Source organism: Chryseobacterium electrogenes (assembly GCF_053553015.1).
In genome coordinates this window covers 2,880,111-3,110,796 of sequence record NZ_JBNPPB010000002.1, presented here as the reverse complement: position 1 = coordinate 3,110,796, position 230,686 = coordinate 2,880,111, and the positions used below count along the sequence as shown (strand labels likewise).

The window sequence follows — 230,686 nt, the reverse complement described above, 5'->3', positions numbered from 1 at the left end:
TCAACAGTTTGTTCAATACTTCCTCCGGTTTAATTCCGTAAAGTTTCTCTAGAGTATTAGCTAAAGCTTTTTGAGCTTTTAACTTTTCATAACTGTCATTAATCTTCTTTCCAGTCTGTTTATCTACTCGAGTCGTAACAATATGAATGTGATTGTTCTCTGTGTCATTATGGAAAGCCACAATAAATGGTTGTTTTCCATATCCCAATTCATCCATAAAGTCATCAGCAATTTTTGTAAGTTCTTCTTTGGAATGTTCCCTGAACTTGGTCGAAATTGTTGCGTGAAATTGAGGCCTAATTACTCTTTTATTTCCAGCCGAAATAACTTTTAAATAATCTCTGACTTGCTGTTTATCACTATTTTCATTAATGAATGATGGAAAGTTTTTCATCATCATCAACTCCCCTTTTCCTTTGTCTATTTTTTTATCATTGTAATTAACTCCTGGAAAGTCGGATCCAGCTGGATTCATTATTTTAACAATCATTTTGAAGCAAAGAATAAATGTTTTCAAATATTTTGTTCTGCTCCTTTTTTAGAATTATTATTTCTGAAAGCTTTTCAGAAAAAACTTTTAACTCTTCTGAACCGATGAATTTTTGCGTATTTACAATCTTAGCAACCTGATTGATATTGGTCTCAATCTTTACAAAAACATTATCTTGTTTTTCAATGAATTCGAGAACCTGTCTTCTTTCATCATCCAAAATCCTGTTTTCGACAGAATTGATGATTAAACTTGTAAGCGAAATATTTCTTGTATCGCATATTTTTTTCCATTCTTGCTTTTTCTGATTACTGATTCTAAAAATGATAGTCTTATTCTCGGTTTCAATCGGACTCATTTGAAATAGTAAATAGTTTCATTCAAGTATATCTAAATTGGAATAAAAATTAGAGTAGCAATTGCTAAAGCGCCTACAAAAACAGAATTCAATATTTTCCATTTCTTCATTTGCCTAATGCTTGCTTTCTCAAGGATAATCTGTTCTTTCTTAGCCGAAATTCCATAGATACAATCTTTATCAAATCCCGTGATTTTCAGATTAAGTACTTTTGCATTAAAATCTTGAACTTCATAGCTTCTGCCAACTTCTATTGAACTTTCAATTAATGGTCTCCCAGGATTAGCTACTATGGTTTTGCAGGAGGTCAATGAAATGCATAATAACAGAATTAAAAATATTTGGTAATTTTTCATTGGTTTATTTTCTAAGTTCAATTGAATTCGCTGTGCATTAAAGTGCTTCCCAATTTGCCACACCATTTACACTCTTTAGAACATAGCTTCCTACAGGTGGAGGTTGAGGAATAAATTCTGTTGCAAAACCAAATGATCCATCAGATTTAGCCACTACTCTTTTCGTATATGAAGAATCGTTATCTGCATTAGGCATTTGTGATGGCGTGACACTTAATTTTCCATTGATGTTTAGCCACCTTTCAGAAAAATCCCCCGAAATCAACGCGAATTTGTAATCCGTATAATTATTCGTAATACTATCCCAAAAGTTGGTTGAACTTGTTGTGACGGGGGTTGAATGTATAGCCAATTTGTTACTAACACTTCTGTTACCAGTGGCAGGACTTCCTGCTCCTGTACCAATGAAGATATTATTGGAACCTGTTCGGTTTCCTGTACCTGACAAATATCCTATCGATATATTATCATTCCCGGAAGTGATATATGACATTGCTCCTGCCCCGATTCCAATATTTCTGCTTCCTGAAATTGTTCCGTTTACAATGCCATTCAGTGCCGAAACACCTGCTCCATAATTCAATTTTCCTGTAATTTCTCCCTGAGACATTGCGTAAAAACTAGCAGAATTTCCTTTTCCTGAAGTTATCTTAGAATCTGTCGCAACGATAGAATTATACTCGCCTGTAATTTGACCTCGGGAATTTCCAAGTGTATAATTTTCCTTACTATCAAAATCAAGATGGAGATTACTTTTGACAACAAGTTCTACTGTTGAAGAATTTCCTCTTAGAACAACATCATTTAGAGAGTCTTCTTGAGTAAAAGGTATCCACGCACTACCATCAAAATAATATAAACCTGATTTTGTAATATGAATCACTTGACCAACTAAATTTGTCGCAGGTAATGTCACAAAGACTATAGTTCCCTTTTTTGCAGTTGAATAAGTTTTTGCTGCCAGTTGTTCTCCCGTAATACGTGGTGGAATAATTCCATCATAATGATTAGTATCATTGGGTTTGCCTACAACTTCTAATGTTGCTTCTGGTGTTTGGGTATTGATTCCGACTTGAGCGTGAACCGCTATACCAAAAAAGGACAAAAAAAGATAAATAAGTGTTTTCATTTTATTATTGTTTTTATATAAATTCATTTGGTTATAGAATCGCTTTCTTTCATCACTTGTATCAGAATTTCAATTTTGAAGATTCTACTTTAGATATGGCTTCCTCCAGTTAGAATAACTTTGCACTTCTCCATATGTATAAAATGAGGGTGACATTGAACTTAAAGTACTTTGCGGAATTTGAAAACCATAATTTTCAAGCAAGGCTGGAAAATATTGGGTTGAATTTTCTCGATGTAGTAAGGCGATTTGATATGGGACAAAACCTAAATCATTGCATATATCTCCAATATTGATGAAAGTATTTCCTGTGATTGGTTCGCTATCTGATCTGTATAACTGAAAACGGATGTTGACAATACCATTATTTTTTTTAAAAGATATATTTCCATTTAATCCTCCAAAATTTTTTGTCCCTACAGAGTAAGATTTTGATGAAGTCAAATATGCGTTTGTATTACCCCACTGATTTCTCGGAGTTGACCAAGTTGATGTTGCAGTAAGTCCTGCAGTACTGGTTGGGTCGAATGTCAGTAAAATGAAATATTCGATTGGATCTTTATCTTGTAAAAGTAGCTGCCAAAAACTTCCATCAAAACAGTATAATCCTGTTTCAACAACATACTTAACCTGACCGACTAAATTGGTTGCAGGAGATGTCACAAAAACGATAGTACCCTTTTTACCTGAAGTATATACCTTAGTAGATAACTGGTCGCCTGTAATACGAGGAGGAATTATGCCATCATAATGATTAGAATCACTTGGTTTTCCTACAACATCCAAAGTAGCTTCTGGTAATTTGGTATTAATTCCGACTTGTCCCCGAATAGTTATGACTATGAATAGCAGAAAAAAATAAAAAGGTATTCTCATTTCGTTTTTTTGGTTAACATTTCTTCTGCAAAGTTGGGACATCAAAACATTGAAAACAATAGTGTTAATGGGAGCTGGGCTAAATAAGATGATTCTGGATGATTCTGGAATCTCTGGAGATTAAAAAAGAATAATCTGGATTAATCTGGAATCTTAAACCTAATTTCACAGAAAACAAAAAAACAAGTTCCGCAGTTTTTTACCCTTTTTGAAGAAAAAGGCAAGAGAGTCTTTGGATGTACAACTTGTAAAAGTCTGTATATACAAAGACACATCTTGCTGTATAAGGAATTTACTTTTTTCAGAGCTCCAAAAAACAAACTATTAGTCTAATTATCAACTTCTTGTACTAAAATTGCTTTTGAAATAAAAAAGATTAGAAAGAAACTATTTTGAGAATGTACAATTTCTGTACATTATTAATGAATTGTGGGTAATAATTTGTACACTTTTAAGAATTGAGTGTATAAAATTTAAACACCCCTTTTATTTGAGTGTGCAAATTTTATACAGGTAGCAAAATAAATAGAAGAACATTATAAGTACGCAAGAAATTAAATTACCTTTCGTAAACTTACTTGAAAGAAGAATAAAAAACGAAAATAGTCGGGAATTTTTCTTATCGAACAATAAAAATAAGCATCCTATAATTACTGTAACGCCTAATTATTGATTGTAAAAAGTTTAAAAATAAATTATTTTTAGATTTCACCGGTAATTCAAATTTAAAAAATTCGCAAATTTTTGCGTATATTTGGGTAGTAACCATACTCAAATTTATAATCATTATGAACTTAATAATTGTCGATAACAGCACTAAACAATTCGACTATTTTATGCACGCCTCTTTGGATATTCAAAACCACATTATTGCAAACATCTTAAAAATTAACAAAAAGAATAATACTTGTCTAACTGTAATTACAGAGACAGAAACAAATTATTATGAAGATCTAGGATATATTATTAATCAAGGACTTTATGATAATTTAGTCTTTGAGTACAACTCGAATTTGGTAGAGGGAGAAAAGGAATTGATTAGATGGATAAACAAATAAAAATATATGCATAAAACTACAGAAAACACATCCACAGTAATTGATTTAGTTAATAAGACTAGAATAATAAATACAGACTTAGGTTTGTATGTTGAACACTTTTTAAACGATGACTTTAATTACTCGGTTAGATTAAACAATAATTATGGAATAAAAATATCACGTACTTTGGTACAAGACGTTAGTGTAATGCCCAGCATTTTGTCTGAATCTGATGTAATCAAAATTTCTGAAAGCGCGTGGAAGCTCTGTTAATAACTTATTTAATGATAAGCAAACACAGAATATTTGACTTTTAGATTTTCATTTTAAAACTAATAACATCTTCTAATGAAAGCAGGCAATATTAAAGGAGCTTTACTAGAGTACATTGTTCGACAGCTATTGAAAAATTGTGGATTCACCAATGTGCAAGCCCAAGAATTTTTTTCTTTTGAAAGAGGAGGGCTATTTTTTATAAATGGCAAAGGAGCTGCACACGATGCCGATATCATAATGAATCCTCCAATTCAGATGCCCTTTGCCTATCCAACTCAATTACTCTTTGAGTGCAAAGCTTACGGATCAGTTACAAGTCTAACAATTGTAAGGAATGCTGCTGGCTTAAGAAATGATTTGAATGATTTTGAAATTGTAACAAGAGAAAGTATCTTAGAAAGGCAAAATAATAGAAGAGCTTCTTACGCAATAGATACCAGAACCCGTTTTTTGTATCAGGTAGGCGTTGCGTCAGTGAATGACTTTAGTAAACCTGCTGTAGAATTCGCATCAAATAACAAAATACCTTTGTTATCTCTAAGCTGGTTTTTAGGTCCACGTACAATAGATAATTTTAATGGAATTACTCAAAGGCTTATTGACAGTTTCAATCAAGATGATATTCAAAACTTGTATAACTTTTTAAAAGATAGAGATGGTGATTTATCGAATTTTAATTACCGACGAGCATATAACTTTTTGAGTGATGATAACATCATTGGGGATATTGTTACTTTTTCTAACACAGTTTTGAGATATTCTTATGTAGGATTATTGGAAACTGGTGATATGGTTTTTTTATTCTCACGAACGAGAACCGAAGACAACATTTTAAATAGGCAGAATAATTACGGAATCTTTTACACTTTAAAAGCAGAAATACATTGGACAGAAGATAATCCTAACATCTGGACACTAACTGTTTACAACCCACAAAATCGGACTCAATCGACAGATTTTGAATTTTATGTACCAAAACGAATCTTTAGCCACTGGAAATCCTTTAATCTAAACAAGTCAGTAGCACTTGGCATAAAACAGGATTTTTTCTCCAAGATTTTTGTATTTAATCAAAGAAACAATCCTGAAGCTCCTTTCACCATCATTAACATTGATAAAGAATGGTTGGAGCGTTCAAGACTACGGTTGGCTGAAGAAGAATAAAATAATTCCGCTTTAAAATTTAATGATGGTTTCATATAAACATCCACTAAAATTATTTATCTATAAACTCTTTTCAAAATCATTGGTAAGTTTTGACCTGAGATATTTTTAAAATGGTTGCTCTATATTTCGCAAAAATGTATTTTCGACCAAAGAGAAGAAATGCATTTTTGCGAATCTTTTATAAAAAAAGCCAATTGGAAAATACTTCCAATTGGCTTTATAATCACTAACTAAATTTTAGTCTGCAATAATCTTTGAAGATTTTTAGATTTTCTGAAATTAATCAACTTTTTAAATTCCGGAGTTTTTGAAAATTCCTGAAGAGACCTAATAGTATCTATGTCTTTTTCGGAAATACTTGAGATTTTAATGCAGACAGTTCCTATATCTCCAAAACAATTTCCTGCTCCGAAAATAAGAGAATAGTAAGTTTCTTTGGAAATAGGGCGTTTAAAATGTGGTAAATTAGAAAATCCCTCCTTTTCTTCATTCATATATCGTAAATCTTCATCAAACATCTCTTGCGAAAAGAATAGACCATACTCTATTCCATTGTAAGTTTCATATTTTAGGTTGTATTTTTCTTTAAGAAGTTCATTAATCTCTTTAGCATTTTCTGGTTTTTTCAGATATATTATTGAATATGTTCCCATTGTAATAATTTTTAAGTTAAAAAAATACGATTGCCTGTACATCGTGAGGTTCTTTGTGATTAATGTTCACTTGGTAGGAGTAAAACATTATCTTCTTTCCAGATTGTAAACTCATTAAAGAAGAAATCAGAAAACTCAATATCTTGTGTAGCCAGAACATTATCATTTCCGTCAGTCGCAGAAAGGTTGAATCTATTCTCTTCAATTCTTTCGATTTTCCAGACTTGGAATTCTTCTTTTTGAAATTTTTCTGAAAATTGGTAGGATGCGATGCAGTCAAGAAACCAGAAACAAGATTCTTCCCGAGCTATAGTTATGACACCATCTGTTAATAACAGTTTTCCTATATAGGAGTAATAAGATTCTGTTCCCATAAAATTGTCATAAAAATCATTGGCTGAAATGTTTGGATTTTTCATAATTGAAATTTTAAAAATGTTTGTATTTTGTTTTATTTTTTGGAAAAGTCACAGATTGCTGTGCTTTAATTTTTTCTGACTATTGAGTTGTTTTTCATTGCTTTTTGACGATAGAAATCCAGTTTCAGTCAAAACCGAAATGGAAGAATGAAATGAAGGCTTCGAAATCTTTTTGTCCGAAGGATTTAGGAGTGTCTGAACAAATTATTGAAGCGAAGTGGAAAGATTTTTTTAGAAACCCAAAAAGATTTTTTTGAGCAGAAACAGGATTTATATTTTTGCAAACTGAAAACAACCTATGTAGTCAGAAAAAAAGCATAAGAATTAGAACCTTTTTTCAATTGTAAAACAGGAAATAGAAATCAATAATCGTATATTTGAATATCAAACAAACACATTATTAAAGAGGGTTTATGAAAAAACTAATTACTTTATCAGTACTTTCAATTGCAATATCAGGATTTGGCCAAACAAACTGTGAAGCTATAAAAAAAGAAAACGAAGCTTTGCAATCAACCAATAAAGTTTTGACTTCTGAAAACGATTATCTAAAAAAAGTGCTTGACATCAATAAGCCAATTCTCGAAACAGAAACAGAAAATTCTTCTTATAGAATCACAAAAGTTACAGGTAATAGAGCTGGGAAAAACATTGAAATAAGTTTCATTATTGAGTCCAAGGATGAGAATAAAAAAATGACAATCGAAGATATTAGTATTGTAGATATTGAAGGTAATGAACACAAAATTGACTTGTATAAATCCAGCAAAACCTTTCCTGAATTGGCCAAAAATGTTCCTTTGAAACTAAATTTTTCATTTAAAGATATACAAGGTGAACCCTTATTTATCAAAATATTTAAATTCAAAACTACCTCACAGCCAGAGAGAAATACGTTTGAGAAAACTAAAACAAACTTAGAATTTAAAGATTTAAAAGTTGTTTGGAACTAAGATGACTGAACAAGATTTTTTGAATCTACTTGATTTTAATAATTCAAAAAAATAAAATACTCCGCAACTTTTTTTCAAAAACATCCAAAGTTCACGCACGGAGATGTTTTTGAAATGGGGTTGCTTCTTATTTTGCAAAAATGCGTTTCCGACCCCAAGGGAGGAATTGCATTTTTGCCGCCCGACTTTCATCGGACAGCAAAATCTACAATTTAATCGCTTGAGAATGGAAGTTCTTTAGATTAAGAAAAAAACCTCTGTTCTCAGTTAATCCATCACAGAACAAATTCCACAAAAGCGAACATCCCATTTGAGCCAAAGTTGAATTGATAAATAAATCTTGCTTTGCCAATGCTTCCGCGAGACTGCAACTTGGTGTATCATCTTCTGTTTCGGATTGTTTTAGCAGGTCTCCAAATTCCTCAGTAATAAATGGAAGATGACCTCTTGTTTCATATTTCTCGGATTTGGGTTGTCCTAAATTTCCTACAGTAGATAACAAGACCTGACCTGTATGTTTACCATTCCCAAAGTCAATCCAATACTTCGGTTGATTGCTAAAACTTTTGTAATCATCTTTCTCTTTTAAAATTTCTGCAACACCAAACCTTGCCTGTACATTATCTACGCAGGTCATCGTAATCGTTGCTTTAGCATCTACTGAAAATCTGCCGAAACTATCTTTTTCAAACTTTTGGGTTTCGGCTTTCCAATTGGTTCCTGCCCATCGATTGATACGGTTGATTAATGCAACGGATTTATACAATCCTCTTTCACATTCCGCAAACCGTTGTCTTCCTATATTGGCACTTGTGATAATATCATCGTCCCAAAGACGAACTTGTAATCCTGCGTGTCCTAATTCAATAAGACTGTGATTCATTTCCATTAAAGCGGTCAAGACTTTTGAACCTGTTCCCCCACCACCGATAAGATTAACTGAAATCGGATTCGTTGGACTAAGCAAAGAATTGTCCACAAAATGAACGGTTGGTTTTGTTGTAATCATCGCAATAAATTTTTAAGGGTTTTGTTGTTCTTTTTTAATATTTCATTGGGAAACGCTTCATTTGATTTGAGCAATTTCTTCCAAAGGTTTACTAAGTTCCCATCAATAGGATTATGACCTCCTACCAAATGGCTGAAATAAGAATTGAAAAAATAGCTCTCCCATTGTTCTATAAATTCCTCTACCGAAGTTGAATTTTGAATTTTTATATCGACATTTCCCATACAAACATCACCATCGTTATAAACATTGAAGAATGGAGCGTAATGTAATGTTGTGTTTTCTGTTGGTCTTTTATCGTTTGATAATGCAAAAACAGAAAGGTTTTCTTTATCCGCAATCCAAAGCATAGCAGGAACTTTTGCTTTTCCGCTGGGTATTTCCAGATTTTTCACAAAATACATTTGTCGTTCTTGTGCTTTGGTGTACCAAATCACTGAACCTTTTTGGCTTGGGTTAATATGCAAAATGTTATTGGCTAAGATTCCTTTAGACTTTAAAAAGGCTTTCTCGATTTCTTTATCAATGACTAAAGATTTTGCTAACGTTTTTGCTTCGTTTACAGTTAACGGATGTGCATTGATTGGATTTCCATTTCTGTCCATATCAAAGTGTTCAACATACATTTCATTTTTATATAAGGACTCGTAAAAAACCAATGCAGATTTTGGTTCGTACAGCATTCCTAAATATTTATTGGTATCAATTACATTATTCATTCTAATTTTTTAATAGGTTAACACTTGATGTAATTCTTCCATTAAAGTGAATAATCGATTTTCAAAATCAAAATCCGCTTTTGGAATTTCTGTTCCATTAATAGGTAGGTAAATAGTTGGCTCTTCAATGCTTCCGTATTCATTGAACTCCGCATTAATGCTATCTTCAATATTATTGTACAAACAGCCTTTGGTATTAGCTACAAATGAAATGTACATATCCATTGATATAGCTTTATTGGAATAATCGTCATCGTATGGGTTTTCTTCAGATGATGGTTTATTTCTGAAAATTGTTGTATTTGGATATTCTGAATAAAGAGCAAAAGCTTCGAAAGCAACTTTGTGGCAAATGATGTCAAATTCATTTTGGATTTTAAAACAATTCAAACGCTGTTCAAAAAAATCCAAATTTTTTAGATTGAATAATTTTTTTTCAATTTTGTCACCTATATTCTTGGACATTTTAAATTCTCGCCAATAATTCTGTGAATCCTCTCTTGCTTCCTCCTCTTCCTGTTCCATCCACTCTTCGTGCATTTCGTATATCCAATAGAGATAACTATCCTGTTGTCTGTAATACGGAACGTTGGCAATATGATAGAGATAGCTAAAAACAGAAAGTAGAAGTTGGGCATTCTTTTTATAATTTTTGTCGTGAAGCATTTTAAAAAGTGGCACAACTGGAATAAAATATAGTGATGTATTAGTGCAGAACTGTTCTTCTTTTGCAAAATGAAACTTTTCGTTAGTTCGTATGAGTTTGAATTGATTCCAATCTGCATTAGCCTGTTTCATTTTCGTTTCAATATCCCATATTGCCAAAGCCAAATTATATGGAAAACCAAAGTCTTTGGTTTGCATTGGCTCTACTCCATACTGTTTGGAAAATTTAGAAAGGGACTTATAAAAGTCCCTTTCTGTGTTAAGTATTTTCTTGCTATCTTGAAAATGTGATACTTCTTCTTGTTTAGGAAGAAACTTACATCTTAGAAAACCATTGGAAGCATTGTTATTGGTACAGATTTCTGTCTGTCTTTCCGAATTTCGTTCAAGGTCTTTGGTTTTTGAAGCCAATGAGCGAACCTGCCCAATTGTTGATGTAACTTTTCTTGTTGTCTTTCTTCGGGCAACTTTATTTTTCCCGATATAATTTTTCTTTGTTGCATTCATTTTTATTTTGTTGTTGGTTGCTGAAAAAGGAGGACTGGCTTTAAATTAATTTGCTCTTAACAAGTAGCAATATTTATCTATCCCTTAGTCCCCATTACACTTTCAAATTTGTACTGTATAGTATCATCTTTAATCTGCGGTGCTGAAACTTTTGCAGTGGTTAATATTGGGTAAGTATTGGCGTAAAAATTCATCACAGCTTCTACACTCCATTTAGGTTCGGGGTCTGTAAGTTTTATTTCGTGTCCATTGTCTTTCAAAACAAAAACTCTTTCTAATAGTGTTGCAAGTAACATTTTTAAAATTTTTTAGGTTAGATAGTTTCAATTGGCACATTTTCGTCGCTAGCTTCGGTAAAAAGATTTGGGGCGAGATGTTTTGAGTATTCGTCTTGTTTACTGCGTATGATTTCTGCGAAGTCGGGATACTCAGAAGCTTTTGGAAGTGCTGTCCAAGCATCTTTATATTTCCCCTCCTTTTCAAGTTCTTCGGCTTTTTGCAATGCTTCTTTATACTTTTTCTCTTTAGCATCTTTTTCCTTTTTATCCTTGTCACTCTTTTCTTTTTCCATTGCCGATTTCTTTTTGACTTCTTCAAGTTGCTTCATAAAAGCCTCCATATCCACCATCAATCCCGAAGCGGTTTGCAATGGTGTCGTTATTTGTTCAAAAAAACCGTTATCAAGTTCCTCCGCCGTTCCACGAAGATTAAGAGGTGGAATTAATTTCCTTGCTTCGTCTCCACACCGCTCATTGTTGAGCAGTATGGAAAGAACAAAGCAATTTTCAGTCGTCGGACGAAGTGTGATTTGCAAATCTCCCGTTAAGTCCATTTTTGCGATATGTCTGAAAAAATTGGTCTGCATAATTGTTATGATTTGTGATTTTGATTCTTTAATTTATTTTATGAGTTCCACCAATGAAAATTGTTCTGTGAAAAATTCTTCACTTGTGTGTTTTCCGAATGCGTTGTAGATGGCATTTCCACTTCTAAAGACTTGCATTTGATGGTTGTGCAAATCGTGTTCGGGCTGTAAAAGTTGTTTCAAATCATCTTTTTCCAATACGACGAAAAATTGATTTTTCTCCGAAAGCCATTCTTCAATTTGAGGGTAGTTTTCTTTAGAGAATTTGAAAAACTCAACATTGACATCTTCATAGTTGAGCCATTTCAAATCGGAATCATTTTCAACAATTTTCACAACTTTCAATCTATTCTTTTGGATTTTTTTCCATTCTTCGGAGATATGTATAATTGCAAAATCACAGTCGTCCCATTCGCTCTTTGCTTTTATTAATAAATATTCGGTTGGTTTGATTGATTTTTTCATTTTTTTATTTGTTATAAAAAACTACCACTATCGAAAGTGGTAGTTTGTATTAATTATTAAGATTGTCCGAAAGCTATTTTCCTTTCTAAAAGGATTTTCATTATTTCATCTTTGTACTCATAGATATTGCCCTCAAACTGATAGTTATTTTCTTCCTCATTGTAGCTACAATCTTGAAAGTCACTTTGGTTTAAACAATAATCTTTCAAAATCTCATTTTCATAAAAGGTCTTGCCTAAAAGCATACATCCCGATTCCTCATAGCTTAACACGAATTCGACATCAAAATGATTTGCAATCGTCCACAACACCTCAATGTTTGGACTCCATCTTGTATCATAATGAAAAGAGCATTCTTCTGTTTCGTCTTTATAGATTTCAGAAAAATATCCGTACTCGCTTTGAATGAAATCGGGTAATTGACCTATTTTTCCTTTACTTTCATTATCTATCATTGTGCGAAACAAATCCGATACTTGATTCAAACTTGCTTGATTTCCTTTAAATGTTACCTTATTGTTGCATCTGTTAGCCATATTTTTCTAATTTTAGTTGTTTTCATAGATATAAGTTCCACTTGTTCTAAAAGGTTCTTTACCTTGTGTCAATCGAATTTCCGACTTGAAAATTTTGGAAATATTTCTTGCGTATCGTATTGCTGTGATTCTGTCGCAATTGGTTACATAATAGACTTCGATGTCCTCCCATTCTCTTTCATCTTTTTTCTGCTTTATCTGAAAATTAAATTGTGCTTCCATAATTTTGAGTAATTAAAATGGTAAATCGTCGTCTGTATCTTCTGCAAATGTTTTTTTGTCTTGTGCTTTTTCTGTCACAAAGTTTTGTACACCTTCTCGTTTTCCTCCTCCGTGAAACTTTATGTTTGAAGTATGGAAGTTTAATCCAGACCTTATCTCTCCATCCTTACCTATCCACGCATTTGAACTCGTTCTGCCTGATAGTTCTACCAAAGTCCCTTTAGTTAAAGATTTTGCGACATTAGGACTTTGCCAATATGCGCAATTATAATAAGTGGTCTGCTCCACCTTTTCTCCTTGTTTATTTTTGTAGCTGTCATTAATAGCTACTGAAAAATTAACTACTTGTTTGTCATTTTTTAAAATGCTGATTTCTGCGTTTTTGGTAACTCTACCGATAATTGTACTCATAATGTTTCGATTTATTTTGTTAAAATTTTGTTGATAATTCTTGATTGTTTTAATTTTAAATTCTGAGTGATTTGATTTGGTATCGAGGACACTCGGCTCTCTTTTTTATATTTAAGTTTTGAAAAACAGTATATTCTGTTGTTTTTCCATTTGTTTTTTCGTTGATGTCAAAGAACGTCTTGAGTTGAATTGATTCGTATAACTGAGGTTCCGGCTTTTTCTTTGCCGATGATTATAGGAAAGCATCAGGCACACAAAACCCGATTCACTTCCCGTAGTGGATTACAGTGTTGAATCGGGCTTGAAATCTTTTTGTCCGAAGGATTTAGGAGTGTCTGGAAAAATTATTGGAGCATAGTGGAAAGAATTTTTGTAGAAACCCAAAAAGATTTTTTTGAGTGAATGATGCTGTCCTACATTTGCAATAGTAAAAAGCACAAACCACAGTGATGAATTGGTTCAATGACGTTTTTGTCAACGGAAAACAAAGGAAAATCCATTAAAAAAATCCGTTTTTTACAGTCTCATTTTTCTAAAATGAAATTCAAGTCGTTTAATCATTTATGATTCTATAAAAATTTACAAATAGGCTTAAAAGTGCTTATAGAAAGGAATAAAAATTTATATTTGCGGACTTATTAAATATATAAACATACCTTATGAAAGAACTTATCGAAAAAATCAACGCAGAATTTGAGGCGTTCACTACAGAAGCAAACCAACAAGTTGAAAAAGGAAACAAAGCAGCCGGAACTAGAGCAAGAAAATCTGCTTTGGAACTGAGTAAATTATTTAAAGACTTTAGAAAAATCTCTGTTGAAGAATCTAAGAAATAATTGATAAAAAATAAATCCCAGCTTTTCAGTTGGGATTTGTTTTTACTACTTGGAATCTCCGGGTTTGTGCGTATGCGGCTTCAAATCCGGATGCTTCGGTTGGTTTGGTGGAGTTACCCGAGGTCTTCTATCGGGCGTTCCATCTTCTTTTTTAGGTTTTGGACCTGGCTTAATAGCCTTAACTGTTTCCATAAAAGTATTTTTTTTTGTTAAACAGTTTTAAAGGTCATCATTAATATTCTAATTGCATTACGGAAAACCGTATCGAAAATATTTCTTTTTTGATTAAACAATCTCTATTTTCGTTCGCAATACCATTTATTCAAATCTTCAAAACCGTTGTAAATCAAAGAACAGTCTTCCACATTCTTATATTGATTTTCGATTTTCGTTTTGACAGATTTTCCGTTGGAATCATTATCTAAAAACAATGAGATTTTATCATACTTCTTCAATTCGTTTTCAATTTTAAAAAGCATTGACGTAGAGTTGAGAATAAGATAATCTGTGCTTTGTTCTTTTTCCATATTTCTGTAAGTCAGGTAATCGAAAAAGCCTTCAAAGATTGCAATTTCATCAAAGTTGTTTTGAGTTTTTATCAATGTAACATCTTTCTTACCCAAACAGATTTTAGAATATTTGTTTCGTATTTCAAAACCACCAGAGTCGTTTAAAAAGCCTATTCCAAAATACTTTTTGCCATTCATTTTGTAATGAACCTCTTTGACCAAATCCTTTTGCTCATAAACTCTACGTGATGTTAAATACTGAACTAATGCAAAGTGCCTAATTTCACTCGTTTTTAAGATTTCGTATTCCACTTCTTGATTAGACTCCACTTTCTGAATATCATTCCGGAGAAAAAAGTCAAACTTTGCCAAGTATTTCAAAGCATCAGAAACAGAACATTGATTAATTTGCTGCACAATTGAAATCACATCATAACTTTTGCCGGTCCCGAAATCAAATGCCTTATTTTTTACAAAATCAACAGATAAACTTGGTGTCCTCTCCTCTCTGTCAATTGCAAAGTAAAAAGCTGTTCTTCGGTTTTCTTTGGATGGAAATAAGTTGAACGACTCCAAAACTGTTCTGATTCCTATTTTTTGTTTTATTTCTTCGCAATTCATTTTTTTTCTTTTTAAAGCAAATTTTTCATCTTCATTTTCCTTTTAGATAAAAAAAACCTTTTATCATCTTTTAATATACTTTTAGTAAATCGCTATATCGTCTTACCACAAAGGATTTCAAGTATTTTTCGAATGAGTGCAATTCCGAATTTAAAATGAGTACAATTCCGAAATCGAAATGAGCGCAATTCCGAGAAAACCCACATTTTGGAATGAGTGCAATTCCGAAATGCCTTTTTTAATTGCTTATAAATTCTCGCAGTTCTTCACGATTTTATGATTAGCTATCACTTTTAGTGGTATTTAATATTTTGGAATGAGCGCAATTCCGAAAACAATAACTGAAAATTTCATATTTTAAGATTTTTTTAACTTCAGCTACCGCAATTCCGAAATCAGAATGAGCGCAATTCCGAATTCACAGTATTATCGGATAACCATTGGGAATTAATTTTCCAGTTCTACTCTCCTGATATATTTCTATAACAAGCTTCTGAATTTCCTGTAAAAAGGCTATCCCCCGAAATGTGACAGACTGTATTTTTTTTAATCTGCAGATTTTAATGAACCTAGTAAAAGCTTTCTCTATTAATATTCGGGTTTGGGGAATATTTCTGTATTGATGAAAGAATTGATTCATTTCATTTTCCTGTAAGCCAAATCTTTTCCGGAAATAGCTTAATCTTTTAGTGATTTTAGGTGTTTTTTTTGAGTTTTCGGACATTAAAACATCTGAACTCATTTTGGTTTTGTAAGGAAATATAAAGATAGAATCCCCTTTGTACTGGTAGTTGAAAGACAAACTATTATATTTATCCAAGCTGATTCTTGCAAGTTTTAGAAACTTAAAACAGAAATCATTGGCTGTTTTATAGTTAAGTCCAAATTTTTTGTTCAATGTCGATAACTTTAGAACTGTTCCACTTTCAGGTATTTTTGAAAGCCAGATGGCAAAAATAATATGCTTATTGTTTCTTACACTGTAAACCAAATTATATAAAATGTAGTTGTATTCAGGAATGACTAACAGCTGCTTAAGCCAATAACTGCTGACTAAAAATGTAGTATAACCTCGTTTGTCATAACTGGGTGCAGAAATCAATCCACCGAAAGTTTTAATTTCTTTCTCTTTCGAGTTCAAAGATTTATACCAACCCATTTTGAATCGTGCAAGAAACTCATATGCATCAACGACCTGTTGTGTTGAACCACTTGGTGAAATTTTACTGTTTCTTATTCTAATGGAAGCAAAAATATTGTTATCCGTTTCAAACTCTTCATCAAAAAGCGATAGTTGCTTAGGTCGGTCTTCCGGACGAAACTGTTCATTGCTGATAATTGAAATAATATTGAAAATAACACGTAACGCATTAATTGGAATATCCGCAGCTTCGTTATCATCGAAAATAAAATCATCAACAAAACGATTTCCAACCCGTATTCTTTCCTGAACGATTTCATTCTTGATTTCAAATTTGTTACGGATTAATCGAAAATCCTTATCTGGATTAGCCATTCTATTGTTTAAGATATTTTATGATTTAATCTAACTATATTTCAAATTGACTGGCAGGACTAAATCAATTTAATTTTTTCACTTTTAAGCGTTTTCGAGCCATCAGCTAAGCTGTAATATTTAAAAATATTAACTTCTTCTCCTTTAAAAACTCTTTTGTCAGCTTTACCCAAATTGAAAATTCGCACTTTTTGGATGCCTTTATATTCTGCAAGCATACCATTGATACAAACCTTTTGTCCAGGTTTTAAATCGGATATTGTAACTTCTTTTTTACTCATTACTTTTTGAAATTTGATTTAATGATTATTAATTCTGAGTTAGGGGTGCTTTATATTTGGAATGTCTTTTAGTGAAATTGGATTGTCTACATTTGAATTATTCATATAAGGCAGTGCACTTTTTAGTGTTGCTTTCCAATTACTGATTGGACGATTAAATGCATTTTTCCATCCTTTATCTACCCAGCTTTTATATTTTTTTTCAATGGAAAAATCCAATTGAGATTCGTAGCTTTCCAATGCCTTTGCATAACTCATAAATTCCTGCAAAGAAGGGATTATGCTACTTTCATTGGCTACGTCTTCAATTATCGGAGAAATTTCTAAAGATGCCGCTTCTAGGAGATTTTCAGTGTCAGTGCCTTTTTTTTCTTCTTTTGTTTCCGGTTCAGTCTGAAAAGAATAGTCTAATAGCAAACGGTAGTAACAAGGAAGCCCATTGCTGGTCTGAAATTGTATTAATCCTCTATTTTTGAGCTTCTCTTTTGAAGATTTGATGGTAACTCTGGTCAAGCCCAACTCTTTTGCTAATTCTACATCAGAGATTTTAAAATCATAGCGGTCCTTTTCATAACCAATTTTAAGCAGATACAAATACACAGCAATCTCAGTAGGACTTATTTTGGCAATCCGATTAAAGTCCCAAAACCGTTGTATTAATTCTAGGTAATACATCTCTTACTTCTGCGCAAAAAGCTTCAAAGCCTTTTCCTTATCAATGATGATTATATTGCCCTTTTGAATAATCGCCTTATCCAAAATTCCCGAAGATTTTATTTCAGAAGCTTTTGAAATTGAGCATCCAAGAATTTTAGCTAACCCTTTTAGCCCGTATTCGTATTTCTGTTCTGCTACCACATTCTTTAATATTTCTAAGAATTCTCCAACAGTCAAATCGCAGATTGGGGTTTTAAGATTAATCACTTTCATAGATTCTGGTTTTGATTAATGTTTTTGATTTTAGAAATCCAATTTCTTGCAGCTGATTTCCAGCATTTCATTGGATTACTATTTGTCAATCTCCAATCCTTAGATTGATACAATGAATAAAATTGGTACGCTTCTTCAGATACTACATCCCGTTCATTGAAATACATTTCAATCTCATAAAGCATCGGTATTGAAAAATTAATTTTTTCCTCTTGTAGGTTTTTTTCTTCCAAGCTTATTTCATTTTTGTTCTTATCTACAGTTTCAAAATCAATAATTTCAATCGAGCTTCCTTCGTAAGAATTGTAGCTCGGCGAATAATTAATAAATCCGGCATTATGTATCTCATTAATACATTTATGGTAGGTCGCAAAAGATTTAATTTTACTTAGCTTCATTAATTCTTCGCGACAGATACGAAAGGGATTTTGAAATTTGTTCGAACTCCACAATTGGAAAAGCGAAACATATAAGCTGATATGTGAAGGATACATCCGGCTGTCCTGAATAAAAGAGCCAAAGAAACTGATGATATTTTTAGATTGCTTCATAACTGTTGACTATCAATTAATGTTTGAAATCTTTCAATAGTTTCTCAATATCCTTGTAATTGTAATACAACGTCCCTCCAATTTTACTATAAGATAGTGTACCATTAATTCTTAGGTTTTGTAATGTGCCTGAAGAGATATTAAGCATCTTCTTGACCTCAGAGGTGCGAAGCCACAATTTTTGTTCTGTAGTATTACCTTGTAATAGTTCTTTGATAGCTTCCAGCAATTCAATTTTAAATTGCTGAAGATCCTCCTTGGTGATAATAGATATTGCCATTTGTCAATTATTTTGTTTGACAAAATTTCAAAATCACGCTTAATATCTTTCGGTAGTTTCTCGGTACTACCGAAAGATTCTCTTATACATCCTTTGAGTATGGAGTTTTAGATCAATGGTTAATGGTGATTAAACTGTTTTTTTTTGAAATTGTGAAAAAAACATACAATGCATTGCGATAAGCAACACTTTTATTAGATTATCATTCAATATTTATATAAATTTTTTATTTCTTGCCATTAAGACTATAGTTTTCACAACATTTTTAAGAATTATCTTGATCGAATTCAAATTAGCTTGAAAAACTTTTAACTACAGTCTTAATAGCAATCTCGTTGGTAATGTTGTGTATAAAGCTGCTTTATTAGTAAATCGCAAAGAAGATCTTTCGGTAGCTCATCGATACTACCGAAAGATTTACAATTACAATTCCTGTAAAACACTATTTTCATAGGTCAATCGTTAGAATTATAAACGATAATAGCTCTGAAGCGACAGACCGTCGATATTAAAACAGCTTAAGGTGTTATATGTTATTACTGGTAAAAATAGAATATGATCCTATTTGAAATTGGAGAATTTTGTGTAGAAACTAGTTCTCCTACAGGTCTAAGTCATCCAAATACTGATTAAAATTATGCTGAAGCAATGACAAAAATTTTGTTCTATCCGTTTTTCTTAACCGTATTTCACTGAATGTTTTGTGATAATTCCCTAGACCAATATTTAGTGAATTTTCTGCCCAGCGGAATATTTCCGCAAGATCTGAATGACCTCCATTAAAGCACTTCGTTTGATGAACTGCATACAACAACTCAATAAGGGCAACTTTCGGAGCCGTCCATTCCAGATTCTTAATATGGTTAATAGAGTTTTCTCTACTCTCTTTTGAATCAATTTTATTTGTTAAATATTGTTCTAAAAGATCATTTGCTATAATTTGGGATACAATATGGTCGTGAGATGTGGAAAATTCCTCATCATAACTGTACAGTTCCGGACTGAGCTTCAACTTAAAATCAAATTTGAACCGAACGAAATATTTTTTGTCAAGATATGTCGATTTACGACGATAATAACTGATGAAGTCCCTTTGCTCATTATAGAAATATAAAAGATTGGATCTCTCGTTTTCATAATACGATCTTAACGCTTGCGAATCTGCGTAGGGTTTTGAGGCTTCAATGGCTAAAACTTTGGAATAGTAGATATATACTGCTACGAACTGTGGTTTGGTGTTTTTAAAGAAATATATTTCATTACTCCAGTCCGGAAACTGATATTGGCGCAATAGGTCTTTCAATTGTCTTATAGAAGCGTCTGTTTCCATCAGAATTTCTTCTGTGCGAATCACAATATCATTCTCACTTCTGTTGATTTGATCTACTGCTGTTGAAAGATCTTTCCAAAGTTGATCAACTTTTTTTTTAAAATTTTGTCCGTTCATACGTTTTTCAATTTATTGTTAACGTAAAAATCGGGCTAAAAAATAAAAAAGTCAGGTCTTCTTTAATTCTTCCTGTCTCATTCTGATAAAATCTCTAGGCCTGATACTGTTGATCTCAAGAAAGTGTGCTGAGAAGATCTGCCTGTTCGCCATCCCGCATATTTTGGCGAGTGTTTCAATTTTATAACTAAGATATTTAGTATCCTCTACAAGCAAATTGGTGATATATCTGATTCTTAAAGCTTTAAGATATGTTGGAAATGTTACATCAAAGTGTACATTGAGTACATATGATAAATGGGTGCGGTTGCTTCCAATCATTTTGCCAACAATTTCAAGTGTTAAATTCGGCTGAAGAAATTGTTTTTCGTCTTCAAAAATCTTTAGATTTGTTTTGATGTCTTCGATAATTTCTGAACTGTATAAGTCTAAATTGTCTTCATCAGATGAAGCGGGTGGTATGACGTCGAAACTAATGGTTTCTTTTGAGCTATTTAATTTTTCAAGCACTTCCTGATACCTGGCATTCAATTCTTTTTCTCTTTTCCTGAACCTCCAAATTAAAAAAAACAATATTACCAGTCCCGCACCAATGAAAGAATATAAAATAACTTGATGACCTCTGATCATCTGCTTCTTCTCTTCTATTAAATTGTCTGTATCATACTCGCTATAAATTTTGTCCGTGAGCATCACAAAGTCAGCATTAATAATGGAGTCAGCCTTTAACAACTTTTCAGAGTAGTACATCTTCCGTTCAGAATTCCTATTTTTTTTAGCATCATCAATCAGATACAGATAAGTTGATCTGATCTCAGGGGTAATAAACCAAAATTTATTGACCAGCGAATCAACTTTATTAAAATATTTTAACGATTCAGCTCTGTTTCCCTTTGATCTATATAGTTTCCCTATATAAAAATAGACGCTCGTCAATGAAGCGTAATCCTGATTACTGCTTAGAATATCTTGAGACACTTTAAAGTGCTTCAATGCTTCATCTGCTCTTCCCTTTCTAAGTAACTGCACTCCCCTTCCTTTCTGGAAGTACCCAAACTCAATCACTTGCTCGCTGTTGTTATGAAGTTTTTCTAGCCCAATATTTATGAGGGAGTCTTCCTTATTATATAATTTTAGATTTCTATAACAAGTGCTTAAGCGATAAATACTGTTATAATAACCTGATTCATTATTGAACCTGATGTTCCTATCTAAACTCTCTTTGGCATTTTTTTCAAAAAAATCAGCTGTCTCTTCAAAATGTACGGCTGCATATTTATAGTATCCCAAATAGCTTTTGATCATTCCCAAATGATAGATGATCTTATTCTTAAGGTAACCATCTTTTGAATTTTTTGAATATTTGAATGCTATTAAATATTCTTTTAAAGCTTTTTTATATTGTCTTAGATTATAGTAATAAATAATTCCTTTTCCTGCGTAGGCTCTTGCGATCTGATCCTGGTCGTTTAATTTTGATGCAGAGGTAATGGCACTGTCAGCGTAAGATAATTTCCTGCCGGTTTCTTTGCTGTAGTAGATAGCTTCTTCGTAACCTCGGATCTGTTTTTTAAGGTTATGGTCATTTTTTGCTTTGTCAATGTACATTTTTACAAAAACCATTGCTCTTTCGTCATTCTCTGAGTATGAATCTATCAATCGGGAGATCTCCTTGTAAGATTGTTGCTGTATCTCTTGACCTTGTGTCATAAGCACAAACAAAGTAAACAACATTGGTAAAATTCTACTACAATAATACATTATGATAAGATATTTGCAAATTTAATGAAAAACTCGCAATTAAGAGCCCGTTCAATATTTCAAATGATAACAAAAAAACTGATTTTCAATACATTACAATCATTTTTTTGTTGGTAGAATTGATCAATAATTACATTGAATGTATCAATTGATGCAACAATAGTTTTTTTTAATTCCCTAACCCTCCTAATTTCGACATCAGAATTCTAATCAATATCAACAACCGGCCGGGATAACTTTTAAAACCATTATAAAAAAAATGAAAAAGTATATCTCACTTTTAAGTCTAACAGCTGCATTCTTAATGCAGTCTTGTGAAAGAACCGATTCTGTCTCTGAAATAACAGAACAGAAACAACAAAGCATTGAAATTCCAAACAATAAAGAATCTTCAAAGAATGCAGACGGATCCTCAGAAACAAATGGCTCCAATAATTTTAAGACGGGTGATGACGATGAGCCTAAAAAAGATAAGCAGCACTGGAGGATAGTGCAGGATACGATCTGATAAATATGACCTCTACTAAACTGAACAGTTTCAAAAAATGGAAAATCAGAAAGTGATCTTAAGCACCGGAAAGAAATGTACCGAAAGTGGAGAATGGGAGATTGAAGGAAGAATAAGCACTGTAGTTTACGTTTCAAAAGGCGAAGTAATGCCCACCTACTGCGGGAAAAACGTAAAATGGATTTTAGTTAGAAAAGGATAAAAACTAATATTATGAAAACTTTTAAAACAGGAATAATAGAATTCATCAGCTACTTTTTTATACTGCTGTTTTGTTATGCAGCAATGGGTAAACTAATGGATTTTGATGAATTTCAAACTCGGATTTCAGAATCTCCTTTGTTGAATAGGTTTTCGCAGTTCCTTCCCTACACCATAATCATTGCTGAGTTTTTCATTGCAGGATTATTATGCTATCGAAAAACAAGAAATATAGGACTGATTGGTAGTCTTATTTTGATGCTCGTCTTCACAGGATATATAGCTTTAATAATAAGTACAAGCGATAATCTTCCTTGTTCCTGTGGAGGAATTTTGGAGAAAATGAGCTGGCATCAGCATCTGTATTTTAATATAGGTTGTGTTATTCTTTCTGTTATTGCTTTAGGTTTAAATCTAAGATACAGCAGGCCTGCTGAGTAAGTGTGTTACCGTAATTGTTTATGGATGTTTATGATTGGAATTTGTTATTAATGTTTAACCTTAAAATTAGACGGCCGAAAGCTGTTTAACAATCAAAACTTCTAAAATGAATTTATTAACAACAATTTGTTTGGGAATATGTAGAATGGGATATTTTGGTACGACAAGATTTGTTAATCTATGGGTATAATTAATTTTTCAACCTACTCTTCGTACTTCTCAGACAGGTTTCTAAAGTTTTTAAGGTAATCTTTTTTGATGTATAAAAAGACCATAACAATGAAAATTAATCAATTTTTGAAAATCAATGCGGTAGCTATTGCAGCTATTATGTTTACAGGCGCTCTGATGTCTTTTAAAATCGTTGAAAAAAAGGCAGCTGACAAACAATTCTATTACAATAGTACAAATACTTCAGAAGGTGCATTCTCAAATGTAAATAATTGGGTGGAAGGGACAAGCCCATCTTGTCTTGAATCAGGAAATAGACCTTGTTCGATGATTGTTCCAGAAGGAAGTGATTTGGAGGATGTAATTAGTGGTTTGACCAACGACCAAGTTCTTGCTATTCATCCGACAGAAAGAAGACCATAGTAACTTTCTCTAAAAAAGTAGGGTTGACAATAATTTGTCAACCCTATTATTTTTATCTTGGATTCTGAGGCATTCCCGTAAGAGTAATAATTTCTTCAGGAATTGCTATTGCATATCGCAGATCATTGGGCGGTAAAGTATAGGTTTGTCCGTTAATCGTTCTGATCAATGTAATATTTGCCCCATCACGATTATACCTTTTCAAATCAGACCATCTTACCCCTCGAATCAAAAGCTCTTTTCTTCTTTCCTTTAAAATCATATTCAAAGCATCTGTCTGTGAATTGGCTGTTATCGGAACATAAGTTCCTGTTTTCCATCTTTTGGAAAGCAGGTTATTAAGATAACTCATACCTTCCTGAATCTTATTCAGCCTAACATTACATTCGGCAGCCATCAAATAAAGTTCATCAGTTGCCACGCTTATCATAGGTCCATTTACATTGTTGTAATACCCTTTGAATAAAAATTCATTATCTGCATTCTTACTAAAAAACACGGTTTTACGCAAATCATTGTTATCATACATCTGGTAAATATGATCAGGAATCTTTGCAGGAATCAGATGATATTCGTATTTCATAGCCGCCCACAAAAGCACCTCATTATTTAGTGGTTCAATAGGATATTCAGTATTGGGATTCAGAGTATTAAAATCCAAAAGGTCATTATTGATGTTTAGCGCCTGCTGAGTATTATAAAGCGCATTGTCATAATCCCCCATAAAAAGATAAGTGCGAGCCAACAAACCGTAAGCAGCGGCTCTCGATATGCGCATCCCTGAAATCTGCTTTGGTAAAAGCAGCGGTATTGCAGTTTGCAGGTCACTGATGATCTGATCATAGGTCTGCTTGACAGTTGAGCGTACCGATGGAGTATTCATATCAGGATCAAGCCTTAGTGGAAGTCCCAGATCTGTTCCTGCGGTTTGAGGATTATAAGCCTTACACCATATCTGAGCTGCATCCAGATATCGGAAAGCACGAAGTGCCAACGCTTGACCTCTAACATTATCTGCCTGCTCACCTGTAAAGTTTTTATCCTGCATATTGAACAATACCGCATTGCAGATATAAATGCTTCTGTAACAGGTAGACCAATCGTTCCCAGAAGAAACAGGACGGGCAACATTGTCCGGCATCCAAGTGTAAATACGTTTATATGCTTCAAAGGTTAAACCGTTGTAATCAGCATCTGTAAGATAGTAATCGTCAGAACTTCCTTCACCACTAGATGCAAAGTCTGTATTAAGAAAACCATAATTATTGAGAAGCATTTGATTGTCTTCCAATCTGTCGGGAGTTGCCAGCTTCAGGTCAGACTTTTCGTCTAAAAAATCACTGCATCCAAATGAGATTAGGATTAGCGATAACGATATTAAAAGTATTTTAGTTTTTTTCATTTCTGTCCATTTTAAAATTTAGCTTTTAATCCTAAGGTAAAGGTCATAGGAGGTTTTAAGATATTATTTCCCAAATTGAAATCAGGGTCGATTCCACTTTTGCTCTCTTGCCAGAGTATTCCAAGATTGCTGACATTGGTATAAAGTTGAAGACTTTTGAGCGGCAAACTACGCCATTGCCTTTTGCTGACCTCATATCCGAGATTGATGTACTGCAAACGGATGTGGTCACCTTTTTCAATGAGCGCAGCAGAACCTGCGTAGAACGCGTCCCTGTTTGAATTTGTCTGATAAAGGTTGGAAGGAACATTGGTGAAAGCTTCATCACCCGGTTTCTGCCATCTTTGATCGTAATCGCTGTGACCGTTCCATTCTCTGAATAAGCTCGTGTAGTTAATGGATGGTTTTCTGAAATAATAACCTAGCTTATAAGTAATTCCTACATCAAGGCTTAGTTGTTTATAAGCAAAAGTATTGGTGAAAGAGCCATAAACAGTAGGTACAGCAGAACCGAAATACTGCAGGTCTTTGACATCACCACCCATTATATTGGTGTAATCCTTACTGACTTCTCCATTCAGATAACCTCTTGGGTCGCCAGTCTGGGGATCAAGCCCTGCCCATTGGTAACCAAAAATCGAATAGACAGGCAATCCTTCAATTCCTGAAATCGGAACAGAAGCAAGTACGAAGTTCCTTGCTATGGTACTGCTCGGATAATATTTTGTCACTTTATCTTTGTAGGTACTGAAGTTAAGAGTGGTCAACCATCTGAAGGGTTTATTGATATTGATGGTCTTGAGTTCCACATCCACACCTTTTCCTTCTATTCCTGCCACATTCCATACAAGACTGCTTATTCCAATGGTATAGTCCAACGGAACCTGTCCGAAAAGATTTTCTCCTTTCTTCTGGAAATACTCCACTGAACCTGAGATTCTATTGTTTTTGGTTACAAAATCCAATCCTGCATTGATCATTCTGACCGTTTCCCACCGAAGTTGGGGATTGTAGTAATTGTCAAATCTCGCCATCTGCTCCTGCGTGTAGGTGGAAACACCGAGTAATGCCATTGTTGTTACGGCAACCATTGCAGGATTGATATTTCCGTTGAAACCATAAGAACCTCTCAGTTTCAGATTAGGAAGCCAGCTGACTGAATAGAATTTTTCATTGCCTACATTCCAAGATAGACCTGCTGACCAGAAAGGATTCCATTGGTCATTGGTTTTCAAACCGAATAGGTTGCTTGCATCACGGCGGGCACTTCCTGAAATGGTATATCGGTTATCAAACGTGTAGGCTGCATTGGCATAGACCGATACAAAACGATTGGTCGATTCTCTCAAAGAATTCAGATTATCGATGAATGCTGTACCTCCTGCAATGATTGGGAATCTCTTGCTGAGGTCTACCATTCCAAAAGAAAGATTGTTGGGGTCGTAACCATAATATCGGTTATTGCTCGACTGTGAATTGGAATCTCTCACCTCGCTTCCCAAAATGGCTGAAACTTGATGTTTACCAAAGCTTCTGTTGAAATTGAGTTGTCCTCTGAAATTGTTTATCAACAATTGCGAATTAGTCTTATCCACTATCGCTCCTTTAGGTACATTGTAGGTCAGACTACCATCAGAATTGATGACTGTGAACCTGTTCACATAATCCCTCACAAAGTAACTTCCCTCATCATACATTGTATTGGAGAGTCCAGTAGTTCTCTGATACTGATATTTTACATCAACATCTAACCCTTTTAGTAGTTTATAGTTCAATCCTGCGTTGAGAATGATCTCCGAGCTTTTGCTTTTGGTAGTATTGTGCTCCCAATCAGTAAGCGGATAATAGTTCCAGTCCAGTAATTTTCCGTTGCCTAATGCTAACTTATAACCTTGCTCATACGATTTTGAAACCGCCAACGGATTCCCGAATGCATCTGCCATTTCCATATAGGGAACCGAATTGGTTTTCAAAATAATGCTTCCAAAAGCACTGCGACCGCTTTGCATTGCTGAGTGCGTGAAAAAGATTCCTGTGTTCAAAGTCAGGTTTTTCAGTGGTTGCCAGGTATTCTGGAAGCGAAGGTTCACACGTTCGTATTTTTCTCCGAGGTTTCCTATATTGTCATCATACCCTAAAGATGAAGTCCAAGAAAATTGAGGAGCTCCGCCCGCCATACTCAGTGAATACTGTCTGTTCTCCAAAGGCTGATACATATATTTTCTGTATTGGTCACGGGAATCAATCGTCTTCAGGCGTTCTATTTCGTTTCTTACATATTCGGATGAAAGCAGTCCTTTCTTTTCTTTATTCAAAAGGTCAACCACAGGAGACAATACGGGGTGGCTGGTAGAATTGATATCGGTGTTGTAAAAATTCTTCTTGAATAGTTCCTGTTCCACATCAATGAAGTCTGCACTGGACATTGTTTTCAGATAATTGAAATCCGGTTTTGGACTGGTCATTAAGTAGGTATTGAAATTGACCGTCACAGGCTGATTGTACTTTGCTGTTTTGGTGGTGATGACAATTACACCGTTGGCGGCTCTTGCTCCCCAGATGCTCGAAGCGGCGGCATCTTTGAGAACGGTAATGCTTTCAACAATGTTGGGGTCAATATTGCTGATATCACCATCGTAGGGAAAGTTATCAACCACAATCAAAGGCGATTTAGGTCCCTGAATCGTACTCAGACCTCTGACCATAATTTGTGATCCGCCTTGAGATGTCCCTTTGTTGATGACGATTCCATTAGCTGTGGCAGCTAAACGGTCAAGGATATTGGTGGAAACCTGTGTATTTAAGGCTGAATTACTCACCGATGAAAAAGAACCAGTGGAACGTTCTTTAGGGATTTTCTGATAACCTGTTGTAAGTACTACCTCATCAATTTGGGCTACCTTTTCAGAGAGATTGATTTTTAAGGGTTCTTTTAAAGGAAGCTCCAAAACAATGATCTGTTCTTCATAACCTCTTCCAAGTATCACAAGATTAATCTTTTTGTCATTGGTGGTAAGACTGAAGTTTCCATATCTGTCCGTAGTCGTAACCATTTTTGAGTTTTGAATGGCGATGGTTGCGCCTGATACGGGTAAGCGGGTTGTTTCGTCGATAACGCTTCCCGTGAACATCTGCTGTGCCATTATTGGCACACAATAGCATAGGACGGGAAGCACTAATAATTTCTTCATAGTCTGATATAGTTTTGCATTAATGTAAATTCAATGATTGTTCATGCGTGGGAATGTTTATTTCCGCGAGTCTTTGATGACCATCATCAAAACCTGACGCTCTTGAGGTATCAGGTCAAGGTCGTATTTCTGAAGCTCTTTTTTTAAGGTGGCAATATCTTTGACTCCCGAAACCTCCAGGTCTACATTCCCTGTGTATCCTGTCTCATCGATAAACAATTCCTTGATGGGAATCTCGCCGTTGAGCATATTGACCATATTTTTAAGAGGTACATTTTTAAGGATGGATGGGGTTTGTGGAAATGTGGAGCGTTTTTCTCCTCCTTTGGTTGCCAGTTTGTCTTTCGTGCTTGTTCTTACTAATACAAAACATTGTACAGGTCTTTTCTCAAGGGTCACGGTATAGCCGGAATAACGATTCAAATCTTCAAGCATATAATTGTATAGAGAATCAGACTTTTGTTCTGGGATAATGAATTCGTAATTATAAAGGTTTGCTCCATCATTTGAGCCGTCTGCTTTTTCTATCGACATTAATTGTTTAGGTTCCTTGACATCGATAATTATCCTTTTTTCCGTGAAAGATATTTTATCTTGCTGTTTGATAAGCTCGTATCCTATAGGATAATATATATCCCATAATGACAGATTGGTAAACTGTCTTCCGTGAATTTTGCCTGATGCTGTTTTGCGATACGTTCCTCCTGCACCAATATCAGGGATTTGTCCTTTGGCAAAAAATGAATAATTGAGGAGTTCGACATTTCTTTGACGGTCGTAATCTTCTGAAAGCATCAATGGTCTTGCTCTGTCCATTTGGATAATGGTCTGCAAAGACGACTTATCACCGTTCAAAACTTCAGTGATAGTCTGTTCAGTAAGCTGTCCTGCATCGGTGGAGTTGAATAGTTTTCCATCTTTTATCCAAATGATGAATGGAACACCTGCGTGTGGGAATAGTTCGTGAAGCTTTTTGTCTTCATACGTAGACGTCATACTTTTGTACTTCTTTCCATTGGATGAAGAGAAGAATTTATCCAAAGCAGCTTTATCCTGACTGCTTACAGGAAGTATTTTTACTTTGTTTCCAAACTTTTGCTGTAAGGCTTCAATTTTAGGGAGGCTCATCAGACAGCCACTGCACCAAGTCGTCCAAAAATCAATCAGTATTAATTTGTTCTTTTCCTCTGAAAGATTGATGGTTTTCTGAGGATGGTTGACAACCTGTAAAGGTGTTGTCCAAAAACTTTCAGGAAGGGAATCTCCAATTTTAAGAGACTTGTTCTGGGCAAAGGATGTGGTTGCCACCACAAGTGTAAAAGTAAGGGACATAGATCCCCTGCAAAAAATATTTTTCATATTTTTGAATAGGTTTTTAATGATTATTAATGACTCTTATGCTCTTTCCTGTGGTCTGCAAACTGAGGAAAGGGCTTTTTCTTTTTCTAAGGGTTGCTGTAAATTATCTGTGTCTTATATCTGTTTTAGTTGTTGCTTGAAATGATATGCTTGAGTGGAGGCATCCGTGGTGGTGGAAAACCTCCTACCCAAACAATCATAAAAAATTAATATGAATGAAAATTGTGTTTCGTTAAAGCCTGTTAAGCCGCAATGAGTTGTACACCTCATTGTAAAATGTCATAAGTGAGAAATATATTTTACCACAAATAAAAACAGCTCTCCCATTTAGCAATGTACTTTTGTATTAAATTCCCTTCGTTCTGAAAAATAATTTGGAAAATTAAAAGAAAGCAAGTACTTTTAAAGTGTGAGTTTAAAGTGTAGTCTGGCTTCCTCTAACTATTAAGGGAATTTCGGAGTGTGTCGGATATATATTAGTGGGGCTTTTATTCCTCACCTAATTTTATTGGGCTAAAATGATATATATAGAGCAGTAATTTTTTCTACAATGCTCACCAGCTACTCTGGTGGACAAATAAGCAGAATCGTTGAAAAGATCGTTCTCATAAATATAGTTTTATATATATCGGGAACAATGTGTGAATGTAAGATAGCTGTGCCACAAAAAGCAAGGAGCGGTCTCACACTTTCAATCCGAGGGTGTCCTACGACCCTAACAATAAAATATTGTTTGCAAATGAAAGCTTGCGTGAAGACCGCTCGCATGCCGTATGCAAAAGTAGAAAACTTTTCGACATGGAGCGATTTCACGATACTCTCGTCTGCTAATAGGACTTTACGGAACGAGAAACATCGTTACATGGTTAAATTTTAACCAGTTATATTTTATAATCGCTTGAGCAAATATAGTAATAATTATTAAATGTGGCAATATAACCACAAAAAAAATAAAAAAAATGAGTGATAATTTCACAGCTACCTATAAAGCAATAGGTAAAGCTTTAAAGAATAAAAGAATTGAAAAGAGTTTAACACAAGAACAGTTGGCTGATAAGGCGAAGGTTGATCGTTCTAAAATCAGTGACATGGAAAATGGTAAAGAGGATTTTCAATTTTCTACGCTATTAAAGTTGTGTAAGCAATTGGATTTAAATGTTGCTGAAATTTTTAAAGATTGAAAATCCTAAAGAATAGTTTATTTTATATGAGTATTACTTCATCAAATCTTATTCAAAATCCCTAAATAACAAGGGATAAAAACTAATAACAATGGAAACCCAAATAGATTGAGAATCATTGCAAATATATTTTGTTTACTTCGAAATAGCTATTTCTTTATAATAGCGATCTGAACATTGTTGTAGAACCTCCTCGGTTTCTTTATATTCTTTTTTGACTTTAATATAGTCTTGGTGGGTTTGATAAATACCAATTGATAATACAATAACTGCAGGATGCAATATTCTTTAGTATATCAAATTACTAAAAATATCGATGTTCTGAACAATGTGATTTTTATCAATTATAATGAGCGTTCTCAAAATCCTAATCAACGGAGCATAGCCTTCGTAATAAGATCTCCATTTCAGAATCGATTGCACAGTAGATATATTTATCTTTGAGTCTGAAAAATACAATGGCTTTATAAGCTTTATAAAGGAAATAGACCATTGTAGCAACTGCCATCAAAAAAAATTAAATCCGAGCTCCTTTATCACTAAAGTATCTTAAAATCTTATTTACTATCTTTACAGTCAAATGAAATTTTTAGCGTTTATAACAAGTTTTTATATAATAAGTCTTATTGCCACTCCGACAGTTAGTATTGTTTATGCAAAATTTTAATCTGAACAATGTGCTAAGTCCTGTTCAAAACCTACAAATGCTAAAAAGAAAAAAGACAAGTGCAAGGAGCAAAGTTGTTCTTCGTTTACTTGTTGTTTTAAATTAAACATATTGATTTCTGATATATTAAAGCAGAGTCACTCAATAACAAATTTAGTAAGCAAAAATAACTTTGGCTTAAATCAATGTTACCTTTTATTAGGAAATTGTGATATTTGGCATCCTCCAAAATTTTATGTTAAATTTCAATTTAAAATCTAAGATTTAAATTTTATACCCCTCTAGATTTATCAAAAGATAAGGAAGTGAGAGTTTTGTTATATCTAGAATTTTTTAACAATTAAATACAATAAATATGAAAAGTATAATCGCTGTATTATTGCTTACTTTAACTATAAATGTAAATGCTCAACAAACAGAGCCAAAAGTGAAAAACGCAGAAAAAACTTCTGTATCGAAAAAAAAGTCCAATACTTCAAAATCGAAGAAAGAACCTTCTTGTAAGATTGATGAAAATTCCACGACATCTAATGAGAAGAAGTCATGCAATGCTGATGGTTCTTGCTGTGGTGGCAACAAAAAGAAAGCATAGTAATTTAAATATGAACGCCTCTACTGAGGCGTTCTTTTTGATTAACAATTAGAAGACTAGGACAGTTTTCATTTGATTTTTTCAGCGCTACTTCCTGTATCATTCTCCCATTTTTCCCCAAGTCAACAATTGGGTTCAGACAGCTTTAGTTCATTGATTCTTTGATTGATTTACAAGTTTTTTTTCAATCTTGTTAAAGCATTCGTTTTTATTGTATTTGTTATCATCATATTAAACGGTGCAACCAAAAACAAGATTAGTAAAAAATAAATCAGAAAAAATATTCTGCAAATTATTAAGAAAAAGAAACGGTTATTGCCAACCTGAAAATCATAATTATTGAGAGAAGAGAACTAAAAAAAGTTTTTGCATATAAATTCCTTGGAACATACAAAGTTACTAAACTGAATAGAATGCTTTGATTTTTATACTTTTGCAATATCTGTCAGTGGATGAAAAGGTAAAACTTAATTAAAAACTAAAGTTGTTGACGGTATTAAAATAGAATTGGATTTTAGTATTCAATCTAAAAAAATTTGCTATAACTAATGATTACTAAAGAAATACTCGAAAAAAGACAGATTGGTATATATATAGTCACACTTTTAATAAGTGCTATTATTGGACTGAATTGGGGTAATAGCAAAATTCTTGAGCATACAATTGAACCAGTTATTGGAATTTTGCTTTATAGTATGTTTTGTCAGATACCATTTTTGAAACTAAAAAAAACATTTCAAAATCCTTCTTTTTTTAAAGCTCTTTTAGTTGGAAATTTCATACTTATACCATTACTTGTTTGGGTTTTAATAAGCATATTTCCTGTAACAATTTTAATTAGTGTTGGCGTTCTTTTAGTTCTTTTAACACCTTGTATAGATTATGTAATTGTATTTACGTACTTAGGAAAAGGTGATTCTCAATCTGTCTTAGCTTCAACACCCTTATTATTTATCATTCAGATGTTGTTGTTACCCTTATTTCTATGGATTTTTTTGGGAAGAGAAATAATCAACATAATTCAAGTTACTCCTTTTGTCAAATCTTTTATTTACTTGATAATTATACCTTTTATATTATCAGTTTTAACGCAAACCGCTTCGAAATCTAATAATAAAATAGGAAATACAATAATGGACTTTTCGAGCTGGTTGCCTGTTCCATTTATGGCGTTGACATTTTTTGTTGTTACTGCGGCTCAAATTTCATCACTTTACAATAATCCTGAACCTATTTTAACTGTTATTCCTATTTATATTGCATTTGCCATATGTGCGCCATTTATTGGTATGCTATCATCCAAAATATTTAAGGTAAATCTTTATGGAACGAGGGCAATAGCTTTTTCTACAAGTACGCGAAATTCATTAGTTGTTTTACCTTTAGCACTTTCTCTACCTGCTCCCGATAATCAATTAGTTGGAGTGGTAATTGTAACTCAGACCATTGTAGAAATTATATTTGAACTGATTTATATCAAAATCATTCCTTACATTATAAGAGGATAATCGAATTAGCTTTGCAGTTAATTTGAAATCTTATTATATTTTAAAAAACGAGTTAAGAAGTTTCTTTGCATTCTATGCAAAAAACAAGGTCGCTTTGATTGTAAAAATTTAGATGTTTGTATAAAAAAACGATCTTGTCTTAAAAGACTATCAATTTTTCAGAGCTCTAGATAAAAAACATCACAAAGTAATGATATCAAAACGCTAATACATATTTTGTTTTTATATCTATACTTAATTTACTTATATACAACCTAAATCTCTTTTACTCAAACTAAGAAACAGTCTTCAGCTATCAATCTCGATAATTCTGTTTCTAATTTTGCAATATTTAACTATGAAATCAATTCATTTAGTTCCGAAACATTGATGTTTTTTTAAATCAAACAATGCACACAGATTAGAAGTTTTTTTAAAACTGTTATTTGTTCTGAAAATAACTATGCATTGTTTGAATTAGTATAATTAAGGTTCTGTTATTATAAACATTTTAATAGTTCATTTTTCCAACTGCTATTTAGTATGTAAATGCCATTCCTACACCAAAACCCATATCACTATCATAATGTGTACGGATACCAATGTTTTTGGTAATGATATATCTAAGTTCTGCCATATATTCCATATCAGTATTTACCATAAAGCCCGCTCTTAATCTCTTAGAGATAGGAATATCTTCACGCATTAATGACAGACGTACAATGCCATCGTGATATACTTCTGCCTGAAAATTAACCAACATTGGCAAAGTGTACATAAAACCTAGACTAAAAGCTCTGCGTGTATCTTTTTCATTTTTCTGTCCAAATAAATTTGTTTCGTGCTCATCCATACCCATTTTTCGGTAACGCCAATCAAAACCGATGAATGGCATAAACCATTGCATTTTACCAATGTATCTTCCCAAATGGGTTTCCACCTCATAACCGTGCATATCGTTGTACCCTAAGCGCCATTCTGTTCCTAAACTCCACCGTGCATTCTGAAGCATTGCTTCTCCATCGTTACCATTGGTTGCAAAATCGTTCTGTGCCATAAAGTGCGGCATATTGCTCTCCCTCTGCAATTTATTGTATGCCTGCTTTTTGTTGGGTAAGTATGGATTTTGATAATCATCCACAGCAAAGACCCTGTTCATCCCCGACATCATATGGTAAAGTATATGACAGTGGAAAAACCAATCTCCCTCTTCATTTGCTAAAAATTCGATGGTGTCTGTTTCCATTGGCATTATATCCAAAACATTTTTGAGTGGTGATTTTTCGCCTTTCCCATTAATTACCCTAAAATCGAAACCGTGCAGGTGCATTGGATGGCGCATCATTGAATTATTGTAAATGGTGATGCGTAAAATTTCTCCTTTTTTTACGGGTATTTTATCGGTTTCAGAAAGTATTTTATTATCCATACTCCATACATATCGGTTCATATTTCCGGTAAGCGTAAATTTTAATTCCTTTACGGGTGCGTCTTTGGGAAGTGTGGTATTGTAGGGCGATTGCAACATTGCATAATTCAGCGTTTTGATTTCTCCCAAAGCATTTGCATTGTAACGGTTGGGGTCATTATCCATATTCATATTGTGCCCGCTATGGTCTTTTTTAGGTTTAGCCTCTCCAGTAATTTCGGGATACATTACCACATTCATATCCATTTGGTTCAGGCTCATTTTCATACCCATATCGTCCAAATCTCCATTCATCTTCATCATATCATTCATCATCTTCATCCCTTCAAAATATTTCAATCTGGGAAGTGGTGATATTAATTGTTTGATGCCATTGCCCACAAAATAACTTGCTGATTGTGTTCTGTCTTCGGTAGTGGCTAAAAATTCGTAAGCAACACCATCTTCAGGAATGGTTACTACAATATCGTAAGTTTCGGAAACCGCAATGATTAACCTATCAACTTCTACAGGCTCTACATCGTTACCATCATTGGCTACTACTGTAATTTTACCTCCTGCATATCTTAACCAAAAATAGGATGAAGCTCCACCGTTGGAAATTCTTAATCTTACTTTATCTCCTGCTTTTAGGGTTTTTCCATCAACAGTTTTTAAATCGGTAGTATGATTTCCGTTGATTAATATTTTGTCATAATATACATCGCTTACGTCCATTGCCAACATCCGTTTCCATTCGTTGTTGATTTTTGTTTTGAAATGACCGTCTTTAATGGCTTCTGCGTAAGACTGTGTAGCACCTTTTTTTATAGCCGACCAATCGTTGGCGTTGTGCAACATCCGGTTGATATTATCGGGATTAAGGTTTGTCCATTCGCTTAAAATGATGGGTACGGTTGGCAAATCATCAATTCCTTTTCTAAAGGTTTTATCGCTATCACGCTTTTTCATTACAAAACTGCCATACATTCCAATCTGCTCCTGCAAACCTGAATGGGAATGATACCAATGTGTACCGTGTTGGATAATCGGAAAACGATAGGTATATGTTGTTCCTGGTTCAATAGGCTTTTGTGTAAGCCAAGGCACACCATCTTCTTTGTTGGGCAAAAACACGCCGTGCCAATGCAGTGATGTACTTTCTTTTAATTGGTTATGCACCACAATCTCGGCAGTGTCGCCCTCAGTAAATGTGAGCGTTGGCATTGGTATCTGACCGTTTACGGCAATAGCCCTTTTTTCTTTTCCTGCGTAGTTTACAAGCGTATCTTTTACATACAGCTCGTATCGCACTACTTTTTGGGCGTAAATTATTTGAGTTGCCAATAGTAATATTACTATTGGCAACAGTTTTTTATAAATATTTTTTTGAATAACCATTTTAGAAATTTCAATTTTATAATTACTAAAAAGGTAGTTTTCAACTACCCTTTGTTTTTAATTTATCATTTCTACTACCTTACCACAGGTTAGCATTTGAGAACCGTAATATGGATTTTTAACAGCTTCTTCCTTGCTCAGCCAATTTGCTCCTTTCCCGTTATTATACATTGGGCAATGCTGATAATATACAGGAATCTCCTGCTTTGATACCTTAGCCAACTCATACATATTATTAGAAAGCAAAACGAATGTTTCCCTTTGTTGGGCAACATTTTTTGAAGCAGCAATCTTTTCGGCATTTGCAGTCAAGTCTTTCATCACTTTCATCCAAACGCTATGCTCCTTGGTAGAAAGTTTTGCCATTTCTACCGCTTTGATGGCTTTCACTAAATCGGCAGCTTTTGTGGATGAAGTGCCTGCATCAGTTTTTACCAAAGCATCTTTCACTGAAAAATAATTGTCAAAAACAGTTTTCAATTGTGGTAAATTTTGGGCATCGGTAGTTTTTGTTGTTGCCATTTCGTTGTGATTTGCGTGTTGATTTTTCATATCCATACCTGCGTCATTAGATTTTGCGACCGGCTTTAATTCCCTGCTGTATTGACAACATCCTGAAAGTTTGGCATACACATCATCTGGAGCTAAAAACTTCTCGCTGTCATAGCCTGCCAAAGCGATACGTTTCAATATTTCGTCCTGATTGGTCTTACCGCTATCATAAGTGAGTGTAGCCATTTTAGTGTCTTTATTCCATTCTACACTGGCTATCTTGTTCAAGTTGCCTGCTTTTTCGATAGTGGCTTTACACATACCGCAATTGCCGTAAATTTTTACGGTTTCTGTTTTCGCATTCTTGATTTGTGCGAAACTGTTTATTGATGATAGTAATACGGTAATTACCATCACTATTTTTGATAATGATTTCATTTTGAAAATTTTTAATTTAATTAGAAATACAAAAGGGGTGCGAAAACCGGATTTGGTTTTCGACAAGACATAACTTTGGCTGTAAAGCCTCCGTTTTAGCTTATTTTAGGCGGTTGCCAAATGGATGAGTAGCCTAAAGAATAGTAGGCTTGTTCAAACCCGAATTTTTGCTTTTTGTTTTCAGCAAAAGGGTCTGTTATATTTAAATCAATTGGTATTAATAAGCTGACAAAAGATGAAGAAGTACTGCATCTGCAAGAGCTGTGTTTACAATTGCCATCGCAGTCGTTACCATCGTTACATTTTTTATCTGACTTGTGCTTGCAACTGTCTTTGTCGTGCAATTTATCAGATTTTTCTTCTGAGCAGGACTTTTTTTCAGTGCTTGTTGATTTTTTGGAACAGGCATAGCTTTGAATAGGTATCAAAAAGAAACCCAAACAAAATAGTGTTATCACACTCGTATATATTCTTAAATTTGTCAACACAACAAATTTACAAATAAAAATATATTTTCAACAGCTTAGCTATATATATTTCAATTTCTTAGTAAAAATTAAAAATAGGTAGAAATTCCAAAACTGAAGCCTGTCGTAGTTGATGAAGGATTTGCAAAAACATCTCTTTGTTTCTGAAATCTGTAATTAATTCTAAAAACAGTCTGTGCATTTGGTCTTAAACTAATTGCAGGCATTACACTCCATAGGTCATCTCCAATTTTGTTGTTATTTTCTCTAAAGTGGCCTACATTCCAGTCTATATATTCAAAACGGCATGCAACATTAACAACGGCTTTTTCCCAACCTAGAATTTTTCTTTTAACTATGGGTTGCACAATATCAAGAAATCCTCCATATTGTCTATCCCCATATTGCTGTGTATAAGTTTCAGGAACATCTACTTTTACCCATGCCCATTCCGCAGTAATAAAAGTTCCCAAATTTGGAAGTGTATTATTATAATCCAATGCAAATACTCTTACTCTTCTCTTATCATCGATCTGGAGACCATCATCCTGAAATTTATTGTAAATACCTCCCATATAAGAAACTCCAATCTCTCCTGCTTTTTTATGTCTTGTAGCAATTTTGGCGGTTAAAAGAGGGATGCCGCTATTGATTCCTTCAAAACGTTCGGGATTACTTTTGGCAGCGGGCAAATAAGTTTTGTTCTGACTATTATCAATAATTGAATTATCAAAATTTCCGGAAAGATAGGCTTCATAGCCAATCATCCAATCTGCTTTATACATTTTTCCATATAACCCAAAGCCGGCGTTGCTAAATGTTGCAGGCAACATTTGTGTTGCTGATATAGGACGATCAGTAAATTCCCATTTCGGACCATCATGATTTTGGTTGAAAGCCCCAATTGGATTCATGATAATTCCTCCTCGCAAATTAAGCAGGGGATTAAGCTCCACATCAATGGCAGCAAATTCAATATTAATCTCTTTACCACCTTCTTCCAATTCTATTTCACTAAGAAATTTTATTTTGGACGAAATTGAAGAAGATACGAAAAGTGTCATTCTTCGTAATTGAAATTGATGTCCTTCTGATACGCCGTCGGTACTGATGTGCTGCCAGTTGAGTTCTGCATAGCCTCCGATAGAGACAGGTACTTTTCCTAGGCCTAAGAAAGGGCGTGTGTAGACAGCATCCATATTTAAAGATTGGGCGCTGTCTATAGGAATTCTTTTTAATAGCTCAGTATCGACCTGTGCTATGGTTGTTTGAAATATTAAAAATACAGTAAGGTAGAGGATTTTTTTCATACGGGTTTCTTTAAAGAAATTTTCAAAAAATCGGATTCTATGTACACCGGAAATTTTCTTAGTGCCCTATCAGCAGGACCGTTTTGTACATGCCCTTTATTGGTAAATTCGCTACCGTGTGCAGGACATTGGAGCTTGTCTCCAAACACTTGCAATTGGCTTCCCTGATGGCTACATTGCATCCATAATGCCTCGTATTGGGTTTCTGAAAAACGAAATACGCAGATAGGATATTTCAGGATATCATTTTGAATGATGACATAAGAACGTTTTTTATCTGGATATTTTGCTTCCACAAAATCTACCAAAGGCAATATAATGTAATCTTCTTCAATTGTTCCAGCAACTATTTTATTGCTTATACACCCTGAAAGAACGATAGGAAGTGCTGTAATCCCCAAACAGGCAAAACCACATTTTTTTATAAATTCAAGTCTATCCACTTTTATAATGATTTTAAAAATTTAATAATAGCTTCTTTCTCCTGAGATAATAACTGCATGTATTTATTTTTGCTATTTGTAGCTTCTCCACCATGCAGTTGTATAGCTTCCTCTATACTTTTTGCTCTACCATCATGCATTAGGAAATATTGCCCCCCTTGTGATTTTGGTGATAAACCCAGTCCCCACAATGCAGGAGTACGCCATTCATAGGTCTTTGCAGATCCTTCTGTATATCCATCATCCAAAGCATTGCCCATATCATGAAGCAATAGATCTGTGTATGGGTAAAACTTTTTATTTGATAATGCTGAAATTGAAGATGATGAAGTTTTTAATTCCGAGACATGGCATTTAATGCAACTTATTTGGGTAAATAGAGCCTGCCCCTGCTTAACACTATTGTTTTCTGGATCTCGTTGAATCGGCGTTTTTAATGTACGCAGATAAAATACGACATCTGCAATGGTTTTGTCAGAGACCTCTGGGTCAATGTTCATTCCTGAATAAACATCTTGAGGATTAAATGTTGAAGCAATGCCCATATCTTGATTATAGGCATTAACAGTCTGTTGATGTAAACTGTATGTGGATGCTTTTTTACCAAATCGTCCGATATACTTCCCTCCTTTTGGGATCGCAAAAGGAAATGGCGCTTGATATGCTGGAAGCACTATGTAATTTGGAACTCCTGAAATCCCATCATTATCTGCATCAAAAGGATCAGCCATTGCCAAGATATCTGTATCGGACACCAATTCAATAAAACCCAATCCTGTATTTGCAGGCGGAGTAAATTTGGAAAATGTCGCTCCGAAAGGAATTGTCTCCGGAGTATAACCCGGTATCGCTCTATTCTGTAATTGGGGACCACCTAAATGTAAAAATAAATTACCCGTTTCGTCAACCTGACCAAAACGAGTCAGCGTAGAAAAAGGCGTGCCCTTTCCGTCACCGGCATGGCAACTGCCGCAACTTGTTGCTACAAATGTAGGCCCAAGCCCTTTTTCAACTGTGAAAATTTCATCATTAAAAGCAATATCTCCTTTCAAAAATTGCTGGTTTTCAGCGTAGGACAAACCCTCAATCGGACCGTCTAATAATTCGCCTTCGTCTATTGCTTCCGGATGGAGGTTATCACAAGCCTGCACGATAATAAAAACAAGATAGCAAAGTACAACAACAGATAAATATCTTTTACTCACGATTATTTTTTTTTCAAATATAAACAAATTGTTAGACTAATCTAACAATTTGTTTATATTAATCTAATTTTATTGTAATATTTAATCTGGATTTCGGTTTTTGAACTTTTATCTTATTTAACACATAGTCATATTCCAAAAATTTTAAAAGTGTTCTACTCAGAGTAATCTAATGGAAGATTTTTATAGTGTAAGAAACGAAGGTATAATTCTGTCCAAACTTTTTTTGGCGAGGCATACAATTAATTACTAGATTAAAAAAGCAAAGAGGCTGTCCGAAAAGTTTGGACAGCCTCAATTTTTGCTGGTTCTATTCTTACCCCAATACAGGAGGAGTATATGAATATTTGATTCTCAGAAGGTGTATCTGACTTTTAGGTCACTTCCTTTTGCTTTTTTAATCTTCTATAATAAATTTTGTATTGCTATTATCTAATTTAAGAAAATAAACTCCTTTTGGTAGACTTTTCAAATTAACTGTATTCCCATTCTCGAATGGTTTTTCAATTGTTTGAACATTTTGTCCAGCAGAATTAATAATTAATGCAATTTTAAATTTTTTCAAATCTTTTTCGCCAGTTACTCTTAAAACATTTCCTCTAACTGGATTTGGCACAATGGTTAGATTTTTAGATATTGAAACATCATCTACAGCCATAAAAGCTCCCCAAATCAGCGCAACAAATTCAGGGCGGTCTATATATGGATTCCTATTTCCCTGATATGTGAAAGCTGCATTATTTCGTGCTATTTCAAAAGCTGAGACTGGATCTCCATCATTCCACGCAAGTAATTGTTTGAGTTCCCAAGTTTGAAGACCTGGAAATGCCGAAGAGCCTAAAATGTTTCCACTGCTGAAACCAGAAAGTTGTGTTTCATATCTTGTTACAAAATATAAAATCATTCTTGCAATATCTCCCTTAAATTCATCTATTGGTTCAAAAACAGTACCTGCGTAGCCCGCGGAAGCCGAACTTCCTAATTTTGAACCATTTAATGAAGTAAAGGAAACCGTTCCTACTTTTCCAAATGGGTAATTTGATCGCATTCCGTTTACCTTGCCATCAGTTGGTGTCACAAAATGGACATCTGATCTCATTGGTAAGTTTTGGTTAAATAAGCTTTGTGGTACTACATGCTCCCTATTATAACAATCGCCTTCACTGCTGTAATTACCACACTGGTTAGAACCGTGGTTATAGTTGTATGGATCTGATCCAAGTGGATTTTCTGAATACATATCCATTACAGTTCCGTCGTTTTCATAAAAATAATCTCGGTCTGTAGTTTGAAATGCATTTAATAATCCTGCATACCCTTTGTCTTGGTGCCCATTGGTAATTATTGTTTTAAGTTTTGATTTTAGGGTTGCTCCAGAAAGACCTGCTGTTCCGTCATAATAATTCGTTGGTGCTTGTGCAGAGATTGTACAAAATACAAAGCCCGTCAAAAGATTTAGTAATAATTTTTTCATGCTAATGTTAAAAAATAAAAGGTTTATAAAAGTTGTTTGAATGAATTTTTGTTTGGAAAATATTGTTTGGAGAATATTGTTTGGAGAATACTTAATTTTTATTCAGAAAATGATACATTGTATTTTAATTATTTAGAGTGTGTTTGATGGTTAGATGGTCTGGGATGAATTTTTGTATACTTAATACTAAATTTATAAGTCTGATGTATTATTAGCAAAAGAAAAAAAAGGGCACAACAGATTAGATAAAAGATATCCTTGGATGAAACCCTATGTTTACTATTACGTATTGCTTTTCTTTTTAATGTCCTTTTAAAACTCATTACATTACTTTTAAAAGGACAATTGATAGTTTAGCCCCATTATATTCGTTTTATCAAATTTTTGATAAAATGGCGAAATCATAGAAGCAGACTTACCCTTGCTGATGTTAAACAAAGAATTGATTTTGGGATATAACCAATAAGCTATTTCTGTTGACAATATCCCAACTCCAGCGCCTGCAAATACATCAGTTACCCAATGTTTGTTATTAATTACCCGGTATACACTTGTAAAAACCGCAAATGAATATCCCGATATTCCAAGCCAGTAATTGGTGTCCTTATATTCACGGAATAAAAAGTGGGCAGTCGAAAAGGCAACAGCAGCATGTCCCGAAGGAAACGACATATTATTGGATTTATCAGGTCGTTCTTCTCCGATTAATTTCTTACTTGGAAGTACAATAGCCGCTGTCAAAGCCTGGCTGGTTGCAAAAATAATTGTTCTTTCTTTAAAATTATGTTTACCCTTCATTCCTGCTATATTCAAGGCATACACCATTGCAGCAGGGACGTACTGTGTATAATTATCCAGCTTTGAATTGGACAAATTATGTTCATTCACTTCTCCCCTAACATCACGATCTATTTCTTTCATCTCAGGAACAACAAAACTGATGGCACCGACTGTAATCAAGCTTGCCGGGATAATTAATTTCTTGTAACTTAATTGATGATGTTTCAGATCAGATACTTCTAAAGAATCATAGTAATCTAGAGTATTTAACTTCAGACTGTCTTGTGCTGAGGCTAAACAACAAATCTGCATCAATATTATGAGCATATATTTTTTGAAAAAATTTGTCATGGGAATATGCATTTTGATTTAATTCAGTGGTTATTTTCGAACATAGTTATTGATGTTCCGATATAAAACCGGAATAAAAACAATAGAATTATATTGATTTAAAGATTAGTTAGATATTGGAGGTTGCTTTAAAAACTTCATTTTATTTATTGAATTGCAATGTTTAAAAAAATCTGAAAAGTAATTATTCAAATTTCATTTTCTGAATTCTTACGGCATTCAGAATAGCAATAAGTGAAACTCCTACATCAGCAAAAACAGCTTCCCACATGGTTGCTAAACCACCAGCTCCAAGAATAAGCACAATTGCTTTCACTACAAATGCTAGGATGATATTCTGCCAAACAATCTTTTTTGTTTTTTTACCGATATTGATTGCCATGGGAATTTTTGAAGGTTTATCATCCTGAATTACGACATCGGCTGTTTCAATAGTCGCATCACTTCCTAATCCACCCATAGCAATTCCTACGTCACTCAATGCAACCACTGGTGCATCATTTACCCCGTCACCAACAAATGCGACGCTCTCTTTTCTTGCTTTAATCTCTTTAACTTTATTGACTTTGTCTTCTGGAAGTAAATCACCAAAAGCATTATCAATTCCTATCTCGTCCGCAACATATTTAACCACACTACTTTTATCCCCACTGAGCATAGTCACCTTAACATTAAGATTATGAAGTTTTTTGATTGTAATCCCTGCATCTTCTTTTATACTGTCTGCAATAGTAATAAGGCCAGCAAATTTTCCTTCATATGCTATTGCGATGATAGTATAAATAATTGTGGAAGGGTCAATATCATATTTAATATTGAATTTATCCATTAGCTTAAAATTACCCACCAGCAAATCTTTTCCGTTCACAGTCGCTTTAAGACCGTGACCTGCAATTTCTTCAGTATTATCAAGATTGATAGAATTATCAATTTCTCCAACATACTCATGAATAGCGGTTGCGACAGGATGCGTTGACTTACTCTCCAGCGTATTTACAAGTTTAAGAATTTCATCCTGGTCAAAACCTGGTTCAATTTTAACTTCCTGAACTTTAAAAACACCTTCAGTCATTGTTCCGGTTTTGTCCATTACAACGTTTTGTATCTCAGCAATTTTATCGAGAAAATTACTTCCTTTAAATAAAATGCCGTTTCTGCTTGCAGCACCAATCCCCCCGAAATATCCTAAAGGAATCGAAATTACCAATGCACAAGGACATGAGATCACTAAAAATACCAGCGCACGATACAACCAATCTCTGAATACATAATCATCAACGATGAAGTATGGTATTAGGCATATTAAAATTGCCAGAACGACAACTATTGGCGTATAAACGCGTGCAAATTTTCGAATGAAAAGCTCTGTTGGTGCTTTTTGTGAAGTTGCATTTTGCACAAGCTCTAAAATTTTACTCAGTTTACTGTCTTCATAAGCTGTCGTAATTTTTACTTGTGATACCGTCGTTAGATTGATCATTCCTGCCAGTACAATTTCCCCCTTCGTTTTAGTATCAGGCTTACTTTCGCCTGTGAGAGCAGCCGTATTAAAAGAAGCAGAGTCACTAAGCAGTTCACCATCTAAAGCCAGTTTTTCTCCAGGTTTTAACTGAATAATTTCTCCAATGATCGCCTGAGCCGCTTTAATTGTTTTAGGGTTGTTATTCTCTAAGATTGTTACCTCATCAGGACGCTGATCGAGCAAAGCTTTAATATTACTTTTCGCTCTTGTAACAGCCAAAGTCTGAAAAGTCTCCCCAACAGCATAAAATAACATGACGGCTACTCCTTCGGGATATTCAGAAATAATGAATGCACCAATAGTAGCAATACTCATTAAAAAAAACTCTGAAAATACGTCACCTTTTATAATACTTTCCGCAGCTTCTTTGATAACCGGCAGACCAACTGGAGCATAAGCAGCAATGTACCATACCGTTCTTACCCATCCGGAAAACCATTCCATCTTAATATAATTGTCAAATACAATTCCTGCCAGAAGCAATATCAGGGAGATTGCAGATGGTAAGAACATTTGAAAAACAGTTTTATCGGTGGAGCCGTGATCATGGCCATCATCATCACTGTGATCATGGTTATGTCCGTCACCGGAGCTGTGCTTTTCTTCTTTTAACAATTTATTTGCTTTTTTATCAATCTTCTCTTCTTGGGGTGAGCAACAGAGCTGTTTGCCCTGCGCATCATATTCGTGCTTATGTTCCATAATATATTGTTTAGAGGTTTTTACTTATTTCAATAACTTTTTTAATTATTCCAGTTTATTATTTTTACCGTCATCCTCACCTTGTTTTTCTGAAAAGCTATTTTCAATCATTTTCTTATACCAGTTAAATTTACTCAGTGATAATAAAAAGTAAATTAAAACAGTAGAAAAAATAGCCAGTACATACATATTGAGAGCAACTGCAGATCCAATTGCCGCCGTTGCCTACAAAGCTGATGACGTTGTTAAGCCTAAAAGGCTGTTGCTTTTATCCTTAAAACTTAAACCTGCACCTATAAAACCGAGTCCTGTAGCTATTGCAGCGAGCATTCTTGCTATAGCAGATTTATCATCTGTTAGATGAGATGCAATTGCAACAAACAGACACGATGCCAGAGTAATTGCACCAAAAGTCCTGATTCCGGCATCTTTATGAGATGTTTCCCTCTCATTACCAAATTTTCTTTCAAGGAACTGTTCCTCAGCAAATACGATTCTTTCATAATAGATCCAATAGGAAAGGATGAATGAAACTATAAACCATATGCTTTCAGTCAACAGAGCTAAACCAAGCCACATAAAGAAATTTCCCAGGTACAGTGGATTTCTGACAATACTGTAAATACCTGTTGTATTTAATTCATCAGCTACCTGACCCGCTTTTGTATTTCTGCCTGATGTATTTTTAGGCGTAAATCCAACCGTATAAATTCTTATTCCCAATCCGAACATACTAATAAGAAGGCAGATTATTTCGTAGTAAGGACTGCATTCGGAAGCACTTCTGTTCCAGTTGGTTTCAATAAAAACTGCTAAACCAATGAAAATAACGATGAGTGGTAAAAAACTCCTGTATCTGAACAGCCAGCTACCTTGTGTTTCTAGTTCTTGTCTTAAAGCCATAATGATTAATATTTAAAATAAGAGTGAAACACCTTCCGGTTAATTTCACTCTTTTTGTTAATTAATGCCCATGATCTCCAGCGTTCGATAGTTTAGCATTCACGAAGAAAGCTCCTTTAACGACAATCTTTGCATCTTTTGGAATTTCAGTAACAGGAGTAATAGCGGTATAGCCCATTTCTGATGAACCTTTCGCCACTTCAACTTTTTCAAAATTCATTTTCTTCCCCTGTTCTTTCGCGTGATTTCCAGCTTCCTGTTCATTTTTGTGACCGTGTTCAGCTTCTCCTTCATCATGTCCATGTCCATGATCATCATCTGCCTTCTCTAGAGCTTCATGCTCCTCAGCTTTTTTGTCTGTCTGTACAAATACATAGAACTTACCGTCAGCCTCTACAATTGCCTCATCGGGAACTGCAGGCGTTGTCGCACTCTCAAGATTAATTACACCTGTGATATTCATTCCGTCGATCAACCCCACTTTATTTCCTGTAACATTGGCATGAACAGAAATGGTCTTGCTTTCATTTTCAAAAGAAGAACCGATACTGTAAACCGTTGCATTATAAAATATTTCAGGATTATTGGTTAATTTAAACTGTACTTTCTGACCTACTTTCATTTTAGGTAAGTCTCTTTCAAATACCTGAAGATCCAAGTGAATTGAACTGTTATCTATCATTTCCAAAACCGGTGATGAAACATCCACATAACTTCCTATCTGCGCATTAATATTACTGATAACACCACTTATAGGAGCTGTAATCACCAATCCTGAACGTAGATTTCCGTTATTAACCTTTCCTGGGCTTATTCCCATCAGCTGAAGTTGTCTTTGTAAAGACGCTCTTTGCGTTCTCAGACTCTTCAATTCGGCATCAGAACTCTGAAGATTCTTTTTTGCACCTGCATCATTATCAAATAGTTCTTTCTGTCTTCTAAACTCCTGCTCGGCAAAGGAAATTCTGCTGTTTATGGTAAGATATTGTTCCTGAAGTTGAATATATTCAGGATTACTAATGCTTGCCAATACCTGCCCTTTTCTTACATAATCACCAATCTGAAAATTAATGGTATTTATAACACCTCCATACAAAGAGGTCACTGTAGCTTTTTTATTATTGGGTACCCTCAATAATCCATTGGCTTTAATGGTTGAAGTAAGATCTTTCATTTCAACCTGACCCAATACTACTCCTACGGATTTCATCTGTTCTTCTGTAAGTTCTGCAATAGTCTTCGGCCCTTCTTCGTGCTCACCTTCTTCAGCTTGCTCTGTTTTGGGTTTTTCTGTTGTTGCTTCTGTTGTATCATTCTTTCCGCAACTAATGGCAAAAAGTGAAATTAAAGCTAGAGATACAATACTATATTTGATTTTCATCTTTATAAATTTATTTGTCAGATGAAGTACCTGTAATACTGATTAATTAATAGCATTACAGGCATTTCATTTTATTGATTGATTATTGAATTAATGATAATGACAGATTCATTGACCTGCTGAATGGATTGCAGATATTTCAACTGAATATTGGTAGAAGTCTGCAAAGCAAAAAGATATTCCACATATGATATTTCCCCTGTTTTATATCCCAACTGCCCTGCTTTTGTAATCTTCTCAGCATTTGGAATAGCCTGATTGACATAGTAATCATACTGTTTTATATTTTGCTGATATTGGTTCAAAGCATTTTCAAGCTGTGCTTCCAATTGTTTTTGCTGAAACTTCGCATTGGACTCCGCCATTTGCTTTTGATAATCCAGTGAACGAATTCTCGCCTTGGTTGCACCAAAAGTTAATGGAATAGAAACTCCAATTGTTGCAGAATGAAATCTGTTTCCACCGTTAAAATATTGATCCATTCCATTTACAGTCTGAAAACCAATCAGTGACTGATTTGTATAACCTATTGTGAAATCCGGTAAACCTAGGGACTTTTCAACCTTTTTGTTTTTCTCAGCAATCTCCATATCCTGATAAAAAGCCCTTACCGTAGGATGTCTTGCAACAACAGTACTGTCCAGAACATAATCCGCTTTCAGAGGATGATAATTCTCATCATATAATATGGTAAAATCCTCAGAAGTATTTAAAAGTGCCTTTAGGTTTTTGTAAGCATTAATCAAATACACCCAATTTTGTTTGAGTAACAGATTAATTTCTCCTTTCTGCGTTTCAGCGGTATTAATTTCAATTTTTTTAACATCTCCCGCTTTAAACCTAACTGTTGCAATTCTAATAAAATCGGTATATAAGCTGTCCAGGTTTTGAAGTTTTGTCTGATTGTACTGCAAGTACTCAATCTGATAATAATATGTTCTAACCTGTTTAGCGAGTTCATTTGCAGACACCTCTTTACTTATTTGTTTACCTTTCACCTGCTCGTTAATAAGGTCTTTTTTGGCTTTAAATAAGCTGGGAAATGGAATCGTTTGAGAAATTGCAAATGATTGGTCAAACTTTCTGGAGTTATATTGCCCTAATTGTGCATCAAAATTCATTTTCGGAAGTTCCTTTGCAGTTGGTTTTAAAGCTTCGGTAGATTTTATATCAAAATCTTTTGATTTCAATAAATCGTTATTTGTCAAAGCCATTTGAATTGCCTTTTCCACAGTCAAAGGATTTCCTTGTTGTGCTTTGAAGGTCTGACCGAAGAATAAAAAGCCTAAAAAAACAACTGTTGCAACAGTCTTAGTGCCTATTTTCTTAAAATTGATTTTTTTGTTAAAAATAATGTACAACATAGGTAATACAAACAACGTAAGGAAAGTAGCTGTGACCAAACCTCCGATAACAACTGTTGCCAAAGGTTTCTGTACCTCAGCACCTGCTCCCGTAGAAATTGCCATTGGTAAAAATCCTAATGAAGCTACAGTTGCAGTCATCAAAACGGGTCTCAATCGGGTTTTCGTTCCTTCCACTACCCGTTTTAAAATATCGTTTTCACCATCTTTTTCAAGTTGGTTGAAAGTTCCAATCAAAACAATTCCATTCAAAACTGCCACTCCAAACAAGGCAATAAATCCAATTCCTGCACTTATACTGAAAGGCATATCCCTCATCAGTAAAGCGAATACTCCACCGATTGCACTCATTGGAATTGCTGTAAAAATAAGTGCTGCTTGCTTAAATGAATGGAACGTGAAATACAAAAGCATAAAAATCAATAATAAAGATACAGGAACGGCAATCATCAGTCTCGCACTTGCCGCTTTTAGATTTTCAAACTGACCACCATAGGTGAAATAATATCCCGACGGAAGTTTAACCTGTTGATCCAGCTTTTTCTGAATATCTTCCACAACGCTTTCAACATCTCTGCCTTTGACATTGAAACCGATAACAATTCTTCTTTTTCCTGCCTCACGACTGATTTGTGCGGGACCTAATTTATAACTGACATTTGCCACCTGTGAAAGAGGAACCTGCACTCCGGAATTGGTGGAGATCATCAGGTTATTTACATCATCGATATTAGTTCTGTTCAGACTGTCTAAACGGACAACAAGATCGAATCTTCTTTCATTTTCGAAAACCTGCCCTGCTGCCTGTCCTGCAAATGCAGTACTTACAGCGCTGTTGACTTCCTGAATATTCAGTCCATAATTGGCCATTCTTGTTCTGTCATATTCCACATTAATCTGCGGTAGCCCACTAACACGTTCTATTTGTGGGGAAGTTGCTCCCTGAACCAATTGAATAACTTTTGCTGTTTTATCTGCATAAATTGCCAATGAATCTAAATTCTCACCAAATATCTTCACCGCAACGTCCTGTCTGATACCGGTCATTAGTTCATTAAAACGCATTTGGATCGGCTGGTTTTTTTCAAAGAAAACTCCTGGAATGGTTTCCAGTTTTTCAGAAATTTCGTCGGCTAATTGTTCATAGGATTTCTTGGTTTTCCATTCATCCTGTGGTTTTAGTACGACAATCATATCCGTGGCTTCCGGCGGCATAGGATCAGTAGGGACTTCTGCAGCTCCTGTTTTTCCGACAACCATTTTTACCTCATCGAATTGCTTGATAATTCTTGAAGCCTGCATTGAAGTTTCTATACTTTGACTTAAAGAACTTCCCTGTGGTAAAATACAGTGAAAAGCAAAATCTCCTTCCTGTAATTGAGGAATAAATTCTCCTCCCATTCTACCAAAAATCAGAACTGCAACGGCAAATATGGCAACTGTCACTCCTACAAGCCAATATTTAATTTTCAGCGCTTTTTCCAGAAGAGGCTGATAGATTTTTTGGAGTCTGTTCATCATCTTATCTGAGAAAGTCTCTTTATGAGATGGCTTTTTTGACAAGATTAAGGCGCTCATCATAGGAATATAAGTCAGTGACAAAATCAAAGCTCCTAGAATTGCAAATCCTACTGTCTTAGCCATTGGTGTGAACATTTTACCTTCAACACCCACTAAAGTTAGAATCGGAATGTAAACGATTAGAATGATAATTTCTCCAAATGCAGCACTACTTCTGATCTTTGACGCAGAAAGGAAAACCTCTTCATCCATTTCATTTTGAGTCATTACCTTCATACTTTTTCTCATTCCAAGATGATGAAGGGTGGCTTCGACAATAATCACTGCCCCATCGACAATCAAACCAAAATCAATAGCTCCCAAACTCATCAGGTTGGCGCTTACCCCAAAAACATTCATCATTCCTAAAGCAAATAGCAATGAAAGGGGAATTGCTGAAGCTACAATCAAACCAGCTCTTAAATTTCCAAGGAAAATAACCAAGACAAAGATTACGATCAATGCTCCTTCAATCAGGTTTTTTTCTACAGTACTGATTGCTCTTCCTACCAGATCAGTTCTGTCCAAAAATGGCTCAATCACAACATCTGCCGGAAGCGATTTCTGAATGGTAGGAATTTTTTCTTTAACTCTTTGAACGACTTCATTACTATTCGCTCCTTTCAGCATCATGATTACACCTCCCACTGCATCTACTTCTCCATTATAAGTCAAAGCCCCGTAACGGACTGCGTGACCTAAACCAACATTCGCTACATCTTTAATGAAAATCGGAACACTTCCTGTTTCATTTTTAACAGCTATATTCTTAACATCTTCAATTGAAGTGACAATTCCGATTCCACGAATGAAATAAGCATTCGGCTTTTTATCAATATAAGCACCTCCGGTATTTTGATTGTTTTTCTCTAGAGCAGTAAATATATCTGTAATACTTACTCCCATTGCTTTTAGACGGTTTGGATTTACAGCAACTTCATACTGTTTCAACTCTCCTCCAAAGCTGTTAATTTCTGCAACTCCGGGAGTTCCGTTAAGCTGTCTGCGGACAATCCAGTCCTGCATTGTTCTTAACTCCTTACTGCTGTATTTTTTCTCACTGCCTTTTTTAGGGTGAAGAATATATTGATATACTTCGCCCAAACCTGTACTTACAGGAGCCATTTCAGGTGTTCCCACACCTTTCGGAATTTCTTCGGCAGCTCTTTTTAATTGTTCGCTGATTAACTGACGGGCAAAATAAACGTCTACATCTTCTTTGAAAACAACGGTAATTACCGAAAGTCCAAACCTTGAAATACTTCTTGTTTCTTCAATATTTGGGACATTGGCAATACTTTGCTCGATTGGAAAAGTAACGAGTTGCTCCACTTCCTGTCCTGCAAGTGTAGGACATACAGTTATAATCTGTACCTGATTATTAGTGATGTCAGGTACGGCATCGATTGGCAGTTTGGTAGCGCTCCACGCTCCCCAAATGACTAACATCAAGGTCATTATTCCTATAATGATCTTATTTTTGATGCTAAATCTTATGATTTTATCTAACATTAAATATAATTTTTATTGAACTTCTACGAGTACCATTATAAAAGATACCTGAAAGAACTACAAAGATGAACAGGAATACCATGCAATGATATTGCAATGTTTCCTATGACAAATTGATGAAAGTCGAATGACCTTCATTGAATCAATAAAAATTAAATCTTGGGGGGTTGCCAGATCTGGTCGTAAACCAGATAAGCGAAATCATTTTTCTGAAAATGAATTTTTTTTGAGAAATATTCGGTTACCTTTTGTCTTAAAGGCATCAAAGGCTCTATTTTAGAAGATGCTACTGTTATCTGGCAACAGTTACAAGTACATAATGGAGAACAAATATCTCCTTTGTCTTTAGAATGAGAATCGTCAGAATTGCTGATAGTACTGTAAGAATCTTTAGAATTATTTGGAGACTGCGCATGGACATCATTACAAGGCACTACGGCAAGCACCATGAAATAAATTATTAAAAGAATCTTAAGTAATCTCACTTTACAAATATAAATATATTTTTTAAAGTTTAACTAAATATTCAAAAAAGTTTATTAATAAAAATTCTTGAAAAACAAGAAGTTATTATTAATAAACTTTTTTTTTAATTTCCCAACTATTAACAAACGACAATCAAATATAGATTTCTCATCTGTTTTATTTTGACCAATGATACTTTCAAGCTGTCTACTACGTCTACAAAATTAAATGAATGGTAAAACTTTGATAAGTTTTGTCGTTTCATTTTTTTATTGCTATGTTTTTTTCAACTCATCTTTTTCTTCTAAAACTGCAAAACACAAAGTTCTGATTGGTATTAAAAGGTGTTGTGTGGTCTACAGTAAAGCATTCTATTTTATTAAAATGTTCCTTAAAGCGACTTTCCATTGAACCTTCAGAATACTGTTTGATTTCAATACCACTACATTTTATCGGACCTTGTTCTGAAAAGCTCCCAATTACCAAAATCCCTGTTGGTTTAATGCTCTGTTTAACCGTATCGATGTAGCTTTCAATTTCATTATCCTCTGTCAAAAAATGAAAAGCAGCCCTGTCGTGCCAAAAATCATATTGTTCTGTGGGCTTAAATGCAGCGGCATCTTCAACTATCCATTTTACACGGTTTGCCTTATCGCCAAGTCGCTGCTTAGCTTTAGTAAGTGCTGTTTCCGATATGTCTAGAACTGTAATATCCTGATAACCCAAGTCAAGCAAGTGATCAACAAAAAAACTATCTCCTCCGCCAATATCAATGATTTTGGCAGTTTTTGATACATTGAATTCCTTAATAAATGCTAATGACGTTTCGGGCGTAGGCTGATACCAGCTTACTTCTTCTAAAGCTTTGGTATTACTCGTAGTGCATTATAAAGTAGGTTGCTCAATTGACTAAAAATTAGTATATTGTATTGACTACCAATCAAATACAATTATGAGCAACCTTGAGGCAAGTTACAATTTAATTTTAAATAATTTAAGAGACATTTCAGAAACTGAAGATTTTTATTTTAAACCTATAAAACCAAAACTATCTGATATAGAGTTGATTGGTTTGATTATTTTGGCTGAATTTAAGTCCATTGATTCTGAACATCAACTTTTTAGAGAAATAAAAGGTTTTGAAATTGAACCAAAAATTGAAAGAAGTGTTTATAACAGAAGGAAGCGAAAACTATTCCCTTTTATCGAAGAAATAAGAATGAAAATGGTGGATAAATTGAATGAATCTGAAAATTACTTTGTAGTAGACAGCATGCCTTTGGAAGTATGTAAAATATCTCGTTCTTCCAGAAGCAGGATTTGCAAGGATGTAGATTACGCTTATCCCAACAAAGGATTTTGTGCTTCGCAGAACATACATTTTTATGGATATAAATTACACGCTGTCTGTTCGATTTCTGGGGTTTTTCAGAGTTTTGACATTTCTCCTGCATCTGTTCACGACATCCATTACTTGCAAGATATAAAACTCCAAATGTCTGACTGTGTGTTGCTTGGGGACAAAGGCTATTTATCCCAAACCATCCAGTTAGACTTATTCAATGAGGTAAATATAGAATTAGAAACGCCTAAAAGGAAAAATCAAAAAGACTACAAACCACAGTTTTATCAGTTCAAAAAATATCGGAAAAGAATCGAAACATTATTTTCCCAACTTTGTGACCAATTTATGATTAGAAGGAACTATGCCAAAACTTTTCAAGGTTTTAAAACCAGAATTTTGGCTAAAATAGCTACACTTACAACTATTCAATATCTGAATAAATTTCTTTTCGGCAGAAATATAAACAACTTAAAAATAAATCTCGCGTGATAATGCACTACGGGTTTGGTATTGTATATTTTTTCCCAATGATCTTTTCTATCAGATAATGACATATCTCTTTAATTTTTTTTACTATTCAAATTTAACTCATTTTTTTTCACTATATCTCACTTTTAACCATAAACTTACCTTTACCAATAGTATCAAGACGGGAACTTCCACCAACGGACCAATAACTCCCACAAATGCTTGTGGGGAATGAATACCGAAAATAGATATTGCTACTGCTATAGCCAATTCAAAATTGTTTCCTGTGGCTGTAAATGCGATGGATGCGTTTTTGTCGTAAGGAACTTTTAAGGCTTTATTGATAAAGAAACTAACGAAAAACATTAGTATAAAATAGATAATTAGTGGTATGGCTACTTTTATTACATCCATTGGTAACTCTAATATTTTATCGCCTTTCAAGCTGAACATTAAAACAATAGTAAACAGTAAAGCATATAATGTAATGGGCGATATTTTGGGTACAAATTTCCTGTTATACCATTCTATCCCTTTTGATTTTACTAATGCATAACGGCTTATAAAACCTGCTAAGAATGGAATGCCTAAATATATCAATACGCTTGTTGTAACATCTTTCATTGATACACTTACATTGAAATTTGTCAATCCTAATTTACTCGGTAACACGTTGATGAATAGCCAAACTAAAAAATTGTAACTTATTATCTGAAAGATACTGTTTAATGCAACTAACATAGCTGTATATTCCCTGCTTGCCTTAGCTAAGTCGCTCCATACGATTACCATTGCGATACATCTTGCCAAACCTATCAGTATCAAGCCTGTCATATAATCGGGTTCATTGTGTAAAAACAAAACCGCTAATCCGAACATCAATACTGTACCGATAACCCAATTGAGCAATAATGATATCCCTATTACTTTTTTATCCTTAAATGCTTGGGGCAATAATGAATAATCCACTTTTGCCAATGGCGGGTACATCATCAGTATTAAACCTATTGCCAACGGAATATTTGTAGTGCCTGCGGATAGGGTATCTGTAATTTTTGAGATACCCGGAAAGAAATGTCCCAATCCTATACCTACCGCCATTGCAAGGAATATCCATAAGGTAAGGTAACGGTCAAGAAATTTTAGTTTTGGTTGCATAGCGTTGCTAATTTGTAAGTTCTTTATATTGGTTTGCTGTCAATAAGTTTTCTAATTCTGTAAGGTCTTTGATTTCAATTTTTATCAACCAACCATCTTTATAAGGGTTGTCATTGATTAGTGTAGGTACTTTCAATAGTATGTCGTTCGTTTCAATGATTTTACCCGATACAGGCATAAATAAATCGCTGACCGTTTTAACCGCTTCAACAGAGCCGAATACTTCATCCTGCTGAAAATTATATCCAACATTCGATAAGTCTGCATACACAATTTCGCCCAATTCACTTTGTGCAAATTCTGTGATGCCTATTGTACCTATGTTATCCTGTACGCTTATCCACGTATGTTCTTTTGAATATTTTAAATCGTTTGGAAATTCCATTTTTCTGATTTTTTAGATTAATAACCTCTCCTTAAATTTTCTGCGTATTCGTTTGGTAATGGGCTTTCTTCAATTGCTTTTGCTGCTTTTTCAATATCATAATCAAAGCGTATAAATTCTACTTTGATACTGTCTTTATCCAATACTGAACTATCTTCATTGATTGTAAGCATTACATAACCACCTCTTACATCGCTGTCTTTTGGTTTACCTACTGAACCTATATTTATGGCGTGTCTAAAATGATTTTGTCCGTCAATACCGGAGTTTAAAATACGGTGGTATGGCTTGTGTGTATGCCCAAAACACATAACGTCTGCATCAGCTTGTTCCATTATCCTAAGCATACTTTTTTCTTCCCTATCCTCAAATAAGTATTCGTTTATTTTTCTTGGACTTCCGTGTACTAATAATAAATTGAGCTTATCTTCATTCAATTGAAATTCTACTTTGATATGTGCAGGAAGTGTACGCAAATAGGCTCTTTCTTCATCTTTCATAATAGAGTTGGTAAATGAAATAGAGATTTTCCCATTATCTTTTTCCCCGTCTGTTTTGTACGCACATCCACAATCGTTGCTCATACGCCCGATGCCAAAATCATAATTTCCTGCAATGGTTGGTATTTTCCTTTTACGGATTTCGTTTACAACTTCATTTGCCCAAATATTATAACCTACCAAATCGCCTAAGCAATAAATACTGTCGGGGTTTCTTTTTTCTACATCTTCAAAGAATGCTTCTAAGGCAGGTAGATTGGCGTGAATGTCGCTGAATAATGCAATTTTCATTTTTATTGATTTTTATGTTTTGAATTTTGTTTTACTTATTAAGATATTAACAACAACCACCTCCTGGCGTACAAGCGTTTGAATTGTTTACAGATAATTCAGTCAAATTTTTCTTTTGTTTCTCTGAAGGAATGCCACAAGCATCCTGAGCCAAACACGCAGTCGTTTTATTTTTTAGTACAAATGTTTTCCCGTTAAACTCCAAATCGTACTTGCCAATTGTTCCGCTTTGATATTCTACTTCTATCTCAGCATCTTCCATTCCCAATTTTTCTTCAGATAACTTGATGATGTTTAATAGTTTGGTCGGCTTTAATCTATGCTCGTAATCATCTGCATTCCATAATTGAAAGTTGACCACTTTTTCATTTCTGATTGTTCCACCACAATCGATGAAATTCTTTGTAATTACACCCACTTCTGTAACGTGAAAGTGTTCTGGTACAAATATTCCGTTCTCTAATTGAAATTCAACATTATCTAATGTTGGTAAGATTTCTTTGATGTCTGATAGTTTCATAAATCTTCTATTTTATTATGATATTTTTCTATACTTTGGAATTCTATTTTTGATATACAAATTTAATCGATACATAATATTGCAATATAACGATATTAAGGAATGTAAAAAAATGCCTTTAACAGCATTGATTTACTTTTACTTCCTGTTCAAAGAATTGATTGAAATACTCTTGTATCTCTTTCCATTTCTTTTCTTCTATACAATAACAAACTGATTTTCCATCTATTGTACCCTGTATAATACCCATATATTTCAACTCTTTTAAATGCTGCGAGATTGTCGCTTGCGCCAAACCTAATTTATCCACCAAATCATTGCAAATGCAGGATTTTTGATTGATAATATATTGAAGTATAGCTACCCTTGCAGGATGTCCAAAAACTTTAAACAAAGAAGCTAATTTATTTTGTTCATCTGAAAACATATCTGATTTTGTAAGCCCCATACTTAATTATTTAATATCGCAATATTACGATATTAAATTTGAAATACAAAAAGATTTAATAGCTTTTTACAAATTATATTTAAAAAAGGTATCAGGATATAACTTCTATTTTTTATAAAATTATATTTTGAACTTGTTACCATCTTTGAGACAAAATCATACACATTATTAATAATTTTCTAAAATTTTTTCTTTACAACTTTTAAAGACAATCTTCTCGCATAAATCCAGTGATAAATGAATGTGAAGCTCTCATTCCTTTTGTTTCTAATTATTAGACACTAAGAAGGATGCTATATCTCTCACAACTTTACTTATAAATACAGGATATCTCTGGAAAAAAATGTTTTTCTTTCTGATCATTAAGCTGGATTTCTTTTTCAATAAAAAATACTCCGCTAACCTCACACAACTCCCTACAGGAAAAATATTAGGATGTTTTTTGCTAAATTCAAATCTTACGATCTCTCTTGGAAATCGAAAGATATATAAATAAAAAATATATGAAGATTATTAACAAAAGATGACTAGCAGCTTTTTTAGGATGTCGAACTTAAGTTTTGTCTTCTTCAAGACATTTTTGAAATCTTAACAGACAAATTTCAATATCTTTTTAAAAAAACTGTATCATTACTTTACAAGGCATATCAACTTCGAATATAGATCCTCTATACAACTATCTTTGTCTGATAATTTAATTATCTCAGAAATCTTTTTACATTCTTTTGTCAAGATATTTTTGTTTAAGTAACATCATGTCCTCACTAACTTTGCTATCTAATATCTTCGCATAATGCTGCGTAGTTTTAATACTTTTATGACCTAGCATTTTACTTACACTTTCAATAGAGACCCCGTTAGATAAAGTAACGGTTGTTGCAAAAGTGTGGCGTGCAATATGGTAAGTTAATTCCTTATTGATACCACACAGATCTGCAATTTCTTTCAAATAGGCATTCATCTTTTGATTACTAAGAATAGGCAGAAGTTTTCCACTATTAAGGCAAGCCGGATGATTTTTGTATTTTTTAATAATTTTCTCTGTTTGAGAAAGTATGGGAATATTAGAAGTAGTTTTAGTTTTCTGACGTTTGGTATAAATCCATTGAGAGCCATCAAGACCTAAATTGATATTTTGATATGTTAGTTTTTGGGTATCAATGTACGCCAGTCCGGTGAAACAGCTGAACAGAAAAATATCTCTAACCAAAGACAATCTCTCATTTGTAAAATCTTTGGTAAAAAGCACTTCAATTTCCTGTTCATTAAGAAACATTCTCGTCACTTCATTAAACTTAGAATGATAGTTCATAAAAGGGTCTCGCTCTATCCATCCATTCGCAAGACAAATACGAACAATCTTACCAAAATTCTTAATATACTTAACAGCAGAATTATTGTTGCAGGATCTCTCGGTTCTTAAAAAAAATTCAAAATCATTTAGAAAAGCATAATCAATCTTTTTAATTTCAATGTCGGTAATACTATATTTCCATTTCAAGAAATCTTTTGTATGTTTGAGACATGTTTTATAACGTGTCAATGTTCCTTGTGCAAATTCTTTTTCAATCAGTTTCTCCATTCGATCATTATGATCCTGAAAAATAGGAATGAGCATTCTGGTCAATTTACCTTTACCAACTAACTTATTTTTAAGAGTCTCACAAGTTACTGTTTCCTTATCTCTGATTAATTCGTGATAGGCATCATAAACTTTCTGCTCAAAAGTTTTCAAATAAAAATTAAGTGATCTAAATTCTTCAGAAGAGCCACTAACCTTCTGCATTGCAGAATTCCATTTTGAAGCCTTTACTGTACGTTTTGTGCTTATCTCGGATATCTTGCCATCAATTGTAATTCGTAAGTAAATAGGAGACTCTCCTAAAGAATTGATTTTAGCTTTTTTTACATAGAAAAGTAAATTGAATGTCTTGTTCATTTCGTAAAGGGTTTGAGATTTAAAATTAATCTTAGCAAAAACTTATCACAAGATATTCAGTTCCTGAACTAGCTACTGAACCGGGTTTGTTGAATTTTCAGTGACCTTTTTAAACCTATTTTAACAGGTCACTGAATAGGTCACTTTCAAATTGTGCTTTTTTAACTTTCTTTGAATAGACATAAAACGAAAAAAGCTTTAAAACATATGTTTTAAAGCTTTTTGCACTACTTTGATATTGTAGTTGCGATCCGGACGGGACTCGAACCCGCGACCTCCGCCGTGACAGGGCGGCATTCTAACCAGCTGAACTACCGGATCAATTTTTTGAAAAGTAATTGATAAAACTTTATGCGATCCGGACGGGACTCGAACCCGCGACCTCCGCCGTGACAGGGCGGCATTCTAACCAGCTGAACTACCGGATCTTTACTTTAACGTTAGGTTAAATACCTCTGTTATTGTGGTTGCAAAAATACGACATTATTTTGAATCTCCAAATTTTTTATAAAAAAAACGCTTTTCTTACAGAAAAGCGCTCATTATCAACGTTATTTTTTTTACATGTGTGCTGCTAACTTCTCAGCAATAACCTCTTTTGGAGATACACCCACTAATTTATCTACAACTTGACCATTCTTAAAAATCAAAATTGTAGGAATATTTCTAATACCATACTCCATAGAAATGTTTTGATTGTTATCTACATCAACCTTACCAACAACAGCTTTACCTTCAAAATCTGAAGCTAATTCTTCTACGATAGGAGTTAACATTCTACATGGACCACACCAAGCTGCCCAAAAATCTACTAATACTGGTTTATCCGAAGATAATACTGTTTCTTGGAACGACTGATCTGTAATCTCTAGTGCCATAATTCTATATTTTTTTATTTTCTTTTGTTAATTGATGCAAAGTTACAAAATTTATACAAAGCATATTATTGCTTTATCTATGCTCAACATTATCATTTTCTATAAGAAACTGTTTTGACACATCTAATAATGCTTTGATAAATTGGTCTATTTCTTCTTTTGTGGTATAATGACTGAAGGATACTCTAAGTGGTGTGCAGGTTTCCATCTCTTCTTCATCCAAGATTGACATTAACACCATAGAAGGTTTTGCTGCGCCAGAACTACATGCACTGCCTTGAGACACGGCGATACCTTGCATATCCAATTGTAAGCCTATTAAAGGATTTTTATAAGGTAATAGTATATTAAGAACGGTGTATAAACTATTTTCCATAGCAGACTCACCATTAAACTTAACTCCTGATATATTATTTTCTACTTGTTCTTTACAATAGTTTTTAATACCCTTAATATGAGAACTATAATTGTCCATATTTTCGATAGAAAGTTCCCAAGCTTTACCTAGACCTACAATCCCACAAACATTTTCTGTCCCGGCTCTAAGACTTCTTTCTTGTGGTCCACCGGTAATAATACCTTTAAGCCCAGAAGATTTCCTTACAAAAGCAAAACCAGATCCTTTAGGTCCATGAAATTTATGAGCGCTACAAGATGCAAAGTCTACTTTAGTTTTAGAAAAATCTAAGTTAAGATGCGCCATCGTCTGTACTGTATCAGAATGGAACAACGCATTATTTTCTTGACAGAGGTCTGCAACTTTATCGATATCTAGAAGATTACCAATCTCATTATTAGCATGCATTAACGTTACCAAGGTCTTTTTATCAGAAGATTTTAATACATCTGCTAATTGATTAAGATTAAAGTTACCTTTATTATCAGGTCTTAGGTAAACCAACTCAACGCCATTAAGCTTTTTCATTTCTAAGCATGTTTCTGCAACACATTTGTGCTCCATTGGCGAAGTGATAATTCTTTGCACGCCAAGATAGTTAACACATGATTTAATAATCATATTATTAGACTCTGTACCACAAGAAGTAAATACAATTTCTCCTGGCGTAACGTGCAATGTGTCTGCAATCTTTCTCCTCGCTTCTTCTAACAAGGTTTTAGCTTCTTGACCTAAACTATGTGTAGATGAAGGGTTACCAAAATTATTACGAAGCGTAGCCACCATTGCATCTATTACCTCTTCATTAAGTGGCGTGGTGGCGGCATTATCTAAATATACTTTTCCCATGGATTAAAACGACATTATATTGATTGTAAACCAGAATTTTTTTCTAGAAATACTATACGAAATTAGTGAAAAAATTGAAAATGACCTTCATTTGCCCAAGATAACATTGCTTTATCTCCTGAAGTATCTCCAAAAGCAATGGATTTGTCGTACTTTTTTTGACCTATGGCTTCTTTAATACGATTAACTTTTTCTTCTCCATTACAGTTCTTGGAGGCAAACTCTCCTGTAAATTTCCCGTCTATAAATTGGGCTTTTGTAGACAATAGTTGCATCCCAAAATACTTAGCAAAAGGTTGCACCCAGATATCTAATGATGCAGAAACGATGTAAGCATCGACATTATCATCATTAATACTATTAATGAAGTCTAATGCATTTTCTCTAAATATATGAGGGAAATTAACATCAAAAAACTCTTGTGCTTTTCTTTCTATTTGATATTGAGACTCATCTTTTATGATTGAGGCTATAAAACTTTTTTTAACTTTTTCTGGATCGGCTAATTTTAATTTAACCAAAGTAAAAAGCGGCGAATGTTTAAAAAACTGCCACGAGAATCTGGAAGGATTATAAAACTTTAGAAACATAAACATCGTGTCTTTGTAAGTTAAAGTCCCATCAAAATCAAATAGATACAGTTTTTTCATCATTATTGTGTTAAAGCTTTAATTTCTTAAATATAAATTCTGGTATATTCCTTATAATCATCATGATAACAAACCAAATTGGTAAGACATAAGCAACATTTTTCTTCTTCTTATAAGATTTATATATTGCTATTGCCGCTTGCTTTGGTGATGCTGTTAATGCAGGATTAAGCGGTAAGCCTTCTGTCATTTTGGTAGCCATAAAACCAGGCTTTACCGTCATAACATGTACTTTTTTATCAAAAAGATAATTTCTAAGTCCACTAAGATAAGCCGTAAGAGCAGCCTTGGCGCTACCGTAGATAAAATTACTCTGTCGCCCTCTATCGCCAGCAACCGATGACAAAACAATCATTGTGCCTGCACGCTTAGACTCCATTTTTTTTGCAAAATAATTAAGAACAGGCACCAACTTAGCATAATTAATATCTATAACAGCTTCCGTATTTTTATCATCGTAAAGACCTTCTTCTGTGTTAAGTCCTAAATAACCTGTTGCACAAAATAATAGATCAGAATCTATCGCGTCTAGACTTTTGGTATCTATATCTCCGGTCACATCTAAAGATAATACTTCGGTATGCTGAAAATATTTAACATAAATATGATTCGCGAATTTTTGCGTAGTTTCTGGGTTAGAACTTAATAAATAAAGTGTTTTATATTTTTCTTTTGAAGTTAAAGCTTGTTCTACAAAAGCCTGAGCCACTTCAGAATTAGCACCTAATATGATCATAATTTCTCTACTTATTGTTGGTTAATTCTTTTATGTTGAAGTGATACAAACTTGTGAGAATCCACATTTTGTAAATAATTAGTTAAGCTACTGCGGCTCATGCTGTCTTTGGTAAGGTAAATTCTACCCCCGAATTTTTCTACAATATCATCTAATTGAGAAACTAATTTTGGCAATTTAGAATTCACCTTAAAATCTAAAGCCAAAGTATATCCTTCCTGAGGAAAAGAATTATAAGCTTCTGGATTATTTTTCCCGAATAACTTAAGCACCGCCAAAAAAGATCCGTTACCGCTTTGGGCAATCGTTTCTAAAATCTGTCTCATGCCTTCTTTGCCGTGTTCTTTAGGAATCACCATTTGATATTGGATAAATCCTTTTTTACCATAGATTCTATTCCAGTTTTTGATAGCATCCAAAGGGTAAAAAAAAGTTTCGTAGTCTATAAAACTATTGACTTGTCGAACTCTTTGCTTGGCATAATATAACCAATTAAAAATTTTAATCGATAGGCTATTTAATACAAAACCTGGAAAATAAAATGGTACACTTGGACTAAACTTAGGTTTTAATCTTAATGGTGTCTTAGTTTTGGTAGTAGGAATCTCACCTTTCAATGCATGTTCTCCTCGCATCAAAATAGATTTTCCTATATTTTTCCCTTTTTGTAAACAATCAATCCAAGCGACATTGTAAGTCCAATCTTCGCTCTCATCAAACAATTGAAAAATCTCATCTAAGTTATTTGCCTTGATGCTTTCTTGTCTGATATAAGCAGTTTCTATGTTTTTTAATTTTATTTTGGCAGAAAGAATGATGCCCGTAAGCCCCATACCTCCAATCGTTGCCCAGAATAAATCTGAATTTTCTTCTCTAGAGCAAGTTACAACTTCTGCGTAAGCATTAAGAATTTTAAACTCTATAACATACTCAGAAAAACAACCTTCGGCATGATGATTTTTACCATGAACGTCTGATGCTATTGCCCCACCAACACTTATAAACTTAGTCCCAGGTGTTACATAAAGGAAATAACCTTGCGGCACACTTATCTCTAGAATATCCGATAAAAGAATTCCGGACTCGCATTCTATCGTACCATTAATACGGTCAAAAGATAAAAACTTATTGAGTCTTTTAGTAGAAAATATGTGTTGTCCCAAAGAAGCATCGCCATAGCAACGCCCGTTACCTCTTGCAATAACTTCGGGATTATTGAGGACAAATTTTTTAATCTGAGCAAGAGAATCGTCTGACCTCATCTCCGCATCTACGATAGGAAAATTGCCCCAATTGGTAACTTTTTGAATAAAATTAGGTTTCATCATTTGTAATAAATCTGTAATAAAAATGCCATTAACCACAGTACTAAAGTTACTTGTATATAGCGATCTTTATAAACAATTTTGGTTGGAGACTCTGTCTTATTATACACCAAAGTCTGTTGAAGATAACGTAAAAATGCAAACATCACAAAAAAGACTGTGTAAAAAACTCTCTCGTGAAATCTCTGCTGTACCTCCGGTGATAGCGTAAACATTAGATAGCAAACAATAGCTAATGTAACACAAATACATAACGCAATATCTGCAAATTGTATATTATAGCCATCTAAAGCTTTTCTTGTTTTACCTGATAATTGTGCATTAATCAACTCTCCTCTTCTCTTGCCTACAGCTAAAACCATAGCCAATACAAAAGTTAATAAAATTGCCCATTGTGATATTTCTAATCCTGTAGCGTATCCTCCTGATAAAACTCTTAATACAAAACCTAATGCTATAATGGTAACATCTATGATTGCTACATGTTTTAGCTTAAAGGTATACAATAAATTCATTACAAAATAAAAAGCTATAATCACTCCAAATTTTGTATAATCTGTATGAAAGTACATCTCTCCCAAGAAGACAATCGCAACAATTAGTAAAATAAGTCCTAAAAATAAAAGTCTTGCAACCGATTTTGAAATTGCACCACTAGCCAATGGTCTTTTTTGTTTTTCTGGATGTTTTTTATCTGCTTCGATATCCATATAATCGTTGATGATATAAATAGAACTCGCAGTTAAAGAAAAAACGATGAAGGCAAAAATACTTTTTAAAAATAACTCGATGTTGGTTATATTACCCGAAAAAAATAGAGGCACAAAAACAAAAAAGTTTTTTACCCATTGCTCTACTCGAATTAGTTTTAAATATTTTCCCATTTGTAATAAATCAAGTGCAAAAATAAGAATATAATACAAAAAAAACCGCATAAAGCGGTTTTGTTATAAAAAAATAGGCAAATATTTTAATTTAATGCCCTTTCTGAGCTTCGTTAATCATTTTTTCGTTAGCAGTAATTGCAAACTCTACTCTTCTATTTTTTGCTCTACCTGCATCTGTATCGTTACTAGCAACAGGATTAGCCTTACCTAGACCTTCTGTAAATAGTCTAGAACCAGAGATACCATTAGCTACAAAATAATTTTTTACAGCGCCAGCTCTTTGACCAGATAATCTTAAGTTAACAGCATCGCTACCTACACTATCCGTGTAACCATACATGTTGATGTTAGTATCAGGATTATTCTTAAGTACAGTAACTAACTTATCTAAGTTACCTTTTGCAATAGAAGTCAAATTAGAAGAGTTAAAATCAAAGTTAACTGTATTTTCGTTAAGTGTAATTTTAATACCTTCCCCGACTCTTTCTACCTCAGCGCCTGGTAATACTTCTTTAATTTCTTTAGCTTGCTTATCCATTTTGTTACCAATGACACCACCTGCAGCACCACCAATAACACCACCTAAAACAGCTCCTAGAGGCGCATTACCTCCTTTACCAATGTTATTACCTAAGATACCTCCCAATACAGCACCTGCTGTAGTACCAATTACAGCACCTTTTTGAGTATTATTAGCATTTTGAACAGCTTCGCAACTAGACAACAATAAAGTTGATCCTAAAAATAATGCTGCGATGCTTGATTTATTGATATATGATTTCATAATAGTTTATTTTATTAATTTATTCTTTGAAAATTATAGCTTACTCTAAGTGATTGCCCTTCGAAAGCAACATTTTGAACTAAAGTAAATTGATCTTGTGATAAGTTTTGTAATTCTAATATATAACCTGCAGTTACCGCTTTTGATTTAGCTCCGTCAATTAGCTTTTTAAATTTGAATTCATTGTTTTTAGTCACTTCAAAAGAAATTGGCTGAGAAACTGATGGACAATCTCCTCCTCCATTTAAAGTATATGTCCCTGTATAATTATTAGGAATTAACTTCCATTGACTCCCTACGAAACATTGCGCATCCGCACCTTCGTCAAAAGGTTTAATCTTAAAAGATTTATCATAATTAACACTTACAATCTGCCAAGTACCTTTCATTTTTAAAGCATCAGCTCTACGCGTCTGAGCTTCTTGAGCAGATACCGAACCAGAATTAGTTGCAGCATTGTTAGTTTTACAAGAAGTCACTATTAAAGAACTTCCCAAAACACTTAATAAGAATAACTTTTTCATAGTATAATTATTTTATAAATATTATTAATTAAAAACTGTGCCAAAAAGATTAATTTCAAAAAAAATGTCTGAAAATTTCAGACATTTTTTATTAATTTTTCACTGCTTTCTTTGAGGACTTACGCTCTTTTACTTCTTTTTTAACATTATAAAAGTTTTCATAAGCATATTCTGATGCTTTTTTAACATCAATTACACCTCCTGATACAGAATAATTAGCAAAGCCATCTTTGTTGCTTTTATTAACTGTTTTTTCTAAAGATTCTATCAATTGCGCTGGCGTTAGTGTTGGCATATAGGCTAATAATACTGCCGCAGCTCCAGCCACAACAGGCGACGCCATAGACGTACCCTGCTCATACTTATATTCTGATGTAGGAACGGAAGAATAAATCTCCTCTCCTGGTGCAAATACATTAACCAGCTTATTATTATAATTAGAAAAATCTGCTCTAAGTCGATCGCTATTATTGGTATTAGCACCCACAACAATCATATTGTTGATAAACGGTTTTTCGTCAGAATAAGATTTAAAATTAGTTGGATAATACACATGCTCTGCTAAATCTTCGTTATCATTACCCGCAGCCTTCACCAATAATACACCTTTCTTTTCCGCATATTTAAAAGCATCCCAAACGTGTGTTTTACCTGGTGACACTGGTTTTCCAAAACTCATATTTAAGATTTTAGCCCCATTATCTACCGCATATATTATAGCATTAGCAACATCTTTATCACGTTCGTCACCATTAGGCACTGTTCTTACTGACATGATTTTAGCTACTTTGTAAGCAACACCATATTGTATTTCTTTCCCTTGAGGAACGCCTGCAATAATACCTGCAACATGAGTACCGTGTAAGGCATCTGGACCTTGGTAATGATTATTTCCGTATTTTTTCTCGGTATAATCATCATAATTATCACCTACTTTATCTTTTCTTGGGTCAAAATCTAGATTATATTGAAACTCAGCTTGAGGTTTAAAATAATCCAAAGCTTCTTTTACCTGATCTGTAAGAAATGCTGTTACGTCTTTTGCTGACTTACCCGCTATATCTTTATTCTGAACCATCTGACTCATTACCTGTAAAGCCATAGCTTCTAGCTGAGTTGTAGGTTTTAATGTAGAGAGAACCTCTGGTGTAAGTGTTTTGTCACCTAACAACTTGCTAATGCTTGGGATAGACTGCTCTATCATCTGATACGTCTGATAGCCTTGTTTTGCCTCTACACTTTTCTGTGCAAAAACCGACTTAGCTTTCATGTACATATCAAAGTCATCCTTCATTTTAGCCTGATTATCCTTATTTTTAACAGAATCAGTACCTTCAAAAATAGGTTGATATTTTTTAACAACACGTGTTACCTCCATGTTATCTACATCTAAATCCTGATCTTTAGACCCTAGAAAATTCCAGCCGTGTACATCATCCACATAACCATTACCATCGTCATCTATTCCATTTCCTGGAATTTCGTTAGGATTTTTCCACATATTAGGAGCTAAAGCAGGATGATCGACTTGTACACCACTATCTAAAACACCAACAATAACTGTTTTTGGCTTAAGACCTTTTGATTCTAAATATTTATAAGCATTATCGGTATTAACTCCATAAACTTTGCTTGTAGCAAAATCTTTGTGATACCAAGTCATTAGATCTTTATCCTGACTTTTATCTATTTTTTCCTGAGCAATTACAAATCCTATACCCGTAAAGAAACTTACGGCAATAAATAATTTTTTCATATTGTATGTTGTTATTTTTTGACTTTATTAATATAAGTCTTTGCTTCTGGACCTAGATTACATAATAAATCCAGAATAGAAAGATCTTCTATAAATCCTTGCTTGTCAGAAAAAGTCTGATAATAATTTTCTAAAACAAAATCTGATTTTGCTTTTGCAGAATATTTGTCTCGATTATCCGTAACATCTGGCGTTTTAATATATTCTTCTGTTAAGGAGAATGTCTTTTCTTCTTTCAGAATAGCTAAAATAATTTTTAAGCTATTAAGATTAAAATCTAACAAGGATTTGGATTGGTGTAGAAAAATCTGTGCCAACTTAGCCTCATAATATTCAAAATAAGGAGAACTCTGATAAGCCGTTTTAATAGATTTCCAATGAAGCTTCTGCCAATCTTCGGCATAAGAAACCTCAATATCCTTCATGGTACGACTACCATTATGATGAATAGGAATAATAAGCGACAACTTACCGTTAGCACCATAAACATTGGCACGGTTACGATAGGTCTGCTTAGGGAAATTTTCAAATTGTTCTAAAATAACCTCATAATCTGGATTCAAAAAATCTGAAAACCAAGTAATAGGCGGCATGTAAAATACGGGCAATAAAACCTTCTTCATTATTATCAATTATAATTAATCTTCTGATTTCTTTCTCTTAAATAATTTAGCAAAATAATCCCAGCCAAAGAACAATACCAAAATGGCTACTGCAACCCACCAATAAGATGTTTTTTCTGCCTCGCCAGTGTTAGTTACTTTAAACATACGATCCCAACGAAATTTCTTTTCGGCTTGGTAACTGGAGCTTTTATCCGGGAATAATCCTTCTACACTCATCCATGTAAACATCGGCTTACCAATGATATTTTCTTCTGGTACAAATCCAAAAAAACGAGCATCCAAAGACGCGTCACGATTATCTCCAATCATGAAATAATAATCCTGCTTTACAGTATATTGATTAGTTTCTTTCCCATTGATATAGAATTTTCCATCCTTATTTTCAATTTTATTATGCTCATGTTTAGCAATTAACTTGTGATAAGTTGGATAATTTTCCTGAGTTAATGTAATAACATCACCTTCTTTAGGAATTCTCAATGGTCCGTATTGATCTACATTCCATTTTTTATTAAGAGGAAAGATAGACTGTGTTGTATCTATATTTTTGGTGTAAGCATTCTTCTCTGCATTAACTTTATAAGCAATCATAGAAGAATCCTTCGGCATTATATCTTCTTGAATATCAAGAACGCCAGGCATTGTTTTAAACTCTTTCGCTGTTTTATCTGTTAAACCTTGAAAGGCATAAATATAACCAGAGTTAGTCTGAATCTCCTGAACTGGCAAAAATCCATACACTTTATACAAAGAAGGAATATCTAATTGAGATGATGCATGAACAATATATTTATGCTGCTCATACTGATCTCCTTTGATATTTTCTGGTTTTCCGTTGATAAACAATCTACCATTACGGAATTCTAAAACATCACCACCTACAGCTACACAACGCTTAACATAAGGATCTTTTCTGTCCGTTGCTATATGTACAGAATCATCCGGATAGTTAAAAACAACGATGTCATCTTTGGCAGGCTTGCTCATTTGTAACAATCTTGTGTAAGGTAATTTTACGCCATCAACATAAGATTTCGGGTCATCTTTAGGATTACCTTTTTCGCCAGTATCCATAATCGTCCCTTGTAAGAAAGGCAATGCTACCGGACGCATTGGCATCCTGTAACCATAACTCCACTTATTAACAAATAAGAAATCTCCAACGAGCAAAGTTCTCTCCATAGATCCCGTAGGAATCCCGAAAGGTTGCGTGATAAACGTGTGAATAATCGTTGCGAAAACGACTGCAAACGTCACAGATCCTATGAATGTTTCTTTTTTCTTCCCTTCTTCTTCCTCTTCTTCGGTTTCTATCTCGATATTCTTTCCGTAATTGACAGTTGCCATAAAGATAAATGGTAAAAGAACGGTCAACAATCCATTAACCAAACCTCTTTTGCCAAATTTTCTCATTAAAAATAAATGGAAAACAGACATCATTATTGGTCCAACAATTGGGAAATAAGCTAATATAACCCACCATTTCGGGTGATTAGTTTCTTTTTGAACAATAAAATAATTGTAGAAAGGTATAAACGAAAAAATTGGGTTGTACCCCATTTTCTTAAATAACTTCCAAGTAGAAAGTCCCATTAATACACTTATAATAAGGACATAAAGGGAGTAAGTTAATATATAATCCATTTTTTTAATTTAATAATTAAGTGATTCTGATATTTTATTTGGTTAATTAGTATTGTATCTATAAAAATGTTACAGCTAAGAAAGCCCTAGTACATCTTTCATCCCAAAGTTACCTTTTTTATCTTTAATCCACTCGGCAGCAATTACAGCACCAAGAGCAAATCCTTTTCTATTGAATGCGGTATGCTTTAATTCTATTTCGTCAACTTCAGATTTATAAAAAACACTATGAGTGCCAGGAACTTCGCCTTCACGAATAGCAAATATCCCTAGTTCTTCATTTTTAGTTTCGTCTAATTTCCATGAATTAAATTTAGAATGCTTAAAAATCCCTTCTGCCACAGAAATTGCAGTACCGCTAGGCGCATCTTTCTTATGAACATGATGAATTTCTTCTAACTGAACTTGATAATCCTCCTCGAAAGGTTGCATTAATGCAGCTAACTTTTCGTTAATGGCAAAAAATAAATTAACGCCGAGGCTAAAATTAGAACCATAAAGAAATGCAGAATTGTTATCTAATGCGATTTTTTCTACGTCTGCTTTTTTCTCTAACCAACCTGTTGTACCACAAATCACTGGGATCTGTTGCTCTAGACAAGCTTTGATATTATTGTAAGCGGCTTCTGGATTAGAAAACTCAATCACTACATCGGCCTGATTAAGAGTCTCTTTAGTTGCAGTTTCTTTTAATCTAGCGACAATTTCATGACCTCTTTCTTGGGCGATTTCATCGATAATCTTTCCCATTTTTCCGTAGCCTACTAATGCTATTTTCATAATATATTATGGTCCCGAAATGGGATTTTTAAAATCTATAACTTAAACTTATACCAGCTCCAGACTGCTGAACGTAATGTTTATCCTGGATAATCGTTGGTGTTATTGCCAAATCTGGATCGTGGCGACTTTCATATAAATGTGCGTCTACTACGGCATCTACAATATTAAGAATATATATTAGTGCTGTAATACCAATGGCGTAATCTCGTTGTCTTTTGGATCGGTCCTGGGCATTTCCCAAAACTCTTTTATCAATCCCTTGAATCCCCGAAAACTCATGTGGCTGTCCATTAAGCTCTGCTACAAAAGCATTTCTGTAACGGTTATATTGTTTTTGATTCCACATTGCAACACCTACGCCTGTACCAACGGCGCCCCAAACGATAGGGACTTTCCAATATTTCTTATTATAATACTGCCCTAGTCCTGGCAAAACTGCAGAGTATAAGCCAGCCTTGATAGGACTCAATTTCAGAACTTGAGGTTTAGCATTTTGAAGCTCTATATCGTCCAAAATTTCAATCTCAGATTTTACTTTCTTATTCTCGGTAACTTGCAGGTCTGCTTTTTTCTCAAGAGTTAATGTATCTTTTGAAACAACTTGTGCAGAGACCCCGAAAGATATAGTAAGTAAAAAGATAAAAAAAAGGTACTTCATTTATTTAATATGAGACAAAATATAGTCTAATTCTTCTTCACTTTTAAAATCTAAAACAATCTTTCCTTTTTTTCCGTTACCAGAAGTTTTGATCTCTACGTTAACATCCAAAATATTGGTTAATGATTGTTGTGCTTTCTTTATAAAGTTAGGAAGGTTAATTTCTTTAACGGGTTTCTCTAGAACCTGAGCGTTCTTCAATAAGTTAGCCAATTGCTCTGCCTGACGTACATTAAGCTTCTCGTCAATGATTTTATCAAAAAGAACCTTTCTGTTTTCTTCATTCTCTAAGCTAATTATTGCACGACCATGCCCAGCGGAAATCTGCCCGCTTCTAATAGCATTTTGTACAAAAGGATCTAGTTTTAAAAGTCGAATAGAATTAGTAATTGTACTTCTTTCTTTCCCAACTCTATTACTAAGGTTTTCTTGGGTCATACCAAGTTCTTCCAATAATCTCTGATAAGTTAAAGCGACTTCTATAGCATCCAGATCTTCTCTTTGGATATTTTCTACCAAAGCCATCTCTAGTAATTCTTGGTCATTAACCAATCGTATATAAGCAGGAATGCTCGTTAAGCCAGCAATTTTAGATGCACGAAAACGACGTTCTCCAGAGATAATCTCAAAATTCTCACCATCTTTCCTTAAAGTAATTGGTTGAATAATGCCTAGATTCTTGATAGATTGCGCCAACTCATTCAATGCTTTTTCATCAAAGTATGTTCTAGGCTGTGCTGGGTTGGGATATATATCATCAATAGAAACCTCAACAATATTACCTACAAAAACTTCTGCACCTTCATCTGTTGCAGAATTAACTGTACTTTTACTTTCAGCATTAAGAATAGCACCAAGACCACGTCCCATTGCTCTTTTTTTATCTTTCATATGTTATATTTGGCTTTAGTTAAAAGATGATTATTAAGATTTTGCTAGTTTTTCATTGTTAAGCAATACTTCTTCTGCTAATTGGATGTATTGGATAGCACCTTTACTTTCGGCATCATATTTTAGAATACTTTCTCCAAAACTTGGAGCTTCGCTTAATCTAACATTACGGCTAATTATTGTTTCGAAAACCATTTCAGGAAAATGAGAATTAACCTCTTCTACCACTTGATTAGATAATCTCAATCGACTATCATACATGGTTAATAAAAGACCTTCTATGTCTAGATCTGGATTATGAATTTTTTGAACATTCTTAATTGTATTCAATAATTTGCCCAAACCTTCTAATGCAAAATACTCACATTGAATAGGGATAATCACAGAGTCTGCAGCTGTTAAAGCATTAATGGTAATTAATCCTAAACTTGGTGCACAATCTATGATGACATAATCATAATCTTTTTTGATATCCTGAAGCGCATTACGCATCATATATTCTCGATTTTCTCTGTCAACCAATTCTATCTCTGCAGCAACCAAGTCTATATGAGATGGTATAATATCTACATTAGGTGAGCTTGTTGGAAGTATGCAGTTTCTTGCTTTAGCACTGTGTTCTAGAAGATGATAGGTAGAATTACCAACTTCTTCTATACCAAGTCCTGACGTGGCATTAGCCTGTGGATCGGCATCTATCAATAGTATACGCTTTTCTAAAACGCCTAATGCGGAAGCTAGATTAACCGCCGTTGTTGTTTTTCCTACCCCTCCTTTTTGGTTTGCAACACCTATAATTTTTGACATAAAATTCAATTAATGCTCAAAAATACGATTTTTTTAATTTGAGCATCCTATTAAAAGATAACAATCCTGTTAAAACACTGTTAATTAATGCCATATAAATAAAAAAATTATCCACAATTTTCTAGAAAATGTGGATAATTAATAAAAATAATTCTGCATTATGCTATTCAATTCTCATGGTTATCGGAATATTGAAATATGAACGTACAATTTCGCCCTTTAATTGAGCTGGATTCCATTTAGTTTTAATCGCCTTTACAGTACGTTCTGCTTCTTTGTTAAAGTCAGTATCAGCACCTGTTGCTTTAACATTAGTAATACTTCCATCTTTCTCTACTACAAAGCTAACCGTAGCCTTCATAACACCTGATTGACTGACAGCTTCTGTATCAAAATTTTGTCCAACTCTATCTCTGAAAGCATCTAATCCCCCTTTAAAAGAAGCAGAAACATCCACTGTCTTTTCGATCACATTAGGATCTTTCACAAGAACTGGAGGTTTTACAGAGATTGTAGGCGCTCCACTACCTGACGTAGTTGGTACGTAAGGAACACTTGGCACAACAGTCTCTGGTCCATCAATTGTTTCTGGTCCAATTGCAGCACCTTTTATCTCATCAGTTGTAGGTATTGTTTTTTCATTATCCACATGTCTTGTCGGAGTAGGTATTGTTGTGTCAACAGTCTTCACTTTAACTGACGTAGTATGAATTGTAGGTTTTGGAAGCTCTACAACATCTGGTGGCAGATAAGTAATCACATGTCCAGAACCAATATCTGGAACCTTTATAGGATCTGCTTTAAAAGAATTAACAGCAAGCGGAACTACCGCCACTGCACCAAAAAAGGCAACGCCAATTATTAATGACCTGCTTAGGATCTGATCATACTCTGTCCGCAATGCATATGCCCCATAAGCCCTATTTCTCTGCGCAAAAACAACTTGATCTAAGTCATCTTGCTTTTCATTTTTAAAAAAAATCATTACACTATTTTTTAAGTTATACGTTAAAACAAAACTACTAATCTAAAAACAATATCAGATTAACATTAAAATAAAAACAATATTTATGCCACTTTATTAATTATTAGTTATATTTTTAGCCAAATTATTAACTTTAACACATTCAGCGATTATATCTTTATCATTTAATTATAAAAAGGTCTTTAAATAATTATGAAAGCTTTACTATTAATATTATTTCTGAGCATTTCTAATTTGGGATTTGCACAAAATGGGTTTCAGATAAAAGATACTAAAAAAGAAAAAACCACTATTTCTTTTGAGTTAGTCAATAATCTCATCATCATCCCGATCTTAGTAAACGGCGTCAGCTTAGACTTTCTATTAGACACGGGCATTTCTGAAACAGTATTATTTAGCTTAAATGAAAAAAAAATAAACTTTAAAAATGTTGAAAAAATCAAATTAACAGGCCTAGGAGAAAATCAAGATATTGAAGCTTTAAAATCAGTAAAAAATCACCTTACACTCGGGCAAGATCTCGCAGATGACAATCACAGCATATACATTATTTTAGACGAAGATTTCAATATTTCCCCAACCATAGGCGTACCTATTAATGGAATTATTGGCTATCATTTTTTCCGAAATCACCCTATAGAAATTGATTATATTAAACAAAAAATAACCGTATACAAGGATCAAAACAGTATAAAAACCAGAACTAAAAAATTCCGGAAAGAGAAGATCAACATAGAGCTTAACAAACCATACATGATAGCAGACGTAGAGATGACACATGAAAAAAGGGCTTCAAAAATGCTTTTGGACACTGGTAATACAGATTCTGTATGGTTATTCCCTACACTAATTCCGGGATTCAATTATAACAGACCTAATATTGATGATTTTTTAGGCAGTGGTTTCAGCGGTGATATCTATGGTAAAAGAAGCAGAATACATGGTCTTTACTTTAATGAATTTTCTTTTTCAAAACCTATAGTTGCTATGCCAGATGCCGCTTCTATTCAACATTTAAGATTAGTTCCGGATCGCAAAGGCTCCATCGGCTCTGAAATACTGAATCGCTTTACCATTATTTTTGATTATCAGAATGAAAATATTTATTTCAAAAAAAATAAGCACTATAATAATCCTTTTCCTTTTGATATGAGCGGGTTAGAAATAAAACAAAATGGATTAATCTGGCAACAAGATTTAGTTAAGGTAGAAACTAATTCTGAGAGAATAGATTACGGGGAGAGAAATGCCTTTAATGTCACTTCTACAAAAGAATTTCAATATAAATTTTCTTTAAAACCTAACTTTATTATTGCTGGCACCAGAAAAAACTCTCCTGCACAACTCTCTGGATTACAAAAAAATGATGTTTTGGTAAAAATCGATAACAAAAAAGTAACTAACTTAACACTTCAGAAAATACTAACTATTTTAAAATCAAACGAAGGTGAAAAAGTAACACTTGACATTACACGAAACGATACTCCTATGACATTCAGTTTTAAATTAAAAGACCCAATTCCTTATGAAGAACAATAATCGAGAAGAGACGCTAACCAGCATTCGTACACGAATTAGATTTAAGCTGAAAACCAACTTAACACCAGAAGCTTATTCTGAAAATCTAAAAGAATATCTTGCGGAAAATACAACAGAATTTACAGGAAATATCAATACCGAAATCGCAACAATCTACGTAAGAAATGACAATCAACAATTCTGGAAACCTAACCTTTCTCTAAGAACAGAGTTGGACGATAATACAACTTACATCCGCGGGATCTTCGGACCAAGCCCTTCTGTATGGACGTTTTTTATGTTTCTATATTTTTTGTTCTCTATTGCTTGGATGGTATTTTTTACAATGTATTACGTAGAAAAACAAATTGAGTCTAATGATTATCCTTGGTCTTTGGGAGTTTCTTTTGTTGCGCTAGCGTTACTAATATCAACCTATATTGCAGCACAAGTTGGACAGAGATTATCAAAAAAGGAAATAAAACAGCTCAGAAAATTTGCAGAAGAATCAACCTATCCACACGAGAAAAAAATTTAATTTTTTATTTGAAACAGCGCAATTTTATGTCTGATTTTCAACCCTAATTTTAAAAAGGAATATTGCAATGGACTTTGTTTTCTATAATATTTATCTATAAAAATCTGCATTGCACCATAAAAACGCTCTAGATAAACTTGATCTTTCATTGTGCTTTCGCCTTTGTAATGAAGGATAGAATATTTCCCGTAATAAAAATTCTCGTAACCATGTTGAAGAATAGTGTAACAGATATCAATGTCTTCGCCGTACATAAAATAAGCTTCATCAAAACCACCAACTTCCTGATACACTGATTTTTTAGTCAACAAAAATGCGCCTGTAAAAACATCACATCGCGCAATATCATGCTCTCCAATATCATTTCTATAATAAGACTTGGGATTAGATTTCTTAGAAAAAGGCGTAAAAAGCTTCTCAAAAGAATTTTTCATATCAGGAACAGATCGTTTGCTTTCTGGCAAAAAAACCTGCGCCTTATCATGCATTCTAACGCCTAAACATCCGAATTTTGGTTTTGAATCTGCAAAATCTAATAGCTCATTAATATAATAACCTTCAATCTCAGTATCGGGATTTAGGATTAAAACATACTCACCGTTGGCATGCTTTACTCCAATATTATTGGCTATAGAAAACCCATTATTAGTTGTGGAAGCTATAAAATTAACTTGCGGAAATTCAGATATTAAATGTTTCCAAGATTCATCTGGAGAGAGATTATCTACGACAATAATTTCATATGAAATATCTTTAAAATACTGCTGAATAGATAGAATACAATTCTGTAACAACTGAGCTACATTATAATGTACAATTACGACGCTAATCTTAACTTCAACATCCATGATTTCTACATTTTTTCGTTGTAAGGCAAACGATTAGTTATAGATCTTCCGAGTGAAATTTCGTCTGCATATTCTAACTCATCTCCAACGGCAATGCCTCTTGCAATACTTGAGAAAACAACATTAAATGACTTGAATTTCTTATAAATATAGTAAGCCGTTGTATCGCCTTCCATTGTGGCACTTAGCGCAAAAATCAATTCTTTTACCTCCCCAGATTCTAGCTTTTTCTCAATACTTCCGATATTTAGTTGATTAGGACCAACGCCTTCCATTGGAGAAATCTTCCCGCCAAGGACAAGATATTTACCGTTAAATTTCGACGTATTTTCTATCGCCATAACATCTCTGACATCTTCTACGATGCAGAGCACTTCTGGATTTCTTTTAGAACTTGCGCAGATTTCACAGATATCAGTATCAGAAAAATTATGACAGTTTTTACAGTATTTAATATCCGTTACCAGATTTTGGATAGAACTGCCTAAAGCAATACCCTGCGAAGTAGGCTGTCTAAGCAAATGCAAAGCCAATCTTAGCGCAGACTTTCTCCCAATGCCTGGCAGTCCAGAAATCTCTTCAACAGCTTTCGCTAATACTTTACTTGGATAATCCATTAATTACAAAGCCACTTTTCTATCAAAAGTTTGGAAACAAAAATCAAAATCATGATCCTCATCTTTTTGCACACAATCTTCTGCTACTTTAACCCAAGTTTTTGGATTAATCTTTGGGAAATAAACATCAGCATCCAGCTCAGCATCAACCAAAGTCACTTCTAACCGATCCGCTTTCTCAATAGTCTGCTCATAGATGTTACCACCACCAATCACCATAACATTTTCATCAATCTTCTTAGCATGTTTCAGCGCATCTTTAATAGACGGAACGATAAGAATCCCTTCTTCAAACCAATCATTCTTGCCACTTACGACAATATTAGTACGATTAGGAAGCGGCTTGCCAATACTTTCGTAAGTCTTACGCCCCATAATAATAGGATGTCCTGATGTCAAATTTTTAAAATGTTTCAGATCTTTTGGGAGATGCCATAACAGCTTATTATCTTTTCCTATGGCATTATTTTTGCCCATAGCCACAACTATTGTAATCATTTTTTATAGTAATATTACAAAACTACATCATCTGAGTTATTAAAAAAAATTTATACGACACAGATTTTTATTTTTGTACTTTTGATATTTCTAATTTTAAATTAATCTACATGAAAAAATATATTTGGGTTTCTGCTTTAACATTATTGTTTTTAACATCTTGTAATAAGGATAAAGAAATCCTTAATAGCCTTAACGACTACAACATTTCTATGGAAAGCAAAGGCTATCATTTTGGCGACAAACTTAACCTCCCAAAAGAAGTTACAGACAACGCAGAAAGTATCAGTATTAATTTCGGCGACAGCGAAACATCCAGCTTGGTTGTAGATCCTAAATATTTCACCTTAGGTGATAATGCTATTACTTTTAACATTAAAACCAAAAGTGGCGAAACCTTAACTCAAGATGCCACAATTAATGTTTTTGCTAAAAATGCTGAAGCTAATATTAATTACGAAATCATTGCTGAATATCCACATGATCCTAAAAACTTCGTCCAAGGTTTCCAAATTGAAGGTAATACAATCTACGAGAGTGATGGTCAAAATGGCGAATCTAGAATCATCAAATATAATCTTGGAAATACAGAAGCTGCTATCTCCACGCTTCAACCCGCAGAGATCTTCTCGGAAGGAAGCACCATTGTTGGTGACAAAGTCTATCAATTAACTTGGAAAAACAAAAAAGGTTTTATCTATGACAAAGCCTCTCTTAAATTACTAAGCGAATTCCCTTACCCTGGAGAAATTGGAGAAGGTTGGGGACTAACTTATGACGGAAAAAATCTTATCGCATCAGACGGTAGCAAAAACCTATATTTCCTTAATCCTAGCGATCCATCAAAAGTTGTGAGATACATTTCCGTAGCCGGCAACACCGAAGCTTACGACCAACTTAATGAGTTAGAATATCATAATGGTTTTATATACGCTAACGTTTGGATGAAACCTATTATCATTAAAATTAATCCTGCAAACGGTGAAGTTGTAGGTAAATTTGACTTTACAGATATCGCAAAACAACACACAAAAGGCAGCGATGATGTCCTTAACGGTATTGCTTTCAAAGGTGAAAACATGCTCGTAACAGGTAAACTTTGGCCAAAAATTTACGAAGTAAAAATTAAATAGTTTTTATAAAACTACAGAACATATCAATCCAAATCTTTAGTTAAAGATTTGGATTTTTTATTCACTGAAAATTAATTATTTTTACGCAAACATTATAAAGAATGAGGCTTATTTATTTTCTATTATTCTTCATTTCATTTTTGGGATTCTCTCAAAAACAACTTTCTATTGACAGCCTAAAATCGAAAGACGCGAAAGACATCTACCTCGATGATTACAATAACATTTACATGTATCAAAGCAAAAATTTTAGTCTAGTAAAGTACGATAGCCTCGGCAAATCATTAGCGCAACAAATGATGCCCAGACCATATAAAATCCAGTCTATTAACAATCCTCTCAATATTGTTTTATTCTCTGAGAACACACAAGAAATAAAACTAATAGATCAAAATCTTAATGATATTCAAAAAATCAACCTAGTCAATTTTGGGTTTATAAAAGCTGCTTATTTGGAAGATCTGCAAAGTCTATGGCTCATTGACGATAGTAGTAAAAGTATCATTCTTTACAATTCTAGAATAGATAAAAGCATTAATAAATTTCCATTTTTTGTCAACACAGAAAATATTATAGACTTCCTGGTTTATGAAAACAAAGTTTATCTATTGCAAGACAAACTTTTTAGTGTTTATGATCTAAAATCTAATTTAATCTTTTCTCAAATCATAGAATCACCAAGAAAATTAAAAAGAGAAAATGACATAATTAACGTTTTTACAGAGAAAACTTTTTATCGATATTCATTCCCCAATCAATGGTCATCTAAAAGCTTAGAAAAAGATGCGGAAATTGTGGATAAAAATCAATCTGGATTTTTGGTAAGAAAACAAAACAAACTCTATATTTGCACACTCTAAAGTTAACCTTCATATTTATTGGTTTATCACTGATAATCAAACCAATAACTTAACTCATAAATTAATAATTATGCACATTGCAGTCACCGGAAATATCGGCGCAGGAAAAACTACGCTTACCAACATGCTTTCTAAGCATTATAATTGGGAAGCACAATTCGAAGATGTTGACCACAATCCTTATCTGGATGATTTTTATGGCGATATGTCAAAGTGGTCTTTCGCGCTTCAGATTTACTTTTTAGGAAGCCGTTTTAGACAAGTTAAGGAAATCCGAGAAAGCGGCAAAAATGTCATTCAGGATCGTACGATATATGAAGATGCACATATTTTCGCAGAAAATTTAGCCGAGATGAAACTTCTTTCTGAGAGAGATTTTAATAATTATTTATCTGTGTTCAACCTGATGAAAGATTTTATTTCTGCGCCTGATTTATTAATTTATTTGAGGTCAGAAATCCCAACTTTGGTACGTCAGATTGCCAAAAGAGGACGTGAGTACGAGGCTAGCATCAGCATAGATTACTTATCAAAACTAAATCAAAAATACGAGTCTTGGATCTCTAATTACAAGGACGGAAAACTACTGATTATAGATGTTGACAACCTAGATTTCGTAGAAAAACCAGAAGACTTCGGGTTGATACTAGAGCGCATAGATGCAGAGTTAAATGGTCTATTTTAAAGAAAAAATAAGTCATTAATTAGGAAGAGTCGACTCTTCCTAATTTCAAATTAATAAATTACAAACCAAGAGGTTTCAAGATAATTAATTGTAAAAGTTATATAAAAATTAATACAATTATTTTAAAAAACACTTGTCTAAAAGAAAAATAATTCGTTATTTTGCAACCTCAAATATTATATAGTCAAAAGAACATCGAGATATGTCAAGAATTTGCCAAATAACAGGTAAGCGTGCAATGGTTGGAAACAATGTTTCTCACGCAAATAACAAAACGAAAAGACGTTTTGAGATCAACTTATTAGAGAAGAAATTTTATCTTCCAGAGCAAGAGAAACACGTTACTTTGAAAGTATCTGCTCATGGATTAAGAGTAATCAACAAGATTGGTATCGAAGAGGCTATTGAAAGAGCAACTAGAAACGGATTTTTAAAAAAATAAGCAATGGCTAAAAAAGGTAACAGAGTTCAAGTAATTCTAGAGTGCACAGAGCACAAAGAAACTGGTGTAGCAGGTATGTCAAGATACATTACTACCAAAAACAAAAAGAACACTACTGAGAGATTGGAGCTTAAGAAATTTAATCCAGTTTTGAAGAAGTACACAGTTCATAAAGAAATTAAGTAATCATCCATTAAAGACATTTCACAATGGCAAAGAAAGTAGTAGCAACCCTACAAGGTTCATCTAAAAAGATGACTAAAGTGATCAAAATGGTAAAATCTCCTAAATCTGGAGCTTACGTTTTTGAAGAAAAAGTAATGAATGCTGAAGAAGTAGACGGTTATTTGAAAAAATAATATCTAGCTTCTATACAATATAAAAAACTATCCAATTTTTGGGTAGTTTTTTTATTATCTTTGAGCAACAGAAATTAGAGTTTAGATATTAAAATATTAGAATAATACTTTTTTAGTATTAAAAGTATTTGCGTTTTTGCCTAATCTTAAAATATAGCTCTATCCAATTTCTAGTATCTAACATCTAATATCTATCAATGAGTTGGTTCAAGAAAATATTTAAAAAAGAAGAAAAAGAAAGCCTTGACAAAGGTCTAGAAAAATCCAACCAAGGTTTTTTTGAAAAAATATCCAGAGCTGTTGTTGGAAAAAGTACAGTAGACGAGGAAGTCTTAGATGATCTAGAAGAGATCCTTATTGCTTCCGACGTTGGTGCAGAAACTACAATTAAAGTCATTAACAGAATCGAAGATCGTGTTGCTCGTGACAAATATGTTAACGTTTCTGAGCTAGACAATATACTTAGAGAAGAGATATCAGCTCTTTTACTAGAAAATCCTCACGCCAATACAGATAACATCGACAGAACCAAAAAGCCTTATGTTATTATGGTTGTTGGCGTTAATGGTGTAGGTAAGACAACGACGATTGGTAAGCTGGCACACCAATTCAAATCTCAAGGATTAAAAGTAGTTCTCGGTGCTGCCGATACCTTCCGTGCTGCCGCAGTAGACCAATTGGTAATCTGGAGCGAGCGCGTAGGTGTACCTATTGTAAAACAAGCTATGGGATCAGATCCTGCTTCTGTTGCATACGACACAGTACAATCTGCAGTGGCTCAAGATGCGGACGTTGTTATTATTGATACTGCTGGACGTCTTCATAATAAAGTAAACTTAATGAACGAACTTTCAAAAATCAAACGTGTAATGCAAAAAGTCATTCCTGATGCACCACACGAAGTACTTTTGGTCTTAGACGGTTCTACAGGTCAAAATGCTTTTGAGCAAGCTAAACAGTTTACAGCAGCTACAGAAGTAACTGCATTGGCAGTGACTAAATTAGATGGAACAGCTAAAGGTGGTGTTGTAATTGGCATATCAGACCAGTTTCAAATTCCGGTTAAGTATATTGGTGTTGGAGAAAAAATGCATGATTTACAATTATTTAATGGTATAGAATTTGTAGATTCTTTTTTCAAGAAAAGAAATTAATTCTTGAAAGAAATCACAAATCACATTAATCATTAAAATTTTGAAATTATGAGTATCTTAACATGGATCTTATTTGGTCTTATTGCAGGCGCAATCGCAAAAGCTATTCATCCTGGATCCGATCCTGGTGGTTGGTTAGTAACAATTATTATTGGTATATTAGGAAGTATTCTAGGTGGATTTTTAGGAAATATGCTATTTAACGTAGATGTTACCGGATTTAATTTATCTAGTTTTCTAGTAGCAATTGGAGGCTCTGTACTTTTATTATTCATTTACAGGATGGTAACGAAAAAATAATTATCATATTAAAAAAAACAAAAAAAAGCAATTATCACATATAATTGCTTTTTTTTATGCGACATTAATAATCCAATCTAGCATTCTTATATTAATTGGAAAAGAAGGGCTTTAGTTACTCATTTACAGAATGATAGATAAAGAAATAATTATCATATTCAAAGTAAATAAAATAAATAACACTACATAAATACTTTTATATTGCGATATTATTACAAATAATTCATATATTGTGCTAAATTTCAATATATAAATTATTTTTATGAAAAAAAATCTTTACTACTCTACTTTGTTGTGGAGCCTTAGTCAATGCATACTCCCAATGGAGCCCAACGAGTATGCAAGGAGAAAAGCTTCGTCCTGAAGTAAACGCAAAAAAATATTATTCATTAGATCTTAAGCAGCTTAGAGCGCAGCTTGCTAATGCTCAAGAAACAGGAAAAAACGCTAAAGCAGTAATTGTAAGCTTACCAACATTAGATGGTAAAGTAGAAAACTTTGCAGTCTACAGCTTACCTGTCATGGTAAAATCTCTAGCAGATCGTTATGAGCTAGGATCTTATACAGGAGTTGGTGTGGATGATCCGACAAAGTATGTTAGATTTTCTATTGCTCCTAATGATTTCCAATCAATGATTTTCAAAGATGGAAAATATGAATTTATTGAGCCTCAAAATAAAGAAAAAACGGTATATGCCGTATTCCCAAAAACTGATAAAACAACAGTAGGAAAAGCTTTTGAGTGTAAAACAGAAGAACCGTTTATCAATAAACAGCAATTAACAAGATTAACAGAAGGTGCTAACTTCACTAATGGTGTTAATAATTTTAATAAAAGCAGTGACAAAAAATACAGAACGTATCGTCTTGCAATCTCTGTAACTGGAGAATACACTCAGTATTTCGGCGGAGTCCCAGAAGCTTTAGTAGCAATTAACGCAACAATAACTCGTGTAAACGGTGTTTTTGAAAAAGATTTTGCTATACATCTAGATCTTCAAGATTTCCCTCAATTAATCTATACAGACCCTAACACAGACCCTTATTCTCCTGCTTCTTCAGGAGCTCAAGGGGCATGGAATAAAGAAATCCAGACTACTCTAACTAATGTTATTGGAAATGGAGCTTATGATATCGGGCACTTATTCGGTAGATCCGGTGGTGGTGGTAGTGCTGGTGACGTAGGGAATGTCTGTACAGATGCTAAAGGTCTTAATGATAGTACCTCCAAAGGTTCTGCATTTACCTCACCTGGATCAGGTGCTCCAGCAGGTGATAGTTTTGATATTGATTTTGTTGCCCACGAGATGGGGCATCAATTTGGAGCTTGGCATACCTTTGCTCATGGTATACATACAGGAAGCATAGCACACATGGAACCTGGATCTGGATCTACTATCATGGGATATGCTGGTATTACAGACTATAACGTACAAGCCAATTCTGATCCTTATTTCCATGCTGTGAGCATCCAACAAGTCCAGAACTATGCTAATTCTAAATCTTGTGATGTTTCTACTGCAACTGGCAACAATCCTCCCGTTATCGCTCCTCTTACCAATAGAGCTATACCTAAAGGTACTGCATTTGCACTAACAGCTTCGGCTACAAGCGCAGCAAACAATGCATTAACTTATACATGGGAACAATATGATAGTGCAAATTCGGCAGTTACAACAGTTACAGGGAATAATACTCAAGGCCCTAAATTTAGGTCTATTACAGGATCATCTAATCCAACGAGATTCTTCCCTAACCTTCCTCTAGTATTATCTGGTTCATTGAGTAGTGCTACACAATGGGAAGCAGTTTCTAATGTCGCAAGAGATCTCAACTTTAGAGTCACTGTAAGAGATAATCATCCTGATGTTAAACAACAACAAACTCAATATGGAGCAGTAAAAATAACTGTTGGCAATGATGGCCCTTTTAAAGTAACCTCCAATAAAGTGTATAACAATAGTCCATCTCCTATCACATGGGATGTAGCTAACACAACAGCAGCCCCTTATAATGTATCTAATGTTAAAATTGATTACACAAAGGACAATGGCGCAACTTGGATCGTACTTAGTGAAAGCACACCTAATGATGGTAATGAAACATTTGATCTATCAACAATACCTACAGGTACAGAATTAAAATTGAGAGTGTCTGCCGTAGACAACATATTTTATGCCATAGGAAATACTACTGTATCTACAATGCTTTCTTGTGATGGTACAGCTCCTGTAGGTGCAGCAGTTGGTACTATTTCACAGACCGCTGCTAGCCTATCATGGGATCCAATTACTAACGCTACTTATAAATTGAGATATAAGAAAACTGCAGACCAGACATGGACTAATATCGATCAAACTGCTAATACTTATAATTTCACTAACTTAACATTAGACACAGCATATGAAGCTCAAATAGCAGCAGTGTGCAGCGGTACGGTTGGAACTTATACGAATTCTATTCAGTTTAAAACTAAGGGAATTGAGTATTGTACTTCTTCTTCTACCGACTCCTCATTCGAATATATTTCTCAAGTAAAAGTAACACCTTCTAACGGAGCGCCTGTGATGACTAGTAATAGTGCTGGTTCAAACTACACTAATTACACTAATGACAACGCAAGACTTATTAGATTAACTAAAGGAACTTCTGGAAATACAATAAGTGTTACTAAAAGTTGGCCAGGTAATAAATACAATGAATCTATCACTGCATGGATTGATTTTAACAGAGATGGTATCTTCTCTTCTAATGAAAAAATAATGGCAACAGCCCTTAATCAAACTAATCCTGAAACAGTAACCTTTAGCGTACCTGCTGATGCAGCTATTGATCAAATGACCAGAATGCGCGTTGCCTTGAAGTACTCCGCGAGTACAGACACTCCTTGTGCTACATTTACTTATGGTGAAGTAGAAGATTACGCTGTAATCATCAGTGCTAATTTGGCAACTAATGAAGCTAATACATCTAAGCAATTACAGGTCTATCCTAATCCTGCAACAGATGTTATAAACATCTCTAATGTAGCTGCAAAATCAAACTATAGCATCCATAGCGTATCTGGCCAACTTGTTGGATCTGGTATCGTAAATGATGGTAAAGTACAGGTTTCTAAATTAGTAAAAGGTGTTTACATCATTACTGTAGAATCTAACAATGATAAGTCTCAAACTAAGTTCATCAAGAACTAATCATCAGACTAATTAATAGAAGAAACCCTCGAATAATTTCGAGGGTTTTTATTTTATATTGAATCAAATTAAAAGCTAAAACTATTTTAATTCTAATAAAAAAGCATCAGCTTCTAACATTAATTTCTCTAAGTTAGAGTTATTGTAAATCACAAAATCTGCTTTCTTAATTTTTTCTTTTTCTGGCATCTGCTTGTGGATCACACTTTCTACTTGTCGATAAGTTTTGCCATCACGATCCATCACTCTTTTTATCCTAAGATTATCTTCGGCGGTTACCAAAAGAGATTTATAACAAGTTTTATAAAGTCCTAGCTCAAACAATAAAGCTGTTTCTTTAAAAACAAATTCTGACTCTTGTTGTCTAATCCAATTTTCGAAATCAATTTTTACAGCTGGATGAATCAATTGATTAAGTTGACTTAGCAGTTCTTGATTACTAAAGACTTTATCTGCAACATATTTCCTATCATAGAGACCATCAACATCGTAAGCCTCTTCGCCTAACAATTTTTTAATATTTGATATTAAAGCATTGTCTTCATTAACAATAACTTTTGCTCTATCATCAGAATAATAAACCGGAAAGCCTTTGGATTCTAAATATTTCGCAACGCTTGTTTTGCCCGATCCAATGCCGCCAGTTAACCCAATAATCTTGGGTGAGGGAATATCTTCTTCTGGATTATGATCTGTATTTTTTATTTCCATAATTAGTATCCAAAAACATCATTAAAACTAAAAGTTTGATCTAATCGCACTCCTTTTTCTGTCATCTTAAGACTTGCCAACTCGTTATGAGCATCATGTTCAAAAAACAAAAGATAATCATTATCTACACATTGTTTCAAGAATTTTCCTTTCTCTTCCATCGTTAACATTGGCCTAGTATCATAACCCATCACATAAACTTGCGGAATATGACCTGCCGTAGGAACAAGATCTGCCGCAAAAACAATGGTTTTTTCCTGATATTTGATTACGGGCAACATTTGCTTCTCCGTATGTCCATCGACAAAAACGACATCCATCTTAAGCTCAGGCGCAAAGCCGTAATTACCCGTCGTTGGTAAAGTCAAGAAATTAAGCTGTCCACTTTCTTGTATTGGCAAAATATTTTCTTTCAGAAAGCTGGCTTTTTCTCTTGGATTAGGCTCTGTTGCCCATTGCCAATGATTCTCGTTAGTCCAGAAATGTGCATTTTTAAAAGCTGGTCTGTAGCCTGACTTATCATCATTCCACTCTATTGCACCTCCACAGTGATCAAAATGAAGATGTGTTAAAAAAACATCGGTAATATCATCTTTGATAAAACCATATTTAGCAAGATTTTTCTCTAAAGAATCATCACCCCAAAGCGAATAATGACCGAAAAACTTATCATCTTGTTTGTTTCCTAATCCGCAATCTACAAGTATTAATTTTTTACCATCTTCTATCAACAGAGATCTTGTGCCTAATTCTATAAGATTTTTTTCGTCTGCTGGGTTGGTTTTGTTCCAGATAGTCTTAGGGACAACGCCAAACATTGCGCCGCCATCTAGCTTAAATTTTCCGCATTGTATAGGATATAACTTCATATAATTACTTTTTTCTATTTAATATCATCTGATCTGCAATAAGATTTGAATTGCGATCATCTGATTGATTGAGTGTCTTAATAATATTATCGTAATCTGTGTCATTACGATTTTGACTGAGTTTGTTCGCGATATTAATCTCGGTTGGGATAATAAACATCCCGAAAGCACCTTTCATTTCTTTTTTAACGAAATCCGCACCCATATTTTTTACCTGCATAGGACATTGTTGTGAGCTTTCGTATTTATCCGTTAATTGTTCGAGATGATGATAAAGCTCATTGTCGTTCATCAATTGTACAGTTCCTCTAATCTGTACCGCTTGATAATTCCAAGTAGAAACGTTGATTTTCTCGTACCACGACGACGAAATATAAGTATGTGCACCAAGAAAATCGCACAATACCTCATCGCCGTTTTTCAATAATTTAGCTTGAGGATTCACTTTAGAAATATGACTTTCTAGTTTAAAATCACTTCCCGATTCGTTAATTAAAAACATCGCATGAGTTGCAGAAAGCTTTTCTTTACTCGAAATTAATAATCCAAAAGCATTTTCATTGATAATTTTTTTCAACAATAAGACATCTTCACTTCTATAATTTTTCGGGATAAACATTTTAATATGAGATAAATTGATCGTTTATATGGATTAAAATCATAGCATTAGTCCAAAATTGATATTATTAACTACAAAATCGATTTTCAATATCAATCGTGTGCGTTGGATTGGATTGGATCGATTTTCATACTAGATTTGTTTTTTACTAATATAGAGAAAAAATAAATCCTATGAAAACTATAGACATAACAGTTAATAACTTTTATAAAATCGAATAGAAAAATCGCACTTAATTCAAACTAAAAAAACTGATTATTTATGAATAGTAACGGCATTTTATCTTGCTGAAAACATCTCTTCAACATTCATTTAGATTCTTACGAAATGACAAAAAAAGTTAAGAACCTTGCTTATTATAGATAATTGCAAATAGAATTATTTTTAATTTTTTATGATTAAAAGTAGATATTCTATCAAACGAAAATGTGCCATTACTTTCTACAATAAGTAATGACACATTAATTAAAAAAGGCTGATTTTATGATTATAATTACATCCAATGCGGATCTGACGTAGAAACTTCTCCGGTCTCTACTCTACCAGAAAATTGCCATAAATTATTATCAATTTTAACTTTAAAATCATACCATCCTTTGGTATCTTTCACATTAATTATAAGCTGTTTTTCTTTATTATTAATGTCAAAATTTTTGACTTCATTAGTATATAAATCTTCAAAAGAGATATTTTGTTTTTTATCTGAAAGATTTTTGAAAATCAAATTAAGTTCTTTTTTATGACCGCCATCAGTTAAAACAACTTCTACTTTGGGCTTAGCTTCTCCTTTTAATTTTCTAAAAAAACCATTAGGTCCATGGACCTCGAAATTATAATTATCAGAATTTATAGGATGAGAAAGCTCCTGATTAGCGAACAGAGCGTAAGAAAAATAATAATCTTCTGCGTCTAATTTATTTTTATCATAAATAATTAACGGGACACCATTGCTGGCGTTATTCTTCATCACAATTTTGTCATTAAAGAAATTAACATGATAACGATAAGGCAGTGCATTAGAAGCTTTCACTCCTTTTTCCTGAATATTCAGTAGATTATCATTTAGTTCATTTTCTTTATACCATTTGAGGCTAGGGACAGGCTTATGTTTAGCAGCATTTATCTGTTCTGCATAATTCTTCTGATCCAGATAATCCATTTTTGGAATACTCGCATTAGCCGAATTAAATGCCGTAGTCAGGTCACCACAGACCGCTCTCCTCCAATTGCTAATATTATCTACCATGACATCTTTCTTATATTTTTTCTGGATAAATTTTTCTAAAAATTGTAAAACAGATGTATGATCTGACACTTCAGAATTAACAAAACCTCCCCGCGTCCAAGGTGATGCAATAATCATCGGCACTCGAAATCCTAATCCTACATTACCTTCTATTTTCTCATTATCGCGAAGACCTTCTGAGGACATATAATCTTGTTTTCTACTGACATATTCTACACCATCTTTACCATTAAGATCCACAGGTTGACTCGGATTAGACGGTGGTGAGAATGGTACAACATGATCAAAATAGCCATCATTCTCATCATAATTGATAATAAGGATCGTTTTTTTCCAGGTTTCTGGATCTTTTGTAAGGATATTAAGAACTTCCGATATATACCATGCTCCATACCAAGGAGAACTTGGATGATCAGAAAAACGTTCTGGCGCAATCAACCAAGAGACAACAGGAAGTTTTTTGTCATCTACATCTTTCCGAAATTGATGCAAAACATCTCCCTTAGGAACGACAAGTCTTTCTCCGGTTTCGTCGGTGCCTACTTCTACTTTCCAATAATCGGGATCATCAGAGTTAATGGTAAATGCTTTCTCATGCAGATTTTTTTCTGTCTCCGAAAGTCGAGCAAAATTGTCAGGATGATAGGTTACGAGATCATCTTTAAGATCTTGTATTCTACTTTCAAAATAAGGTTTTTTAGTAGGATTTTTCTTTATTTCTCCCTCAAAATATTTAATGACATTAGGGATATTTTCATGGTAACCTTTAGAAAATTTGACTTTAAAATTAGAAAACCATTCTATTGGATTATCGGTAAAATTGCTCAGCCAAGACTCTTCTTCGCCAGACAAACCTTTGGGCAAGCTTATTTCGTTTTGATAAATTCTCCAAGGGATATCTTGTTCTTCTAGAATCTCAGGAAAACTTCTCCATGTTGCCTGTCTATTTTTATCATAATCAATATTATCATTATAAACATTGGCTTTTACGCTACCATTTTGCTGTTCTCTAATTGTCCCTGACCACAGAAACAATCTATTAGGCGTAGTCCCCGTAAGTGACGAACAAAAATATTGATCAAAAACAGTAAAAGCATCCGCCAACTGATAATAAAAAGGAAGATCTTCACGATTGTGATAGCCAAGCGTTAACGGAATATTTTTATAATCTTTGTTACCAGAAGCTTTGGCTTGTAACCATTGATCGTACTTCATATTATTAAGTGCATGCTGCTGATCTGACCAAGAATGTGGAAGAGAACTCATCCAAGTGGATTTGGTATTTTTAAGATCCAGACGTGCCGGCGCAGCATATCTACCTTCATTATCCTTTTGAAAAAAAACAGAATGTCCATCTTCTTTTACAAATGCTCTTTTATCTGCAAAACCTCGTACGCCCTTCATTGCACCAAATGTATGATCGAAAGATCTATTTTCTTGCATGAGAATAACCACGTGTTCTGCATCAAAAAACGTAGAACTTAGCGCTGGCTCTATGGATATTGCTTTCAGAATTGCCGGATGTAACATACTAGACGTTCCTAAACCAGCCATTAAAAGAGCAGATTTTCCTAAAAATTCTTTTCTATTCATGTCGAAATTATATAATGTTATTAACTATTGCAACCACCAAGGTTTCATATTAATATTATCTTGTCCGTTGTACTGCGCAGCTATTGCAGATTGAAGATTACTATTGTTATAATTATACTCTGTCTGTGGATATCTAAATCTAAAAGGAGCAGAAACCCCTGATTGTAAAGGTATATTAGGATAACCAGTTCTTAAGTAATCCTGATAAGACGTCCATTGTCCTTGATGAAACATCGTCATATATTTCTGAGTCATAATCTTCTCTAATTGTACAGGAAGCGGCGCCGCATCATTATAAACCACCAAAGGTTTTGTCAAATAATTATTAACATCAAAACCAGAAAAATAAAGATTAGAATTCTTCACATAAGTCTGATAAAATTGAAAACTTGCCTTGATCCCATTATCATAATGTGTCTTTGCAGATCCAGAAATCCAACCTCTTGCTGTAGCTTCTGCCAAAATAAATTCTAACTCAGGATAGCTCAAAATTGATGATGGCTCATTGGTAGGATTTTTATAAAAACGCTCATTGACTTTAGAAATATTCTTAGCAGTTATCAAGGTTGCATTGTCAGAATAAGGAGAAGTTGGGTTACCTCCATTATAACCAGCATAATTGGTAATTGCTAATCCCGCTTCTTTTGCTGCAGTAGTTGGCTCTGCAAAGGTGAAAAGCCTTGGATCTTGTCTATCCTTAAAGAAATTAATAAAATAATTAGCCATATATAAGCTAGATCCATAACTACTACTATTAAACATAGAGTAACGACTATCCGCAACATCAGCAAATTTCAATTCGCCGTTATCATTAATTGATGTCATTATAGGTTGGCTTACAGCAATCGCAGAAAACTCATTAGCGATATTAAAACTACCAACCGTAGATTTTTTAGACAATGAAATCAAAATCTTAAGACGGAAAGAGTTAATCAACTTTTTCCATTTGGTAGCATCTCCGTTATATATAATATCTCCACCAATTGTATCAGAAGTATTGATTAGATCATTAGCTTCTTTAAGCTCTGTTAATATCCCTGACATTACTGCTTCTTGGTTATCATACTTAGGTTGAGTGATATTGGACTCACCCTTTACTGCTTGAGAATAAGGAATACTCCCAAATTTGAGGCTCAAGTTATAGAAATGATAAGCTCTGTAAAATTTACCAATTGCCTGATAATTTTTATTATTAATCTTCTCTGCTTCAGTCATCATTTTTGTAACATTAAGAAGAGATTTTGAATAAACATCGAAAGAGGCATCGTTCCATTTCATATACTGATAAGGATTTTCTCCATCTGTAGCAATCATCATTCTAGAAGCATACATATTGTCACCTTTAACCTCGAATGTCATTTTTGAAACATAAGTTAATAAAAATTTAGGATCTATGCTCGCCTGATCATTTGGGTTTTCATTAATTGTATCAAGGCTCGTTTCACAAGATGTTAAGCTAAGAATTAAGATTCCAAATAATGATTTTATTATATTTTTCATTTTTAAATGATTGTTATTTAATTAAAATTTAAGATTAAATCCTACACCAAACCATCTGCTAGAAGGATCCTGAATATCATTGCCATTACCACTACCGATCTGAAAATCAGGGTCAGAGTACAGATTTTTAGATTTCTTCCACATTGCAAGATTATAACCTGAGATGTTGGCTGTAAATTTCTTTACAAAACCATTAGGATTAAGAAGTGATGAGAAATCATACTCTAGAACCAACGACCTCAACTTAACAAAAGTTCTGTCGAAAACATTGGCAAACAACTCGTTTTCTTGCTCTGTAACTCTTGCACGATAAGGATAATTCTGCGCCCAACTTTGGAAATCAATAGCCTTAGTATGAGGCGTGTAAGTATTGGTAACTGTATTGTAATTAACACCATCTGGCACAAAAAAATATGATCCAGGATTAGCATATTCTATATCTCGATACGTTGTAGAATTGGGATGCTTACCGCCCCACCACATTTTCTCTACCACCTGAGAGCGCATTACACCACCAATACTCCCATCAATACCGATGCTTAAACTTAATTTTTTATACTTAAATGTATTATTAAACCCAAAAGTCCAATCTGGGTTAAAATGACCTAGGTTAGTTGGCGCGTTAGCCCTTGTAGGCATACCTGTTTCTGCATCCAGAATAATTTTTCCGTCTGGTGATTTTTGCCAAGTTAGATCATAATAACTATCCATTCTTTCTCCCAACTTAATATTGCTATAATTTGGCATTCCATCATAGATTTCTGTTAATGTTTTTTCGTAAGTACTCCAGTTAATCAAGGATTTCCAAGTAAAATTCGCTGTTTTTACAGGAACTAAACCTAATGAAATTTCAAAACCTTTGGTTGTATATTCGTTACCATTAACATTTTCTGAAGTAAATCCTGATGACTCCGCACTTGGGAACTGAAGAATATTATTATACTCTAAAGTCCTAAAATAGGTAGCATCCAAGGTAATTCTGTTGTTAAACATACCCATACTCAATCCTAGCTCGTAAGATTTTGTCTGTTCTGGTTTCAAAGAATTTTCGTTATTAAGAGTTTTAGGATAATAGAAAGTTGGGTTGCCATTGTAGGCAATTCCATCATTGTTTAAGTAATAATTTCTAATCGCATAAGGCTGAAAATCATAAGCAACTTTTGCCCAAGAAGCAGAAACCTTCAACAAGTTAATAGCCTCTGGCATTTTAATTAAATTAGATAAAACCGTGCTTAATGACGCCGAAGGATAGAAGTAAGATCTATTTTGTTTTGGTAAAGTCGATGACCAGTCATTTCTCCCAGAAACATTGATAAAAAAGGCGTTATATAATCCAATATCAATAGTTCCGTAGGTACTGTATATTAATTTTTCTCTAAGATATTCGTAATATTTTACTGCGCCAACAGAGTTATCTAGAGAATACTGCTCGGGCTCTTTCAATCCATCTGTAGAGGCGTTATCAATATGGTTTTTATAATAAAAAGTAGAAGCTCCTGCATTGATACTAAAATCGAAATTATCAGAAATCTTCTTCTTATAAGTCGCAAGAATATCTGAGTTGAGATTCCAAGTTTTGGTATCATTCAAGATATAACCTCCACTTCTAGGCGCATCATAATTGTAATAAGAATATGGGCTAGAGATCTCACGCTTGTTATGATTTTCTACAATTGACATTCTACCTTTAATAGATAGGTCTTCTGTCGCCTTATATTCTAACCCGGCTTGTGCATTAATTATATTAGTACGATTTTGATTTTTATATTTCTCTGCTCCAAACCAAGGATTGTTGTACCAAGCATAATTCCAGTTGGCTTGTGATCTCCCTTCTTGTCCAGGCACCCAAAGATGACTCCTAAGATCTTTACCATTAACATCGCCTCCCATCCAGATCAAAATCGTGTACATATGACCACTTGGATTATAATCATAGTTAGGAACATTAGGCGTAAAAGTCTGATTGAAATTAAACTTAGTATCAAAAATAAGCTTATTGCCTAAATGATTCTCTGAAGAGAAATTAACTCCATAACGGTTAAGATAAGCATTTGGGATTCTGTCATCATAGTTCATAAAATTACCAGAAAGCCTGTAAGAATCTTTATTGTGCTTATAACTTACCGCAAAGTTATTATTGTTGATAATGGCAGGCTTCAAGAATGTTTTAAGATTATCATGATATTCCCAATTAATTGGTACTCTTTCATATCTAGATTTATCATTATAAGCAGTTCCTGCAACTGCACCATACCACTGTATAACTTGTCCGGTTTGCTTATCTCTGATTGGGCTATTCCATTGGGCTATTTGCAAACCTGGTACAAATTTTGGTCCCCAGATCATATCTCCATCGTTAACACCACCGTCTGCACCGTCCCAAAATTCATATTTACCCTGAGAGCCATTTCCGTATTCTGTCTGGGTTTTCGGGAGGTTAGTAAAGCCAGCACTAATCATTGTATTTTGAGAAAACTCAACAGAAAAGCCATTCTTTTTAACCCCTTTAGTCGAAACCAAAATAGCTCCATATCGACCTCTAGAACCATAAAGTGCAGATGCCGTAGCACCTTTCAGAACGTTGATATTATCAATATTGTTAGGATCTAAATTCTGAAAAATGTCTGCATCTACAATCACTCCATCCACAACATACACCAAGTTACTATTTCCTCTTAGAGAGAAAACTGGTTTTTGCTGCATCCCAGTTGGGTTAGAAATGTTAAGACCAGCAACTTGCCCTGAGAAAAGGTTACCAAGACTTGGCGTTGTGATAGATTCGAATTGTTTTGTGTTAACTTCTTGTGTAGAGTAACCTAGTTTTTCTTTCTTTTTTGCAATACCTAAAGCAGTAATTACAACACCTTCTATCTGCTTTTCACTGGCTTTTTTTAAGATAATAGAATAGTTTTTTTCGGAGGAAACTTCTAAAGTATATAAAGAAAAATCTGCGGCACTAAATTCTAAAATATCTTTAGAATTGGCAGACATTTCAAATTGACCATTTTCATCCGAAATTACCGTTTTACCTGTGTTTTTATCAATAATACTAACACCAGAAACTAATTGTCCTTCTTCTGATTTTATGGTTCCAGAAATATTAATTTCTTGGGCATAAAAATAGAAAGGAAGCAACAGTGCACTAAAAGTAGCTAAAGTTCTCTTCATTTTTTTTAAGAGCAAATCTAGCCGAGTTTTTTCTTATATACTTTAATATTCAGTTAAGAAATAAACAATATTTCGAAAAGTAGTTAAAATTTTAAACATTATTAAAAACAAGATAAACCCACTAAAAACCAGCACTTTAACCAAACAATAACAAATTATGCAAATTTGAAGATTTGATAAAAATTTGACAAAAAATTAACGTTTTAATAAAACAAAATCAAGCTCTTTTAAAATAATTCGTCTGATCTTTTAGGAACCGAAAGATTAAGATGCTTGTAAGCTTTTTCTGTAACTTCTCGTCCTCGTGGTGTTCTAATAATAAAGCCTTCCTGAATTAAATAAGGCTCATAAACCTCCTCCAAAGTTTCTGGATTCTCGCCAATAGAAGTAGCCAAAGCATTAATACCAACAGGTTTTGCACGGAAATTCTGGATCATTGTTAAGAGAATTTTATTGTCCATCTCATCCAGACCAAACTCATCGACATTAAGAGAATCTAATGCAAATTTGGTAATGTTAATTTCTATTTCTCCATTGCCTTTTATCTCTGCAAAATCCCGAACCCTTCGCAACAAAGCATTTGCGATCCTTGGTGTACCACGGCTTCTTCTTGCAATTTCTATCGCGGCATCTTCGTAGATTTTAACCCCAAAAACGCGGGCGCTTCTAATGATAATGGTCGATAACAATTCTATATTATAATACTCTAATCTCGCTTGTATCCCGAATCTCGCTAACAATGGTTTTGTTAACATTCCGGATCTTGTTGTGGCGCCAACTAATGTAAAGTTATTAAGACCAATCTGCACACTTCTGGCATTAGGGCCAGTTTCTAGCATGATGTCAATTTTAAAATCTTCCATCGCAGAGTAAAGGTATTCTTCTACAATGGGCGATAATCTATGGATCTCATCGATAAAAAGCACATCATTTTCTTCTAAATTAGTCAGTAATCCAGCTAAGCTTCCTGGCTTGTCCAACACGGGACCTGACGTCACTTTACAAGAAACTCCCAACTCGTTGGCGATAATGTGAGATAAGGTGGTCTTCCCAAGACCTGGCGGGCCATGCAACAGAACGTGATCCAGCGATCCGCCTCTATTTTTGGCTGCTGCCACAAAAACTTCTAGATTATCTAAAGTCTTCTGTTGTCCTGCAAAATCTCCGAAAGATTGCGGACGTATCTGCTCTTCCTGCATTAATTCTTCGGGCGAAAAATTATCTTTATCGGGATGAAGAAATTCCGGCATCGTTTATTGTTATTTTTGTTGAATATCAAAGGTAATATTTTTTAACCTTAAAAAAAATCCAATCATAAAATATCCAAAAACCTTAAAATGAAATTCAATTTATAGGATGCTAAATTTTGTCACTCGATGAAATAAAATTAAATTTGTAAGAATCTAATAAAAAAGTAAAAATATGTCAACTTATGTAGTTGTAGGTCTTCAATATGGAGACGAAGGAAAAGGAAAGATCACAGATGTTCTGTCTGCAAAATCCGATTATGTTGTGCGTTTCCAAGGTGGAGATAACGCTGGACACACGGTGTATGTAGGCGATGAGAAATTTGTGCTACACCTTTTGCCTTCTGGTGTTTTGCAATGCAAAGGCAAGTGTATTATTGCCAATGGTGTTGTGGTAAACCCAAAAGCTTTTATTAAAGAAGTAGAAACTATCGAGGCGAAAGGTCTTAGAACCGATCACATCTTTATCAGTCGTCGTGCACACGTCATTATGCCTTACCACATTCTGATGGACACGTACCGCGAAGAAGAGCAAGGTGGTACTCAGATCGGAACTACCAAAAAAGGAATTGGCCCTTGTTATGAGGACAAAATTGCTCGTGTAGGAATCCGAATGGTTGATCTATTAAACCCGGATGTTCTTCGTGAAAAGATCGAAAAAAATCTAAGAATAAAAAATTCGATTTTTGAAAAATATTATGAAAAGCCAACTTTGGATGTTGAAGAAATTTATCAAGAATTTTTAGCATTAGGAGAACGTCTTAAAGATAGAATTGTTGATACAGAATTAGAACTTAACGAAGCAATTAGAGATAATAAGAATATCTTGTTCGAAGGTGCTCAAGCATTAATGTTAGATATCGACTTCGGGACTTATCCTTACGTAACATCATCATCACCAACCACAGGTGGTGTATGTACTGGGGCAGGTGTACCGCCAACAGCATTACAAAATCTTATTGGTGTTGCAAAGGCTTACACAACAAGAGTTGGTAACGGTCCTTTCCCAACGGAATTAGATAACGAATTAGGCGAAAAAATCAGACAAATAGGGGGCGAGTTTGGAGCTACAACAGGAAGACCAAGACGTACAGGCTGGTTAGACCTTGTTTCTCTTAAACATGCTTGTATGATTAACGGGATTAATAATCTTGTGATTACTAAATTGGATGTTTTAAGCGGAATTGACACTTTAAAAATCGCTACAAAATATAAAACTGAAGACGGAAAAATCATCGATTACTTTACTTCTTCTACCACAAAACTATATAAGTACGAACCAATCTACGAAGAATTACAAGGTTGGACAGAAGATATCACGCATGCAAGAAGTTATGACGAGCTTCCGAAAAATGCTAAATCTTACATCGAGTTTATAGAAAAACATCTTGGTATTAATGTCTATTTAGTTTCTGTAGGACCAGAAAGAAGCCAAAATATCATTAGAAAAGAATTGTTCTAATCAATCCGATTTCAATTAAAACTCCAATTTTTTGGAGTTTTTTTTGTATCTATATTTTTAGAAAGCTGTAATGCATTTTATATAAAGATTTCTTATTTTTAGGCAATTCTTTTTTATGCTTTATATTCTACTTTCGTTATTATTATTAATCATCGTCAATTCAGGTTTAGGTAATCTGTATGCGAGATTATTTAGATTAGACATAGAGAGTCTTTCTCTTAAGCTTCTTTTATCTATAATGACGACGACGATTATATGGACAATTTTAGCTTTTATTTTTCCATTAAATTATATCCTAGAAATTATATTTTCAATAATTGGAATATCGAGTTTCATCTACTATAAAAACTATCTCTCTTATTGGAAATTCCTTATAAAAAGAGGTCCTTTTTTCTATGTATTGATAGGATTAATAATTTTCTCAGGAAGCTTCTACCCTTTTATCTTAGATCATTTCGGGTATTATGTCCCCACAATTGAATGGCTGAAAAACTTTGGATTGGTAAAAGGCATTTCTAATCTAGACATCATCATTGGGCAAACTTCTTTTTGGCATATTTATCAAAGTGGTTTTTCTCATTTTATTGACATTTATTTTAGGATAAACGTCTTTCTACTTTCTGTTTTTGTCATCTATACCTTCGAGAGCAGAAGATGGGTATTATTGACATTTGTCCCAATCTTGATGCTGTTTACACAATCTCCAAGTCCCGACTTGCCCGTACTTGCATTATCTCTAATTATCTTAAACGAAATTCTTAATCATTCTAAAAAAAGTTCTTTTTTATTTTCGTTATCCGTATTTATATTTTGTATTAAACCAACAATGATTTGGTTACCATTATTTACAGGCATTTACTATTTAGTATTGAAAAAAAGATCTTTAAAATTATTAATTCCGGGTGCTGTAATATTTATAATATTTACAATAAAAAACCTTTATCTTTTTGGTTATCCTATTTTCCCGATAGAGTTATTCGATGTTAATCTAGCTTGGAAACCTCATCCAGGATTACTAAAAATATCGTCAGAATTTGGTTTAACAAAAACATTTGATTCTCAATATAGCATTGACGAAATTAGAAACTTCTCCACTTTTGATTATCTTTATCATTGGCTTACTTTGGACGGAATCAAATCTAAGATCAATCTAGCCTTTATTATTACATTAATTGCTTTCGGTTTTTTTTGTATCATAAAAAAACGAAAAGTATACACATTATTATTCTTATCGATCCTCCTAAAAAGTATTATTGTCATTATTATATCAGCACAATATCGATTTTTTATTGATGTTTTTTTAGTTTTCGGGTTTATTCTTTTATATAAAAGTTGGTATGCTTTCGGGAAAATATCAAGCCTGGGGCTTTCTGTCTGCGTACTGATTTTATTGTCATTACCAACAATTTTACAACAGCAAATCCCAAGTTTTAATTTAGGAAGTATGATGTCGGGATTCAATAAAAAACAGTTTTTAGAGCCTAGTCATTATGAGTTTAAAAAATTTACTTCTCATCAGATAGGAAATTTAAAATTCAACACTGTAAAAAACTATCCTTTTAGCTTTGATACGCCAGTTCCTGCAATCACGTCTAATCTTTTATCTCGATATGAGAAATTAGGTATTTTCCCTCAGCTTATAAAAGACAATGATATAAAGTCTGGTTTTATATGGAAAACGCTCGAGAAAAACGACCGAGAGAAGCTGAAGAACATCATTACAGAATTACAAATTAAAGGTACAGATTAATCTTTTTTCAGAAAAGCAATATATGAAAGCAACACTTTTTTTTACAGCTCTTTTACTAAGTCTTATTTTGCAATCTCAATCCTATGAGATTACCTACAAATCATATTCTAACGGCTCTGAAATCGAAAATCAAAATCCAATCATCATTTATACAGATGCCGAAAAAACCTTTATTCTTAACGAAAAAGTCATCCAACAAAAAGCAGATTTCCCTTTTGAAATAAGCCTAATAGATCACACTAAAAATTGGGTTAATAATTATACTTTTCTTAAAAGCAATGACGTCATTATGTCCGAAGATCGTGATATAATAGATAAACAAAACTTTGAGATAACAACGGAAACTAAGAAAATATTGGGCTATAATTGTACAAAAGCTGTGACCAAAATTAACTCTAACACGATTGAAATATGGTTTACCAACGAATTGAAAATTAAAGGAAGCCCTCAGATTCTTGGACAAAATCTTGGGTTAGTCCTAGAAATAGAACGTAATAAAAACTTTCTTACCAAGGCTATCAGCTTAAAGAAAACTAAAAATAACAAGCTTTCTCTAGATATTTCTAGTGCCAAAAATTATGATGTAAAAACCTACAAAGATCTCGTATGGAAAAGCAGATTTACAACAATTCCTATTTTTGAAGATGAAGTGATTAACTTTTCTGATCAATCAAAATCTGATGACAATATATTAAGATTTGCCAACGGAACTATTATTTTGAAGAAAATAAAACTTCCCAAAATCGAACAAGGAAACCTAGTCTTTGCACAGCTTAAAGAACAATCTAATGGTGATGCCTATGACAGAACTGGCAGTGTTTTTTTAATTCCTGAGTCCAAAAAAATAAGCTTTTTAGATGGTTTAAAAAACGGAATCAAAGGATTACCAACTTACCAAAACGGAAACGGAAAAACTTATCAAGGTGTTACATCGACAGAGAATTACGATACTACAATAGAGCTGATGCGGTTCTTCACACCTTTTGGCGTTCAAAAATTTAATCACATAGAACTAAAAGATAAAACATGGCACACCATTGTCCCATACCGTCAGGATATCACAGAGCTAATTCCTCAATTGGATAATAAAGAAGTCTGGATTGGAGTTTATATTGGCAATTATGACAAAGGCGGGCATAAGATTTCTCTGGAGTTAACCATCCACAACAGTCAACAACAAGTCTGGAGTAATACAGAAGCTTTACCTTTATTCAACACCACTAACATAATGGAGATGGCAGGTCAAGAATATGCCACAATGTTTAATAACGACAAAGGTCTTGAGATAGACTTTATCTTAGAAAAAGATTTTAAGGATGCGCAATTACGCTATATCGCAACAGGCCATGGAGGTTGGGACAATGGTGACGAATTTTTACCGAAAACCAATTCTATATTTCTAGACGGAAAATTAATACACGAAGTAACACCTTGGCGTAACGATTGTGGTAGCTACAGGCTTTTCAATCCGGCTTCTGGTAATTTCCCGGACGGCTTATCATCCTCAGACCTTAGCAGAAGTAATTGGTGTCCTGCTACAGTGACTAATCCTTATTATATTAATCTTGGCAATCTAAAAGCAGGAAAACATAGCATTATGATTAAAATTCCTCAGGGAGCTAACGAAGGAAATAGTTTCAGCTCTTGGAATGTCTCAGGTATCTTACTAGGAAAATAAAAAACCCCTGCCGAAGCAAGGGTAAAAACACAAATGATGAAAAAAAATTATTGAGATGCAAATGTCAGTCTTAAAACAAAAACTAACATTGATCTATGTTAAGAAAATCACGTCCTAAGAATTGATTTTCAAAAGCAATGCGAATTTACAAAAAAAATTGAATACGCAACATTTTTACCTATTTTTTTTATCAATAACAACAAACAAGATTACTAACCTAAAAAAATCAACTAAACAATTACTTATTGCATATAAATAGTTAATAATTTTCTAAAATAAAAACAATAATAGAATAATATACACAAATCAAACATTTTAATTTTGATTTAAACATTTAACACATAATTTTGATTTAAATATTTAACTTTTTAAACTAAAAAATCACAATTTATGTGCGGAATATTATGCTTGTTTGATGCAAAACAAAAAACAGAAGAGCTTCGTCCTCAGATTCTAGAAATGTCAAAAAAAATAAGACATCGCGGACCAGATTGGTCTGGGATTTTTGCTGACGACAAAGTAATTTTCTCCCACGAAAGGTTAGCTATTGTAGATCCTACTTCTGGTAAACAACCTTTATTTACAAAAGATAAAAAAACGGTTTTGGCTGTTAACGGCGAGATCTATAATCATCAAGAATTAAGAACAGAATTCCCAGACTACGACTTTCTGACTCAATCCGATTGTGAAGTTATCTTAGCTCTATACAAAAGAGACGGTAAAAATTTCCTTGAAAAACTGAATGGCATTTTCGCATTTGCATTGTACGATCAAGAAAATGGTTGCTATCTCATCGGTAGAGATCACATGGGAATTGTACCTTTATATATGGGTTGGGACAAACATGGTAGCTTCTACGTCGCATCAGAACTAAAGGCTTTAGAAGGTGTTTGTAATAAGATTGAAGAATTTCTTCCTGGACATTTTCTTTACAGTAAAGATGGTCAAGAATTACAACAATGGTATAAAAGAGATTGGGAAAACTACGAAAACGTAAAAGACAACCCTACCGATATAGATGCAATCAGAAAAGGACTAGAAGAAGCTGTACATCGTCAATTAATGAGTGATGTTCCTTATGGTGTCTTACTTTCTGGTGGCCTGGACTCTAGCATCATCGCTGCGGTTACTGCAAAATTTGCGCGACAAAGAGTTGAAAGTGGAGACACTCAAGAAGCTTGGTACCCAAGATTGCATAGCTTTGCTGTTGGACTAGAAGGTTCGCCAGATCTAGCAGCTGCACAAAAAGCAGCAGATTATATAGGATCCGTTCATCACGAAATAAAATATACTGTACAAGAAGGATTAGATGCTATTAAAGATGTTATTTACCATTTAGAAACCTACGATGTTACAACCATAAGAGCTTCTACGCCAATGTATCTTCTAGCAAGAGTCATCAAGTCTATGGGAATTAAAATGGTACTTTCTGGCGAAGGTTCTGATGAATTATTTGGAGGTTACTTATACTTCCACAAAGCACCTTCTGCACAAGCTTTTCATGAAGAAACTGTAAGAAAGTTAGGAAAACTACATCTTTACGATTGCCTTAGAGCCAACAAATCTCTTATGGCTTGGGGAATTGAAGGTCGTGTCCCATTTTTGGATAAAGAATTTATGGATATCGCCATGACCATTAACCCAAAAGACAAAATGATTACGCCAGACAGAATGGAAAAATGGGTTCTTAGAAAAGCTTTCGAAGATCTATTACCAGAGAGTATTGCTTGGAGACAGAAAGAACAGTTTAGCGACGGCGTAGGTTACTCTTGGATTGATACGTTAAAACAAGTTGCCGAAGATGAAGTAACAGACGAAATGATGCTAAATGCTAAATACCGTTTCTCTGTAAATACTCCAATGAGCAAGGAAGAATACAGATATCGTGTTATTTTTGAGGAACATTTCCCAAGCGATGGTGCGGCAAGTTGTGTACCTTCTGTACCTTCTGTAGCATGCTCTACACCAATTGCTTTAGAATGGGACGAAGCTTTCAAAACGATGAACGACCCTAGCGGACGAGCCGTTAAAGTCCACGAAACAGCTTATTAATATAAAAAAGGTTTAATTCTCCAGAATTAGACCTTTTTTTTCATGTCTATTTCTTTATTCAGCAATAGCTTTTAACCTAACTTTAATATAATACTATCAGTATTAAAGCTATACCTTTGCATTTCTAAAGATTATTGCTGTGAGATTATTACGTATTTATACCGATTCTTTTAAGAACCTTTCCAAGGAAGCTTGGATGTTATCTATTGTAATGCTCATTAATAGATCTGGCTCTATGGTACTTCCTTTTCTAGGTGTTTACATGACAGATCATCTTAATTTTTCATTACAAAACACCGGAATTGTGTTATCCTTTTATGGCATTGGTTCAGTCTTTGGAAACTGGATTGGTGGTTATTTTACCGATAAATTTGGTGAATATTGGGTACAAGTACTGAGTCTTTTTCTTAGTGCGCCTTTATTTTTATTAATTCCGATTTTTTCCATCCATAGAAGGCATGGCGATTATTATTCTTATCCAAAGTTGTATTACAGAATCCTTCCGACCAGCCAACTCGGTAGCCATTACCAAATATGCGAGACCAGAAAATCTTACAAGAGCTTTCTCATTAAACAGAATGGCAGTGAATCTTGGATTTTCTATTGGCCCTGCGCTTGGCGGTATTCTGTCTGCGATTTCTTACAACTTTTTATTTGCTTTCAATGCAATTGGCGCTTTGATGGCTGGGATTATATATATTCAGTTTTTCAAAAAAAGGAATAAAACATTTAAAGAAAGTCAAAAATTAAAACCTATAGATCTCAGTATAAAACAACCAAAACAATCACCTTATAAAGACTTCCCCTTCTTGCTGTTTAGTTTTTTATGTATGATTTTTGCGGTCTGTTTCTTTCAATTTTTCAATACAATACCGATCTTTTATAAAGAAGTTGCACATCTAGATCAAGCAAGTATTGGTTATATATTAGGTTATAGCGGCTTTATAATTGTTATGTTAGAAATGCTAATGGTAAACTTGGCAGAGAAATATCTTAGCATTGCTCAGACGCTACTTATTGGCGCTATATCCTGCGCTTTCGCCTACAGTTTATTAGCGGTAGATCATCATATTATTATGCTATTATTATCGATGACAATTCTCAGTATTGCAGAAATATTGGCTTTACCATTTATGTCAACTGTGACCGCCATGAGATCAGAAAGAGGTAATAAAGGTGCTTATATGGGACTTAATGGGATTGCATTTTCTATCTCCTTTATTATCACACCATTTTTAGGAACTAACATTGCGAGCAATTATGGATTTGATACGCTTTGGATAGGATCTGCATCAATCTTAACAATTTCGGGAATAGGTCTATACTTTTTGATTAACAGAATGCTACCCAACAAAAAAGGCATTAAAAAATCCGAGCATTAGACTAATACTCGGATTGTAAATATTTTCCTTTAAAAAAAATTTAAGGATGCATTGCGCTGACTTTGTTAAGGAAATCCACAATATCTTGTCCAGAATAATCTGCCATACCTTCTGTGATATGAGCAATATTACCTTGCTTGTCTAAGATAACGGTTGTTGGTAAGCTTCCTCGGAAAAACTCTGCAGGAAAATCTCCAGCAGGATAATAGAGAGGCAAAGTCATTTTTTTGTTTTGCATAAATTTAGTTGCTTTTGCCTTATTACCTTCGGCTTCTAAAATGACAAATGCAAAATCTTTGTTATCTTTAAATTTATCATAAAGCTTTTGTACAGAAGGCATCTCAGCAATACATGGACCACACCATGTTGCCCAAAAGTTAATAAAAACAACTTTTCCTTTCAGGTCTTCTAAGCTTACTTTTTTTCCACTTTGATCTGTGAGGTTCATCTTATAATTAGCCAGTTTGTTAGGATCAGCATTAAGATGATCGCTTGGTACAAGGATGGTTGTCTCATCTAATTTTGGACTGAAAAATCCTAATTTCATTAATCCTTGTTGCATTGTTGCTTTAACATCTGGCACAAAGATGATAGATAACATCAAGCCAATAAAGCTTACATTGAAAGCTAGTTTCATTATTTTTTTTGTTTTAGTAGTCATAATTAATTTAATTCTTAAAAATTAGCACACTTTGAAGAATGCATTGGATTGAGTTAAAATATTAAATTAAAGAATACCGCAATTGTTGATAGAGAATATATAGCGGGACAGATCTGACTTTAAAAAAGAAATTAGACTTAGATTGTGTAACCAATACTTCGCTAGAAAATTTCAAAAAAGAAAGCTTAGAATTTTCTTTTTTAATAGCCACAGATTGAGATTTCTGCGTCGTTGTTAACGAAATATATTGACAGTAAGAACTAGATTTTATATTGTGAGAGCTAAGATTTTCTATATTAAAAATCTGCTTCATAGATTGTTTTATCCCGCAAGGCGTCAACACTAACACTAATATTAGAGCTAGAATACTGATGATTTTAAAAACCTTTAATTGAGGAATCAATCTTTTCATTATCACAAAAATACTAGGATTTCTAATTAGAAACCAATTTTTAACAAAATTTTGTCAATAAAAAAGTTTGCTCTAATTAAGAATACATATCATAATATAAAACAAGATACAGTGATTAACAGAAAGCATAAGATTAACTTTTTGTTATTATTAATTTTTAGTTATATAATAAAGTTAGTCCCAATCGTGATTTTTATGAATGATAAATGGTAATTAATCCCGCTAAAAAGTTATTTTTGTTTTTCTTAAAAATATATTAATGAGTCCAACCACTTTACTGCTATCGTTTGTTTTTATATACTTCATTGGATTATTGGTGATTTCTTATTTCACAAGTCGAAACTCAGACAATCAATCCTTCTTTATTGGTAATAAAAAAAGTAAATGGTGGCTAGTCGCTTTTGGGATGATTGGCACAAGCTTAAGTGGCGTTACTTTTATCTCTGTGCCTGGTACTGTTGGCAAGATGACGGGTGGTGATTATCTTTTTGGTGGCTTTGAATATTATATGATGGTCATTGGATTTTTCATTGGTTATTTTATTGTTGCTGCCATTTTGCTTCCTTTATATTACCGGATGAATCTCACCTCTATCTACACATATCTCGGCAGACGATTTAATGTAGAAGCGCATAAGATTGGATCTTTCTTTTTCATTATTTCTAGAGCTATCGGGGCAACTGCAAGATTATATCTGGTGGTGAATGTTTTACAAATATTTCTTTTAGAACAAATTGGCGTTCCGTTTTGGGTAACTGCAGCAATATTATTATTAATGGTCTTGCTTTACACTTTTGAAGGTGGCGTAAAAACAATTGTGATTACAGACACCCTACAGACTTCTTTTATGATTATAAGTCTAGCAGCTTGTATCATTTATATATTGACGCATCTTAACATTTCCTTTGGTGATGCTTATACTTTATTGAAAGAAAAGGATTACACGCATCTTGTTAATACGGATTTTAGATCCAAAACCTTTTTCCTAAAAACCATTATTGGCGGTATGTTTATCACCATTGCGATGACAGGATTAGACCAAGAAATGATGCAGAAAAACATCTCTGTGGACAATCTCAAAAACTCCAAGAAGAATATGTTAACCTTTGCTGGGACTTTACTTATTGTTAACTTGGCATTCTTATTTTTGGGTGGCTTGCTCTATTTATTTGCACTAGAAAATGGCGCAGAATATCTCACCACAAGCAAAATAATAGATGGCAAAGAAACTCTATCTTACGCCTTCGGGATGAAAGATGCTGCAGGACAATTCCAAAATATCATGGGTGATGATCTCTTTCCAGCCTTATCATTACAGGGTTATTTCCCTATCTTCATTTCGGTAATATTTATTATCGGATTAATTTCGGCTTTATTTCCTTCAGCGGATGGCGCGCTAACAGCGGTGACAAGTTCTTATTGTGTGGATATCCTCAATATGAACGATAACAAAGACAAAACCGAAAAAGAAAAGAAAAGATTAAGAATGAAAGTCCATTTAATTTTCACAATCATTTTCTTTATTTTAATAATGATTTTCAAGGCTATTAATGATAAGTCTATTGTCTATCTTATAATGGAAGTTGCAGGCTATACCTATGGACCATTGTTGGGCTTATTTGCTTTCGGGATTTTTACAAAACATCTCATTACCAAAAAATACAGTATCTTGACGGTAACCATTATTGCACCTATTTTAACATACATCATCAATGCATTAGTTCTCAATTACACATCTTACAAAATCGGTGTAGAGCTCATCGCGCTCAACGGATTGTTAACTTTCATTGGACTATATTTAGTTAAAGACACTTCAGATAAAAAATTGAATTATGAAAAAATTTAGCCTATTATTTTTACTAGCAACAAGCTCTTTTTCTTTTGCTCAAAATTTTGAAATTTCAACCTTAAGAATTGGAGATTTCAAAGTCTTTATGCCAAAAGCTGAAGCCGATAAAATTGCCAACAAAAACTTATTAAGCTTCGAGGATTACGAAAAATCTAATAAAGTAAACTATTACGGAGAATCTGTCGATATCAAGATAATGGATCAATGGGTGGGAGAATATAAGCCAACTCAAAAACAACTTTATGTTATCAAAACAAAAAGCACAAAATTCAAAACAAAAAGTGGTATGGGCGTTGGTAACACAAGAGATCAACTGATTGAAGCGTATAGAAATTATCCTAACTTTTCTGTAAATCAATATAATAAATTAAGCAAAGAAGCTTTTTTCAATCTACAGGATAGTGATGCAGGCACTTATCTGAGTTTTATTTTAGAAAATAATATCGTTGTAGAAGTTTCTGTAGGGATGGAAGAAGGCTGTTAGTATTTTCTAATGAATGTTTTATTGCATTTGAGAAAGCCAAACTAAAATCGTAATTTTGAAAACAAAGTAATTAAAAATAAAAATGAGCAAATCTATTGAAGAGTTAAAACCACTCGCAACACAAATCCGTAGAGATATCCTTAGAATGGTACACGCTGTTAATAGCGGACATCCAGGCGGATCTCTTGGTTGTGTAGAATTTTTCACTGCGCTTTATGGCAAAGTGATGAACTACAAATTACCTTTTACTATGGAAGGTAAAAACGAAGATTTATTTTTCCTTTCTAATGGTCATATTTCTCCTGTATTGTATAGTACATTAGCGAGATTTGGATTTTTCCCAGTTCCAGAATTAGCAACTTTCAGAAAGCTAAACTCTAGACTACAAGGACATCCAACCACACACGATCATTTGCCAGGCATTAGAGTTGCATCTGGATCTCTAGGACAAGGTCTTTCTGTTGCTTTGGGCGCTGCTCAAGCTAAGAAATTAGATGGTGATAGCTCAATTGTATATACACTTCATGGTGATGGAGAATTACAAGAAGGACAAGTTTGGGAAGCATTAATGTATGGTGCTGCAAAAAAAGTGGACAATATCATTGCAACAATAGATTATAACGGTCGTCAGATTGATGGTGATACAGATGATGTATTGTCATTAGGCGATTTGCATGCAAAATTAGAAGCATTCGGTTGGTTAGTTTTAGAAGAGAAAAACGGAAACGACTTAGAAGCTGTTATTGCCATTTTAGAAAAAGCAAAATCCGAAACAGGAAACGGAAAACCTGTCGCAATTATGTTACATACAGAAATGGGACAAGGTGTAGATTATATGATGGGCAGCCACTCTTGGCATGGTAAAGCGCCTAACGATGAGCAGTTAGAAAACGCTTTCCAACAATTACATTTAGAAGCGCCGGAAGACTACTAATTCCTCAACGTTTACAATGAAAAAAGCGAGCTTCTTATTAATTGGTTTATTATTGAGTTTTTGGACATTAGGACAAGAAAAGAAAATCAATTTTACTAAAGAATTAACTTATAAAGTTGAATCTAAAGATAAAACGATTCCTTTTTCTAAAATCAAGTCATTATCTTCTGCAAAAGGAGAAACCCTTACAATGCTTGATCTTAATGGCGTGCCAGTCATGTTTTATCAAGATAATCTTGGGATGAGCCCTGTTGCTTTTGATTTTAATAATCAGCTTAAAGAATCTTGGTTTTCTTCTTATTTTTCTGGAATGGATTTCACGAAAAATCAAGATTCTAAATTTAAAACCGAAAAACTTAAAACATCAGAAACTATTCTTGGATACAAGTGCCAACATTATTTAATTGATTTTAATACTAACCTTCAAGAAGATAGTAACGATAAGGAAGATCGCCGTATAAAAATTTGTCTTGACGAAAAAAACGAGATTAATAATTTCCCAACTTTGGTAAAAATTATCGATCAGTTTGCAGCAACTAAAACCAACGGCAACAACCTTAAAGGTCTTATTCTTAAAGCAGGCAATGTCAAAGAATATGATGATGAAGCATTAGTATTACAAAAGATTACACCAACAGAAGCTTATGTGCATTATGATCATCAATCTGCCTTAATGCGTCAACAGAGAAAGTCGGACTCTCTCATGACGGTTTACCGAAATATAGAAACGGATTATGCAAACGTAGATTCTGCCTCTGGGACTCAGTATGATTGGATTCCTAATTATCAATCCACTTATAAAACAGACCCGAAAGCCTCAGAAGGTTTAGCAATCGATAATCCTAGCAATGCCGAATTGTATTCTAAAATCCCCGCTTATTGTAAAGATCTTAAAAGCAACATCCCTAGTTTTGATCATAAAGAATTAGGCAAACATCTTTATAATTATGCAGGTCAAGTGTGCGATATGTACCTCACACAAACCGAATATAATTCTGTTGACGAAAAAATAACCATGGACGAGATTAGACGAGAAGTTCTTTACCTTCTAGAAATCAAAGAAAAACTTAACCAATCAGATCAAAAGAAGCTTGATCATTATTTAAAAAATTTAGATTAAAATAAAATTGCAGGTCAAAAACCGCATTATAAAAATTTAAAATCATCATGAAATATACATACACCGAAAAAAAAGATACACGTTCTGGTTTTGGCGCAGGCTTAGCAGAATTAGCAGATACCAACCCTAATGTTGTAGCACTTTGTGCAGATCTTATTGGATCTCTTAAAATGGAAAAATTTATAGAGAAAGCTCCAGAAAGATTTTTCCAAGTAGGGATTGCAGAAGCCAATATGATGGGCTTAGCAGCAGGTCTTAGCATTAATGGAAAAATCCCTTTTGCGGGTACTTTTGCTAATTTTGCAACCTCTAGAGTCTATGACCAGATTAGACAATCTATCGCTTACTCAGAAAAAAATGTAAAAATCGCAGCGTCTCACGCAGGTCTTACTTTGGGCGAAGATGGCGCAACACACCAGGTTTTAGAAGACATCGGAATGATGAAAATGCTTCCTGGGATGACCGTTATTAATCCTTGCGATTATAACCAAACTAAAGCTGCAACTCTAGCTGCTGCTGCTCATGAAGGCCCTGTTTATTTAAGATTCGGGCGTCCAGTAGTGCCTGTATTTATCCCAGAAGATATGCCTTTCGAGATTGGTAAAGGTATTTTATTACAAGAAGGTACGGATGTTACCATCGTAGCAACGGGACACTTGGTTTGGGAAAGTTTATTAGCGGCAGATGCTTTAGAAAAAGAAGGCATTTCTTGCGAAGTAATTAATATCCATACCATCAAACCTTTGGATGAAGAAATCATCTTAAAGTCAGTTGAAAAAACAGGTAAAATTGTTACCGCAGAAGAGCACAATATCTTAGGCGGATTGGGAGAATCTGTAGCAAGAGTACTAGCTCAGAATCGTCCAACGCCACAAGCTTTTGTTGCGGTTAATGATACTTTTGGAGAATCGGCAACGCCAACAGAATTGATGAAGAAATATAAAATTGATTCTGATGCAGTAATAGAAGCGGTAAAAACGCTGATCGAGAAAACTAAATAAATATCAAAATCCGCAATTAGATTGCGGATTTTTTTTCTTTCTATCCATGTTAACATTCAATACTGAAATTCCGATTGTTAAAATCCCAATTAATGCGGATGTCGAGCTTTTTATAAAAAGAGAAGATCTCGTGCATCCAAGTATTTCTGGAAACAAATTTTGGAAACTTTATTATAACATCATTCAATATTTAGAATTAAAAAAAAAATCGCCATTAATTATTACATTTGGCGGCGCTTTTTCTAATCATATTGCTGCGGTTTCTGCTCTAGGAAAAGAATTAAATATCCCAACGATAGGAATTATCAGAGGTGAAGAATTGCAAGAATCCACTTCGCAAAACCCAACTCTTTACCAAGCGCAACAAAACGGAATGCAGCTAAGATTCGTGACGCGTGAGGATTATCGCAATCAATCTAAATTGACTCAATTATTACAATTAGAATTTCCCGACGCCCTAATTATTCCCGAAGGCGGAAGTAATAACGACGCTGTTAATGGCATACAATTTATGCTCAGTGAGCAAACTAAAGATTTTGATTATCTTTGTTGTGCGGTTGGCACTGGCGGAACGATTTCTGGTTTGTCAAAATTTGCAGAGCAACATCAAAAAGTCATTGGCATCAAAGTTGTGAAAGATGATTCTTTGGAAAAATTGATAACTAATTGGAGTCAAAAAGATAATTTTAGTTTAAAAGAAGCTTTTCAGGCTAAATATGGTAAAATAACTGAAGATAACATCCGTTTTATTAATCAGTTTTACCAAGATTATAACATTCCGTTGGATCCGATTTACACAGGAAAAATGATGGAAAAACTGTTGGCTTTGATTGATGAAAATTATTTTAAAAAAGGCAGTCGCATTTTAGCATTTCATACTGGCGGTCTACAAGGGATTTCTGGCGCTAATGATTGGCTGAAAAAGAAAAACAAATTATTAATTGAGTTTTAAACAACAATTAAATTCGGTTTTAATAAAAGATAAATAACAATTTATGAGAAAAATATTGGGTATTCTCCTTTTAGGAATTCTTGGTTTTGCAAAAGCTCAAACGTGGAAAACCGATGACCAATACATCCAAAAATTTGCAGCGTATGCCGTAGAAGAAATGGAAAAATACAAAATCCCCGCAAGTATAACATTGGCGCAAGGCTTGTTAGAAACCGGCGGTGGACAAAGTAGATTGGCACAACAAGGCAATAATCATTTTGGGATAAAATGTAAAGAAGAATGGACAGGAAAAACCATGAAACATACCGATGATGCGCCTAATGAATGCTTCCGAGTCTATGACGATCCCAGACAATCTTATGAAGACCACTCTATTTTTTTAGCCACAAGAAAATATTACACCAATCTTTTTAAGTTGGATATGAAAGATTACAAAGCTTGGTCACACGGTCTTAAAAAAGCAGGTTACGCTACCAATCCTCGTTATGCCCACATATTAATTGATAAAATTGAAAAGTACAAACTTTACGAGTTTGACAACACCAATTCTAAAGATGTTCTATATGCAGTTTTAAAATTGTATCCCGCTCTTAATAATGATGCCGTTTTCATGGCACAATTAAGTCAAAATAAAACCAATGTTAAAACGCCACCAGTAACTGTAGAAGTACCTTATCAACAGACTTCTTATACTAATCAACAACAGGCAGCTAATCAGATTATAGACACCAAAACACGAGCGACTTTAATCAAAAATATTTTGGTAAAGAATCATCCTAATTACGGAAAAAAATTCTTTATCGTTCCTGTGGATACTGATGTTGCGACAATTTCTAATAAATTTGGTATTAGTGAAAAATGCATTATGAAATATAATGATCTCACGACTAACAAGCTTAAAAAGAATGCTATTGTCTTTCTAGACAGCAAATCATCAACGGGAAATATCCCGACTTATAAAGCCGAAGTTGGCGAAACCATGTATGATATTTCTCAAAAATTTGCGATTAAACTCAGCAAACTTTATAGAAAAAACAGAATGGATGAAGGACAACAACCAAGCGTTGGACAACTTATTTATCTCCAAAGTAGAAAACCAAGATCTTAATTATTTAAAATAAAATGTTATATCAAAGAAGTTCTGCCCTATTTGACGAGGCACAAAAATATATTCCTGGAGGTGTTAACTCACCTGTAAGAGCTTTCAAATCTGTTGGAGGCGTTCCTTTATTTATGAAATCAGCTAAAGGTGCCTATCTTACCGACGAAGATAATCGTCAATACATCGATTATATCAACTCTTGGGGACCAGCGATCTTGGGACATACACATCCTGAAGTTCTGGAAGCAATAAAAAAACAAGCGGAGAATGGTTTTTCTTTTGGGACACCCACCGAATTAGAAACAGAAATTGCTAAATTTATCGTAGAAAATGTACCTAATATCGACCAAGTTAGAATGGTTTCTTCTGGGACTGAAGCTTGCATGAGCGCGATAAGACTTGCCAGAGGTTACACAAAACGTGATAAGATTATCAAGTTTGAAGGTTGTTATCATGGGCATTCTGATTCATTTTTAATTAAGGCTGGAAGTGGTCTAGCTACTTTTGGTAATCCAAGTTCTCCCGGTATTACAAAAGGGACGGCGCAAGATACCTTAATTGCGACTTACAATGATATTGAGCAAGTAGAAGATCTTTTACGAGTTAACGAAGGTCAAGTCGCGGCGATTATTATCGAACCTGTTGCAGGAAATATGGGTTGTGTATTGCCAGAAAATCAGTTTTTACAAAAGTTGAGAACGCTATGCGATGCGCACGGCACACTCTTGATTTTTGATGAAGTGATGACGGGATTCAGGTTAGCTTTTGGTGGAGCACAAGAAGTTTTTGGTGTTAAAGCCGACCTTGTAACCTACGGAAAAGTTATCGGTGGCGGAATGCCAGTTGGTGCTTTTGCTGGACCAAATGAAATCATGAATTATCTTGCGCCTTATGGCGATGTCTATCAAGCAGGAACATTAAGCGGAAATCCATTAGCCATGCGTGCTGGATTAACGACTTTACAACTCATAAAATCTGATCCTGACTTTTATTCTAAATTGAATAAAACGGCAGAAACTTTGGATTTCGAAATCGGGAAACTTCTTAATGAGAAAAACATCGCGCACCGTATTAACAGAAAAGGAAGCATGATGTCTATTTTCTTCCATACTAACGCGGTTTCTAATTTTACAGAAGCAGCAGAAGCCAATCATTCTCTGTTTAATAATTTTTTCCATTACTTATTAGAGCGCGGGATTTATCTTCCGCCAAGTGGCTATGAAACGTGGTTTATATCACATGCGATCAACCAAAATGAAATTGATAAAACTCTGGAAGTCATCAAGAGTTTCCAATATAATTAATAAAAAAGCGTCTCAGAAATACTCTGAGACGCTTTTTGTTACTAGCTAATTCGTTTTATTTAGTTTTAGTTTTCGGTCTGTCGTATTGACAGCACATTTCTAATTTTCTGTAAGCTTCTCCAGAAGCAGCATAACTTTCATTATCATAACCAGCCTGCGCAATTCTTTTCAGTACCTCAGCTTTAGATGTTTTCTTAGCGTCATAGGTTATGGTTGCTGTTTTCTTGTCTTTATTCCAAACTACAGAAGCTTCGTTTTTAACATTACCTGCGGTTTCGATATTCTCTTTGCACATCCCGCAATTTCCAGAAATTTTAACCGTTTCTGTCTTGGCATTAACAATTTGTGCTTGAGCTAAAATACCAAACAACATCAACAAACTAAAACTTAATATTTTTGATCTTAATTTCATTGTTTTAAATATTTAAAAATAACGTTTAACTTCAATTAAAATTACATTCTGTTAACAACTCCAATACCTAAAAGCGATAAGGCTTTCTTGATGGTTTTAGCGGTTAAATCCGAAACCTGAAGTCTGAATTGTTTTGCTGTTTCGTCCTCTTGATTAAGAATTGGATTGTTTTGATAGAAAGAGTTATAGGTTTTAACCAACTCATAGACGTAATTAGCGACGTGTGCAGGACTTAATTGCTCTGCTGCTTTACTGATCACTTCTTTAAAATTAGACAAGACCATCACCAATTCTTTCTCATTGGCGTTAATGCTGTAATTTTGATCTAAAGCTGTCTGCACATAATGAGCTTTGGTTAACAAAGACTGAATTCTCGCATAAGTATATTGGATAAAAGGTCCTGTATTACCATTAAAGTCAATACTTTCTTCTGGGTTAAAGAGCATTTTCTTCTTCGGATCTACTTTTAACATAAAATATTTAAGCGCTCCAATCCCTACTCTTTCGTAAGATTCTTCTTTTTCTTGGTTGGTTAAATGCTCTAATTTACCTAATTCTTCAGATTTTGATTTTGCCGTTTCGTACATTTCCTGCATTAGATCGTCTGCATCTACAACGGTACCTTCACGAGATTTCATTTTACCATTCGGCAACTCTACCATTCCATAAGATAAATGGAACAATTGATCTGCCCAACTGTAACCCAACTTTTTCATGATTAAAAATAATACCTGGAAATGATAATCTTGCTCGTTACCAACTGTATAAATCAACTTCTGAATGTCGTTATCTTTAAAACGTTCTACCGCCGTGCCTAGATCTTGCGTCATGTACACCGAAGTACCGTCAGAACGCAATAATAGTTTTTGATCCAAACCTTCGTCTGTCAAATCACACCATACTGAACCATCTTCTTTCTGGAACAAAACGCCTTTGGCCAAACCTTCTTGGATAATGTCTTTTCCTAAAATATAGGTATTACTTTCGTACTGAACTTTGTCAAAAGCGACGCCCAATCTTTTATAAGTTTGGTTGAAACCATCATAAACCCAGCTGTTCATCATCGCCCAAAGATCTCTAACCTCAACATCGGCTTTCTCCCAATCCAACAACATTTTTTGAACAGCAATTATAGAAGGCGCTTGCTTTTTAGCCGTTTCTTCGTCAATGCCATCTTCCATCATTTGTTTGATTTCAGACTTATATTTCTTATCGAATTCTACGTAATAGTTCCCGACAAATTTGTCACCTTTAACATGATTAGTTTCTGGTGTTTCTCCATTTCCAAATTGTTGCCAAGCCCACATAGACTTACAAATGTGTACGCCTCTGTCATTGATAATTTGAGTTTTAATAACATCAAATCCGTCTGCTTCTAGAATCTGAGCAACAGAAAAACCTAAAAGATTATTTCTAATATGCCCAAGGTGCAACGGCTTATTGGTATTAGGCGAAGAATATTCTACCATCACTGTTTTATTCTTAGGCTCAACAGTATCAAAGTCAAATTGAACATCAATAAAATTCTCTAAGAACAGAGATTCTTTAATTTTTAGGTTAAGAAAACCTTTTACAGTGGTATAGCTTTCTATAAAATCAACTTCATTAGTCAACTCATTCCCCAACTCTACGCCTAAAGCATCCGGACTTTTCTTAAGCAACTTAACCAACGGAAAAATTACAATGGTAAAATCCCCCTCAAACTCAGTTTTATTCTGCTGAACTTCTAACTTAATATCTTCTATCTGAAAAAGCTTATTGATAATCTCAGAAACTTTTTGTTGTATGCTGTCTTTTATATTCATCTTCTAAAATAATAATGGCAAAGTTACGAAAATAAAAAAACCGCCCGAAGGCGGTTATGATATAATAATTAGGAATTATTAGTTTTTATCCCAAATCAACTTTGTATTCATCTTGTCTCCTCCAATAGATTGAGAAGCTGCTTCATAATTACTCTTATTCAAAGTTTGAACAGTCGTTGGATAATAAAGTCTAGTTGGCAGATCAGTTAGATCAGCAATTAATGATGTAAAAGTATAACTTGTTAACCCTGTAGCGGTAGGTACATTAAGGTTAGCGGTCTGACCAGGTAATAATAATGTATTAGGATAACCTGTTCTTCTATACTCAGCCCAAGCTTCATTAGGTTGCATAAATAATGCAACATACTTCTGAGTCAATACGTTTTGCGCATTAGCTGCAGGAAGCTTATTTACAAAATCATTAATTTTAGATCCGTCTACACCCCATCTTTCCATAGAAGCTTTAACTCCTTTTTCATAATGGTCTTTTGACCAACCGTTTGCTTCACTTAATAAAAACTCTACTTCAGCATACTCCATGAATACTTCTGTGTAGTTTGGTCTTAAAATCGTTCTACCAAAATAACTAGCAGAAGGAGCCTGGCTAGGAGCCATAGTACTCGGTAATCCGTAAGGCATACCTGCAATCTGGCTTGCTGTTTGCGCTTCTCCTATAGTCTGAGCTCTAATAACTGATGCACTTGTACCTGTCGGAGCAGCATATTTAAAAATTCTAGGATCTTCACCGTAATTTCCTTTTTGCCCTTTTAGCAATTCTACAAATGGCTTTGCTACTGCAAAATCAGATCTCTCTAAATAGGTTGAAAAGAATGGTGATGGATTAACTAAGTTACTTTCATATGTCAATCCAACTGTATCTGCATTAGATGTCATAACACCAGAAGCAATTGCATCTGCAATATGAGCTTCAGCTCCAGGTACAACGCCTTTTACTCTGGTTGCAACTCTTAATCTCAAAGAGTTAGCAAATTTCTTAAGTTTTGCCCCAGAACCAAATATTCTATCACCTGATGATAATATTTTACTTTTAGTATCTATCATTTCAGATGCTTCTTTCAGCTCTTTTAGGATATCAGTGTAAACTTTCTGTTGTGTAGCAAATTTTGGCTGTAGATTAACATCAACATTTAATGCTTGAAAATCTGCATCTTTATTACCATAAGACCAATATGGAACATCTCCAAATGCATCTACTAAATTTAAGAATACATACGACAACATAATTCTCGAAGCTGCAATCTGGTTTTCATTTGGACCATAATTAGCCATTTGTATTTTAGTTGCAGGATCGGTATTAAGATCAATAATTTTTTTGTAATCAGTAGCTACATAGTAAGATCTTGTCCAATATTGAGTAGCAGTACTTAATCTATATTGATATCTATCTTCCTCGGTATATTGTCTTTGTGCAGAGTATTGTACCCATGGTAGCATCATTCTTGCAGAAACCCATCCATCTCTAGTATAATCCATATATTCCTTATTGGCATTATTAAATAAACCTATCGGTAAAGGATTTTCTGTAGCATTGTAATTAATATCAATCTCATCAAATTTATCTGAACAGCTATTTACTGCTAAGGATAAACTAACTATAGATAGTATTGAAAATATTTTTTTCATCGTAATTAAAATTTAAAGTTAACATTAAGTCCAAATGTTCTTGTTGAAGGTAAAGACCCTCCTTCTAGTCCTTGGATATTACCAGAACCATAAGCTGTATTCTCAGGATCTACTCCTTTAAAAGCTAAGTTCCAAGCAAAAAGATTTCTCGCAAAAGCAGATATCCTTACCCCTTGTAAATTATTTCCGATAATTGATTTTGGTAAATCATAAGCCAATGTTACGTCTCTTAATTTAATATAGCTTGCATCAAAAACGTTTTGTGCATCTACAGTATTATAATAGCTACCTCCCCAAGTTGGAGCATCTAACAAGATATCATTAACAGAGCCGTCTTCTTTTACACCTGCAAGGATAACACCATCTTCTCTACGACCGCCTAATGCAGACTCTTCTAACATACCTGAGTACATCCCCCACATGTGAGTAGTTGAGAAATATTTTCCTCCTTTCTGTATATCAACCAAGAAAGATAAGCTTACGCTTTTATATTTCATGGTATTTCTAAAGCCCATATTATATTCAGGTAATATAGAGCCTAAAGGTTTAATGGCTGATGCTTTATAAAAACCATTAGACGCAACCACCTTATTGCCATTATTATCATATACGAAATCAGTCCCCAAAATCGCACCATAAGAATAACCAACTTGAGCCGCTAATTGTGCTCTAAATGGAGCACTGGTTAAGATATAATTTTGTAAATCTCCCTGAAGCTCTACGAGTTTATTTCTATTTCTTGTGAAATTCCAGCTTAGATCCCATGAGAAGTCAGAGGTTTTAATCGGCACGATATTAACCATGGCTTCGATACCTTTGTTAGTCATTTCTCCAGCATTAATACGCTTAAAGCCATAACCCGTTGCAGGATCAATTGGAAGAGGTATAATTAAGTCTGTTGATTTAACATCATAATAAGTTACATCAAATCCAAATCTATTTTTAAAGAAACTAGCCTCTAATCCAATTTCTTTGGTTGTCTTGATTTCTGGTTTAATCATACGCTCACCACGGGTTGCTGGCATTGAATACACCGGACTACCGAATGGCTTATCTATTATCGCATAAGTTCCTCTAATATAAGGATCTGATCCTCCTGCAATCTTAGACCAACCAGCTCTTAACTTACCAAAGGATAACCAATCAGCCTTTAGAGCATTAGAAAACACAAAACTTCCCGTTACTGACGGATAGAATTGATCATCATTTAACATAGAAAACCAATCGTTTCTACCAGTAGCTTCAACATATAATAAATCTTTATAGCCTAATGAAACTGAAGCAAACAAACTCTTCACACCAAGGTGATAAGATGCATTAGATGATGTTGGACTCTCTCTACTGTTAGTTAGATTATATAGGTTTGGGATAATTAACCCTCCAACAGAGTTTCCATTAAGTATATCCCACTTACGGTTCAAAATATTGAAACCAGCAAATGTATTTAAACTAAAGTCACCGAACTTGTCATTAAAATGTAATCTTGTCTCGTAGTTAAATTCTGAATTAGTTCTTTTCTGAACATTAAACTGCGACATTGCTGCTGACCCAATCGCTACCCTAGATGTGATAGTCTGTGAGTAAGTATCACCATAAACTTTACCTACTAAATATAATTTTTTAGAAAAGTTATATGTTAAACCAGCATTACCAAAAAATCTATTTCTGTTATCAGCAGATGTATTTTCATAAATAGTCCAATATGGGTTATCTGAGAAGTTAGGAGTACCATCTGCTACAGATGTTCTGTTCCAAGATCTCTGCATGCCATTAGCCAATTTATAATCTTTCAATTTTGAAAAATCTAGCTGTCTTTGTCCCCATTGATAGAATTTCTGAGCAACGGAGTTATCGCCATAACCTTGTTCTGGTCTGTTAAAACCTTCTGTATGTACATAATTAATTACAGCATCAGCTTTTAATTTATCAGACAATTGAGAAGATACATTTAAGCTAAGGTTATCTTTTTTAATATTAGAATTAGGTACTATACCATTAATTTTGGTATTAGTATAAGATAATCTAACATTCGTATTTTCATATGATTTTGAAACAGAGAAGTTATTGGTGTATGTCGTCCCAACTCTAAAGAAATCATCAACACCTTTTTTAGGAGCAACCCAAGGGATTAATTTCATATAATCAGAAGCATATTCTGGATCGAAAGAATTCCAAGCTAGATACATCAAGTTAGGATCGTAACGAGGTCCCCAGCTTTCATCTGTTCCAAATTCTGTTACATTATATTCTTTTCCACCAATAACAGCAGTAGGAAGTTCTGATTCTAATCCACCACCATACATATTTTGTAATTTCGGACGGATATAAATAGTTTCAAAAGAAGCACCTGTATTAAATTGCACCTCTGTTCTACCTTTTTTAGCTGACTTCGTTGTATAGATAATAGCACCGTTACCAGCTCTATATCCGTACAAAGCTGCCGCAGGTCCCCCTTTCAGTACAGTTACACTTTCTATATCATCTGGATTAATATCAAAGGTAGCATCTCCATAATCACGCCCACCAGCACCTCTTTGAGTATCTACACTGTTAACATTAGAGTTATCTAACGGGATACCATCAACAACAATTAAAGGTCTGTTTTCTCCTGTAACAGAGCTAATACCTCTCATTGTTATCCTTGTAGATCCACCCATAGATGATGGAGCAGTAACTTGTACCCCTGCCACATTACCAGATAATGCACTAAGAGCATTGGTCTGGCCAGCATCAGATAATACCTCTCCTTTAATTTCTTGAGAAGCATAACCTAATGATTTTTTTTCTCTCTTAATACCCAAGGCAGTTACAACTACGCCTTCGATATCTGTCGTTTTAGCCGTATCTTTCGGCTTTGTTTGTGCAGATAACATCGCAAAGGACGATGTTAGCGCTACAACTAAAACGCTTGTTGTTAATTTTTTCATATCAAATTAAATTTTTCAATAAAACAAATTTGCGAAACTTTAACAACATAAACAATAAAAAAGTTAAATATTTCTTAACACATTGGTAATAGGTAAATGTTTTTCAGTGAAAATCGACAAATAGAAAATAATTATGGAATTACTTAAGAGATTCTCTAACAACCTGTTAGAAGCTGGTTGCGATGAAGTAGGAAGAGGATGTTTAGCCGGGCCAGTAGTCGCGGCAGCTGTCATTTTAGACGACAATTTTAAGCAAAATTTGGTTAATGACTCTAAAAAATTAACATATAAACGCCGTAATGAGCTTGATATTTATATCAAAAACAACGTGATTGATTATAAAATTGCAGAATTACCACCAGATTTCATCGACAAACACAATATTCTCAACGCAAGTATCCATGCGATGCATAATGCTCTTGATGGACTAACTTTTCGTCCAGAATTAATATTAGTGGATGGTAATAAATTCCATCCATATAACTTCATACCTCATCATTGTATCATAAAGGGAGATAGTAAATATCTATCTATTGCCGCAGCTTCTATTCTTGCAAAAAATTACAGAGATCAGTTAATGATAGAATTAAGCGAAGAATTCCCAGAGTATGGTTGGGAAAAGAATTTTGGATACTGTACAAAAGTGCATCAACGTGCATTAATGAAATACGGCCCAACCATCCATCATCGGAAATCTTTCCGATTAGTTTATGATATTGAAGATTAAAAATAGTGCTATTTTCTAAACTTTAACCTAAATTGCTTTTTCATTTTTTCTTATGCAAAACTCATATTTAGCCATCAATGCTTCGGCGGGTTCTGGTAAAACCTATAGCCTTGTACAACGCCTGTTAATGATCTGTCTACGATATCCTAATCAACCAGATGCGATTAGAAATATCCTAGCATTGACCTTTACCAACAAGGCTGCCAACGAGATGAAAGAAAGAATTCTAGATTGGCTTACTGATTTTGCATCAGATGATTACCGCAACAATAATGATCTTAAAAGTATCCAAGAAGCCTTTAAAAATGAAAAGCTAAATGTAACGATTGATGATCTTCATCTTCGTGCAAAGGATGTTTTAGATTATATTTTGCACCATTATTCAACGTTAAATATTAGCACGATTGATAAATTTAATTCTAGATTGGTGAGAAGCTTTTCTTACGAATTAGGATTAGCACAAAACTTTAATCTAGAAATACAAGCGGAACCTTTCTTGATAGAAGCTGTGGATCAAATGCTGGATGATATTGGTCAAAATGAAGAAGTTTCTGAAGCTTTTTTGGATTACATCAATTATGGACTGGACAATAATGAGCGTGTAAATCTCAGCAATACACTATATCAATCTGCCAAAACTTATGTCAGCGATGTACATTACGGTGCCTTAAAAGCCAATGAAAATTTTGAGTCTAACGCTTATAATTTAAAGAAAAACGAACTTAGAGATCTTATAAAATCTAACAAATCACAATCTTTAAAAATAGCCAACGATACTCTTAATCAGCTTAAAGATCTTGGATTAACTGTTGAAGATTTTGCGGGCGGAAAACAGCGAAGCATCTTCAAGTTCTTTAACGAAGTGGCTTCTTATTATAAAAACGAAAGAGATAAATTTCCTTTCCCTGCCAATGAAGAAAGTGCGTTAACTAATTTTGCTAAAGGAAATTCGGCAGCAGGAAAATCAAAAGATTCTTTAATTTTTTCGGTTTTAGATCAATTGTTAGAAAAAAGAATGCAACTTATCGCACTCTATATCGAAACCAAAAAGAAAGACAAAGTTCTAAAATCCCTTCTACCATTAAAGGTTAACAGTGACATCCAGAAGAAACTTAAAGAAATTGAAGACGAAAACGATTTGGTTTTACTTTCAAAATTCAATGTTTTAATCAATGAAAATTTAAAGTCCGAACCTTCTTCTTTTATTTACGAAAAAGTTGGTACACAATACCAGCATTTTTTCTTTGATGAATTTCAAGATACTTCTACCTTACAATGGGAGAATTTTTTACCATTAAGAGATCACAATATTTCTTCTGAATACACAAGCTTCACCATTGTTGGAGATCCTAAGCAAAGTATTTATCGTTTTCGTGGTGGAGATAGTCAGCTGATGTTGGATATTATCAATCATAAAGAATTAACGCCTCAATATGCCGACGTTCTTAACCTAGAATATAATTGGCGAAGTGCAAAGAATATCGTTGATTTCAACAATGCCTTGTATCAATATATGTCGCAAGGATTGGAGCCAGAACATCAATTAATCTTTGGCGAAAATGCAGCGCAAAAATCACAATCGACATCGCTAGGTCGCGTGAGAGTTAATGTTTTAGAAAATTCTACACGTGATTTATTCTATGAAAATACAGCGACCAAAATGCAACAGGATATACAATCTTGTCTGGATAATGGATTTCAATTTTCGGATATAACAATATTGTGTCGTGGCAACTTTGATATTTTGAGCTATTCTCAGCTTCTAAGTCATATTAAAGTTAATAATAAAGGTGAAGATGTTTATATAAAAACAATCTCAGATAACGGATTAACTCTCGGTTTGTCATACACCATAAAAGCTCTAATTGCATATCTGAGTTGGGATCTTACTCCAAAAAACTTACAACATCTTATAAAATTTTTATACTATCTTAAAACATTAGGCAAGATCACAATTAACGATTTTACGGCAGAAATCCTTCCTATTATTGAATTGAAAGAACCTGCAAAAATTGAAAAATATATCAAGGAGAAATTTGGTTTAATATTAAATCCTGAAGATCGTCCTAATCTTAATCTTTACAATTATATAGAATATTATATTCAGGAGTTTTCTGTGGAAGGCAAAGAAACAGACTTTTTGTTGAGCTTTTTAGAAATGTTATTTAATTTCACTCAAAATGCAGGCGCAACGCAGAAAGATTTCTTAAAATATTGGGAAGAAGAAGCCTCTAAACAAAGTATAAAAGCCAGCGACAACATTGATGCGATACAGATTATGACCATCCACAAAGCCAAAGGTCTGGAGTTCCCAATAGTTATGATCCCGATGCAGAATGAACAGAAAGATTCTAAATTCTCTGATTGGTACGATCTACAAAGCGATGATGAGCTAAAGGCTGTGCACATAAGTGGTTTCGATAAAGATCTGGAAACTTACGACAAGGACACATTTGACTTTAATGAAAAAAATAGATACCGAAATAAAGTGGATCGTTATTGTGTGCAATATGTTGCCACGACGCGTCCTGTAGAACAATTATTTTTATATCTTGAAAACGAAAACAAAACCGCCAATCATCTAGAAATATTAGATTACATCAATACCATACCGCAACAAGTTAATGTTATTGAAGATGATTTTTCTAAAAGTTTTGATCTTTATCCCGTAGATTCTCAGCAATTATTAAAGCAAAAGAAAAAAGAAAAAACACCGCATAATAGTCAAGATATTGAGTCTATAAAAAACGGAAAGCAAGTATCAGATTCAATCAGAATTGCAACGCCAAGCAAGAATTATCAAAATCGTGTTGAGCATGTTAGAATAGGAATTTTCACACACGAAATTTTATCTAAAATCAACACTAAACATGATATACATAAAGTTCTAGAAGCATATCTCTTAGAAGGAATTATAACTTCTGAAGAACAAAATGAGATAGAAACCAAACTGAATATAATTATCAATAACGAAAAATACAAAGATTATTTTGCAGAAAACTCAATCACAATTAGCGAGCGAGAAATTATGATTTCTGAAAATAATGAGTCTAAAATCTTACGCCCCGACCGTATGATTGATACTAAAGATGGCTTTATTATTATTGATTTCAAAACAGGAAAAGAGAAAGAAGACCATCAAGATCAATTAGAAAATTATAAAAAAGCGTTAGAAAAGATTGGCAAAAAAGTTCTAAAAACAGAAGTTATCTACATTAGATAATATCACAAAAAAAAGACTTCATATTTCAGAAGTCTTTTTTTGTTTTCAAAATATTTTAAAGCTTTTTCACCGTTACAGTCTGAGCTTCCATATTAGTAATATTATCAAAAATTTGCTTGAAAGCTGGATAAAATCCTGCTGGATAAATTGGATCAGCAACCGTTGTTGTAGATTCTACCGTGATGCTATTTCCATTTTGTGTGACCACATAATTATAGATAATAGAACTATCTTCGGTACGGAATTTCTTAGACTTCGGCACACTTTCAAAAGCATAACCTTGCGGCAAGGTAATGGTTACTTTCTTAATTCTATCATAACCTGTAAGCAATTCTATTGGCGATCTTCTTTCATCTTTTTGGTCAAAATCATGATTTTTTCTGAACAAAAATAACAATGGGTTAAAAACCATTTTCCCTCCAATACCATCTGTAAATGTATCCGAATTAAAACTAAAACTGGTCTCGAAATCTCCGTTCCCTTTTAATTCTGACTTAATATTTTCTAACGGAAATTTATAATTATCTTTATATTCTTTGATATAAGTATCTTGATCTTTATCGTAAGATTCTGATGCTACCAACGCATAAAGTTTGGTATCTCTATCTTTAAATTCACCTTTAAAAGAACCATCAACTTCTAACTGAGCCGTCACTTCTAGAAATGTCTGACTAATTACTTCTGGAGCAATATCAATCCGCTTTGCATCTTTGTCTGACATCATATATCCTATATAATTATAAGCTCTAGGTGGAAGAATATTAGGTAAAGAAAGTTTAGACGTTGCATCGTATACCATCAATTTCCCAGCAAAATCTGCGCCTGCAATTACATAATTAAAAAGCGTAACAGAAGGAGAAAAAGCTGTAAGCAAGCCCCTACTTTTAGTTGCTATCATAATAGGATTAGCATTGATATTCTCACTTCTCAGAAGCATAACCAAGAGAAGATTAATCTCAGCAGAATTACCTATTTTCTTATCAATTAGGTTTCTAATCCCGTCCTCAGTAAAAGCATAACTCTCTTTATTCCAAGTATAATTTTTTTGAACAAATTTTAAAATAGCAGCCGCTTTCTCTTGTGGATTTTCTATGTTTTTGATATCAGGAGGCAAAATATTTTTTACGATATTCATCTTCTTTAATTCTACACCAAAATTATCATCCTGCATTACATTTTTCCTTACATCTTCCCAAGTTGACGCATAAGACTTATATCCACCTCCCGCTGAACTAACCGGAAAATTAGTGGAATTGAGCTCTGCCATTATAGACGTCCTAAAGTTATTGATGTTATATACGTACTTCTCATCTTTATAAGCTTTTACATTTTCATAAGCAAAACGATAAACTTGATACTCACCTCCATAGATATTTTCCTCACCAATTTTTCTATGAGTTGGCGCTAATGTCCCTTTATAATTAATATTATAGCCTAAGTACTTAGGAGCATCAAAAACATATTCCATATATCGGATTGGTGCAGCATCTTCTACCATTACCTTGGGAATCATGTAGTAGAAAGGTGTATTAATTTTATACTTATACTCTACGACCGATCCATCTTTAACATTAGCAAAGGCAAATTTTGTAATGTCTACATTTTTATACTCTTTGGACTTATATTTAGACTCTTTGTCAATCGACGTTGATGTCACTTTACCATTATCGAAATTATAAGTTGTCGCCTTTAATCCAAATAATACTTCGCGATCTCCACCTCTATTTCTCAAAGGAATTTCTACTGTCAAAAAATCCTCGGCAGCATCTTTTTTAAATATTTTCACACGGCTCATCACCTCAACATTCATACTGCCATTATAATCAATCTGATAATGATAAGCACGATACAAGACTTCTGCTGGCATCTCGGGATCGCTGGCATACTGTGTTAGTTTTACATCTGCATCGTTAAGCTTAGGCAGATTCATAAATTTATGTTGTGCTTGTATTGATATAACACTTAGCACAGAGAACATTAGTAAAATTTTTCTCATTTAGTTTTTTGTAATTAAAAGTTTGGTACTGTCATATTGACTAATCTTTTTTCTGAAATCAGAATACTTTTTAATATCTTCTTTGGGGATTAAATCTTTGTTGATGTAAACTTTTCGCTTAACAATGAGATTATTATTTTGATTTTCAATTGTTAATTCATAGCGTCCGTAAATGCTTTCTAAGGTTATAGCTTTTGGTATTTCGGATAATTTATAACCATTAGGCAAGGTATATATAATCTCATAATTATCGTTGTACGCAAAAGGAATTTCTAAAGGTAAAGAGCGATCTGTACTATTATCTAAGTAAAAACTATTCTGACCCAACGGAATAACCGGAAAGAAAATATCGTTATTTAATTTTTTAGAAAAATTATTAGCGACAAAACTCAGATCCATACCCAAAGTCCCTTCATTTCTATCATTTTTAAGAGAATTAACAACAAGATTCTGAAACTTAAGATTGGCAAATTGTGATTTCAGTCTCTCTTTAAGATCATCATTAGGCAATCCATCATAAAAGTAAGTATAATCATACAATCCACCTTCAAATTTGAATTGTGCTTCTCCCGTCAACGACAGATCTTCATTAATCTTTGCATTAAAACGTAGATTCTCTCGACTATCTTCAGTCTTATATACAGGCGTATTCATCAATTCTATGCCATCTTCTTTAACGAGCATAACATTTCTGTTAGAGTTTTTGAAGCCAATATGATTAAAGGCAATTTTCTGTGATGTATTTTCTAACCAAACATTACCCTTCTCAGTTGGCACCATTAATATCACGTGATTACCACCCATTTTTGGAAAATCTGGATCAAATTTTTTAGGTGTAAAATCATTATAAATAATAGCATAATAAGCCGGAATATTAGCCGCTTTTAATAAAACACGCATATAATTGGTCAAGCCCTTGCAATCGCCATAACCTTTTCTTCTAACATCGTCTGCTGGAGAAGGTTGCCAGCCACCAATACCAATTGCTACATTAACATATCTGGTCTTGTCTTGCATATATTGGTAAAGCTTTTTCACTTTTTCTGACACAGTACCTGATAATTGCAAAGCATCAACTTCTTTTTGGATATTCGGCGTTATAACAGAAACTGGCTCAAGCAAAGTATTATACCATAATCCAAAAGCTTTCCAGGTTTCTAGATCGCCTTTTTTGCCTGCTAAACTAAATTTCTCTAAAGAAAAATCTACCCTCGGAATAAGAGTTTCTAAATCTGGCGCATATTTTTCATCATTAACTGCCATAACATTGGCGTAAGAAAAAGAAAGCTGATTGCCATTGTCTTTAACAGTTACATTTCCTAAGTTGGTATCCAAGATTTTATGCCTTAGTCTAATCCCAGATTTATTAATAAATGTAACGTCTGCATTTTCAACACTGACATTGCCTCTATTGTAAGGTCTAAAACTTGGGATAAAAGCTGTGTCAGAGGTATTAATCTCATAAGTAGTTTCTATCGTATAAGGATAGTTAATACTTGTAACTCCAAGAGATAGAACTCTGTCATCCGTATACAAACCTGATGATCCTGTACCACTAAAATCCTCGAAATCTTTTTTAGAATAAGTACGACTTACCTTCCCGAACTCATCTATAACTCTGACCTTGAGGTTACTAACCTTATAATACTTATCATAGAAAATATTAACAGAACTATTTTTTTCTCCAGCTTTGGTAAGAATAGATTTGACGTCTTTTACTTTAATATCAAGATCATCAACTTTATTAAGCGTATACTGAAGAGAACTTTGTCTTATAACTGTATTAGCCTTTTTCTTGAGCTCTACTGGGATGCTCGCAACGTTATAATCCTGACCAAAAACAAAGTAACAGCCTAATAAAGCTGTTACTGAAATTAAGCGTTTCATAGGCAAAATTATTACGCCTTAGTTGTATCTGGAGTAAAAACGCGTTGTGCTAATTCTTGATCAAATAAGTACAATGCAGATGGATTATCTTTCACCATCTTAATTTTTGTAACTAATTGTGATGCAGAAGCTTCTTCTTCAACTTGTTCTGTAATAAACCATTGTAAAAATGCAATAGTAGCAAAATCATTCTCGTCATTAGCAGCTTTAACGATACTAAAAATACTTTTTGTTACTAATTGCTCATGCTCAAAAGCTTTTTCAAAAATATCTTGTGCACCATCAAAATCGTGTGGTGGCTTAGGTATTTCGTCCAAAACAATTTTACCTCCTACATTATTAACATAGTCAAACATCTTATCAGCATGCATTAATTCTTCTTTAGATTGTACACGGAAATAATTAGCAATACCTTCTAAATCTTGTGATGAGAACCACGCAGACATAGACAAATATAATTGTGCTGCATATTGCTCTTTAGTAATCTGTTTATTAACAAGGGTGACAATATTCTCGCTTACCATAATTTTTTTATTTAAAATTTTTATTTCTACTCCAAAGATAATAAAATTAAAATCCATTATTAAGAAATTTCAGCATAAAAAAAGCAAACCTTCTAGATTTGCTTTATAATAATTAAGATTTATTTTTATTGTTTTGCGGCCATTTTATCCTTTCGTTCTTTCATTTTTTCGGCTTTTTTTTCTTGCCATTTTTTGTATTGCTCTGGTGTCAAAATAGATTTCATGTCTTGGTCATTTTGCTCCATCTTAGCTTTCATTTCTTTACGTTTATTGGCTTTTTCTACTTGTTGCTCTGCCTTATGTGCTTCCATTTTTTTATCATGAAGAGCTCTAATTTGGCCAACCTGAGCATCGGTTAGATTAAGTTCGCTTTTTAGATTGGCTAATCTTTCGGTTCTTTTTTCTTCAAATTTAGCTTTTTTGTCTCCGTCTGTTTTTTGAGAAAATGCTAAAGTCCCTAATACGATAAATGCTGTGCTTAAAATTATTCTTTTCATTTTGAATGATGTTTAATATTTATTTAAAATGTTTTATTTAACTTCTTTTGGATATGTCTATTTGTATTAAAGTTAAATCTACAAATCACAAATTTTGTTAATTTAAATTGCATTCATTTAATTTAAAAAAAAAGAAAAGAGCTTATAAAAATAAACTCTTTCCCTACAAACTAAATATAACGTAAACACTTAACTACTAGCTATATTATCTTGATGATCCACCACTTCTAAAACCGCCATTACCTAATGTTGACGTTGTAGAAGATTCTGATGCAGATCCATTTCTCGTTCCTCTTTCAGAATTTCTGAAGCCAGAATTACCACTATCTCTTGATACAGAAGTATTAGTATTCCTAAAGCCGTCATTGTTCGACTGATTAGTATTTCTAAAACCACCTCCATTATTATCAGATGTTCTCACCGAATTGGTATTTCTGAATCCAGAATTACCATTATCAACATTTCTAAAACCGTTATTATTTCCGAAGTTAGAATTATTTCTAACCCATGAATTTTGATTAGTACTCAACATCCCGTCTAATCTATTATTTTTGTAATAATCTCGGAAGTTAGTTCTGTTAATTTTATAATTGTTGATATTCACATTTCTATATCTTGGGACAACGTTATAATGAACTACATAATAGCTTTGTCTATAATTCTGAAAATAGACAATTGGGCTTCCTTTATAATAATTTCTCTCATAGATAGCATAGACTTTAGGTCCTAATATATTTTGCAAGGCATAAAATCTATCATAATACCAACGATCTGGATTGTATCTATAGTAAGAATCCCAAGCATTATAAGACGTAAACCTGTTATTAAGTCTTATAATCTCATTAACTTGCAATGGTGACAAATTATAATCTATAAAAAATCGATTCCAATTGACTGATGTAATGCTTTTTGTATAATCGCCGTAATAACTATTATAGTAATCATTAGGATAATAATCGTTAGGATAATTATAATAATAATCATCTGGATAATCATAGTTATCGTTGTAATACTCGTATCCGTTGCTAGTAGGATAAGTATCATAATAATCCTGAGCAGATATAAAACCGCCTACGATTATCATCAAACCTAAAAATATTTTTTTCATAACTGTTGTGATGTTAAGTTTAACAAAAAGAAAACTTATTGTTATTCCTTTGATGTTATAAAACTAAAAAGGTTAAAAGCATCTATCACTTTTAACCTTTTCAACCTATTAAATCACTGGAAATCAACACTAAATCCTTTTACTGTCTTCTATCCAGGATTTTATTTTTTGGTTAAATTCTTTTTCGCTCATCAAATCTTCCAAATCAATATGCATTCTGTAGCGCCAATAATGTGGGAAAACGGCTGGATTATTAATTCTTTCTTCGTCCATATTAGCATTCTTCAACCTTTCATCGGTTGCCAAAAATTCTTGCATTGGGAAAATTGCCAACATCGCATCTGTGTACAAATGCTGCTTCATGATAATTTCAGAAAAATCTGATGTAAGATTTCTCGGTGCCGTCCCGTAATAATGTAATTGTTGATTAAAATACAATTGCGTCAGTTCTCTATCCTCATGCCACCATTGTCTTAATGTAGAACTATCATGTGATGACGCTGTAACCACATTAAGGTAACTCGCATCTTTTGGGTTGTAAAACGGAATATTATCAGACGGCATTCTCTGGACCTTCAATGCGACAATCGCCAGCTTATCCATCACTAGAGGAACTGTACTTGGTACCAATCCAAGATCTTCTCCACAAATTAACATATCTGTAGATTGTAGCAAAGCAGGTAGTTTTTCCATGGCTTTGCGATACCAAAGATCATCTTGTCTCTCATAGAAATAATTATGGTATAAGTCCAATAACTTCTGCTTCATATCCTCAGGCATGAAAAAGAAAGAGGATGTTTTCTCTAAATTAAATCTAGGATGATACACATCGCCTTCTGCTGTTTCTTCTATGATAAACAGAACATTAGCCACCAAAGACAATAAGCTTTCTTCATTATCACCTAAAGGATTAGTTTCAAAATAAGTAGCCAATAGACGTTGTGTTTTATACTCTTCTTTGAAAACAAAAATACCATGATCTTTATACTCTAAAAATTGACTGATAATCCCATTTTTATCTTCCCCAAAACTAGCATTAAGAATCTCATCATTAATGAAAGGCTCACAAAATCTAGCTTTATCAAAGTTAATGCGTCTATCACAGAGCTCTTGATCCGTCACTGGAATAGCTGGATAAAAATAACCTAATAATCCTTGCGTCGCAGAAATTGGCATTCTCCAGATTCTAAAAAAACCAAGAATATGATCAATCCTCATCGCATCAAAATATCTTTCTAAAACTTTGAATCTTTTTTTCCACCATTGGTAGCCATCTGCTTGCATTACGTCCCAGTTATAAGTCGGAAACTCCCAATTCTGCCCCAAGTCAGAGAATTGATCTGGTGGTGCTCCTGCCTGAAAATCCATCCCAAATAACTCAGGCTCCACCCAAGCTTCTACACTGTAACGATAGATGCCAATGGGCAAATCACCCTTAACCGAAATACCTAGTTGATGCATATAATCGACTGCTTCTGTAAGTTGCAAGTGCAATTGATACTGTACCCAAGCATGCAACATCACTTTAGAATAATCTTTGTGCTTATCTCTGTATAAAGGAGCTACTCTGCCAACAATATATTTTTTGTGCGTTTTCCAAAGGTTATAATTGGGTGTTTTATATTTATCTCTCAACACACAAAAAGCAGCATAAGGCATTAGCCATTCTTCATTATCTTCTATAAATTGATTAAAATTTTTGTCTTTTAGAATTGTGTTTTCGTTTTCTTTAAAAATAGCTTTTACAAACTTCCACTTTCCAGATATTACAGATTCATAATCAACTAAGTTCTTATCATTTAACCTATCTTTTTCGGTTAGATAATCATTCTTCATATTTTTAGGTAAAGCATAACTCAGTCGATCTACAGAAAGATATTGAGGATGTAAAGCGTATACAGAAATTGCTGCATAAGGATAACTATCTGTCCAGGTATAATTAGCTGTTGTATCATTAATTGGTAATATCTGCAATACCGATAATGCGGTTTCTTTCGCCCAATCGGCTAAATTTTTAAGGTCTAAAAACTCACCAACACCAAATCCGTTTTTTGTTCTCAGAGAAAATACAGGAATAGCAACTCCCGCAGCATGCCATAAAGTAGCATCATCAAATCTAAAATAATGATCTGCAATAATATTAAGTATTTTGGGATTAGGATCAGAAGCTACTACACGATTCTCCCCATTTTCGATAAAAACGATTTCCTCAGTTATCGCATTATAAATTCCGTATTTATAAAAAATTAAAGATTGTGATCGTATTTCTACAGGAATTTCCCAGATACCAGGACTTACTTGAGTTAATTTTATGGCTTTATCATAAGCCCAATTCCCTAATTCTTCGGCATCACCAATCATCAAAATTCCCCAGTCTTTATGGTATAATGGTGCTTCTATGCGGAAAAGATGAGTATGTTTTTTTAGAACTGTATTTTTCTCTTTTTTAAAACCTTTCAGTTGGTTATGAAAAATCTTGTTGTTAAGATAATTTTCCGGGAAATTCTTATTATTCCAGACATCATTAATTTTATACTCTTTAAAACTATAAGCCACAAATAATTGATGAGGAACTATTTCTTCTTCTACCACCAAATTTTGAGCATTTAAGACTTGATATTTATAATTAATAGACTTAAAAAAATAATCTACTACTCCACTCCATTGGTCTTGATCCTGACAATATAGATCATAACTTACAGAGGTTTTATTATTATCCAAAACCTTCAAAACAAGTCTTTCTCCATGTTTTGTCTTATATTTTATCGTAAAATAGAGTTTCATTAATTTTATATTTATCAAGATTTAGGATTTACAAAAGCTTTACCTCCTAAGTTAATATTTTTTTTCAAGAAACTGCTTTCATTCTTTATTACAATATCATTAATCCTTTCATTTTATTCGGGATAAGAAAGTTGGAATATTTTTTTCAATAGAAATAATTAATCCTGATGTATTTTTTGCTTTAACATATCTGAGAACGTGAGCATCCGCCAAGCAAAACAATAGAAAAGCATCAATATGCTCCTCAGGAATCCCAGCACTTTCGAAATAATCCACATCTATTTTGGTTCTCATCCATTGGATATATTCTTGCTCGTCTTGGTAACGATATAATCTTTTCATCTGCTTAGACTTCCCAGAAACCAGCTTATACAAAGCATCGACATTAAGTTGACCTACTATTAGCGGCAACAAAACATGTTTAATCTCTGGTGGTTTTTCTCTAGGTTTTTCTGGAGATCTTGGTAATCCAATGGCTTGTCTTAACTCTTCTTTGGATTGATTAATTCTAACTTGCGAGGCATCTTTCGAGATGTCACCCGAGATTTTTAGTTTAGAAATTTCTACAGATTCAATCTCTTGGGGAAGTCTAATTAATACAACATTAATATTACTGGAATTATTAATCACAACTTGACTTCTCTCAAATTTCTCTTTTACAAATCTCAACCGTTGTCCATAATTAGCTGTAATTTTATACTCTCCAAGAAGATTGGTTGTAACCTTTTCGTCCGTTGCAATATTAAGCACAACAACTTGAGAAATCCTTGCGCCTTCTTCTGTCATAACGATGCCTGAGATCACAGACTGAGCCTTACAGAAACTTATTAATCCGATAAAAATTAAAAAATAGAGTTTTTTCAATATCAAAAAATTTCGTCAAAAATATTATTTAAAAACAAAGTCTAATATTTTTTAACGATGATTAACGTGCTTTAGGATTTTATTACAAAAAAAGCAGCTTCTAATCTAATAGAAACTGCTTGGTATATTGAAGTGTTAAAACTAAATCAGTTGATACGTTGTACCATCACGACCATCTTTCAGCTCGATTCCTTTTTCTAAAAGTTGATCTCTAATCTGGTCTGACAATTCCCAATTTTTAGATTTTCTGGCTTGATTTCTTAATCCAATCAATACCTCTAATGTTTGATCTAATTTATCATTATTAGATTCTTCGATGGTTTGTAATCCTAAAACATCAAAAACAATGGCGTTCATAAATTGTTTCAAATCCTCAAAATCCGTCGTAGAAATACTTTCTTTACCTAATTTGGAAGCAGAAATAACTTTTACAGCTTCAAATAAATGAGAAATAAGTATCGGCGAATTAAAATCGTCCGTTAAAGCTTCATAACATTTTTCTTTCCAAAGTTTAAAATCAAAAGAAGACTGTTCTACGCCTTCTACAGCAGCTTCTGTATTAAGAATTTTAATAGCTTCCATTAATCGATTGAATCCTTTTTCGCTCGCTAACATCGCATCATTAGAAATATCTAAAACACTTCTGTAATGCGCTTGTAAAAAGCAAAATCTCAACACACTGGGATGAAATGCTTTCTCGAAAAAGCTATTATTACCAGTAATTAATTCCATCGGTAGAATATAATTTCCGGTAGACTTGCTCATACGCTGGCTGTTCATTGTCAACATATTAGCGTGCATCCAATATCTAACAGGCTCTACACCATTGCAAGCTTTACCTTGTGCAATTTCACACTCATGATGCGGAAACTTAAGATCCATACCACCTCCGTGGATATCAAACTGATCGCCAAGATACTTAGTACTCATTGCTGTACACTCTAGATGCCATCCCGGGAAACCTTCTCCCCAAGGCGAAATCCACTTCATGATATGTTGCGGTGAGGCGTGTTTCCATAATGCGAAATCTTGCGGATTTTTCTTCTCACCTTGACCATCAAGATCTCTTGTATTGGCAAATAATTCTTCTATGTTTCGCTTAGAAAGTTCGCCATAATTAAGACCTCTTCTGTTATATTCTAAAACATCAAAATATACAGAACCGTTACTTTCGTAAGCAAATCCTTTTTCGATAAGATCTTTTGTCAATTCTATTTGCTCCACAATATGCCCTGTTGCCGTAGGCTCTATCGTTGGTGGCAAAAGATTGAATTTCTTAAGAACATCATGAAAATCCACCGTATATTTCTGTACGATTTCCATAGGTTCTAACTTCTCTAGACGAGATTGCTTAATGAATCTATCATTATTAATATCGCCATCATCCGTAAGATGTCCCGCATCTGTAATATTACGGACATATCTTACTTTATAACCTAGAAAAGTTAATGAGCGATAAATAAAATCAAATGAAAGAAAAGTCCTTACGTTTCCTAAATGTACATTGCTGTAAACCGTTGGTCCACAAACATACATCCCAACGTTACCGTCTAAAATTGGTTTGAAAATTTCTTTTTCGCCCGACAGCGAATTGTATATTTTTAGTTGCATGAAATTTATATTAAAAAGATTATAAGATTAAATTGTGATAAAACAGCAGCATCCACAACAATCAATTTTTGTTGAAAATAATCCATTCTGATGTTTTTTAAATTTAACCATTGTAATTTTAATTTAATTAAAAAATATTAATAATCTAGTTTTGCATGACTTCCTACGTAATGTAAAAACTCTTGTCTTGTGATAGGATTAGTCCTAAAAATCCCACTTAGCTCTGCTGTAATCGTAGAACTTGCAGTATCTTTAATACCACGACAATTAACACAAAGGTGCTTGGCATCGATAATACAAGCCACATCTTTAGTCCCTAAAGCTTCCTTAAGAGCTTCTACAATTTGCATCGTTAATCTCTCCTGTACTTGTGGACGTTTAGCATAATAATCAACAATTCTATTAATCTTAGACAAGCCAATCACCTCACCATTAGAGATATACGCCACATGTGCTCTACCAATAATCGGCAAGAAATGATGCTCGCAGAAAGAATATACCGTGATATCTTTTTCTACCAACATCTGTCGGTATTTATACTTATTAGAAAATGTTGAAATCCCTGGTTTATTTTCGGGTAATAATCCTCCAAAAATCTCATTAACGTACATTTTGGCAACACGTTTCGGAGAGTCTTTTAAAGAATCATCGGTCATATCCAATCCTAAAGTCTCCATAATCTCACCAAAAAGACCTTCTATTTTTGCAATTTTAGCAGAAGGAGACAACTCAAAAGCATCGCTACGAAGCGGTGTATGCTCTTTCCCTACAAAAACATCGTCATCATTATCTGTATAATCCGTCATAATACTAATTGTTACTAACTCGCAAAATTAGGAAAAATAAAAATTTATGAGTTAATAAAAATGCTAAAGTCCAATTATATAAGTATATTTAGTTTCAGAAATAAAGACATTGGAGCTTGCATCTCTTTGAGATTCTTACAATTGCGATTTTCCGTGTTGTTATTTGTTAAATTTAATAAAATTGATTTGAAATTTTATATATTTGCACCAAATTAACATTAATTAAAAACCAATATTATGTCAGACATTGCATCAAGAGTAAAAGCTATCATCGCTGATAAGCTTGACGTTGAAGAAACAGAAGTAACTCAAGAAGCTAGCTTCACTAACGATTTAGGAGCAGATTCTTTGGATACTGTAGAATTAATCATGGAGTTCGAAAAAGAATTCAACATTCAGATCCCTGATGATCAAGCAGAAAAAATCACTACTGTAGGTCACGCTATTGCTTACATCGAAGAAGTAGTAAACAAATAATATTTTTCTTAAAATAGAGATTTAAAAAATTTATGGAATTAAAAAGAGTAGTAGTTACAGGCTTTGGAGCCATTACACCTATCGGAAATAATGCTAATGAATACTGGAACAACCTTTTACAAGGTGTGAGCGGAGCTGCTCCAATTACTCTTTTTGATTCCACTAATTTCAAAACGCAATTTGCCTGTGAGGTAAAAAATTTCGACCCACTTAACTACTTTGAGAAAAAAGAGGCTAAGAAGATGGATCGTAATTCTCAATTCGGTCAAGTTGCAGCAAGAGAAGCTATTGCGCATAGCCGTATCATTGAGGACAATGTAGATAAAAACCGTATTGGTGTTATCTGGGGATCAGGTATTGGTGGGTTAGAAACTTTTGAAACGGAAGTTTTAGGTTGGGCTCATTCTAACAATATCCCAAGATTCAATCCATTTTTTATCCCAAAAATGATTGCTGATATTACTCCTGGTAATATTTCTATCGAATTTGGTTTTCATGGCCCTAATTATACTACAGTTTCTGCTTGTGCTTCTTCTGCCAATGCATTAATAGATGCTAAAATGCTTATCCAATTAAGCAAAGCTGATGTTATTGTTTGTGGTGGCTCTGAGGCTGCTGTTACAGCAAGCGGAATGGGAGGTTTTAATGCTATGCATGCACTTTCTACAAGAAATGACGATCCAACTACAGCATCTAGACCTTTTGATAAAGATCGTGATGGTTTTGTATTAGGAGAAGGCGCAGGTTCTATTATCTTAGAAGAGTATGAGCACGCTGTTAAAAGAGGTGCTACTATCTATGCAGAACTTTCTGGTGGTGGTATGAGTGCAGATGCACATCACATGACAGCTCCACATCCTGAAGGATTAGGCGCTTTCTTGGTAATGAAAAATTGTTTAGAAGACGCAGGTGTAACTGCTGACGAAGTTGATCATATCAATATGCATGGTACATCAACGCCGTTAGGAGACATTGCAGAATCTAGTGCAATTGCAAGATTACTGGGAGAACATGCTTTTGACATCCAGATCAATTCTACCAAATCTATGACAGGTCACCTTCTAGGTGCAGCTGGAGTTATTGAAGCTATTGCTGCTTTAGGTACTATTACACACGGCATTGTCCCTCCTACTATTAATCACTTTACGGACGACGAAAAAATCGACAGCAGACTTAACTTTACTTTTAACCATGCGGTAAAGAAAGATGTGAAAATTGCCATGAGCAATACATTTGGTTTTGGAGGTCATAACGCTTGTGTTCTTTTCAAAAAAATCTAGTTAAACAATGGAGTTTCAGAAATATCTGCCTAAATTCCTACTAAGAAATAAGAACTCAAAAATTTCTGAAAAAGATTATCACTTTCAGCAAGAATTAATCAGATTATTAGATTACAATATCAATAACCTAGAAATTTATCGTGAAGCTTTTTCTTTAAAATGTTCTTCTAGGGCCTTAGATAAGAAAAACTACGAACGTTTAGAGTTTCTTGGAGATTCTGTATTAGGATCTATTATTTCTTGTCATTTATTTATGACTTATCCAGAAGCTAATGAAGGCTATCTGACGCAAATGAAATCCAAGATTGTCAATCGCAAAAATCTTAATAAATTAGGTGAAGAGTTAAATCTTCCTAAATTAATTTTTGCAGATAACAGTGTAACACTTGGCGAAAATATTGCTGGCAACCTTCTTGAAGCATTTGTAGGAGCTATATTTCTAGACACCAATTATGAAGTCTGCAAAAATATAGTATTACAAAAGCTACTACCTCCTGCAGAAATTAATAAGCTAGAAAATAAAATTGTTAGCTACAAGGGACTTTTGTTAGAATGGAGTCAGAAAAAGAAAGTATCTATAAAATACGAAACTATAGAAGAACATCTGCATACAAAGCAAATTGTTTTCCGTTGTTATGTATGGTTAGATGATACTAAAATTGCTAATGCTAGCGAAACTTCCAAAAAGAAAGCAGAAGAAAAAGCAGCACAGCGCGCATTTTATATGTTAAATAAAAAAGAGAACATTCTTGAAACTCAAAAAACTATTTCTTGATCAGGAAGAAGAAGAATCTTTAAATGTAGGCCTAATAAGGCTTGCGAAAAGAATTCCTGATTATGAGTTTTTTTTTCAAATAAACCATCTCAATTTTTTTCAGTTTTATCGCAAGGATGATTTTATTATTCCTGCAGAATACAACACTTATCACTTTTCTTGTTTTCACGCTTATGATGAAATTTCTAAAAATCAATGGAAAATATTTTCTAATAGATCTATAGAAACTTTCAAGAAAAAAGAACAAGACAAACTCTTCTTAGATGAACAAGATATTAAGTTTTTGTTAGAAGAACATCAAGAAGTTGATTATATTATTACGTCCGGGGATGACTTTGTAGATTTTTCCTTAATTTTGCTCCCGGAAAACCTATCCTTCCCCATCCAGGATTTCTCCTTAGAACCTAATGAGGAATTATATCAAATAATTCAATACTATGAATAAAAATTTAAAGAAAACAAAAATCATCGCTACATTAGGACCTGCATCATCTTCTAAAGAAGTAATGGTACAGATGATTAAAGCAGGCGTTGATGTTTTCCGTATCAACTTTTCTCATGCTGATTACGATCTGGTAAAGAGAAATATAGACATCATTAGAGAAATTAACCAAGAATACGGCTATTCTGTAGCGATATTAGGAGACTTACAAGGACCTAAACTTCGCGTGGGTGTTGTAAAAGAAGGTTCTTATCTTAATCCTGGCGATGTCCTAACCTTTACCAACGAAAAACTTGAAGGCGATGCTACTAAAGTCTATATGACTTATGAAAAATTTCCTCAAGACGTAAAAGTAGGTGAAAGAATCCTGATTGATGACGGAAAATTAGTTCTAGAAGTTATCGAAACTAATAATATAGATACCGTTAGAGCTAAAACTATACAAGGTGGACCTCTAAGTTCTAAAAAAGGAGTTAACCTTCCTAATACCAACGTATCTCTACCTGCGTTAACAGAGAAAGATATCGAGGATGCTAACTTTATCTTAGATAATGATTTTGACTGGATTGCATTGTCTTTCGTAAGACATGCTCAGGACATCAAGGATCTAAAAGAGTTAATCGCTAACCACCCTACTCACAAGCAAAAGTTACCAATCATCGCTAAGATTGAAAAACCAGAAGGTGTTAAAAACATTGATGAAATCTTAATGGAATGTGATGGTATCATGGTAGCTCGTGGAGATCTAGGTGTAGAAGTACCAATGGAGCAAGTACCCGTAATCCAAAAAGATTTGGCAAGAAAGGCAAGATTATATTCTAAGCCGGTAATTATTGCTACTCAAATGATGGAAACCATGATTACAAGCCTTACGCCAACCAGAGCTGAGGTGAATGATGTGGCCAATTCTGTAATGGATGGTGCTGATGCCGTGATGCTTTCTGGAGAAACTTCTGTAGGAAAATATCCAGTAGAAGTGGTAAGCAATATGGCTAAGATTGTTAAAAATATAGAGCAGTCACCAGTTTATTCAAAATTCAATGCGCCAATTGAAGATAAAATCAATTGTGTAGATGATCGTTTTGTTACTGATATGGTATGTAGATCTGCCGTAGATATTGTAAAGTCTGCTGGTGCAGAAGCCATCATCACATTAACATCTTCTGGTTATACAGCTTTCCAAATTTCTGCTCATAGACCAGATGCTCACATTATTGTTTTCAGCTCTAATAAGAGAGTGATTACGATGCTTAATTTACTTTGGGGCGTTAGAGCATTTTATTATGATATGCAGAAGTCTACGGACGAAACTGTAATCCAAGTGAATATGCTAGCACATAATTATGGTTTTGTAGAGCAAGGTGATTCTGTAATTAACCTTAACGCAATGCCTGTACACCACGGTGGAAAAACCAATACACTACGTCTAACGACAATCTAATACACGTGTATTTTAAATATAAAAAACCTGAAGATTAACTTCAGGTTTTTTTTATGTTTTTAGTATTTTAAAGAAATCCTACAATAGTTTTGGTTATTGTAAATTCTCTTAAGGCATGTGCAGAAAGTTCTACTCCATAACCAGATTGTTTTATTCCACCGAATGGCAATCGTGTATCTGAGCTTGTAGATTTATTTAACGAAACCGTACCCGATTCTAAATTATCAATAAAGAACTGAGCTCTTTCTCTATTAGAAGTCCACACAGAGTTGGCTAAACCAAATGGAATATCATTAGCTAGTGCCAAACAATCATTATCATCCTTAGCAATCATAACCATAGCTAATGGTCCGAATAATTCTTCTTGTAAAATTGGATTACCTGATTGTACCAAAATAACTCCTGGATTGAACGCTAAATCAGATATTCTGTCTAGAGGCAAGATTATCTCTGCGCCGTGGTCTAAAGCTTTATGATACTGTGCTTCTAACTCATCTGCTAAGTCCTTACGCGCCATCATAGAAATTTTAGTATTTCTATCCATAGGATCACCAGGAAGATAAGTTTTAACCTCTACTATAAAAGGTGCTAAAAAACGATCTTTAATACTTTCTAATACAATAAAACGTTTTGCTGCATTACATACCTGCCCTGTATTTTGAAACTTACCCTTTGGCCCTTCTTTTGCCGCCTTTTCTATATCAGCATCATCCAGGACAATATAAGCATCACTCCCTCCTAACTCTAAGAGAGATTTTTTAATATTTTTACCAGCCAAAGCTGCTACTTCTCCACCTGCACCACCGCTACCAGTAAGGCTCACACCTTTTACAATAGGATTTTCTAATATAGAAGCAACCTCTTGATGCCCTATTTCTAAATTCTGAAAAATACCTTTAGGAAAACCTGCTTCCAAGAACAATTCTTCTATCTTACGACCACTACCAAAACAGATTGATGCGTGTTTTAGAACTACAACATTACCCGCCAAAATTGTCGGTATTGCAAATCTAAGAACTTGCCAGAAAGGAAAATTCCAAGGCATAACGCCCAAAATAACACCCATAGGCTCATAATGAACCTCACTAACATTATATTCTGTAGGGATAAATTCTGGTTTTAAAGTATTTTCCAACTTAGCATAATACTCAATCATACCCGCAGATTTATTAATTTCTGTGATAGATTGTGTAATAGGCTTATTCATTTCTTGAGTGATAATAATCCCATACTCTTCGGCACGAGATTTTAGAATTGAAGCGAGATTAGACAGCAATTTTTGACGGTCTTCAAAAGGAGTTTTTTTCCAATTTTTAAAGCTTTTATCTGCTTCAATCAGATAATTGTCTACGTTCATTTTTCAAAAACATTAATGGCTAAGATGCAACATTTATTGTACCAAAACCAAATTTTGGAGCCATTAATTTAGCCATATCTACGTGATTAATAACATCTATAGAAGTTCCTTTTTTCTGATTTTCATATTGTATGAATAAAGTTTCTAACTCCACCTTAATAACACCTACATTATAATTTTTAAAATATTTGGACGCTAGATGCTGTTTTGCCTCACAAAAAATCAAAAAACTATCAATTGCGGTATCTTTTAATCCAAAACTCAAAAAGTAATCTTCACCTAAATCATTTTTCAAATTTTTATAAAACTGCTTGGATTGTAATTCTGTAGCAAAGAAAACTGGTTTCTCTGGTTTACCTTTAAAAATACTAGAGATTAGGCCTGCCGCCTTTATTAGATCAACTCCCACATTAGGCATAGAGCGCACCTGAAAATCTTTTGGGACTGTGGGTCTTGGGATAACTTCGGTTGGTTTCCCGTATCTAAGAAAAGCTGTAATTTCTTGATTAAGACTTTCTGTCCTTAAATTAGTTACTTTCTTGAGATCTTTTTTTAGATTACCTGTCATAACAAGTCCTACGTCAACGGTCTCAATCTCGATGGCTCTGGGGATAAGTGTGACTTTAAAATCTTTAAGAAAGTCTTGATATTCTAATCTATGATTAGTTCTTTCATAGCCTTCTTTAACAATTCTTAATTCGTTTTCGTCTGTTGCTTTGATGATAAAACGGCCGTCATTATCTGTTGTGGTCTTAAAGTTATTGCTGATATTAATAACTTCTACATTAGGAATTCCTTTGTTAGATTCTGACACAACTTGCCCATTAATAAACTTTTGAGCATTGATAAAAACTACAGAAAAGCAAACTAAAAATAAGGTAAAAACTCTCATCAAATGGTTAATTATTTAGTTTCAAAATTATCATCTTTTGAAATAACAATTATCACTTTAACAAGATTTATGATTAATGAGAGTAAAATATTTTTTAAGTTAAAAAATAATTCAAAAATGTTAAATTATTCTTTACTTTTTCTAAATATCATCACAAAATTAAGAAAAATCAAAAGCAAATCTAGACAAACCCAGATGCTTATTTTGACATTATCGTACTTTAGAATTTCGATTCTTTCGGATGCGATAGTAGATAATTTTTGACTTTGATTGATATAATTTCTAACTTCAATAACCTGATCTTCGTTCTTATTAGGCACAGAATTTTGCGAAAAATAGACCAATTTATTTTTTCCAATATAGCCAGCAATCCAGAATTCATTAGATTTCTGCATATTGAGGTATTCTATCCTGTAATAATCCGGTCGAATTGTCCCTATATGCCTAGAGTTATATTTAAGAGAAATATCATCCTTATTATCTATCCTAACGAGATAAAAATCTATAGGTTGCGGCAGATTATTGATAACTTGCACAGCCAAAGAGTTTTCTAAAAACTGGCTAACACTTCGCTCTACAAACCAGTAAGCAAAGTAAGCAATACTGCCCGAAAGTATAACAATTCTGCATATCTTGCTCCAAAACGAAAATTTCCCGCCTTGATATAAAGTGAGCAGCAAGCCTATACAGAGGAATACAAATATTAGTAAAATAATAGCATACATTATGGCAAAGATAAGAATAGCATTTTAATTGATTGTCAAATTAATCAACATTCCATTCTTTATAAAATTGATCTAAGAAATTTAACATATAATCATGACGTTCTTCTGCCAAAATTTTGCCTGTATCTGTATTCATTAGATCCTTTATCAACAATAATTTTTCATAAAAATGATTAATTGTTGTACCATTAGATTTTTTGTACTCTTCTTTGGACATGCCTAACTTTGGTGGTTGAGTAGGATCATAGATTGGATTATTTTTATAACCTCCAAAATTAAAAACTCTCGCAATACCTATCGCTCCAATAGCATCAATACGATCTGCATCTTGTACAATCTGAAGCTCTATGCTTTTCTCTGTTGGTGCATCATTTCTATTTTTGAAAGAAATATTTTCTATTATATAAATCACCTCTTCTATCACCTCATCTGCAACACTATTAGACATCAGAAAATCTCTTGCTGTCTTTGGCCCAACCGTCTCATCACCATCATGAAACTTAGGATCTGCTATGTCGTGTAACAATGCTGCTAATTCTACTACCAAAAGGTTGGCTTGTTCTTTCTCGGCAATTTTTCTGGATAATGACCAAACTCTTTCTATATGAAACCAATCATGTCCAGCCTCTGCGCCATGTAATTTTTCTTTAACAAACTTTATGGTAATTGGGATAATCTGACTCATAAAAATAGATTTTTAAGATTAAAATGCATTACAAATTTGCAGTCTTTTTATGGGAAATAAAAATTGTTTTTTAAAGAAGTTCTTGTAACACAACATCCCAAAGCTTCTTATTATAACTTCTAAAAAAATTAACATGTCCAATATGAAGCCGATCAGACTCTGATGCTTGTAAAATTCTATAAGTAGGTTTCAACTTTGGATAAGTATTAGCAAGAAGATTTTTTACGCTATTTTCTGTTAGCCAATCATCATCACTAGCCCAGAGCACTAATGTTTTTTGAGTTAATTCTTCTGAATAATTTTTAGTTTTTTCTAATAATCTGTTTACGGATTTTTTATTAAGAATTAAAGTTCGCCAATCGTATGCACATCCGGAAGGTAAACTTTCTCCTAAACCAAACCAATTGCCAGGAAAATAACCGAATAATTGAGTGGTTAACGGCTGTAAAAGTCCAAAACAAATGTATGCTTCTAATTTGGTTTTAGTCTTTAAGCCTCCGACATAAGCATTTTGCGTTGCCATAAAAACAAATTGATCATAAATTGTGGATAAAGGATTCATGCCTAATATTAAAGCACCAACAGAATGACCTAGCACATATTTTTTATAACCCATATAATTATCTTGTACAAACTTTGTTATCGCCAAGAAATCTTGATTACCCCACAGCCGCATAGATGCATTAAAGCCTTTCATCTTTTCTGGCTTTGACATACCAATACCACGATAATCATATGTGATAACCGTAAATCCTTGCTGTGCAAAAAATTGTGCAAAAGAAAAATAAAATTGTTGCTTGACGCCCGTCGCAGAATTAATGACCAATAATTTTTGATTACTAACTTTAGGCTCAAAAATATGAATTGTGAGCCTTACAGAATCTTCAGTATTTATAAATACAGTTTTCATCATAAAAAAAATGTCCACTTCAAAAATGGACATTTTTTATGAGATAGTATAAGTTTTATGATTATAAATTTATACTAACGATATGTAGTAAATAAGTTTATACTATATCTTTAAGATAAGGTAAACCTCTCTGAGAATCTAACTCTTCTGCTACTTTTAGCGCAATTTTATTACCTAATTTCACACAATCTTCTATAGAATTATCATGCACATATGCAATAGAAAACCCTGATGTAAAAGCATCTCCCATGCCCATTTTATTGGTCATTTTTTCTGGATTTTTACGGAAATATTTCATTTCTTCTCCATTAAAATAGCTGGTAGAATTAGCATCATCCCTTAAGAATAACTTATTAGGATAATGTTTCAAAATATCCTCAACATTTTCATCTCCAAAAAGCGTTCTAAGATCTTGACTTTTAGCAACAATAAAAGTTGCAAATTCTATAGCTTCCTGAGATAGTTTTTTTGCAGGCGCTGCATAAATACCAAGTTTCTTATTAAGTCTTTTGCATTTTTTAACCAAATGATCAAAACTTTCTATTGGAATTTCTAATTGTGTTAATACCAAATCTGCAGCAGCAATATGCTTTTCTGCATCATCAATATAAGCAGGACTAAGGCAATAGTTAGCTGCTGGTATCACCACAATTGCATTACCTTCTTTGGAAGTTGTTACATAGGCAGTTCCTGTAGGCTCATCCGTTTCTCTTACAAATCCAACATTAACACCTTCATCCGAAAGATTACGCATCACTTGCTGTCCGTAGGGATCCATCCCAACACAACTTACCAATGAGACATGTGCTCCTAGTCTTGCTGTGCCAATAGCTTGATTAGCTCCTTTACCTCCTAAAACATTCTTGGATTCTGATGCTAAAACAGTATCATTAGCCTGCGGAATTTTGGGTGTTTCCAAAACAAAATCTATGGAAGAACTACCAACTACAACGACATTTGGATGTTTATCTTTCTTAATAATCATAACAAGTTACTGTATTTCTATAAACTCGGTTACTAATTTTTGTGGGATGTTATCTTTATTATAACCAATATAAGAAGCATAAAATCCTTCTCCGTATCCAGCCTCAAAAGTCAACATATTTTCGGCTTTATCCTCGTAAGGTTTCATGATTGCAAATTGATCTATCGCACCATCTACATCATAAAAATACGGTTGGAAGAATTCTTCAAAAATCCCTTTGAAATCTACGCCTTTTTTCTTAAAAAGTTCCTGTTCTAGATTACCTATTTCAGTTTGAGTTTCAAAATCCATTACTGCAGCCATACCAGACTCAACCGGAAACCCGAAAATCTCACCTTCTACTAGGTCATTTAGATTTTGATTATCACACAATGCCATCTCCCAATTGCTAATCTCATCATCTCCAAAAACAACTTCTGAATATGCGATGCAATTACTATCCCTCTCTTTATGCACAAAAATGCTAAAATTACCTATCGGAAAAACCTGTCTAAAGGCAGTCTTATCCGGTGTTATTACAGGATCGCAAACCACAATATGACCAGAGGTAAGTTGTAGACGTCCTGCTTCGAAGGTTTCTATCAAAGGACTTTCTACAAAATTCTTTGAAAATAATTTCTTTATATTTCCTATATGACTCATCTGTTATCTAAAGTTAAGAATAATTCTTAACGTTTTACAATGTTTTAAGCTTTTCTTCTAAAATAATAATTTTGTCTTGTGCGTCTTTCTGTTTTTTCAACTCGTTATCTACAACTTGTTGTGGCGCACCAGCCATAAATTTTTCATTAGATAATTTCTTTTCTACAGAAATTAAAAAGCCTTTAAGATATTTTATTTCTTCTTCTGTTTTTGCTTTTTCTTCTTCTAAGTCTAGACTCTCACTTAACGGAATGGCAAACTCAGTAGAACCGACCAAGAAACTAAATGTTGGTTTATCAGTCTTTTCCCAAAAATTAATTTTAGAAATATTAGACAACTTTACCACAACATCTTGATTCTCTAAAGCAGTTGCGTTGGTGAAAACTTCTACCTCTTCTCTTGGCGAAATACCTTTAGATTGACGGTAGTTTCTTACACCTGAGATAACTTCTTTAGCAAAATCAAATGCTTTAATTTTATCAGAATCAAAAGAATCTGACTTCTTCTGCTGAGTAATAATTAGAGCTTCTTGGATACTTCTGTCTTGCGTATTTTGCCACAATTCTTCTGTTAAAAATGGCATAAATGGATGCAATAACTTCATCAACTCTTCGAAAAGAGAAATTGTTTTTTGGTAAACTTCTGTGCTAATAGCCTCACCATAATTAGGTTTTACCGCTTCTAGATACCAAGAACAATAATCGTCCCATACTAATTTATAAATTGTATGAAGTGCATCAGAAATCCTGAATTTAGAGAAATGATCTTCAACTTCTAAGATGCTTTTATTAAGCTGTTGCTCAAACCATTCTATTGCTTGTTGATCTCCCGCATTAGCCTTAATGCTATCATCAGTTTTCCAGCTTTGTGTTAGCTTATAAGCATTCCAGATTTTAGTTGCAAAATTACGCCCTTGCAACATAAGATCTTCATCAAACAAAAGATCATTACCTGCTGCAGAACTTAACAATATCCCTACTCTAACGCCATCTGCTCCATATTTCTCAATCAATTCTATTGGATCTGGAGAATTACCTAGAGACTTAGACATCTTGCGACGTTGCTTATCTCTAACAATTCCCGTAAAATATACATTTTTGAAAGGTACTTCTTTACGATATTCTAGACCTGCCATCACCATTCTCGCAACCCAGAAGAAAATAATATCTGGTCCCGTCACCAAATCTGAAGTTGGATAATAATAATTAATCTCTTCATTATCTGGATCTAAAATCCCTTCGAAAACAGACATTGGCCATAACCATGACGAGAACCATGTATCTAAGGCATCTTCATCTTGTCTTAACTGATCTACTGTTAATTCTGGATTGTTAGTTTTTTCTTGAGCTAAAACTAAAGCGTCATTAATGGTTTCTGCAACAACAAAATCAGTCTCTCCTTCACCATAATAAAATGCTGGGATGCGTTGTCCCCACCAAAGTTGACGAGAAATGTTCCAATCATGAACATTTTCCATCCAATGTTTATAAGTATTTTTGAATTTCTCAGGATAAAATTTAACCTCATCATCCATCACAACATCCAACGCTGGCTTAGCCAAAGTAGACATTTTAAGGAACCATTGTACAGAAACTTTAGGCTCTATAACCGCGCCCGTTCTCTCCGATGTTCCTACTTTATTAACATAATCTTCGGCTTTTAACAAAAGATTATTAGCTTCTAATTCTTTAGCAATTTCTTTACGAACGACAAATCTGTTTTTACCAGCATAATGCATCGCGTTGTCGTTAAGATTAGCATCATCATCCATAGAATCTATCATTGGAAGTTGATGTTTCTGACCAATTGCATAGTCATTAACGTCATGCGCAGGCGTAATCTTAAGAGCACCAGTCCCGAATTCTATATCAACATACTCATCCTCGATAATCGGGATAACACGATTAACAATTGGTACAATTACACTTTTCCCTTTCAGGTGTTGGTAACGCTCGTCAAGAGGATTAACACACACTGCAACATCTCCAAAAATAGTTTCTGGACGTGTGGTTGCAACGGTTAAAAATTCTTCTGTGCCTTCAATTTTATATTTAAGGAAATATAATTTTCCGTTTTGTTCTTTAAAAATAACTTCTTCGTCAGAGATATTAGTTTTAGCCTCTGGATCCCAATTAACAATCTTGTAACCACGATAGATAAGTCCTTTATTGTAAAGATCTACAAAAACTTTAATAACAGATTGTGACAAGTTATCCTCTAAGGTAAATCTTGTACGATCCCAATCACAAGAACATCCTAATTTCTTAAGCTGATCTAAGATAGTCCCACCATATTGATGCGTCCACTCCCAAGCGTGCTCTAAGAACTTCTCTCTACCAATATCTTTTTTAGCGATACCTTGCTCCTTTAGTTTTGCAACAACTTTAGCTTCTGTAGCGATAGATGCGTGATCTGTACCAGGAACCCAACAAGCATTATAACCTTGCATACGTGCTCTTCTGACCAAAACATCTTGTAACGTATTGTTTAACATGTGTCCCATGTGCAAAATCCCTGTCACGTTAGGTGGCGGGATAACAACGGTGTAAGGTGGTCTATTATCTGGAACTGAATGAAAATATTTATTCTCTAACCAGTAATTATACCATTTTTGTTCAGTTTCTTGAGGATTGTATTTATCTGCTATTGGCATGATTTAATTTTTTATGACTTACAATCTACAAAAATAAGATAAACAAAAATTATTTGTCGTTATATTTGAATTTATTTATAAATTTGATTCTTAAATTATTTTTACAAATAAATATTTATAATATGAAAAAAGCATTTTTCACTTTTCTTGCGATTGCAGGATTTGGATTAGTATCTGCACAAACGATCTCTTTTGACAAAACAACCTTAGAATATGGTGACGTAAAGACAGGAAGCGATGGTCACAGATTTTTTACAGTAAAAAATACAGGAACAAAACCTTTAATTCTTAACGACATAAAGCCACAATGTGGATGTACAACTCCAGAATGGAGCAAGAACCCTATCTTACCAGGAAAAACAGGACAAATAAAAGTTGGTTATAATACCGAACTTAAAGGTTCTTTTAAAAAGCTAATAGAAGTCTATTCTAACGACCCTGATAACGAAAGAACTGTAATCTGGATCCAAGGAAATGTAGTAGATAATGCACAAGAAGCTGCTCCCGCTCTATCTATGAAAGCATCATCTGTAGAAGCAGAAAGCAAATCAGCTAAAAAGCAAGTCGCTGCAAGCAAAAAATAATCCAATCATCATACGATTGATATAAAAACCGTTTCTTAGGAAGCGGTTTTTTGTTATTTTTACCTATCTAAAAAAAATATGATGGACAAAGAGTTAAAAAACTTAGTAATAAAAGACGCAAAGAAATTTGAATTAAAAAAACATGCTACTTCTTACCATGGTGAACTAACCAAAGAAAATACAGCAGAAACAATAGCAACAGAAAAAGAAAAACTACATCTTCTGCAAGAAAAATTATACGCCGACGATAGCCAGTCCGTATTAATCGTATTACAAGCAATGGATGCTGCAGGCAAAGACAGCCTTATAGAGCATGTTTTTGGAGGTATTAATCCACAAGGATGTGAGGTAACAAGTTTTAAATCGCCAAGCTCCAAAGAATATAGCCATGATTTCCTTTGGAGACATTACATCGCGCTTCCTGCAAAAGGAAAAATTGGCATTTTTAATCGTTCTCATTATGAAAATGTCTTGGTTTGCAAAATCCATCCAGAATATAATCTTAAAGAAAAAGTATGGACCGATGTCAAAGATTTTGATGATAAATTTTGGAATAAGCGATATGAGAGTATCAGAAATTTCGAAAAACACATGATTCAGAATGGGACAAAAATTATTAAGATTTTCCTTAATGTTTCTAAAGAAGAGCAAAAACAACGTTTCCTTGATCGTATCAATGAAGACAATAAAAACTGGAAATTTTCTTCTGCCGATTTATCAGAACGTCAACATTGGGATGATTATATGAAAGCGTATGAAAAAGCCATACAAGAAACCAGCACAGACGATGCACCTTGGCATGTAATTCCGGCTGATAAAAAATGGTATTCTCGCTATGCAGCACTTCAGATTATTGTTAATACTTTAGAAGGAATGGATCTATCTTTTCCCACTTTATCTGACGAGGCAAAAAAAGACTTAGAACACTGCAAACAACAATTAGAACAAGAATCTTAACCAATCATTGTGGACAACTTTTTTATAATTATTGCCCTTATTATAGGGATTATCCTTGGCGGAATTTTAATTTATTTCACATTAAAATCCAATCACGTTAGTCGCTCATCTTATGACGATGTTAATCAGAAGTATATTAAATCTCAAGCCGAAAATCAAAATCTTTTTCAGCATCTTGAGGAATACCGATATAACATACAAAAGCAAACGGAGCTTTCTGACCAAACCATCCTCGAAAAACAAAATCTATTTGGTGAAAATGTAGAATTAAAATCAAAAAATGACCATTTGCAAGCTCAATTGATACAACAAAAAGAGGAAATACAGTCTATACAAGAGCAAACTAAACTTCAGTTTGAAAAAGTAGCGAATCAAATTCTGGAAGAAAAAACAGAGAAATTCACTAACATGAATCAGCTTAATCTTAAGAATATCTTAGAGCCTTTTGAGAAAAATATTAATGAACTGAAAAAAACTGTCAACGACACTTATGATAAAGAAGCCAAAGAACGCTTTTCTCTTGGCGAAAAAGTCCGTGAGCTAAAAGATCTCAACCAACAAATCTCCGATGATGCTAAAAAATTAACGCGAGCCTTGAAGGGAGAAAGTAAAACTCAAGGTAATTGGGGAGAGATGATCCTAGAAAGTATTTTGGAGAAATCTGGACTGATAAAAAATCAAGAATATTTCTTAGAACATCAACTTCGGGACGAAGATAATAAAGCGCTTTTTTCTGAGTTTTCTGGTAAGAAAATGCGCCCAGATGCCGTCATAAAATACCCTGATAATCGTAATGTTATTATTGACAGCAAAGTTTCTCTAACCGCTTTTATAGAAATGGTGGATGAGGAAGACGCTGATGTTTTTAAAATTAAACAGCAACAACATTTGGCTTCGGTTAAGAATCACATTAATCAATTGAGCCAAAAAGCATATGATGATTATGATAAATCCTTAGATTTTGTGATGATGTTTATCCCAAATGAGGCGGCTTACATTGCTGCAATACAAGCAGAACCTCATCTTTGGAGTTATGCTTATGATAAGCGTATTTTGTTATTAAACCCTACCAATCTCATCACATCTCTTAAGTTGATTGAAGATCTTTGGAAACGCGAATATCAAAATAAAAATGCTATGGAAATTGCTGACCGCGGTGCTAAATTGTATGATAAATTTGTTGGTTTTGTAGATAATCTTGAGAAAATAGGAAAGAATATTGAGATTGCTAACAATTCTTATCAAGATGCTTATAAACAATTATCTACAGGAAAAGATAATCTGGTTACTCAAACTTTAAAATTAAAAGACCTCGGTATTAAAAATAAAAAACAATTACCGCAGAGCCTTGTAGATCAAAATGATTATCAAAGCCTTGAATAATATCTTATTATAAAGCAAGAAGAGTTTCCTATTAATTGGGAAACTCTTCTTAGTTATACACATTTTTCTAGCCCTGATGGAAACGGCATCCTTTTTCTTCTGGAGTGAGGTGGCGGAGCAAAGCGAAGCCATCCGAGTGACAAAAGAAAAAGATATAGTGGACAGCAGGATTAGCTCCTAAAAAAATTATTGATTAAGCAATTTTGCAACTTCTGGCGCTGCATAAGTAAAAATCATATCTGCTCCTGCTCGCTTGAAGCTGGTTAAACTTTCTATCAAAACCTTATCATTATCCAACCAACCATTTTGGGCAGCGGCTTTCAGCATAGCATATTCTCCACTCACTTGGTAGACCGCGATAGGTTGCGTAATTAATTCTCTAATTTTAGATACAATATCCAGATAAGGCATACCTGGTTTTATCATAATGATATCCGCTCCTTCTTCTACATCGTCTAAGACTTCTTTTATGGCTTCACGAGAATTATGAAAATCCATTTGATATGTTTTTTTATCCGTCGGGATATCCTGAGAATCGATCGGCGCACTGTCTAAGGCACTTCTAAAAGGGCCATAAAAAGAACTTGCATATTTGGCAGCATAAGAAAGAATACCTACATCATCAAAACCATTTTCTTCTAATGCTTTTCTCATAGCCCAAACTCTGCCATCCATCATGTCACTAGGTGCCAGAATGTCTGCCCCCGCTTCTGCCAATGATACCGACATTTTTGCTAAAGCGTCTAATGTAGAATCATTATCTATTTTTCCGTTTTTGATAATCCCATCATGTCCGTAAATTGAATAAGGATCTAAGGCAATATCTGGCATAATGATAACTTCTGGTACAGCATCTTTTATAGCTTTTATAGTATTTTGCATTAGTCCATTAGGATTCCAAGATTCTGCACCACCATTATCCTTAAGATGGTCAGATACCTTCATATATAGGTTAACAGCTTTTATTCCTAATTGATAGTTTTCTTTAATTTGCTGTACGGTAAGATCTAAAGATTGACGAAAAACACCCGGCATAGAAGAAATGGCCTCCTTTTTGCTATTACCTTCCATGACGAACATTGGTAAGACAAAATCGTCAGTAGTAAGTGTAGTTTCACGGATTAGATTTCTGATTGCAGCATTGGTTCTTAGTCTTCTATTTCTTGTAAACATGATACTATAAAATTTTATACAAATTTAATACACTTTTGGATATAATTGTTGTATATTAATTTGAAATTAAATACTTTTGTTTATTAAGGCTTAAATAAGTTACAAGCTAATGAAAAAATTTTTACTATTTATATTATTTATTGGTACCACATTAATGTTCTCAGAATCTCTGAAGGCACAGGTAAACAATACCTTTTCTAACGCTAGCTCTAATATTAAAAGCGATGACGGTGTCATGGTAGTGACCCCTAATCCTGCAAGAGATTTTATCGTTATAAAAACTAAAGATGCTAACACTAAGATAAAGTCTGTGTCTTTCTTTTCTATTCTAGGTGTACAAGTTGCAGAATATCAAGTTAACATGAACTCTGCAGAAATCAGATTAGACAAACTAAAGTCTGGCAAGTATCTTATGCGTTATGTACTAGATGACAACACACAACGTGTTACTCAAATCATCAAACAATAATAGATCCTATCGAAAACATAAAAAAACCTTTGCAATTGCAAAGGTTTTTTTTATATTCTATTCTCATAATCCTAGTATCCAGAATCAGTTTCTTGCCCTTTAGTTAAAGCTAAAGCAGATGAAGTTCCTATACGCTTAACACCCATTTCTATCATTTCTCTAGCCTCATCTGGTGTTCTTACCCCACCAGCTGCCTTTACAGGTAATTGCCCCGCATGATCCAACATCAACCTAACAGCTTCTTTGGTAGCGCCATTAGGCTTCCCATTTTCTGTAATAAAAAATCCGGTAGATGACTTAACGAAAATCTTAGAATAGTTTTCTGAACTAAAGTTTTCCTGAGTCCAAGCCCAAATATTAGCCGTTAAATCTATTATTTGAGAATCCGTCAAAGCCGCAATTTCTATAATCCACTTAGCGACCTTATTGTTATCCAAAGCCAACTTAGTGCAGTTGATATATTCATTTTTAACTAAATCAAGATTTCCACTTTTATAAGCTTCATAATTGATTACAAAATCTAACTCATCAACACCATCATTAATTGCCTGTTGCGCTTCTTTTAATTTATCATCTACAGAGGCTGTACCTTCATGAAAACCAATGACAGTACCTAAGACTACTTTTGAGGACTGACCATCTATAAAACTTCTAATTTCCTTAACGTAATCTGGTCTAATCATTACTGCAAACAATTGATGATCTACAGCTTCTTGTGTCAATTCTTTAACTTTCTGTAAAGTTTCTTCTTCTGTTAATCCAGACTGAGCAGGAGTTTTAAGATATGTCGAATCTAAATATTGTGCGATATTCATTTTTATAAAATTTAATAACACAAAGATAAAAAAAAGAGATGGCAAACAAAGCCATCTCTTAATGTAATATAGTATGTGGTTATTAGACTTTCAATTGTCTGTAAATACTTTGTTCTAAGGAAATAAAAGTTTCCGTACGTGTAACGCCTTTTAGTTTTTGAATTTCGTTAAGAATCTCCATTAGATGGTCATTATCACGACAAAGAACCTTAAGGAATATCGTATAGTTACCCGTCGTATAATGCGCTTCTACAACTTCGTTAACAAGATTAAGCGCTTTTATAGCATCTTTATAATGACTAGGTTGCTCTAAGAAAACACCTATATAAGATACTACTTTATAACCTATTTTTCTAGGATTAAGAAAGGATATAGAGTTTTCTATGACACCAGCTTGTTCTAATTTTTTGATTCTCTGATGCACAGCAGTTGTAGATATTCCAACATTTTTTGAAATCTGAGCTAGAGAAGATTTGGCATTATCCATCAACATATAAATAATTTCCTTGTCTACTTTATCTAGCTGGTAGACATAGTTAGTCGCACTTTTCATTCTGTAATATAAATTTTTTTTTATTTATTGGTTATTTCAATAAATATTCCTTTTATAAATTAACAATAAGGCTAGATAAGCATTAAATCAATAATTTACATTAAAAAATTAAATTAAATTTTATGGAATATAAGTTCTATAATATTTCGAATTATATAAAAGAACAAATAATCAGTTAAAATATAAAATAAATATTTATTAGTTTTTATTATGTGTAAATTTAGTTAAAAATATAATACATCAATAATAATATTATTATTTTTCAACAAATTACGCCTTAATTTAATTACAAAAGAACAAAGAATAATCCACATAAAATAGATAAATTTTAAAAATTAACAATTATTGTTGTTTTTTCACACAATTAATTCGTTATAAATTAAAAATAAACAATGAAAATTATATATCTTAAGTAACTCCAACCCTTATCGAATATCCATGAAAACAAATAAACATCCTTGTATTAACCACAAAAAAATAGCCTATTAATCGTACATTAACAGGCCATTTTAATTTTAAGAAGATAATCTATTTCATAAGATCTGGCCTTCGTTCTTGGGTAATTCTTACTGCTTCATCATGAAGCCAATTTTCTATTGCACCAAAATTACCGCTTAGCAATATTTTCGGGACTTCTAGACCTTTATAGACATCTGGCCTTGTATAGATTGGTGGTGACAAAAGATCATCCTGAAAGCTATCAGTTAGCGCACTTTGCTCATCATTAAGAACACCTGGTAATAATCTAATGATAGAATCTGCCAGTACACAAGCCGCCAATTCTCCACCCGTTAAAACATAATCGCCAATAGAAATTTCTTTTGTGATATGAAGATCTCGTAGGCGCTGATCAATACCTTTATAATGCCCACACAAAAAGATCAAATTTTTATAAGTAGACAAGGTATTAGCCGTCCTTTGGTTAAGCGTAACACCATCAGGCGTCATATAGATAACCTCATCGTAGTCGCGTTCTTCTTTTAATTTTGAAATACAAAGATCCAATGGCTCTATCATCATTACCATCCCTGCACCGCCACCGTATGGCGCATCATCAATCTGCCTATGCTTATTAGTAGCATAATCTCTAATGTTATGAAAATGTATCTCTGCTAATCCTTTGTCCACAGCGCGCTTCAGAATTGAAGTCTCAAACGGACTTCTCATCAACTCTGGCAGTACACTTATAATGTCAATTCTCATTGTTCTGTTAAATTTTTCTTTGATGGAATAATAATTAATCGAAGTGAAGAATCTTTATTAAAATAACTCCACATCCAATTGAAGAAAATTGCCAACTTGTTTCTCACACTCAAAATAAGCATCAAATGTAAGAACATCCAGAAATACCAAGCAAGAAAACCTTGAAATTTAAATTTTGGTAAATCTACAACTGCACGATGTTTCCCGATAGTTGCCATAGATCCACGATCAACATATTCGAATTCTTTCCAATCTTTGGCAGATGATTTTAGAAGGTTATTCCCCAAAACTTTACCTTGATTAATTGCCACATTAGCAACCTGTGGATGACCCAGTGGATACACAGGCGTTTCCATATATGCTATATCTCCAATGGCAAATATATTATCATATCCAACAACTCTATTATAACGATCTACTTTGTATCGATTTCTAACTAAATTTTCTTTAGCAAAATCATCTATAACATTACCCGTAACACCAGCAGCCCATATCACATTATTACTTGCGATACTCTTACCACTGTGCATAAAAACGGTATTGCCATCATAATCTGTTACTCTCTCATTTTTCATAAAAGTAACACCAATATTGTGGAGATATTCTTCGGATTTATCTTGAGACTCTTGACTCATGCTCTCCAAAGGCTTATCACTTGAGCTTATTAGAATAATCTTAAGCGGTGCAAAATTCATATGAGGATAATCTCTTGGTAGAATCTCGTACTTCATCTCTGCAAAGGCACCCGCTAGCTCCACGCCAGTAGGTCCACTTCCTACGATAACAATATTCCAGTTGCCATCGTCACTTCTGGATTTCTCTATGATTAATTTCTCGAAAGACATCAATACATTATTTCTGATAGAGATAGCTTCCTGAGTATTTTTCATCCCGAAAGTTAGATGCTCCATCTTGTCATTGCCAAAGAAATTGGTTTTACAACCTGTTGCAATAATTAATTTGTCGTAAGAAAATGTACCTTCATCAGAAATAATTTTGTTTTCTGAAGGGATAATTTCCTTAATCTCTGTCATCCGAAATTGGACATTCTTAGATTTTTGAAATATTTTACGAAACGGAAATGAAATATTAGAAGGTTCTATACGACCACTGGCAACTTGATAAAACAAAGGCTGAAACATGTGATGATTAGCTTTATCAATCATCATTACTTTTTTGGTTGAGCTTCCGTTAAGTTTTCTAGCAAGTTGAAGCCCAGCAAATCCGCCTCCTATAATTACTATTTTTTCCCGCATCATTTTATTAATATTTTATACAAAATTAAGTTTAAATATTGAGTTAATGACAATGCAAAAACCGTGCTTATATGGGATAAATTAAGAAGTTTTGACAAATCTATAATAGAAATCGCTTATCTCGCGTGAGCGATAGTAGTGAAAATCCATAAAACAAGCGGCGAGCCTATGGCTCGCCGCTTGTTTTATGATTGTAGCGGATAGCGCGACCGAAAACCAAAAGCAATGAAAAAAGCTTTGGCTTGGTTGCGCGGACACGCCAAAAAAAATATTTTAGTTTTTATAAAATCCGTTAGTCGCAACACCTGCTTTGAAGGATGCCAACTTACTTCCCGTCAAAGAATATACCGTCACCTCACTTGGAACAGAAAAGTTACCCGGATTAGACGCAAAAATCTTACCGTCTATTACATCAAATCCATAAACAGCAAAAGGAATTGTGAAAATCTTAGTCGCTGGAGCGCTAGATGTTACTGACTTTGCATAAACATTATTCATCCCGTCTAGAATGTATAGATTATCTCCGCTGACTTTTAACTTTTCTGCTCCTGCAATTCCTGCAATAGAAACATTGGTTACATCTCCTGAAGCTCCATTGATTTTATATAAAAAGGAATCTGTAAAAGTAGATGTCAAGGCATAAGCAAAGTTATCTTTAGAAGCCAAATCTTTAACCTCACCAGCGTCTGGAAGTGTAATAACTTTTGCTACGTCTTTTGTTGCAGAATTAATAAGACTTACCGTATGCCCTGTAATGACTGGATTACTCCCAACATAAGCTACACCATCTGTCTGCACCAATACATTACCCGCCGCTTCTACAATTTTCTCAGCATATCTGTCAAAAGAAATTTTCTTTACAAATGATAAGTCTGATAGATTATAAATGGAAACATAATAACTATCAAAGAAATTATTATTAGTCACATACATATAATTGCCAGAAAAAGCGATATTTCTCGGCTGTTGAAGATTAGACGTTATTGTTGCTAAATTCTTAAATCCATAACGGTTAACCACTTCTATTTTGTTAGAGTTATTGACTACCAAATAGGCATTAACATTATTAAAGGCAACACTTTGCAAAACATCTCCTAATGGTTGCCCCGCATTATTAGCTTTGTAAATATTATCTTGTTGTCCAGAAAAGTTATTATCAACATAAGTTACCTCAGCATTAGTTGCCTTATAAGCCCCTTCATTAGAGATAAAATATCCGTTTTCATAAGTACCTTTAGTCTCGAAAACCTCGTCATCCTTACAAGCTGTTGTAAAAAGTAAAGCAGCCGCAAAAAAACCACCTAATAATTTTGAAAATTTCATACTATATTTATTTTATAATTTTATTAATATTTGTCCACTGTAATTACGAAGTGGCATCCAATAATTTTGGACATTTTCGTAAGCTTGATTCGTGATGTTATTAACTTTAAAACCTATTGTTAGAGCTTTAGTAATATTGTAGTTAGCACCAACATTAAAACTCGCATATTGTTTTATAGAAAAACTATCGCTTTCTAAATCATTTGTAAAAACCTTTCCTATATAAAGTCCTTGCGCAAAAATACTAAATGATTTGTAATTATAATCCACTCCAAAATTAGCCTTATGCAATGGCACGTACATTAGCTGCAATTGGGTTTCTTCATTTTGTGATCTAGTGTAAGAATAACCAACCTGAGCCGACAATCTATGATTTCCCCACTGATTAGTATATCTAACTTGTGATTCTAAACCATAAGACAAAACATCATTGGTATTAACTGGCGACCAAAGATTAGCCATTTTGGGCAACCATCTAATCATATCATAAATCCTCATGGCATAAGGCGTAAGGATTAACTGAAAATTTTTAACCTTAAAATTCTGAGATAACTCTACCTGATAAGACACCTCTGGTTTTAAGTCCAGATTACCGCCAGGCTGCCAATACAAATCATTAAAACTTGGATACCTGAAGTTTTTAGACAAATTAATCGTCGTCTTATACCAATCAAAAACTCTATAAGAAGCACCAGCAGAAAATAAAAAAGGCGCCTCAACATTTTCTACAAAGTCCTTTTTGACCCCCAATTCCCAATAAAACTTTTCTAAAGCTCTATTTCTGTAAAGCAACGAAAACGAAGCTTGATCGCGGCTCACTTTATCAATTCCGGATCTGTAACCTTCGGCTTTGACTTGTGAAATCTCTGAAATCAAATTAATTTCTGAAGCTGAAGTGATATTGAAACTCGCATCATTTTTAATCAAATACTGTTTGCTTGCCCCTCCACTTGACTTTACCGTATTAGCATTACCAAAATACTGAAAATTGTCCTCTAAATAAGCAACTTTAAAATCATTTTTAAAATTATTGAAGTTAGATTTCAATCCTAATAAACTTCTGAATGTTTGCGTGTCATATTTTGTCCTATCAGAATTCTCCGACAAAGCTGGATAATGTTGTTCTCCATCAAAATGTTGACTTTGAAAATACAATTGGAGCTTTTCTGTAAGCTTATACCCAAAACCTAAATTAACCCCAGAATTAAGATATTTCGCATCCCTATTAACATAATATTTCTTGATAACTTCATAATCATTCTTACTTTGAGAATGATTAGCAGAAACCTGAACGCTTATTTTATCATTACTATAATTAGTTTTAAGAAAAGTATTGAGCGTATTGTATGACGCATATTCTGTGAAAATATTAGCAGAAAACCCTTTATCATAAGCTAGCTCATTATTAAGATGGACAGATCCACCAATGGCTCCACTTCCGTAGATTACGCTTCCGCCACCACTTTTTACATCAATATTATCATATCCAAATAACGAAATATTATTAACATCGCCTTGTGCAAGAAATTGAGAATTAATGTTAATTCCGTTCCAGACAAAAGCAGTCTGCTGGCTTGTCGTACCACGAAAAGATGGCGAAGACACCATACCTCGACTATTTTCTTTGATATAAATAGGTGTCTGAAATCTCAAAACATCAGATAAAGAGACAGAATTTTTCAGAATATCCTTTTGCGTCAAATTTTTAATAACCGACACTTCACTTGCCTTAGACAACTGCGGATCTATAACTACAGAATCGATTTTTATCTCTTGACCAAAAGAAGGAATCCCTGAAAACAGGAAAAAATAATATATTCTTTTCATACAACAACTCTCTTACTTCAAGAGATTTTAATTATAATATTTTGGTAATTTTCTCAACGTCCTTCATTTAATTTCAATTAAACAAAGGCTAACTCCACCACATCAGCTATTCGTTCTCAAAAAATTAAAGCTCATTTTTCGGCTTCATTTTACGATGATAAAATAGTTCTAAAGGTTTTGGAAAAGACTTTTCTTCTGCTTCCAGAATATCAACCATCATAAAATCAAATTGTCGTGCGAATGTCTGAAAAATATTTTCATCTTCTATTACTACCGTTGAAATTGCAATTTTCAGGGATTTATGCGTCAATTTATGCGAAACAACTTCTTCCGCCATTATAAACTTTTCTAAAACAGCAGGTACAACCGTAGGAAATTCATATAATTTTTTCCAGATAAAATCATCACCGCGCCTCTTAATTAGAAACCGATCTTTATATTGAACAAAATAATAACTCAAAGCCAATTCTTCTACTTTAACTTTTTTAGTTTTAACAGGAAAGTCCAACATCGTCCCAGTAGAAAAAGCTAAACAACTCTTATTAACAGGACAATCTCCACAAATAGGATTTTTCGGTTTGCATATCTCTGATCCCAGATCCATAATAGCTTGGTTAAAATAGCCTGCTTCTTTGTCCGGCATAATTAACAATGCCAATTCTGAAAAGTAATTAAATGCCTTAGAATTAGAAATATCAAAATCATCTGCAAATAATCTTGACAGCACGCGATAAAAATTACCATCAATGGCAGGCATCTTTTCATCAAAACAAATACTAGCAATTGCCGATGCAGTATACTTCCCTATTCCTTTCAACTTAAGAATCTCTTTATATGTATTAGGAAACTCACCGTTATAATCATCAACAATTTGATGAGAAGCCTTATGCAGATTAATCGCTCTGGAGTAATAGCCTAATCCTTTCCAGTACTTTAAGACTTCATCTTCCTCAGCATCACTAAGGATTTGCACGTTGGGAAAACGCTCTACAAAGTTGATATAATGCTGTAATCCTTGCTTAACTTGGGTCTGTTGTAATACGATTTCGCTTATCCATATATTATACGGATGTATAGATTCTCTCCAGGGTAAGCATCTGCCATGTTCTTTATACCATGTAATAAGCTCATTACCAATGTGAAGAAAATCAGTTTTTTGTTTGTAAGTTTTCAAAAATATGTTTTATATTTGCACACCAAAATTATAAACAAAAAAGGAAATGACAAAGGCAGAATTGGTAAACACAATATCGAACAAATTGGGAGTGGAAAAGAATGACACTCAGAAAGTTATAGAAGCTTTCATGCAGGAGATTAGAACTTCGATGTATAATGGGGACAATGTTTATCTAAGAGGTTTTGGTTCTTTCGTTATCAAAACTAGAGCGGCTAAAACAGGAAGAAACATTTCTAAGAACACGGCAATTGAAATCCCGGCACATAATATTCCGGCTTTCAAACCATCAAAAACTTTTGTAGAAAAAGTAAAAACCAAAGTTGCAGTAAAATAATTAATTGAATACTAACACATAATAAAAATTTCTAAATTATGCCAAGCGGAAAGAAAAGAAAAAGACACAAGGTAGCGACACACAAGAGAAAGAAAAGAAGAAGACAAAACAGACATAAGAAGAAAAAATAATCTTCTTAGACTGTCGTTTAATAAATATAAATATAGTTGGTGCAATTTCACCGACTATATTTTGTTTTTAACATCGTCTTATATCTTAATTTGGAGAACCATAACATTAACCGTGTCTATAACAAGACAACATTAGCCAATCAGAAGACATGAAGAAAGAATTAATCATTTCGCATGAGGATAATTCTTCTAAAATTGCCCTGTTAGAAGACGGAAGACTTTTTGAACTACACGAGCAAGAAGTAAAGTCGGATTTTGTAGTAGGTGATCTTTTTTTAGGAAAAGTCAAAAAACTTGCCCCTAACCTTAATGCAGCTTTCGTTAATATCGGATACGGTAAAGACGCGTTCTTGCATTATCAGGATCTAGGACCACAATTTTTATCTTATCAGAAATTTCTGAAAGATACTATTGCCAAGAGGCAAAATGTAGCAAAGCTTAAAGATTTTGAGCAGCAAAAAGATATTGACAAAAATGGCACTATTGATAAAGTAGCCGCAGCTGGAGATCTCGTATTAATTCAAATTACTAAAGAACCAATTTCTACTAAAGGACCAAGAATATCTACACAGATCTCTTTAACCGGTCGTTTTTTAGTTCTTATTCCATTTGATAACAAGATATCGATTTCCAAAAAAATTAAAGATGGCGCAGAGAAAGATCGCCTTAGGACTCTTATAGAAAGCATTAGACCAGAAGGTTTCGGGGTTATTATTAGAACCGTTGCCGAAGGTAAAAAAGTAGCTGAACTTCATAATGATATGAATCAGCTTATCCAAAAATGGGATACTTGTTTTAATAATATTCAAAAAAATAAAGTACCCGCCAAAGTTCTAAGCGAAGAAGATAAAGCCTCATCCATCTTAAGAGACAATTTTAACCAAGACTTTGTTAGCATCATTTGTGATGACGAAGATATGGTGTATGACATGAAGAATTATCTAGAAGTCATCTCGCCAGAGAGTAAGAACATTGTACAGTTTTACGATGCTCCAACTCCTCTTCTAGAATATTACAATGTTGAAAAACAGCTTAAACAAAGTTTCGGAAAAAACGTCAATATCCCAAGTTCTAAAGGTGCTTACCTTGTTATAGAACATACAGAAGCGCTACACGTGGTAGATGTTAACTCCGGTAATAACATCTCCTCGGCTACAACTAATAAGCAACATGCTCTTAATGTCAATAAAATGGCTGCCACAGAAATAGCACGCCAATTAAGACTTAGAGATATGGGTGGTATTATAGTTATTGACTTTATCGATATGGTAGATGCGGATCATCGTCGCGAATTGTTTGATCATTTTCGGGATGAGATGAAACGTGATAAGGCTCGTCACAAAATATTGCCGCCAAGTAAATTTGGGTTAATCCAGATGACTAGGCAACGTGTACGACCAGAAAAATATATCGAAACTAAGGAAGAAAATCCTAATAAAGATGGAGAAATTACAGCGCCAATCGTTATTATTGAGCGTATGGAAGAATCCATCAGAAACATTATCCAAACAGAAAAAGGCAAATTGTATCTGCACGTTCATCCTTTTGTAGAGGCCTACCTTACAAAGGGGATTATGAGCATACAGAACAAATGGTTTCTGCGGTATAAGAAATGGGTAACCGTTATCCCGCGAGACTCTTTCAAATATTTAGAATTCAAATTAGTGAATTCTAATAAAGAAGAATTAATGTCCTACTCCAACTAAAACTCAGGTTAATCCTGAGTTTTCTTTTTTCTATCGAATTCTAAAACTTCATAGTCTTTATAAATTAACTAAAATTTAACGCTATCCTTTTATTTTTACATTTATCTTAAGATAGTTTGGTCGTAATTTTGATGCATAACTAGTAGAATAAACTATATATTATGTCGGGAAAAATTTTATGGATAGATGATGAGGTCGACTTATTAAAACCACACATTGTTTTCTTAGAAAACAAAGGCTACACAGTAACGCCGGTTAACAACGTTAACGAAGCATTAGAATTAATAGATAAAGAAAAATTTCAGCTTACGCTTCTGGATGAAAATATGCCAGGTATCTCTGGACTAGAAGCTATCCCAATGATAAAAGATCGTGATAGTAGCTTAAAAATAGTCATGGTGACTAAAAGTGAAGAAGAGCATATCATGGAGCAAGCCATTGGTTCTCAGATTTCGGATTATATCCTAAAGCCTGTTAATCCTAATCAAATTTTATTATCATTAAAGAAAAACTTACAAAGCGAAAGTCTTGTAGAACAAAAAACTATTCTAGAATATCAACAAGATTTTAGAAATCTGAGTCTAGAGTTATCTTATCTTAGAACTTATCAAGATTGGGCAGAATACTATAAAAAAATACTTAACTGGGAAGTTAAATTTGATAAAGTTTTTGATAGTGAATTTGCAGAGTTATTACAATCTCAAAAGGAAGAAGCTAACATTCAGTTTTCAAAATTTATAGAGAAAAACTATGAAGATTGGTTGCATCAGCCAGACAAACCAATGATGAGTCACACTCTCTTCAAAGATAAAGTAAAGCCTGAATTGCAAAATGAAAAGGTGCTTTTACTAATGGTCGACAATCTTAGGTATGACCAATGGAAAGTTATAGAACCATTGTTTACTAAGTTTTATAACAAAACTTCTGAAGATTATTATTTCAGTATTCTACCAACCGCGACACAATATGCAAGAAATTCTTTTTTTGCAGGATTAATGCCATCTGAGATAGAAAAAAGATTCCCAGACTATTGGTTTAACGACAACGAAGAAGGTAATAAAAATGAACATGAGCGTGATTTTCTAGAAGATCAAATGAAGCGTCTGGGCCTTTCTGGTAAATCTATGAAGTACCTTAAGATTCTAAATGCTGATTTTGAACGCAAAATCTTCGAAGATTTCAATCAACATAAGAACAATGATTTATTGGTAATTGTCTATAACTTTATAGATATTTTATCACACGCAAAAACAGACAACAGTATTGTTAATCAATTAATTAGAGATGATAAAACCTTTAGATCTCTAACTTACAATTGGTTTGAGAACTCTTCTTTGCTTAAAATTATTAAGTTAGCGGCAGAAAGTGGCTTTAAGTTAGTTATAACAACGGATCACGGGACAATTTACGTCAAAAAACCAAGTAAGGTTGTAGGAGATAGAGAAACATCTACTAACATCCGTTACAAAACAGGGCGAAGTCTAACTTATGATGACAAAGATGTTTGGGCAGTTAATAATCCAGAAAAACTTTTCCTTCCAAAAGGAAATCTAAGCTCTAAATATATTTTTGCGAAGAACAATATATTTTTAGCTTACCCTAAAAATTATAATCATTTTGTAAATTATTACAAAGACACTTATCAACATGGAGGTATATCTCTAGAGGAAATAATTATCCCAATTAGCGTATTAGAGCCCAAATAGTTTTTTCATAGTTTATTTAATTTGGGTTACTGGGCGGAAAATTTCTTTGATTTTTTCCGCCTTTTTTTGTAAAATTGCATTATAAATCATTATTATGAATAAAATTATATTTTTTTTGTTTTTAGGCGCATGCTTATCTGCTCAAGATTTTAAAAAGGCTGAAATTAATCTAGAAAATGGAGAACATCTTATTGGCGAAGTTTTTTATAATACGCCATATTATACGCCTCAATCATTTGTTTTTCGCGAAAATAAAAATTCACCCGAGAAAAAATTCAATCAAAATGATATAAAATCCGTTTTGATTAACGATGATATAGAGTATTCAAAACAGATTGTTAGTATATCTAGACATAAGGAAAACGAACATTTGTTAGAAAATAATGATAATTACAATTTAAAAAATGAAACTCTAGTTTTAGAAACTTTAGTAAAAGGAACTAATTCTTTATATAGATACTCTGATTCTCAAAATACGGCTTACTTTTATTCGGTTAAAGGTGATTCTCAGATTAAACCTCTTTTGTACAAAGAATATTATAACCCAAATGATGAAAGTATTAAAGTTAAAAAATCTGATTTCAGAAATGAACTAACAAAAATTAATTGTGGTAATAACTCCATTAATTTTGTGCAATACAGAGAAAGTGATTTATTGAATTTTTTCAAAAAAACTAATAATTGTCTTGGAGATACTAATCAAAAAGTCAAAAGTAATTATGGCTCAACTAATGCAAAAATTGCCATTTCAAAAAACTTTGTTTCGGATGAATATAAAGATTATGACACTAATCAATCTTATTCTTTTGGTCTAGAAATTGAGAAAAACTTACCATTCTTAAATAACCAAATTTCTATTGGATTAGCAGGTAATTACAGTACCTTTAATCCAAATATAGAAAAAACAGAAGTTGATAAAAAAAGTATTAAATCACAGATTGATATAGGCGTATTAGCTTATTACTATATTTTAAATAGTCCTAAGCATAAAGTTTATCTTAACGCTTATATTTTTGACTTTTCATCATCTCAGTATTATACAAAAACAGTTTTTTCTGGAAATCCTGTGGTAAAAGAGGCAACCCATAACCTATTAGTTTTCAATAAAATTGGCGCAGGTTATAGATATAGAAATTTAGAAATTTTCAGCCTATTATATTTACATACTGGTGATATAAAATCCAACATAGCATCAATAGGATTAAAATACAATTTCCCTAACTTCTAATAATTAAAAATCAATCTATTATACTAATATATGAAACTTATTTCTTACAATGTCAATGGCATCAGAGCCGCTTTTACTAAAGATTTTATAGGTTGGTTAACCTTGGCTAATCCTGACGTTATCTGTATCCAAGAAAGCAAAGCTAATAATGATCAAATCGACATTGCTTCTTTTAAGAAAATAGGTTATCATACCTACTGGTTTTCTGCACAAAAAAAAGGCTACAGCGGTGTTGGTATTGCATCTAAAACTAAACCTTTACATGTAGAATATGGTTGTGGTATAGAGAAGTATGACTACGAAGGAAGAGTTATTAGGGCTGATTTTGAAGGTTTTTCAGTAATATCTGTATATGTTCCTTCGGCGTCTAATATTGACAGATTAGAGTTTAAGATGCAGTTTTGTTTTGACTTTTTAGCTTATATCAAAGAATTGAAAAAACAAATACCCAACCTTATCATCTGTGGCGATTATAACATTTGCCATGAAGCTATTGATATCCATGATCCTATCAAGTTATCAAAAGTTTCGGGGTTTCTTCCCATGGAAAGAGAATGGATGACACAATTCTTAAATGAAGCAGAACTTGTTGATAGTTTCAGACACTTTAATAATCAACCCGATCAATATTCTTGGTGGAGTTATAGAGCAGCTTCTAGAGAGCGTAACAAAGGTTGGCGCATAGATTATAATATGGTCTCTAAGAGTCTAGAAAATAAGATGACAAGAGCGATAATCTTACCAGAAGTAAAACACTCTGATCATTGCCCTGTTATGGTAGAATTGGACTTGAACTAAATATTATAAAAGTCTTATAATATGCATGAACAATTAAACTTTTTAATAGAAGTATTAGGAACAATATCTTTCGCTATGTCTGGAAGTTTTGCTGCCATGCAAAAACGTCTAGATCCATTTGGTGTACTTATTATTGCCTTCGTCACATCTGTTGGAGGAGGTACAGTTCGTGATTTGTTATTGGATGTGCCAGTTTTTTGGATGCATGACTTATGGATGTGTTCTTTGATATTTGCAACATGCATCTTCTCGATGATCTTTAAGTCTATTGAAAAGAATTTTAAAGTCACTTTATTTCTATTTGATAGTTTTGGGCTTGGATTATTTACAATTATCGGTATCCAAAAAGGCTTAACTGCAGAGCTTCATCCTATAATATGTATTACATTAGGTACTATTACAGGTTGTTTTGGAGGAATTATCAGGGATATTTTATTGAATAGAATTCCGTTAATTTTCCGAAAAGAAATCTACGCCACAGCTTGTATTATTGGCGGAAGCATCTTTCTAATCTTAGCAAAGCTAACAGATCTATCATACACTTTTATACAGATATTTACTATTTTACTCATTGTTGCAATAAGAACTCTAGCGGTAAAATATAAATGGCAAATACCAAAATTCTATTACAGTGAATCTTCTCAAGAAGGCGAAATGTAATTATACTCACTTCTCTCCTAGCCCCGATGGAAACGGCATCCTTTGCTGTTGAGTGAGGTGGCGCAGCGCAGCGAAGCCAACCGAGCGATAACAGTAAAGATATAGTGGACAGCGGGAATAGCTCATAAAAAAAAGACCAAAAATTAATTTGGTCTTTTTTTATTTTTAGAATTTACCTCTTTGTCTCATATGGGGATTGTGCATATGCTTTTGCATAGAAGGCATTTTTAACTGATCTTTAAGCATCTTTATCTGATCTGTCATCATCCCTGCTGTATCTAGATTCTTAGCTTCTTCTAATAGTTTTTGAGCTTCTTGACGTCTGCCTTTTGCCATAGCTCCTGCTGCTAGATTAAGCGTTGCCATTGCACGATCATGTTTCATATTAAGTCCATAATCTAATGCTTTTCTCATCAAAGCTTCTGTCTTGGCAGGATTATTATCTTGTGCTGTTGTTAATCCTATTAGATAGTGATAATAGCCGTATTGTGTCTTATGAAGTTCTGTTTTATAATTCTTGATTTTCATTAAAAAACCATTAGCTTTTTGAAAATCTTGCTTTCTAAGTTGCCAAAATGCCAATAGTATTTTTTCATTTTTGAAAAATAAAAATATAGGTATTGCTGATAATAAAACAACGACTATACCCCAACCAATATTACGGTTGAACATAAGGAAAACTCCTAAACCAATTAATATGGCCGCAATTACAAACTTAATGTACTTGTTCATCTCAAAATTTTAGACTGCAAAGATAAGGAAATAGAGGGTATTTACAGAATGCTAACTTCACAATTGTTAGGTTATAAGAAAAATATTCTATATTTATCGCAACAAAATTAACACAAAATGCAAAACCTTCAGTATCCGCTGGATTTTACTTTTAAAATTACAACTTTAGCTAATGATTTCACTATTAATGATAAGCATGGGACGTCACTTGCTTATGTAAGGTCAAAAATCTTCAAATTAAAAGATAGTGTACAAGTTTTTAAAGACACTACAAAAAAGGAAGTTATCTATAATATTAATGCTAATCAATGGATTGATTTTAATGCATCTTTTAAAATTACAGAGCCTAATGGTGATAATATCGGGCGTATTGCAAGAAAAGGAATGAGATCTATTTGGAAATCTACTTACAATATCATCGATAAACAAGATCAACAACTCTTTACTATTACAGAAGAGAATGCTTGGACTAAATTTTGGGATAATATGGTTGGAGAAATACCAATTGTTGGGATGTTTACTGGTTATTTTCTTAATCCTAAATATATTGTAAAGGACAAGGATGATCGCATTATTTTCCGGTTGAAAAAAATGCCTTCCTTTTTTGGAAGACGATTTCAATTAGATCGTATTATAGACATACCAGACGACCAAGAAACATTATGTGTATTAAGCCTTATGATGATGGTCTTATTAGAGCGTGCGAGAGGTTAGAATACTATATTCAACAACAATTCCCATACTTATACAGTGTGGGAATTGTTATTTATTTTAATAAAAACGATTGACATTAACTTCTTGATCAATAATAACTTTATTCTCTATAAAATTGAATAATATCTTAGAATAAAAAGATCCATTTAGTACGCCTCTTGCTCCTAGACCATTTAAAATATAAAGTTTAGAATAATCTTTATGAACTCCCAAAATAGGTTTTCTATCACCTACAACAGCTCGGAATGCAGTCTGAACTGACTTAATATTATAATCATTTTGATATATTTCTTTAAGTCCTAATTCTAATTTATCAACAGAATTTTGATTAATTTCCAAATCATATTCATCGCGCTCATAGGTACCGCCGCAGTAGTAAGAATCTTCATCAAATTTAAACAAGAAATACTTTTTCTTAATCACATAAGGTTCTACTTCTGACTGTAATCTAACCTTAAGGCAATGACCTTTGTTACCTTTTACAGGAATATCATCAAAGTACGGATTATTATTAACCGCAATACCTTCGGCAAAAACAATATGACTAAAATTAATATTATTATAATGTTCTGTTTCTAAATCTAGATTATCGAAGTCAAATTTTTCTTTAATCAAAAATCCTTTTTCTTCTATAATATTAAACATATCACTGAAGAAACTCTTAACATCTATTCGGCAAGATTTATTAACAATTCCTGACGAGTACAGATTTGTAACCGAATTCAATGTTAAAAAATCAGTATTCAAATAGGGCTGCAATTCTTCTTTTTGAGATTTTTTAAGCCAAAGTTCTTTCTCTTTTTCATCATGAAATATCCTAACCACTTTTTCGTCAATAAGATAGTTAGTGTCTGTATAATCTTCAATTTCTTTAAAAACTATATCAAGATAATCTAATTGCTTTTCGGCATTAGAAATTTCCACAAAACGCTTTAACACAACCGGATTACAAACACCTGCTGAGATATGAGATGCCGCAGTATTTCCTTCAGAAAATAACCTAAAGCTTTTGTTATTTTTAATTAATTGATGGGCAAAAAACATTGCTGCATATCCATCACCAACTATAATATAATCTACTTTTTCCATAATAAAAAAAACCTGAGTAAAGATACTCAGGTTTCATATTTAATTGAATTAAAATTCTTAATAATTCCACAAATCATTCTCCATTTGAAGAATTTGTGCTTTGATTCTATCACTTTCTTCCAATTGTCCGTCTGCATCATCAGGAACGTAGTCTGCAATCATACCGTTGCCACCTCTTCCTAATCCGCTTTCTGATTTATAGATAATCGAAGAAAAACGTCTTGCATTAAGCACATCATCAAAAGTGATATCTGCACTTACATTCTTAGAATTGAAAACATAGTTGCTCGTTAACACCTGTCTAGCATCTGGATAAAATACCCAAAATAAGTCTATAGAATCTGGTGTTGTGTTATCTGGTGTAACACCATTTTCTAACTGAGAACCAGCAATTGCTGCTCTTGCTTTCGCACCGTTAGGATCTGGACCCATTGCAGCAATACCTAAGAGTCTATATTTCATCTGGCTATCTCTCTTATCAACATACCATTGTCCAAAGATCTTAAGAAGTTTTACATTCTCAGTGCTTGTAACAATTTGATCTACGTTAGAATCGATATCTTTCTGAGAAACTCTATAATAATTCCCGTCTAAGTTTACAATAATTTGATTAGCATCATTTCTATAGATGTCAGATAATCTGCTACCGTAATAACCTTTAAGGGCATTAATATTTTTTTCATCAGAAGCTAATACAGATTTGTATTTCTTCAATTCTTTAACTGCTGTTTTCTCATCAAGCTTTCCTTCGTTCATAGTTTGAACAAAATAATCATCAATATTAATTGCTGACGTTGCTGATGCAATAGCTTCTGGGGATAATCTCGTTGTAAAACTTTCGTCAGAATATACTTCTTTAATTTTCCCGCTATTAACAGCATCAATTAAGATTTGGTACAATGATTTGTTTTGTGATACAAGACCATCAACATTGTGATAGAAAGGTTGATTGATTTTGTCATTCATATCAATAATTTCCCACACAACCATACTTTTTAATATGTCTTTATCTTCAATAAAACCATATTTTAAAGGTGTAGCTACACTGTCTTTTTTTAATTCACGTTCTTCACGGAATGTTTGCGGAGAACTAGAGTTTAGGATGCTATTTTGAGCTAAAGCTAATCCTGAAACTACTAATAGTAAATTACAAACTATCTTTTTCATAAATTATTACTAATATTTGATATAAATCAATCTTAAATATTTAACGTTCTTATTGAACATTTATTGCGATACCTGGGATATTTTGCAGTACCTGTCCTCCTAATCCTGTTGCCGTAGCTTGGATATCAAAAACAATTGCTATATCACCTGATCTCAAATTACTTGTTAATGCACTAACAGCTCCCATATCACTTCCATTAACACGCATTGCTGCTTTTCCTGGAACTTTAAACATGAAACTATTAACACTAAAACTTACTGGGAAGTCAAAGTCTGGCATTGTTACACTAACCGTTTGGTTAGCAATAGAAGATGCAGGCATAGACACAACATTCTTACCTCTAATCTGTCCTACTGGTGGTGGTACATTTTTAATTCTGAAATCAAATCCTTGAGAGATTGTAGCTCCTTTAGAATCCTTACCAGAAATTGTTAATTTTATTGTACTACCAGAAGATGGTGTAACAGTCCATTTACCATTTCCGCCACTTACAGATGCACCTGGCGCAGAAAGCGTAGCTCCAGCAGCACCAATAATAGATCCAGAGATTGGGTTAGGTAATCCTCTATATAATACCATCATCTTATCAGCAGAAAGAATTGCTCCTTTTTGTTCTTTAAGAGCTTCTACTCCTGCAATAACATCATAAGTATGAGCATATGGTAGAGTAATTTGCTTTCCGTTTTTATCATTAAATTTTATTTCACCTCTAAGTGTCTGTGTACCTACACCACTAGCTCCAAGAGTAGCGATACCTTGTCCATCTACCACCTTAGCATTGGTAATTTCTAATCCAGGTACAGAACTTGCTCTTGTACCAATAGCGATTTTTACTTCTTGCGGTTGACCAACCAATACTTGTCTTGGTCCAGAAACTAAAGCTTCGTAAGCATCAAACTTAATATCAGCATCAACTTTTTCTTGTAACATTGAAGAGATAACGTCAGATTGAAGATTTCTTGCTTCTGACTGAATCACTTCTAAGTTAGATAATGCAGCAATCAAAGGCTGATTATAAAACTTATATTGATTCCAGTTTTTACCACCTTGGCCTCTTTTGTCACCATTTTGAAAATCTGCTAATAGAGTTTTTGAAGCTCTAGCTGCAATATCAGCCAATTGAGGATTAGAAGAAAAATTAGTTACGATATAATTTCTTAGATCATCAACTTTCCCCTTAAGCTCAGTTGCTTTTGCTGAAGGACTTTTTTCATCTCCATCTTTGAAAAACATTTTAGTAGCAGGCTCTGTATTATTAAGCGCTGCAAAACTATCTTCCAGAGGTGCGTCCTTACTATACTCAGCTTCTTTGCTTAAAGTTCCTTTAATATCATTGATAAAATTAACCAAGTCATCTGCTTTTGTTTCCAGACCTCTATATTGTCCTAATAATGGACCATAAGTTTCTGGAGAAGCGGCAGCTTTAGCTTGTAATGTTTTTTCAAATATTTTATCATTTTTTCCTTCAACCATCTCTCTAGTAGCGGTCAAAGATTCATTAGTATCTTTATATGAGCGGATGATTTCCTGATCGATCTGCATTGCAAGCATTGCAATGAAAACCAAGTACATCAAGTTAATCATCTTCTGACGAGGTGATTGTTTTCCTTGTGCCATTTTTTTAAATTTTGTTAATAATAAAAGTTATATAAAAATGTACAAGTTCTTAAGACTTCATCGCAGAAAGCATTCCGCCATATACTCTATTAAGATTATTTAGATTAGAAGTTAATCCTTGAAGTTCTTCGTTAAATTTCTCTGATTGAGCTGCAGATTTTTGAATATCTTCAACATATTTCTTGCTGAATTCTGATTGTTTCTGACCATGCTCTAGTTGTAAAGCATAAAGTGCATTCATGCTTTCTAAGTGACTAGCAGCAAGATTCATCTGCTCGTTATATTTATGGGTAGAAGCAGAAACATCAACTGTCTGATTAATCTGATCTACAGATGTAGAGAACTTCTCAATACCTCCTCTTAATCTATCGAATAAGCTTACGTCCAATTTAGCATCTGCAAGCATTTTATCTAATTTACTAGATAATGATACTTCTAATTCTTTATTTTCTGCTAGTTGATTAACAACTTTTCTAGGTTTCTTTTCTGCTGTTTCGTCCAATAATTCTGGATAAACATTTTCCCAAGAATATTTTTCCTCAGACTTAGGTGGATCAAATGCAAACACAATAAATACAATTGCCTCCATAATTAGACCTGCTGCAAGAGCAACGTTACCTGTAATGAAACCTAAACTCCAGTGAGTCATTTTGAATAATGCACCAAGAATTACGATCGCTGCGCCAATAGAATAGAAAAAATTCATTCTGGCATCTTTAGTTTTGAACATGTGTTATAAAAAGTTTAAAGTTAGTAGTAGTCAGTAGTTAAATTATTTAGTCTTTGTTTTGAATTTTGTAGAGCCTACAGGAATATCTTGTATGGTTCTAAATCCAATATAGCTTCTTGCAGAATCTTTTCTTTCCCAGTCTCTATAACCTGTCATCAAAAGGTAACCTACATCTTTCCAAGATCCACCACGAACAACTTTTTTAGTATCATTCTGAAGTTGAGTAGATATTGTTGGGTTAAGAGTTGAAGAAAATTGAGACGTAGAATTACTATAAGGTGACTGTGTCCATTCTGCTACGTTACCAGCCATATCATATAATCCATATCCGTTTCTCTGAAATTTCTTTACTGGCGCGGTATAAACATATGTACCTTTTTTCTCATCTTCCATATAAGAGCCTCTCTTCGGCTTAAAGTTAGCAAGATAACAGCCTCTATCGTCTTGTAAGTTAGGTCCGCCCCATGGATAAGTTGCATTTTCTAAACCTCCTTTTGCAGCATATTCCCATTCTGCTTCTGTTGGTAATCTAAAGTTTCCTGGTTTTTCCTTCTTCTTCTTCAAGCTACTATTAAAATCTGCTTTTCTTTTTGTTTTATAATTACAAAATGCTCTTGCTTGATCCCAAGTAACACCTACAACTGGATATTGCTTGTAAGCCTGATGCCAAAAATATTGCTCAAACAACGGATCGTTATATGAGTTATTAAAATTTTTAATCCATACTGTTGTATCAGGATATATAGCCACGCTTTCTTTCTTAAGATAATCTGCGCCTCTATTTTTATCTTTTACTGCTCCTGCTACATTTTCCCATTGATAAGAATAAAGTAATTTGCTCGTATCTAATAATCTCTCGTTATTAATTCTCTTCTCTGGAGCAATATACATAGACTCTAAAACTTCGGCATACTGCTCATCAGGATAAGAAGATGTATTCCAACTTAATGGCACTTTCCAATCCAATTTTTTAGCTTCACTATAACCATCACGACCTCCTTGAGAATCTAAGTAAGTCTGATATGGAGATACATTATCTCCTGTTTTTTGTGCAGCATAAGCAAAGTCACTAATACTACCGCCATTGCCTCCTCCAGCATCGCTACCAGAAGCTCCACCAGCAGCTTCAGCTAAAAGTGTTCTTGCTATGGAATCTCTAACATAATAAATAAATTCGCGGTATTTTGCGTTAGTAACCTCTGTTTCATCCATAAAGAATGAATTAACTGTTACAGTTTTAGGATTAGCCTTTTCTGGTTGATTGGTAAAGTCTTGATCTGCCATACCCATAACAAATGATCCACCTGGAATAGCCACCATGCCATAAGGTCTTTCTGACACGAAGGTTTTAGAGCGATTAGAAGGAATCAGTTCTCCTTTTGTTTTAGATCCTGGTCTACCTGCAGACTTACCTCCCCCTTTGGAACAAGACACCACAACTGATGCCGACAATAATATAAAGAATATCCTTTTCATCCTATTTCAAGAAATTAAGCGGTAAATATATAATTTTTTTTAACAATTACTAGTATTTTATTTAACGTAAAATTAAATATAATATTTTGTTGATAATGGATTAATTATTCTACTGTTACTGATTTTGCCAAATTACGAGGTTGATCTACGTTAGCTCCTCTGTAAACAGCAATGTAATAAGCTAATAACTGTTGTGGAATTGCAGCTACTATTGGAGAGAAGCACTCTGAAGTATCTGGCATTTCTATAACGAAGTCTGCCATCTTAGCTACTGCTACATCACCCTTAGTTACGATTGCTATTACTTTTCCTTTTCTAGCTTTTATTTCTTGTACGTTACTTACAATTTTATCATAATGCCCTTCTTTTGGTGCAATGATAACGATTGGCATATTTTCATCAATTAAGGCAATCGGTCCATGTTTCATTTCTGCAGCTGGATAGCCTTCTGCATGGATATAAGAAATCTCCTTAAGCTTAAGTGCGCCTTCTAATGCTGATGGGAAATTATAACCTCTTCCTAAATATAGGAAATTAGTAGATTCATAAAAATGTTTAGCAGTTTCTTTAGCAACAGCATCTGATGACTTTAATACTTCTTCAACTTTCTTAGGCAATGCATCTAATTCTGAAATTAATCTCATAAATTCTGCATTACTTAGATTACCATTATGTTTTCCTAATTTTAGGGCAATTAATGATAATATTGTTAATTGAGCTGTAAAAGCTTTAGTTGAAGCTACACCAATCTCTGGTCCAGCATGAGTATAAGACCCAGCATCTGTAACACGAGCAATAGAAGAATCTACAACATTACAAATACCATAGACAAATGCTCCTCTTTCTTTAGCCAACTTAATTGCAGCCATTGTATCCGCAGTCTCTCCAGATTGAGAAATAGCAATCACAACATCTTTTGGTCCAATGATAGGATTTCTGTAACGGAATTCTGAAGCATATTCTACTTCTACAGGTATTCTTGCAAATTCTTCAATAAGATACTCTCCTATTAAACCTGCATGCCAAGAAGTACCACAAGCTATAACGATAATTCTTTCGGCATTATTTATTTTTTCTAAATGATCCCAAATACCAGCCATTTTGATGATACCTTCTTCTACTAAAAGTCTACCACGCATGGTATCAAGAATAGATTTTGGTTGTTCGAAGATCTCTTTTAGCATAAAATGCTCGTAGCCACCTTTTTCGATCTGCTCCAAATTAAGTCTAAGCTCTTGGACAGCTGGGACAACTTTTTCGTAATCTTTTATTGTTCTAATATCAACTCCATTTTCTACGGATATAATAGCCATATGTCCTTCTTCTAGATAGACAGCTTCTTTTGTAAATTCTACAAACGGAGAAGCATCTGATGCTATAAAATACTCGTTATTTCCTAGACCAATAGCCAAAGGAGAACCTAATCTCCCAACAACTAATACACCTGGGAAATCTTCGTGCATAACAGTAATTGCATAAGCACCGTATACTTCGTTAAGAGCATATCTCACTGCTGTAGGGAAGTCTAAATCAGATTGAGTATCCATAAAATACTGAATTAGATTAACCAAGACTTCAGTATCAGTTTCTGATTTAAATTCAAAACCTTTACTAATTAACATGGTCTTAATTGTATCATAATTTTCTATAATACCATTATGAACCAATGCAATTTTATTATTATTAGATAAATGTGGATGGGAGTTTCTATCACTTGGGACACCATGAGTAGCCCATCTTGTATGTCCCATTCCTACATGAGATGTATTTTTAAGATTACTAGAGATGCTTTCTAGATCACTTACTTTTCCTTTAGTTTTTTGAACTTCGAACTGACTATTTTTATTGCTTTCTAAAACAATACCTGCACTGTCATATCCTCTATATTCTAGACGTCTTAATCCATTAATAACAATATCATAAGCATCCTGAAAACCTGTATATCCTACAATTCCGCACATAGTTTAATAATTGTGTTTGTGTTTATTTTTTTGCGTAAGTAACTTTTAATTGAGCAACGTGAGAATCTTTAACAACTCCACCTATGTCATTTTTTGCTGTACCTTCTAGAACAATTCTAGTTGGCGTATAAGCGCGATCATTAAATTTTGTCCCCAATAATGCTCCTGTTGAAGGATCTGATAAATAGCTTCCTAGATCTATGATTAGATCTTTATTTTCAGCATTAGTTTCAACAATATTCTTAATAGTTTTGGTGATATTAATATCATAATAAGCCAATTCTTTATCTGTATCAAATGTCTTGATAAGATTATATGGTGTAAAAGAATAAGCCGTCATATCGGTAAGAAATGAAGAAGCATTTTTTTCTCTGACCAAGAAATAGGAAGGTTTTTTATACTTATTTTTCCAAATACTTGTATCTGTATAAAGTCTAATTTTAGCATTAATAATCCCTGCTTTTTCGTCATTGAAAAGCTTTTTAAGACTATTAATTGTAACAGCCGGAATTCTGATCCCTGCACTGGCACCACCCATACCTTGTAAAAATAATTGGCTACTTCCTGCATCTCCAGGATAGATAGGATTATTTTGGTCATTAGATATTGCTGGCATTGCTGTTTCGTAAGCTTTACCTGCACGATTATATGCAATATGGTTAAAGTGAACGTTAGAGCTACCTAGATTAAGAACGAAAGTTGACTGTGGTCTTGTGACAACATTATTTTCTGTTTTATCATTCTTATAATACAACTGAATCGTCATATCACTTGGAGATATCTTAAAAATATACCCATCATTTTCTGCAACAGAAATCTTTATTCCTTTAAAATATCTAATAAAACTAGCTGCATCAGACAATTCTGGCTTACCACTCTTTGCAATAATTTTATTCGCAAAAAATGTTGAGTCTAATTTAATACGAAGATTGGCATCTCTAGATAACAATTCTGAACTATCTTCTTTCTTAGTAATTTTCACACTACTAACTGTACCATCAAAAACTTTAGAACCTATCAAAGTACTAACAGCAAATGATTTATTAGACATAATAGAATCGTTAATTCCTCCTAAGAAATCTGCAACTTCTTCTACTTTTATGTTAAATACGGTTTTGCCATTAATCTTAGTTTTACCATACTTCTCAATAGGGTAAGTTACCATATCTTGTTTAGCTGCAACACCGTTAACAGCAGGGTAATTAAATTCTTTAGTAACTGTAACTGCAGAATCTTTTTGATAAATTGGATTAATAACTAAAACTGCAGAGTCTAACTTTGCATTAGTTCCGAAATCTACCTTATCATTGCTTAATCTAACTTGCGTATAGTAATCTGATTTTTGACCTCCAAATACATCTTCATTAAAAGCTCCAAGCGTAGCATAACCTAACTTAGCAGCATCTGTTCTAATAAAATCGCCATGATTAATATTATAAGCAGTTATACTATATGAAGTCTCGGTACCCTCTGCACTATTACCATCAAAAAATTGAGATCCAAGATTGTCAATATCAGACTCACAACTTGTTACCATTAAAGAAAAAATAACAACACCTCCTATTTGAAATAGTTTTTTTATAGAATTAATCATTGTGTAATATGGTCTTAATAAACTTGTGCTATTGCTTCTACATTAACATAATCTGACTTATCAGTAGAAGCACCTGCATAAGCTTTTTCTAATTTTTCTTCTAAAAACTCATCTCCTTTTACAATGACATCTACATACTGCATACTGTCACTTACAAAACCAAGGAAACTAGGATTCTCTAACGACTCCAGACCAGAAATATTGTCAAAGCTTAATATTTCTTTAGTATTTTCTGACAAAGCAATATCTTCTTCATTATATACTGACAATACTAGCTTAGTATCGTTAAAATAAGTATCATCCTTATAAAAAGTCTTAAGATAAATTGGGATTAAAGAAGCCATCCAACCATTAATATGAATAACGTCTGGCACCCAGTTTAATTTTTTAATAGTTTCGATAACACCACGTGCAAAGAAGACTGCACGTTCGTTATTATCCGTAAAAGGATTATTTTCGTCATCAAAGTAATATTGCTTTCTTTTGAAATACTCATCATTGTCTATAAAATAAACCTGAAGTCTCTCTCCTGGCAATGAAGCAACTTTAATAATCAAAGGTTGATCTAAGTCGTTAATAATAATATTCATCCCAGAAAGACGGATCACCTCGTGTAGCTGAAACTTTCGCTCACTAATCTGTCCAAATTTTGGCATAAAAACTCTTACATCGTTACCAGATTGGTGCATTTTGATGGCCATTTTATTAACCATATTCCCCATATTAGTATCTTCCTTATACGGAAACATCTCTGTAGTAACGTATAAAATCTTTTGATTCGGCATATTTTCTTATTTCTCTTACTAAAAAGTATAAACACTTTATTACGCAAAATTACAAAATTTTAAACGAATTTATTTTAATTAACAGAATTTTAATACAATCACTTTATAACAAGCTATCTACCAAGGCTTAAATGTTATCAAATATCTAAACAGATCTACACAAAATATAGAAATATTTTTTCTAAAATAAATAGCATTAAAACACACTATTTTTCTAATTTTACAAGCATATTATACATTGTCATAAAATGAAAATATTACACAGTAAGCTTGAGTTACAGAACTACATTACTCATCTTAAAACAAATAAAAAATCAATTGGCTTTGCTCCAACTATGGGAGCCTTGCACGATGGTCACATATCATTGTATGAAGTTGCAAAACAAAAAAATGATATTGTTATCGCTTCTATATTTGTTAACCCCACGCAGTTCAACAATCCTGACGACCTCAAGAAATATCCGAGAACAATAGATCAGGATATAGAAAAATTAAATCAATCCAACTTAGTAGATGCAGTCTACATCCCTAATGTAGAAGATATCTATCCTGATACTTTAGAAAGTCAGCACTATAATTTTAATGGATTAGAAAACGAAATGGAAGGCGCAGCACGACCAGGGCATTTTGACGGTGTAGGTACAGTTGTAGAAACTTTACTAAGACAGGTACAAGCTGATGACGCTTATTTTGGAGAGAAAGATTACCAACAGCTCAAAATCATAGAAACTCTCGTTAGCAACCTACAGCTACCAATTAAGATACATGGCGTACCAATCCATAGAGAAGAAAATGGTCTTGCAATGAGTTCTAGAAACATGAGATTATCAGAAACTGAACGAGAACATGCGGCAATAATTTCCAAAACCTTAGTCCAAGTCAATGATTGGTTCCCGGTAGTGAGTATCCAAGAAATTAAAAAACGCGTAGAAGATATTTTCGATAAAGAAAGTAATATGGCTTTAGAATATTTTTTGATTGCAGACGAAGCAACGCTTAAAGAAGCTGATTCTTTTGATAAAACTAAATCTTACAGAGCCTTTATTGTGGTTAATGTAGATACGGTAAGATTAATTGATAACATGCATTTGGATTAATTTTCAATTTAAAAATACAACACTCAGAAAACTTCGGATATTAATGTTCGAAGTTTTTTTTGTTAAAGAATTATCCTTTTTAGAAATTGAAAATATACGAGATGTACAAAAACATAGAAGCCTCCCTATTAAGGAGGCTTCTAAACACCAAATCACAAAATATTAATATGAAAAAAATTTACTATGAAGTAAATTAGTGACCCGGCTGGGATTCGAACCCAGGACCCATACATTAAAAGTGTATTGCTCTACCAGCTGAGCTACCGAGTCGGCCACAATTAAATTTGAAATTTAATTCAAATCAATTATTATTTTTCTTTTGCAGTGCCTGCGACTGGACTCGAACCAGCACATCCTTAGGAAACCACCCCCTCAAGATGGCGTGTCTACCAATTTCACCACGCAGGCTTAAAATCTTTTTAAAATAAATCTTAATTAGATTTTTAAGCTAGTGACCCGGCTGGGATTCGAACCCAGGACCCATACATTAAAAGTGTATTGCTCTACCAGCTGAGCTACCGAGTCGGTCACTGTATTATCAAGTTTTGTTAGTAAGTAACGTCCCTTGTTTTGAGTGGTGCAAAGATAGGACTTTTTTTAATTTCTCAAAACTTTTTCGCAAATTTGTTGAAAAAAAATTCATGCTAATTTCACTAATCGGCTATATGGGCAGTGGGAAATCCCACATTTCCAAACTTTTAAGTCAAAAAATAAACTATAAATTAATTGACCTAGATCACGAAATAATTTTGAAGCACCAGCTAAAAATCTCCGAAATCTTCGAACAAAAGGGAGAATTATTCTTTAGAAAGGAAGAAAAATTAATTTTAGACGAGATTTTGGACCAAGAAAAAGATGTTATTTTGAGTCTTGGTGGTGGCACTCCTGTTTATTATGACAATATGGAGAATATTAATCGCTATTCTACAAGTATATTTTTGCAAGCTTCTGTACCAACTTTAACAGAAAGATTACTGAAACAAAAAAACAAACGTCCATTAATCGCGAGATTAACAGACGCTGATTTGCCAGAATTTATTGCAAAACATTTATTCGAAAGGAATGTTTATTATTCTAAATCACAATTCTCCGTTAATACTAATGAAAGAACACCAGAAGATATTGTGGCAGAAATTATCGACATCTTAGGATTAAAAGATTAATCCTCATCGGCAGAATCATCCTTGAAGAAGCTATCCCAAGCTTCTTCAGTCATGGTTTCGTCTTCTTTCTCTGGAGCATCGTCTAAGAAACCTTCAATCTCTCTACGATCTTTCTTTGTAGGGCGACCTTCTCCTTTCTGACGGTAGTAATCTTGTGAGCTTTGGCGCGCTTTTAATAATTCGTATTGCTCTTTATCGGTTCTGTCAATAACATGAAGTGCAACCAACTTGGCTCCCATCCTACTTTTAGGGATTTGTAAGACTTCTATTTTATAATCTATTTGGTTTCTTCTAATTTTAATAATATCACCAACCTTAACCTCCTTAGAAGACTTCACAGCGCCCTGTCCAACGCTTACTCTGTTCTTTTTAATCTCCTCAGCAGCAAGGGTTCTGGTCTTATAAAATCTTACACTCCATAAAAATTTATCAATTCTCATAATTTTTTATACTTTTGCTACGTTAAATAATCGGCAATTTAAGATTAAATCAAAAATGAAAAAAATATTATTAGGTTTTGCCTTCTTAGGCTTAGTACTGCAAAGTTGTAAAAAAGATAATCATGACGATGAAGTTTATGTAGAACCAACGGTGGACGTGCAAAACCAATACGATAATGAAGCGGCTACAAAATTCTTAGATGAGAATTACCTGGACGATAAAGGAAATATCAAACCTTTTAGCGATACAGATCCTAGTGACGACAACAAACCGAAGCTATCGAGCTTATCACCTGTAAAACTTCCTTCAGGAGTTATTTATATCTTAAGACCGGGCGCACAACCAGATCCAGGGACTGTAATTGGAGAAACTGATATTATCAGATTAATGTCTAATACGACAACTTATGTAGCAACTAAAGAAAGTGATATCGTAAGATTCAGATCAATATTATCTTTTAGAAATAGCATTAGCGGAACAGGTGTTCCAGATGTTGATCCTAAGTACTATTACATATCTCCAACTGATAAACTTATCACAAGTGCAACGACAGAAGATGCTAAAAAAAGAAGTTATTACGAGATTGAAGGTCTAAGAGAAGCCTTACAACACTTCAAATCTTTCAATAAAGAGGATGGTGATAACTATAACCTACAAGGTATAATTATTGTACCTTCTAGAGCTGCTTTTGCAAGAGATGCTCATTATCCTTACTTGCAATATACATTGAGAAATAGAAGTTTTGTCTTCAACTTCCAAGTTTACAAAACAACGCCAAGACCGTAATTTAGAATTGGCAAATAATAGAAAAGAGAACCATAATTTGGTTCTCTTTTTTTTATTTAAATTGAAATTAAATCAACATTTAAACTTTAGCTAAAAATTGATCGAATGCAGGAACGACAGACACAGCACCATCTTCTTCAATTTTTGAAAGCTGAAGCATTTCTATTTGGTTAACAGACAACGCATCATAAGGCTTTTTCACTCTAACATAATTCTCGGTGAAGCCATACATTAGTCCATCTTTATTATCATGTTCCCACAAGACAGGAAGTGTTTTCCCTAATTGAGTTTGATAAAATGCCATCTTCTTTTTCTCTGATAAAATCCTCAACATTTTGTTACGTCTCTTACGCTCCGGAATTGGCACTACACCATCCATGTCGGCAGCTTCTGTATTCTCTCTTTCAGAATAAGTAAAAACATGAAGGTAGCTTATTGGGAGTTCGTTAAGGAAATTATAGGTTTCTGTAAATTTTTCTTCCGTCTCACCCGGGAATCCTACAATAACATCCACACCAATACAAGCATCTGGCATCACTTCTCGTATCTTCCCTACTCTATTTCTGTAAAGATTGGTTAGATAACGGCGTTTCATTTTCTTCAAAACCTCATCGGATCCAGACTGCAAAGGAATATGAAAATGAGGCACAAAGCTTCTGCTTTTAGACACTAGATCGATACTTTCGTCTTTTAACAAATTAGGTTCTATGGACGAAATTCTTATCCTTTCGATGCCGTTAACTTGGTCTAATTCTTTAATTAAATCCAAGAAAGTATGTTCATGTTTTTTATTCCCGAATTCGCCTTTACCATAATCACCAATATTAACACCCGTCAACACGATTTCTTTGATATCTTTAGACGCAATTTCCTGGGCATTAGCGACAACATTAGCAATGGTGTCTGATCTAGAAATCCCTCTAGCTAATGGAATTGTACAATAGGTGCATTTATAATCACAACCATCCTGTACTTTAAGAAAAGCTCTTGTACGATCACCAATAGAGTAAGATCCGATAAAGAAATCAGCCTCATCTATTTCACAAGAATGCACTTCTCCTGCAGCTTCTGACTTTTCTAGATCATCAAGATAACTTAATAGATTAAATTTTTCTTTAGCACCTAACACTAGATCCACGCCTTCTATGTTAGAAATCTCCTCAGGTTTTAATTGTGCGTAACATCCAATAACCGCGACCAAACCATCAGGATTGGCTTTCATGGCGCGCTTTACGTGAAGTTTGCACTCTCTGTCTGCATTTTCTGTAACCGAACAAGTGTTGATAATATATACTTTTGCAGGCTCATCAAAATTGACTTTTTGATAGCCAGAATCTGTCAATTGTCTAGCAATTGTAGAGGTTTCCGCAAAATTAAGTTTACAGCCTAACGTATGAAATGCTACGGTATTGGTCTGTGATTGTCCATCTTTCATAAGTTTGCAAAATTACTAATAAAACTAAAATTCTCAAAATCAGAACTTACACAAAAAAACCGACTTTCGTCGGCTGTATATTTTTAAACCAAAAAAAAGATAATTTGATTTTAATTAAATTGAAATAAAAACTACTATTTCATAACTTTTACGCCAATCTCATAGACTTTTACATGATGAAAATATCTTACTCTTTCTCGAGATGTTGCTTTTTCTATCTCGCCATTATGCAAAACAAACACACCATCTTCTGGAATTAAATGATCAGAATCCGAAATATATTGTTCTTCTAAGCTTTTTCCTTCAATCTCTTGTGTCCTCTTAAGCCAAGCTTCTAATAATTCTTGAAAACCCTCGTTGTTAGAATGTACAATTTTATAACCAGGAGCCCCAATTGCTACAAAATACTGTCGGTTCTCCAGCAGACGAGCGCTATTATCAATAACAGGATTATCATTACCGTCTAAAAAACCAATCTCTAATAGTTCTCCATTTTTATCTTTTGCAAATGTCTCTGCCTCTTCTAAAGACTTAAAACCGGTGTATAATAAACTATTTTCAAAATCGTAATGATTAAGTCTGTCCACTAAGTTTTCATTTTCCATAATTCAATATTTTATTTGTAATAAACCATACAACAACTTTGCCAAGTCACTAATTATTTAACAAATAGACATATACCTAATTTAACATTCTCCTCACCACCGTTATTAATTTCATATTAAAAAATCCTATATTTACACTTATAAATTTTTTGACAATAAATTGATTATGAAGAGAAATCTTATAAGTATTCTTGGCTTTGCAATTTTAGCAACACAAAATATTACAGCACAAGAAATTACATTAGACAAAATATACTCTGGTTATTACCGAGGCAAAGGCATCTCTGGCATCGCTTCTCTTAAAGATGGCGAGAATTATGCAACGATAGAAAGAGGTGGCATTGCCAAATATTCTTATAAAACATCAACAAAATCAGGAAATATCGTGGACGGAAACTTCCAAGCTTATATTTTTTCTGATGACGAAGGACACATCTTACTCCAAAAGGAAAGTGAGTCTATATACAGACATTCTTTCTTAGGAAAATTTGATGTTAAAAATCTTAAAACAGGCAAAACAATTGCGCTTAATAGCGGGAATTTTGTACAAGAACCTAAGTTTTCTCCAGACGGCAGCAAAGTGGCTTTTATTGTAGATAACAATCTTTTTTATCAAGATCTAAGCTCAGAAAAAATCACTCAGATCACCAATGATGGCAAGAAAAACGAAATTATTAACGGATTAGGCGACTGGGTTTATGAAGAAGAATTCGGGCATGCAGATTATTATCAATGGAACAAAGCTGGCGATGCTATTGTTTTTGTAAGATTTGATGAGAGAAAAGTTCCTGAAATTAACATCCCGATTTATCATAAAAATCTTTATCCTAAGTTAATGACTTACAAATATCCCAAAGCTGGCGAAGAAAACTCGACAGTTACGGCACATTTGTTTCAACTAAATTCTGGGCAGACATCACGACTTAATTTGGGCAATTTTGAAAATTATTACATTCCGAAAATTTTTCAAACTAAAGCTAACGACGAAATTATCATCGCAACATCCAACAGACACCACAATAAAGTGGACTTGTTGAAAGTAAATACCAAAACGACTGCTGTCAATAAGTTATTTACGGAAACGGATAAAGCATGGATAGAAACCGACAATCTTACTTTAGAATTTTTAGAAGACAACTCTTTCCTTTGGGCATCTGAGCGCGATGGCAACAGACATCTTTATTGGTACGACAATAATGGGAAACAGAAAAAGCAAGTTTCTAAAGGTCAATGGGAAATTACAGATTATTACGGTTATAACCCAAAATCTAAAGAAGTCTACATCCAAACTACCGAAAAAGGAAGCACTAATAAAGTAGTTTCTAAGCTCAATATCACCAGCGGAAAATCTCAAATTATATCAGAAACCGAAGGTAATAACAAGGCGGATTTTAGTAGTAATTTCAATTATTTTATCAATACAACATCCACTGCAAGTACGCCTTTCAGATATGTTTTAAAAGATGCTAACGGAAAAGAAATTAAAGAACTACAGAACAACAACGAGCTTTTATCAAAATTAAAAGCAGACAATTTTGTTAACAAAGAATTCTTCACGATTCCTAATGATGCTGGCGACCAGATGAATGCTTGGGTTATTAAGCCTAAGAATTTTGATCCTAACAAAAAATATCCCGTTTTTATGTTTCAATATTCTGGCCCTGGATCTCAGCAAGTTTCTAATTCTTGGGATGGTGGCAACGGAATCTGGTTCGAAATGCTAGCTCAAAAAGGTTATCTCGTTGTTTGTGTAGACGGTCGTGGTACCGGTTACAAAGGCACTGCTTATAAAAAAGTCATCTACAAACAACTCGGGAAATACGAAATTGAAGATCAAATTACCGCTGCCAAATGGTTAGGCAATCAATCTTATGTGGACAAATCCAGAATCGGAATTTTCGGATGGAGCTTTGGCGGTTATATGTCATCGTTGGCGTTAACTAAAGGCGCAGATGTTTTCAAGCTTGGGATCGCTGTGGCACCAGTAACCAACTGGAGATATTATGATAGTATCTACACCGAGAGATTCTTACAAACGCCTCAAGAAAACCCTTCTGGCTATGATCAAAACTCGCCAACAACTTTCGCTAATTTATTAAAAGGAAAATTCCTTTTGATTCATGGCACAGCTGATGACAATGTTCATTTCCAGAATTCTGTTGAATTTTCTGAAGCTTTAATTCAAAATAAAAAACAATTTGATTTTATGGCTTATCCAGATAAAGATCACGGGATCTATGGTGGACAGACAAGACCTCAATTGTATCAAAAAATGACCAATTATATTTTAGAAAACTTATAAGGTTTTAATTAATTATAACAATCCGACTTTAATTAAGGTCGGATTTTTTTGTTTAAATAAATCGAAGAACGATTTTAATTTCAAGCTAAAACAATCTCGCACATACAAAATCAAGGTTAATACGCGATCATTTTTTAACATTATCGGTATTGAAAATAAAAAATTCCCACATTATTTATTTTATCTATTAAATAAAAAACTTATTTTTGAAAATTATGAATATTGAAGTTATGAAAACTAAATCTACTAAACACCCTAAAGGTTTACCCTTTCTGTTTTTTACAGAAATGTGGGAGCGTTTTGGTTATTATTTGATTCTTGGGATTTTCGTGTTGTACATGATAGACCCAAAAGATACGGGCGGTCTGGCTTTTCCCGACAAAAGTGCTGACGATATTTTCGGGACTTTTATTGCCTTAACGTATCTGACGCCTTTCTTGGGAGGTTTTTTAGCTGACCGAATTCTAGGCTATATGAAAGCCATCTACATTGGCGGCGCGCTCATGGGATTAGGATATTTGGGTATTGGATTATTCCAAGAACTCCCGATGTTTTATGCATCTTTAGCATTAATTATTGTCGGAAATGGATTTTTCAAACCGAGTATTTCTACACTTTTAGGAAATCTTTATACTGGAGAATACAAGGATAACAAGGACGCTGGATATAATATTTTCTATATGGGAATTAATATAGGTGCCTTAATATGCAACTTTATTGCCGCGTTTATGCGTAACAAATATGGTTGGGGACCAGCTTTTATGACTGCTGGTATCGGGATGTTTGTAGGTCTAATCATTTTTTCTTTAGGAAGAAAACATCTTCTACAGGCTAATATTTTAAAACCAAAACAAGAAGGTGACGTTGCTTTATCAGGTATTCTTGTTCAGGTATTCTTGCCTGCTGTTGTTGCTGGCGTTATCGGTTGGTTTATTCCTGGTAATATCTTTGGCAGTGACTCTACCGATGCCTTTATTTTTGCATGTATCCCTGTCATTATCTTCTATGTGAGTCTTTATCTTAAAGCCAATCAGGATGATAAAAAACCAATTGGTGCATTGCTTGCCATCTTTGCGGTGAGTCTTATGTTCTGGGCTGTTTTTAAACAAAATGGAACAGCATTAACGCGTTGGGCTAATTATTACACCGACAGAAGTGTTGCTGACGCATTAGAAAAACCTTTAGAAAGTATCTATTTGGTTGAATCTAAAAATTATGAAACCAAAGAAGTTGGCGTCTATGACAATCAATTCTCTGCGGTAAAAGGTGATGACGGAAAATCCTTGAAAGAACAAGGAAAAGATCCTTACTTCAGAAATATCGATCCAGAAAAGAAGGCAGAATTAGAAAAAAATCCTTCGGAAAAAGTTTTCCTTTACAATACAGAACTATTCCAATCCATCAATCCATTCTGGGTGATAACTTTAACACCAATATTGGTCGGTATTTGGGCAATACTACGTCGTAAAGGTAAGGAGCCACCTACACCAACAAAAATTGTACTTGGTCTATTTATCTCTGCTTTATCTTGCTTAGTAATGGTTGGTGCAGTATATGCGGGGCAAAATGGACTTATCAAAGTATCAGCATTATGGCTATTTTTCTCTTACGGTGTAATTACAGTAGGCGAATTATGCCTGTCTCCTATGGGATTATCAATTGTGTCTAAGTTGAGTCCTGCAAGAATTACTGCGCTAATGATGGGTGGTTTCTTCTTAGCTAACTCTGTGGGCAACAAATTGTCTGGTATCCTAGCAAGTACATGGTACAATTACGAAAATAAAGCTAATTACTTCCTTGTTAATTTTGCTTTATTAATTTTTGCTACTATTTTGGGCTTGGTAATTCTTAAGAAATTAAACAAAATATTAAGAGAAAAAGGAATGAATTAAATATTCTTTCCCATATTCAAAAACCCGCATTTTATAAAAGAAGTGTGGGTTTTTTTATGAAAAATTATGTTAAAAAATGTAACTTAGGCGCCTCAAATTAATTTACAGGTAGCAATGGCAACATCATCTAATCAACAAGATTTTTATAAATCTGAAATACTGGGTCAGCGATCGGGACTTTTTGTTCTATTTTTTACGGAAATGTGGGAACGCTTTTCGTTTTATGGCATGCGTGTTTTACTTATTCAATTTTTAACCGCAGCAGTCCTTGTAGGGCATCCCAATTCTGGTTGGGCATGGAGCGCAGAACAAGCTAGTGCGCTTTACGGTACATATGCCATGATGTTATATCTAACTCCTATTATTGGTGGGATTATCGCAGATAAATATATAGGATCTAGGATGGCTGTTATAGTCGGCGCCATTATCATGACTATTGGCCATGCCTCTATGGCATTTGACACCCCTACAATGTTTTTTATCGGTTTGGCTTGTCTTGTTATCGGTACAGGGTTTTTCAAACCCAATATGCCATCTATCTTGGGTGAAATGTACAAAGACCTTCCTGAGAAAAAAGATGGTGCCTACACGATTTTCTATATGGGTGTTAATGCAGGTGCATTCTTCGGGATGATGCTGTGCGGCTATATTGCAGAAACACAAGGTTGGCATTGGGGCTTTGGCCTTGCTGGGATTTTCATGCTTTTAGGAACTTTACAATTTGCTTTCGCAAAACCGTTAATGGGTAACCTAGGTATTCTCAAAAAGACATCCGACCATAATATTAACGAAGCTGTTGAGCCTGAAGATACTGACAAACGCAATCCGTTTACATTAAAGGATTATATCCTGATTGGGATTGTAGCAATAATTGGCTTTTTGTATGCCTTTAATGATCCTCTTTCCAAAAATAAAATCATGGACATTTTTCAGTTTATGGATACGGAACATATTAGAGGCCAATATATCATGATTATTATTGCATTGGTTATTTTTCTTTATATGATTATTTCCAGAATTTTACGATATGATAAAGTTGTAAGAAATAGAATGTTTGCAGTAATATTACTAGCATTTTTCCTAATTTTCTTCTTTATGAGTTTTGAGCAAGGTGCAACGTCTTTAGTATTAATTGCTCGAGATTACATTGATAGAAGCCTGGAAGGTCCTAGCCTGATGATTTTTAACACTGTCAATGCATTATTTACCATCGTTCCTTTATCTATTATTTCTTTTGTATTGATAAAACTCGCTATCAAAACTTGGCATAAAATTGCATTTTCAAACCTTATACTAATACTTTGTTTTACATTGATTTGGGGCGCAGCTATCTGGATGTTATACAACGAATTTACTAAAGAAGCCTCCGAGATTACAGTATCTTGGTTTTCCACGCTTAACTCATTCTTTATCATAGCTTTAGCATCGATGGTGTCGAAACTTTGGGAATCGAAGTATAATCCATCGGCAGCTTTCAAGTACGGATTTGGACTCATCTTGGTTTCTATCGGATTTTTAATCCTCGGACTAGGAGCTATGCAAGTATCTGAAGGTGTTAAAATCTCAATGATTTTCTTAGTATTAACTTATCTATTCCACACTTTGGGCGAATTATTTATCTCCCCAGTTGGCTTGTCGTACGTGTCAAAATTGGTTCCTGCAAGAATGCTAGCCTTTATGTTTGGGATTTGGTATCTTGCGATTGCTATTGCGCAAAAATTAGCTGCGGTAATGGGTGGGCAAGTAGAAACAATTCAAAAAGAGTATTCTTTAAGTCATTTTTTCTTCCTATTTACAGCAATTCCACTTGGTGCAGGATTGCTGGTAATGCTTCTGAATCCTTTAATAAAAAAATTGATGCACGGTATTAAATAATCTATTGAAATAAATATTAAAGCTACTTCGTAATAAGGTAGCTTTTTTGTTTTATAGAACAAATTACCCCATACATTATATTTTTGCTGAATTATTAAAGCAAATAATGACGAAAATTGATGGATATTAACATATTGAAGAACATCAAGCTTTCATAATTGAATATTTTCTCTATCTTTCGGCATTCAAAATCAATAATTTTTTATAAATGATAACAGAAGATGCAAACCCAGATTTTTTTAAATCTAAAGTATTAGGACATCCCGCAGGATTGTTTGTACTGTTCTTTACAGAAATGTGGGAACGTTTCTCATTCTACGGAATGCGTGTTTTATTAATTCTATTCCTAACTGCAGCATTATCGGGAAATAATCCCGGCTGGGCTTGGAGTGCAGAAAATGCGGGTGCATTATATGGTACTTATGCGATGCTGTTATACATTACACCTATCTTCGGAGGTATTATTGCGGATAAATACATTGGTTACCGATGGGCTGTGGTTATTGGATCTATAATTATGACGTTAGGGCACGCCTTTATGGCGTTTGACCAACCATTATTCATGTATTTAGGTTTAGGATGTTTGGTGATTGGGACAGGATTCTTCAAACCCAATATGACCTCTATCCTTTCTGAAATGTATAAAGCATTCCCTGAAAAAAAGGATGGTGCCTACACTATTTTCTATATGGGTGTTAACGCTGGTGCCTTCTTCGGGATGATGCTTTGTGGTTACCTAGCCAATAATCTTGGCTGGCATTATGGTTTTGGATTAGCTGGGATTTTCATGTTATTAGGGACTTTACAATTCTGGTTGGCCAAACCTTTATTTGGTAGAATTGGTGAAGTACCAACGGCTGAAACCAAGTTAGAAAAAGCGGCAATTGCAAAAGCTGAATTAAAGGAAGGAGAAGAGGATAAACCAAATCCATTCACAACTTTTGACTATATTTTAATTGTTATTTCTACCATTGCAGGTCTACTTTATGCTTTCAATGATCCTTTATCAAAAATCGGGAACATCAACATTATTCCTAAAACGCTATTCGGGATGGACGGCTCTATAGTTGTCGTTGTTGCAGGATTAATTTTATTTTTAATACTAGTTGTGACAAGAGTCGTGAGATACTCTCCAATTGTGAGAGATAGAATGATTGCCGTAACGATCTTCGCATTTTTCACTATCTTCTTTTGGATGTCTTTTGAGCAAGGCGCATCATCATTAGTAATTTTTGCTAGAGACAATGTAGATCGTGCTTTGGAGGGACCTTCTCTTAGCACCTTCAACATCATTAATACTTTATTAACAGTTGTTCCGTTGCTTATTATTTCTTGGGTTTTATTCCTTTTAGCAAAACAAACCTTTAAAAAAGCACCTGCTTCCAACATCGTGTTAGCTATTACTTTTTTAGGTGTTTGGGGTGTTGCAATTTGGATGTTAACTAATGAATACGGAAAAACGGCATCATCCATTGACCCAAGCTGGTTCTCAATCCTCAACTCATTCTTTATCATATCATTAGCATCAACAGTATCGAAACTTTGGGATTCTAAGTACAATCCACCAGCTGCTGTAAAATATGGCCTAGGGCTTATCATCATGGCAATAGGATTCGGCTTATTAGCTTACGGATCTCATGATATGCAGGTTGGCGTTAAAGTCTCTATGATTTGGTTAATTTTGGCATATCTATTCCATACGTTAGGAGAATTATTCCTATCACCAGTAGGATTATCTTACGTTTCGAAATTAGTTCCTGCAAGGATGATTGCCTTCATGTTTGGAATTTGGTATTTAGCCATCGCTATTGGTAACAAATTGGCTGCAGCGGTAGGTGGTGAGATTGAAAATATTACTGAAAAATATTCTCTCTCAACATTTTTCTTAATCTTCACTATAGTACCAACAGTTGCGGGTATTTTAGTAATATTACTAAATCCGTTGCTTAAGAAATTAATGCACGGCGTAAAATAATTGATAATAAATTCAAAATACTTCTAAAACCTCTGCTTTGTCGGAGGTTTTTTATTAAATTAGCCTCGTTATTTTCAATAAAAAGAGATAACCCATTAATATTTATGTACACTTTAGAACAAATTCAAAATTTTAAAGGAAAATATCCAAAACAGATTTGGAGTCTTTTCTTTTCAGAAATGTGGGAGCGTTTCTGCTTTTACGGTATGCGCGGTATGTTGGTGTTTTTTATGATCCACCAACTTAATTTCCATGACAAAGAGGCAAGTTTGCAATATGGAGCAACACAAGCTTTTGTCTATGCCTTTACCTTTATTGGAGGACTTTTTGCAGATAAAATTTTAGGTTTTAGAAAATCTCTTTTTTGGGGTGGATTAATGATGATTATCGGAAGTAGCCTATTGGCGGCTGATCCGCATGAGAATTTTTTCTTTGGATTGGCCTTTATTATTATCGGCACAGGTTTTTTCAAACCCAATATCTCTACTATGGTTGGTGAACTTTATAAAGAAGGCGATAACCGTACAGATGCTGGATTTTCTTTATTTTATGCAGGTATTAACTTAGGCGCATTTTTAGGTGGTTACGTCTGCGTTGCTATTGGAAAAGGCTACATGTTAACTTCGGTTATAGACGAGGCCCACCGTTGGAATGTTGCTTTTGGACTAGCTGCAGTAGGGATGATTATCAGCCTTATTAACTTTCATTTCACTAAAAAACACCTAGGACCAATAGGTCTACAACCTGGTCATCCTGATGCTATTGTTAAAACAAAGCCACTTCCAAAATGGGCAGAGTATGCAGTATATGTTGGGACTTTGTTACTAATACCAATTATCCAAATAATGGTATCTAAAACACAGTACACAGATTATTTTATGTACACAATTGGCCCCGTAGTATTAATTTATTTATTCTACGAAATGTCTAAAGTGAGCATTGCAGAACGTAAAAAACTAACTGCTGCTTTAGTATTTATATTATTCTCAATTATTTTCTGGGGAATTTATGAACAAAGCGGAGGTTCATTAAGTATTTTTGCTGCCAAAAACCTTAACGACTCTTTAGTCGGCATGACAGTAGATCCTAATGGCGTTAACAACTCAGGAGGAGCATTTTTCATCATTTTATTAGCACCACTTTTTGGATTGCTTTGGATTTGGTTAGGTAAGAAAAAGATTGAACCTAACACGATTATCAAATTCGGATTAGGTTTCATTTTCCTAGGATTGGGATATTACGTGTTGTTTGCAACAAGATTCTTTGCAATTGACGGAGTTTCTTCATTAGACATCTTCACATTATCATTGTTAGTCATCACCATTGGTGAACTCTGTTTATCGCCGATTGGTTTATCTATTATGACCAAACTGTCTCCTGCAAAATTACAAGGCATTATGATGGGAATGTGGTTCTTAGCATCAGCTTATGGACAATATGTAGCGGGATTAATTGGGGCTAATATGGCAGAGGCTAGAGAAAATGCGAGTGCAGCAGAATCTTTACTAACCTATACGGATGGTTATAAAATGCTGGGTATCTATGCCGTTATTGCAGGAGTGGTATTAATTTTGATATCACCTATGGTGAAGAAGTTAATGCAAGAAGTGAGATAGCCGCAAGTATTAATCTGACTAAAGATTAAAAAAAATGAGAAAATTATTTGGATTTTTATTACTGTTACAGATAACATTTGGCTTTGGTCAGATCCGTTGGATAGGCATTAATCAAGCGCTTGAAGAACAAAAGAAAAATCCAAAAAAAATTCTCATTGACTTCTCATCTAATCTTTGTGAATCTTGCAAAGGGATGAACAAAACTACCTTTAGTAATCCTATCATTTCAAAATTAATTAACGATCATTTTTATGCAGTAAAATTTGATTGTGACAGTAACGAAGTGGTAAATTTCTTTGGCAGAACATTTTCTAATCCCGATTTTAATACTAAAAAACCAAAACCTAATTGGCATCAATTCGCTAAGTTCATGAATATTACGACTACGCCAACAATGGTATTTCTGGACGAAAAAGCAATGCCCATTACCAATCTTATGGGTGCGCTCAGCGCAAAAGATGTAGAACCTTATTTTAATATGATTTCTTCTGGAGAATATCAAAATATCAAAACCCGCCAGCAATGGGATAATTATCAGAGGAAATTCAAATCAAAAATCAAAGAATAATAGACAACTTCCAGCTAAGCACTGGAAGTTTTTTTATGGCAATTCCCTCTCCAACAGCATTGCAACCACTCGGGTCGGGCTGTCCGCTATATCTCTGGTTTTCTCGCTCGGACCTCTCCGCTACGCTCCGCCGCCTCACTCCAAAACCAGAGGATGCCGCTTCCATCCCTATTGCAGAAGACCTCATAAAAGAACACTTTATCAGAATCAAAATAGAAAACGATTTTCATTTCCATAGAAAAACTTGTAAATTGCATCTTCTTTACAAGAAACATTGTCGTTAGAAACTCCCATAGAATACGTAAAAGGAATCGGTCCAGATCGCGCCAAGCTCATAAAAAATGTGTTAGGCATCAACAATGTAGAAGATCTGCTTAACTATTACCCGATAAGATATATCGACAAAAGTAAAATCTATACCATTTCTGAACTCAATCCCAGCATAGACATCGACATCCAGCTAAAAGGCAAAATAACCGATTTGCAAGAAGTTGTATCTTCTAAAGGCAAAAGGTTATCTGCAAAATTTCGGGATCATACCGGCACGATGGATTTAGTATGGTTTCGTTATAGCAAATGGCTGAAAGAGCAAATTCCGATAAACAAAGATCTTTTCATTTTTGGGAAAATACAATATTTCAACAATGGATTTTCTATGCCGCATCCAGAAATAGAATTGGACGAAGCCAAAGCACTTTCTGGCACATTAATGCCCGTTTATTCTAACAGCGAAAAGCTGACAAAGAGAAACGTCACCAATAAGTTTTTTCAGAATACCATTTTCGATATTCTAAAGAATCTACCTCAACTTATAGAAGAAAACCTACCCGATTCTTTGATAAAATCACTGAGATTAATGGGAAGATTGGATTCATTTTACAACATTCATTTTCCTAAAAATACGCAATTAGCCCACGAAGCAGATCGCAGATTAAAATTTGAAGAAGCTTTCTTTTTTCAGTTAGGATTTGGATTAAAAAAATTACATCAACACACAAAGTCTGTCGGCAATCCATTCCCAATTGTGGGCGATTATTTCAATGATTTTTATAATAATAAACTTCCTTTTGAATTAACCAATGCACAAAAACGCGTTTTAAAAGAAATCCGAATGGATATGAAACGCGCTACGCAAATGAATCGCTTATTGCAAGGCGACGTTGGATCTGGTAAGACGATGGTGGCATTATTAACGATGCTAATTGCGATGGATAATGGTTTCCAAAGTTGTATGATGGCACCTACGGAAATCTTAGCGCAGCAACATTTTAATTCAATTAAAGAATTACTGAAAGATTCTGATATCAATGTAAAACTGTTGACTGGATCTACCAAAACATCGGAGCGAAAAATCATTCATCAAGAATTACTTAATGGAGAATTAGCAATGTTAGTTGGCACGCATGCTGTTTTAGAAGATATTGTTCAGTTCAAAAATTTAGGATTAGTAATTATTGATGAACAGCATAGATTTGGTGTAGCGCAGAGAGCAAAGCTTTGGGCAAAAAATAAAATTCCGCCACATATATTGGTCATGACAGCAACTCCTATCCCAAGAACGCTAGCCATGAGCTTTTACAGCGACTTGGACGTGTCTGTTATTGACGAAATGCCTGTTGGCAGAAAAGCTATTATTACCGCCCACAGACGAGAAAAAGATCGTGCTTATGTTTATAATTTTTGTCATGAAGAAATAGCAAAAGGACGTCAAATTTATTTTGTTTATCCTTTAATTGAAGAGTCAGAAACGCTGGATTACAAAAACTTACAAGATGGTTTTGATCATATTCTTCAGCATTTTAAAAGTTACAATATCACGATGCTTCACGGCAAAATGAAACCACAGGAGAAGGACGAAGCGATGCAATATTTTGCTTCTGGAAATGCTCAAATTATGGTTGCTACAACGGTAATAGAAGTCGGCGTTAATGTGCCTAATGCTTCTGTAATGGTTATAGAAAGTGCAGAACGTTTTGGTCTATCACAACTTCATCAATTAAGAGGAAGAGTTGGACGTGGCGCAGAACAAAGTTATTGCATCTTGATGACTTCTGATAAAATGTCAACAGAAAGTAGAACAAGAATCAAAACGATGACCGAAACTAATGATGGTTTCAGGATTTCTGAAGTCGATATGGAGTTACGTGGTCCTGGTGATATTCTGGGTACACAACAAAGTGGTGTTATGGATTTCAAAAGGCTTAACCTTATGACCGATTCTGCCATAATTAAGGCATCTAAACAAGCTGTTGAGCTTTTGTTAGAAAAAGATGCCCTTCTTAGTCATCCCAATCATCAAGCGATGAGAAATTTCTATATTAGACACTATAAAGGAAAAAATAAATGGTCTAAGATTAGCTAACATATAAAAGTTAGAACTTTATTTCCATCAAATAATCATCCATAACATAGCCTTCTCCAATATCAAAAACTGCTTCTTCATAGATTGTATAGCCTTGATGCTCATAAAAATCTTTAGCAGAATTATATTTATTAACGGTTAAAATAATCCGAGAATCGCCGGCAGATACGGCTTGATCTTTAACCAAATTAAGTCCAAACTTTCCGGCTCCTTTTCCTTTAGCTTCGGGTATTAGATAAATGCGATGCAACTTAGTGGTCTTCTCTTCTGCATGATTCTCATATCCTACAAATCCTAAAGCTTGTTCGTTTTCCTGTATAATATAATAATGATAATTAGGATTTTCAAAATGGCTCGCTAAAGTCTGCTCAGAGTACATGAGGTCTAACATATAATCTAACTGTTCTTGAGACAATATATCTGCATAAGCCACTTCCCAAGACTTTCTCGCTAAATCCTGAATAAGACTAATATCCAACGTTGTCGCTTTTCTATCAATAATCATATCTCTAAAACTAAAAATGAGCCGAAGCTCATTTTGTTATTATATTGTTTTCATTTCTTCCTTAATCTTGCTTTGCAACGCATCAGATGCTTTGGTAAGAGGCAATCTAAGATAGTTTTTGATAATTCCTTTCTCTGCCAAAACGGTTTTTATACCACAAGGATTACCTTCAGCAAAAATAAGCCTTGTAATCTCTACCAATCGGTTATGGATTTCGTAAGCTTCTTTAACCTTTCCATCAAAAGCCAATTGCAGCATCGTAGAAAATTCTTTAGGATAAGCCTGTCCAATGACAGAAATAACGCCATTACCACCCGCCAAAGTCACAGGTAATGTAAACTCATCATCTCCAGAAACTAAATTGAATGCACTCGGCTTCTTTCTAATAATATCAAAATACTGTAAGATGTTAGGCGCAGCTTCTTTAATCATAATAAGATTAGGAAACTCATTGGCTAATCTCAACGTTGTAGCTGCTTCAATATTCTGACCAGTTCTAGACGGTACATTATAGATAATAATATTTTTTCCGGTAGAAGCAATCATTTTATAATGCTGATAAAGCCCTTCCTGATTAGGTTTATTATAATATGGAGACACAGATAACACCGCCTCAAAAGCCGATAGATCCGCCTCTTCAATCTGGCGTTTCACTTCCATTGTATTATTACCACCAATTCCTAAAACTAACGGAACTCTACCATTATTAACCTTTATAATATGTGCAATTACCTGTTTCTTTTCCTCTTCAGACAAGGTTGCTGCCTCTGCAGTCGTCCCTAAAACTACCAGATAATTAGTCCCGTTATCGATATTGAAATCAATTAACTTCGTCAACGAATCAAAATCTACCGACAAATCTTCGTTAAATGGCGTTACCAGCGCAACACCTACACCTTTTAGATTGCTCATAACATAAAATATTTATCGTAAAAATAAGATATTTTCTCTAATAGTTAGGGCAATCCGTCATAATTTATTTCCCAATCATTAGGCATCACCTCATAAATTATGCCGTCGGGCTGTACGCTATATCTCTAGTTTTCTCGCTCGGACGGCTTCGCTTCGCTCTGCCACCTCACCCCAAAACTAGAGGATGCCGCTCCCATCCCTATTGCTGCAGTAGCTTCTTATCTTTTGTCAAGATGAGTTGTTACTGTAATTTGTACATTTGCTTCAAACAATTAAAAAATGAAACTAGATATATTAGCTTTTGGCGCGCATCCTGATGATGTAGAACTAAGTTGTAGTGGCACATTAGCAAAACTAATTGCAGAAGGAAAAAAAGTAGGCATTATAGATCTCACCCAAGGCGAACTTGGTACAAGAGGGACCAACATTACTAGAGCAGAAGAAGCTGCCGAAGCATCCAAGATACTCGGAATTAACGTTAGAGAAAATCTAAAAATGAAAGATGGCTTCTTAGACAACTCAGAAGAATACCAAATGAGAATTATAAAAGTTCTTAGGAAGTATCAGCCAGACATGGTTTTTGCCAATGCAATAGATGATAGACATCCCGATCATGCAAAAGCAGCCAAATTAACGTCAGATGCTTGCTTTTTATCAGGATTAAGAAAAATCGAAACGACAGACAATGGCATTTTGCAAGACGTTTGGCGTCCAAAACATATTTTTAATTACATTCAATGGAAAAATATTGAACCCGATTTTGTGATAGATATTTCAGATTATATGGATGTCAAAATTAAGAGTTGCCTAGCTTATAAAACGCAATTCTACGATCCAACTTCTTCAGAACCAACAACTCCCATCACAACAAAAGACTTCTTAGAAAGTATTACTTATCGTGCTCAAGACCTTGGGAGGCTATCTGGTGTGACTTATGCAGAGGGTTTTACTTCAGAAAAATTGCTAGTTTTTAAAAATTTTGAAGGAATTGTTTGATGGTTTAAAATAAAGTGTTATATTTGCACACGCAAAAACGGTGATTGTAGCTCAGTTGGTTAGAGCGCCGGATTGTGGTTCCGGAGGTCGGGGGTTCGAGACCCCTCATTCACCCAAAACAAAAGCATCTGATTATCAGATGCTTTTTTGTTTTAGCTCCTATTAGAAACATTTATCACCGTTAATAAAACAAAAAAAAAGCACATTTTAAAAAATGTGCTTTTTATATTTTATGTTATTTAGACTTCGTCATCAGACTCAATCGTAAAAGATTTTGCTTTGTAATCTTTATCATGTCTTTCTGATATTACATCCTCTCCTTTCTGTTGGATAATAAAATCTGTTGATTCATTAAACATATCTATGAAGTTTTTAAAATCTTCTTTATAAAGATAAATTTTATGCTTCTCAAAAGTAGCCTCCCCATTTTCTCCAAAATTCTTTTTACTTTCGGTAACTGTAAGGTAATAATCTCCTGCTTTTGTCTCGCGCACATCAAAGAAATATGTTCTTCTTCCTGCTTTTAACACCTTTGTGAAAATTTCATTTTCATGGCGTTCTTTGTATTCACTCATTTGTACAAATTTTTTTAGAACTCTTTATTAACAAATATATAAGAATTCTTTGGATTCTCAAATATTTTTTAAATTATTTGTAACAAATATGGTATTTTAACAAATTAAATGATTTTTTTTCACACATTTTAAGCCTCTTGTGGTGAAAGATCTAAGATCCTATCTGCTCGCTTTGCACTTGACTCTCTGTGAGTTATAATAATTGATGTAGACTTCTTTAAGTCTTTTTCTATGTTCTGTAAGATATTCTCCTCTGTTTCTGTATCTAAAGCAGATAAGCTGTCATCAAAAATCAAAATCTGAGGTTCTTTTATCATTGCTCTAGCTATACAAATCCTTTGTTTTTGTCCACCAGATAGCATAACACCCCTCTCTCCTACTACAGTTTCATATTGATTTTTAAAATCCATAATATTGCTATGAACGTCAGCTTTTTTAGCATACCTCTCTACCATTTCTAAGGTGGGATTATCTATTGCAAAGCCAATATTTTCTTTTATGGTATCAGAAAACAAATAACTTTCCTGAGGAATATAACCCAACTTCTGACGATATATTTCAAGATTATGGTCTTTAAGATTTTTACCATCAATTAAGATTTCGCCTTCATCTGGATCTACTAATCTGCATAACAAGAGCGCAATTGTAGATTTACCACTTCCAGTTTTTCCCATAATAGCAAGCGTTTTACCTGCCTCTATTTTAAAACTAAGACGATCTAGTGCCTTAATTCCCGTATTAGGATAAGTGTAACTTACATTACGAAATTCTATATCTCCCTTAATTTCATATTTGTCATGATTGGTATTAATCACATCAGACTTCATTTCTAAAAACTCATTAACACGTTGCATTGATGCTTCTGCTCTTTGATTAACAGAAGTCACCCAACCGACCATAGAAAAAGGAAAAATTAAGATATTAATGTATAAGAAAAAATCCGCAATTGTCCCAACATCCATCAATCCTTCCATATACTTTTGCCCACCTATATAAAGGATAACAACATTCAATAATCCTATTACAAAAAGTATTATGGTAAAAAAATAAGCTTCAGTTTTTGCAAGATCCAAGGCTTTGTCCTGGTAATCTTTAACCTTAATTCCGTAATTTTTTTCGATATATTTTTCTTTGCTAAAGAATTTCACAACTCTAATCCCGGAAAAACTATCTTGTACAAAAGTAGAAATAGCCGACTGGCTTTTCTGCATTACTTTTGACTTCTTATTGATAATATCACTGACTTTATAAATTAAAAAAGATAAAATCGGCAAGGGAAGAAGAGTCCAAATTGTCATTTCTATATCTGTCATTACCATATATACACTGGTAATAATTAATAAAATAATAAGGTTAACAACATACATAACCCCAGGACCAAGATACATTCTTATCGCAACCACATCTTCGCTCAATCGGTTCATTAGATCTCCAATGGTTGTTTTCTTATAATCCGTTAGCGATAATTGTTGATAATGCTCATAGATTTTATTTTTCAATTCATATTCTATCCTTCGGGAAGCCACTATAATCGTCTGGCGCATCATAAATGTAAAAAATCCCGACAATATAGATGACCCAACAATAATAGCTGCGTTTATAATTAATAATCTATAAAACTCTTTCTGATCGCCTTGACTGCGTAATAAAGATTTTTGAATTTCATTAACCGTAGCACCAATAAACTGGACTTTGTAAATGGCAAAAAAATTACTTAATATAATGAATAGAAATCCCCAAAATAATAAAACGCGATGTTTCCAGAAGTAGGGATTCAGGGTTTTTAATGCTTTCATTGATAAAATTATCACCCTTCTTTTTAAGGCGAATCACCTTGCAAAGTTACTAAATTAATTTCTTGTAACTAATCCTGATTAAAAGAGATTTTATGTGAGTTTGGCATGAATTTTCCTCAAATCTAAACTTTATTTACAACAGTTATCTTATTAATTTTCTATAAAATGATTAACACTCCAAAACCCAAATATGATATCGCCCTTATTGGAGGCGGTATTATGAGCGCAACATTAGCCACAATCATCCACGAGCTACAACCAGAGCTCAAAGTAGTAATCTTAGAAAGGTTAGATGATGTTGCCAAAGAAAGTTCTGACGCTTGGAATAATGCAGGTACAGGACACTCAGCTTTCTGCGAACTTAACTATACCACGGAAAAAGAAGATGGAAGTATTGATATCTCCAAAGCTTTAAAAATTGTACAACAATTTGAATTATCTAAACAATTTTGGTCGTATTTAATAGAAAAAGGAAGAATAGACACACCTAAAGATTTCATCAACTCTTGTCCTCACATGAGTTTTGTTATGGGCGAAAAGGATGTAGATTTCTTAAGAAGAAGACAACAGACTATGACTAAATCTCATCTTTTCGAAGGTATGCAGTTTTCTGATGACCACGAAAAATTGAAAAAATGGATTCCTTTAATAATGAGCAAAAGAAGCCCTAATCACCATCTTGCAGCAACCAAAATGGATCTTGGGACTGATGTTAATTTTGGAGCTTTAACTAAAAAATTAATTCATCATCTACAAGAAGATAGTAGCGTAGAAGTATTTTGCTATCACGAAGTAAAAGAATTGAGCAGAAGAGAGAATGGTGATTGGCGACTAGAAGTAAAAGACAGAAAAAACTTACACACGCAAGATATTGATGCTCGATTTGTTTTTATTGGTGCTGGTGGTCATGCGCTAACATTGTTAGAAAGTTCTGGTATAGAAGAGGCTAATGGTTACGGTGGATTTCCGGTGAGTGGACAATGGTTAGTCACTAAAAATCCAGAATTAGTACAGCAACATAAGGCAAAAGTTTATACTCAAGCAACGGTAGATGCACCGCCAATGTCTGTCCCTCACTTAGACTTAAGAATTATAGATGGAGAAGAAGCTTTACTTTTTGGTCCATTTGCAGGATTCTCTACTAAATTTTTAAAAGAAGGAAGCTATCTTGATTTACCCGAAAGTATTAACTTCAAAAATATAAGATCGCTCTTTGGTGCATGGTGGCATAATTTACCATTAACAAGATATCTTGTACAACAAGTTGCTATGAACAAATCTCAGCGTCTAGCACATCTTAGAGACTTTATTAAAGATGCAAAAGAGGAAGATTGGGAACTGAAAATCGCAGGACAACGTGTCCAAATCATCAAAAAAGATGACAAGGATGGTGGCAAGTTAGAATTTGGGACAGAAGTTGTCGTTAACAAAGATTCTAGTATCGCCTCACTTCTTGGAGCTTCTCCTGGAGCAAGTACAGCAGTCTACGCTATGTTAGAGGTTTTAGAAAAAGCATTTCCTGATCGAGTTAAAGGAGATTGGAACAAAAAATTAACCGAGATGATACCGAGTTATGGCAAAAACTTAGCCGAAGACAAAGACCTTACAGAACAAATTAGAAATTACACAAAAAAGACATTAGAACTTCACTACTAACTTGTTCTGTTCTATAATAACAAAAAAACATCAAAATCCTATTTTATTTTTAATCAAAATGAAATAGGATTTTTTTAACTTAGATTCCTCAAAAAAAATAATCGTTGGGAACGACAGAAGTAAAACCTTTTATTGCAGAAGAAATCTTAAAAGATTTAAAAGAGATGTATCTTGAAGAGAAACAAGTAATTGTACATTGCCGTTTTAAATCTTTAGGTTTTTATGAAGAAAAAATAAGAATTTGGCCTTCTACTTTTTTGATAGATCGTAGGTCTAGTCATGTGAGCAAATTAATTCATCACGAAAATATTAGCCTTTTTCCGCATTGGACTGATGTAACACCTGGTAAAGATTATTATTTTACATTAATTTTTTCGGGACTTCCTGCCAACTGTGTTTCTTTTGATTTGCTAGAATCTATTCCAGAATCTGATGGTTTTTTCATAGAAAATATACAAAGAAACGAAACCGACATTTATCATATTTTAATTCAATAAAATGAAAATAACACTCATATTTTTCGCGTTAATAGCTACAATATATACTCAGGCACAATCCTTTGATAAAGAGTCTATAAAAGAATTTCAAAAGGAATTAAACCAAGAATATCTTAATAAGGAAACAACACCTTTGCGTGATGATAACTTCACTAAGTTTAAGAAGCATCCCTTTTTTCCTATCAATCAAAAATATTATGTTAAAGCAAAATTTGTAAAAACAGAGAATGCTCCAACATTAGAATTCCCGACATCTTCTGGTAAAACAAAATATTATACCGAATATGGTAAAGCTTACTTCGTAATTGAAGGAAAACCTCAGGTTTTAACATTATACACCAGTGAGGCTTTAAAATCAAAAGAAGACTATAAAGATTATCTCTTCTTACCTTTTAAAGATACAACTAATGGAAAACAAACTTATGGCGGTGGACGATATTTAGACCTAAAAACTCCGAAGGCGGACGAAATTATTATTGATTTCAACAAAGCATATCAGCCATTATGTGCCTACAACGCTTATGATTATAGTTGCCCTATCGTCCCGGAGGTTAATCAATTAAAGATACCAATAAAAGCTGGTATAAAATACGATGATGTCTATCATCACTAAAAAATATCTTGGATGACTTCCAGAGATTTAGGTGTTTTAAAATCTACAAAATGATAATGATAATACACCAATAAAGTATCTAATAATGCTTGTCTTTGCGGTCTTGTCAGTTGGATTCTGTAAGGATTATCTTGGTTTAAAACCAGTTTCCATAAGTCTGAATTCTCTTTATTGAAAAGATAATGCGTTTCATTAATTGTAAACACACCCGACTCTGGATTAAGATAATCATGTGATGAGACCAAAGGTGACCAACCTTGGATTTTCAAAATATTGAAGAGAATGATAATATGCGCTTGGACATTAGTAGTTTCAATAGCGTGTATAAAGCAAGAAATCTCGTTGTAAATTTCCTGCTGAGCTTGTTCGTTCTTTAAGATCTGATTGAGAAAATCTGCCACAAAAAATATGATCGCATTGATTTTTATGTCAAGATATATATCTTTATTGTGAGCAGATTCTATTTTACTAACATTGGATATTTTACCAGATTTTGCGTTGCTGGTAGTGATAATAATTTCATTAAGCGGAAAAAGATAGGCTTTCTTTTTATTCTTGGCTGTATAAATTCCTTTGGCAAAAAAACTATAAAACCCCTCTTCTCTAGTAAAGCAATGCAATATTGCATCGTGATCACCATAACGAACGTAAGAAGGAAGAAATCCGCTATATGTATTCATTAATTGACAACAGCTATTTTTGCAGTAGCTTTATCCGTACCATCTTCATTAGTCATTAACACAAAATAAATACCAGAAGATACCCTAACACCTCTTTGGTTATTGAGGTTCCATTCATAATAACCACCTCTGGCAATAGCAGAATGAACAACATTACCAGCTGCATCTGTAATCCTAATATTTGTTTTTGCTGCGAGCCCTTTTATCCTAACATTTCCTTTAAACTGATTATAAACGACAGGATTAGGATATACCAAAACATCGCCAAAATTATCTGTAACATTAGCAATATCTCCTTGATAAACAACTACTCCATCTAATGTTACAAAATAGACCTTTCCTGTTTTATCATCAATCTGTATATCTGTAACAGAATTATTAGGTAATGGAGAGTTAGACTTTGTAAAATGAAGATATGTCTGCTCACCATTTGGACTAAGGAAGAAAACACCACCACCACCTGTAGAAATCCATTTCTGGTTACCAGAATCTACTGTTATAGCTAGGATTTCTGCATCACGGAATAATTCTTCGCCCAAACCATTTTGCTCAATAATTATAGGATCTGCTTGTGGAGAATCCTCTAATATGGCAGATTTAGGATTAGATAATACTCTTAGCCCTTCTCTACCACCTATCCAGACATTATCGTTTTTATCTACAGCTACCGATACCGTACCATTAGATTGGAGATTATTTGATTTTTTTAATAACTTATATTTATCATCATTAAAATTACTTGGAGTATTATTATAATCATAAATCAAAAGACCACCATCATTACTATATCCTCCAGGATTATACAAAATCCCATTTTTAAGAACAATTTGTTCGGATCCTCCATTATCAATAATAGGTTTTAAATCAAATCGATCATTTATCTTATTATAATAAAGAAAGCCAACTGACGGTGATTTCATAACACCTACACTTACAAAAAGTTCATTATTTTCATCAAAATCTAATCCATTAGGTCTATTATAAGCAGGCTCGTTATTTAGAGGATAGAATTTAGAAAAATTATTAGATTCCATTTTATAGATCCCATTAGATTCTCCCAATGTATAATTTGTAAACAATACTTCTGTAGGTTTTATAGGATTAATTGCTGCTTTTAATACATTAAACTGTCTATCAGCTGTCAAAAAATAGTCTGGATAATTCCATTTCATACCATCAAAATGATAATACCCTAGGTTTCTTATGATAGGAGTATTATAATTTGCTTTTCCACCAGAGCTTATGACAATCTGATTATTGTACAAATTAATCTTAAATGACGCATTATTATAAGGTCCATCAGGTCTAAAACTACTATTATTTTTATCTAAAATCCCACTTAATAATGATCCTGAATACAAGTTATTTTTATAAAATGCTCCTGTATTTATATTCTCTGTATGATCAATTTTTTGTTCTAAAGTACCATTAATGGAAAATTGGAACAAAGCCTTTTCATCGGCTACCAATATTTTTTGTTGACTGATAACAATATCTTTAACATTAGAAAAACTTCCAGACAGACTTGGTAAATTTGCTAAATTTGACACTGAGCTAGGATTACCAAATTTAATCTGATTACCCATAGAATAAGCTAGAATATCACTAGATGCTATATTTTTATATATTCCATTTATCTTTGAAGATTGCCACGTTACAAAATTAGAGAAAGTTGTATTAATTTCATGTGAAAATAAGCCAGCATCAGTTGCTACATATACTTTATTATTAACAATACCCGCTTCATTAGCAACAGTAAAGACGCCTCCTGTAGAGAAAAAAGCGGTATCTCCAAATTCTTTTTTTCCTAGATTAAATATAGAAACTCCATATCCTACAGAAATTATAGCTTGGTCGCCTTTAATAGAAATATGATTAATTTTCTTGTCTCCATTATAGCCATTAGCAATAGGGATATCAACAATATAAAAGATACCATTAGGTGTTATCACATCTAGAGCCCCATTTTTATAACCAATTAAGCCTATTCTTGTTTCTGGATTATAATCAAAAGCAGAAATTTTAACATCGTGAAGACCATTAGCTTTTGATAATTTTTTGATTTCTCCAGATGATGGATTGTAGTAGAAAATTCCATTTTCTGTTGCTGCAATTAATCTATCACTATCTTCTCTTATAGCAAGTACATTGTTATATGAAAATAAGTCACTCCATCTTGTAGAGCTTTGTGCGTTTATCGTTAATGATAAAATAAAGAAGATTGCTAATAATAAATTTTTCTTCATATGATTATACAATTATACTATCGTCTATAACTTGATTATGCCACGAAATATTCTTCACAGACTTCGTTTTATCAAAATAAAAATCCAATCTACCCAACAAAAGTCCTGCCCATCCTACTTGGTTAACTATAACATTTTTTTGATCTTTATTCATAAAGTTCTGAGGTTTGTCTAGAAAAGTATGTGTATGACCTCCCAATATCAGATCAATCCCTGATGTTTTGGCAGCGAGATGTTTATCTGACATTCTTTGTGGTTCTTCCTCATAATCATAACCCAAATGTGATAAGCAAATCACCAAATCACACTGTTTTTCTTTTCTTAAAAAATCAGCATAATGCTGCGCTATTTCTATCGGATTAAGATATTCTGTTTCTCCATAGCTTTTTTTACCAACTAGCCCCTTTAGCTCTACACCAACACCAAAAATACCAACTCTAATTCCATTCTTGTTAAACACTTTATAAGGTTGAGTTTTACCATCCAAAATAGTATTCTTAAAATCGTAGTTAGAGCAAATAAAAGGGAATTTTGCGTTAGGCAAAACTTTAAGAAAACCGTCTAATCCATTATCAAAATCATGATTCCCCATCGTAGATGCATCGTACTGCATCATGCTCATTAGCTTAAACTCTAACTCGCCTCCAAAGAAATTAAAATATGGTGTCCCTTGGAAAATATCACCAGAATCTAATAATAATAAGTTACTTTCTTGCTGTCTTATTTTTTGTATTAAAGTTGCTCTTCTTGCAAAACCACCTTGATTAGGATTTTTGGTATAAGAAGAATCAAACGGCTCAATACGACTATGTTGATCATTGGTATGAAGAATTGTCAACTTATAATCAGAACTTTTGTCTAAAAATGATTGTTGTTCTGCCCATAACATCTGAGGCATCAATGATAAACCAACCGAACCTGCTCCTATATACTTTAAAAACTTTTTTCTATCCATCATCACTATTTTTTAAAAATCAATCTTACATCACTCGGGACAACAACTTCTGGCATCGCTCGGAATTTTTCTAAAAACAATTCTCTTAACTTAATGCCAGTTGGGATTAATTCTCCCTTAGTAAAGAAGTACATTCTATCACCACCAAATGCTAAATAATCTGAAGTGACGATGTAATAATCCTTGTCAAAATCGATTGCTTTACCGTTAACCAATTGCTTTGTGATTTTATTTTTATCCGTCTCCACTAACAAATGAGATACTGGATTGTTTTTTTGATTTTCTGCATAGTAATCAAACAAGCCTTGTAGATCTTTACCCTTAAGCTTTATGATAACAACTTCATTTTCGAAAGGCATAACTTCGAAGACTTGTTTTGTCGTTATATCTCCTGCTCCAATGACAGATCGTATACCTCCTATGTTAATAACTCCACCATCTAAATGTGGGATGTTATTCTTTTTTGCCCAATCTAACGCACCTTCATACGTGAAATCTGCTAAAAGATTACCGAGATTACTATTATCACCATCTTTGGTTAGATCTACACTAGTATGTGAGATCTTGGTGTTCATCTTGGCATCCATCTCATTCTTATACGGTTCTATAAAGGCTTTGATCTTGGCATCTTCTGATACTTGATTATCAATCACAATATTCTTCTCCGTATGAATATTGGCAATATTGAGATGGCTCTTACAAGCTCCCAATGAGATTAATGCTACTGCTAAAACAATGCTTCTAAACTTCATAAATATCTTCTGATATGTTTTTTACAAATCTAATGATTTTTGATTTTAGTTCTTATAATTGTGCCTTTTTTATGTGCAATATTTTTGCAATAGGGATAGAAGCGACATCCTTTGTGTGTGGGCATGAGGCGGCGGAGCGTAGCGGAGCCGTTCGAGTGCCCACACACAAAGATATAGCGGATAGCCCGACCCGAGCAGATGCCGAAGTTGTGGCCTAGGGAATTGCCATAAAAAAACTCCCAAATCGGTTAGAAATGGGAGCTTTATATAGTATTGTAATACTATTATTTGCTTAGTGCTGTCACTAGAGCCTTCGCATCTGTAGATGCAGGGTTAAGTTCTAATGATTTTGCAGCATATTGTTTTGCTTTCTCTTTATTAGATTCCACATTATTATAAGCTATTGCTAGATATGCGTACGATACTGTTTCTTTGTTAGCTTCTTGCTCAGCCGCTGGTTTTTTAGCAGAAACGTCTATGTATTTCTGATAAACAGAACCTGCTAATTCTTTATTACCAGATTGCTGATATGCATAACCTTGACTGTAATAAGCTGGCTCCCAATCTGGTAAAAGATCGATCATTTTTTGCCATGTTAGTATAGCGCCATTCCAGTTTTTAGCGTTTTGGTAAGCTTGAGCTAATCTAAATAATGAATCTGTATCTTGAGCGTTAACAGCAAGTTTAGCTTTATAACCTTCAATCTCTGGATTAGTTGGTCCTTGATCTGCAGTCATACCTTTAAGTCCGCCTTTTACTTTAGATAATTCTTCATCCCACTTAAGTGTTTCGTCTTTTGCATTTTTAGCAATAGCGATTTTAGATTGTGCCGTTGCTTCTAACTGTGCTTTTTTAGACGCATCTTTTTCGTCTTTTGCTAGACCTGCTGCGATAAGACCTTGCAATCCTTCGTCACCTGGTAATACTCTAGCTTTATCAACTTTTGATAAAAATTGATTAAAATTATCTTGAGCTCCTGCATAATCAGCAGAACCAAATTGGATATATGCTCTTAACTTATACTTAATTGGATCCGAAACTTTATCAAAAACGCTATCTAAGGTTGTTTTTGCATTAGCATAATCATCATTAGTAAAATACAACTTTGCAATTTCTAATTGAGTAGAAGGATCTTCGTCTGCATTCTTCGTATAATTAATTAGATTGCGTGTTGCTTCTTCATTTTTTTGGTATCTAATATTAAGGCCTGCAAGATATTTATATGCAGGTGCATAAGTTGGATCTATAGCGATAGCTTTATCTAAGCTTTCTTTAGCTTTCTGCCATTGTTGTGCAGACATCCAAAGAGAACCAATTCTTGTATATACAGCCGCTTTGTTCTTAGCTGTTGGCAAGGCATTTTCATAAGCTGATAATGCTTGACCTGCAATCTGAGAATTACCATTAGCTTTTAGTCTGTGAGCATCTCCTAATGCATAAAAATAATTAGCCGGCACGCCAGCCTTTCTTGATTTCTCTATAGCTTTAGTAAGGAAATCTACAGCTAGTTCTGTATTATTATTTTTCTCAAAAATAGTTAAAGCTTCTGCAGCTCTATAAAGTACCTCTGGATCTTTCTCTTTAGTATCTTTTACTATCTGCTGTATATCTGCAATACCAGACTTATCGCCTTTACCAACTTTAATCGCGGCAATACCAATTTTATTAAGAAAGCTTTTAGGATCTTTTGCAAGTCCTAAATCAAAGTACTCTTTTGCTTTGTCAAAGTCAGGCTCAAACTGCATTAAATATGTGTTACCTAAATAGAAATAGTTATTAGCTACAGGTTCTTTTGCGATTAGATCATTGTAGTTCTGTCTTGCTTTAGCGTACTTGTGGCTATCAACATAATTAATACCTTCTTCTAATGACTGCGCCATTGCAAACTGCGTGAAAAAAGATGCAGCAATACCTAAAACAATTTTCTTTGAATAATTCATTATCTCTTATTTTTAGTTTATTAAATCTTTTTAAAGGATCGGAAAAAACAATTTTCAGACCAATAAAAGAGTTACGATTATAAATTTTTGTTAATTTCTGAGAATTATCTCATCTGGACTTCTCTTTTATAAATATTATATGGCTGGAGTCCTTCTTTTTCTACAACTATCTGACCTAGTTGCGTACAAGCAAATCGAATAAAACCATTACCCAATCCATAATAAGCTTCATTGGTTAAAAAATATAATACTCTCGTAAATGGATATTGCATATCCTTAAGATTATCCACTGTAGGAGTATAGGATTTCCCTTTCTCTGAAATGGATAAAATATTAATCTTCTCACGTAACATTATGGCTTCTTCTCCATAAGGGCGAGATATTGTATTAAGGCTTATAACGCCAATTTTATCAGGATGTTGTTCTAGCTGCTTAACTATATTTTGATTACCATCAATTGTAGAAAATTTTAAACTAGATGCTTTTACATTGAATTTCTGAGCAACAAAGTTGAGATTACTCGCATTAGCACCATCAAAAACAAAAGGCCTATCCTCCGACATAAGTCCTTTCTTTATATCATCAATATCTAATGTTTTTACAGAAGAATTTTTTGATACGACAAATACAACAGCATCGGCAGCAAATTTAGCAGGTTGCCAAGGCAGATCTATCTTACTATCATAAGCCGCTTTTTCTTGCTGGCTTAGATTTCTTGACATAACAACAACTCGGGCTTTTCTCTCTAATAGATCTAGAAGAGCAAAATCTTCCTTCTTAGTTACTACATTAATTTTAGCTCCCGGATTAAGAGCAACATAACGTTCTGCTAATGCATCTGTAACACTTTTGAAAGACTCATCTACCTCTAATGTAATTTCGCCTTGACTAGGATCATCTACTTTCTTATCCGATTTCGAACAAGATAAAATAGCAAAACTCATCAGAAGTATTAAAATACTATTTTTCATCTTCTTCTACTTTTCTTAAATTTCTTACGGCTCGATAGATTCTAAATAAGCCATACAAAATAAGCAATACTCCCAGTGGATAAGCTACGTTAGCCTCCAGGGGAATTGCAAAAAATTTATAAATAATAACGACTACCCCAAGTATTGCATAGAAAATACCTGCAACGATAGACAACCAATTAGACATCATATGACAAATATATAAAAAAAGAGAAGCTTAACAGCTTCTCTTTGTATAAAAAATAATAACTTTTTTATTGGAATTGCATAGTAACTGGGATTGAGTAGTAAGATCTTACCGTCTCTCCATTTTTCTTTGCAGGCACCCATTTCTTAAGTCTTTTAACTGCTCTTACCGATTCAGAATCGAAGTCGCTGTTACCTGATTTTGATGTAACTTTAACATCAGAAACAGTACCATCACGTTCTACAATAAATCTCAGTTTAACCGTTAATTGACCTTCACCATCTAATCCAGAGCTATCAACGTTTTCGCCAATTAATTTCCTTACGGCATTTAAACCTCCTGGATATTCCGCAGACTGATCTACAGAATCATACACTTCATTTGAGTTAACAGCTTTAACCTCAACTGCTGTACCTTTTCCTGGTGGAGCTACTGGTGGTGGTGTCACATAAGCAGGTTGTTTAACACCTTCTTGCGCTACTAGACCAGTAGTTGTTTCCTTCTGCTCTGTAATTGTAGGCGGAGGTGTCTCAATCTTAGGCTCTCTTTTAGGCTCTGGAACCACATTTTGAATAATTTCAATTTTCTCCTCCTCCTGTTTTGGTGGCGGTGGTGGTGGTTCTTCTTCCTTAGGTTGCTCTAATACAGGTTGGTCTGGTAATATATCAATCAGATCAGCTTGAACATTAGTCTGCTCTTCAGCATTCATTTTTTGTATTTTTAAATACACAAATGGACTAATGATAGCTAATACAAAGAAGGCTGTACCAATTACAAAAGATTTTGTAAGTAATCTAGGGTACATTGTTCTAAGATCATACGCCCCGTATTCCTTATTTCTATTTTTAAATACAATTTCATCTAAATTAAGATTAGATGGATTGTAATCTATATTGTCTGACATTCTTTAATTTTTAGAAAATTAATTTGTAACTAGAGACTTACTGTTCTCCAACCTTCTTTTTGTAAATAGCCAACTCCCAAGGTTTGATATCAGTAACACCATACCTTTCACTGTTAGTTATTGCCATTTCATCAAGAATATCTACAAAATTTTTATATACTGCATCGTCAGTCGGTTTGATAATAACTGTAAATATTTTTTTATCAATTGCACCTGCTTTTGCCTGCTCGATTACCTTAGTAATCCCATCTCTATCATACTTAGTCTCCACTAATGTCTGCTCATCTAGACCAGCTTGATCTTGTTGGTGATAGAATACTCTATTATCTTTTCCGATAATTATCGAAATTGAATTTTGCAATTTTATATCAATATCCTTTGGTGGTGGCTGGTTAATATCCGGTTTTGCCGGAAGACCAAGATCCATCACATTAGGTTTACTGAATGTTGTGGTAAACATAAAAAAGGTAATTAATAGAAACCCTAAGTCTACCATCGGAGTCATATCGACTCTGGTATTCTGCTTTTTCGAGCGTACCTTACCGCCTTTGCCGCCGTCGTCTTTTACTTGTACTTCTGCCATTTCTATTAAAATTAATTTTTACCTTCTTGAGATGTTATTAACCAAAACTTAAGAAATTTAATATCTCTTAAACCTTCAAATAAATCTTTAACTCTTGGGTACTTTGTAGACACATCTCCTTTAACCGCTAATTTATAATTAGGATTAACACTAAGGCTTTGCTCTACCCAATCGATCAATTGCTTATTAGTTTCATCCAATGGAACTCCTTCCGTAGCTTTAAAAGATGCCATTTGATCTTTTGTTAAGGCTAAGTAGCCTCTAAGCTGATTCATAGGAACTCCAACTGTTTGTACATTTGCAAATGCCACCTTTTCTTTATCGTTAAAGGCAATTCCGTATTTTGCACCCATTTTCTCTAATAATTGTACTCTTTCTGTACCGTTATCAACTGGTGTAAAATAGAATTTTCCTTCTGGTGTTACGTTAACTGTCATAAGACTAGCATCCGGTAACAATGTTTGTGATATAGATGATGGCGGTTTAATTTGCTCCACATCCGGTTTCTTGAACTGTGTGGTCAAAATAAAGAATGTAAGTAATAGGAATGCAACGTCGCACATCGCGGTCATATCCGTAATTACCCCATGTCTTTTTGGTTTAATTTTCGCCATTTTTTATAAATTTTCTTTAACTAATAATAATATTGCTAACGCAATTAATTGTTACAACTTATTAGTTGTACTCTGCGAAAGATTGTTGGATGCTCATAGAGATCTCATCGATCTTATAAGTTAAACCATCAATTTTAGATGTAAAGAAGTTATAGAAAATAATTGCGATAGCTGAAGTACCAATACCTAATGCAGTGTTAATCAAAGCTTCAGAGATACCCAAAGATAATGCACCTGCATCTGGAGTACCACCACCAGAACCTAGAGCCTGGAAAGCTTTAATCATACCAATTACCGTACCTAATAACGCGATTAACGTTGCAACAGTACCTAATGTAGACAAAATCATCATGTTTTTCTCTAACATTGGCATTTCTAAAGTTGTAGCTTCTTCGATTGACTTATTAAGTGCAATCATTTTCTGCTCTTTATTTAATGTATTGTCTTTTGCCAAAGCTTTGTAAGTAGTAAGACCTTCCTTAACTACGTTACCGATAGAACCTTGTTGTCTATCACACTCTTCAATAGCTTCGTCAATTTTGTTTTCATTCAATAAGCTTCTAACTTTCATTACGAAGTTATCTAAGTTACCGTTACCCGCTGCTTTTCCTAATACTAAGAAACGCTCAATTGCAAATACAACTACTGTCAACATGAACAAAATTAGAATGTGTACTACTGGACCACCCATGTAGATAATACCCATAAATCCTTCTGGATGTAATTCTTTTGCCTGAACATCAGAAAAAGCTACTGACGCTCCGCTCAACTTAGGGTTTGCCGCAAAATTAGAAGGATTACCTAAAACAAAAAGATAAAGTCCTAATGCGATTAAATAAAGAACTGGCAGAATTACGGCTGGGTTAAGACCTCCTTTTTTTCTAGCAATTACTTGCTCATCTGTTTTTGAAACATTCATTTCCATATTAAACTAAAATTATAATTGTTAAATTTTCTAGGTTGTAAAATAAAGCCAAATAAATTAAAAATGCAATACTTATATAAGAATTAACGTCTAATTTATATAAGGTCTTTTGGCTTAATAATTATTAAATATGTATTTTTTTTCTTTTTTTTTGAAACATCCTTACTCCTTGCCTTTTATTCGCTTTATTCAGACAAGAAATATTGTTAATTTTTTTTATTTTTTTTAATACATTTTATATTAAACGGATGCTTAATTTATATTAATTTACCATGATTATAGTACGATATTGATGATTTTCTTAGGGACAATAATTACTTTTTTAGGTATATTATCTCCTAAAATCTTTACCACTCTATCATCTTTCAAAACAATGGTTTCAATTTCGTTAACGCTAAGTGTTGCTGGAAGCTGAATTTTAAATTTCATTTTCCCATTAAAACTCACCGGATAATCAATTTCATCTTCTACCAAATACGACTCATCCAAAGTTGGAAATGCCACATACTCTATACTTTCTTCATGCCCCAAAAGACTCCACAATTCTTCACAAATGTGTGGTGCATAAGGAGAAATCACAACTGCTAATGGTTCTAAAATCGCTCTTTTGTTAGTTTTCAGTTTTTGAAACTCGTTAACAGCAATCATAAATGAAGAAACAGACGTGTTAAAAGAGAAATTCTCAATATCATACACAACTTTTTTAATCAAAGTATGTAAGATTTTATATTCTGCTTTGGTTGGTTCTTCCTCTGAAACCTCAAAATTATCTCCTTCAAAATAAAGATTCCAGAATTTTTTAAGGAAACCATAGACACCGCTAAGACCTTGCGTGTTCCAAGGTTTGGATTGTTCCAATGGCCCTAAGAACATTTCGTATAATCTTAGACCATCTGCACCATATTCTTCGCTGATATCATCTGGATTAACCACATTGAATTTGGATTTAGACATTTTTTCTACCTCACGTTCTGTGATGTATTTTCCATCTTCCAAAATAAATTCGGCATCTGCAAATTCTGGTCGCCAAGCTTTAAATTGATCGGTATCTAATTCGTCGGTCGTTCCCTTTAATAAAGAAACATCAACGTGAATTTTTTGAGTTTGATGTTGATTCGCTAAACTTTTTGAAACAAATTGATTAGTTCCTTCAACTCTATAAACAAAAGCACTCATCCCCAAGATCATGCCTTGGTTAATCAACTTTTGGAAAGGCTCGTCATGACTAACATAACCTCTATCTTTCATAAACATATTCCAGAAACGAGAATACAATAAATGTCCTGTTGCATGCTCACTTCCACCAATGTACAAGTCCACTTGTCCCCAATAATCTGTCAGTTCTTTTTTAGCAAAAATCTCATCATTATGCGGATCCATATATCTTAAGAAATACCAAGAACTCCCCGCCCAACCTGGCATTGTAGATAATTCTAAAGGGAAAACTGTTTGGTTATCTACCAAATCTGTATCGACAACTTTCTGGTTAACCTCATCCCAAGCAAATGTTTTAGCATTTCCTAATGGCGGATCACCATCTTCGGTTGGTAGATATTTTTCAACTTCTGGCAACTCTAATGGTAACGCAGACATCGGCAAGGTGTAAGGCAAATCATTTTTAAAATAAACAGGCACCGGCTCTCCCCAATATCTCTGACGAGAGAAAATAGCGTCACGTTGTCTATAATTAATGGTCCCTTCACCGATATTTCTTTTTACAATTTCGTCAATGATTCTAACTTTCGCTTCTTCGTAAGTTAATCCATCAAGAAAATCAGAATTAATGCACGTTCCGTCTTTAGAAACAAAAACTTCTTCCTGAACATTATCGCCACCTGCAACAACTTCGATAATTTCTAAATCGAATTTCTTTGCAAATCTATGATCGCGCTCATCATGTGCAGGAACTGCCATAACAGCGCCCGTGCCATAACCCATCAACACATAATCCGAAATATAAATCGGCATCTTTTTTCCTGTAAAAGGATTGATGGCAAAACTTCCTGTAAAAGCACCACTCACGTTTTTGACGTCAGCCATACGATCACGCTCCGTTTTTTTAGAGGTTTCTGTAATATAAGTATCAACTTCTGCCTTTTGAGCTTCTGTTGTAATAGTTTCTAACAATGGATTTTCTGGTGCTAACACCATAAATGTAGATCCAAAAATAGTATCTGGTCTTGTCGTGAAAACTTCGATAACTTCATTTTGGTTTTCAACTGTAAACTTCACTTTTGCACCTTGAGATTTCCCAATCCAATATTCTTGAGAATCTTTAAGAGGTTGCGGCCAATCCAAAGTTGATAGTCCTTGCAACAATCTTTCTGAATAAGCAGAAATACGCATGCTCCATTGCATCATTTTTTTCTGATACACAGGAAAACCGCCACGTTCTGACTTACCACCAATAACTTCGTCATTAGCTAAAACCGTCCCTAAAGCTGGACACCAGTTAACAGTCGTCTCTGCACGGAAAGCCAAACGATAGTTTAATAAAATATCTTGTTGATCTTCTTCGGAAGCATCTTTCCATTCTTCTGCGGTAAAGCTTAACGCTTCATTTTGATTAGCAGAAAGATCTTGTGTTCCTTTATTTTCGAAATGTTGGATTAAGGTTTCTATAGATTCTGCTTTGTCAGTCGCCTTATTATACCAAGAATGAAATAACTGAACAAAAATCCATTGTGTCCATTTATAATAAGAGGCATCAGAAGTTCTCACTTCCCTACTCCAATCGAAAGAAAAACCAATCTTTCTCATCTGCTGTTCATAACGATTGATATTCTGCTCAGTCGTTAGCGCTGGATGCTGTCCTGTCTGTATTGCATATTGCTCTGCTGGTAATCCAAAACTATCATAACCCACAGGATGCAATACATTGAAACCTTGATGTCTTTTATATCTCGCATAGATGTCAGAAGCTATATAACCGAGCGGATGCCCAACATGTAGTCCCGCACCTGATGGGTAAGGAAACATATCTAAGGCATAAAACTTAGGCTTATCGGTTGCGTCAGAAGTCTTATAAGTCTGGTTATCTTCCCAATACTTCTGCCATTTTTTCTCTATGTTCTGATGATCGTAAAACACTTTAAATCTATTATTTTGTAGTTAAAAATTCTATTAATATAAAATTACTCAGATATTAAAATCTTTAAAAACTGACGCCCAAAGTTAAAAATTATATTTGAATGCCAGACAGATATCTCTTTTTATTTGAATAAAATTACGTTCTTAAAAAGAAAAAACGCCCGCAATACGATATTATGAGCGATAACTTTATCTATTAAGTCCATCAAAGATAGTGAAAATAACCACATACTTAATCAACTTTATGATGCTAAATAAGATAAACAATCCCCAAAATATACATCAAAAGTCTATTTTTGTCAGTATGAAGTTCTTTTTGAGATTTTTCTTACTGACTGCATTAATACTTTCGCCTTGTAGTATATTGCCTTTAGGAGCAAAAGCAGAGTTAAAATTTAAGCTAGAAAAAACCATTAACAAAGTCATCTTAACCGATATCAGCGGATTAACTTGAGAACAAAACATTGATAATTGAGTCGAAAGACTCTTTTCTTTTTTATATCGTCTTGCTCAAAAAACTATCTTTGCAAAAACACAATATATGCCTCAAGTTTCCATCATTACTCCAAGTTATAATACAGAACAATATATAGAAGACACCATAAAATCTGTATTAGCACAAACTTATAATGACTGGGAATGGATTATTACCGATGATCTTTCTAGCGATCGCACGATTGAAATTATAGAGCAATATAATGATCCGAGAATTATCCTTATTAAATCCAAAAAAAATGGTGGCGCGGGTGTGGCGAGAAATTCATCTCTAAAGAGAGCGAGCGGAAAATATATTACTTTTCTGGATGCTGATGATTATTGGAAACCTAATTTCTTAGAAGAAATGACACAATTTATGATGGATCAAAAAGCAGAATTGGTTTATTCTAACTACGCACGTTGCAACGAAAACTTAATTCCACAGATTGAAGATTTTAAAGCTGACAAAATCGTTACATTCGATAATCTTCTGAAAACTTGTCGCCTTTCTCTTCTATCCTCTATGTATGACGCTTCTCGTGTTGGCAAAGAATATTTTCCCCAAGGAAGTAAGCGCGAAGACCATGTGATGTGGCTTAATCTTCTAAAGAAAATCCCAGAAGGCTTGCCGCTTAATCAAACCATGGCAAAATACAGAATGCACGCCACAAGTGTCTCCAGAAAGAAAAGTAATATTATTAAAGATCAATATCTGGTCTACAAAGATTACATGAAATTCTCCACGCTTAAGTCGTTGTACTACACCACCAATTGGGCAATTAATGGATTTTTGAAATATTCTAAGTTATTTAATTAAACCTTTTCTTTGATTTTTTGAAGAATATTAGCCGTTGCATCTGGCTGAGATTTCACAAATACAGACGCATTATGAGCCATTTCATCTCGGTAAGATGTTTCGGATTCCAACGTCCTGTTATCTTCTTTGATAAGTTCTGCTATAAATCCTGCAGCAGCAAATTCGTCGTCAAAATGCTTTCCGCCATCAGCTTTGACCAAAGCATCAGCTTCTGGATTTTTCTTATAATGATTCCCGAACACAACAGGGACTCCAAACGTTGCAGCTTCCAAAATATTATGCAATCCAGCACTATGAAAACCACCACCAACGACTGCAACATCAGCATAAGAGTATAATTTTGACAACAGACCAATGCTATCGATAATTAATATTTGCTGATTAAATCCTTTAGGTTGATTTTCATCTAAACTGCTATACAAAACCGCTTCTGGAAACAAATCTTGCAGAACAGTAACGCGCTTTAGATCATGTGGCGCAATAATAAGTTTGGTTTTAAGTAATTTAACATGTAAAATTTGCGCGATTTTTTCTTCGGCTTCCCAAGAACTGCCAAACACTACACAACGCCTATCGCCTAAAAATTGAGAAATAAAATCAATATGATTATCTCTTTTCAAAATTTGCTTCACTCGATCAAATCTTGTATCACCAGACACCGAAGATTGCGACAAACCAATACTTTTCGCTAACGCCGAAGAATGAACAGTCTGATGAAAAATCCAATCGACATTTTTCTTTAATTGCTCTATAAACCAACGTCCGTAAGTCTTGAAAAATACTTGACTTTCGTAAAACAAGGCAGAAACCACAAAGGTTTTACAATTTCGATTTTTAAGTTCTGCTAAGAGATGATACCAATAATCATACTTTACCGTGAAAAATATTTTGGGATTAAAAACATCAACAAATGCTTTAACAGAAGACTTTTCATCAAAAGGGAGATAGCAAATAACATCTGCCAAATGATTATTCTTTTTGATAATATTCTCATAACCCGACGGCGAAAAAAAAGTTACTAAAACTTTACAATCAGGGTACGTTAATTTCAATTGTTGTAAGACTGGCAAACCTTGCTCATATTCTCCCAAACTAGCTGCATGCATCCAGATAACAGGCTGTTGAGACAATTTTTCTTTAACCAAAGACAATGATTGCTTTCTTCCTTCAATGCCTAGTTTTGTTTTAGCATTAAATAAAGAAAAAATCTTCATCCCAAGCATTAATAGTTTTATAAATAAAGAATACAACCAAGCCATAATATGTCCAAATAATAAAGCTCAAAAATACTACTTTTTATAACAAAACGCTTAAGCAGGCGATTTTATGGAGCATCAACAAAGATTGTAGAAAATATTTGAGAAATGATTTGCAACAACAAATAAAATCCCTATATTTGCAATCTGAAAATAAAAAGATAATTACGAACTAAATATATTAGTGATGAGTAAAAGAACATTCCAACCATCAGAGAGAAAAAAGAGAAACAAACACGGTTTCAGAGAAAGAATGTCTACGCCAAACGGAAGAAGAGTTTTGGCAGCTAGAAGAGCTAAAGGCAGAAAAAAGGTAAGCATTAGCGCAGCGCGCGCAAAAAGATAATTACCTTATATTATCATATACAAATCATGCTTGAGGCTTAGGCTTTCAAGCATTTTTTGTTGTTAAAATTTCCTAAAATTAGGGCTAATCATAAAAGTTTTATTTATTTTTGAATATAGAAACCTTATGGTAAATTCTTAACCTCAACGACTGAAATTATGCCACACCGATACGAAAACGGAGAAGATATTATTGATCTTAATAATGCCAAGATTGTTCAAAAAAACTTTACGGTTCTTAACAATGTTGATCTTCATATCAAAAAAGGAAAATTCTGTTATCTGATAGGAAAAACAGGTTCTGGAAAAAGCTCACTGTTAAAAGTATTATACGGACATCTCCCTCTACAAGGCGGAAGCGGGCAAGTTGCAGGATTTGACTTAGCAAAATTAAGACAATCAGATATCCCTAACCTGAGAAGAAAATTAGGGATTGTTTTCCAAGATTTTCAGTTATTAACAGACAGAAACATAGAGAAAAACCTTCTTTTTGTACTACAAGCAACTGGCTGGACTGATAAAATCAAAATGGAAGACCGTATTAACGAAGTTCTTTCTAGCGTTGGTATGAAAACCAAAAAGCACAAGATGCCACATCAATTATCTGGTGGAGAACAACAACGTGTTGCCATTGCAAGAGCGCTACTTAACCATCCAGAGCTAATTCTTGCTGATGAACCTACAGGAAATCTAGATCCAGAAACATCTAACGACATCATGACATTGTTAAAAAATGTTGCGACAGAAAATAACTGCGCCGTAGTTATGGCAACGCATGATTATCACATGATTCAGAATTTCCCAGGAGAAGCCATCCGTTGTGAAAATGGAGAAGTGAGCGTGCTAGACACTGCAGAATTATTCGAATAAAATTAGATATTTTACATTATAAAAAAAACGCTTTGAGAGATCAAGGCGTTTTTGTTTTAAAAACATGAAAGTCTTTAGTTGCTTCCAAGTACTGATTGCTATAGACTCTTGGCGACTGTTCTATTATAAAATTTTCTAGTTGTAAATCTTTATTCGCTAAACCAAATTCTAAAATAACTCTTTTTACATCACCATCAACAATTCCTTTTATATCTATTTTGCGCTGAAGAAACAATTGGTTAACGGTTGCTAAACTAACAAATTCGGTTTCGTCTTGCTTGGGAATAATTACAGAAAATCGTCCTTTAGCAGATAATAATTGAGATGATTTAGAAATAATTTCAATGAAATTTAATTCGATTTTCTGACGTGCTAAAGTGTCTTTTTGAGAATCATTAACTTCAAAAAAAGGTGGATTAGAAATGATTAAATCAAATTTTTGTTCGGTTTCAAAATATTTAAAATCCATCAATTTAGATTTCAATCTTTCTGAGAAAATAGATTCTGAGAAATTACGTTGAGCCAACTCCACCGCACTAAGGTTAATATCTAAAGCCAATACAGTCGCCGAAATATTTCGTTGTGCGATCATCAAGGCAATCAAGCCACTTCCGGTACCAATCTCTAATACAGAATTAACATCTTCAACATCAGCTAAAGCGCCCAACAATACGCCATCTGTCCCAACTCGAAAAACGTCTGAGTCTTGCTGAATTTCAAATTGTTTAAATCTAAATGATTTCATTATAAATTAGTTGGCAACATTATAACAAAGGAGGTACCTTTTCCTATCTCTGAGCTTACACTAATCTCACCTTGATAGTCTTCTATCATCTTTCTCACCATCGTTAGCCCCAATCCTGTGCCCGAACTTTTTGTTGTAAAATTAGGTTCAAATATTTTACTCAATTTTTCCTCAGGAATCCCCACGCCATTATCTTCTACCGTGATCTTAACTCTTTTATAAACATTTTCTATATCAACATTAATATGAGATTTTCTGTCATCATCTTTAGCCTGATTGGCATTGGTAATAAGATTAGTCAAAATTCTTGTCAAAAATACTTTATCCATTTTTATCCAGATAACGTCTTTATTAACATGAACAAAAATATCTGTATCAGAAAATACATTGATAATATTTTTCACTTCCTTACCAATGTCAAACACTTCATCGTTACGATCTGGTAACTGCGCAAACTCAGAAAAAGCATTAGCCACCTTGGATATCAAATCTATTTGATCCACAATCATACGACTCATTTTTTCTACTTTAACATCTATATCCAGATCGTTAGCATCAAATTTTCTTTCAAAATTCTGAATGGTCAGCTTCATTGGAGTCAGTGGATTTTTCACTTCATGCGCTACTTGCTTAGCCATTTCTCTCCAAGCTTCTTCTTTTTCTTTATAACGAAGACGCTCTCGCTGATCCGCAATCTCTCCAATTAATTTATTATAAGCCTTAACCAAAGCATTAAGCTCGTCATTTTTATAATATTTTATAGGACGAAGATTTTCATCAAAAAGATTCAAATTATTAATAATAGTAGAAAACCTCGTTAATGCCTGTGTAAGATGCTTAGAAATAATCCAACTTAACCAAATACTGAAGAAAATAATTAGAATATTAACACCAATGATGACCGTAAAATATTCATTAAACACATCTAAATACGCGGATTCATTATGATAATACGGAAAATACACATACCCAATATTCTCTAACATATTATTTTTCAAGACCATGTAAGAAGACGTCACTCTGGCATCTAATTTTTCGTCATAAAGGGTGTAATCCAACTGTTGCTCTCCTCCTCTAAGCTTAGCCAAAATCCCAGAAGGAATTCTTTTTTGAGAGACAAGATTAGGATCTTTATTAGACAACAAGTAATTACCAGCCATATCATAAAGCACGACATCGTGTTTATTAATATCCGAAATTTCATATATCTTGTTCCCTAAAACTTTTGGTAAATCTTTACTTTCTACCTGAGTATGACTTAGCGCATAATCCAAAGAAGACATTAATGCTTCTGACTTTTTTTGCATATCCGTCTTACTCTGTACCCTTGCATTATCTCGCAAAATGATAAATGACAAAGTCGCTGATGTAATAATACTCAACAGACATATCGCCATAAAACCAAAAAAGACACGGTTACGCAGACTATAACCTTTGTAATTACTATAGGGCATTCTGTTTTTGCATCAATTTTGAAATATACTTCCCTATAATATCAAACTCTAGATTCACTATATCTCCAACATTAAGCGTCTTCATATTAGTAAACTCCCATGTATAAGGAATTATAGCTACAGAAAACTGGTTAATCTGACTATCTGCAACTGTCAAGCTAATACCATTAACTGTAATAGACCCTTGAGGAACTGTGGTAAAATTTACATTTTCATCATATTGAATGATAATATAAAAACTCCCATCTTTATCTTCTATCTCCTTAACAATACCAGTTTTATCAACGTGTCCCTGCACCATATGCCCATCTAATCTACCATCAAATTTCAGACAACGCTCAAGATTAACTTCGGTGCCAACTACCCACTTTCCAAGATTAGTTTTTTCTAAAGTTTCATCTATTGCCGTCACTCTATAGCTATCTTCAGTAATTTCCACAACAGTTAAACAACAACCGTTGTGCGCTAAACTCTGATCGATCTTCAACTCTTTTGTAAAAGGGCAATTTAAAACAAAATCCACGTTAGTTCCTTTATTTTCAATACTTTCAACAACTCCCGTTGCTTCAATAATTCCTGTAAACATAATTTATTAGTAATAAAATTAACATCAATATAGCTCCTAAACGAAAGCTTATCCTCAAACTAAATTAAGACAAATACGCATAAAAACATTTTAAATCAAAATATTAATCCTAAAAGCTTAAATTTGTACTTTAATTAATGTTCAAAGATAAGAAAATGAGTTCTAAGCATCATAAAATAAGAGTAGGAATTTCCATTGGCGATTTTAACGGTATCGGACCCGAAATTATTATGAAATCCTTAAAAGACAAAAGTATTACAGATTTCTTCACACCTGTAATTTTTGGTTCTGGCAAGTTGTTTACTTATCAGAAAAACATTTTTAAGCTTCAGCAAAATTTCAATTATATCCAGACCGCTAACGAAGCTGTTGCTGGTAAAATAAACATGGTAAATCTTACCAAAGAAAACTCCAATGTAGAATTCGGAGTTCCTACGGAAGAATCTACCAAAATGGCAATTGCATCTCTAGAAGCCACTACAGAAGCTCTTATGAAAGGCGAGATAGACGTCATGGTGACAGCGCCAATCAACAAAGACGAAATGATGAAGTACGGTTTTCAACATGCTGGCCACACAGGTTACCTGGAAGAGAAATTTCAGAAAAAAGGTCTTATGTTCTTAGTAACAGAAGGTCTTAAAGTTGCTGTATCCACACATCATATTCCTATTAAAGATGTTGCCGATCAAATTTCTAAAGAAAAAATAAAAAAGCAAATAAAAACGCTTAATCTTTGTCTAAAAGAAGATTTCTGTATTGACAAGCCTAAAATCGCAATCCTTGGACTCAATCCTCATGCAGGTGATGGCGGCGTTATAGGTAAAGAAGAAATAGAAATTATAGAACCTGCCATCAAAGAACTTTTCAACTCGGGTATTATGACATTTGGTCCTTATCCCGCAGATAGCTTCTTCCAACCCAATAAATACAATGCCTTTGACGCGGTTCTAGCAATGTACCATGACCAAGGACTAGCACCTTTTAAAACTATAGCTTACGAAGAAGGCGTTAACTATACCGCTGGATTACCATTTATCAGAACTTCTCCTGATCATGGTGTAGCTTATGACATTGCAGGAAAAAACAAAGCAGACGAGCAATCCTTTACAGAAGCATTGTTTACTGCGGTTAAAATTTTTAAAAACAGATCTGAGTATAGAGAATTATACGACAACAGACTGCAGGCAAGATCCCTTAATTCTAGGGATAATATTGATGAAGATCTACCAAAAGACAGCAATACTTAATCTAATTAACATTAAGATTGC

The 230,686-nt window shown here is 33.8% G+C and carries 208 protein-coding genes, 6 tRNA genes and 1 pseudogene (1 of these 215 running past the window's edge); 73 read left to right on the top strand and 142 right to left on the bottom strand.

Going from position 1 to position 230,686, the window contains the following annotated elements; genetic code table 11:
• The 5 genes from ACQQ6V_RS14360 to ACQQ6V_RS14340 all read right to left on the bottom strand — a co-directional run.
• A protein-coding gene (locus tag ACQQ6V_RS14360; protein ID WP_068941726.1) for a relaxase/mobilization nuclease domain-containing protein crosses the window boundary here: on the bottom strand, positions 1-490 show its 5' portion. 974 nt of this gene lie to the left of the window's left edge; 490 of the gene's 1,464 nt are visible here — the first part of the coding sequence; its start codon is at positions 488-490; its stop codon lies beyond the left edge, outside the window.
• Entirely contained in the window at positions 480-848 is a 369-nt protein-coding gene (locus tag ACQQ6V_RS14355; RefSeq protein WP_068941724.1) for a hypothetical protein, read from the bottom strand. Before ACQQ6V_RS14355 ends, ACQQ6V_RS14360 begins: the two co-directional genes overlap by 11 nt.
• Before the next feature lie 32 nt (positions 849-880).
• Complete coding sequence (locus ACQQ6V_RS14350; protein WP_141395636.1) at positions 881-1,204, bottom strand: bacteriophage spanin2 family protein; 324 nt, start codon at positions 1,202-1,204, stop codon at positions 881-883.
• Between the two features lie 37 nt (positions 1,205-1,241).
• Positions 1,242-2,333, bottom strand: coding sequence for a phage tail-like protein (locus tag ACQQ6V_RS14345; protein ID WP_068941720.1), 1,092 nt, complete (start codon positions 2,331-2,333; stop codon positions 1,242-1,244).
• A gap of 84 nt (positions 2,334-2,417) precedes the next feature.
• Entirely contained in the window at positions 2,418-3,209 is a 792-nt protein-coding gene (locus ACQQ6V_RS14340; protein ID WP_068941718.1) for a hypothetical protein, read from the bottom strand.
• Positions 3,210-3,997: 788 nt separating this feature from the next.
• Between ACQQ6V_RS14340 and ACQQ6V_RS14335 the strand changes: the two genes are divergently transcribed.
• A complete protein-coding gene (locus ACQQ6V_RS14335) occupies positions 3,998-4,267 on the top strand; it encodes a hypothetical protein (RefSeq protein WP_448846146.1) in 270 nt (89 codons plus the stop codon).
• 330 nt (positions 4,268-4,597) lie between these two features.
• Entirely contained in the window at positions 4,598-5,689 is a 1,092-nt protein-coding gene (locus ACQQ6V_RS14330; RefSeq protein ID WP_123870307.1) for a hypothetical protein, read from the top strand.
• Positions 5,690-5,922: 233 nt separating this feature from the next.
• On the opposite strand, the gene ACQQ6V_RS14325 is transcribed toward ACQQ6V_RS14330, so the two are convergent.
• A complete protein-coding gene (locus ACQQ6V_RS14325) occupies positions 5,923-6,345 on the bottom strand; it encodes a hypothetical protein (protein WP_228459746.1) in 423 nt (140 codons plus the stop codon).
• A 59-nt stretch (positions 6,346-6,404) separates the two neighbouring features.
• Entirely contained in the window at positions 6,405-6,764 is a 360-nt protein-coding gene (locus tag ACQQ6V_RS14320) for a DUF6876 family protein (RefSeq protein ID WP_123870305.1), read from the bottom strand.
• Between the two features lie 413 nt (positions 6,765-7,177).
• Here ACQQ6V_RS14320 and ACQQ6V_RS14315 point away from each other — a divergent pair, with 413 nt between their 5' ends.
• Positions 7,178-7,717: a transposase gene (locus ACQQ6V_RS14315; RefSeq protein WP_123870304.1), complete on the top strand. Its 540-nt coding sequence runs from the start codon at positions 7,178-7,180 to the stop codon at positions 7,715-7,717.
• A 205-nt stretch (positions 7,718-7,922) separates the two neighbouring features.
• On the opposite strand, the gene ACQQ6V_RS14310 is transcribed toward ACQQ6V_RS14315, so the two are convergent.
• The 9 genes from ACQQ6V_RS14310 to ACQQ6V_RS14270 all read right to left on the bottom strand — a co-directional run bounded on the left by ACQQ6V_RS14310 (position 7,923) and on the right by ACQQ6V_RS14270 (position 13,117).
• The gene (locus ACQQ6V_RS14310; RefSeq protein ID WP_123870303.1) at positions 7,923-8,726 is read right to left on the bottom strand and encodes a PRTRC system ThiF family protein; all 804 of its coding nucleotides are present in this window, start codon (positions 8,724-8,726) and stop codon (positions 7,923-7,925) included.
• A complete protein-coding gene (locus ACQQ6V_RS14305) occupies positions 8,723-9,445 on the bottom strand; it encodes a PRTRC system protein B (protein WP_123870302.1) in 723 nt (240 codons plus the stop codon). Before ACQQ6V_RS14305 ends, ACQQ6V_RS14310 begins: the two co-directional genes overlap by 4 nt.
• 9 nt (positions 9,446-9,454) lie before the next feature.
• Positions 9,455-10,618 carry a hypothetical protein gene (locus ACQQ6V_RS14300; protein WP_448846145.1) on the bottom strand — a complete coding sequence of 388 codons (1,164 nt, stop codon included), beginning with the start codon at positions 10,616-10,618 and terminating at the stop codon, positions 9,455-9,457.
• A gap of 77 nt (positions 10,619-10,695) precedes the next feature.
• Entirely contained in the window at positions 10,696-10,914 is a 219-nt protein-coding gene (locus tag ACQQ6V_RS14295) for a PRTRC system protein C (RefSeq protein WP_076506291.1), read from the bottom strand.
• A gap of 17 nt (positions 10,915-10,931) precedes the next feature.
• Positions 10,932-11,483 (bottom strand): PRTRC system protein E, encoded by a 552-nt coding sequence (locus ACQQ6V_RS14290; RefSeq protein ID WP_123870300.1) that lies wholly within the window; start codon positions 11,481-11,483, stop codon positions 10,932-10,934.
• A gap of 33 nt (positions 11,484-11,516) precedes the next feature.
• Positions 11,517-11,948 (bottom strand): hypothetical protein, encoded by a 432-nt coding sequence (locus tag ACQQ6V_RS14285; protein ID WP_123870299.1) that lies wholly within the window; start codon positions 11,946-11,948, stop codon positions 11,517-11,519.
• Positions 11,949-12,004: 56 nt separating this feature from the next.
• Positions 12,005-12,484, bottom strand: coding sequence for a DUF1281 family ferredoxin-like fold protein (locus ACQQ6V_RS14280; RefSeq protein ID WP_448846144.1), 480 nt, complete (start codon positions 12,482-12,484; stop codon positions 12,005-12,007).
• Between the two features lie 12 nt (positions 12,485-12,496).
• Positions 12,497-12,706: an addiction module toxin RelE gene (locus ACQQ6V_RS14275; protein WP_123870297.1), complete on the bottom strand. Its 210-nt coding sequence runs from the start codon at positions 12,704-12,706 to the stop codon at positions 12,497-12,499.
• A gap of 12 nt (positions 12,707-12,718) precedes the next feature.
• Entirely contained in the window at positions 12,719-13,117 is a 399-nt protein-coding gene (locus ACQQ6V_RS14270; RefSeq protein WP_123870296.1) for a single-stranded DNA-binding protein, read from the bottom strand.
• A gap of 659 nt (positions 13,118-13,776) precedes the next feature.
• On the opposite strand from ACQQ6V_RS14270, the gene ACQQ6V_RS14265 reads away from it, so the two are divergent.
• On the top strand, positions 13,777-13,953 hold the full coding sequence (locus ACQQ6V_RS14265) for a BF3379 family histone-like protein (protein ID WP_002981164.1): 177 nt from the start codon (positions 13,777-13,779) through the stop codon (positions 13,951-13,953).
• A gap of 296 nt (positions 13,954-14,249) precedes the next feature.
• Here ACQQ6V_RS14265 and ACQQ6V_RS14260 read toward each other — a convergent pair whose 3' ends face one another.
• The 9 genes from ACQQ6V_RS14260 to ACQQ6V_RS14220 form a co-directional block, all read right to left on the bottom strand.
• Positions 14,250-15,083 (bottom strand): DUF8464 domain-containing protein, encoded by an 834-nt coding sequence (locus ACQQ6V_RS14260; protein ID WP_123870295.1) that lies wholly within the window; start codon positions 15,081-15,083, stop codon positions 14,250-14,252.
• Positions 15,084-15,501: 418 nt separating this feature from the next.
• On the bottom strand, positions 15,502-16,599 hold the full coding sequence (locus ACQQ6V_RS14255; RefSeq protein WP_448846143.1) for a hypothetical protein: 1,098 nt from the start codon (positions 16,597-16,599) through the stop codon (positions 15,502-15,504).
• 59 nt (positions 16,600-16,658) lie between these two features.
• Positions 16,659-16,880, bottom strand: coding sequence for a hypothetical protein (locus tag ACQQ6V_RS14250; RefSeq protein ID WP_123870293.1), 222 nt, complete (start codon positions 16,878-16,880; stop codon positions 16,659-16,661).
• A 39-nt stretch (positions 16,881-16,919) separates the two neighbouring features.
• Positions 16,920-17,555, bottom strand: coding sequence for a helix-turn-helix domain-containing protein (locus ACQQ6V_RS14245; protein WP_448846142.1), 636 nt, complete (start codon positions 17,553-17,555; stop codon positions 16,920-16,922).
• A 3-nt stretch (positions 17,556-17,558) separates the two neighbouring features.
• Positions 17,559-17,810, bottom strand: coding sequence for a DUF3853 family protein (locus ACQQ6V_RS14240; RefSeq protein ID WP_123870291.1), 252 nt, complete (start codon positions 17,808-17,810; stop codon positions 17,559-17,561).
• Positions 17,807-18,361: a hypothetical protein gene (locus ACQQ6V_RS14235; protein ID WP_123870290.1), complete on the bottom strand. Its 555-nt coding sequence runs from the start codon at positions 18,359-18,361 to the stop codon at positions 17,807-17,809. The genes ACQQ6V_RS14240 and ACQQ6V_RS14235 overlap by 4 nt, the downstream gene beginning before the upstream one ends.
• Positions 18,362-18,377: 16 nt before the next feature.
• Positions 18,378-18,641: a helix-turn-helix domain-containing protein gene (locus ACQQ6V_RS14230; protein WP_123870289.1), complete on the bottom strand. Its 264-nt coding sequence runs from the start codon at positions 18,639-18,641 to the stop codon at positions 18,378-18,380.
• Positions 18,642-19,242: 601 nt separating this feature from the next.
• Positions 19,243-20,088 carry an RteC domain-containing protein gene (locus tag ACQQ6V_RS14225; RefSeq protein ID WP_187477699.1) on the bottom strand — a complete coding sequence of 282 codons (846 nt, stop codon included), beginning with the start codon at positions 20,086-20,088 and terminating at the stop codon, positions 19,243-19,245.
• A gap of 51 nt (positions 20,089-20,139) precedes the next feature.
• On the bottom strand, positions 20,140-21,798 hold the full coding sequence (locus tag ACQQ6V_RS14220) for a helix-turn-helix domain-containing protein (protein WP_123870287.1): 1,659 nt from the start codon (positions 21,796-21,798) through the stop codon (positions 20,140-20,142).
• A gap of 310 nt (positions 21,799-22,108) precedes the next feature.
• On the opposite strand from ACQQ6V_RS14220, the gene ACQQ6V_RS14215 reads away from it, so the two are divergent.
• The 4 genes from ACQQ6V_RS14215 (at position 22,109) to ACQQ6V_RS14200 (ending at position 23,593) form a co-directional block, all read left to right on the top strand.
• The gene (locus tag ACQQ6V_RS14215; protein ID WP_123870286.1) at positions 22,109-22,357 is read left to right on the top strand and encodes a hypothetical protein; all 249 of its coding nucleotides are present in this window, start codon (positions 22,109-22,111) and stop codon (positions 22,355-22,357) included.
• A 37-nt stretch (positions 22,358-22,394) separates the two neighbouring features.
• Positions 22,395-22,559: a hypothetical protein gene (locus tag ACQQ6V_RS14210; protein WP_164466435.1), complete on the top strand. Its 165-nt coding sequence runs from the start codon at positions 22,395-22,397 to the stop codon at positions 22,557-22,559.
• 11 nt (positions 22,560-22,570) lie between these two features.
• Complete coding sequence (locus ACQQ6V_RS14205) at positions 22,571-22,999, top strand: MauE/DoxX family redox-associated membrane protein (RefSeq protein ID WP_123870285.1); 429 nt, start codon at positions 22,571-22,573, stop codon at positions 22,997-22,999.
• A gap of 279 nt (positions 23,000-23,278) precedes the next feature.
• Positions 23,279-23,593, top strand: a complete 315-nt coding sequence (locus ACQQ6V_RS14200; protein WP_448846141.1) for a hypothetical protein — start codon at positions 23,279-23,281, stop codon at positions 23,591-23,593.
• Positions 23,594-23,645: 52 nt separating this feature from the next.
• Here ACQQ6V_RS14200 and ACQQ6V_RS14195 read toward each other — a convergent pair whose 3' ends face one another.
• The 3 genes from ACQQ6V_RS14195 to ACQQ6V_RS14185 form a co-directional block, all read right to left on the bottom strand.
• Positions 23,646-24,995: a RagB/SusD family nutrient uptake outer membrane protein gene (locus tag ACQQ6V_RS14195; protein ID WP_448846140.1), complete on the bottom strand. Its 1,350-nt coding sequence runs from the start codon at positions 24,993-24,995 to the stop codon at positions 23,646-23,648.
• Positions 24,996-25,006: 11 nt separating this feature from the next.
• Positions 25,007-28,171: a SusC/RagA family TonB-linked outer membrane protein gene (locus ACQQ6V_RS14190; protein ID WP_448846139.1), complete on the bottom strand. Its 3,165-nt coding sequence runs from the start codon at positions 28,169-28,171 to the stop codon at positions 25,007-25,009.
• 72 nt (positions 28,172-28,243) lie between these two features.
• Entirely contained in the window at positions 28,244-29,545 is a 1,302-nt protein-coding gene (locus ACQQ6V_RS14185) for a TlpA family protein disulfide reductase (protein ID WP_123870281.1), read from the bottom strand.
• A gap of 959 nt (positions 29,546-30,504) precedes the next feature.
• Between ACQQ6V_RS14185 and relB the strand changes: the two genes are divergently transcribed.
• From relB to ACQQ6V_RS14170, 3 genes are all read left to right on the top strand, one after another.
• The gene (gene relB, locus ACQQ6V_RS14180) at positions 30,505-30,726 is read left to right on the top strand and encodes a type II toxin-antitoxin system RelB family anti-toxin (protein WP_123870280.1); all 222 of its coding nucleotides are present in this window, start codon (positions 30,505-30,507) and stop codon (positions 30,724-30,726) included.
• A gap of 1,022 nt (positions 30,727-31,748) precedes the next feature.
• Positions 31,749-31,985 carry a hypothetical protein gene (locus ACQQ6V_RS14175; protein ID WP_123870279.1) on the top strand — a complete coding sequence of 79 codons (237 nt, stop codon included), beginning with the start codon at positions 31,749-31,751 and terminating at the stop codon, positions 31,983-31,985.
• Between the two features lie 548 nt (positions 31,986-32,533).
• Complete coding sequence (locus ACQQ6V_RS14170) at positions 32,534-33,493, top strand: arsenic resistance protein (protein ID WP_448846138.1); 960 nt, start codon at positions 32,534-32,536, stop codon at positions 33,491-33,493.
• A 517-nt stretch (positions 33,494-34,010) separates the two neighbouring features.
• Here ACQQ6V_RS14170 and ACQQ6V_RS14165 read toward each other — a convergent pair.
• From ACQQ6V_RS14165 to ACQQ6V_RS14100, 14 genes are all read right to left on the bottom strand, one after another.
• Complete coding sequence (locus tag ACQQ6V_RS14165; protein WP_448846137.1) at positions 34,011-36,281, bottom strand: multicopper oxidase family protein; 2,271 nt, start codon at positions 36,279-36,281, stop codon at positions 34,011-34,013.
• Between the two features lie 57 nt (positions 36,282-36,338).
• Positions 36,339-37,211, bottom strand: a complete 873-nt coding sequence (locus ACQQ6V_RS14160) for a DUF3347 domain-containing protein (RefSeq protein WP_072996594.1) — start codon at positions 37,209-37,211, stop codon at positions 36,339-36,341.
• Positions 37,212-37,428: 217 nt separating this feature from the next.
• Positions 37,429-37,620 carry a hypothetical protein gene (locus ACQQ6V_RS14155; RefSeq protein ID WP_072996595.1) on the bottom strand — a complete coding sequence of 64 codons (192 nt, stop codon included), beginning with the start codon at positions 37,618-37,620 and terminating at the stop codon, positions 37,429-37,431.
• A gap of 147 nt (positions 37,621-37,767) precedes the next feature.
• Entirely contained in the window at positions 37,768-38,988 is a 1,221-nt protein-coding gene (locus ACQQ6V_RS14150) for a hypothetical protein (protein ID WP_072996596.1), read from the bottom strand.
• Positions 38,985-39,431, bottom strand: coding sequence for a QcrA and Rieske domain-containing protein (locus tag ACQQ6V_RS14145; protein WP_448846136.1), 447 nt, complete (start codon positions 39,429-39,431; stop codon positions 38,985-38,987). The genes ACQQ6V_RS14150 and ACQQ6V_RS14145 overlap by 4 nt, the downstream gene beginning before the upstream one ends.
• Positions 39,432-39,433: 2 nt before the next feature.
• A complete protein-coding gene (locus tag ACQQ6V_RS14140) occupies positions 39,434-40,636 on the bottom strand; it encodes a di-heme oxidoredictase family protein (RefSeq protein WP_187477694.1) in 1,203 nt (400 codons plus the stop codon).
• 397 nt (positions 40,637-41,033) lie between these two features.
• Positions 41,034-42,110 (bottom strand): endonuclease, encoded by a 1,077-nt coding sequence (locus ACQQ6V_RS14135; protein WP_072996599.1) that lies wholly within the window; start codon positions 42,108-42,110, stop codon positions 41,034-41,036.
• 333 nt (positions 42,111-42,443) lie between these two features.
• Positions 42,444-43,241, bottom strand: a complete 798-nt coding sequence (locus tag ACQQ6V_RS14130) for a phosphatase PAP2 family protein (RefSeq protein ID WP_245795797.1) — start codon at positions 43,239-43,241, stop codon at positions 42,444-42,446.
• A gap of 184 nt (positions 43,242-43,425) precedes the next feature.
• Positions 43,426-45,465, bottom strand: coding sequence for a heavy metal translocating P-type ATPase (locus ACQQ6V_RS14125; RefSeq protein WP_448846135.1), 2,040 nt, complete (start codon positions 45,463-45,465; stop codon positions 43,426-43,428).
• 225 nt (positions 45,466-45,690) lie between these two features.
• Positions 45,691-46,368: a methyltransferase gene (locus ACQQ6V_RS14120; RefSeq protein WP_448846134.1), complete on the bottom strand. Its 678-nt coding sequence runs from the start codon at positions 46,366-46,368 to the stop codon at positions 45,691-45,693.
• 61 nt (positions 46,369-46,429) lie between these two features.
• The gene (locus ACQQ6V_RS14115; RefSeq protein WP_448846133.1) at positions 46,430-47,749 is read right to left on the bottom strand and encodes an efflux RND transporter periplasmic adaptor subunit; all 1,320 of its coding nucleotides are present in this window, start codon (positions 47,747-47,749) and stop codon (positions 46,430-46,432) included.
• 71 nt (positions 47,750-47,820) lie between these two features.
• Entirely contained in the window at positions 47,821-52,185 is a 4,365-nt protein-coding gene (locus ACQQ6V_RS14110) for a CusA/CzcA family heavy metal efflux RND transporter (protein ID WP_448846132.1), read from the bottom strand.
• A 152-nt stretch (positions 52,186-52,337) separates the two neighbouring features.
• Positions 52,338-52,670 carry a DUF6660 family protein gene (locus ACQQ6V_RS14105; RefSeq protein WP_448846131.1) on the bottom strand — a complete coding sequence of 111 codons (333 nt, stop codon included), beginning with the start codon at positions 52,668-52,670 and terminating at the stop codon, positions 52,338-52,340.
• A 271-nt stretch (positions 52,671-52,941) separates the two neighbouring features.
• Positions 52,942-53,460, bottom strand: coding sequence for a class I SAM-dependent methyltransferase (locus ACQQ6V_RS14100; RefSeq protein ID WP_448846219.1), 519 nt, complete (start codon positions 53,458-53,460; stop codon positions 52,942-52,944).
• A 142-nt stretch (positions 53,461-53,602) separates the two neighbouring features.
• Here ACQQ6V_RS14100 and ACQQ6V_RS14095 point away from each other — a divergent pair, with 142 nt between their 5' ends.
• Positions 53,603-54,484, top strand: coding sequence for an IS982 family transposase (locus ACQQ6V_RS14095; protein WP_448846130.1), 882 nt, complete (start codon positions 53,603-53,605; stop codon positions 54,482-54,484).
• Positions 54,485-54,583: 99 nt separating this feature from the next.
• Here the strand turns inward: ACQQ6V_RS14095 and arsB are convergent, their stop codons facing one another.
• The 24 genes from arsB to ACQQ6V_RS13975 form a co-directional block, all read right to left on the bottom strand.
• Complete coding sequence (gene arsB, locus ACQQ6V_RS14090) at positions 54,584-55,621, bottom strand: ACR3 family arsenite efflux transporter (RefSeq protein ID WP_448846129.1); 1,038 nt, start codon at positions 55,619-55,621, stop codon at positions 54,584-54,586.
• Positions 55,622-55,628: 7 nt separating this feature from the next.
• Positions 55,629-56,006, bottom strand: a complete 378-nt coding sequence (gene gcvH / locus ACQQ6V_RS14085; protein WP_076553852.1) for a glycine cleavage system protein GcvH — start codon at positions 56,004-56,006, stop codon at positions 55,629-55,631.
• Positions 56,007-56,023: 17 nt separating this feature from the next.
• Positions 56,024-56,797 carry a metallophosphoesterase family protein gene (locus ACQQ6V_RS14080; protein ID WP_448846128.1) on the bottom strand — a complete coding sequence of 258 codons (774 nt, stop codon included), beginning with the start codon at positions 56,795-56,797 and terminating at the stop codon, positions 56,024-56,026.
• A gap of 46 nt (positions 56,798-56,843) precedes the next feature.
• Positions 56,844-57,317 (bottom strand): DUF6428 family protein, encoded by a 474-nt coding sequence (locus ACQQ6V_RS14075; protein WP_002981233.1) that lies wholly within the window; start codon positions 57,315-57,317, stop codon positions 56,844-56,846.
• A gap of 118 nt (positions 57,318-57,435) precedes the next feature.
• A complete protein-coding gene (locus ACQQ6V_RS14070) occupies positions 57,436-57,765 on the bottom strand; it encodes an ArsR/SmtB family transcription factor (protein ID WP_002981234.1) in 330 nt (109 codons plus the stop codon).
• A gap of 715 nt (positions 57,766-58,480) precedes the next feature.
• Positions 58,481-59,704, bottom strand: a complete 1,224-nt coding sequence (locus ACQQ6V_RS14065) for a site-specific integrase (protein ID WP_002981237.1) — start codon at positions 59,702-59,704, stop codon at positions 58,481-58,483.
• Between the two features lie 247 nt (positions 59,705-59,951).
• A tRNA-Asp gene (locus ACQQ6V_RS14060) sits at positions 59,952-60,025 on the bottom strand.
• 33 nt (positions 60,026-60,058) lie between these two features.
• Positions 60,059-60,132 (bottom strand) — tRNA-Asp (locus ACQQ6V_RS14055).
• Between the two features lie 132 nt (positions 60,133-60,264).
• The gene (gene trxA / locus ACQQ6V_RS14050) at positions 60,265-60,582 is read right to left on the bottom strand and encodes a thioredoxin (protein ID WP_448846127.1); all 318 of its coding nucleotides are present in this window, start codon (positions 60,580-60,582) and stop codon (positions 60,265-60,267) included.
• Between the two features lie 73 nt (positions 60,583-60,655).
• Positions 60,656-61,828: a cysteine desulfurase family protein gene (locus tag ACQQ6V_RS14045; RefSeq protein ID WP_448846126.1), complete on the bottom strand. Its 1,173-nt coding sequence runs from the start codon at positions 61,826-61,828 to the stop codon at positions 60,656-60,658.
• 62 nt (positions 61,829-61,890) lie between these two features.
• Positions 61,891-62,478, bottom strand: coding sequence for an HAD family hydrolase (locus ACQQ6V_RS14040; protein WP_448846218.1), 588 nt, complete (start codon positions 62,476-62,478; stop codon positions 61,891-61,893).
• A 10-nt stretch (positions 62,479-62,488) separates the two neighbouring features.
• A complete protein-coding gene (locus tag ACQQ6V_RS14035) occupies positions 62,489-63,214 on the bottom strand; it encodes an SDR family NAD(P)-dependent oxidoreductase (RefSeq protein WP_448846125.1) in 726 nt (241 codons plus the stop codon).
• Between the two features lie 11 nt (positions 63,215-63,225).
• The gene (locus ACQQ6V_RS14030) at positions 63,226-64,539 is read right to left on the bottom strand and encodes an FAD-binding protein (RefSeq protein ID WP_448846217.1); all 1,314 of its coding nucleotides are present in this window, start codon (positions 64,537-64,539) and stop codon (positions 63,226-63,228) included.
• A complete protein-coding gene (locus ACQQ6V_RS14025) occupies positions 64,539-65,423 on the bottom strand; it encodes a decaprenyl-phosphate phosphoribosyltransferase (protein WP_448846124.1) in 885 nt (294 codons plus the stop codon). Before ACQQ6V_RS14025 ends, ACQQ6V_RS14030 begins: the two co-directional genes overlap by 1 nt.
• A 91-nt stretch (positions 65,424-65,514) precedes the next feature.
• Positions 65,515-66,210, bottom strand: coding sequence for a YiaD family glycine zipper/OmpA-like lipoprotein (locus ACQQ6V_RS14020; RefSeq protein ID WP_448846123.1), 696 nt, complete (start codon positions 66,208-66,210; stop codon positions 65,515-65,517).
• A gap of 14 nt (positions 66,211-66,224) precedes the next feature.
• A complete protein-coding gene (locus ACQQ6V_RS14015; protein ID WP_448846122.1) occupies positions 66,225-66,734 on the bottom strand; it encodes a lipocalin-like domain-containing protein in 510 nt (169 codons plus the stop codon).
• Positions 66,735-66,825: 91 nt separating this feature from the next.
• Positions 66,826-68,490 carry a S8 family serine peptidase gene (locus ACQQ6V_RS14010; RefSeq protein ID WP_448846121.1) on the bottom strand — a complete coding sequence of 555 codons (1,665 nt, stop codon included), beginning with the start codon at positions 68,488-68,490 and terminating at the stop codon, positions 66,826-66,828.
• A gap of 11 nt (positions 68,491-68,501) precedes the next feature.
• A complete protein-coding gene (locus ACQQ6V_RS14005; protein ID WP_448846120.1) occupies positions 68,502-69,113 on the bottom strand; it encodes a WbqC family protein in 612 nt (203 codons plus the stop codon).
• A gap of 15 nt (positions 69,114-69,128) precedes the next feature.
• Complete coding sequence (gene lepB, locus ACQQ6V_RS14000) at positions 69,129-70,760, bottom strand: signal peptidase I (protein ID WP_448846119.1); 1,632 nt, start codon at positions 70,758-70,760, stop codon at positions 69,129-69,131.
• 75 nt (positions 70,761-70,835) lie between these two features.
• Positions 70,836-71,540: a 4-hydroxy-tetrahydrodipicolinate reductase gene (gene dapB / locus ACQQ6V_RS13995; RefSeq protein ID WP_448846118.1), complete on the bottom strand. Its 705-nt coding sequence runs from the start codon at positions 71,538-71,540 to the stop codon at positions 70,836-70,838.
• Between the two features lie 28 nt (positions 71,541-71,568).
• A complete protein-coding gene (locus ACQQ6V_RS13990; RefSeq protein WP_448846117.1) occupies positions 71,569-72,201 on the bottom strand; it encodes a DUF5683 domain-containing protein in 633 nt (210 codons plus the stop codon).
• The gene (locus tag ACQQ6V_RS13985; RefSeq protein ID WP_448846116.1) at positions 72,202-73,092 is read right to left on the bottom strand and encodes a ParB/RepB/Spo0J family partition protein; all 891 of its coding nucleotides are present in this window, start codon (positions 73,090-73,092) and stop codon (positions 72,202-72,204) included.
• Positions 73,093-73,125: 33 nt separating this feature from the next.
• Positions 73,126-73,899, bottom strand: a complete 774-nt coding sequence (locus ACQQ6V_RS13980; RefSeq protein WP_448846115.1) for a ParA family protein — start codon at positions 73,897-73,899, stop codon at positions 73,126-73,128.
• Between the two features lie 163 nt (positions 73,900-74,062).
• Entirely contained in the window at positions 74,063-74,884 is an 822-nt protein-coding gene (locus tag ACQQ6V_RS13975; RefSeq protein WP_448846114.1) for an energy transducer TonB, read from the bottom strand.
• Between the two features lie 192 nt (positions 74,885-75,076).
• Between ACQQ6V_RS13975 and ACQQ6V_RS13970 the strand changes: the two genes are divergently transcribed.
• Positions 75,077-76,423, top strand: a complete 1,347-nt coding sequence (locus ACQQ6V_RS13970) for a PDZ domain-containing protein (protein ID WP_448846113.1) — start codon at positions 75,077-75,079, stop codon at positions 76,421-76,423.
• A complete protein-coding gene (locus tag ACQQ6V_RS13965; RefSeq protein ID WP_448846112.1) occupies positions 76,410-76,940 on the top strand; it encodes a hypothetical protein in 531 nt (176 codons plus the stop codon). Before ACQQ6V_RS13970 ends, ACQQ6V_RS13965 begins: the two co-directional genes overlap by 14 nt.
• Here ACQQ6V_RS13965 and ACQQ6V_RS13960 read toward each other — a convergent pair.
• Genes ACQQ6V_RS13960 through ACQQ6V_RS13950 form a run of 3 tightly spaced genes read right to left on the bottom strand, consistent with a single transcriptional unit; the run spans position 76,937 to position 78,903 of the window.
• Positions 76,937-77,788, bottom strand: a complete 852-nt coding sequence (locus tag ACQQ6V_RS13960) for a glycosyltransferase family 2 protein (protein ID WP_448846111.1) — start codon at positions 77,786-77,788, stop codon at positions 76,937-76,939. The genes ACQQ6V_RS13965 and ACQQ6V_RS13960 overlap by 4 nt on opposite strands.
• Positions 77,789-77,793: 5 nt before the next feature.
• On the bottom strand, positions 77,794-78,405 hold the full coding sequence (gene recR, locus ACQQ6V_RS13955; protein WP_448846110.1) for a recombination mediator RecR: 612 nt from the start codon (positions 78,403-78,405) through the stop codon (positions 77,794-77,796).
• A gap of 3 nt (positions 78,406-78,408) precedes the next feature.
• Positions 78,409-78,903: a dihydrofolate reductase gene (locus ACQQ6V_RS13950; RefSeq protein ID WP_448846109.1), complete on the bottom strand. Its 495-nt coding sequence runs from the start codon at positions 78,901-78,903 to the stop codon at positions 78,409-78,411.
• Between the two features lie 110 nt (positions 78,904-79,013).
• Between ACQQ6V_RS13950 and ACQQ6V_RS13945 the strand changes: the two genes are divergently transcribed.
• The 9 genes from ACQQ6V_RS13945 (at position 79,014) to ACQQ6V_RS13905 (ending at position 87,030) form a co-directional block, all read left to right on the top strand.
• A complete protein-coding gene (locus tag ACQQ6V_RS13945) occupies positions 79,014-80,036 on the top strand; it encodes a glutaminyl-peptide cyclotransferase (protein WP_448846108.1) in 1,023 nt (340 codons plus the stop codon).
• A 101-nt stretch (positions 80,037-80,137) separates the two neighbouring features.
• Entirely contained in the window at positions 80,138-80,896 is a 759-nt protein-coding gene (locus tag ACQQ6V_RS13940) for a hypothetical protein (protein WP_448846107.1), read from the top strand.
• A gap of 70 nt (positions 80,897-80,966) precedes the next feature.
• Complete coding sequence (locus tag ACQQ6V_RS13935) at positions 80,967-81,581, top strand: deoxynucleoside kinase (protein ID WP_448846106.1); 615 nt, start codon at positions 80,967-80,969, stop codon at positions 81,579-81,581.
• Between the two features lie 202 nt (positions 81,582-81,783).
• Positions 81,784-82,023, top strand: coding sequence for a 50S ribosomal protein L28 (gene rpmB, locus ACQQ6V_RS13930; RefSeq protein WP_448846105.1), 240 nt, complete (start codon positions 81,784-81,786; stop codon positions 82,021-82,023).
• 3 nt (positions 82,024-82,026) lie between these two features.
• Entirely contained in the window at positions 82,027-82,209 is a 183-nt protein-coding gene (gene rpmG, locus ACQQ6V_RS13925) for a 50S ribosomal protein L33 (protein ID WP_193811744.1), read from the top strand.
• A 23-nt stretch (positions 82,210-82,232) separates the two neighbouring features.
• Complete coding sequence (locus tag ACQQ6V_RS13920; protein ID WP_448846104.1) at positions 82,233-82,382, top strand: DUF4295 domain-containing protein; 150 nt, start codon at positions 82,233-82,235, stop codon at positions 82,380-82,382.
• A 197-nt stretch (positions 82,383-82,579) separates the two neighbouring features.
• A complete protein-coding gene (gene ftsY / locus ACQQ6V_RS13915; protein ID WP_448846103.1) occupies positions 82,580-83,536 on the top strand; it encodes a signal recognition particle-docking protein FtsY in 957 nt (318 codons plus the stop codon).
• A 48-nt stretch (positions 83,537-83,584) separates the two neighbouring features.
• Positions 83,585-83,836: a GlsB/YeaQ/YmgE family stress response membrane protein gene (locus tag ACQQ6V_RS13910; protein ID WP_448846102.1), complete on the top strand. Its 252-nt coding sequence runs from the start codon at positions 83,585-83,587 to the stop codon at positions 83,834-83,836.
• A gap of 338 nt (positions 83,837-84,174) precedes the next feature.
• The gene (locus ACQQ6V_RS13905; RefSeq protein WP_448846101.1) at positions 84,175-87,030 is read left to right on the top strand and encodes a reprolysin-like metallopeptidase; all 2,856 of its coding nucleotides are present in this window, start codon (positions 84,175-84,177) and stop codon (positions 87,028-87,030) included.
• An 81-nt stretch (positions 87,031-87,111) separates the two neighbouring features.
• Here the strand turns inward: ACQQ6V_RS13905 and coaE are convergent, their stop codons facing one another.
• The 7 genes from coaE to ruvB form a co-directional block, all read right to left on the bottom strand.
• Positions 87,112-87,741, bottom strand: a complete 630-nt coding sequence (gene coaE / locus ACQQ6V_RS13900; protein WP_448846100.1) for a dephospho-CoA kinase — start codon at positions 87,739-87,741, stop codon at positions 87,112-87,114.
• 2 nt (positions 87,742-87,743) lie between these two features.
• Entirely contained in the window at positions 87,744-88,610 is an 867-nt protein-coding gene (locus ACQQ6V_RS13895; RefSeq protein ID WP_448846099.1) for an MBL fold metallo-hydrolase, read from the bottom strand.
• 4 nt (positions 88,611-88,614) lie between these two features.
• Positions 88,615-89,229, bottom strand: a complete 615-nt coding sequence (locus ACQQ6V_RS13890) for an FMN-binding negative transcriptional regulator (RefSeq protein ID WP_448846098.1) — start codon at positions 89,227-89,229, stop codon at positions 88,615-88,617.
• A gap of 493 nt (positions 89,230-89,722) precedes the next feature.
• Positions 89,723-92,068, bottom strand: coding sequence for a phosphocholine-specific phospholipase C (locus tag ACQQ6V_RS13885; RefSeq protein ID WP_448846097.1), 2,346 nt, complete (start codon positions 92,066-92,068; stop codon positions 89,723-89,725).
• 24 nt (positions 92,069-92,092) lie between these two features.
• Positions 92,093-93,568 carry a SusD/RagB family nutrient-binding outer membrane lipoprotein gene (locus ACQQ6V_RS13880; RefSeq protein ID WP_448846096.1) on the bottom strand — a complete coding sequence of 492 codons (1,476 nt, stop codon included), beginning with the start codon at positions 93,566-93,568 and terminating at the stop codon, positions 92,093-92,095.
• 21 nt (positions 93,569-93,589) lie between these two features.
• The gene (locus ACQQ6V_RS13875; RefSeq protein WP_448846095.1) at positions 93,590-96,736 is read right to left on the bottom strand and encodes a SusC/RagA family TonB-linked outer membrane protein; all 3,147 of its coding nucleotides are present in this window, start codon (positions 96,734-96,736) and stop codon (positions 93,590-93,592) included.
• A gap of 227 nt (positions 96,737-96,963) precedes the next feature.
• On the bottom strand, positions 96,964-97,986 hold the full coding sequence (ruvB, locus tag ACQQ6V_RS13870; protein WP_448846094.1) for a Holliday junction branch migration DNA helicase RuvB: 1,023 nt from the start codon (positions 97,984-97,986) through the stop codon (positions 96,964-96,966).
• A 172-nt stretch (positions 97,987-98,158) separates the two neighbouring features.
• On the opposite strand from ruvB, the gene ACQQ6V_RS13865 reads away from it, so the two are divergent.
• From ACQQ6V_RS13865 to ACQQ6V_RS13845, 5 genes and pseudogenes are all read left to right on the top strand, one after another.
• Positions 98,159-99,445 (top strand): adenylosuccinate synthase, encoded by a 1,287-nt coding sequence (locus ACQQ6V_RS13865; protein WP_448846093.1) that lies wholly within the window; start codon positions 98,159-98,161, stop codon positions 99,443-99,445.
• 115 nt (positions 99,446-99,560) lie between these two features.
• The gene (locus ACQQ6V_RS13860) at positions 99,561-101,195 is read left to right on the top strand and encodes an LIC_10190 family membrane protein (RefSeq protein ID WP_448846092.1); all 1,635 of its coding nucleotides are present in this window, start codon (positions 99,561-99,563) and stop codon (positions 101,193-101,195) included.
• A 22-nt stretch (positions 101,196-101,217) separates the two neighbouring features.
• Complete coding sequence (locus ACQQ6V_RS13855; RefSeq protein ID WP_448846091.1) at positions 101,218-102,873, top strand: GLPGLI family protein; 1,656 nt, start codon at positions 101,218-101,220, stop codon at positions 102,871-102,873.
• Between the two features lie 390 nt (positions 102,874-103,263).
• Positions 103,264-104,925: an asparagine synthase B gene (gene asnB / locus ACQQ6V_RS13850; RefSeq protein ID WP_448846090.1), complete on the top strand. Its 1,662-nt coding sequence runs from the start codon at positions 103,264-103,266 to the stop codon at positions 104,923-104,925.
• A gap of 196 nt (positions 104,926-105,121) precedes the next feature.
• Positions 105,122-106,307 (top strand): annotated as a pseudogene (locus ACQQ6V_RS13845) (MFS transporter).
• A gap of 40 nt (positions 106,308-106,347) precedes the next feature.
• Here the strand turns inward: ACQQ6V_RS13845 and ACQQ6V_RS13840 are convergent.
• Together ACQQ6V_RS13840 and ACQQ6V_RS13835 are read right to left on the bottom strand one after the other, a co-directional pair.
• Positions 106,348-106,944: a TlpA family protein disulfide reductase gene (locus ACQQ6V_RS13840; RefSeq protein WP_448846089.1), complete on the bottom strand. Its 597-nt coding sequence runs from the start codon at positions 106,942-106,944 to the stop codon at positions 106,348-106,350.
• Positions 106,945-107,029: 85 nt separating this feature from the next.
• Entirely contained in the window at positions 107,030-107,380 is a 351-nt protein-coding gene (locus ACQQ6V_RS13835; RefSeq protein ID WP_448846088.1) for a hypothetical protein, read from the bottom strand.
• A 259-nt stretch (positions 107,381-107,639) separates the two neighbouring features.
• Between ACQQ6V_RS13835 and ACQQ6V_RS13830 the strand changes: the two genes are divergently transcribed.
• The 8 genes from ACQQ6V_RS13830 (at position 107,640) to hemL (ending at position 116,126) form a co-directional block, all read left to right on the top strand.
• A complete protein-coding gene (locus ACQQ6V_RS13830) occupies positions 107,640-109,226 on the top strand; it encodes a sodium:solute symporter (RefSeq protein ID WP_448846087.1) in 1,587 nt (528 codons plus the stop codon).
• The gene (locus tag ACQQ6V_RS13825) at positions 109,213-109,713 is read left to right on the top strand and encodes a hypothetical protein (RefSeq protein ID WP_448846086.1); all 501 of its coding nucleotides are present in this window, start codon (positions 109,213-109,215) and stop codon (positions 109,711-109,713) included. The genes ACQQ6V_RS13830 and ACQQ6V_RS13825 overlap by 14 nt, the downstream gene beginning before the upstream one ends.
• A gap of 82 nt (positions 109,714-109,795) precedes the next feature.
• A complete protein-coding gene (locus ACQQ6V_RS13820; RefSeq protein WP_448846085.1) occupies positions 109,796-110,647 on the top strand; it encodes a transketolase in 852 nt (283 codons plus the stop codon).
• Between the two features lie 16 nt (positions 110,648-110,663).
• The gene (locus tag ACQQ6V_RS13815) at positions 110,664-111,767 is read left to right on the top strand and encodes a hypothetical protein (RefSeq protein WP_448846084.1); all 1,104 of its coding nucleotides are present in this window, start codon (positions 110,664-110,666) and stop codon (positions 111,765-111,767) included.
• Positions 111,768-111,814: 47 nt separating this feature from the next.
• A complete protein-coding gene (locus ACQQ6V_RS13810; protein WP_448846083.1) occupies positions 111,815-112,768 on the top strand; it encodes a transketolase family protein in 954 nt (317 codons plus the stop codon).
• Between the two features lie 46 nt (positions 112,769-112,814).
• Positions 112,815-113,720, top strand: coding sequence for a 1-aminocyclopropane-1-carboxylate deaminase/D-cysteine desulfhydrase (locus tag ACQQ6V_RS13805; protein ID WP_448846082.1), 906 nt, complete (start codon positions 112,815-112,817; stop codon positions 113,718-113,720).
• A gap of 43 nt (positions 113,721-113,763) precedes the next feature.
• Positions 113,764-114,828: a glucosaminidase domain-containing protein gene (locus ACQQ6V_RS13800; RefSeq protein ID WP_448846081.1), complete on the top strand. Its 1,065-nt coding sequence runs from the start codon at positions 113,764-113,766 to the stop codon at positions 114,826-114,828.
• A gap of 14 nt (positions 114,829-114,842) precedes the next feature.
• Complete coding sequence (gene hemL / locus ACQQ6V_RS13795; RefSeq protein WP_448846080.1) at positions 114,843-116,126, top strand: glutamate-1-semialdehyde 2,1-aminomutase; 1,284 nt, start codon at positions 114,843-114,845, stop codon at positions 116,124-116,126.
• Positions 116,127-116,181: 55 nt separating this feature from the next.
• On the opposite strand, the gene ACQQ6V_RS13790 is transcribed toward hemL, so the two are convergent.
• The 4 genes from ACQQ6V_RS13790 to ACQQ6V_RS13775 form a co-directional block, all read right to left on the bottom strand.
• Entirely contained in the window at positions 116,182-116,538 is a 357-nt protein-coding gene (locus ACQQ6V_RS13790; RefSeq protein ID WP_448846079.1) for a heavy-metal-associated domain-containing protein, read from the bottom strand.
• 41 nt (positions 116,539-116,579) lie between these two features.
• Positions 116,580-118,343, bottom strand: coding sequence for an arginine--tRNA ligase (gene argS / locus ACQQ6V_RS13785; protein ID WP_448846078.1), 1,764 nt, complete (start codon positions 118,341-118,343; stop codon positions 116,580-116,582).
• A 78-nt stretch (positions 118,344-118,421) separates the two neighbouring features.
• Positions 118,422-119,987 carry a SusD/RagB family nutrient-binding outer membrane lipoprotein gene (locus ACQQ6V_RS13780; protein ID WP_448846077.1) on the bottom strand — a complete coding sequence of 522 codons (1,566 nt, stop codon included), beginning with the start codon at positions 119,985-119,987 and terminating at the stop codon, positions 118,422-118,424.
• Positions 119,988-119,992: 5 nt separating this feature from the next.
• A complete protein-coding gene (locus ACQQ6V_RS13775; RefSeq protein WP_448846076.1) occupies positions 119,993-122,914 on the bottom strand; it encodes a SusC/RagA family TonB-linked outer membrane protein in 2,922 nt (973 codons plus the stop codon).
• A 133-nt stretch (positions 122,915-123,047) separates the two neighbouring features.
• Here ACQQ6V_RS13775 and rnhB point away from each other — a divergent pair, with 133 nt between their 5' ends.
• Together rnhB and ACQQ6V_RS13765 are read left to right on the top strand one after the other, a co-directional pair.
• Positions 123,048-123,641 (top strand): ribonuclease HII, encoded by a 594-nt coding sequence (rnhB, locus tag ACQQ6V_RS13770; protein ID WP_448846075.1) that lies wholly within the window; start codon positions 123,048-123,050, stop codon positions 123,639-123,641.
• 52 nt (positions 123,642-123,693) lie between these two features.
• Positions 123,694-126,864 carry a UvrD-helicase domain-containing protein gene (locus ACQQ6V_RS13765; protein WP_448846074.1) on the top strand — a complete coding sequence of 1,057 codons (3,171 nt, stop codon included), beginning with the start codon at positions 123,694-123,696 and terminating at the stop codon, positions 126,862-126,864.
• A 55-nt stretch (positions 126,865-126,919) separates the two neighbouring features.
• On the opposite strand, the gene ACQQ6V_RS13760 is transcribed toward ACQQ6V_RS13765, so the two are convergent.
• The 9 genes from ACQQ6V_RS13760 to folE all read right to left on the bottom strand — a co-directional run bounded on the left by ACQQ6V_RS13760 (position 126,920) and on the right by folE (position 138,941).
• Positions 126,920-128,860 (bottom strand): DUF3858 domain-containing protein, encoded by a 1,941-nt coding sequence (locus ACQQ6V_RS13760; RefSeq protein ID WP_448846073.1) that lies wholly within the window; start codon positions 128,858-128,860, stop codon positions 126,920-126,922.
• Entirely contained in the window at positions 128,861-130,747 is a 1,887-nt protein-coding gene (locus tag ACQQ6V_RS13755; RefSeq protein ID WP_448846072.1) for a DUF3858 domain-containing protein, read from the bottom strand. It lies immediately after the preceding gene.
• A gap of 11 nt (positions 130,748-130,758) precedes the next feature.
• On the bottom strand, positions 130,759-131,271 hold the full coding sequence (locus ACQQ6V_RS13750; protein ID WP_448846216.1) for a ferritin: 513 nt from the start codon (positions 131,269-131,271) through the stop codon (positions 130,759-130,761).
• A gap of 125 nt (positions 131,272-131,396) precedes the next feature.
• Positions 131,397-131,768, bottom strand: a complete 372-nt coding sequence (locus tag ACQQ6V_RS13745) for a DUF4890 domain-containing protein (protein ID WP_448846071.1) — start codon at positions 131,766-131,768, stop codon at positions 131,397-131,399.
• Between the two features lie 205 nt (positions 131,769-131,973).
• Complete coding sequence (locus ACQQ6V_RS13740; protein ID WP_448846070.1) at positions 131,974-132,876, bottom strand: hypothetical protein; 903 nt, start codon at positions 132,874-132,876, stop codon at positions 131,974-131,976.
• Positions 132,877-133,005: 129 nt separating this feature from the next.
• Entirely contained in the window at positions 133,006-135,660 is a 2,655-nt protein-coding gene (locus ACQQ6V_RS13735) for a 4-alpha-glucanotransferase (RefSeq protein WP_448846069.1), read from the bottom strand.
• Between the two features lie 108 nt (positions 135,661-135,768).
• Positions 135,769-136,524 carry a carboxypeptidase regulatory-like domain-containing protein gene (locus ACQQ6V_RS13730; RefSeq protein ID WP_448846068.1) on the bottom strand — a complete coding sequence of 252 codons (756 nt, stop codon included), beginning with the start codon at positions 136,522-136,524 and terminating at the stop codon, positions 135,769-135,771.
• Positions 136,525-136,665: 141 nt separating this feature from the next.
• Positions 136,666-138,135 carry a cysteine--tRNA ligase gene (cysS, locus tag ACQQ6V_RS13725; protein WP_448846067.1) on the bottom strand — a complete coding sequence of 490 codons (1,470 nt, stop codon included), beginning with the start codon at positions 138,133-138,135 and terminating at the stop codon, positions 136,666-136,668.
• A 137-nt stretch (positions 138,136-138,272) separates the two neighbouring features.
• On the bottom strand, positions 138,273-138,941 hold the full coding sequence (gene folE / locus ACQQ6V_RS13720) for a GTP cyclohydrolase I FolE (protein WP_448846066.1): 669 nt from the start codon (positions 138,939-138,941) through the stop codon (positions 138,273-138,275).
• A 237-nt stretch (positions 138,942-139,178) separates the two neighbouring features.
• Here folE and ACQQ6V_RS13715 point away from each other — a divergent pair, with 237 nt between their 5' ends.
• The 5 genes from ACQQ6V_RS13715 to pyk are packed head-to-tail and all read left to right on the top strand — an operon-like array spanning position 139,179 to position 143,356.
• Positions 139,179-139,418, top strand: a complete 240-nt coding sequence (locus tag ACQQ6V_RS13715) for an acyl carrier protein (protein WP_034760617.1) — start codon at positions 139,179-139,181, stop codon at positions 139,416-139,418.
• 32 nt (positions 139,419-139,450) lie between these two features.
• Positions 139,451-140,698, top strand: a complete 1,248-nt coding sequence (gene fabF / locus ACQQ6V_RS13710; protein ID WP_448846065.1) for a beta-ketoacyl-ACP synthase II — start codon at positions 139,451-139,453, stop codon at positions 140,696-140,698.
• Positions 140,699-140,705: 7 nt separating this feature from the next.
• Positions 140,706-141,473 (top strand): ribonuclease III, encoded by a 768-nt coding sequence (rnc, locus tag ACQQ6V_RS13705; protein ID WP_448846064.1) that lies wholly within the window; start codon positions 140,706-140,708, stop codon positions 141,471-141,473.
• Positions 141,448-141,918 (top strand): IPExxxVDY family protein, encoded by a 471-nt coding sequence (locus ACQQ6V_RS13700; protein WP_448846063.1) that lies wholly within the window; start codon positions 141,448-141,450, stop codon positions 141,916-141,918. The genes rnc and ACQQ6V_RS13700 overlap by 26 nt, the downstream gene beginning before the upstream one ends.
• A complete protein-coding gene (gene pyk / locus ACQQ6V_RS13695) occupies positions 141,911-143,356 on the top strand; it encodes a pyruvate kinase (protein WP_448846062.1) in 1,446 nt (481 codons plus the stop codon). The genes ACQQ6V_RS13700 and pyk overlap by 8 nt, the downstream gene beginning before the upstream one ends.
• Before the next feature lie 67 nt (positions 143,357-143,423).
• Here pyk and ACQQ6V_RS13690 read toward each other — a convergent pair whose 3' ends face one another.
• The 8 genes from ACQQ6V_RS13690 to ACQQ6V_RS13655 form a co-directional block, all read right to left on the bottom strand.
• Entirely contained in the window at positions 143,424-144,713 is a 1,290-nt protein-coding gene (locus ACQQ6V_RS13690) for an aldehyde dehydrogenase family protein (RefSeq protein ID WP_448846061.1), read from the bottom strand.
• A gap of 19 nt (positions 144,714-144,732) precedes the next feature.
• Positions 144,733-145,605 carry a carboxypeptidase-like regulatory domain-containing protein gene (locus tag ACQQ6V_RS13685; protein WP_448846060.1) on the bottom strand — a complete coding sequence of 291 codons (873 nt, stop codon included), beginning with the start codon at positions 145,603-145,605 and terminating at the stop codon, positions 144,733-144,735.
• A gap of 125 nt (positions 145,606-145,730) precedes the next feature.
• Positions 145,731-146,285 carry a hypothetical protein gene (locus ACQQ6V_RS13680; protein ID WP_448846059.1) on the bottom strand — a complete coding sequence of 185 codons (555 nt, stop codon included), beginning with the start codon at positions 146,283-146,285 and terminating at the stop codon, positions 145,731-145,733.
• Between the two features lie 85 nt (positions 146,286-146,370).
• Entirely contained in the window at positions 146,371-147,015 is a 645-nt protein-coding gene (locus tag ACQQ6V_RS13675) for an HD domain-containing protein (RefSeq protein ID WP_448846058.1), read from the bottom strand.
• Positions 147,016-147,085: 70 nt separating this feature from the next.
• Complete coding sequence (locus ACQQ6V_RS13670) at positions 147,086-147,925, bottom strand: alpha/beta hydrolase family protein (RefSeq protein ID WP_448846215.1); 840 nt, start codon at positions 147,923-147,925, stop codon at positions 147,086-147,088.
• A 97-nt stretch (positions 147,926-148,022) separates the two neighbouring features.
• Entirely contained in the window at positions 148,023-148,910 is an 888-nt protein-coding gene (locus tag ACQQ6V_RS13665) for a PfkB family carbohydrate kinase (protein ID WP_448846057.1), read from the bottom strand.
• A gap of 6 nt (positions 148,911-148,916) precedes the next feature.
• The gene (locus ACQQ6V_RS13660) at positions 148,917-149,552 is read right to left on the bottom strand and encodes a DUF4241 domain-containing protein (protein WP_448846056.1); all 636 of its coding nucleotides are present in this window, start codon (positions 149,550-149,552) and stop codon (positions 148,917-148,919) included.
• Positions 149,553-149,586: 34 nt separating this feature from the next.
• A complete protein-coding gene (locus tag ACQQ6V_RS13655; protein ID WP_448846055.1) occupies positions 149,587-152,205 on the bottom strand; it encodes a valine--tRNA ligase in 2,619 nt (872 codons plus the stop codon).
• A gap of 122 nt (positions 152,206-152,327) precedes the next feature.
• Between ACQQ6V_RS13655 and ACQQ6V_RS13650 the strand changes: the two genes are divergently transcribed.
• The 3 genes from ACQQ6V_RS13650 (at position 152,328) to ACQQ6V_RS13640 (ending at position 155,129) form a co-directional block, all read left to right on the top strand.
• Positions 152,328-152,789, top strand: coding sequence for a DUF1573 domain-containing protein (locus ACQQ6V_RS13650; RefSeq protein ID WP_448846054.1), 462 nt, complete (start codon positions 152,328-152,330; stop codon positions 152,787-152,789).
• Positions 152,790-152,870: 81 nt separating this feature from the next.
• Entirely contained in the window at positions 152,871-153,746 is an 876-nt protein-coding gene (locus ACQQ6V_RS13645) for a PPK2 family polyphosphate kinase (protein ID WP_448846214.1), read from the top strand.
• 9 nt (positions 153,747-153,755) lie between these two features.
• Positions 153,756-155,129, top strand: coding sequence for a DNA recombination protein RmuC (locus ACQQ6V_RS13640; protein ID WP_448846053.1), 1,374 nt, complete (start codon positions 153,756-153,758; stop codon positions 155,127-155,129).
• 186 nt (positions 155,130-155,315) lie between these two features.
• Here the strand turns inward: ACQQ6V_RS13640 and hemB are convergent, their stop codons facing one another.
• A complete protein-coding gene (gene hemB / locus ACQQ6V_RS13635; protein WP_448846052.1) occupies positions 155,316-156,302 on the bottom strand; it encodes a porphobilinogen synthase in 987 nt (328 codons plus the stop codon).
• 109 nt (positions 156,303-156,411) lie between these two features.
• Here hemB and ACQQ6V_RS13630 point away from each other — a divergent pair, with 109 nt between their 5' ends.
• Complete coding sequence (locus ACQQ6V_RS13630; RefSeq protein ID WP_448846051.1) at positions 156,412-156,771, top strand: T9SS type A sorting domain-containing protein; 360 nt, start codon at positions 156,412-156,414, stop codon at positions 156,769-156,771.
• 71 nt (positions 156,772-156,842) lie between these two features.
• Here the strand turns inward: ACQQ6V_RS13630 and deoC are convergent, their stop codons facing one another.
• From deoC to mutY, 7 genes are all read right to left on the bottom strand, one after another.
• Positions 156,843-157,586: a deoxyribose-phosphate aldolase gene (deoC, locus tag ACQQ6V_RS13625; protein ID WP_448846050.1), complete on the bottom strand. Its 744-nt coding sequence runs from the start codon at positions 157,584-157,586 to the stop codon at positions 156,843-156,845.
• An 82-nt stretch (positions 157,587-157,668) separates the two neighbouring features.
• Positions 157,669-158,139, bottom strand: a complete 471-nt coding sequence (locus ACQQ6V_RS13620) for an Lrp/AsnC ligand binding domain-containing protein (protein WP_448846049.1) — start codon at positions 158,137-158,139, stop codon at positions 157,669-157,671.
• Between the two features lie 528 nt (positions 158,140-158,667).
• Positions 158,668-159,342, bottom strand: a complete 675-nt coding sequence (gene trmD, locus ACQQ6V_RS13615) for a tRNA (guanosine(37)-N1)-methyltransferase TrmD (protein ID WP_448846048.1) — start codon at positions 159,340-159,342, stop codon at positions 158,668-158,670.
• A complete protein-coding gene (locus ACQQ6V_RS13610; protein ID WP_448846213.1) occupies positions 159,339-160,598 on the bottom strand; it encodes an NAD(P)/FAD-dependent oxidoreductase in 1,260 nt (419 codons plus the stop codon). Before ACQQ6V_RS13610 ends, trmD begins: the two co-directional genes overlap by 4 nt.
• A 273-nt stretch (positions 160,599-160,871) precedes the next feature.
• On the bottom strand, positions 160,872-161,921 hold the full coding sequence (locus ACQQ6V_RS13605; RefSeq protein ID WP_448846047.1) for a DUF5074 domain-containing protein: 1,050 nt from the start codon (positions 161,919-161,921) through the stop codon (positions 160,872-160,874).
• A 12-nt stretch (positions 161,922-161,933) separates the two neighbouring features.
• On the bottom strand, positions 161,934-163,748 hold the full coding sequence (locus tag ACQQ6V_RS13600) for a TonB-dependent receptor (RefSeq protein ID WP_448846046.1): 1,815 nt from the start codon (positions 163,746-163,748) through the stop codon (positions 161,934-161,936).
• A gap of 124 nt (positions 163,749-163,872) precedes the next feature.
• On the bottom strand, positions 163,873-164,922 hold the full coding sequence (mutY, locus tag ACQQ6V_RS13595; protein WP_448846045.1) for an A/G-specific adenine glycosylase: 1,050 nt from the start codon (positions 164,920-164,922) through the stop codon (positions 163,873-163,875).
• A 46-nt stretch (positions 164,923-164,968) separates the two neighbouring features.
• Here mutY and ACQQ6V_RS13590 point away from each other — a divergent pair, with 46 nt between their 5' ends.
• From ACQQ6V_RS13590 to ACQQ6V_RS13565, 6 genes are all read left to right on the top strand, one after another.
• Positions 164,969-165,259 carry an HU family DNA-binding protein gene (locus tag ACQQ6V_RS13590; RefSeq protein WP_448846044.1) on the top strand — a complete coding sequence of 97 codons (291 nt, stop codon included), beginning with the start codon at positions 164,969-164,971 and terminating at the stop codon, positions 165,257-165,259.
• 280 nt (positions 165,260-165,539) lie between these two features.
• A complete protein-coding gene (locus tag ACQQ6V_RS13585) occupies positions 165,540-167,096 on the top strand; it encodes an Rne/Rng family ribonuclease (RefSeq protein ID WP_448846043.1) in 1,557 nt (518 codons plus the stop codon).
• 161 nt (positions 167,097-167,257) lie between these two features.
• Positions 167,258-168,802 carry a T9SS response regulator signal transducer PorX gene (gene porX / locus ACQQ6V_RS13580; RefSeq protein ID WP_448846042.1) on the top strand — a complete coding sequence of 515 codons (1,545 nt, stop codon included), beginning with the start codon at positions 167,258-167,260 and terminating at the stop codon, positions 168,800-168,802.
• 94 nt (positions 168,803-168,896) lie between these two features.
• Positions 168,897-170,030, top strand: a complete 1,134-nt coding sequence (locus tag ACQQ6V_RS13575) for a hypothetical protein (RefSeq protein ID WP_448846041.1) — start codon at positions 168,897-168,899, stop codon at positions 170,028-170,030.
• A gap of 30 nt (positions 170,031-170,060) precedes the next feature.
• Positions 170,061-170,828, top strand: a complete 768-nt coding sequence (locus ACQQ6V_RS13570) for an exodeoxyribonuclease III (protein ID WP_448846040.1) — start codon at positions 170,061-170,063, stop codon at positions 170,826-170,828.
• A 21-nt stretch (positions 170,829-170,849) separates the two neighbouring features.
• Positions 170,850-171,488: a trimeric intracellular cation channel family protein gene (locus tag ACQQ6V_RS13565; protein WP_448846039.1), complete on the top strand. Its 639-nt coding sequence runs from the start codon at positions 170,850-170,852 to the stop codon at positions 171,486-171,488.
• Between the two features lie 165 nt (positions 171,489-171,653).
• Here ACQQ6V_RS13565 and ACQQ6V_RS13560 read toward each other — a convergent pair whose 3' ends face one another.
• On the bottom strand, positions 171,654-172,220 hold the full coding sequence (locus ACQQ6V_RS13560; protein WP_448846038.1) for a DUF2892 domain-containing protein: 567 nt from the start codon (positions 172,218-172,220) through the stop codon (positions 171,654-171,656).
• Positions 172,221-172,337: 117 nt separating this feature from the next.
• Between ACQQ6V_RS13560 and ACQQ6V_RS13555 the strand changes: the two genes are divergently transcribed.
• Positions 172,338-172,934, top strand: coding sequence for an LURP-one-related family protein (locus ACQQ6V_RS13555; RefSeq protein ID WP_448846037.1), 597 nt, complete (start codon positions 172,338-172,340; stop codon positions 172,932-172,934).
• A gap of 57 nt (positions 172,935-172,991) precedes the next feature.
• On the opposite strand, the gene ACQQ6V_RS13550 is transcribed toward ACQQ6V_RS13555, so the two are convergent.
• The 8 genes from ACQQ6V_RS13550 to ACQQ6V_RS13515 all read right to left on the bottom strand — a co-directional run bounded on the left by ACQQ6V_RS13550 (position 172,992) and on the right by ACQQ6V_RS13515 (position 183,354).
• Complete coding sequence (locus tag ACQQ6V_RS13550; RefSeq protein WP_448846036.1) at positions 172,992-174,023, bottom strand: NAD(P)/FAD-dependent oxidoreductase; 1,032 nt, start codon at positions 174,021-174,023, stop codon at positions 172,992-172,994.
• A 57-nt stretch (positions 174,024-174,080) separates the two neighbouring features.
• Positions 174,081-175,190, bottom strand: a complete 1,110-nt coding sequence (gene porN / locus ACQQ6V_RS13545) for a type IX secretion system ring subunit PorN/GldN (protein WP_448846035.1) — start codon at positions 175,188-175,190, stop codon at positions 174,081-174,083.
• A 49-nt stretch (positions 175,191-175,239) separates the two neighbouring features.
• Positions 175,240-176,808, bottom strand: coding sequence for a type IX secretion system motor protein PorM/GldM (gene porM, locus ACQQ6V_RS13540; RefSeq protein ID WP_448846034.1), 1,569 nt, complete (start codon positions 176,806-176,808; stop codon positions 175,240-175,242).
• A 49-nt stretch (positions 176,809-176,857) separates the two neighbouring features.
• Positions 176,858-177,538 (bottom strand): type IX secretion system motor protein PorL/GldL, encoded by a 681-nt coding sequence (gene porL / locus ACQQ6V_RS13535; protein WP_448846033.1) that lies wholly within the window; start codon positions 177,536-177,538, stop codon positions 176,858-176,860.
• Between the two features lie 42 nt (positions 177,539-177,580).
• Positions 177,581-179,014, bottom strand: coding sequence for a T9SS ring complex lipoprotein PorK/GldK (gene porK / locus ACQQ6V_RS13530; protein ID WP_448846032.1), 1,434 nt, complete (start codon positions 179,012-179,014; stop codon positions 177,581-177,583).
• 104 nt (positions 179,015-179,118) lie between these two features.
• Positions 179,119-180,975 carry a glutamine--fructose-6-phosphate transaminase (isomerizing) gene (glmS, locus tag ACQQ6V_RS13525; protein ID WP_448846031.1) on the bottom strand — a complete coding sequence of 619 codons (1,857 nt, stop codon included), beginning with the start codon at positions 180,973-180,975 and terminating at the stop codon, positions 179,119-179,121.
• A 22-nt stretch (positions 180,976-180,997) separates the two neighbouring features.
• Positions 180,998-182,569, bottom strand: a complete 1,572-nt coding sequence (locus ACQQ6V_RS13520) for a DUF4270 family protein (protein WP_448846030.1) — start codon at positions 182,567-182,569, stop codon at positions 180,998-181,000.
• A gap of 14 nt (positions 182,570-182,583) precedes the next feature.
• Positions 182,584-183,354 carry a glycogen/starch synthase gene (locus tag ACQQ6V_RS13515; protein WP_448846029.1) on the bottom strand — a complete coding sequence of 257 codons (771 nt, stop codon included), beginning with the start codon at positions 183,352-183,354 and terminating at the stop codon, positions 182,584-182,586.
• Positions 183,355-183,602: 248 nt separating this feature from the next.
• On the opposite strand from ACQQ6V_RS13515, the gene panC reads away from it, so the two are divergent.
• Positions 183,603-184,451 carry a pantoate--beta-alanine ligase gene (gene panC / locus ACQQ6V_RS13510; protein ID WP_448846028.1) on the top strand — a complete coding sequence of 283 codons (849 nt, stop codon included), beginning with the start codon at positions 183,603-183,605 and terminating at the stop codon, positions 184,449-184,451.
• 197 nt (positions 184,452-184,648) lie between these two features.
• Here the strand turns inward: panC and ACQQ6V_RS13505 are convergent.
• From ACQQ6V_RS13505 to ACQQ6V_RS13495, 3 genes are all read right to left on the bottom strand, one after another.
• Positions 184,649-184,721 (bottom strand) — tRNA-Lys (locus tag ACQQ6V_RS13505).
• A 55-nt stretch (positions 184,722-184,776) separates the two neighbouring features.
• A tRNA-Leu gene (locus ACQQ6V_RS13500) sits at positions 184,777-184,859 on the bottom strand.
• 44 nt (positions 184,860-184,903) lie between these two features.
• Positions 184,904-184,976 (bottom strand) — tRNA-Lys (locus tag ACQQ6V_RS13495).
• 116 nt (positions 184,977-185,092) lie between these two features.
• On the opposite strand from ACQQ6V_RS13495, the gene ACQQ6V_RS13490 reads away from it, so the two are divergent.
• Positions 185,093-185,614 (top strand): shikimate kinase, encoded by a 522-nt coding sequence (locus tag ACQQ6V_RS13490; protein WP_448846027.1) that lies wholly within the window; start codon positions 185,093-185,095, stop codon positions 185,612-185,614.
• On the opposite strand, the gene hslR is transcribed toward ACQQ6V_RS13490, so the two are convergent.
• Positions 185,611-186,054 (bottom strand): Hsp15 family ribosome-associated heat shock protein, encoded by a 444-nt coding sequence (gene hslR / locus ACQQ6V_RS13485; protein ID WP_448846026.1) that lies wholly within the window; start codon positions 186,052-186,054, stop codon positions 185,611-185,613. The genes ACQQ6V_RS13490 and hslR overlap by 4 nt on opposite strands.
• Before the next feature lie 55 nt (positions 186,055-186,109).
• Between hslR and ACQQ6V_RS13480 the strand changes: the two genes are divergently transcribed.
• Positions 186,110-186,841: a hypothetical protein gene (locus ACQQ6V_RS13480; protein ID WP_448846025.1), complete on the top strand. Its 732-nt coding sequence runs from the start codon at positions 186,110-186,112 to the stop codon at positions 186,839-186,841.
• Between the two features lie 79 nt (positions 186,842-186,920).
• On the opposite strand, the gene mtaB is transcribed toward ACQQ6V_RS13480, so the two are convergent.
• Together mtaB and ACQQ6V_RS13470 are read right to left on the bottom strand one after the other, a co-directional pair.
• Entirely contained in the window at positions 186,921-188,276 is a 1,356-nt protein-coding gene (gene mtaB / locus ACQQ6V_RS13475; protein ID WP_448846024.1) for a tRNA (N(6)-L-threonylcarbamoyladenosine(37)-C(2))-methylthiotransferase MtaB, read from the bottom strand.
• Positions 188,277-188,410: 134 nt separating this feature from the next.
• Positions 188,411-188,881, bottom strand: a complete 471-nt coding sequence (locus ACQQ6V_RS13470; protein ID WP_448846023.1) for a hypothetical protein — start codon at positions 188,879-188,881, stop codon at positions 188,411-188,413.
• Between the two features lie 166 nt (positions 188,882-189,047).
• Between ACQQ6V_RS13470 and ACQQ6V_RS13465 the strand changes: the two genes are divergently transcribed.
• The 7 genes from ACQQ6V_RS13465 (at position 189,048) to recG (ending at position 201,471) form a co-directional block, all read left to right on the top strand.
• Complete coding sequence (locus ACQQ6V_RS13465; RefSeq protein ID WP_448846022.1) at positions 189,048-191,183, top strand: S9 family peptidase; 2,136 nt, start codon at positions 189,048-189,050, stop codon at positions 191,181-191,183.
• A 215-nt stretch (positions 191,184-191,398) separates the two neighbouring features.
• On the top strand, positions 191,399-193,075 hold the full coding sequence (locus tag ACQQ6V_RS13460) for a peptide MFS transporter (RefSeq protein WP_448846021.1): 1,677 nt from the start codon (positions 191,399-191,401) through the stop codon (positions 193,073-193,075).
• A gap of 114 nt (positions 193,076-193,189) precedes the next feature.
• Positions 193,190-194,950 carry a peptide MFS transporter gene (locus ACQQ6V_RS13455; protein ID WP_448846020.1) on the top strand — a complete coding sequence of 587 codons (1,761 nt, stop codon included), beginning with the start codon at positions 193,190-193,192 and terminating at the stop codon, positions 194,948-194,950.
• Between the two features lie 208 nt (positions 194,951-195,158).
• Positions 195,159-196,925 carry a peptide MFS transporter gene (locus ACQQ6V_RS13450; RefSeq protein WP_448846019.1) on the top strand — a complete coding sequence of 589 codons (1,767 nt, stop codon included), beginning with the start codon at positions 195,159-195,161 and terminating at the stop codon, positions 196,923-196,925.
• Between the two features lie 104 nt (positions 196,926-197,029).
• Positions 197,030-198,541 carry a peptide MFS transporter gene (locus ACQQ6V_RS13445; protein ID WP_448846018.1) on the top strand — a complete coding sequence of 504 codons (1,512 nt, stop codon included), beginning with the start codon at positions 197,030-197,032 and terminating at the stop codon, positions 198,539-198,541.
• A gap of 34 nt (positions 198,542-198,575) precedes the next feature.
• Positions 198,576-199,109, top strand: a complete 534-nt coding sequence (locus ACQQ6V_RS13440; RefSeq protein ID WP_448846017.1) for a thioredoxin family protein — start codon at positions 198,576-198,578, stop codon at positions 199,107-199,109.
• A 274-nt stretch (positions 199,110-199,383) separates the two neighbouring features.
• The gene (gene recG / locus ACQQ6V_RS13435) at positions 199,384-201,471 is read left to right on the top strand and encodes an ATP-dependent DNA helicase RecG (RefSeq protein WP_448846016.1); all 2,088 of its coding nucleotides are present in this window, start codon (positions 199,384-199,386) and stop codon (positions 201,469-201,471) included.
• Between the two features lie 10 nt (positions 201,472-201,481).
• Here recG and ACQQ6V_RS13430 read toward each other — a convergent pair whose 3' ends face one another.
• A complete protein-coding gene (locus ACQQ6V_RS13430) occupies positions 201,482-201,976 on the bottom strand; it encodes a GNAT family N-acetyltransferase (RefSeq protein WP_448846015.1) in 495 nt (164 codons plus the stop codon).
• Between the two features lie 39 nt (positions 201,977-202,015).
• Positions 202,016-202,888: a 4-hydroxy-tetrahydrodipicolinate synthase gene (gene dapA, locus ACQQ6V_RS13425; RefSeq protein WP_448846014.1), complete on the bottom strand. Its 873-nt coding sequence runs from the start codon at positions 202,886-202,888 to the stop codon at positions 202,016-202,018.
• 279 nt (positions 202,889-203,167) lie between these two features.
• On the opposite strand from dapA, the gene bshB1 reads away from it, so the two are divergent.
• Entirely contained in the window at positions 203,168-203,884 is a 717-nt protein-coding gene (gene bshB1 / locus ACQQ6V_RS13420) for a bacillithiol biosynthesis deacetylase BshB1 (RefSeq protein WP_448846013.1), read from the top strand.
• A 39-nt stretch (positions 203,885-203,923) separates the two neighbouring features.
• Positions 203,924-203,999, top strand: a tRNA-His gene (locus ACQQ6V_RS13415).
• Positions 204,000-204,123: 124 nt separating this feature from the next.
• On the opposite strand, the gene ACQQ6V_RS13410 is transcribed toward ACQQ6V_RS13415, so the two are convergent.
• Together ACQQ6V_RS13410 and ACQQ6V_RS13405 are read right to left on the bottom strand one after the other, a co-directional pair.
• Positions 204,124-204,459, bottom strand: coding sequence for a DUF3276 family protein (locus tag ACQQ6V_RS13410; protein ID WP_448846012.1), 336 nt, complete (start codon positions 204,457-204,459; stop codon positions 204,124-204,126).
• A gap of 128 nt (positions 204,460-204,587) precedes the next feature.
• Positions 204,588-206,255, bottom strand: a complete 1,668-nt coding sequence (locus ACQQ6V_RS13405) for an ABC transporter ATP-binding protein (protein ID WP_448846011.1) — start codon at positions 206,253-206,255, stop codon at positions 204,588-204,590.
• A 165-nt stretch (positions 206,256-206,420) separates the two neighbouring features.
• Here ACQQ6V_RS13405 and mqo point away from each other — a divergent pair, with 165 nt between their 5' ends.
• The 3 genes from mqo (at position 206,421) to ACQQ6V_RS13390 (ending at position 209,021) form a co-directional block, all read left to right on the top strand.
• Entirely contained in the window at positions 206,421-207,911 is a 1,491-nt protein-coding gene (gene mqo, locus ACQQ6V_RS13400) for a malate dehydrogenase (quinone) (protein WP_448846010.1), read from the top strand.
• Positions 207,912-208,015: 104 nt separating this feature from the next.
• A complete protein-coding gene (locus tag ACQQ6V_RS13395) occupies positions 208,016-208,408 on the top strand; it encodes a hypothetical protein (RefSeq protein WP_448846009.1) in 393 nt (130 codons plus the stop codon).
• A gap of 1 nt (position 208,409) precedes the next feature.
• On the top strand, positions 208,410-209,021 hold the full coding sequence (locus ACQQ6V_RS13390) for a DUF1684 domain-containing protein (protein ID WP_448846008.1): 612 nt from the start codon (positions 208,410-208,412) through the stop codon (positions 209,019-209,021).
• Here ACQQ6V_RS13390 and recO read toward each other — a convergent pair.
• The 12 genes from recO to leuS form a co-directional block, all read right to left on the bottom strand.
• The gene (recO, locus tag ACQQ6V_RS13385; protein ID WP_448846007.1) at positions 209,018-209,701 is read right to left on the bottom strand and encodes a DNA repair protein RecO; all 684 of its coding nucleotides are present in this window, start codon (positions 209,699-209,701) and stop codon (positions 209,018-209,020) included. The genes ACQQ6V_RS13390 and recO overlap by 4 nt on opposite strands.
• Entirely contained in the window at positions 209,701-211,947 is a 2,247-nt protein-coding gene (porZ, locus tag ACQQ6V_RS13380) for a type IX secretion system anionic LPS delivery protein PorZ (RefSeq protein WP_448846006.1), read from the bottom strand. Before porZ ends, recO begins: the two co-directional genes overlap by 1 nt.
• 4 nt (positions 211,948-211,951) lie before the next feature.
• Entirely contained in the window at positions 211,952-212,902 is a 951-nt protein-coding gene (locus ACQQ6V_RS13375) for a bifunctional metallophosphatase/5'-nucleotidase (RefSeq protein ID WP_448846212.1), read from the bottom strand.
• 5 nt (positions 212,903-212,907) lie between these two features.
• Complete coding sequence (locus ACQQ6V_RS13370) at positions 212,908-213,654, bottom strand: 5'-nucleotidase C-terminal domain-containing protein (RefSeq protein ID WP_448846005.1); 747 nt, start codon at positions 213,652-213,654, stop codon at positions 212,908-212,910.
• A 284-nt stretch (positions 213,655-213,938) separates the two neighbouring features.
• Complete coding sequence (locus tag ACQQ6V_RS13365; protein WP_448846004.1) at positions 213,939-215,594, bottom strand: tetratricopeptide repeat protein; 1,656 nt, start codon at positions 215,592-215,594, stop codon at positions 213,939-213,941.
• A 104-nt stretch (positions 215,595-215,698) separates the two neighbouring features.
• Positions 215,699-216,565 (bottom strand): PstS family phosphate ABC transporter substrate-binding protein, encoded by an 867-nt coding sequence (locus ACQQ6V_RS13360; RefSeq protein WP_448846003.1) that lies wholly within the window; start codon positions 216,563-216,565, stop codon positions 215,699-215,701.
• Complete coding sequence (locus tag ACQQ6V_RS13355; RefSeq protein ID WP_448846002.1) at positions 216,555-216,755, bottom strand: C4-dicarboxylate ABC transporter; 201 nt, start codon at positions 216,753-216,755, stop codon at positions 216,555-216,557. Before ACQQ6V_RS13355 ends, ACQQ6V_RS13360 begins: the two co-directional genes overlap by 11 nt.
• Before the next feature lie 64 nt (positions 216,756-216,819).
• Positions 216,820-217,656 carry an energy transducer TonB gene (locus ACQQ6V_RS13350; protein WP_448846001.1) on the bottom strand — a complete coding sequence of 279 codons (837 nt, stop codon included), beginning with the start codon at positions 217,654-217,656 and terminating at the stop codon, positions 216,820-216,822.
• Positions 217,657-217,693: 37 nt separating this feature from the next.
• Positions 217,694-218,239: an ExbD/TolR family protein gene (locus ACQQ6V_RS13345; protein WP_448846000.1), complete on the bottom strand. Its 546-nt coding sequence runs from the start codon at positions 218,237-218,239 to the stop codon at positions 217,694-217,696.
• An 11-nt stretch (positions 218,240-218,250) separates the two neighbouring features.
• Positions 218,251-218,853 (bottom strand): ExbD/TolR family protein, encoded by a 603-nt coding sequence (locus ACQQ6V_RS13340; RefSeq protein WP_448845999.1) that lies wholly within the window; start codon positions 218,851-218,853, stop codon positions 218,251-218,253.
• Between the two features lie 61 nt (positions 218,854-218,914).
• Positions 218,915-219,778, bottom strand: coding sequence for a MotA/TolQ/ExbB proton channel family protein (locus tag ACQQ6V_RS13335; RefSeq protein WP_448845998.1), 864 nt, complete (start codon positions 219,776-219,778; stop codon positions 218,915-218,917).
• 276 nt (positions 219,779-220,054) lie between these two features.
• Positions 220,055-222,868, bottom strand: a complete 2,814-nt coding sequence (gene leuS / locus ACQQ6V_RS13330; RefSeq protein ID WP_448845997.1) for a leucine--tRNA ligase — start codon at positions 222,866-222,868, stop codon at positions 220,055-220,057.
• A gap of 541 nt (positions 222,869-223,409) precedes the next feature.
• Between leuS and ACQQ6V_RS13325 the strand changes: the two genes are divergently transcribed.
• Positions 223,410-224,162: a glycosyltransferase family 2 protein gene (locus ACQQ6V_RS13325; protein WP_448845996.1), complete on the top strand. Its 753-nt coding sequence runs from the start codon at positions 223,410-223,412 to the stop codon at positions 224,160-224,162.
• Here the strand turns inward: ACQQ6V_RS13325 and ACQQ6V_RS13320 are convergent.
• Positions 224,159-225,421 carry a 3-deoxy-D-manno-octulosonic acid transferase gene (locus ACQQ6V_RS13320; RefSeq protein WP_448845995.1) on the bottom strand — a complete coding sequence of 421 codons (1,263 nt, stop codon included), beginning with the start codon at positions 225,419-225,421 and terminating at the stop codon, positions 224,159-224,161. The two genes, ACQQ6V_RS13325 and ACQQ6V_RS13320, sit on opposite strands and share 4 nt — an antisense overlap.
• A 184-nt stretch (positions 225,422-225,605) precedes the next feature.
• On the opposite strand from ACQQ6V_RS13320, the gene rpmH reads away from it, so the two are divergent.
• Together rpmH and ACQQ6V_RS13310 are read left to right on the top strand one after the other, a co-directional pair.
• On the top strand, positions 225,606-225,764 hold the full coding sequence (gene rpmH / locus ACQQ6V_RS13315; RefSeq protein ID WP_448845994.1) for a 50S ribosomal protein L34: 159 nt from the start codon (positions 225,606-225,608) through the stop codon (positions 225,762-225,764).
• 158 nt (positions 225,765-225,922) lie between these two features.
• The gene (locus tag ACQQ6V_RS13310) at positions 225,923-226,633 is read left to right on the top strand and encodes a cell division ATP-binding protein FtsE (RefSeq protein WP_448845993.1); all 711 of its coding nucleotides are present in this window, start codon (positions 225,923-225,925) and stop codon (positions 226,631-226,633) included.
• A 40-nt stretch (positions 226,634-226,673) separates the two neighbouring features.
• Here the strand turns inward: ACQQ6V_RS13310 and ACQQ6V_RS13305 are convergent, their stop codons facing one another.
• The 3 genes from ACQQ6V_RS13305 to ACQQ6V_RS13295 are packed head-to-tail and all read right to left on the bottom strand — an operon-like array spanning position 226,674 to position 229,418.
• Positions 226,674-227,378: a tRNA1(Val) (adenine(37)-N6)-methyltransferase gene (locus ACQQ6V_RS13305; RefSeq protein ID WP_448845992.1), complete on the bottom strand. Its 705-nt coding sequence runs from the start codon at positions 227,376-227,378 to the stop codon at positions 226,674-226,676.
• Complete coding sequence (locus ACQQ6V_RS13300; RefSeq protein WP_448845991.1) at positions 227,378-228,832, bottom strand: HAMP domain-containing sensor histidine kinase; 1,455 nt, start codon at positions 228,830-228,832, stop codon at positions 227,378-227,380. Before ACQQ6V_RS13300 ends, ACQQ6V_RS13305 begins: the two co-directional genes overlap by 1 nt.
• On the bottom strand, positions 228,822-229,418 hold the full coding sequence (locus tag ACQQ6V_RS13295; protein WP_448845990.1) for a riboflavin synthase: 597 nt from the start codon (positions 229,416-229,418) through the stop codon (positions 228,822-228,824). The genes ACQQ6V_RS13300 and ACQQ6V_RS13295 overlap by 11 nt, the downstream gene beginning before the upstream one ends.
• 155 nt (positions 229,419-229,573) lie before the next feature.
• Here ACQQ6V_RS13295 and pdxA point away from each other — a divergent pair, with 155 nt between their 5' ends.
• Positions 229,574-230,665, top strand: a complete 1,092-nt coding sequence (gene pdxA / locus ACQQ6V_RS13290) for a 4-hydroxythreonine-4-phosphate dehydrogenase PdxA (RefSeq protein WP_448846211.1) — start codon at positions 229,574-229,576, stop codon at positions 230,663-230,665.
• The last annotated feature ends 21 nt before the right edge of the window (positions 230,666-230,686 follow it).

Bases quoted from the DNA above. Each gene is read 5' to 3' on its own strand.
- ruvB (WP_448846094.1), bottom strand. From the start codon at position 97,986: ATGCCGGAATTTCTTCATCCCGATAAAGATAATTTTTCGCCCGAAGAA.
- ACQQ6V_RS13590 (WP_448846044.1), top strand. From the start codon at position 164,969: ATGACAAAGGCAGAATTGGTAAACACAATATCGAACAAATTGGGAGTG.
- ACQQ6V_RS14110 (WP_448846132.1), bottom strand. From the start codon at position 52,185: ATGTTAGATAAAATCATAAGATTTAGCATCAAAAATAAGATCATTATA.
- ACQQ6V_RS13605 (WP_448846047.1), bottom strand. From the start codon at position 161,921: ATGAAATTTTCAAAATTATTAGGTGGTTTTTTTGCGGCTGCTTTACTT.
- ACQQ6V_RS14155 (WP_072996595.1), bottom strand. From the start codon at position 37,620: ATGCCTGTTCCAAAAAATCAACAAGCACTGAAAAAAAGTCCTGCTCAG.
- ACQQ6V_RS14135 (WP_072996599.1), bottom strand. From the start codon at position 42,110: ATGAAAAAATTATTACTAAATCTTTTGACGGGCTTTGTATTTTGTACA.
- ACQQ6V_RS14045 (WP_448846126.1), bottom strand. From the start codon at position 61,828: ATGGGAAAAGTATATTTAGATAATGCCGCCACCACGCCACTTAATGAA.
- ACQQ6V_RS13630 (WP_448846051.1), top strand. From the start codon at position 156,412: ATGAAAAAATTTTTACTATTTATATTATTTATTGGTACCACATTAATG.
- ACQQ6V_RS13735 (WP_448846069.1), bottom strand. From the start codon at position 135,660: ATGAAACTCTATTTTACGATAAAATATAAGACAAAACATGGAGAAAGA.
- ACQQ6V_RS14350 (WP_141395636.1), bottom strand. From the start codon at position 1,204: ATGAAAAATTACCAAATATTTTTAATTCTGTTATTATGCATTTCATTG.
- ACQQ6V_RS14170 (WP_448846138.1), top strand. From the start codon at position 32,534: ATGATTACTAAAGAAATACTCGAAAAAAGACAGATTGGTATATATATA.
- argS (WP_448846078.1), bottom strand. From the start codon at position 118,343: ATGAATATAAAAGACAGCATACAACAAAAAGTTTCTGAGATTATCAAT.
- ACQQ6V_RS13305 (WP_448845992.1), bottom strand. From the start codon at position 227,378: ATGAAATCATTTAGATTTAAACAATTTGAAATTCAGCAAGACTCAGAC.
- ACQQ6V_RS14205 (WP_123870285.1), top strand. From the start codon at position 22,571: ATGAAAACTTTTAAAACAGGAATAATAGAATTCATCAGCTACTTTTTT.
- trxA (WP_448846127.1), bottom strand. From the start codon at position 60,582: ATGGCACTAGAGATTACAGATCAGTCGTTCCAAGAAACAGTATTATCT.
- ACQQ6V_RS13455 (WP_448846020.1), top strand. From the start codon at position 193,190: ATGGCAACATCATCTAATCAACAAGATTTTTATAAATCTGAAATACTG.
- ACQQ6V_RS14150 (WP_072996596.1), bottom strand. From the start codon at position 38,988: ATGAAAAAAATCCTCTACCTTACTGTATTTTTAATATTTCAAACAACC.
- ACQQ6V_RS14070 (WP_002981234.1), bottom strand. From the start codon at position 57,765: ATGGGGCTTACAAAATCAGATATGTTTTCAGATGAACAAAATAAATTA.
- ACQQ6V_RS13365 (WP_448846004.1), bottom strand. From the start codon at position 215,594: ATGAATTATTCAAAGAAAATTGTTTTAGGTATTGCTGCATCTTTTTTC.
- ACQQ6V_RS13670 (WP_448846215.1), bottom strand. From the start codon at position 147,925: ATGAAAACTGTATTTATAAATACTGAAGATTCTGTAAGGCTCACAATT.
- ACQQ6V_RS13715 (WP_034760617.1), top strand. From the start codon at position 139,179: ATGTCAGACATTGCATCAAGAGTAAAAGCTATCATCGCTGATAAGCTT.
- ACQQ6V_RS13810 (WP_448846083.1), top strand. From the start codon at position 111,815: ATGAAATATACATACACCGAAAAAAAAGATACACGTTCTGGTTTTGGC.
- ACQQ6V_RS13760 (WP_448846073.1), bottom strand. From the start codon at position 128,860: ATGAGAAAAATTTTACTAATGTTCTCTGTGCTAAGTGTTATATCAATA.
- ACQQ6V_RS13765 (WP_448846074.1), top strand. From the start codon at position 123,694: ATGCAAAACTCATATTTAGCCATCAATGCTTCGGCGGGTTCTGGTAAA.
- ACQQ6V_RS13660 (WP_448846056.1), bottom strand. From the start codon at position 149,552: ATGAGTCATATAGGAAATATAAAGAAATTATTTTCAAAGAATTTTGTA.
- ACQQ6V_RS14220 (WP_123870287.1), bottom strand. From the start codon at position 21,798: ATGACACAAGGTCAAGAGATACAGCAACAATCTTACAAGGAGATCTCC.
- rpmB (WP_448846105.1), top strand. From the start codon at position 81,784: ATGTCAAGAATTTGCCAAATAACAGGTAAGCGTGCAATGGTTGGAAAC.
- ACQQ6V_RS14125 (WP_448846135.1), bottom strand. From the start codon at position 45,465: ATGGAACATAAGCACGAATATGATGCGCAGGGCAAACAGCTCTGTTGC.
- porN (WP_448846035.1), bottom strand. From the start codon at position 175,190: ATGAAAAAGATAGTTTGTAATTTACTATTAGTAGTTTCAGGATTAGCT.
- ACQQ6V_RS14320 (WP_123870305.1), bottom strand. From the start codon at position 6,764: ATGAAAAATCCAAACATTTCAGCCAATGATTTTTATGACAATTTTATG.
- ACQQ6V_RS14275 (WP_123870297.1), bottom strand. From the start codon at position 12,706: ATGGAAGCACAATTTAATTTTCAGATAAAGCAGAAAAAAGATGAAAGA.
- ACQQ6V_RS13935 (WP_448846106.1), top strand. From the start codon at position 80,967: ATGCACATTGCAGTCACCGGAAATATCGGCGCAGGAAAAACTACGCTT.
- ACQQ6V_RS14035 (WP_448846125.1), bottom strand. From the start codon at position 63,214: ATGATCATATTAGGTGCTAATTCTGAAGTGGCTCAGGCTTTTGTAGAA.
- ACQQ6V_RS13300 (WP_448845991.1), bottom strand. From the start codon at position 228,832: ATGCCCTATAGTAATTACAAAGGTTATAGTCTGCGTAACCGTGTCTTT.
- ACQQ6V_RS14280 (WP_448846144.1), bottom strand. From the start codon at position 12,484: ATGGCTAACAGATGCAACAATAAGGTAACATTTAAAGGAAATCAAGCA.
- ACQQ6V_RS13350 (WP_448846001.1), bottom strand. From the start codon at position 217,656: ATGTCAGACAATATAGATTACAATCCATCTAATCTTAATTTAGATGAA.
- ACQQ6V_RS14040 (WP_448846218.1), bottom strand. From the start codon at position 62,478: ATGAAAAAACTGTATCTATTTGATTTTGATGGGACTTTAACTTACAAA.
- ACQQ6V_RS14120 (WP_448846134.1), bottom strand. From the start codon at position 46,368: ATGGCTTTAAGACAAGAACTAGAAACACAAGGTAGCTGGCTGTTCAGA.
- ACQQ6V_RS13555 (WP_448846037.1), top strand. From the start codon at position 172,338: ATGCAAAACCTTCAGTATCCGCTGGATTTTACTTTTAAAATTACAACT.
- ACQQ6V_RS13550 (WP_448846036.1), bottom strand. From the start codon at position 174,023: ATGGAAAAAGTAGATTATATTATAGTTGGTGATGGATATGCAGCAATG.
- ACQQ6V_RS13490 (WP_448846027.1), top strand. From the start codon at position 185,093: ATGCTAATTTCACTAATCGGCTATATGGGCAGTGGGAAATCCCACATT.
- ACQQ6V_RS14310 (WP_123870303.1), bottom strand. From the start codon at position 8,726: ATGATTACAACAAAACCAACCGTTCATTTTGTGGACAATTCTTTGCTT.
- ftsY (WP_448846103.1), top strand. From the start codon at position 82,580: ATGAGTTGGTTCAAGAAAATATTTAAAAAAGAAGAAAAAGAAAGCCTT.
- ACQQ6V_RS13405 (WP_448846011.1), bottom strand. From the start codon at position 206,255: ATGAAAGCATTAAAAACCCTGAATCCCTACTTCTGGAAACATCGCGTT.
- porM (WP_448846034.1), bottom strand. From the start codon at position 176,808: ATGGCACAAGGAAAACAATCACCTCGTCAGAAGATGATTAACTTGATG.
- ACQQ6V_RS13560 (WP_448846038.1), bottom strand. From the start codon at position 172,220: ATGAACAAGTACATTAAGTTTGTAATTGCGGCCATATTAATTGGTTTA.
- dapB (WP_448846118.1), bottom strand. From the start codon at position 71,540: ATGAAAATAGCATTAGTAGGCTACGGAAAAATGGGAAAGATTATCGAT.
- ACQQ6V_RS13895 (WP_448846099.1), bottom strand. From the start codon at position 88,610: ATGAAGTTATATCCTATACAATGCGGAAAATTTAAGCTAGATGGCGGC.
- ACQQ6V_RS13295 (WP_448845990.1), bottom strand. From the start codon at position 229,418: ATGTTTACAGGAATTATTGAAGCAACGGGAGTTGTTGAAAGTATTGAA.
- coaE (WP_448846100.1), bottom strand. From the start codon at position 87,741: ATGGAAATAAAAAATACAGATCATAATCCAGAAGAAGATATTCCCTCA.
- ACQQ6V_RS13945 (WP_448846108.1), top strand. From the start codon at position 79,014: ATGAAAAAATATATTTGGGTTTCTGCTTTAACATTATTGTTTTTAACA.
- ACQQ6V_RS14300 (WP_448846145.1), bottom strand. From the start codon at position 10,618: ATGAATGCAACAAAGAAAAATTATATCGGGAAAAATAAAGTTGCCCGA.
- ACQQ6V_RS13975 (WP_448846114.1), bottom strand. From the start codon at position 74,884: ATGATTTTTTTTAAAAATGAAAAGCAAGATGACTTAGATCAAGTTGTT.
- ACQQ6V_RS13835 (WP_448846088.1), bottom strand. From the start codon at position 107,380: ATGAAAAGATTGATTCCTCAATTAAAGGTTTTTAAAATCATCAGTATT.
- ACQQ6V_RS14235 (WP_123870290.1), bottom strand. From the start codon at position 18,361: ATGAAGCAATCTAAAAATATCATCAGTTTCTTTGGCTCTTTTATTCAG.
- ACQQ6V_RS13745 (WP_448846071.1), bottom strand. From the start codon at position 131,768: ATGAAAAGAATAATTTTAAGCACAGCATTTATCGTATTAGGGACTTTA.
- ACQQ6V_RS13410 (WP_448846012.1), bottom strand. From the start codon at position 204,459: ATGAGTGAATACAAAGAACGCCATGAAAATGAAATTTTCACAAAGGTG.
- ACQQ6V_RS13690 (WP_448846061.1), bottom strand. From the start codon at position 144,713: ATGAACGTAGACAATTATCTGATTGAAGCAGATAAAAGCTTTAAAAAT.
- ACQQ6V_RS14255 (WP_448846143.1), bottom strand. From the start codon at position 16,599: ATGGCTAATCCAGATAAGGATTTTCGATTAATCCGTAACAAATTTGAA.
- ACQQ6V_RS14215 (WP_123870286.1), top strand. From the start codon at position 22,109: ATGAAAAAGTATATCTCACTTTTAAGTCTAACAGCTGCATTCTTAATG.
- ACQQ6V_RS13650 (WP_448846054.1), top strand. From the start codon at position 152,328: ATGAAAAAAGCATTTTTCACTTTTCTTGCGATTGCAGGATTTGGATTA.
- porX (WP_448846042.1), top strand. From the start codon at position 167,258: ATGTCGGGAAAAATTTTATGGATAGATGATGAGGTCGACTTATTAAAA.
- ACQQ6V_RS13875 (WP_448846095.1), bottom strand. From the start codon at position 96,736: ATGAAGAGAACTTTAGCTACTTTTAGTGCACTGTTGCTTCCTTTCTAT.
- ACQQ6V_RS14130 (WP_245795797.1), bottom strand. From the start codon at position 43,241: ATGACAAATTTTTTCAAAAAATATATGCTCATAATATTGATGCAGATT.
- ACQQ6V_RS13465 (WP_448846022.1), top strand. From the start codon at position 189,048: ATGAAGAGAAATCTTATAAGTATTCTTGGCTTTGCAATTTTAGCAACA.
- ACQQ6V_RS13570 (WP_448846040.1), top strand. From the start codon at position 170,061: ATGAAACTTATTTCTTACAATGTCAATGGCATCAGAGCCGCTTTTACT.
- ACQQ6V_RS13790 (WP_448846079.1), bottom strand. From the start codon at position 116,538: ATGAAATTAAGATCAAAAATATTAAGTTTTAGTTTGTTGATGTTGTTT.
- porK (WP_448846032.1), bottom strand. From the start codon at position 179,014: ATGAAAAGGATATTCTTTATATTATTGTCGGCATCAGTTGTGGTGTCT.
- ACQQ6V_RS14305 (WP_123870302.1), bottom strand. From the start codon at position 9,445: ATGAATAATGTAATTGATACCAATAAATATTTAGGAATGCTGTACGAA.
- hslR (WP_448846026.1), bottom strand. From the start codon at position 186,054: ATGAGAATTGATAAATTTTTATGGAGTGTAAGATTTTATAAGACCAGA.
- hemB (WP_448846052.1), bottom strand. From the start codon at position 156,302: ATGTTTACAAGAAATAGAAGACTAAGAACCAATGCTGCAATCAGAAAT.
- ACQQ6V_RS13440 (WP_448846017.1), top strand. From the start codon at position 198,576: ATGAGAAAATTATTTGGATTTTTATTACTGTTACAGATAACATTTGGC.
- ACQQ6V_RS13965 (WP_448846112.1), top strand. From the start codon at position 76,410: ATGAAGAACAATAATCGAGAAGAGACGCTAACCAGCATTCGTACACGA.
- rnhB (WP_448846075.1), top strand. From the start codon at position 123,048: ATGGAATTACTTAAGAGATTCTCTAACAACCTGTTAGAAGCTGGTTGC.
- ACQQ6V_RS13990 (WP_448846117.1), bottom strand. From the start codon at position 72,201: ATGAAGTACCTTTTTTTTATCTTTTTACTTACTATATCTTTCGGGGTC.
- ACQQ6V_RS14260 (WP_123870295.1), bottom strand. From the start codon at position 15,083: ATGAATTGCGAAGAAATAAAACAAAAAATAGGAATCAGAACAGTTTTG.
- ACQQ6V_RS13520 (WP_448846030.1), bottom strand. From the start codon at position 182,569: ATGATTAATTCTATAAAAAAACTATTTCAAATAGGAGGTGTTGTTATT.
- ACQQ6V_RS13610 (WP_448846213.1), bottom strand. From the start codon at position 160,598: ATGCGGGAAAAAATAGTAATTATAGGAGGCGGATTTGCTGGGCTTCAA.
- ACQQ6V_RS13585 (WP_448846043.1), top strand. From the start codon at position 165,540: ATGAAGAAAGAATTAATCATTTCGCATGAGGATAATTCTTCTAAAATT.
- hemL (WP_448846080.1), top strand. From the start codon at position 114,843: ATGTTATATCAAAGAAGTTCTGCCCTATTTGACGAGGCACAAAAATAT.
- ACQQ6V_RS13345 (WP_448846000.1), bottom strand. From the start codon at position 218,239: ATGGCAGAAGTACAAGTAAAAGACGACGGCGGCAAAGGCGGTAAGGTA.
- ACQQ6V_RS14245 (WP_448846142.1), bottom strand. From the start codon at position 17,555: ATGTATTACCTAGAATTAATACAACGGTTTTGGGACTTTAATCGGATT.
- ACQQ6V_RS13470 (WP_448846023.1), bottom strand. From the start codon at position 188,881: ATGGAAAATGAAAACTTAGTGGACAGACTTAATCATTACGATTTTGAA.
- ACQQ6V_RS13825 (WP_448846086.1), top strand. From the start codon at position 109,213: ATGAAAAAATTTAGCCTATTATTTTTACTAGCAACAAGCTCTTTTTCT.
- dapA (WP_448846014.1), bottom strand. From the start codon at position 202,888: ATGAGCAATCTAAAAGGTGTAGGTGTTGCGCTGGTAACGCCATTTAAC.
- ACQQ6V_RS13755 (WP_448846072.1), bottom strand. From the start codon at position 130,747: ATGAAACGCTTAATTTCAGTAACAGCTTTATTAGGCTGTTACTTTGTT.
- rpmH (WP_448845994.1), top strand. From the start codon at position 225,606: ATGAGTAAAAGAACATTCCAACCATCAGAGAGAAAAAAGAGAAACAAA.
- ACQQ6V_RS14210 (WP_164466435.1), top strand. From the start codon at position 22,395: ATGGAAAATCAGAAAGTGATCTTAAGCACCGGAAAGAAATGTACCGAA.
- ACQQ6V_RS14315 (WP_123870304.1), top strand. From the start codon at position 7,178: ATGAAAAAACTAATTACTTTATCAGTACTTTCAATTGCAATATCAGGA.
- trmD (WP_448846048.1), bottom strand. From the start codon at position 159,342: ATGAGAATTGACATTATAAGTGTACTGCCAGAGTTGATGAGAAGTCCG.
- ACQQ6V_RS13950 (WP_448846109.1), bottom strand. From the start codon at position 78,903: ATGATTACAATAGTTGTGGCTATGGGCAAAAATAATGCCATAGGAAAA.
- ACQQ6V_RS14250 (WP_123870293.1), bottom strand. From the start codon at position 16,880: ATGAGTAAAAAAGAAGTTACAATATCCGATTTAAAACCTGGACAAAAG.
- ACQQ6V_RS13865 (WP_448846093.1), top strand. From the start codon at position 98,159: ATGTCAACTTATGTAGTTGTAGGTCTTCAATATGGAGACGAAGGAAAA.
- ACQQ6V_RS14355 (WP_068941724.1), bottom strand. From the start codon at position 848: ATGAGTCCGATTGAAACCGAGAATAAGACTATCATTTTTAGAATCAGT.
- ACQQ6V_RS14345 (WP_068941720.1), bottom strand. From the start codon at position 2,333: ATGAAAACACTTATTTATCTTTTTTTGTCCTTTTTTGGTATAGCGGTT.
- ACQQ6V_RS13600 (WP_448846046.1), bottom strand. From the start codon at position 163,748: ATGAAAAGAATATATTATTTTTTCCTGTTTTCAGGGATTCCTTCTTTT.
- ACQQ6V_RS13445 (WP_448846018.1), top strand. From the start codon at position 197,030: ATGTACACTTTAGAACAAATTCAAAATTTTAAAGGAAAATATCCAAAA.
- recO (WP_448846007.1), bottom strand. From the start codon at position 209,701: ATGAATACATATAGCGGATTTCTTCCTTCTTACGTTCGTTATGGTGAT.
- ACQQ6V_RS13820 (WP_448846085.1), top strand. From the start codon at position 109,796: ATGAGCAAATCTATTGAAGAGTTAAAACCACTCGCAACACAAATCCGT.
- ACQQ6V_RS13840 (WP_448846089.1), bottom strand. From the start codon at position 106,944: ATGAAACTAGCTTTCAATGTAAGCTTTATTGGCTTGATGTTATCTATC.
- ACQQ6V_RS14335 (WP_448846146.1), top strand. From the start codon at position 3,998: ATGAACTTAATAATTGTCGATAACAGCACTAAACAATTCGACTATTTT.
- ACQQ6V_RS14200 (WP_448846141.1), top strand. From the start codon at position 23,279: ATGAAAATTAATCAATTTTTGAAAATCAATGCGGTAGCTATTGCAGCT.
- ACQQ6V_RS13460 (WP_448846021.1), top strand. From the start codon at position 191,399: ATGAATATTGAAGTTATGAAAACTAAATCTACTAAACACCCTAAAGGT.
- ACQQ6V_RS13885 (WP_448846097.1), bottom strand. From the start codon at position 92,068: ATGAATAGAAAAGAATTTTTAGGAAAATCTGCTCTTTTAATGGCTGGT.
- ACQQ6V_RS13375 (WP_448846212.1), bottom strand. From the start codon at position 212,902: ATGGATAGAAAAAAGTTTTTAAAGTATATAGGAGCAGGTTCGGTTGGT.
- ACQQ6V_RS13450 (WP_448846019.1), top strand. From the start codon at position 195,159: ATGATAACAGAAGATGCAAACCCAGATTTTTTTAAATCTAAAGTATTA.
- ACQQ6V_RS14240 (WP_123870291.1), bottom strand. From the start codon at position 17,810: ATGAAAGTGATTAATCTTAAAACCCCAATCTGCGATTTGACTGTTGGA.
- ACQQ6V_RS14165 (WP_448846137.1), bottom strand. From the start codon at position 36,281: ATGGTTATTCAAAAAAATATTTATAAAAAACTGTTGCCAATAGTAATA.
- cysS (WP_448846067.1), bottom strand. From the start codon at position 138,135: ATGCAACTAAAAATATACAATTCGCTGTCGGGCGAAAAAGAAATTTTC.
- ACQQ6V_RS14175 (WP_123870279.1), top strand. From the start codon at position 31,749: ATGAAAAGTATAATCGCTGTATTATTGCTTACTTTAACTATAAATGTA.
- ACQQ6V_RS14020 (WP_448846123.1), bottom strand. From the start codon at position 66,210: ATGAAATCATATATCAATAAATCAAGCATCGCAGCATTATTTTTAGGA.
- ACQQ6V_RS13675 (WP_448846058.1), bottom strand. From the start codon at position 147,015: ATGAGTCAGATTATCCCAATTACCATAAAGTTTGTTAAAGAAAAATTA.
- ACQQ6V_RS13970 (WP_448846113.1), top strand. From the start codon at position 75,077: ATGAAAGCTTTACTATTAATATTATTTCTGAGCATTTCTAATTTGGGA.
- ACQQ6V_RS13320 (WP_448845995.1), bottom strand. From the start codon at position 225,421: ATGGCTTGGTTGTATTCTTTATTTATAAAACTATTAATGCTTGGGATG.
- rpmG (WP_193811744.1), top strand. From the start codon at position 82,027: ATGGCTAAAAAAGGTAACAGAGTTCAAGTAATTCTAGAGTGCACAGAG.
- ACQQ6V_RS14285 (WP_123870299.1), bottom strand. From the start codon at position 11,948: ATGAAAAAATCAATCAAACCAACCGAATATTTATTAATAAAAGCAAAG.
- ACQQ6V_RS13310 (WP_448845993.1), top strand. From the start codon at position 225,923: ATGCCACACCGATACGAAAACGGAGAAGATATTATTGATCTTAATAAT.
- ACQQ6V_RS13325 (WP_448845996.1), top strand. From the start codon at position 223,410: ATGCCTCAAGTTTCCATCATTACTCCAAGTTATAATACAGAACAATAT.
- ACQQ6V_RS14005 (WP_448846120.1), bottom strand. From the start codon at position 69,113: ATGAAGAAGGTTTTATTGCCCGTATTTTACATGCCGCCTATTACTTGG.
- ACQQ6V_RS13750 (WP_448846216.1), bottom strand. From the start codon at position 131,271: ATGGTAAGCGAGAATATTGTCACCCTTGTTAATAAACAGATTACTAAA.
- ACQQ6V_RS13665 (WP_448846057.1), bottom strand. From the start codon at position 148,910: ATGATTATTAAGAAAGATAAACATCCAAATGTCGTTGTAGTTGGTAGT.
- ACQQ6V_RS13855 (WP_448846091.1), top strand. From the start codon at position 101,218: ATGAAAGCAACACTTTTTTTTACAGCTCTTTTACTAAGTCTTATTTTG.
- ACQQ6V_RS14290 (WP_123870300.1), bottom strand. From the start codon at position 11,483: ATGCAGACCAATTTTTTCAGACATATCGCAAAAATGGACTTAACGGGA.
- ACQQ6V_RS14030 (WP_448846217.1), bottom strand. From the start codon at position 64,539: ATGAAACCTAATTTTATTCAAAAAGTTACCAATTGGGGCAATTTTCCT.
- ACQQ6V_RS13890 (WP_448846098.1), bottom strand. From the start codon at position 89,229: ATGTTTATCCCGAAAAATTATAGAAGTGAAGATGTCTTATTGTTGAAA.
- ACQQ6V_RS13775 (WP_448846076.1), bottom strand. From the start codon at position 122,914: ATGAAAAAATTAACAACAAGCGTTTTAGTTGTAGCGCTAACATCGTCC.
- mtaB (WP_448846024.1), bottom strand. From the start codon at position 188,276: ATGAAAGATGGACAATCACAGACCAATACCGTAGCATTTCATACGTTA.
- arsB (WP_448846129.1), bottom strand. From the start codon at position 55,621: ATGCAACCAAAACTAAAATTTCTTGACCGTTACCTTACCTTATGGATA.
- ACQQ6V_RS13740 (WP_448846070.1), bottom strand. From the start codon at position 132,876: ATGAAAAAAATATTTTTAGGTTTGATGATAATCGTAGGCGGTTTTATA.
- ACQQ6V_RS13780 (WP_448846077.1), bottom strand. From the start codon at position 119,987: ATGAAAAAAATATTTTCAATACTATCTATAGTTAGTTTATCCTTAGCA.
- ACQQ6V_RS13645 (WP_448846214.1), top strand. From the start codon at position 152,871: ATGGACAAAGAGTTAAAAAACTTAGTAATAAAAGACGCAAAGAAATTT.
- ACQQ6V_RS13390 (WP_448846008.1), top strand. From the start codon at position 208,410: ATGAAAATAACACTCATATTTTTCGCGTTAATAGCTACAATATATACT.
- glmS (WP_448846031.1), bottom strand. From the start codon at position 180,975: ATGTGCGGAATTGTAGGATATACAGGTTTTCAGGATGCTTATGATATT.
- ACQQ6V_RS14010 (WP_448846121.1), bottom strand. From the start codon at position 68,490: ATGAAAAAATTATTTATTGCCGTAAGTTTCTTTACGGGTATAGGATTT.
- ACQQ6V_RS14195 (WP_448846140.1), bottom strand. From the start codon at position 24,995: ATGAAAAAAACTAAAATACTTTTAATATCGTTATCGCTAATCCTAATC.
- gcvH (WP_076553852.1), bottom strand. From the start codon at position 56,006: ATGGAATTTCCAAACGATTTAAAATATTCAAAAGAACATACGTGGATA.
- porZ (WP_448846006.1), bottom strand. From the start codon at position 211,947: ATGAAGAAAAATTTATTATTAGCAATCTTCTTTATTTTATCATTAACG.
- ACQQ6V_RS13360 (WP_448846003.1), bottom strand. From the start codon at position 216,565: ATGAAAAATAGTATTTTAATACTTCTGATGAGTTTTGCTATTTTATCT.
- deoC (WP_448846050.1), bottom strand. From the start codon at position 157,586: ATGAATATCGCACAATATTTAGATTCGACATATCTTAAAACTCCTGCT.
- ACQQ6V_RS14330 (WP_123870307.1), top strand. From the start codon at position 4,598: ATGAAAGCAGGCAATATTAAAGGAGCTTTACTAGAGTACATTGTTCGA.
- ACQQ6V_RS14325 (WP_228459746.1), bottom strand. From the start codon at position 6,345: ATGGGAACATATTCAATAATATATCTGAAAAAACCAGAAAATGCTAAA.
- ACQQ6V_RS14080 (WP_448846128.1), bottom strand. From the start codon at position 56,797: ATGAAAATTGCATTATTCAGCGACATTCACGCCAATCTACCTGCCTTA.
- relB (WP_123870280.1), top strand. From the start codon at position 30,505: ATGAGTGATAATTTCACAGCTACCTATAAAGCAATAGGTAAAGCTTTA.
- fabF (WP_448846065.1), top strand. From the start codon at position 139,451: ATGGAATTAAAAAGAGTAGTAGTTACAGGCTTTGGAGCCATTACACCT.
- ACQQ6V_RS14270 (WP_123870296.1), bottom strand. From the start codon at position 13,117: ATGAGTACAATTATCGGTAGAGTTACCAAAAACGCAGAAATCAGCATT.
- ACQQ6V_RS13905 (WP_448846101.1), top strand. From the start codon at position 84,175: ATGCAAGGAGAAAAGCTTCGTCCTGAAGTAAACGCAAAAAAATATTAT.
- ACQQ6V_RS13340 (WP_448845999.1), bottom strand. From the start codon at position 218,853: ATGGCGAAAATTAAACCAAAAAGACATGGGGTAATTACGGATATGACC.
- ACQQ6V_RS13910 (WP_448846102.1), top strand. From the start codon at position 83,585: ATGAGTATCTTAACATGGATCTTATTTGGTCTTATTGCAGGCGCAATC.
- porL (WP_448846033.1), bottom strand. From the start codon at position 177,538: ATGTTCAAAACTAAAGATGCCAGAATGAATTTTTTCTATTCTATTGGC.
- rnc (WP_448846064.1), top strand. From the start codon at position 140,706: ATGGAGTTTCAGAAATATCTGCCTAAATTCCTACTAAGAAATAAGAAC.
- ACQQ6V_RS13515 (WP_448846029.1), bottom strand. From the start codon at position 183,354: ATGCCGAATCAAAAGATTTTATACGTTACTACAGAGATGTTTCCGTAT.
- ACQQ6V_RS13480 (WP_448846025.1), top strand. From the start codon at position 186,110: ATGAAAAAAATATTATTAGGTTTTGCCTTCTTAGGCTTAGTACTGCAA.
- ACQQ6V_RS13830 (WP_448846087.1), top strand. From the start codon at position 107,640: ATGAGTCCAACCACTTTACTGCTATCGTTTGTTTTTATATACTTCATT.
- ACQQ6V_RS13370 (WP_448846005.1), bottom strand. From the start codon at position 213,654: ATGAAGTTTAGAAGCATTGTTTTAGCAGTAGCATTAATCTCATTGGGA.
- ACQQ6V_RS14295 (WP_076506291.1), bottom strand. From the start codon at position 10,914: ATGTTACTTGCAACACTATTAGAAAGAGTTTTTGTTTTGAAAGACAAT.
- ACQQ6V_RS13355 (WP_448846002.1), bottom strand. From the start codon at position 216,755: ATGATGTCTAATTGGTTGTCTATCGTTGCAGGTATTTTCTATGCAATA.
- ACQQ6V_RS13685 (WP_448846060.1), bottom strand. From the start codon at position 145,605: ATGAGAGTTTTTACCTTATTTTTAGTTTGCTTTTCTGTAGTTTTTATC.
- ACQQ6V_RS14230 (WP_123870289.1), bottom strand. From the start codon at position 18,641: ATGGCAATATCTATTATCACCAAGGAGGATCTTCAGCAATTTAAAATT.
- ACQQ6V_RS14265 (WP_002981164.1), top strand. From the start codon at position 13,777: ATGAAAGAACTTATCGAAAAAATCAACGCAGAATTTGAGGCGTTCACT.
- ACQQ6V_RS13815 (WP_448846084.1), top strand. From the start codon at position 110,664: ATGAAAAAAGCGAGCTTCTTATTAATTGGTTTATTATTGAGTTTTTGG.
- ACQQ6V_RS13860 (WP_448846092.1), top strand. From the start codon at position 99,561: ATGCTTTATATTCTACTTTCGTTATTATTATTAATCATCGTCAATTCA.
- ACQQ6V_RS14065 (WP_002981237.1), bottom strand. From the start codon at position 59,704: ATGAACAAGACATTCAATTTACTTTTCTATGTAAAAAAAGCTAAAATC.
- ACQQ6V_RS13620 (WP_448846049.1), bottom strand. From the start codon at position 158,139: ATGAAAAGTGCGACTAACTATGTCTACCAGCTAGATAAAGTAGACAAG.
- lepB (WP_448846119.1), bottom strand. From the start codon at position 70,760: ATGGATTATATATTAACTTACTCCCTTTATGTCCTTATTATAAGTGTA.
- ACQQ6V_RS13575 (WP_448846041.1), top strand. From the start codon at position 168,897: ATGAATAAAATTATATTTTTTTTGTTTTTAGGCGCATGCTTATCTGCT.
- ACQQ6V_RS14185 (WP_123870281.1), bottom strand. From the start codon at position 29,545: ATGAAAAATATTTTTTGCAGGGGATCTATGTCCCTTACTTTTACACTT.
- asnB (WP_448846090.1), top strand. From the start codon at position 103,264: ATGTGCGGAATATTATGCTTGTTTGATGCAAAACAAAAAACAGAAGAG.
- ACQQ6V_RS13565 (WP_448846039.1), top strand. From the start codon at position 170,850: ATGCATGAACAATTAAACTTTTTAATAGAAGTATTAGGAACAATATCT.
- ACQQ6V_RS14015 (WP_448846122.1), bottom strand. From the start codon at position 66,734: ATGAAAAAGTTATTCTTATTAAGTGTTTTGGGAAGTTCTTTAATAGTG.
- panC (WP_448846028.1), top strand. From the start codon at position 183,603: ATGAAAATATTACACAGTAAGCTTGAGTTACAGAACTACATTACTCAT.
- ACQQ6V_RS13940 (WP_448846107.1), top strand. From the start codon at position 80,138: ATGAGGCTTATTTATTTTCTATTATTCTTCATTTCATTTTTGGGATTC.
- ACQQ6V_RS13980 (WP_448846115.1), bottom strand. From the start codon at position 73,899: ATGTCAAAAATTATAGGTGTTGCAAACCAAAAAGGAGGGGTAGGAAAA.
- ACQQ6V_RS14160 (WP_072996594.1), bottom strand. From the start codon at position 37,211: ATGAAATCATTATCAAAAATAGTGATGGTAATTACCGTATTACTATCA.
- ACQQ6V_RS14225 (WP_187477699.1), bottom strand. From the start codon at position 20,088: ATGAACGGACAAAATTTTAAAAAAAAAGTTGATCAACTTTGGAAAGAT.
- recR (WP_448846110.1), bottom strand. From the start codon at position 78,405: ATGGATTATCCAAGTAAAGTATTAGCGAAAGCTGTTGAAGAGATTTCT.
- ACQQ6V_RS13920 (WP_448846104.1), top strand. From the start codon at position 82,233: ATGGCAAAGAAAGTAGTAGCAACCCTACAAGGTTCATCTAAAAAGATG.
- ACQQ6V_RS13335 (WP_448845998.1), bottom strand. From the start codon at position 219,778: ATGGAAATGAATGTTTCAAAAACAGATGAGCAAGTAATTGCTAGAAAA.
- pyk (WP_448846062.1), top strand. From the start codon at position 141,911: ATGAATAAAAATTTAAAGAAAACAAAAATCATCGCTACATTAGGACCT.
- ACQQ6V_RS13655 (WP_448846055.1), bottom strand. From the start codon at position 152,205: ATGCCAATAGCAGATAAATACAATCCTCAAGAAACTGAACAAAAATGG.
- ACQQ6V_RS13960 (WP_448846111.1), bottom strand. From the start codon at position 77,788: ATGGATGTTGAAGTTAAGATTAGCGTCGTAATTGTACATTATAATGTA.
- folE (WP_448846066.1), bottom strand. From the start codon at position 138,941: ATGACGGATTATACAGATAATGATGACGATGTTTTTGTAGGGAAAGAG.
- ACQQ6V_RS13805 (WP_448846082.1), top strand. From the start codon at position 112,815: ATGTTAACATTCAATACTGAAATTCCGATTGTTAAAATCCCAATTAAT.
- ACQQ6V_RS14115 (WP_448846133.1), bottom strand. From the start codon at position 47,749: ATGAAAATCAAATATAGTATTGTATCTCTAGCTTTAATTTCACTTTTT.
- ACQQ6V_RS14025 (WP_448846124.1), bottom strand. From the start codon at position 65,423: ATGGGAAAATATTTAAAACTAATTCGAGTAGAGCAATGGGTAAAAAAC.
- ACQQ6V_RS14075 (WP_002981233.1), bottom strand. From the start codon at position 57,317: ATGAAACTATCAGACATCAAAGAAATCTTACCAACATTAGATAATGTT.
- ACQQ6V_RS14095 (WP_448846130.1), top strand. From the start codon at position 53,603: ATGAGCAACCTTGAGGCAAGTTACAATTTAATTTTAAATAATTTAAGA.
- ACQQ6V_RS13430 (WP_448846015.1), bottom strand. From the start codon at position 201,976: ATGATTATTGATAGAAAAGCGACAACGTTGGATATTAGTCTTATTCAG.
- bshB1 (WP_448846013.1), top strand. From the start codon at position 203,168: ATGAAACTAGATATATTAGCTTTTGGCGCGCATCCTGATGATGTAGAA.
- mqo (WP_448846010.1), top strand. From the start codon at position 206,421: ATGATTAACACTCCAAAACCCAAATATGATATCGCCCTTATTGGAGGC.
- ACQQ6V_RS13800 (WP_448846081.1), top strand. From the start codon at position 113,764: ATGAGAAAAATATTGGGTATTCTCCTTTTAGGAATTCTTGGTTTTGCA.
- ACQQ6V_RS14340 (WP_068941718.1), bottom strand. From the start codon at position 3,209: ATGAGAATACCTTTTTATTTTTTTCTGCTATTCATAGTCATAACTATT.
- ACQQ6V_RS13985 (WP_448846116.1), bottom strand. From the start codon at position 73,092: ATGAAAGATAAAAAAAGAGCAATGGGACGTGGTCTTGGTGCTATTCTT.
- ACQQ6V_RS13880 (WP_448846096.1), bottom strand. From the start codon at position 93,568: ATGAAAAATATAATAAAATCATTATTTGGAATCTTAATTCTTAGCTTA.
- pdxA (WP_448846211.1), top strand. From the start codon at position 229,574: ATGAGTTCTAAGCATCATAAAATAAGAGTAGGAATTTCCATTGGCGAT.